The following is a 230,686-nucleotide window of genomic DNA, read 5'->3' as shown; positions in this document are numbered from 1 at the left end:
GGTGGGCTTTGTCCCTGGCATTGTGGGCAGGCTTTATCAGCAGTTTGCCATCACCATAGCCGTGTCGGTACTGTTGTCCGCCTTTGTCGCCCTTTCACTGACCCCTGCATTGTGCTCTATCATGCTACGGCCCTCAAAAGGAGCTGGCGATAAGAAAAACATGCTGGAAAAATTCTTCGACCGCTTCAATAACTGGTTTGAAAAGGTATCTCACGCCTACACGCGCGGTGTTTCCAAATGGATCAAAGTCACGCCATTGGTGCTGGTCATGATGGTTTGTCTCTTTGTAGGTCTTTTCTTTCTGTTCAAAAACAAACCATCCGGATTTATACCCGTTGAAGATGAAGGCCGTCTTTTTGTAACCTATGAAATGCAGGAAGCTACTTCCACTACCCGCAACGTAGCGATGATCAAGGACATCATGAAGCGCGTATCCTCTATTCCGGAGGTGCGTGTAGTGGGCGGTCTGGCAGGTCTTAATGTGGTGAGTTTTTCAAACAAGTCCAATGTCGGTACCATGTTTGTGAGCTTGCACCCGTGGGCGAATCGGAAAGGCGCCGAGCATCACGTGCAAGCCGTCATCAAGGAAATCCAAAAGCGTACAGCTGATATTAAAGAAGCCCGGGTGCTCGCTATTGCCCCGCCTGCCATTCCCGGACTTGGAGCTACGTCCGGTTTCACATTCCAATTGCAGCAGTCGACCAGTACCGATAACATTCAGCAGTTTGAAACGGTCACCCGTAATTTTCTGGGCGCAGTCAACAAGCGGCCCGAAATCGCGATGGCCTTTACCTTTTTCAATGCCAGAACGCCAAGTTACCAGCTGGATGTAGACCGTGAAAAAACCAAAAAGCTGGGCGTACAGGTCTCTGATGTTTTCAGCTCGCTTTCTACGCTGCTTGGTAGTAGTTATGTCAACGATTTCAACCTTTATGGAAGAAATTTCCGGGTCATGGTGCAGGCTGACAGCAGTTTCAGGTCATCGCTGGACAAGATCAAAAAATTCTATGTGCGCAATAAAGAAGGGAATATGATTCCGCTCAGCGCGCTAGTTAGCTCCAAAGTAGTAGAAAACCCGGCACTGATCTCCCACTATAACATTTACCGCTCGGTGGAGATCAACGGAACACCCAAAGCAGGATACAGTAGCGGGCAGGCCATTGCGGCTTTGCGTGAAGTTGCCCAGACACTTCCTGCCGGGTATAGTTATGAATTTTCCGGCATGAGCAGCGAAGAGATCAAGGCGGGCGATAGTACCACTACCATTTTCGCTATTTCAATTGTATTTGTATTCCTGTTTCTGGCAGCGCTCTACGAGAGCTGGTCTATCCCGTTCTCAGTGCTTTTTGCGGTGCCCATCGGTGCATTCGGCTCGATTCTGACATTGACCTTTCTGCCTAATCTGACCAATAACATTTATGCGCAGATCGGTCTGATTACATTGATTGGTCTTGCGGCCAAAAACGCGATCCTGATCGTGGAATTTGCCAAGGAACGCGTCGACGGCGGAATGGAGCTCGTCAAAGCTACCCTGGAAGCAGTCCAGCTTCGTTTGCGCCCCATTATCATGACCTCTCTGGCCTTTATCCTGGGCGTTCTTCCACTAGCATTCGCCAGTGGCGCAGCGGCAGAATCGCGTAAAACGATTGGCTGGACGGTATTTGGGGGTATGCTGGCGGCCACTTCGCTGGCCATCTTTGTCGTGCCTGTTCTTTTTGTGGCCATTGAAAAAATAGCCATGGGTAAAAAATCAAAAGAGGGCCCAAAGCCGGGCGATGATCCGGCCAGCGGGCATGTAGTGGCCTAATCGTTTCTTAGAAATAATAAAAGGCGGACCGTGGGGCACTTCCCTGTGGTCCGCTTTTTTATTACCTTTTGAGATTCTTACCAGCATTCCTTTCATTATGTATGTAAAGCAGGTTTTTTCGATCTGGCGCCTTTTGAAAGGCATCTGGATCGGTGTATTAGTCGTAACGGCTTACGCCACGCTCGTCTTCTACCTTTTCAGCTATCAAAACTGGCACTTTCTCTCCTTTCCCATCTCCATTATCACCATTCTGGGTACAGCATTATCGCTTTTGCTGGGTTTCCGAACCAATTCCGCCTATGACCGCTGGTGGGAAGCCCGCAAGTCATGGGGTGAGATCGTCAATGACAGCCGCACGCTGGTCCGTCAATCTATTTCATTTATTTCAACAGAAAAAAAGGAAAAAGATGCCATCATTTCCAACATCGCGCATTTGCAGATTGCCTGGTGCTACGCCCTGACCAATTCGCTTAGAAAGGAGCCCGTGCTGGTATACGCTGACCTGCATTTAAATGCGCAGGAACATGACTACGTGGCCAGTCAGGATAACATTCCCAATGCCATTTTAAATCTGATTCAGTTTAAAATGAGCGGGCTCCACGAGCAGGGAAAAATGCAGACGCTGCTCTACCAAAATATTGATCTGACTTTGCAACGGCTTTGCGATGCAATGGGCAAATGTGAGCGGATCAAAAACACTGTTTTTCCAACCCAATACAGCTTTTTTGTGTTGTTGGTTATTTTCATTTTCACGCTGGTACTTCCGATGGGTCTGGTCGAAAGCATTGGCCGGATCGCTATCCCGATCACATTCATTATCTCCTTTCTGTTCTTTTACGTGGAATGGATTGCCTATATTTTGCAAAATCCATTTGAGAATGGCCCCAACGATATTCCGATGACCTCTTTATCCAGAACGATTGAAATCAATCTTTTACAGCTCATTGAAGCTGATAAAATCCCTGAAAAGATCTTGCCCAAAAACGGGGTTGTCATGTAAAGAAAAAGGCTTTCGGAATCCGAAAGCCTTTTGTTGTGGTTTGTAGCACCAGCTTTTACTGCACTGTAACCTTGGTATAGTATAGTTCCAGCTTCACGCCGGGATCCTCGTTCTGCTGATTGCCGATCACCAATCGGTTGACGCTTTTGCTGAACTCTGTATCGGCATCGCGGAAGCTTGACTGGGTATTAAACATCGAAGTCCTCAGAATCAAACCGCCTATTTCTTCAATTTCACTAGTCATCAAATCAGAGATAAATGAGCTGACATCGATGAGATAATACTGCTTATTATTAACGTAATCATTTACATATTGACCAAATACCTGCTGCGGCTGATTGCTCAGATAATAAAGTGGCAAAGGAGAACCTCCCTCCCCGGTGTAGAATTCATTGTTCTTATCACAACGGTACACATAGATTTGGTTGGGTACTCTAAGCGGATCGGTAACCGATGCTCGCAGCGGCGTCACCCGAAGATAAGCCCTATTAGCGACAGTATATTTAAAGCTTTTCAATGATCTCACCGTAGGAAAATCAACCCTTGTCATAATGCCGATTCCAGCCTGAATAAAGGACATATTTCCAGACTGTGAAGAAGGTAGCGATATCCTTCTGGTGTCAGGTAAGTTGGCAAGCGCCGTACCTTTCCGGTCTCCCAGAATCTGGTTGTAGGAAGCTGTTACCCTGAAAATGCTGGAATCTTTTTTGACCTGGTCCACATCCGGAGTGTGATAATGAAGCTGCACCGAAGTGCTGTCGTTTCCAGACCATAAAAAGCCTACCACCGGACCATTATCGGTAGCAGCGGGCATTAATACCAATCCTTTTACAAGGTTGATCCAATCCGTATTCGATGTCAGCTGGTTGTTCTTGCCCATTTCGAACATTTGCTGGCCCAGCGCATCAGAAAGCTTGATTTTAAGGTTCCTGGAAGTTCTCGGAGTGGGCACTACCCTTACTTTTCCAATCGCGACCGGATCAAATGCCGTTGAATTCCCATTCCAGTAAGAGCTTTTATCCAAAATATCAGCAAGCAGTTTATGAACTGTCAGATTGATTGGCTTGGTGGTATCTCCATAGGTATACCCGTCATAGCGAAGCGACAATACTAATGAATCATACTCTGCCAAAGCCGGAATACTGATGCCACTTTGTATCGTCGGTTGAAAAAAGCTTGCAGCTTTTACTTTGCCAAAATAGGGATCTGTATAACTCCCAGTCAGCATTCGTGCAGAGCCACCAGTCATCAATGAATCACTTCCTACTGTGGAGAGCTTCACTGTAACAGTATCTGTATATAAAACCGCAAAATCATCGGGATTAGGCTGAACCAGCGACTCTATTTGGTCTCCCCACTCACAGGAAGCCAATGACACAGTACAACCCAGTATGAGCAAAAGTTTATAGACTGCCGAATATCCTTTAGAGGAATAAGAATTAAATTTCATTTAGAGCAAGAACAGTAAAAAGTGCAAAATTATCACATGTAAACTTAATTACAACATGATTCGGACAAATAGGTCAAAATTGAAAGTAAAATAAGGTTTGCAACAAAATCTTTAAAGCCTACGTAAGGTTTATAAATGCTTTATTTGACCATACGCGCACGGGCCACAAAGAGTGGCAAACATCGATAGAAACGTAAAAAACGGTGAGACTATTTTAATTTCACCCGCTTACAACGATAATAAGCCGTTTCGCGTCTGAATAAAGTGCAACATTGACGAATATTTTACGTTGAAAGTAACTGGCCGGTGAAAGTTTTGGACAAAAAGTACCTTATTATTTTACTTAGCAGTATCAAGATGTTATGTTTGCAAAAAATTTCCGTGAATGCCCCGTTTTGCCAGACAAAACTGTTAAGTAGCTGAAATTGAAATTATTTTTAATCAATACTCATTTGTAACAATTAGTCAAACTATATTTTTTCATGTTTAATACCTTAAAAAAGACTTCGTTAGCCCTTCTAGTCGCTTCCACTGCCCTCGTTCAACTTAGCTGCAACAACGACGATCCAGATGCTGATAAACTAGGAAACTGGTATAGAAAGGATCTTCCAAGTTTCGGAGGGTCGGGAAGAACCCGTTCTGTCAGTTTCGTCATTGGCGAGGTAGGTTATGTAGGTACAGGTTTTACCAACGAAACCGTCGCCAGGGTGAAAGATTTCTGGTCTTACAACGCTGCTTCTAAAATATGGTCTCAGGCGGCTGCCTTTCCAGGAACAGGAAGAAACGACGCTACGGCTTTTGTTTTGGGCGGTAAAGCTTATGTAGGAACTGGATATGATGCGGTAACGACTGTTGATAACGGATATAAAAAAGATTTCTATCAATACGACCCTGCTACCAACAAATGGAAAGCAATCGCTGACTTTGCGGGCGGGACACGTCAGTATGCTACCTCATTTGTGGCTAACGACCGCGCTTATGTAGGTCTTGGTTACAATGGCAGCAACTACTACCAGGATTTTTATGAGTACAACCCCGCAACTGACAAATGGACTGAGATAGCAACCTTCATTGGCGGAAAACGCAGAGGCGCTCTTTCATTCAATGTTGGGGGAAAAGCCTACGTGGGTTTTGGAAACAGCAACTCAGGTCAGAATACCAAAGACATTTACAGCTTTGATCCTGCCGGCAACGGTGGAACTGGCGCATGGACCCGTATCGAATTTGGTGACGATACCAAAGAAGAGGCTTTCCCGGCAAGAGCATATGCAACGGCATTGGTGATCAATGACAAAGCCTACGTGGTGGGCGGACAAGACAAGTCGGATTGCTGGGAATATGTACCAGGCACCAACACCTGGACGGAAGTGGCTTCATTTCCAGCGGGCGGAAGAGGCTTTGCAGCTGGATTTGCAGTTGGCAAACTGGGTTATTTCGGAACAGGAAGCTCTTCGGGTTCCGGCGGTCTAGATGACTTCTGGGCATTTGATCCTACGGCAGCCATTAACGATGATGATGATCAGTGATCAGGAAAAATAAAACCATTCTCTCGATCATTGGCATACTGGCCTTCGCAGTCGCAGCTTATTTTCTTTTTTCAGTATATAAAAAAGGGAATCTAAGCTTGGGCCGTGAAGGCCTTTCTCGCTTTTCGGTGCAGACCATTAAGGTCCCGTCCGGCTGGGGATACCGCATTTATCAGGACACGACTGCCGTCATCGAGCAGCGGTTTATCCCTGGCGCTCCGGGCACACAAGGGTTTGCCTCCCAGAACGAAGCTCGTAAAACGGGTGAGTTGGTGCAAATGAAATTAGATCAGGGTATCTTCCCTCCGAGCATTACCACACGCGATCTGGACAGCCTGGGCGTGAAATATTAGCGATCTTCTGCGGTTTTAGTGAACTTATAAGTACCCATCACCGGATAGTGGTCTGAGTAGTCGATTTTGTTGTAGGTGGTGAAATTGACCAGGTTGAGCTTTTCCGGGCTGTAAAACTGGTGGTCAATTCGAATGAAATACGGAAGGTGATTAAAGGTAAAACCAAAGCCCTTTCCACCTTCCTCAAAGCCGTTATTCAATTTCCTACGTAATTTGCCATACACATAGCCATATGGCATCTCATTGAAGTCTCCGCATACAATAACCGGATAAGGGGAAGCATCCATCCAGGATTCTAAAACTTCAAGCTCCGCCGCATGCCTTACAAAGCCCATCTTGATGCGCGAAAAGGTGATCCTGCCTTCCCGTTTGACTCCGTCCATTTTCTTTTGATGGACTAAATTCCCCAATTTTAGTGTCATCGAGAAAAGATGCAGGCCGATCACTCTAACCGTATCTTTTTTGATCCTGATATCGGCCTGTATCATCCCATTCTGAGACTCAAAAACCGTATCTCTACTGGCTACAATGGGGAATCGGCTAAATAGCGCTAATCCTAAATAGTTGTACTTGCTATTCACCTGCTGATACCGCAGGGAATGTTTGAATCCTTTTTTAGTGAGCATCTCATCCATGTTGAAGAGCTTGCTAGCATCTGCAAAGTATTCCGGCATACAAATCACGTCAGCCCCACTGCCAGCAACCCATTCTTTCATATCGCCAATTTGCTTTCGCATCTGCCCATCACGTAGATCCGAATACCTTTGAAAGGAATGCACATTATAGTTCATGACAGAAAAAGTATGCTCACCATCGCTGGCGACAGACAGGTCCTTTCCGCCAAAACCATAGGTACGTGAGAGAAAAATGCAGCCTCCAAGGAGTAGGGCCAGCGGGAGCAGTGCTTTTTTTCTTTCAATTATAAACCAAATGGGCAGTGAGATCAGGTGCATAAGGATCACAGCCGGGAAGGACATCATCATAAAGCCCGCCAGCCAGCCCTCGAAGGGGATCCACAGTATCAGTATGTAAATCAGTATAGTATAAAAAGCAAAAACCTTATATGGGAACCACAAAACCTTTTTTACCCCTTTCATTAATTCAAAATTGAGTTTTTTGCAAAAATAGGTGATCAGGATCGATTTAGAAGGCTTTCAATCCAACTTGTAGAAATGATAAAATAGTTTTACCTTTGCATCCTATTCTATTTTGATCGGTTGATTGAGGGGGTCTTAAATCCCCTTTTTTTATTTGCAGTAAGCCTTACATGACAATAAAAGAACATTTAGAAGTTTTAGTGGCCCCGTTTTTGGAAGACGGTAATTGTTTCCTGATAGATATTATCATTAAGCCTTCTAAGGTAAGTCAAAAAGTAACGATTCTAGTCGACAGCGACCAGGGAATTACCATCCAGCAATGCACATCCATCAGCCGGCGACTTGCCAAGCAGTTGGAAGAACTGGAAGTCTTCTCGGAAGCCTATACGCTGGAAGTTTCTTCTCCCGGATTGGACCAGCCCCTGGTGCTGCCGCGTCAGTACCAAAAGAATGTTGGCCGAAATCTCAAGGTAACACTCAAAACAGGAGAAATCGTGCAAGGTTCGCTGATGGAGGCTACTGATGACCAAATCAGTATTCAGTTGCCGGAGCCAAAGAAAAAATCAAAAATACCGGTGGAAGAGGGTTCTCTACTCCGGGCGATTTCTTTAAGCGATATTTCAAAAGCCCTGATTGAAATCTCTTTTAAATAACTTACTAGGCCAGAATCACACAAGCTGGCTTGTAATCAATTATATAATATGTCTAACTTAGTATCAGCAAATATTCTTTAACATAAGCAATGGATAGCGGAATATTAATTGAATCATTCGCGGAGTTTGCAAGCTCTAAAAACATCGATCGTCCAACGATGATCAATGTTTTAGAAGAAGTATTTCGTACAATGATTCGTAAAAAATACGGCACCGACGATAATTTTGACGTAATCATTAACCCTGAAAGCGGTGACCTTGAGATGTGGCGCACACGAGAAATCGTTGACGATAACTCTGAGGACATCTGGGATTACAATAAAATTCCGCTGGCCGAAGCACGAAAAATTCAGAATGACTTTGAGGTAGGTGAAGAAGTTGCCGAAGAAGTAAAACTGGTAGAATTCGGACGCAGACTCGTACAAACCGCCCGTCAGACCCTGATTCAGAAAATCAAGGACATGGAAAAAGAAATCATGTTCGAGAAATACAAAGATCAGGTCGGTGAGATGATCACCGGTGAGGTTTACCAGACGCTCAGACATGAAGTCATTATCGTCGACAGCGAAGGTAACGAGCTTTCATTGCCAAGAACCGAGCAGATTTCAAAAGACCGGTTCCGCAAGGGAGAATCTGTTAAATCAGTGATCCACAAAGTGGAAATGAACAACGGCTCCCCTAAGATCACCCTGTCCAGAACCTCACCTGTTTTTCTGGAAAGATTGTTTGAAGTTGAAATTCCGGAGATCTACGATGGAATTATTTCGGTCAGACGTGTTGTTCGTGAACCAGGGGAACGTGCCAAAGTGGCCGTTGAATCTTATGACGACAGAATTGACCCGGTGGGCGCTTGTGTCGGCATGAAAGGTTCACGTATCCATTCCATTGTCCGCGAACTTGGAAACGAGAATATAGATGTAATCAATTACACTGATAACCTTGAACTGCTCATCAGCAGGGCTCTGAGCCCAGCGAAAGTAAGCTCAATGCAGATCGACCGCGATGCCAAGCGCGTTTCTGTTTTCCTTAAACCAGACCAGGTATCGCTGGCCATCGGTAAAGGGGGACAAAATATCAAGCTGGCAGGCAAGCTGGTAGGCATGGAAATTGATGTTTTCAGGGATATTGAAGAGCAGAATGACGAGGATGTGGATCTTACTGAATTCTCTGATGAAATCGATGAATGGATCATCAGTGAACTCCACAAAATCGGTTTGGATACCGCCAAAAGTGTTTTGGCGCTCAATAAAGAAGAACTTGTCAGAAGGACCGACCTTGAAGAAGCAACGGTTGAAGAAATTCTGGAGATACTTCGAAAAGAGTTTGAATAATTTTAACAACCGGCAGGTTTAATCCAGGGGTTAGATCTGCCAAATGCAAAACTTTTTCTACTAATTGCTAATATGGCAGAAGATAAAATGATGCGCCTTAGCCAAGTGGCACGGATCCTGAACGTAGGAATTACTACGATCGTGGATCATCTGTCTGCCAAAGGGTATAAGGTGGAAAGTAACCCGAATACCAAAATTAATGCTGATCAAATTGAATTTCTAGCGAAAGATTTCAAATCGGATGATCTGAGATCCTCGCTTTCCTATAAGCCTGCGCAAGCAGAAGCTCCGGTGGAAATCAAGGAAGAAAAAGTAAAAAGTGATGTAGATGGAATATTGTATTTCCGCAACACGCCCAAAACGGAAGAAAAGCCCGTAGTGGAAGAAACTACACCTGCTTTTGAAAACCGTCTTCCTGGTATCAAAGTGGTTGGCAAGATTGACCTGGATGCAAAAAGACCAGCTGCCGCGCCTAACCCTACCCCAACACCTGCCGAACCAAGAACGGAAGCGCCGAAGGAAGCTCCAGTAGAAGTTAAGGAGGTGACTCCCCAAGCTACCGCTCCTGTTGTTAAAGAGGAAGCTAAACCAGAACCGGTCGCAGCTGAACCAAAAGCAATGAGTGAAGCTCCCAAAGAAGTGGTTGCAGAAAGCCCTGCCAAGCCAGAGCCGGCAGCCTCCAAAGTGGAAGCAACCAACATGGAAACACCCGTGCAGGCCGCCGTTACAAGCGAGCCAAAAGAAACTCCACAAGCAGCGCCAGTGGCCGCTCAACCTGTGGCAGACAAACCTGCCGAAGCTGAACCAGCTGCTGCTGGCCCAGTTTCTGAAACTATCACACCGAAAGCTGAACCTGCGCCAGTCGAAGCCGCACCAGCCACTGAGGCTGTGGCCCCAGAATCAGGCGGATCGGAATTGATCGAAGCGCGTGGAGAACAGCTTCGCGGGTTACGTGTGGTGGGTAAAATTGAGCTGCCATCTGATAAGATAAAGAAAAAAGACCCTGTCGCTTCCAGCGATACGGCAGCGGACAAAAAACGCCGCAGGAAAAGAAAAAGAATCCGTGATGGAGCTGTTGTATCCGGTGAAGCTAGGCCAGGCACGCCTGCAACTCCCGGCACGGAAGCTGCCCCAAGAGATCCTAATGCGCCTGCCGGCACTGCGAACAGACCTGGAAACAGGCCTGGAAATGCGCCAGCAGGATCTACTTCCACGCCAGCGACTAATTCTACCCAGCCAGGTGCTGCCAGAACAGGACCTAATAACCGCGGAAATAATACCAATACCAACCGCAGAGGAGGTAAAAGAGAAGAGGTATCCGACAAAGAAGTATCGGACAACATTAAAGCCACTATGGCCCGTATGGGAGGTGGAAACACTAAAAATGTAGGTCGTGGAAGAGGTGGAACGGGACGTCGTCGTGACCGTAATGATCAAAACGACACCAACGGACTGGGTGAAGAGGAAACAAAAGTATTGCGCGTAACCGAATTCGTTTCAGCCAACGATTTGGCTTCTCTGATGGAAGTTACCGTTCAGGAGGTAATCTCGGTTTGTATGAGCATGGGTATGTTCGTTTCGATCAACCAGCGTCTGGATGCGGAAGCCATTACCTTTATTGCCGATGAATTCGGATTTGAAGTTGCCTTTATTTCAGCGGAAGAGGAAGTTCAAAATGACGTCGTTGAAGAGGTTGATACCGAAGAGAGCTTGATAGAAAGAGCGCCGATCGTTACCGTTATGGGTCACGTCGATCATGGTAAAACATCTCTTCTTGACTATATCCGTCAGGAAAACGTCGCCAGCGGTGAAGCGGGTGGTATCACTCAGCACATTGGGGCATATAGTGTAAAGACAAAAACAGGCAAACAGGTAACATTCCTGGATACACCGGGTCACGAAGCATTTACTGCGATGCGTGCCCGCGGAGCCAAAGTGACTGACGTAGTTATCATCGTCATCGCGGCTGATGATAGCATCATGCCTCAAACACGTGAAGCCATCAACCATGCGCAAGTTGCAGGAGCGCCAATCGTGTTTGCATTCAGTAAAGTAGATAAAGCAGGTGCCAACACCGAAAAAATACGTGAAGAGCTTGCCAACATGAACATTTTGGTGGAAGAATGGGGTGGTAAATACCAGACTCAGGAAATCTCATCTAAATCTGGTTTGGGTATTGATCTTCTCTTGGAAAAAGTGCTTCTGGAAGCAGAATTGCTTGAACTAAAAGCGAATCCAAACCGTCGCGCGATCGGTACTGTGGTTGAAGCATCCTTGGATAAAGGACGCGGATATGTAACAACCATCCTGGTTGAAACTGGTACATTGAAAGTGGGTGATGTGGTTCTTGCGGGAGCACATTTTGGTAAGGTAAAAGCGATGACCGATTACCTTGGTAAGAAGCTTAAAACTGCCGGACCATCCATGCCCGTTCAGTTACTGGGTTTAAACGGCGCGCCGCAAGCAGGTGATCGTTTCAATGTTTTTGAAAATGAGCGTGATGCCCGTGATATCGCCACCAAGCGTGAGCAGATCCAGCGTGAACAGACGATCCGTACCCGTAAGCACATTACACTCGAAGAAATTGGCCGTCGTAAGGCGATTGGCAGCTTCCGTGAGCTGAATTTGATTGTAAAAGGTGACGTGGATGGATCTGTGGAAGCACTTTCAGATTCATTGCTGCAACTTTCAACTTCGGAGGTTCAGGTCAATATCATTCACAAGGCAGTTGGTCAGATTTCTGAATCTGATGTGAACCTTGCGATTGCTGCCGATGCGATCATCGTAGGATTCCAGGTTCGTCCTTCTTCGAACGCGAAGAAAATGGCTGAGCAGGATCAAATCGAAATTCGTCACTACTCTGTAATCTACAACGCGATCGAAGAGATCAAGGATGCGATGACAGGTATGCTTGCACCGACCATCGAAGAGATCATTACGGGTAATATCGAAATACGTGAAGTCTTCAAGATCAGCCGGATCGGTACCATTGCCGGATGTTATGTGACGGATGGATTTGTGAAACGAAGCAACAAAATCCGTGTCGTTCGTGACGGTATTGTTCTTCTGACCGGAGAAATCGACTCTCTGAAACGTTACAAAGACGATGTTCAGGAAGTGAGAAACGGTTACGAATGTGGTTTGAGCATCAAGAACTTCAACGATATCGAAGTCGGTGACATTATTGAAAGCTTCGAGCTGCGTGAAGTGAAGAGAACGCTTTAAGAATAGCATATTTTAATAACAAAGAGCCTGCGTCAGAATTGACGCAGGCTCTTTTGGTTTAATATCCCCACTCTGTTGCCACATCAAAGAATTTTCGACGACCACTAGGATCACTTTTTTGAATCAAATAGCTCCGAGAGCTTTTGATTGAGTCCGGCGCCCCGCAGATTCGTAGCTATAATTTTGCCAGCCGGGTCAATCAAAAAATTCTCAGGTATCGATTCGATGCTATACATTCTGGAGACTTCATTGTCCCAGCCTTTTAGATCCGAAACCTGCGTCCAGGGCAGACCATCCTTGGCGATTGCGTTCAGCCATGCTTGCCGCGCACTCTTTTTGTCAAGGGACACCCCTATCACTGTGAAATTATTGTTTTTATACTGCTCGAAAGCTTTCACCAGATTGGGGTTTTCTGCCCTGCAAGGTCCGCACCAGCTTGCCCAAAAGTCAATCAGGACATATTTCCCTCTGAAATCTTTCAGCGCAACGGCTCGCCCGGCTGTATCGGTCTGCGTAAACTCTGGCGCCAGCGCCCCAACACTGACCTGCGAAAGCTTTTCCAATTTCTGTCCGTATAGTTTCCCCAACGGGCTATTGCGTACCGGTTCATTCAGGCCCAGAAAGAGGGGTCTGATAACGGCTAGATTTGGCTTTGAGCCAGCCAAACTGGCAAGCGCATAAATGGAGGCCAGATTATCGGGGTTGCTTTTTACAAAATTCAGGTTCGCCTCCTGGTGTTGTACGATGGAAGATCGCCTTTTTGCATCCCATTGCCTCTGAAAGTCTACATCGGTCTCTTTTTGGGGAGAAGCGGCGAGTTGCGCCTGCATCATCTTATTGAAGCTGCGCATCTGCTCGTCCAGGGGATCTGTTACCCGCCGCAATTCGATAAAGTCCGCATTGAGCTTCCCGCCGCGGGCGAGCGCGTTATGCAGCGAATCCTTGCTTTCGATTTGGATGGTGCCCGCTTCGATGTAAAAATCGAGCCGGTTGTGATCTGGGACGGAAAACAGAATCGCTTTTAATGGTGTTTGCAGCTCTCCTTTGAATACGAAGCTGCCCTTGTCGATGGTGGTAGAATCGCTTCTGCTGGTGCCGGTGATGATGTCTGCGATGTAAAGATAGATTTTGGTTGATTTAGAATCTGCAAGCTTACCCTTGATGGTAAAGCTCTTGCCTTGAGCGGCTGCCAGCGCCGGCAGTAGCATCAGGTAAAGTAGTGATCTGTATGACATATGAAGCTCATTTGATGAAGAGAAGCTAAACTCACCTATTATTTACAAAAGGTGACATCTCGGCCGGCTTACTGATCCAGGGCTGAAAAGTGTCATGGCTCGCCTGGTTTCTCAGTTGAAGGTGCTGGCCGCCCAAGCCGGTCTCACTGCAAAACGGATCAGCGATATATTTCCAGCGTCGATGGGGATATCGCATTTCCGAATGTGCTACTCAAAATTGTAGGCTTTTCAACATCGTTAAGCTCAAGGGCTTGGTCAGGTACTTTTTCACAAACTTGATTTTGGATACGCGCTCGATATCATCTGCGTCACTAGAAGAAGTAAGCATAAATATGTGCGGCTTTTCGGTCATGTATTCAGGGAATTTCGAGTATTGGTCCAGAAAACCAAAGCCATCCATAACAGGCATAGAGATATCCAGAAAAATAGTATCCGGAAATGCTTCCGAATTCTCCATCAATGTGGACAGATATTCCAATGCTTCAACGGCCGAATTCTTCACCGTTATTTTTTCGGCCATTTTGCTAGAATTGACAATATGTTTTGAGATGTAAATATCTATATCATTATCATCGATCAATAATACATGCTTTAAGTCCATTACTGTATTCGTTTATACATCGTGCGAGTTGGGTATGTCAACGGTAAACTTTGAGCCCTCATTTAATTTTGATTCAACACTAATCTTGCCGCCAAGCTTGTTAAGAGACTCTTTCAAAATATACAACCCGAGCCCTGAACCGGTTGATGATACCGTAGACCGATAAAACATTTCGAATATCTTGTCAATGTCCTTTTCTGCGATCCCAATTCCGTTGTCTTCTATGGTAACGACGGCTTTTGGCAGGGTACAATGTACAATTATTTTCACAAATGAACGCCCTTTTAAAGGATCCCTGTATTTAATGGCGTTGGAGACCAAATTATTTAAAACGACGCTAATTCTTCTTTTGTCCGATACGAATGCGCTGTCTTGGTTGATCTGTACGATCAGCTTCATTTCATTTGCCCCTCCCATAAAGTTGAGCGCTGCTGTTGTCTCCTGAACCAGCTCTTCAAAGCGGATTTCATCTTTTTCGATCTCTGCACGGGAGTTGCGTGAATAATGGAGAATGTCCTCTATAAAGTTATCGAGTTTGACGACGCTTTTAGGCAACATAGCCATGCGTTCCAGCTGCATTGTATCACAAGGATCTAAATCTTCATGGATAATACCTGTCAGGCCAAGCATGGACTTAAGGGGTGCCCGCAAATCATGAGAGGCGCTATAGACAAAACGATCGAGCTCGGCATTGGTCTTTTTTAATTCAGCGTTGTTTGTGGAGAGTACTTCTTCTACTTTTTTCCGCTCGGTAATATCGCGATAGTTCAACACATAGGCTTTCACGCTTTCATTGTCAAGAAGGTTGGTGATTGTCCCTTCTATCCAGATGTAGTGACCGTTTTTGTGAATGGCCCTTAACTGAAACGCCAGCGCAGCACCCGGTAACATGTGGGAATTCTTCAATATGTTCTCACATTGCTGCTGATCATCGGAATGTATAAATTGGGATACCTTTTTGCCCTGGCTTTCTTCCAACGGAAATCCAGTTGTCCGCACGTAAGAGGGGCTTTGATAAGTGATCTGGAATTGGTCATTTAACACCAGAATAGTATCGCTGATATTCTCAATCAACGCGCGGCTCTTTTCTTCGCCTTGCTCCAATTGGATCTCAACTGTTTTACGATCGGTGATGTTTTCAGTAAGGACTGTGATCCCAAAGAGCCTCTTGTTGGTGTCATACACGGGGTTACATCCTGGTCCTTAACCAGAACGTGGCACCTTGGCTATTTACCTGCGCTGATTCGACCTCAGAATATTTGCCTGCCAGCGCATCACTAAACATGGGCATAAATACGCTTTCGGTTCCTTTATACAAAAAGTCTCTGACGTTTGCCCCTAAGTAAATCTCGTTCCCACCGTTTAAAACAAGTCTGTCCTTGGCTGTTTTGTTGAACAGTAAGACCCTTAGATCCACAGAAAGCAACCAGATGGATTCGCTGGCATTTTCAATGATCGCCGCAAAAGTTTCCGCCTGTTCCTGGATGAGCGCCTGGGTTTTTCTGCGTTCTGTGATGTCTCTGATCACGGCCATGATCACCGGCTCGCCGTTGATCTGCCATACATTGATCGTCATCGAGATCAGCATGATCTGACCGTCTTTCTTTCTGCTGTTTGTTTCAAAATCTTTGATATGACCATTTGCTTTGAGCTGGGCGACCAATCTTTTGCGATCCTCTGTATTGGCATACAGATTAAGATCAAATATCGTTTTGCCGATGGTCTCTTCTTTGGTATAACCATATAAGGAATAAAAGCTATTGTTGGCATCAATGATTCGTCCGTCATGCAATGTGCCAATGTAGAATGCATCGTTGCTGGTCATGAAAGACAATCTGAATTTTTCCTCACTTTCTTTCAGCCTTAGCTCTGCTTCTTTACTTTGAGTAAGATCAAGTGAAAAGGAGGTGAACCCTGTTACCTTTCCATCATTGATCACCGGATTGAATGAGGTTCTGAAACTGGAAAATTTACCGTTGTTGTGGTAGTCCTTTTCCAAAACCACTTTGTTGCCTTTTAATGCACTATCCATCATCTTGGAGGGTTCATCCCGATTCTCTTCCAATACAAAATCGTGAACCCCATCCCCGACCTTGGGTTCATGATTCGTAAAGAGCCTGTAATTATGGGCAAAATGGCTATTGAAGAGCATGATCTTTTTGTTGACATCATACAGGGCGAGCGAGCCCTCGATGTTTTCAAAAAGTGCCGTCAGCAGCGACTCTCTTTCCAATATCTTGGCCTCTGCTTTTTTTCGCTCTGTGATATCCATGATGGAACCCAGGATTGCTTTGGCTCCCTCATAGCTCGTTTCACCGCAATACGCATCGCACCAGATAATCTCTCCGTCTTTTTTTCTGTATTTTAGTTCGATATGGAAATCATCAATGATGCCCGCATCGGCTTTTTTCCGCCACTCCACTAGTGCTGGGGGAGCATATTGGGTATCAACAATATCGCGGATATTGTCCAGGCCAAGCATTTCCAGCTGCGTATAACCCAGTATTTGTGCAAACTTTGGATTGACATAGACAAATTTTCCATCCTGAACAATGTAGACACCCACCAGTGATTTTTCAACCAGGTTTTTGAATTTCAGTTCTGATTCCCTAAATGCAGCTTCCGCCGTTTTTCTTTCCGTGATATCGCGGAAAATAGAAATATAACCAACGCCCTCTACGGCCCGTACATGTACCTCGGTGTAGACCAGGCTGCCATCCTTTCGAGCCAACGTCCTTTCGTGTAAAAGGCTTCCGTCTTTGCCAATTGCTTTGGATCGTTGGCCGGCCCAAACCACCTTTTCTTCCAGTGATGAGCGATACCTTTTCAACATCCATCCAAATTAACGGTGATCCCTTCCAGATATGGAGCGTTTTAACCAAGCCCGATCTGATGGCCCAGTGGCTGGGTGAGCCTTCAATGCAAGTGCAGGTGCTCACCAGCTGGCAGATCAATAGCCCCATTACCATTCGCGGCTTTCACAATGGCTATTTTGAAAACAAGGGGACTATACTTCAATTTGAAAAGGAGCAAAAGCTCGCCTACTCCCATCTAAGCTCCGTATCCGGCCTGGCTGATACGAAAGAGAATTATTCGGTGATCCAGATGACACTGACCAAACAAGTAAGTGGCACCCTGCTCACAGTCATTATCGAGCACTTCCCTACCGAGATCATCGGCAAACACCTGGAATTTTATTGGAAATCAACCCTTGCCGTCATCAAGGCAAAAGTGGAAGGAAAGCCGATCTGATGGAAAATTGTTGCAAATTGCAATCGATTATTAGTCAACAATTTTCTGCTATGGCCAAATTTCCTACGCTTCTGCTGTGCCTTATCTGTATTTCTTCCATTGCATTCCCGCAAGGCGGCAAGTCTGCTTTCTTTCCGGACGGGACACCGATACCGCAATGGTTTTCCGACAGCGCAAAGATCCGACCAGGAGATTTGGGCAAACAATTTATCATTACCCAGCATGGGGCAACCGCGGACAGCACGGTGGTCCAGACGGCAGTGATCCAGAAAATCATTGACCGGGCTTCTCAGCAGGGCGGTGGGGTAATCGTCATTCCCAGGGGTACTTTCCTGAGCGGTGCTTTGTTTTTTAAACCCAAAACCCACTTGTTGCTCTCTGCTGGCGCCGTACTGAAAGGCTCAGATGACATAGCCCATTATCCGATCATGCCGTCCCGGATGGAGGGACAAAACCTGGATTACTTCCCGGCCCTGGTCAATGCTTATGGCGTGAATGGTTTTAGCATTTCTGGCGCTGGCACCATTGACGGTAATGGGCTCAACTACTGGAAAGCCTTCTGGCAAAGACGAAAAGAGAACCCCAATTGTACCAATTTGGAAGTCTCCCGTCCACGCCTGGTGTTTATCTGGAAAAGTAACGATGTCCAGATCCAGGACATCCGCCTTCAAAATTCGGGCTTTTGGACCAGCCACTATTATCAATGCAATAACGTCAAGATTTTAAATGTGCGCATCACCGCCCCGCACGAGCCCATCAAAGCGCCCAGTACCGACGCCATTGACCTGGACGTCTGCACCAATGTGCTCATCAAAGGCTGCTATTTGGCCGTCAACGATGATGCGATTGCACTAAAAGGAGGAAAAGGGCCTTATGCGGATACTGATGCCGGTAACGGTGCCAATACAAATGTGATCATTGAGGACTGCGAGTTTGGCTTTTGTCACGCCGCACTCACCTGCGGAAGCGAGGCGATACACAATAAAAATATCGTGATGCGCAACTGCCATATCACCAATGCGATGAGAGTGCTGTGGCTGAAAATGCGGCCGGATACGCCTCAGAAATACGAGTTTGTCAGCGTGGAAAATATAGACGGCTATGCCTATTCACTGATTTATGTCAAGCCCTGGAAACAGTTTTTTGATTTGAAAGGCCGAAAAGACGTACCACTATCCTACTGCGAGCATATCAGCTTAAAGAACATCAAGCTTAAATGTGAGGTTTTCTTTGACGTCAGCCCCGGGGAGTACGATAAATTAGCCAAATTCAGCTTCGAGAACCTGGACATTATCGCTAAAAATGCGGCTTACGACAAAAGTGTGGTCAATGATTTTAAGCTAAGCAACGTCATCGTCAATCAGAAGTTGATCGAGTAAACCAGCAAGTATTCCGCGAAAAGAAGCAGCCCGAAACCTTACTGACCATGTTTCGGGCTGCTTTATTTTAGAACAGCAGTTCAAATCCAAACTACTTCACATCCCAGAATATCTTGGATGTAACCACATCACCTCCCATGGCCGCCGAAGCGGCCTGATAATTGGCGGCGTTCAGATTTTGCTCTGTAAACGGGTAGGGAAAACGCAGCGGTATATCCGTTTCTGCCTGCGTTGGTTTTTTCAAAACCGGAAAGTCGAGCCTGCGCCATTCTTTCCAGCCTTCTACGGGCTGGTTGTAAAGGGCAATCCATTTCTGGGTTCCAATGCTCTTTTTCCAATTGGCAGCATCGAAAGCGACGGCAGGCTTAGCCAGGTACGCGGTAGCTTCACCGGTGCTGCCGCCCCAGTCGCCGACGATCGAAGCGGTCACTGCCTTATCGTAGTGCTCCTGGGCAGTGCCTCCAACATCGAAGCCTCTCATTTTGGCCTCGGCCAAAAGGAATTCCACTTCCGTGTAAGAGAGCAGCACGCCGGGTAGTTGCGGGTTACGTATAACGGCGCTAGGCTGGGCAAACTGGGCATAAGCATTGGAGCTACCATAAATGCCGCCGACATACTTGCCCGCATTGGCGCCCGCTGTGGCCGGCCGCACGTATTCGTTCAGACGCGGATCAGCCAGGCCGCTAAGCACATCCACCATCGTATTAGCCCCGACATTGTCATTGCGCTGTCTCAAATTGTCATATACCGGACTGGCCGTAGGCGGGTTAGCCGTATAATTCAATTGGGCATCATCGGCATGGGAGCTAAACACATGGGCAGCGGCCTGCTCGCATATCTTTTTGGCCGCGGCCGCATCTGCGTCGGCCAGCGTGATCCCAATTCTCAGTTTAAGCGAATGGGCAAATTTGACCCAGTGTTCCAAGTCCCCCCCGTAGTACAGGTCCCCATCTCCAAACCCAGGCGCATCGGTATGGAAAGCTGCTATGGCTGCGTCCAGCCTTTTGATCAGATCCGTGTAAATGGCAGCATCATCCTCATAGACTGCCTGTACATTGGTGATATCCAAAGCCTGCCCATAGGGAATGTTGCCGTAGGTATTGACCAGTACGGACCAGGCATATACTTCAAGCACTTCGATGCTGGCAAGTTGATTGGCTTTTTCATCCGCTGTCACCACCGCATCGGCCTCCACCGTTTTTCTGGCTTCCCGCAGGTCACTGAGTACATCCTGGTATAAAACGTCCCAAAAGTTGGTATTGATTTCCCGCGCCTGGATATTGTAGCGGCTTTCCTCGGGGTACTGGACGGCAGCCCAATACTGCAGGTAGTACCGGAAGGGATTGTAATTGTAGTCCGGTGTTGTAATGATATTGGACAGATTAAACTGGGCATTGCCCATCAGTGTCGCCGCCGGGACCTGGGTCGCCTTTTTAGGATCAATATTGTAATCTTCGTCCAGACCGCTCACGCAAGCGCTGGCAAAAAACAATGTCGAAGCACCATACAAGAATATCTTTTTCATGGGTTTGTTTGTCAAAATCTGAGTTTAATGTTCAAGCCGATGTTGCGAGCAGAGGGATAAGCCGCGCTCAGAAAGCCCATTCCCAGGTTTCCTGCGCCAAAACCTGCCTCGGGATCCGAATAGGGCACATCCTTGTGAATGATCCATAGGTTACGGCCCACCACCGACAAATCCACGCCTTTGAATGCTTTCAGTCTGGCAATCAGGCTAGCCGGCAGAGAGTAGGTCAGTGAAGCCTCACGGAGCTTGACAAAGCCCGCCCCATAGATTTGCGTTTGATTAGGACCATCCGTACCCAATGCATTGGCCACATTTTCCAGTCTGACATCGTTGGGCGAGCCATCCTCTTTGACACCCTCCAATAGAATGCCCCCGCCTTCTGCGACCGGAAGCCGCGATGGCTTGCCGAGCTCATTGAGGCCCGCCGTTTCAGGGTACATCCCCGTTCCAAAGCCGTAGTAAGTATCCAGGTTATATAGCTGCCCGCCCTTCTTAACATCCACCAAAAAATAAAGGGAAAGCCCTTTGAAGCTGACCGTATTGGAGACGCCGCCCAGCCAATCCGGGTTAGGATCGGCGATTTCGGTGCTGCTGCCCGTTTTTTTGTACTGCCCGTTGGCATCAATGACGCGGCCGCCGTTTTCATGGATCACGTAGCCCGTTCCGCGCAGTACCCCAAAAGGCCTGCCGACCGTAGCATTAGAGGTGACACTGGTTTGATAGGTGGCCAGGACCATATTGTCCCCTTCGGCCAGGGCCTCAACATTGTTTCGGTTCCTTGCCCAGTTGGCATTCACCGTCCAGGTCAATGAGGCTGTTTTAACTGGTGTAACAAAGACTGAAAGCTCTATCCCCCTGTTGGAAACCTCGCCTGCATTGATAAATTTATAGCCGTAACCGGTCGTGGTGGGTACTGTGACGGGCAGGATCTGATTGAAAGTATGGGCGTTGTAAGTAGTGAAATCAAAACCGAGCCTACTACCTAGAAAGGCCATTTCGACCCCGAATTCAGCGCTTTTGGTTCTCTCTGGCTTTAAATTGGAGTTAAAGCGCGTATTAGGCACCGAGAATAAGGGTACCCCGTCAAAGCCGCCGACCGGCTTGCCTATCTCATCTCCTTGTTTGTTGTAATACTTATTGGTAGCGCCAAACGGGGCATCGGAGCCGACCTCGGCATAGTTAGCCCTGAATTTCCCATACGAGAGCCATGACAGGTTTTTTAGCAGTTCCGAGTATACAAAGCTTACAGCCGCCGAGGGGTAAAAGTAGGCGTTGTTGGCCTTAGGCAGCGTCGAAGACTGATCCCTTCGCGCTGACAGGTCCAGATACACGGTTTCACGAAAACCCAGGGTGGCATTGGCAAACACCCCGTCGACAGCGATCTTTTGCGCGCTTTCGATCGGTGGTGAGAGCAGGCTTTTGGAGTTGGATAAAGCATACAGCCGCGGTACGACCAAACCACCACTGGTGGAGGCCTGCAACGAATTGGCCTGCGAACGTCTCATATTCATACCCACCAGACCGCTCAATGAAAGGTCTTTGGTAAAGCTCTTTTGAAAATTGGCAAACAGATCAAAATTGAACTCGCGGAATGTCCGGTTATAGCGGATGTAGTATGGATCGTCCGAGTTAGTAGTGCTCCCTATCGCAAAGCGCTCCTCCTGCAATTCATCGTAACTATCCAGCGAGATGCGGCCCGTCACTTTCAGCCAGCTGGCCAGATCGTAAATCGCGGCAATGTTACCAAATGTGCGGTAGCGCTTATCGTTTTCATAATTTTCATACCGGGTAAAATAAACATTGTCTGCGTAGGCAGCCGTCAGATCATCCGGGCCCGACCAGTTCCAGGTAATGTTCTGCCGGTTGCGAAAGTAAGCTTCTTTCTGCTCCTTGATATCCACATTGGTCTGAAACCACTGGCGAAAACCCAGCATAGGGTTGGCAGAACCATAACCTGAGCCGTAACGCCCCAGACCGTCTTGTTGGGTAAAATTGACACTGGCCTGAGCGGACAGCTTCGAGCCCATTTTTAATGAGCCGGCCAGATTGACCATGTTCTTGGTAATGCGGCTATTGGGTATGATCCCCTTGTCGATGCTACGGTTGTAACCTACCTTGAAGGTAGCCTTCTCACTGCCCCCCTCCACCATGATATTATTGGTGCTCGATACGGATTTTTCCATAAAGTACTCCGGCCCGTGCTCGGCAGCTACCCAGGGCCTGGTCTTCTGGTAGTTGGGCGAAGCCGGGTCAAATGCGTCCCAGTGATAAACCATAATACTGGGATCGAAGCCGTAACCGTATGAGGCGTCGTCGGGGAACGAGACCGTATGATCATCCTTTCCATCACCATTGACATCAAACTCGCCCCAAGTCTGCTCATAACCAGCCCCGTACTGCTTTTGGTAGACGGGCAAGGTTTTCTTATCGACCTTGCCAATGGTGAGCCCACTGTTAATGGTCACGCCGAGTCCCTTCTTACCTTTTTTTGTAGTAATTAAAATAGCGCCATTGGAAGCCCGCGAACCATACAAGGCCGTGGAAGCTGCACCTTTGAGCACGCTGACCGAAGCGATATCATCCGGATTGATGTCCGCAGCCGGATTCCCGTAGTCATATCCACCACTTCCTGTGCGCTGGCTGCGGGTGTTGGCCACGTCGTTGTTGACAGGAACACCGTCAATGACAAAAAGCGCCTGATTATTTCCGGTAAGGGATTTAGTGCCCCTGATGACCACATTGGAAGAGCCGCCCAGTGTATTGGTCTGCGTAATGTTGAGACCCGCCACCTTACCCGAAAGCGAGTTGATCAGGTTCGGATTGCGGCCGGCCGTCACTGAGCTCCCCTCAATCTGGGTGGCCGCGTAGGGCAATGAATTGCGCGTTCTTTCCACGCCCATGGCCGTCACCACCACTTCGCTGAGCTGCCTGGCATCTGGCTGCATCGATACCTCCACTGCACGCAGATTGTCAACACTGGTTTCAACGGTGGCATACCCGATGAAGCTAAGTACCAACGTGATCGGGCCAGCAGGGGCTTCCAGTTTGAAAATACCTTCGGTATTGGAGGATGTACCGATCTGTGTTCCTTTCAAAAGGACGTTAACGCCGGGCAGCGGCTCGCCACTTGTCGCATCGGTTACCTTTCCGGTAACCGTTCTGTCCTGGGCTAGCAGCGGCCGAAAAGCGCATGCCAGCACCAGAAAAATGAATAGATGTTTTCTCATGGTCATAATAGGAAATGGGTGAATTCAGCTGAGAGAGGGAAATAAGAGGGAATCTGCGAGATAAAAAAAAAACGTCGACATACAGCCCGGAAAGTTGGATAAACGGCTTTCGTCTACTGACAAATTCAGGGGGATGCAACAGCGGGTCATTACGCAAAGTGTTCTTACTGGGCAGTTTGTAGCTAAAATTTAGTGCGCAAAAACTGCCCGCTTTCGCTTGTTTTAAAGTAAATTTGGTAGCTAATTAAAAAATTAGTTTTACAACATACCTCCATATACTGCTTCCTCAATGATTAGAATGGGCTTGGTGACCGCGTGGCTCACGCTGCTGCTTTCGATGGTTGGCGCATTATTCTGGTATAACGACTGGATTTACCAGCTGCCCACACCCGTCCCCAAAAATTATAAGCCTGTTGCCATTGGGACCCAGATCGATCTGGGCCCGAAGACTGCCGCTGGGCAGCATAAACCTGTTTTTCTGCATTTCTATAACCCCAAATGCCCGTGTTCGAGATTTAATCAAAGCCATTTTCAATCACTGGTGCGAGAGTATGGCCAGGAAATTGACTTTGTGGTAGTGGTTTTATCTGATCAAAAATACACCGCTGAAAAAATCCAGGATAAGATAGGTGTGGACATTGACGTCATCTTTGATCCCTCCCTTGCAGTCCGCTGCGGAGTATACGCCACCCCGCAGGCCGCCCTGCTGGACCGTGAGCAAAAATTGTACTACCGCGGTAATTACAACGCAAGCCGCTACTGTACAGATGAAAAAACGGCCTATGCCAAAAATGCGATTGAAGCCTTACTCAAAAGCCAGATGCTTCCCATTTGGAGTGCAAAAGCATTGAAATCTTACGGCTGCACGATGCCGGTTTGTAAAAATTAAACTCACTCAACGTATATGAATCAAGAAAGTACTTTACCCGATAGGCCTGTGGACAGCTTTCAGTTAGAGCTCAAGGAGCGATCTGACCGCTTGATGAATATCTTTGTCATAGGCTATTTTTTGATCGGTCTGCTGCTGGCTGTTTTCTATGATACCTGGCTGATCGCGCTCGGTGTCGGCGGGATTTTACTGGTTGCTTATTACTCGGTCAAACTGGCCCTACCCCATTCTGATTTGTACCAATATGTGCTCAGCGTTATTCTGGGCATTTTTATGGCCCAATTTATCTATCAGATGCATGGCATGTTTGAAATGCACTTTTTTGCGTTTATTGGCAGCGCCGTACTGATTACCTATCAGAAATGGAAGTTGCAAATCCCCATGATGATCATCGTGCTGATTCATCATGCCGTCTTTGGGTACCTGCAAAATACAGGCGTGCCCGGTGTTTATTTTACCCAGCTACAATACTTTGACCTGCTGACCTTTACCATCCACATCCTGCTGGCCGCTGCGATCTTTTTCATTTGTGGCCTTTGGGCCTATATGCTCAACAAATACTATGAGCTTCACATTAGCCAGGCCGTGCAAATGGCTGGTCTTCAAAAAGAAGCGCAGCTCTCTCAGGTACGCAAACAAAATGAGGAAATCCAAAGAAACGTCAATGCGCACCTGCGTGCTACCAATGCGGAGCTGGTCAAATCACGCCAGGAAGCCGATAAGGCCAACCAGGCCAAAAGCGTTTTTCTGGCCACGATGAGCCACGAAATCCGCACACCGATGAACGGCGTAATCGGCATGGCCGCTTTGCTGGCCGAAACCCAGCTCAGCGAGGAGCAGCGCATGTTCACCGAAACCATTGCCACCTGCGGGGATACGCTCATCAATGTGATCAATGACATTCTCGATTTTTCAAAGATTGAATCCGGGAACCTGGAACTTGAAAATGAAGACTTTAACCTTCGTCACAGCATCGAGGATGTCTTGGACATATTTGGCGGTAAAGCCGCCAAACTGGGCCTGGACCTGGTCTATCAGATCGAAGAGCGCGTGCCCGAGCAGATCGTGGGGGACCAGCTGCGACTGCGGCAGATTTTGATTAACCTGGTAGGCAATGCGATGAAATTTACTACCCAGGGCGAGGTATGCGTGTCGGTGAGTTTGAAAGAGCAAACCGCAGATGAAAAGCTCAGCCTGCGGTTTGACGTACGCGATACCGGAATAGGGATTTCAGCCGATCAAATGAACCGGCTTTTCAAAGCATTTTCACAGGTAGACTCATCAACTACCCGAAAATATGGCGGCACAGGCCTGGGACTGGCCATTTCCGAAAAATTGGTGCAGCTCATGGGCGGACAAATCAGCGTGACCAGCGAGATAGACCGCGGCTCGACGTTTTCCTTCACATTGAAAGCCAGCAAGGGAAGCAAAATTTTACCCAAACAGCTCGATCATGATATCGATGAGCATCGCGGAAAAAGGATCCTGCTCGTCGACGACAACGCTACCAACCTGGCGATTTTGCAACGACAGATGGAAAACTGGAAGCTGGTACCTATGATGGCCTCCTCGGGCTCAGAGGCGATGGAGATCTTGTTTGATGAGCCAAAAATTGATATGGTCATCACTGACATGCAGATGCCCGAAATGGATGGTATTGCCTTCGCCATCAATGTGCAGCGTTACGCGCCCCAGATACCTATCATCTTGCTAAGCTCGGTTGGCGAGGACATCCAGGATCAGCATCGGCAGCTTTTCACCTCCATACTGACCAAGCCGATCCGGCAGCATGTGCTCAGCGGCCACATTATGAACGCTTTGCAGACCAAATTGCTTACTAAAACCGAAGCTACCGTAACCAACAAGCTTTCCACTGATTTCTCCAAAAATTACCCCTTCCAATTACTGGTAGCCGAAGACAACCAAATTAACCAGCACGTGATCGTCCGTATCCTGCAAAAGCTCGGATACGAGCCCGACCTGGTTAGCGACGGGCAGGAAGCTGTCGAGTTTGCCAATCAGAAAAATTACGGCTTAATTCTAATGGATATGCAGATGCCGGTCATGGACGGACTACAAGCAACGCGGGTGATACGCAAAACGGTCGTTGAGCAGCCGGTCATCGTTGCCCTGACGGCCAATGCCATGGAGGGTATCCAACAACAATGTTTTGATGCCGGAATGGATGACTACATCAGCAAACCCATTAAGCTCGAAGAGCTCATGGCCGTGATCCGGAAATGGAGCATTAAGGTTTAGTTGTACTATTAAACTGGCGATTTTACTTAGCGGCTGCAAAGAGCCTTTCAGCCATTTTTTGATCGTGACCGTAAATATCCCTGCGAAAATTGAGCTTTCCGGTATGATCCACCCAGGCTGTAAAATAGCCGATGAAAACCGGTATCTCATTCTGACCGCGCAGCCTGACATATTGCTCTTTGCCGCTGTTCATCGCAGCCGCTATTTTTGAGCTGGTCCAGGTTGAGTCTTTACGCAGCAGAAATTCGGCCAGCTTCTTAGGCTCAGACAAACGTATGCAGCCGTGGCTGAAAGCGCGCTGAGACTCTCCAAAAAGGCTTTTGGAGGGCGTATCATGGAGATAAATGTTATAGCTATTAGGAAAAAGAAACTTGACCAATCCCAGCGAGTTGGACTTGCCTGGCTTCTGCCGGACGCTGTTACCATTCCATTCCATATGGTGTTTGGCCAGGTAATTCCTATTGCGTTTGATACCCGGTAAAATTTCGTTTTTCAGAATGCTCGGCGGCACATTCCAATAAGGACTGAAAACAATCTGGTTTAATTTCCCGGCAAAGATCACCGTGTTGTGCGCCTGAGAGCCCACCACGACATTCATGTCAAAGGCCAGCTGCCCTTTTTCATACATGTGCAGCCTAAATTCAGGAATATTAACCAGGATGTAGTCCGTGGGGGGCTCAGCCGGCACCCAGCGGATACGCTCCATGTTGATGAGCATCTGGCGTATCCTTTCACTGACAGGCACGTTGAGCTCGGTAAAAAACGAAGGCCCAATCTCCCCTGACGCTTTCAATCCCATGCGGGCCTGAAAGGATTTTACCCCTTCAAAAAGCGTCGAGTCAAACGTATCTGTCGAGTCTTGCGGGTCCATATCTTTGAGTAACGCGAGCCTTCTTTTGATTTCGGCAACGACCGGGGCGCTATCTCCTATTTTAAGCTTTTTAACTGGTGTCAGCTCCGTCCAGTCCAGGTTTTCCAGCGGATAATAAAACCGTAGCTGCTCTTTGAGCAGGTTGTACTGACGGTTGACCGGTTCGTAAGAGGCCACACGCTCTCCTTTATTTTTCAAAAGAGAATCCAGGAAATCTTCGGGATTGATCTTTTTGCGGGGGATAAACCAATCCAGCTCCCGGATGTTAATGTTGCCATCTCCGGAGTAGGCTTTCTGCGTGTACCTGAAAAAGTGTTCGGTCAGAGCCAGCTCTGTATTGATCACCAGCGAGTCGGTAGGTATGATCCGCCGACGGAGCATCAACGTATCGATGCGGCGCAGAAGCATGGGGTCATACAGTGAGCTGTCGGCTGAATCATGGATATAATCATCTTGCAGGCTCAGAAAAGTATGCACGAAATCGGCCATACCATCAGGGAAAAACCAAGCCAGCTGGTAGTTACGGCGGTTATAAAAGCTCTGCATTTTATTGACCAGGCTGTCCTGCATGGCATGTGTGCCGACAAAGTGGTCCAGCGCAGCCGTGTCGATAAAAAGCTCGGTGAAAGAATTCTCCATCTTAATTGTTGTGTCTCTCACGGCAATCTCGGTCTGTTGCTTCTCTTTGTTTTTACAAGAAGCGAGCAATCCACAAAAAACAACAAATGCCAATACTACCCTCATAAAGCCAGATTTTCTAGATATCCATGCCGGTGAATGTAGGATCTTTCTTCTTTAAATTCCATATAAACTGAAAATTAAAGTCAGTTCCCTGATGATGATGATTAATAGCTTTTCATGTCAGACCTGTCAACCCAATAACTATTTGCTTCCATGACGTAAATAAAGAAGTTATATCCTCCTTGTTCTGCTGGTCATACCTTCGCTATAGTCTTTTCAGTTCATGGCCTTTATTCCTGTACCAGGAAAATGCCAAAAAACATTCTTCTATTCACAACATATGCAGGATCCTGCACACGTCATTTCGCATTTTCAAACCTTAGTTGGTAATCCCATTTTAGCGCTACGAGTCTCTTCTTTACTTCCGCCAAGGATTCCAGAAGATGTTCGAATTTCGGTGGTTTTTCTTCATAAATCATTTCTTCTAACATTTTCTTATAGCCCGCTGCCCAAGTGTCTATGATTTCTTTTGGTGGCGTTGGATTAAGCGTTTTGGGATTGTGGAGATTATAGTCTACTCCACTCACCTTGGAAAAAGCGAACCTGTGCGATACAATAATCTGATACAGCTCATGATCATTTAACGCATTCTTTGCGGCTTCAGTTTTGATAAGTGATGTAGTCATACAAATGGCGACTCGGTCGGTCCACTTTAATTTTTCTACTGGACGGCGAAACTCTTCATGGAGTAAAAATAGTTTTTCTAAGAAGGTTCGCTCTGCAAACACTGTCGGTATCGTGATCAACGGTCCAGCAAACTCTCTTTCCAGGTATTGTTTGTCGACAAGAGAGGCTTGTAGACAAACGTAAATGAACGTAGCAACACCGATCCGATCGATGGGGAGCTTTGGACCACCTGGTGGCTTGGATCTCCTCATTGCGTTTAGGTGCGTGATGAAAATATATCCCTTCGCCGCAACACATGCAATTACAATTTTTAGGAAGTTTACAATTTTTGATTATTAATGATTTGATTATCAATTTTTTAACAAATATATATTTTCGAAAAGTTTGCAAAAATTCCGTAATTTTGAGGAATTTTTTTTATAAAAAGTACCGGTTCATCTACTTTTTATCTTGGTGAAACAGTATGACAATTTATCTATTGCACGACAATTTTCATTGCGGTTTTGCACCATATCGGTATATTTCAATGTTCTATAACCAAGGAAAATCGTTACCGCTATGGAAAAGGTAAGGAAATACAGCAGTTTCGAGGATATGAAAGACACCGCGACCAGTGGAACGGTTAGGGATGCTGTACTCGCGGATCGTCACAAACGGTTTGAAAGCTTTATGGACTTCCTGCGCGGCGACAATCCTCCTGAGAAATCGCACCCAAAGGCTGCAAAGCAACCAGTATAGGTATTGCACATGCTTGATTTCAATTCCCTTCCACGAATTATAACATCACTGAACGATCACAAGGTCGAGTACATGATCGTTGGCGGCTTTGCTGTGTCGTATTACGGATACGTCCGTGTGTCCATGGCCAGGAATACCAATCGGCCGGCCGATAAAGCTGACCTTGATATCTGATATAATCCGACGTACGAAAACTACTTCAATCTGCTGAATGCCCCGGAAGCCGTGCCGGTCGACGTTGCAAGACTGAAAGCGGAACAGGACCCGAATCCGAAAGTCGTTTCTGAAATTCGACCTTGCGGATTGCACACTGGATCTGAACCCGGCCATCCGGGCAGCGATCCGTTTCCGGGATGCTTACAACAGGCGCACCGCCTTTAAACGCAATGGAATGGAGGATCGCCTTCATCGGCCTTGAAGACCTGATCGACGATAAAGAGATGATGGGTCGTCCGAAGGATATTATCGACATCCTGGAACTGAGGAAGTTGTATCCGAGCATTTAATAGCCGAGAAACTTTATCGATTTTCACTCTGTCTTTTAACAGCAGTTCCCAAATCATGGTATCGATCACCTTTATACATGATAATAAATAGCGCATATCACGCTTTTTTCACGATTCTAAATGTTTTGTCCTTGTCCTGAATGAGGAAATATTCATGTCTACCCTTAGTCCCAATCGACAATAAGCTAGATTTGATCACTCCGGGAATATTGGTGCGGCCTCATGCAATCAACTCTGACTCGACTAGCTTAGCATCTGAGGATTTAGGCATTATTTGCAAATCCACAGGGACTTTCTCGGTTGGAATTTTTATTGAATAGGCATATTCTGTTTCACCAAACTGACTGATAGTCTGACTGTTAACTAAGCAATCAAAGTGACTTTTAAATCGACTTTCACTCATGCCAAATTTAAACCCGAGAAAAATTTCCTTAACTGAACCGTTTTTAGCCTGATCGGTGGTTCGTAATGCCGATTGGCTTCTTTCGCATCTGGCGTAAAGACATTAGGTACATAAGCTCGACTATCCCCTCTGGAAAATTCAACAGACTCAACGCCGCAGTAGCCTTTATATACTTCATTATCGACCCGTGGGTCTTCTAATTCGGAAGAACAAGCGAATGCACAAGAAACGAAAAGTAACAGTAAATTAAATAATAAGTTTTTCATGATAATATAACAATTTGTTAACGATACTTCTATCGACAGATAAATCCAATTAGTCTATTGAAATTTCTTTAATATTTTTTGTTTCGACATCAGGGGCTAATTGCAGATACAGCACCCCGCGGTCTTCGATGATCCTCCCTTGCTCCATGATCTGTCTGTATGCAGGCGCGTTTTGGTATTGATCCACGATTTTTTGCCGCTCCTGATAGAGCTGGCCAACTCGTATCAGAACAAAATACAAGACCAATAAGTCAATGCCGGTAATAGAATAAGGCAGGCTTACACCTAATCCGTAGAAGAGTGCCTGAATGCGGTCCTGAAACTGCAAAGGTTGTTTTAAGTTTTTCAGCCCGGATGCAGCCCGGTCGATGGCCATAATGGATTGCTGGACGCGCGTTTCCAGATTTTGAAAATGCTCATCGGTCTCCGATAAAAACAGCGCTGACCAATCATCGATCTGCTGGCCGTACCTCATCTCATATTTGTCCCTGGTCTGCGTAAGACGGGTTGGCCGGCCGGACAAATGGGATCATTTCCCACTTTGAGTCCTCTGTTTCATCCGATGCCCAAAGCTGGAAACTGGCAAGCAGGAGAATTCTCCAACATCAAGGACAATCCCCTTACACAAGCCAAACGTTTTGAACCCCTTACAGCACGTTACATCAAGCTAACCTCGCTTCAAAATACACACTCAGATCAAGAGGTTGGTTACGGAGAGATTGATATTATAACTCAAAGATTTAGGAACCTTTCTCAGAAGATACCGGGGCCGTATAAATTCGGAATATTCCATAGGAATGAATTACGACAGCTATGCTGCACCCAACGACCAAAGGCGGGGCATCCAGCAAAACTGCGTAACCGATATATATTGCATTAGCAATTAATGAGAGCACCCGCAGGTACAGGAGATTGGACATTGACATTGAAACCAGGTTCAAGGTCAATGCCACGTAACCAATCATGTGTGTCATGTTTTAGGTTTTAAAAACGGTGTCTTTAAAGGCTAATTTCCAAGAGAATGCCATACAGATTCCGGTTTTGAATGGGAAGTTCGGCCGAGTCAGAGGTTTGATAATGGCCAACGGGAATAAACCCGTAGGAGTTGTAGTAGTCAATAATCTTGGCGTTGTCTGCCCAGGTGTCTAACCGTACGAATTTCAATCCTCGTTGCAATGCATCCTGCTTTGCCCACTCTAATACCTTTGCAAATTGTTTCTGTCCTTTGAATGCCAGATCAATTACAATTCTGTGCAGGTAAATAGCGTCATTGTTTTCTTTCTCGCCCCAAAGCAAAGGGTCACTATACTGCACGTTGAAGATGCAGCTGATTTGACCATTGACCGTGATTTTGTAATGAAGTTGTTTTTCTATATCCTCTCTTAACGCATCCCAATCAATGGATTCCCAGACGCGGTAACTGCTTTTTCCTTGATGCTCAATTACTCCATCAAAAAGTTGGACAATTCTATCCCAATCTTCCAGCGAAGTATTACTAATTTGTATTTCAGCACTTTGCTCTGATGTTATCATTACTAATGATTCTAATATGCCAGCCATGTGTAATCGTTTAATACAGCACAAATTTAGCACATCCATTAATGTGTAAAAATGTTATTTTTGCAACTATTAATGCAACAAACGCATTAATAGCTTAAATCTATGACGATACAGCAAATAGCATACTTCATTGCCCTTGCAAAACAGCTTCATTACTGGAATACATCCTATCAGCTTAATATTACCCAGTCCACCCTGACCAGACAAATCCAGGCGCTGGAAAGTGAATTGCAGATAGCACTATTCAAAAGGACAAAGCGTAGAGTCGAACTGACAGAGGCGGGTAAGTTTCTGTTTGATCAATGGGAGCCGCTGCTGAACCAAATACACGCTACCACCGCCTATGCCCGCAAGATTCAAAGCGGCATTGTTGGTACGATTGCCATAACCCATCCCGGATCGATTGGCTATAAGTTGCTGCCTGATATTCTGAGCAAAATATCAGACCATTACCCAATGGTCAAGGTTGAGATCATCCAGCTGAAATATAATCAGGAAGTTGAATTCTTGACCAGCTTCAAACTAGACATGGCATTTAGCAGATATGAGCATCCGACTGAATTTCTTGAATCCAAGCTGGTGCAGACTGAAAACTTTGCTTTTGCCGTTCCGCAGGAACATCCGATCAAGACAATAGATGGTATAAGCTCAGAATCCCTCCAAAATGAAAGGTTTATATTACCCTCGTTAGAGCCAGGCTACAGTTACCCGAACCTAATTGGCAAAGTGCTAAGCCACTATCAAATCAAGCCGGATGTATATTATCAATCGGATTTCGTTTCGACCGTACTGGGGCTTGTGGCTCGCGGTTTGGGGATTTCTATTGTTTCGATCAGTGTTGCCGATTCCGCCGCAGTAGGCGTGCGGTTCATTGAAATTCCATTTCAGATTCCGCTCTATCTGTACTGGCGAAAAAATGATGAAAATCCGCTCATAAACAATATTGTTGGGCTTATTTAAATGATACAACCAGTCTTATGAAAAGCTTTACATAAGACTGGAAGAAAAAGTTTTTTTAGATAGTCTCCACCAAGCAATTGAGGTGATAGCAGCTGTAAGTTCCTTTTATATCAAAATGCAATAGACGGGTTTCCGGTGCGACCATACAGATCTCGGTATCGCTGTAAATGGATTGTAAATCCAGAGTTTCTCTGAGCTTCCTGTAAAAATTATCCTCCGGGATCCGCTCGCATAGCTGGAAATTCATGAAAAGCGTTTCAGAGTATTTTTTTTCCTTACATTCCTGAAGATGCAAAAATCCAAGCGGTTATGGAAAGGACTTCGGCTACTTTTCACTGAGTTGTGCAACGGCCACCTCCGTATTTTCAACCTGGGAGTATCCCAATAACGGAATGATGTTTCGTTTTAATAACTCTGCAAAGGCTTCGCTCTAGCAAGACCAATCAGGCAATGAACGAAAGTTCATCTAGGAGTATGGTTCCGGTGTCTTGTTGAGTTTCAGCCGAGTGGCCGGTGCGATTGAACATTGCAGTTCGTATGGTAGTGTATTTTTTGGAGACACCTTACAGTGAGCTTTCAATTCTAAATTTCTGACAAAATGGACAATCTGCCTAAAAATCCCAAAGTTGTTGAAATGGTGTTGGTTCACCCGAATGCAGCTCCCTTTTTCAGATTAGAATGCGAATTTATCCGCTTTCTGGTATAATCCATTGCTGATAAGGGAAGTAGTCCAATTCAGATACACCAGTCAACATGCGGCCTACACTTTCAAGCGTTTTCCTTTAACATTGATAGGTTTACGCTATTTATCACTAACGATCAAAGGCACACTGCCTTTTGCTCCCATGACGATCACCTTGGCATTAGGCGAAGCGGCCAGTTCCTTTTGCGCTTTGATACTCTCGTATTGCAATTGCCGGTCCGTTAAGCTGAGGGCGATAATGGTTTGGTAGTCGGCGATACCTTTGGCCTCTACACGCTTCCTCTCGGCTTCCTGCCTTTCTTTTTGGAGGACAAATTCCATTTTTTGTGCTTCCTGCTCGGCGTTTATTTTGGATTCAATGGTTTTTTTGACCGATTCAGGAAGATTGATATTGCGGATCAGCAGTTGCTCCAGGATAAGCCCCCTGCTTTTGAAGTCCTTATCAATGGTCTGGTATATTCTGTTTTGGAATTCGTCGCGTCTTTTGGAATAAAGGGCAACAGCATCATAATAAACGGCATTGTCGCGGATGCGGGTGCGGGTGACCGGGCGCACGATTTTGTCTTTATAGTCCAGACCAATCCCCTTGAAAATAGCAGGCGCTTTCTCAGGCATAATCCTGTAAAGAACCGTCAGGTCGATGACCACTTCCAGCCCATCGGCAGAAAGGACCCGTATCGCATCATCGCCTTTCTGCTCACCTTCGCTGGTGACAGCCGACATTGTATAGTTTTGAGTTTTGGTATCGAACACTGCCACTTCGGCCAGTGGGTTTACAACGCTCAGCCCATTTTCAAGAATGTCTGCACTGACCTTACCGAATACAGATTGCACCCCAATCGTACCTGCATCAATCTGCCGGATGCTTGCTGTGACAAGCCCCAGAACGGTTATGGCCAGACCGGCAATTTTGAGCATAAACGAATAGCGGGAGATCGGATAGGAAGCTTTGGCGGTAAAAAAACCGGTCAGCAGCATCAAGACGCCTATTGTTAAAATGAACATGACTTTTGAATGGTTAATTGGACTCTGCGATTATGCGCTACAAAGGCATGCCACTTTTTTACAGGACTTTAACGCATTCAATATTATATGTTTAGCAGAGCAAATGCAAGTTTTGACCGGATCCGCCACTATCATTTTGATAGGATCAATTATCAAAATGATAGTGGGCCCAAAGTTATTTCAAACAACAAAAAGTCCCCGCTTGGTTGGCAACAAGCAGGGACTGGAAAGGATGTACACTTTTGAAACAATTATATTAATATGCTCTCGGTCAGCTCACCGTCAACCCGTAATGCCGAGGCATGCTCAACAGGAAAGAATTATTAATTGCTGTTTGAGCGGGCAAAGTCAGTGTACCACCGGCCTGGCCCCATTCAATTAAACGCTGGTTTGCATTTGTCAATGGCCAAAATCGCATTGAAATCGGCGATACGATTCATCCATCAAACTTGATCAGGTCCTTAAAGATCAATTGACCCCAGCTTTTTCCACGCGCCTGCACCAGCAGCCCGCCTTCGGAAAGTCCGCCCAGTCTGATGGGTGCAAAACCGAGATTTTCCGCCAGCACACCAATCTCTGCTGCCGCGCTATCATCGTCACTCGCCAGAAACACGACCCTTCTGCCGCCATGCACGGCCGGATCCTGATCAAGAATGGCAGCGCCCAAATGGTTGAAGCCCTTCACTGGCAGTTTTTCAGGGGCCGCGCCATAGGCACTGGTCACATCGACGATGATTTTCCCCTGCCGGGACCAATTATTTGGACAAATAACTCAACCCCCCATCCACGAGAAGTTCAGCACCAAGCATAAAGGAAGAATCATCAGAAGCCAAAAAAACCGCTGTTTTGCCAATGTCAGATGGCTGCCCGATTCTGCCAATAGGCATGAGATCAGCCCAGTATTTTTTTACAGTTTCAAGCGCTTCGAGGGGAACAAACCTGTCAAATACTGGTGTATCGGTTGTACCGGGTGATATGACATTTACTCTGATTTTTCTATGTAAAAGGTCGTTTGAAAATCCTTTTGCAAAATGGATCACAGCGGCTTTTGCAGCGCCGTAAAGCGTAAAAGACGCATATGCCCGATGCGCTGCGTTTGAACCGATCAGAATAATGGAACCACCATCATTCATGTAGGGCAATGCTTTATGAACGGTGAAGTAGACGCTTTTCAGATTTAAATCCATTGTCCTGTCATAGTCGGCCTCGCCAATATCTGCCACCGTACCAAATGTTGCCCCTGTAACGGCGCCGCCTGCGTTGGCTACGATTACGTCTATTTTTCCAAACTTTTCAGATGTTTCTTTAAAGACTCTTTCCAGGTCGGCAAGATTGGTTACATCTGCGTTGATGGCCATAAAATTGTCTCCAAGCTTAGCCACCGAACCATCCAAAGTTTGCTGAGATCTGCCTACAATCGTTCCGACAGCACCTTCATTCTTGAATTCCTGGGCAATGCCAAACCCAATGCCACTATTACCGCCTGTAATAACGGCTACTTTGTTTTTTAGTTTACTCATTTTCAGCTTATTTATAAATTTCTTTGGCAAAGGAACTACCAATAGTTTATTTTTGAAACTATCAATAGTCTATTCTGGTTACCAACAGGTAACTACAAATTTTGAAACATGAGAGACGACAGATTTTGCAATTCGAACTGCCCCTTTACGAGAGCTATCGGCACGATTGGCAATAAATGGAAGCCGATCATTATCAATGTGATAGGCACCCGCACCATGCGTTTTGGACAGTTAGATGCCATCGTGCCGCACATCTCAAGGAAAGTACTGACCGAACAGCTCAAAGAGCTCGAAGAAGATGGATTGTTGGAACGATTGGCCTATAAGGAAATTCCGCCAAGGGTAGAATATAAGTTGTCTGAAAAAGGCCTGGCTTTTTTGCCAATCCTAGAAAACATCAAAGAATGGAATTTGAAATATGAGGTTGTTACCATGCCCTGAGAGGCTGATTACAAGAGCGCTTTTTTAGCAAAAGACTCTCACCCTACCAATCCCACAGGTTTTGCATCAGGTAAGTAGTCTTTTGCTAAAATAATTTTTTGAGCTACTAACTTATACTGTAAAAGAAGCTTTGCAGCTCCTCTGCGAAGACATGAGGCACTTCCAATGCAGCAAAATGCCCGCCTGCTTCCATCTTTTTGAAACTGACCACATTCACGAAACGCTCTGCCCATTCGCGGGGAAATTGCGCTTCTCTGGGAAACAGGGCCACACCTGCCGGCACATTGGTTTTTTGCAATGGCGGCGCCCCGCTCCATTGCATCATCGCGTCCGCTTTATACATTCTGGCCGAAGTCGCTATGGTCTGGGTTGTCCAGTAAATCATGATGTTGGTCAGCAACTCGTCCTTGCCGCCAAAGGCCTCTTCAATGATTTCATACGGAGCGCCTGCATTGCCGAAGCTCAATATCCAGGCGGCCAGACCGACAGGTGAATCATTCAAACCATAAGCTATCGATTGCGGTTTTGTCGCATGCACCATTGCATAGGCACCTTCACTATACCACCATTGCTGTACAAACTGCGCAAATTGCGTTTCATTCTCAGTCATTGTACCGGGATCTTCTTGTCCCATCGGATAGCCCACATCTGTAAAATGTACGCCAGCGACCACTTCCGGGTATTTGGATGCCAGCGCCTTAACGACACTCATTCCTACATCACCGCCAGCCGCATAGAATTTTTCATAACCCAGATTTTCAGTCATCAATACTGTCCACAGATCAGCAACCGCCTCGCTTGGCATTGCTATTTTCTCAGAGAAACCAAATCCCGGAATCGATGGGATGATCAAATCAAAACTTTGGTCGCCTTCGGTCAATAGGGCAATGATTTTGTGAAAGCGGTAATAGCTATCCGGCCAGCCGTGTGTCAATATGAGCGGCTTTGCATCTTCCGTTTTCCCCTTAATGTACTGAAAATGAACCTTCACGCCATTCACATCGGCAATGTACTGTGGATATTTATTGAGCTGGGCCTCCTGCTTTTGCCAATCGTATTGGTCAAGCCAGTAGCCCACCAAATCTTTTAGATAAGCCTGGCTCGTACCGAAATGCCAACCAGAGCCCTCTGCTTCGCCCGGCCAGCGTGTGTTTTGCAAACGGTTTTTTAAATCATCCAGTACTGGCTGGGGGACTGATACCTTAAATTCTGTTACATTTTTCATGGTCGGCATTGTTCTGTTTTGTTAAAAAAGAATGGTTGAGTTGGAACAAAGATATACTCGCCCACGGTGCTTCACTAGGCAGGATGTCGGCAGAAATGGTAAAAATGGCGGTAAGTACAGCTTGGCATTTCGGAGTAAAAAAGCTGTTTAGCTTCTGCGATACTCGGTGGGCGTCAGCTTTGTCGCTTTTTTGAATGACTTGGTAAAATGGGAAGCGTCTTCAAAACCCAGCCAATAGCATATTTCCTGTATGGAGAAGGTTGTTTGTTTCAACAGGCTCTTTGCCTCCATCATCACGTATTCGTCAATGAAGGTTTTCGCGGGCTTACCCAGCTCCACCTGCAGGACTTCACTGAGATATTTGGGAGTGATATGCAATTCGGAAGCATAGTAGGCCACCTCTTTATGCTCCGGAAACTGCTCGGCAACCAACTTCCTGAAAGCCTGGGCTATTTTCCCACCATTGGAAATATTCGTGTTTTTAGATTTCTCATCATAAACTGAGTGAAACGAATCCGCCAACATCAGCAGCGCATAGACAATCCCTGAAACGGCCTTTTTTTCTTCTTTCAGCTCTTTTAGTAGTTCAAACAATGAGGCTACCTTCTTGATTTGCTCCTCGGTCAAGCTGATCACGTGCTGGCCGCCGTGAAAAAAGAATGACAACGACTGTAAAAAGGAATTGGTTTGTATGTCCCCAAAGAGCGCTTCCGTAAAATAAACCGTGTCATGCTCTGCAACATAATTACCTGTCCATTGGCAGACCATTCCCGGGCCGATTGTAGTAAGGCAACCAGCCGTTACCCAATAATCGGTGCTGCCAATTTTGAATGTATCGCCATGACCTGAATAGGTGATTCCCAGGCCATAGGCAAAAGTTCTGAACGGAAAGTTGACATGGGCACTTTCGTAGGTTTGCCTGTCAGCCAAAAAGAAGGGTACCTGAAAGCTTTCCGAGTTTTGGTATTTGAGAAACTCGTAAAGGTTGAAAGATTTTAGATTGAATTTTTTCTGCATTCCAAATATGGTTTCCATCAGCCCAACCCGGCCTTTCTTGATGAATCTCCCCGTCGACAGGGTGGCTTTCCATCAAGATACTCGCGGCTAATTTATTGATCTTCGCCCTACTGCTCCTTCAACTCACCTACAAGTTTTGTTAGCGTAGCTTTTGCATCTCCAAAAAGCATGAGACAGTTGGGATAACCAAAAAGTTCGTTTTCGATTCCTGCATAACCTGCTGCCATGGAACGCTTGCTGACAATGACCGTTCTCGCTTTGTCGACATTCAAAATGGGCATTTCATATATCGGACTGGCTGGGTTGGTTCTAGCCGCAGGGTTTACAACATCATTTGCACCCACCACCAATACGACGTCTGTATTGGCAAAATCATCGTTGATCTGCTCCATCTCAATCAGTTTGTCATAGGGCACATTCGATTCCGCTAACAGTACATTCATGTGTCCCGGCATGCGCCCTGCAACAGGATGTATGGCAAAACGAACGCCAATTCCCCTGGCTTCCAGTAAATCCATCATTTCACGAACGATATGCTGCGCTTGTGCAACGGCCATCCCATAACCTGGAACGATCAGCACACTGGAAGCTGAGTCAAAAATCATTGCGGCTTCTTCCACACCTACTTCTTTGATCACCATATCACCAGCATTTCCGCTACCCCCGGTTCCCCCGGAAGTAGCGCCAAAGCCACCAAGTAACACGCTGATCAGAGATCTGTTCATGGCCTTGCACATGATCTGGGTGAGGATAATTCCAGACGCCCCCACAAGTGCTCCTGTCACGATCAGCACGCTGTTGTTCAAAACAAAACCGGTAGTGCAGGCAGCCATGCCGGAGTAAGAATTAAGAAGCGAAATCACAACCGGCATGTCGGCCCCTCCGATGGGTATGACAACCAGTATCCCCAAAATCAGGGAAATCGCAATCATGATCATCATCGCATAAATGGAGTCCATACTGATCGACACCAAAATGCCACAAGTAACCGCAGCCAGTAAAAACACAAGATTCAAAAAATGCTGCCCCTTAAACACAATGGCATTGCCATTAATTTTGCCACTCAGTTTTCCGTAAGCCGTAAGCGACCCGCTGAACGTAATCCCACCGATTAATACACTCAGTAAAATGCTGACGATGATCACCATATCTGTGCTAAGTCCGGGTTGCTCGACGGCTCTGGTCCAGTAATCCGACGTGGCGACGAGTAATGATGCTATTCCGCCGAAACCGTTAAAAATCGCAACCATTTCAGGCATCTGGGTCATTTCAACTTTTCTTGCCCAAATGAGGCCAATGGCACTTCCAATGAGCAGACAGCCGAAAATCTCGACAGGGTTTAACAGTTTCGAGTGCACCAGTGTAGCCAGTACAGCAAGCAGCATCGCTATCGCGGAGATTGTATTTCCCCGCCGTGCTTCCTGCGTTTTATTGAGTTTTTTGATCCCGACTATAAATAGAATCGTGGCCGCCAGGTAGGTGAGTTGTATAAAAATATTCATAAAAGTGATTGAGAGATGTAAGGAAAATGTGATCAGTTACTCACTTTTTCTTTTTAAACATTTGAAGCATCCGATCCGTAACTGCATAACCACCAACGACATTAATGGTGGCGAAAACCAGCGCAGCCATACCCAGGTACTTACTCCATGCCCCCTCCTGAATGCAAAGAATAGCGCCCACAATGGTAATTCCCGAAATGGCATTAGAACCCGACATCAATGGCGTATGAAGGGTAGGTGGTACTTTTGCAATCAGTTCGAAACCACAGTAACTTGCAAGAACCAGAATGTAAAGCAGGAATATAAAATTTTCAACTGACATGATTTTCTAAGATTAGTTTGGAGTTTTCTTTACCTCGGGCGACGATGGCCAGCCTGGCCTAAGGATTCTTCTTAGCCAGAATTTCCTTTGTAAAACCATGGACCAGTTCACCGTCATGCGTGATCATACTTCCTTTGGTGATCTCTTCCTCCATCTCCCATTTAAAGCCCGAAGAATTGGCGAGATGCAGCAGCAATGTCGAAATGTTTTTGGCATACAGTTCGCTGGCATTAACAGGTAACAGCGAAGGCAAATTCGGCTCACCAATGATGGTAACGCCATGTTCGACCACAGTTTTCCCAAAAACGCTGAGGGCACAGTTCCCTCCGGATTCCACGGCCATATCTACAATCACTGACCCTGGCTTCATCGATCGGACCATTTCCTCCGTGATCAGAATTGGCGCCTTTCTGCCAATCACCAAAGCGGTAGTAATGGCGATATCAGCCTCTTTGATACGACTTTTAATTAACTCCTGCTGCTTTTGAAGATAATCCGCAGAAACCTCCCGGGCATACCCGCCTTCCACCTTCACACCCTCCACTCCTTCCACTTGAATGAATCTGCCCCCCAAAGACTCCACTTGTTCCCTTGTCTCGGGCCGAACGTCGGTTGCTTCCACCACCGCACCGAGACGCTTGGCAGTGGCAATGGCCTGCAAACCAGCTACCCCAGCCCCAAATACCAATACCCGTGATGGTGTAATTGTGCCGGCAGCAGTCATCATCAAAGGAAATATTCTGCCCAGCGCATTGGCGCCCAGCAAAACGGATTTATAGCCCGCCAGATTAGCCTGCGAACTCAGTGCATCCATTTTCTGTGCCCTTGAGATACGCGGTACGGCGTCCATGGAAAATGCGGTTATTCTTTTTTTTGTTCAAAGCATCTATCACCTCAGGAGCCGTGTAGGCATACAGGTAACAAATCAGCACCGAACCGTCTTTCATAAAATTAATTTCCTGGCTGGTCGGCGCATTTACCATTAATACAATATCAGCACCGGACAGTGTCTGTGGGGTGCCATAGACAATGACCGCGCCCGCATCTTCATAGGAAGCGTCGGAAAAATAAGATTCTTCACCGGCACTTGACTCAACGATACAGGTAAAGCCTGATTTAACGATAGATTTGACAACAGATGGTGTGAGAGCAACCCTGCGTTCGAAGGACTTGGTCTCTTTGGGAACTGCAATTTTCAAAATCTGGTAGATCAAAATGAGTTAATTCCTGATTACTTTCTTAACAAGACGAAAAAATTTGAAATCACTCCCGATTTAACACTATTTTTCAGAGTAGACAAACAAGGCGGCCGACGGCACACAAATCCCAGGTTGCCGGAGTCACCGGACGTCTGCCGGGCGGTACTGGTTTCTAAGCGATTTTGCAAGAAATGTAATGCTGGCGACAAAAATACTCTTGGTTCAAGGCAGTTCTTTTCAAACTATGTCTAATTAGAAATCCTGTAAGGATTCGATTTGTGTCCTTCATCATTAATGAAGACTAATTTCATGAAAAAAGAAACATTTACTTGTCCAGCATGTAAAAATGATTTAGGTTTCAAAAATCTCATTAAAATCGCCGATGGCCACGACTTCAAATGCCCTCATTGCGGCACATTCCTAAGACCCCAACAATCAAAAACTTGGCGCTGGGGTTTTCTAATTGGTTCAATTAGTGCTGTTGTTCCAGCCAAGATTTACTTAGAATATTTTCAAGATAATATTTTTGTCGCATTGATGATCGGAGCTATTTGCGGGGCGACTGCTATTATGGGCATCTGTGTTTATGTATATCGAACTACGGTTTTTAGTATCAAGTGATCCTAATAGTGGCAACGGAAACGAAACTCAAACCGCTATTTTTCGTCCATATGTAACGGAAACCTCCACTAGGTGACCTTTCTCAATATAATAAAGCGTGGTGCGATCGATCCCCACCTGTTCTCAAACCTGAATAGTGATAGCTTTCGCCGCTTACTAGCCAGTTTGATATCATCAGTTACTTCCCAAGCAAAGGCCCATTCATCACGATTATCCTACCCAAACAAGCATAGAATAGTACAGATCAAAATTCAGGTCATCGAAATTACGATAAAGAGTCAAAAAGACACTTAAATGAGTCAATTTGATGAATTATTGGAAATTTGCTTGTATTAAGGCATCGTCAAAAATATTTTTATTTAAAATAGTATAGAATAGTATAGGATAATTAAAAATTGTGTTCTTTTGATAAAAAATTAGACAGGAAGACTACTCACCACTGGCATCTGCCAGGCTAGTCTGAACCATTATGTTTCACTTTTAACCCTTTTTAACATGATTTTTTCTACCCGGTTTTATTCAATTATCCTAACGTTGCTGTGCCTGGCAGGCCCCGGGGCAGTCAGTGCGCAAGTCTCGGTCTCAGGCCGGGTCACGGATGCCTCCGGCCCGCTGGTTGGCGTCAATGTCATCGTCAAAGGTTCCAAGGGCGGCACCTCCACGGATGCACAGGGAGATTTCTCTATGAGCGTTTCCTCTGCTGACGCGGTGCTTGTCTTTTCTTACATTGGCTACCTTCCCCGCGAAATCCAGGTGGGCGCCCAAAGCAAACTGGATGTGACATTGGAAGCTGATACCAAAGCGCTCGACGAAGTGGTTGTGGTCGGTTACGGTACCAAAACGCGGGCCGATCTCACGGGCGCGGTTTCCACCATCAAAGGCTCTGATCTTGAAAAATCGCCCGCCACCAACCTGACCAACTCGATCGCGGGCCGCGTGCCGGGGCTCATCGCCAACACACGCAGCGGCGAGCCGGGAAATGACAATGCCGAAATATTCGTTCGCGGAAAGGCTACGCTGGGAAGTACCGGCGCGTTGGTGGTCATCGACGGTATTCCCGATCGATCGGGTGGTTTCGCCCGGCTCAATCCCGCTGATATCGAATCGTTTACGGTCATCAAGGACGCGACAGCAGCCATCTACGGTGCCCGCTCAGCCAATGGCGTAATCCTGATCACAACCAAACGCGGACAAGCTGGCAAACCGGTGCTGTCGATAGGCACCAACTGGTCATTGACACAGGCCACCCGGGTACCGCAAATGCTCAGCTCGTATCAGTATGCGGTGGCCACCAATGAATACGACCAGATGATTGGCCAAAAACCTACGTGGCCCGACGCAAGTCTGCAAAAATTTCAAGATGGGTCGGATCCGCTGGGCTTCCCCAGTACGGACTGGTGGGAGGCCACGATGAAAAAACAGGCCTTACAGCAAAATCAGGTCATTTCTTTGCGTGGCGGAACCGATAAGGTCACCTATTTTCTCTCAGGTCAATACCAGAAACAGAATGGTATTTACAAAAAAGATGCTGCCTACTACAAGCAGGCCCAGGCGCGGGCCAATGTGGACATTGCCGTCACCAATGACCTGAAAATCGGAGTGGATGTCCTTTACAGGAACGAGCTGCGCAACTCGGCGGTAGGAAACTACAATTCAGGGGCAATCTTTCGTGAGCTTTGGCTGGCCTATCCCTACCTCGTTCCGATTTATCCCAACGGGCTGGTTGGCCCAGGCATCGGAGGCGGCCCTAATAACAGCATGGTTTACGTGACCAGCGGAGAATCGGGATACAACCGGGTCTCCAATGATTTTTTGCAGACTAAAACCTATTTCAAATGGGACCTCTCCAAACTGGCTGACGGAGTATTTCTGGATGGTTACTATGCATATGATATGACCTTTTCAAAAACAAAGGCATTTACAAAGACTCCCCCACCCGCCTTCCGCTACGATCCAGCCACGGGTACCTATGTCCAGATCAACTCGTCGACCAAACCAAGTTTATCAGAAGTACGGGGAACGCTTGCTCAAAACCTGCTCAATATCCGGCTCGGCTATGCCAACCGCTTTGGTGACCACTCCATTGAAGGCTTTGCTGCCTATGAGCGCTTCCAGGGTAAGGCAGACGAGATCAGTGCATTCCGGTCCAACTTCCTGAGTAATTCGCTCGACCAGCTCTCGGCAGGAAGCCTGATCGGCCAGCAGAACAATTCCACGGCGGTTCAGACGGGACGTAACAACTTCATTGGCCGAGTGTCTTATGGTTTTAAAAACAAATACCTCTTTGATTATAATATGCGCTACGATGGCTCCCAAAACTTCCCTGAGGGCAAGCGCTATGGGCTTTTCCCGGCTGTTTCGGCCGCCTGGCGGATTTCACAAGAGGATTTTTTCAGCGCCAAAGCCGTTACTGAGCTCAAATTGCGGGGATCGTGGGGGAAAACCGGAAATGACGCCGTTTCTGCATTCAATTATATCCAGACATACCTGCTCGGCACAGGATACGGTTACTCACTCGGGCCGGGCGCTTCACAGGTCAGCTCCCTTGTAGCAGGCCCTACGCCCAACAAAGACATTACCTGGGAGGTTGCCACCACCACTGACCTGGCAGTGGATGCGCAGTTTCTGAAAGGAAAACTCGGTCTTACCATTGACTATTTCCGCTCGCTCCGCTCGGGCATCCTGATCACCCGCAGCGAGTCGGTACCTGCCTACACAGGCGTAACGCTGCCTAACCAGAACCTTGGAAAGGTACTAAATCAAGGCATTGAAGTGGATGCCTATTATAATGGAACAATCGGCAATAGCTTTTCATATCATGTACGGGGCAATCTGACATTTGCCCGCAACAAGGTGATCTTCATGGATGAAGCTGCCAGCGTGCCCCTTTATCAGCAAAAGACAAACATTCCGATTGACTCGTGGCTCGTTTATGAATCCAACGGCTTGTACCAGAATCAGCGCGAGATCGACGACAGCCCCCACCCTGCCAACACGGCTCCCGGCGACATACGCTACAAGGATATCAACGGCGACGGGGCTATCAACGGGCTGGACCAGGTCCGCAAATCATCGGTACGGACGCCTCAGCTCGTTTACGGAACATCACTGGGCTGCTCATGGCGTAATCTGGACTTCTCTCTTTTTGTTCAGGGACAGGCCAAAGCGCAGTCCTACCTGGCACCTGCGGGGTTGAACATGGCCAGGGAATTTTTTGACGGTCGCTGGCAGAAAGAGGGTGATAACCAGTTCCCACGTAGCTTCAACGGCCCCACAGGGGCGACAAGAGGGGTCAATACCCTTACTTCCGATTTCTGGTTAAGAAATGCAGCATTTGTCCGCTTGAAAAATGTGGAGCTGGGTTTCACATTGCCTTCCGCGATTTTAAAGCGAGCAAAAATGCACGGTGCAAGGATCTATGTCAATGGTAGTAACCTGTTTTCCATCGACCAATTCGGCCCTTCATTTGACCCCGAAATACCCAACAGCAACGGTTATTACTATCCGCAGCAGCGCGTGGTCAACCTGGGTGCCAACATCAGCTTTTAACCTAAAAACTTTATCCTCATGAAACCACAAAATACTCCGGCAGCTTATCGCAGCCTTCCGGTTCACAAAAAGCAGGCCAACCGGACCAAAAATAGATGGGTAAGTATGTCCCTGGTTGCATTCCTTCTGATGATGGGCTCCTGCAAGGATGTACTCGATTTGAAACCCTCGAATGCCTATTCGGAAACTGACGTATGGTCTGATCCGAACCTGGCCCAGGTATTTGTCAATGGCATTTATGACCAGACCGTGCTGGCTTACAAAGATGCCGGGTTCGGCTGGGCAGCTCAAACCGATGAGCTCTATGGCAATTTTAACTGGACAAACGAGAACAGTTACGTTCAGGGCGAGGCGACTGCTGATAATCAGACATCCTCTTCGCTGAATCAATGGGGAAGCCTTTACGGCTCAGTCCGTAATTGCAATGTGTTTCTGCAAAATATCAGCCAGCTGGACACGGTTTCCAACGGAAAAACCATTCGCCGCATGAAAGGCGAGGTCTATTTTTTAAGGGCCCTGGCTTATTTTGAGCTGCTCAAACGCTTTGGCGGCGTTCCACTGATCACCAAAGTCTATGATGTCAATGACAAATCCTTCACTGAGCAGCGCGCCAGCTGGTCGCAAACCAAGGACTTCATCCTGTCGGACATAGAGCAGGCAACCCAACTACTGCCAGCGGCTTACTCGGCCGATCTGGACAAAGGCCGGGCTACCAGCGGAGCCGCGCTAGCTCTTAAATCGCGCCTTTTACTGTATGCGGCCAGTCCGTATTTTAATACGTCAGCCGACAAAAAACTCTGGCAGCAGGCCAAGGAAGCCGCCAAAGCGGTCATCGACTTCAAGGGGAGCCCCTATGCCCTATACGGCAATGCTGCCAACGGCACTTACAACAAGACCTATCTGGATTTTTTCAACCCGGAAGTGATCTTTGCAAGGGTTTACAGCGGACTAGTCAGGGCCGACCGCTACAATACCGTGAGCCGTGATCTGAGCCCCAACGGCTATGAGGGATACAGCGCCTACAATGTCATCCAGCAAATGGTGGACGCATTTGAAATGGCCGACGGAACTGCGTTCAGCTGGGCAAACCCGGTCCATGCCAAAAATCCGTACGCCAATCGCGACCCGCGGTTTTACGCGACGGTCCTGGCCAACAACCAGCAATTCAAAGGAAGGGTTACCGAGTTTTTTGAAGGTGGAAGCGATTCGCCACAAAGTCCGTTTTCGCCCTGGAATGCCTCCAAGACCCGCTATGTGGTTCGCAAAATGATCGATGAGTCTGTCGACTGGACCAAACAGGATTATGCCGCCTCCCAATGGGTTTCATTTCGGTTGTCGGAAATTTATCTAAATTACATGGAGGCGTGCGCCGCTCTGGGGGAAGAAGGCGAAGCGCTGGCGTACCTGAATAAACTACGGTCTCAAAAGGCAGGAATGCCGCCTGTTACAGCCTCTGGCAGTGCATTAATGGACAAGATCAGACAGGAACGGAGAATCGAGCTGTGTTTTGAAGGCCACCGTTATTTCGATATCAGAAGGTGGGGGATCGCCGAAATAGGTTCAAAGGATGCGATGGGGGTGATCATCACCAAGCAGGCCGATGGTACATTTGCTTACCAGCCTGCCACCGTTCAAAAAAGAGTATGGATACCTGCTTTGTACTTTTACCCCATACCCAGAACCGAGCTCCAACGCAACCCCGCATTGACGCAGAATCCGAATTATAACTAATCACCAGGATAGTAGCTTTTTCAAAAGCCGTTTTTTTAAAGATTGTATTTCAAATCAAAGATTAGCACAATGATCAAAAATGTCGTGACCGCATTGATATGGCTCATTTTTATTCAAAGTAGTTTCGGGCAGGATCAGACATTACAGTTCCGTTCGACGGACGCTGCATTGCAGACCGCTTTTGACCGGGCGAAAACAATGGCCCTGAGCCATAAGGGCAAGCCAGGCGATCCGGTCGGTGAATGGTATGAGGCTGCATTACCTACGCGTTCGGCTTTCTGCATGAGAGATGTTTCCCATCAGAGCATGGCAGCTGAAATGATAGGCCTTGGAAAAGCCAACAAAAATATGTTTTCGCTCTTTGCCCAAAATATCTCGGATAGCAAGGACTGGTGCTCGTATTGGGAAATTAATAAAGATGCAAAACCCGCTCCTGCTGACTATCGCAACGATGAAGCGTTCTGGTATAACCTCAATGCCAACTTTGACGTATTGAATTCGGCCTGGCAGCTCTATTTGTGGACAGGCGACAAGGATTATATCAACGGCCCGGAATTTGCGAATTTCCATCAAAAGTCAGTCAGCGACTATATCGACCGTTGGGTACTACAACCCGATTCGCTGCTATTGCGGCCGCTGCACCCCAATGCCCTGGCTTCCTATGATGATGAGGATCACTTTCAACGCTGCCGCGGACTGGCCTCTTACTCGGAAGGGGTACGCGACCTGAAAATGGGCGTCGATTTGATCGCCGCCCTCTCCCGCGGCATGAAAACCTACGCGGACATGCTTCGTTTAAATGGCAAAGCCAAAGAGGCCAAACTGTATGATCAAAAGGCAGAGCAATACCGCCAGCAGATTGAAAAGTATTGGTGGAGCCAAAAGCAAGCCAAGTACTTTACCTATTACTCCTCGGCGGGAAAATTTGGCTATACCGAAGGAGAGACATTTTTGCTTTGGTTTGATGTCCTGCACGACCCGGCCAGAACCAAAAAGGTGATCGATCAGATCCTGTCCCGAGAGTGGAACATTGAAAACGAGTCTTACTTTCCCTACCTGCTAGGGCAATATGGCTACACGGACCAGGTTTACGACTACATTCTGCGCCTGACTGATCCGGCTACCAAACGCAGGGAATATCCCGAGGTTTCTTACGGGGCTATTCAGGGGATTGTGCAGGGGGTCATGGGTATCAGCGCGGATGCGCGCATTAACCTGATCACGACACTGTTCAATGGCAAGAAAAATGATACCAACACCATTGAAAACCTTCCTGTTTTGAAAAGGAAAATAGCTCTCATCCAAAGCCAGAAAAAATCCTCATTGCACAACACAGGCTCCGGCCCCGTTCAATGGAGAGTCATGTTTACCGGAAATCACGCGTTTATTACCGTGAATGGAACCAGGCGAAAAGCAACACAGAAAATCATTAAAGGAGCGCGAACCGTATCGTTTCTGGATGTCAGCGTTGCTGCCAACCAGCAACTAACCGCGCAGGTTAATTAGGTAATCCTTACGGGTAATCCAGGTCCCGGTAATTGGCTTGTAGCCGGCTATCGGGGCTTGGATTGCCAAAAATGGCACGCTGCAATAAAGTTTTGAGTCAGTCAATAAGTTTTTAGTTTTACAAATCAGTTTAGAATTTACAAAAGGAAAGCAATTACCACCCAATGGAGAGTGTATTTGACAAAATAAGAGAATTACGGGAGGTGACGTCCTATTCTAAGCATGACCAAATCGTCGTAGGGATTATCAATGCCATTGACCAGAAAATCGTGACACCCAATGATCTGCTGCCATCGGTCAACCAAATGATCCAGGAGCTTAATTTTTCCCGCGAAACCATCCGGAAAGGTTATGGTGACCTGGTCGACCGGGGCGTAGTGGAGTCCAAAAACAGGATTGGCTACTATGTGACCAATGCCCAGACCAGCCAGTTCATGAAAGTGGCCTTGCTGATGTACAACCTGGATACATTCGAAGAGCTTTTTTACCGGAATTTCAGGCAGGAACTGGGCAAAAAAGTGCAGCTAGACGTCTTTTTCCATCATGGCAGCATTGATTTTCTGGAAAGTACCCTTTTTCAGATCAAGGGAAAATACGGCATGTACGTGGTAGCCCCGATCCCGCACCGCAAAACCAAGGAAATTCTGGAAACCATTCCGCGGGCGAATTTGATGATATTTGACCGCTTCGAAGCATTGGACGGAGAGGTAAACTACATCGCCCAGGAATTTGAAAAATCAACCTACTCGGTTTTGGAAACGCTGGCAGACAAGATCAGGGAATTTGATGAGATTGTGTTTTATCATTCTCCCAAATCCCTGGATCCCAAGGAGATCGTCTCCTCATTTAAACGGTTTCTGGCAGACTACTCCATTCAGGGCCGGATCGTCAGCGAGTTCGCGCCTGGCTCGGTTGAAAAAGGAAAAGCTTATTTCACCCTCGACAACTATACGATGTGGGCCATATTGAAGGAATGCAAAAGCAAGAAATTCACGATGGGCCTTGACGTGGGGCTGCTCTCGGTCAATGATGAACCAGCCAAGGAATTCGTCGATATCACTACCTATTCGACGGATTTTGCCCTGATGGGCAAGCTTGCTGGCCAGGCGATCATGCAAAAACAAAAAATTCAGGTGATCCTGCCCAATGTGCTGATCCGGAGAAAGACCCTTTAAGAGCTTATGCGCCAAACAGTTGCCCTTAGCGGTATTGATATCTGCATTATTGTGCTGTATCTGGCCGCATTGGTTGGGCTGGGCCTTTATTTTGCCCGCAAGCGGCGCATTCAAACGGCCCAGGACCTGTTTCTAGGGGGAAGATCATTGAAATGGTACCATGTAGGTCTTTCCATTTTCAGCAGCAATGTCAGTCCGGTCATGCTGGTCGGCTATGGCGGCATGGCCTACACGACTGGAATGGTTGCCGCCAACTTTGACTGGCTGGCCTGGTGGTTTTTACTTTTGCTGGCGATGGTCTTCATCCCGCATTATTTTGCAACGAAAGTCAGCACCATGCCCGAATTTCTGTTGCGGCGCTACGGCCAGCGCTCATTTACATTCCTGACCTACTATTCGATGATTTCCACGTTGATCGTCTCGGTCAGCTTTGTGCTATTGACGGGCGGCCTTGTTATCGCGCAGATCTTGGAGGTTCCCTTTTGGGTAGCCGCAGCCGGGGCCACTGTGCTGGCCACCAGCTATACTGCTACCGGTGGCCTGGCCGCTATCGCTAAAACCGGGGCGCTGCAATCGGTGGTGGTCACAGTCGCGGCCATCATAGTCGGTGTCATCGCCATCAACCGGATCGGCGGGGTTAGCGAGGTGATCAGCCGGTCACCCAAGGAGTTCTGGACTATATTCCGTCCGGCCAGTGACCCCGTCTATCCCTGGCATGCGGTCATACTGGGTTACCCCGTGGTGGGCATCTGGTACTGGTGCACCGACCAGACGATCGTGCAGCAAACCCTTGCTGCCCAAAATATCGAGCAGGGCCAGTATGGCACCATGCTGGTTGCAGGGCTAAAAGCATTGGTCCCTTTTATTTTTTTACTACCCGGTATTTACTGTCTGATCCTGTTCCCCAATCTTGCCAATCCGGACCACGCCTACCTGGTGATGACCGCAAACCTGCTTCCGGTGGGGCTGGTGGGCATTACGCTGGCCGCGCTCATTGCGGCACTTATTTATGATGTGGCCATTGGCATCAATGCATTCAGCACGGTTTTCTCGCTAAATGTGTATTCCAAAAACATTAACCCCGGCGCATCGCCTGCCCGCGCCCGGCTCGTTGGCCGTATCGTGATCATTGGCTCTTCGCTGATTGCCCTGCTCATGTCGCTGCTGCTGTCCACGGTCGACAAAGGACTTTTTGATCTCTCACAGGCCGTTGGCACCTACCTGGCTCCTCCTTTGACGACTGTATTTCTGCTAGGCGTTGTCTGGAAAAAAGCCACCAGCAAGGCCGCTAACCTCACCTTGCACTTCGGCTCGGCGCTTTGCCTCTGCGTGGGCATTATGCAGATTGCCGATTTCCCTCACAAAGCATTCTGGCCTCATTTCATGCTGCTGACATTTTTTTTAACGGCGATACTGACCGTCTTCATGGTTGTGATCTCACTGTTATTTCCCGAAACGGGCCCCGGGCCATCACTACCCACATTGGCCCAAACCTACGCTTCTCAGCCCCCATATGACCGCCGGAAAATATGGTTCGGTTGGACTGCAATAGGAATGCTGATGGCTGTGCTTTACTATCTTTTTGGATAACAGTAAAGTAAACAGGCGCTTTTCCTTCAATTAACAGGTCCAGTAGTCCACTACATCAAAAAGTGGGAGCCCTGCCTGTTAATCTTTTGTGATCTGCAACAAGGTAAGAAAACACTTCGAATTGATAGGATTAAGCAGGGGCTACTATTAGGACAAGCAAGTTGGTGTCGTTAATCTAAAACCCTAGCGATATGGTCAGACAGGCGCTTGTTTACCATCACGAGGATCTCGTTGGTTATCAGAACCGAGATGGATGAAGCTTAGGCTCAATCAACCTTTGCAATCTTTATTAGCTTAGTAGCATTGTGAGTTCTAACTCTGAGCAGCAGTAAGCCAGCAGGCTGCTTTCTAACATCAAACGTTATCCGTGGGGGCAAGTCAGCGGGTTGTATTCGCCGTTTTTCAAGCACAAAACCATTGCGTGTCAACAGCTCTATGGTGAGAGGACTATTGCTATTTGCTAAGATTTCCACAACTAGTGATTCTGTTACCGGATTCCCCAAGACCTTGACACTTGTCTGCTGTACAGACTCCGGCGCGGGAACACTGCCAGCAAAGCCAACTGGAACAGCGCAAAGGTTGCAGGGAGTCGCTTTAAAAAGTTCTCTGCCAAGGCCTGGCGCTCCTGCAAAAAAGAAAACATGAGTTCCTAACTCCATGTAGACTCTTGCCACCGCAGCACCCGAAGGATTGATGTTTGCGATCTGTTTGGTCCCTGCGGCCGTCCCATTGGAGACATGGGGCTCATCGGACTCCAATGTAAAGAAAAGCCTGCCATGAGCTTCTTTCAATTCCTATAAATCAGAGCTGCCATTGGGTGTCAAATCTTTTACCAATACTGTTCCGGAAGCAGTTCCGTCCGATTTCCAAAGCTCACTTCCGTGAACAGGTTCGTAAGCGGTAAAAAATACCTGATTGCCTACCTTTGTTAATCTTCGCGGCCCAGATCCGCCCGATGTATTGATATTTTTAACGCGCACTGTGCCTGCGGCTGTGCCATCCGACTTGTAAAGTTCACCATCTCCGTTGACAGACAAGGACATAAATAGCATATTATTCGCAACGACCATCCAGGACCCTGCGATGACTCCCCCTTCTTGCTGTAAATCTTTAACAAGGCTAGTGCCGGCCGCAGTTCCGTCTGATCGCCAAAGCTCTGTTCCATGCGTGCCGTCATCGGCCAGGAAATAGAGCATGTTATTCATCACCAGCACATCGTATGTCCCAATTGATCCTGTCGGATTGATGTCTTTAACCAGGTAGGTGCCTGCCTCCGTACCGTCGGTTCGCCAGAGTTCACCTCCGTTCAGACCGTCATCGGCTATAAAATAAGCTATGTTGTTTAAAATGGCCATCGTGCCATTAAAATATGAAGCCCGCGAACCTTGGTACTTGTTTATATTCTTGATCATCACAGTGCCTGCCGACGTCCCATCAGTTCGCCAAAGTTCTTCACCATCAATGCCATTGTCTGCGTAGAACAAAATAATATTGTTGTACACCGAAACGTCCCCTGGATTCGAATTGCCTCCGGGGTTGATGTCCTTAATCAGGATCGTACCAGCCGCCGTGCCATCCGATTTATAGATCTCGCGACCGGATGAACCTGTTGCGACAAAAAACAAGGTGCCATTTAGATTGGCAAGGTGGTTTGGATTTGATCCGACATTTGGACTAAGATCTTTAACCCTTACGGTCGCGCTACGATTTCCATAAATACAAGGATTTGTCAGTGAAAAAATAGTTTCTGTTTTTTCACTTTCCCTGCAATCTGCCTGCTGAAAAACACAATTGTTTTTCCCACAAAGTACCCCAAGAAAAAAAGAAAGCCCTGGTAAAGTGGCCCCAATCAGGCCAAAAGGAACGCGGAATAAGTCCCGAAGGGTGGGGTAAATTTTCAGGGAAGCAAAAGAAATGCCCCCCATTATGCCGAACGTTTTGGCTGTTTTCCGATTATCTTTATACTGTGGGCCACTACCTTAGCTGCACTTTTGGACTTGTTTCTGTGGGATAAACAATTTATAGGACTCTATTAAACTTGATGTAAGACAAATGGGCATTGATGTTTCGGCTATTACGTAACAAAAGTCCCCCCGGTGATACTACTAGATAGATCGTAAGAAAATTTGATATTTCTATTTGAAATATTTATACCTATCAAAACAATGATTAAGTTTATATCCGCGACAAGGGATACACATCATCCCTTATGTCAAACAAAAACTTAAAATGGCTAGGCAATACGGTTATTTGGAAGATTTTATTAATGAACTGCGTTCCAATGGAAGGTATGCGTTTTCATTACAGCAGGTGCGCAGCCAGTTTGAACAATCCGACGAGGCTATCAAGAAAGCATTACAAAGACTCAAAAAGAAGAAAGAAATTGCATTGGTAAGGAATGAATTCTATGTAATCATTACTCCTGAATACCGCAGTAAAGAAATGCTTCCCCCGTCATTATTTGTGGCAGACATGATGAAGTTTTTGGGAAAGGAGTACTATGTAGGACTATTGAATGCAGCCGCTTTTTATGGAGCAGCGCATCAACAGCCTCAATCTTTTTCTATCATTACTACCAAACCAAGTTTGAGAAATATCAATACAGGTAGCTTAAAAGTAAACTTCTACATTAAAAAACACTGGCACAAAGCAGATATCGTTCAAAAGAAGGTCGATACCGGATACATCCATGTTTCCTCACCAGAGTTAACTGCCCTGGACCTTGTTTATTATTTTGATCAATCCGGTGGTCTGAACCGGGTTGCAACCGTATTGGAAGAGCTCACTGAAAGTATTGACCCTATCAAACTTCTTGATGTTGCCAAAAGATATTCGCCGGTAACCGCCGTTCAACGTCTTGGTTTCTTGCTTGAAAATGTTTTAGGTATGCAAAATTTAAGCGATCCGATCAAAGACTATTTAAAAACAGTAAAACGTTTTCCTGTCTTATTAAGGCCGCAAAAGAAAAAGCCAGAGATGATAACCGGTAATGATTGGAAGGTAGTACAAAACACAGAAATAGAAACAGATTTATGATTCCGCAGGCCTACATTACCGCATGGCGTAAAAACGCACCCTGGCAGGAGGATTTCCAGGTAGAACAGGATCTGGTGATTGAAAGGGCGCTCATGGCCATATATAGTGACGTCTATCTAAAAGAAAGATTAGCATTTAGAGGTGGAACAGCGCTACACAAGCTCTATCTGGCACCGGCTGCCAGATACTCCGAGGATATTGACCTGGTGCAGATTACGGCAGAGCCATTCGGTCCTGTTATGGATAAGCTTCGCGAAGTACTTTCTTTTCTGGGCGATAAACCGGTTAGAAAACAAAAACAGCATAACAACACTTTGGTCTACCGCTTTGATTCAGAAGGAGGCATTCCGCTCAGACTAAAAGTCGAAGTGAATTGTAGGGAGCATCATACTATTTTTGGTATCCAAGATGTAAAATACAGTATGAAATCAGAATGGTATACTGGTGAAGCGCTCATACCGTCATATGCGTTAGCAGAGCTTTTGGGCACGAAAATGCGCGCCCTTTATCAGCGGCGAAAAGGAAGGGATTTGTTTGATATGTGGTTTGCCCTCACCCAAACCGATGTTGATCCAAGCAGCATTATTGAAGCATGGAAGTTTTATATGGCAGAGGAAGATAACAGTGTGACCCAAAAGGAATTCTTGGACAACCTGGAAAAGAAAATCGCAGATCAGGATTTCATCGGTGATATGCAGGGACTGCTAAGACCAGGATTATCGTATTCAATTACCGACGCTTACGAATTTGTAAAAACAGAATTGTTGGAAAAAATATAATAGACCAAAGAAATAAATATGGGTATTTACACTGCAAAAAAGAGAAATGGTCGTTTTTTGGGAAAAGCTCCGTTTGGAATCTAAATGCTAAAGACCAAAGTAGAAAGCCAATACTTCTACCAGATCAAGAAAAAACGCAGATTGTCAAATTGATTTATGACCTTTTTCTTAGAGATATCCCGATCTCGGCAATACATGAAGAAGTAAAAAAAATAGGCTTTGCAATGCGTGGCAATGGCTCAATGAAACACTCCCGTTTTACTGGACAGCCAAATGGATAAAGTTAATTTTAATTAAGATGCTTTTGATTCAAAGAACAAGTCATTAGGGATAAATCCAGTACCGGTGTGTTTGCGTTGACCGTTGTAAAATTCCACATATGTTTTTACTCCTCTATACAGATCCATACCGCCGTTGGGAGGGTTTAAGTATACATATTCTTGTTTGAGCGACCTCCAAAATCGTTCGATGAAAACGTTGTCAAGTGCTCTTCCCTTCCCATCCATTGACACCTTTATGCCACTGCCTAACAATGAGTTAACAAAGTGGGGGCTAGTGAATTGGCTACCTTGATCGGTATTAAATATTTCGGGCCGTCCCTCGGTACGAATAGTATCCAAGAGGATTTCCCGGCACCATTCCATGCTCATTGTGTTCGATATGCTCCATCCGACAATCCTTCGGCTATACACATCGATGATGGCAAACATGTACATAAATCCACGAAACATCGGGATATAGGTGATATCGGCCTGCCAGACATGATTAGGACACTCAATTTTCAAGCCCTTTAACAGATATGGATATTTGTAGTCTGTTGCTTTGGCCTTGCTCAGGTTGCGTTTGGGATAAATCGTGCGCAAATTCATGAGCCTATATAGCCTTCGTATACGCTTTACTCCAACGTGGTAACCTAAGCCACGCAGGTAATCAGTCATGCGTTCCACTCCATAAAATGGACATTCCAGAAACTTTCGGTCTATGGCTTTCATCAGGCGTTGATTTACCAACGATTCTCCCTTTGGCTTAAAATAATAGCTACTCCTCTGTAAACCAATTAGTTTACATTGTGCTGAAACGCTGAGATTGATGTATTCCGGAGAAATAAGTTCGCGTTTTTCCATGGTTGTCATTTCCCCAAGACTTTTTTTAGGAAATCCACCTGGACCTGAAGCTCCCCGATCTTGGCGTACAGTTCCTGCTCCTTAGAGTTCTCTGCCTCATTTATTGCCGGTGCCTCTTTGTCGAAAACCAACTCGGCTTTCTCTAAAAACTCTCGTTTCCAGGCCGCAATCTGCGTTGGATGGATTTGGTACTTAGAAGCTAAGTCCTGGACGGTGCTTACCTCCTTGATGGCTTCTATGGCCACTTTGGCCTTGAAGCTCGCGCTGAATTTTCTACGTTCCCTTTTCATAGTCAACTACTAAATTAGAAATTTTAGTAGCTGTCCAATTATTGGGGAGTATTATACAATTCAAAGAATACTACAAAACCCAATTTATTGCGGACTCATTTTAGTTCGAGCTTATCGCGAATACCCAGAAGAGCTAGTAAAGGGTATTCACAAACCTTTAATAGATGAAATAACATAGTATGAAGTACAAAGTCGTTTCAAACCCAAACGACAAAATGTGCTGATAACGGACGATCTTCCTCTACGAGGTGTTCTGAAATGCCACTGTGGATTACCTCTAACAGGCGTTGCGTCACGAGGAGCAGGAGGAAGTTATTATTATTACTACAAATGCAAAAAAAGTGGCCATACCAACATTTCAGCGATTAAAGCACATAAGCAATTTGAAAAAGTTTTAGAGCTTTTGTCACTACCTCCCAAGATTTCGGAGAAGGTTAAGAAGAAGTCTCGCGAAATGTTTGACGATAAGTTAAAAAACAGTCAGTTGAAGTTAAATCAGCGAAAGTCTGAATTAGGAGAGTCAGAAAAGAAACTAAGAAACATAGAAGAAAAATGGATTAACAACCAAATTGCATTCGAAACATATTCTCATTGGCACAAAAATCTGACAGATCAAATTAGAGCATTGAAGATTCAAATCGATATGTACGGAGATAAGAGCAAAGAACTATCTGAACTTTTTAAAAGCGAACTGGATAAACTTTCGCATTTAAAATTGATATATCTCAAAGCAACTACAATTCAGAAGCACGAGTTAATAAAACTAGTGTTCGATAACCGATTATACTATGAAGAAGGTTCCTATCGAACACATTTTCTTACTGAACTATTACAACACAATACCCTGAAAATAAACAACTTATATAACAATTTTTTTATTAAAAAAGGAGAAAACGATAACGTTTTCTCCTTGGGTGCACCCCGTAGCAGTCCAATATCCTCCTCAACAGAAAGCATGATTACATGCACCTGAGGAAATTCGGCTTTGATTAGTCGGGTTGTCTCAATTCCGTTGAGACCTGGCATCCGTATGTCGCAAATGACAATATCCGCAGGAGTATTTCTTAGAAATTCCGGCAAGAGGCTCCCGTCATTCAACTCACCCACCACATCCACTCCGGCAATCGCCTGCAAAAGCAGCCCCAGACTCTCAGTAAAAATCGGATGATCATCCACCAGAACAAGACGCATTTTTCTTATTGTTAAACGTTACGGGCTGTAACCAATTCAGTATCACCTATGTTCGGGATTGGGCTCGCTTTTTTTGAGCAGCAAAGCGCCAGAAAAGCGAAAGATAATATTGATAGCCCTCCATAATAAATAAGATTAATCCCAGAACAATTTTAAGTATTATTCTTTAATCAAAACCAACCACAAAGGACTTTTGAGGAAAATGTTCTAAAAATCGAAGCAATTTGTTGGACGTTCCAATATGCTAGATGTTTGCTTCCGGGGCAATTGAAACCATCCACGCTAAAACATTTTTTAGAAAGGTGGCGGCCAGTTACGGCCGCCGCGCAGTCTGCAACAAAGAAGTGGGCGCATTTTTGCAAATACTCTCTGTGATCTAAGATCAATCCACAGCAAACAATGCCTGCGGTTAGCTTGGCGATCATTCTTCCGTCAATGGGTAATCGCAAGTTATTACTTGCCGCAGATTCACTGCATCCGAAAAGAATCCCGAAAAGTAATGAAAGAGACTACTCGACGAATTTAAGGTGAAAGAGAGAAAATGCAGTGGTAGGCATTAAATGGTAATACTGGCTTTACAATTTGCTAACGTGTGGCTCCCATTCCACATACAAGACTTCGTTCGGAATCTATTGAGTTCCCAGCCATCACTTTATTCCATAAAAGAAGCTTCGCAATTCCTCCGCAAAGACATTGGGCACTTCAAGGGCAGCGAAATGTCCGCCTGTTTCCATCTTTTTGAAACTGACCACATTCACGAACCGCTCCGCCCATTCACGGGGAAACTGCGCTTCTCTGGGAAATAAGGCCACACCTGCTGGCAAACTACTTTTTTGCAATGGCTGCGCGCCGCCCCATTGCATCATCGCATCCGCTTTATACATTCTCACCGAGCTTGCTATGGGCCACCTCTTTATGCTCCCGAAACTGCTCGGCAACCAACTTTCTGAAACTTTGGGCTATCTTTTCACCATTGGAAATATTGTTGTTTTTAGATTTCTCATCATCAACACGGTGAAACGAATCGGCCACCATCAGCAGCGCATAGACAATCCCTGAAACAGTCTTTTTCTCTTCTTTCAGCTCTTTGAGTAGATCGAATAATGATGTTACCTTCCTGATTTGTTCCTCCGTCAAGCTGATCACATGCTGACCGCCGTAAAAGAAGAAGGAAAGCGACTGCAAAAAAGCATTGGTTTGTATGTCCCAAAGAGCGCTTCCGTAAAATAGACTGTATCGTGCTCTGCAACGTAGTTACCTCTCCATTGGCAGACCATTCCCCGACCGATTGTAGTAAGACATCCGGCATCTACCCAATAATCGGTGCTGCCAATTTTGAATTTATCGCAATAACATTGATTTCGTGGTGGTCAAAATTTTTGTTTAACATTGTTTCCACCTTAAAAGCAGCAGATTGATTGCTTTTTTGGTATCTTGAAACGATTTCTTAGCACTTTTTATTAATGAATTATAAAAATAGTAGGATTCGTTATGTCGCCATCGATGATAACTTTATAGACTTAACGGCGGTCGCGGAATATTCCAAAGAGTTCAGTTTGTTCGAAAATTGCGGTCTGTTTTCAAACGGGCTGGAGGCTTACGAGGCGATCGGCTACATTAAACCCGATCTGGTTTTTCTCGACATTGAAATGCCGGGGATCAACGGGATTGAGCTTTTACGGAAAATACGGGCCTCTGTGCCCATGGCCGTTTTTATTACTTCCTTTACCGAATTTGCACTGGATGGTTTCGAGCTTTCGGCCCTTGATTATATTCTCAAACCACTCACGCCCGAAAGATTTGCCAAAACCGCGTCAAAAATCCAGGAATTCTGGGATATGAGACAAAAATCGGCCGCTTATGAGGTCATGATCAGCCAGGACCAGTTGACCATAAAGGAAGGCTACAACCAGATCAGAATCTCACAAAATGATATTATTTACCTGGAAGCCATGCAGGATTACACCAAAGTGGTAACGCAAAAAAGAAGTTACCTGACGCTCTCTCCCATCTCCTTTTTTATGGAACGTTTGCCTGCCGATCGTTTTATGCGCGTGCACCGCAGCTATGCCGTAGCACTGCGCCAGATCAGAGAACTGCGCCAGTCAGAAATCATATGCAGCGACGCCCGCATCCCGGTAGGCCGTACCTATCGCTCCCAGGTTGCGCTTATCAGGCTCTAACCCCAGTACAAGACCCGCGTATGAAAAAATATCTACTCGTATTCATGTTGTTTGCTTCATTTGCCAGCGCACAGCCCTTGCCGGATTTGTCGGGATATAAAACATCGTCCGAAAAGCTGCAAAGGTTGTCCGAACTTTGCGACTCACTCTATTTTTCGCAGAATATAGAGGGCGAGAAGACGTTTGCACGGTATGGACTGCGTATTACACCACCGGCTGACAATTTTAATCTTGCCCGTTTCAATTTTTTCCTGGGGGTAGTTCACGAAAACACCACCTCCCCGGACAGTTCGGAATTTTACTACAACAGGTCCAAGAAGTATGCTTACGCTTCAAAAAGCCCGAAAAGGATTCGAAATGCGCTGAACAGATTGCTTGTCCTTTATGCAAGTCACCTTGGCAGTACCGCTAGTAGCAAAGCCGTCCTAAAAGAAACACTCGATTTTATTGATTCTACTAAAAGTGATCTTGAAAGGATATCTTTATATGCACCGGTTGCAGCCTATTATAACATACTTGGGCAATACGAAACACAGGTTTCATACCTGCTAAAAGGCATAGAAGAGAAAAAGGCCATGATCGCCACCGGGGCCATTTCCGACCGTGAAGCCGTAGTCGTCGACCTGGTTAACCTGGCCGAGCTCTATCTTGAACAGGATAAAAGCGAAAAAGGGATCCAGTATCTCAAAGAGGCGCGGCCTTACATTGAAAAGACGATCGATTATTTTAACTATTACCACAAAAGAATGGCGGAAGCCTATCTGCTGCAAAGTGCTTACGCTGACTCGAAAGTGTACTTTGACAGTCTGATTTTACTGGCCCGAAAGCACCCCAATGAAGCCTCTGTGCAGGCCAATGTGGTGACTACTGAATTGTCCTACGCGCAGCATTATCTTGACAAAAAACGGCCCGACTTAGCCTATTCATTTGTGCAAAAGGCCAGTTTGATCGACAAAAAATTCCTGGCCGGTATGGACAGGGCTCATTTCGACCTTGTTGCAGGGGAGGTGCTGGTGGAACGTGGCCAATACAGCGAGGCACTCGGGCACCTGGAATCGGCGGGCAAATTCGGATACGAAATCGGGCCTCAGGCTTATGTATCGGTATTACTGGCCTTGTCGCGTTGCTATTCGAAACTGAGCCGGTGGGAGGATGCATACCAGACATTGGAAAAATATGTACCGCTGCGTGATTCTTTATATACGGAATTCTCGAAAAAAAGCATTGCCGACGCGGAAGCCGTGTATCAGAATAAAGCAAAACAGGCCCAGATTGATGAGCAAAGCTCAGAACTTGAATTAGTCAGAAAACAACGGATCTGGCTCGGTAGCGCGGCGTTAATGGGCGTATTGATTACGGTTTTGCTCTTTGTTATTTACCGTAACAAACAAAAATCGGCATCCCGGCTTGACGCTAAGAATAAAGAACTCGGCCGGGTGATCAGCGAATTGGAAGAAGCCAACAAGACCAAAGTCAGGATGTTCAGTATCCTGAGTCACGACCTGAGATCACCCATCAGCCAGGTATACCAGTTTTTGAAATTGCAGCAGCTCAATCCGCAGGTATTTACCGAAATCCAAAAGCAGGAACTTAGTAACAAAATCCAGACCGCTACCGGCTCGCTGCTGGAAACGATGGAGGAACTATTGATGTGGTCAAAAACGCAGATGAGCACATTCAACATCCAAATAAGGCCAGTCGAAGTACTTCCCATCGTGACCGACACATTGAACCTGTTACAGTTGAATGCGGAGGCTAACCATACTGAAATTGAAAATAATATCCCTGCGCATTATATGGTCGATACCGACGAGTACTTTTTGCAGACCATCCTGCGAAATCTGCTCCAAAATGCAATCAAGTCAGCCGGCAAAAACGGAGCAGTAAGGATCGGTGTAAATACGGATCGCCCAGGAAAAGGCCTGTTTATTGAAAATAACGGTGCCGTTTTCACACAAGCCGAATATGAGGCAATCCTCTCCGATAATATGGCCCCAGGGTTGAATGGGTTGGGGTTAAGACTGGTAGATGACCTATCTGTAAAAGTGGGCGCGAAAGTATATTTTTCAGCGGTAGAAAACCACACGAAGGCGATCATCGATTTCCCAGATTAACGTTTGACGATTTCAGCATGCCGTTTATCGATAACTTCTGATGAGCGGCGCATTGTCATTTTATTTTTGGGTAAATCAAAAAACGCGATGACAATGAAAAAATCGATCACAACAATCTTCCGCAACACTGCACTGGCTGGCGCATTATTACTTTTTTGTGCTATTACTTCTTGCGGAAAAAGCGAAGTAACTCCCGATAGCGGGAATACCGAAGCATCGGGCACCTTTAAAATAGACGGCGTGGAATACAAGGGGAAAAGTTCTGTACAGACTTTTTCCAATGGCAATTATTCAATCCTATGCGAACAGGACAGCCCCTACAAGTTTATCCAGATCACATTCCACAGCAAAGCCGAGGCAGAAAAAGGAGGCACATTTAAAGCAGCAGAATACGAAATGAACATTGCTTCGGGAGCAGCCAATATTGGCATCGATGGCAACACTTATGACCCGGACGGGGATTTCAAGATCACGGTTTCAGGTAAAAAAATTACCTTGTCTGCACTCAAATTGAAACAAACCGGTGGGGCCAGCAAAACTGCGAGTATCCAAAGCGCCAGTATCAGTTTTTGACGCCAGTCAGATTCGGTACATATAAAAGGGAAGAGATTTGTATTTCATACAGATATCTTCCCTTTTATATGTTTAAATGCCTCTTAGTGCTCATGCTCACTCCGGCACCAGTTCGTATTCGTTGATGGTGTTCCCCGTTTTTCTGCTTTCATTGGTCCGTTTCAATAGCAGCCTGTCACGGGCCGGCCTTTCGGTAATGTAAAACTCGATGTTACCAGCCGACTCGCTCGGCGGAGGCGATAAGTTTTGGAGAATGAGCCGGTTATTATCGGTGGAAAGTGACCATTGACCGGACAATATGCGACCATCAATGTCTGAAAAACGAACCTGTTCCTGGCTGGTCAGATCCAGGCGAAATCGGGAATAACCTGGCTTGGCGCTACCCGGGTTTGCCTCCGTATATACCAGCATGCCATTTTCTTTTACAGACTTGGCTTTCCAAACCAGTCCGATGTCGGCAGGTTCCACTTTTTTGGGCTGACACGCAGCGACTAGCAGTAATGCAATCAGAAACAGGTTCTTTTTCATCATTTAGAAAATTAATAAAGCAGTACTTTTTGTTTGACCAATGTTTTTTCGCCATCCAAGACGGCAATGTAGACTCCCGCTGGAAGCAGGCTCAGGTCTACGACCATATTTTGCGATAAAGGCATTGTTTTCACAGCAATGCCCCGGGTGTTGAACAATACCAACCGGCCCGAAAGAGAGCGGTTGAGTGCGATGTGAAGGATTTTATCGTGTACATAGATCAGGCCTTGCTGCCAGGCAGGTTCGACAGCGGTAATGATGGCACCCGCAGGTACCTTCACCACCTCGCTGTAAGGAGAAGCACCGGCGCTGTTGGCTGCTTTGATGCGGTAATAGTAATCGTAGACATCCAGAATCTCCCGATCCGGGAACTGTGTAGTAGTGGCTGGCTGGCTACCGACCTGAGCAAAATCCGCATCAGGTTTCCGGGAACGTTCAATGATCACCGTTGTTGCATTGGACGATAATGCAGCCCATTTGAGTACAATAAGGTCAAAATCCACCGGTGTCGCGCTCAGGACTATGGGCTTATCAGGAATCGGCGCTTTGGGCGTGGTCGCATTGGCAATCTCCGAGTAAGCCGAGTTGCCGATCGCATTCGTGGCACGCACGCGGTAATAGTAGGTGGTGAGTTGTTTCAGGCCCTTACTTTCAAATTTGTCCACATTGGCCGCCGTAGTTCCAAGTTTTGAGAAATTGGTACCATCCGTTGAAATTTCGATCTCAAAACCAGTCTCATTGCCCGATACATCCGCCCAGGCAAGGCTGATCTGCTGGTAGGAAACGACCATAGCTGTCAGCGAGCGCGGCCTATTGGGAGCGATGTCCTTTGTAGTAGCGTCGGCAACATTGGTATAGGCCGAAGGGTTCACACTGTTTTTTGCCCTGACCCTGAACCAGTAGCGGGTGGCCGGCGATAAGCCCGTACTTTGGAAGCTGATGCCGTTGGCGCCTGTTTCGCCAATTTTTTCAAACGTAGTACCATTCACAGATCTTTCGATTTCAAATGAAGTCTCGTTGGCAGAATTATCCTTCCAGCTCAGATCGATCTGGCTGCTGGAAATGGTCCTGGCAGCAAGCGTAGAAGGCGCCGTGGGTGGCAGGTCAAAAGTAGTAGCGTCGGCCACGTTGGAATAAGCAGAGTAACCCAATGCATTTTTGGCCTTCAAACGGTACCAATAGCGGGTCAATGTCGCAAGGCCCGTGTTTTGGTAAGAAGTTACGTCGGCTGGCAGGTCGGCGATTTTATTAAAAGCATTCCCGTCCGTGGATCTTTCCAGTTCATAAGCTGTTTCGTTGCCGAATGGCCCGGAGATGTCACTCCAACTGAGGTTGATCTGCGTATTGGAAACGGGCGTGGCGTTCAGGTTCCGGGGTGCGTCAGGGGTCACATCAGGCGTGGTAACGTCGGCTATATTGGAATATTCCGAAAATCCGCCTTCATTTTTGGCCACGAGACGATACCAGTATTTTGTTTTTGGACTAACCTCATTGTCCTGAAATGAAGCAGCATTAGCACCGGCCTGTCCTATTTTGGTAAAACCAGTTCCGTCTTGTGATCTTTCAATATCAAACCCCGTTTCGTTTCCGGCATTATCCGTCCAGGCCAGGTTGACCTGACGTGCATTACCGACCGATGCAGAAAGTCCGCTCGGGGCAGCAGGTTTTGGTTGGGCCAGCGAGACGCACCCCTCATTGGAATACCCGGATTCTCCGCCTGTGTTACGGGCTTTCACCCGGTAACAGTACCGGTTGCCGGGAGTCGTACTTCTATCCAGATAGCTCAGCACCCGGGCGTATGGGACATTTGCAATAAGGCCAAAGCCACCACCGTTTTCAGAACGCTCCAAGAGAAAGCTGGTGCCATCGCTGTTGTTTCCCTGCCATGTCACAGTTAGTCCACGGCCTGAGATGAAAAACACATCCAGATTGCTGGGATTGGCAGGCGGGGCCAGGGGCGTAGTTACTTTCACCTCGTTCAATGTGCCACCGCAGGACTTGTCGCAGCTGGCAATGACCCTGTAAATGTATGTCCTGTTTTCCTGCACGGTTTTGTCCTGATAAGCAAATGTGCTGCCTGGCAAAGTACTGCTGATGGCGACAAAGTTTTGACCGGGACCGTCTTCTTTTCGCTCGACCACATACACTTCGGGTATGCCAGGGAGCCGGTCCCAGGACAGGTTCACTTGCTGATACGATACGACGGTTGCTCTCAGCTGGGCCTGGGCTCGGCCGGTATTGCTGCACAGGCCGGCCAGACAGAAAACGAGCGAGAAAATGAGTGGATGTGATATTTTATTTTTCATTGTCTAGGAAGCCAGAATGTCGCTAAATTTATTTCCAATCAACTTTTACCGGGTCGGTTGCGGTACTTTCACGGCTGTCGGCTTCAACGGCCACTATGCTGTAATAGTAACCGACTCCCGGCGCGGCATCCCTGTCGATGAATGCGTTTTGTGTGCCCATCAGCGAGCTGATCAGCCGGGGTTTTTCAGTTTTTTCGGTGTAGCGGTATACCAGGAATTTTTCGGGTTTCTTCAAAGGGGCATCCCAGCTTACCAGCACACCTTTACTTGTCAGCGTTACGCTCAATGCATGCACCGGCAGCACCGCATCGAGCGGTTTGTAGTATTCGAATTCGGTACTCATCCCGCTTCGTTTGTCATTCAAACCGTACGCGCTGAGGCGGTAGCGGTAGCGGACACCTTGTTTTACGGTGCTGTCCGCGTAATTATTTCGTGCATTGTCCTCTTCTTTCTGCCGGTATAGCTCTTTGAATACCTGTTCACTACCGGCCTTTCTTTCAATAATATACCCCAGAACGTAAGGATCAATGGGCTTCATATTTTCCCAAACCAACAATGCATAGCCGTCCAATGGTACTATTTCGGGATTGATAGGCGTGGCAAGTCGCTGGGGAAACCTGGGTTCTGAATAAAGTACCTTGCTGGCCGGGCCTACATGGTAGCTCGTGTTGACCGGCACAACGGCCCACCGGTAACCGACACCCAAGGCGAGTTTTTTGACCGATACCTGATATTTCAATTCCTTACCCGCCGGAATCATATCGGAGTAGCGCTGCAGCGAATCCGTTTGGCTGGCAGCAAAATAGATATAGTAGCCGTGCGTATCGAAGTCAGCAGCTTGCCAGCGGAAGTTGAGGGAGTCTTTCGAGTCTTTCAACTCGAAATGGGTGGGGGCAACCAGCCCCGGGCGGTTGGCTTTGAGCATTCCCGAAACTTTGACCGACTCGGGTGATGTTGAATAAGTTCCGTTCAGCCTGAGCTGGTAGTAATAGCCCCGCACGGGTTCTACCAAATGGTCCACATAAGCTGTATCGGCCGGTGCGGCGGTGCCGATCTTTTTGAAACCCATATCAAAATTTTCGCTCCGCCAGATTTCAACAGCGCGCAGATCTTTGGTGGTCGACAGCTTCCAGCTCACGGCGATGGCATTTTCTTCTTCCAATGAGCGGGTGTTGATCTGATAAATAATAGGGGTTTGATCCTGCGGACGAAGATTGGCAATGGTGATAGTATCGGAAGCACTGCTCTCGTTACCCAGGAAGTCCCGGAGGCTGACCACATATGAATAAAGCATTTTCTGGCGCACATTCCGATCGGTGACAACCAGGAAGAGCGAATCCTTTTCTCCTTTTCTGAAACCCCATTCAGCCCCGCATTCAGCAAAACCGGTCTGACCAAAAGTAGCCCGGAGCACGCGCGCGCCAGCAATGTAGGGGTTCGGCTTTTTGAGATGGTACTTGATATGAACAACGCGGCCGTCAGCATGGTGTCCTACTGCCAGAATGCTTGTAGCGAGTTTAGAACCGGGAACGGAAACCGTGCCGGGGTTTTGGTAAACTCCCTCGCGCAAGCCCAGCGCCCGGACCCGGTAGTCATACCGATGCCCCTGGGTGACCATGATGTCCAGAAATCCCAGACCCAATGCTTCCAGATACTGCGGGTTTTCACCGTATGCGCCCAGTGAGTCTACATGAGCGGCACTGCGGTAGCGTGTGTATAGCGCCGTCGTGAGTGAATCGTTGGGAATTTCGTACAATGGATTTTTTCCGGCCAGCAACGTCAAGCGCGCTATGAGATCAGCAGCGCTGGTAGGCCCTTTGTCTGTGGTACATACCGGCTGCCAGTCGGGCCTTGCAGTCGTTTTACCCGTTTCGAGCCGCTCGACTACGTACTGCGGACCGTGTAGCAGCTTATCGATCTGGATGAAAACACCGTTCGGGCCCGCGACCGTCGAGGGCTTTTGTGCCAGCAATGTCGCAGAACAGAAGCAAATCAGGATCAGCGCTTTATATAATAGATTTTTCATATCGGCTTTGATTATTGTCCGGCTGTCAAACAGCCGCTGGTACATTTTGAAAAACTGCAATCAGGTGTAATGGCGAACTCGGGACTGTTTCCAAATTTGTATTTGGCCGTACCGGCCAGTTTCAGGCAGAAATCCGCCGATGTACCTGTGGCCAGACCTGTCAGATCTTCGGTCAAAGTCACCGAGAATCCGGCGCTCAGGCGAGAGTCCATGGTCACAGAAACACTTTTGTCTCCCGGATTGACGCTCAGCTGGGAATCAACACCGCCATTCACATGTATTTCGCCGCCTGCGCTCAGCGACAGGACACTTCCGTATGCATAAGCATGCGCCCCGACACCCAGGCCACCGCCCACGGCAAATGCGCCATTGTCGTAATTGCCAAACACATAGCCGTCCACATAAGCATCCATTCCCACCTTGTAGCCGCCTACGCCGGGTACCGACAGTTCATATTTGAAGCTGCTGATGACTGGAACCGGAATTTCACCCGTCGCGTAGATCCCTTTGAAACCGCTTGTGAATGAGCAGGGAAGCTCGTTGCGGTGACTGTTTGCGAAAAGTACATGCTTTGCGTCCCCAAGATCGGGACTGTTGTATACGCCCAGCATTAACCCGGCGCGCATCGTGACTGGCACGATCAGCGGAACATCCTGCAATTCACCCGAAGCCACCACATAGAATCCGTTTGCATCCAGCCTGACCTGGGCCATTCCGTTCACAAATGTCATGGTAGGAGGAACGGGAATGTTCGAGAGCTGCATAGAGCCGGTGAGCCGCTTGTTCTCATGATCATATACCAGGCTCAGCCCGCCCATACCCGTATCAATACCGTCGAGTTTTATTTTTTGCCCTTCCGCTTTGATCTCTCCGTACGCAGTGAATGATAACCGGTTTTTCTCGTCTTCATCCAGCATTTTGGTAAAACCCTGCGGTATTCCCGAGAATTTAAGCAGCTCCCATTGCTTGTTGCTTACAGCCTGATGCGTGTACACTTTGCTAAGGCTCGAATTGCCCCCAAGGCCCACACTTATCCGTTTGAAATCGCCGCTCTGATGATAGTCCGTTTCGTCTTTGGCCGGGTCGGTCAGGTCTGCAAGGCTTGTTTTCCATTTTCCCAAAACCGACGCGTCGGTCAGGTCCAGATTGCGCCCGTGGGTAATGTGGGTTTCATTGTTGTTGTGGACCAGAAGCACATTATCCAGCCGCAGCTTGCCTGGTTCCTCCACTTTTCCTTTGATTGCCATCACACCATCGGCGAAGAAAATAGCGGTAGTCTGGCTCTTATCCGGGGCGATGTATTGGCCTGCTTCCAAAGTCTGATAACCCTTGGTTTGCAACTTGTAGCCACCTGGAACTTTGGTGGTCAATTTCACCGGGCCGCCTTGCGGTTTGGAATAAATAAAGCGCATCGAAACATCCTGTGGCGCATTCGGGATCCCGCTTGACATACCAGCGTCGAATGCAAAATAGTCGGAGCCTGTTTCAATGCTCGTCGGACGTACATCGATGATATTGAAATACCTGAACGTTTTGCTTCCCGAACCAAAGGATACCACATCTTCACCATTATCAAGAAGCGATAAGGTAGCAAACTGCATATCCTGCGTCAGGCCGGGTACCGAGTTGGCAGCAAGCACCGCGGCTGGTGAATTTCCGTCCGGAACGACGACCACCGACCAGTGTCCCTTCATGTCCGAACCGGTTTGGGGATCAAATCCAAAATATGCTTTGCCTGTCAGTTTCAGATTGGCCACTCCGGCCAGTTCAAAATTATCTTGCGGCTCTACAATCAGGCTGTAGAAATCGCTGCGCAGGTTGAATTCCTTGATCGGTACATCGGCCTTACCTGTTTTGACGACACCCGATTTCGAGTAAAAACCCCCTTTTTTATAATCTAGCTTCCAGTCCCGGATCTCGACGTTCCATTTACCGGCCAGTGGGAATGTAAGCGGCGTTTCGCCGGTTTTGGCATCGACGGTATTGTTTTTCAAAACCAGGTCGCCAATGCTCACTTTCAGTTCAGCCGGGTTGGCATCTTTTACTATGCAGCTCATCACAGGGCTTAGATGTATTTCGTCCCCGATCAGCCTGGAACCTGCCAGATTACTTGTCGCATCGAAATTCAGCAACTTTAATTTCATAGGTGCCCCATTTTCCTGCGAGATCCCAAAATTGGTCCATTTAATATTGCTTTTGGCTGCATCGAAAGCAGTCACCAAGGGTTTATCCGAAGACCTTCCGGCCGCGTCGGGATCGTAGAGGAAGAACTGGCCTTTTTCATAGTAAAGCAGGTTGGCCGAGAAGTTGAACGAATTATCAATAACCTGCGCTTTTGCTATGATCCGGCCTGTCGAAACACCGGGCGTTTTTTCGATTTTCAGTTTTCCGTATGGCCCCTCAGCTGGTATCAGTTTAATATTGTATTTGGCTTTGTTGAAATTGATATCCGGTGATGTGTGATAGAGCAGATTGTCCAGAATGCCCGCATCAAGCACCACGGTTTCGCTGGCTGGGATACCCTCGGATGGATTTTGTGGATTTGCTTTGAAAACTATATCCCTGAACCTTACCCGGACATTTTTGTCCATAATCGCAAACGGTCCCAATCCAGTGTCTGACAGATCAACCTCGCCAGTCACCTGCATTGTTTTGGGGTCAATTTTTTCAATCCTCACCGGAAAACCCCAGATCGATGCGATTTTGAATTTGTCGAATGTCGTTACCGTCAATTTCAGTGATTGGCCGTTATGCTGAGGTATAGACTGGCTGCTGGCCGCACCGACAAAGGTCGCCCCTGCATAGGAAGGACTACCAGAGTCTTTGGGATCAAAGATCGTTTCGATGTCAATGGAGGTACCGTCAAATGTTTGGGGGACGTCCAGGGAAAACCTGCCGTCACTACCCGAAACCGTGCTGTATTTTACACTCGCATTTCGTCCTCCGTTAACAAATACTGCTGCACCTTTTAATGGCGTTTCAACACCCAATGCCGATTTTAGTACGACGATGCCTTTCACTGTTCTGGCCGGTTTGAGCCTTACAGTTTCCACCACGGCCTGTTTACTTTCCTGGTTTTTGATCGAAACGGTCCTGGTCACATAACCCGGCGAGGCAATTTCGACGTATAGATTTTCAATGGAGACGTTTTTGAATCTGGCTTCCACTAAACCATCTGCTTTGCTGGCCCCGAATTCAAAGCCTTTGGTTTTTTTACCAAAAAGTCTCACATATGCGTCGGCAACGCCTTTGCCCGACACCTCATCGAGTAATTTGAATGTGATGCGATGGTCACGTTCGTAGATGTCGATGTCACCGGCATTGATGCTCAACAGGTTGTTTTTCCCCTGAACGGGTTTGGGTAGCTGCGTTTTGATATTTCGCTCCTCTCCGAAATAGCTGATATTGACAGGGAATATTTTAAGTACCGAGGCTGTCGAAGGTGCGTCGAGTGTAAATTTCCAGCTACCTTCTTTAAATTTGGTCTTTACCATGTTTCCGTTATCGGCCTGGGCATATGCTTCCATCGACGGATCGTGGCTGAACAAGGCAGTCGATGTCTGCACATGCACTGGTTTGGAGGATACTTTGTCGCTTACTGCATTTTTGTCTACCGTCGCAATCTTGGAAGGCTGATCCGGTGATGTCGGATACAGATTTATTGAACCGGTTGTGCCAGATGCTTCTACTGCATCTATATCTACCGCCCTTCCGGTAATAACCGTGTTGGGCTCCATCAGCACGCGGTCGTAATAGCTGTTCTGTCCGAGCAATACCTCCCCGATATTGATTACGCGGTCCCCGTATGCTTTTTGCGACATTGGGTTGAAATACATATAGCCGTCGGCCTGAATTCGGACTTTTGCATTGTTTCCCGGCGTCAATTGAAAAGGGCTCAGTATCCAGCCATCTTGGCCAGTATACCTGGTGATCGTAGTTGGAATGCCCATGAATGCCTCGTTTCTAACATAAGTGAGGGTCACTACCGCATTTTTGATCCCCAGGGTGGGGTTTGAAGCATCCACCACACGCACATTGACAACCGGATCGCCGGGTGCCAGGTAGCGTTTGACAACATCGGAATCGAAAGTTTTGTATTGATCGGCAAACTCTGCGGCGCTCTGCGCATTACTTTTTGAGGTGAGCAAAACGACATCGTTTGTTTTTGTATCGTGAAGTTTATCGCCAAGCCAGTAACTATCTGCTTTCTGACAGCCAATCAAATGGCTTTCCCACTTGTATTGCGGAGACTGTTTCTCATCTTTCATGGCCTCGTGTTGCTCGTCACTATATTGGGCCAGATAGGAATAAGTCGTCGAATAATTGGCGTTAGGCCTGTACCAGAGGTCCCAGACTGTTTTACAATTGATCTGTTCAGTTCCGTATTTCGTTTTTCCAGCATGTTCGGACCGCTCTTTTTCCTCCTGGGTGGCCGAAGATGAATACACCGATCCCCAGTCCTCACTGACAGTGATCCGTTTGAGTGTGACAAGATTATAGTTGTTAAGTCCGTCGAGGGAAGATTGCGTGGCGATAAAGTATGCGTCGGCCTCTCCGTTGGCCATCACCATTCTCGGGAATTTGGCGATACCGTTTACATTGGTTTCTTGCGTTGCGATCACGGTGAAGCTCTGATTTTTGATCTTAACGGTTGATTTTGCACCCAAGCCTTCATCGGCAGGTGGTCGCCGGTTCGGCCCGGTTGCATTCAGGGCAATTTTCACAGCCCGGAGTACGGACACTTTGATCCCAAACAGATCGGACTTGATATCTGCCTTCTGTTTGTTAACCAGTGAAATCCCCGTAGTATCTGACTTGATCTGGGTAACGAGCGTGTAACTTTTGGCTACGGCAGTCACCGGACCGAAGTCGTAGGAACCTTGCGGCTTCATTTGTTCCGATGGCAGCAGTCCGAATGTCTCCGTCGGGCTTGCATAGTAGGGATTGTCTACGATCACTCTGATGCCGCGTATGAAAACTGCGGATGCCTTTTTGAATTCACCACTGCCTGTTGCCGCTGTGGCGGGAAGTATTCCCAGCTGCATTGCTTTGGTCATTTTTACACTAAATTTGAATGACCCGTCCACAGCGGTAATCTTGGTGTCCAGGGTTTGGTTGAAGTCCTGATGAAAGTCAATAAATTCATTATAGGAGCCATTATCGCTGCTGAAAGTGCTTTTTTCTGCACTGGCATTGCGGTAGACCACCTGCAAATGAACCTGTGTTTTACCCAGTGCTTTTACCTGGGCACCGTCCTTGCCCGCGTCGGCAAACTTGTATGTAAGCTTGCCCGTAAAGGTCATTGTAGGCGCTTCGGTGGTTTGAATGTTATAGGTATATTTTTCAATGCGAGCAGGAGACATCGGCAGCTTTTCAGTGGGTTTCATGAATATCACCGGATCGGCATCATCAGGTTTCAACTCACAGTCGGGGCAATAGATCTGGTAGCTGTCGTAGGAAATTCCTGCATACACCAGATTGTCAAATGTGGCCCCGTAACCGTCCTGCTTCACTTTCAAAGGCGCAATGCCAATAAGCTGGTAACCTTTGGACTGCAGCTGGTCGAGTACTTTCATTCGCAAAGTTTGCTCAGCTGTTTTCGGGCTTGCCGATCCGGAAATAATGTCTGCTAAGGCTGTTACATCTTTCCCGATTTGACCATTTCCGCTATTGATCGACTGAGGCCCAGTCTTAATGTTAGCTTGTGCGGATTGGGCAGCTGGACCTTTCGAGTGAGTTTCCATTCCCTCGAAAGGAAGTCTGTGCTTGTCGTATTCTTTGGCAATACCCGGCTTGCGGAAAAGGACCAGATGCTTCCCTTCCAGTTTCACGTCCGGCGCTCCTGGCCAGTTCTGGTATGATTGCTTTGCGGTTACTTCAAGGGTATAGCCTGTCGCCAGCCAGGTAATGCCATTGACATCGTAGCCAACCTGCTCGGAGCTGGCAATCTGGAAGGTATTGTCATGGGTAGTCTGGTAATAGCCTGCCTCTGCGAAGGGTTGAATGAACGGGCTCACCGGATCAACCATGCAGCGGGTAAATACGGTCGAGTCGGTGGCCCCGTGAAGGGTAGTTTTGAGAATTTTAATGGTGTACTTACCTGCGCCATCGGACTTGCCGTAGGCGACAACACCACGGTATTTGTTTTCAAAAACCTTCATAAGCACCACTTTTGTATTAGGCAATGGATGAGGCGCGCCGCTTTCGCCAGGGAACCGGTAGGCGAGTATACCTCTGATGGTCAGGCTGTCGGATTCATTTCCCTTGTCGTTCTCAATAAGTTGGAAGGATTTTGGTTTGGAGATCAACGGGCTTTCCCCGATCTGAGCACGCTTGCGTTTCAAATCGGACACTCCCATTAATTCAACCTGGACCTGATAATTCTTACCCAGTGGCATTGTAGCAGGCAATTCTGTTTTTTGAAGGCTTAGCAGCTCCCCGCGTACGAGACGATCCAACACTACCTTGCCATCTTCGCCTTTTTCGGCTGCTTTGATCTGTACCCGATAGCTCAGGTCAGCGAATTGTTCCAAAAGCGATTTTTTGGGCTGGGCTTCAAAGGTCTTTCGGAGTGTTTTTTCAAATTCCTCGTCCAGCTTCCATCTTACCTCAAAGGGATTATTACTGCCTACCTCCACGGTTGCATTTCTCTTGCCAGCCGGTTTAGTAATGGTAATGTAATCCATCTCCATGCCTATCGGCATTCGTGAGCCGTAGGTGAATGACTGGACTGGGCTTTTACCATCATTCATCAAGTTTAATCGCTCTCTAACGGGTTTTGCTTGTACACGCCAGGCGTATCGTTTTCCTTTTTGTAGCGGCGGATGCTGGGGGCCGTAGAGAAATGTGGTGGTTTTCAGGTTGCTCATTTCCACGCCGGACCTTGGCAGTACCACAGCGTCTATGAATACATTCGGGTCTGTATTTGTTTCGGGCAGTTCCACGATGCGGATGCTGTACTCGACCTGGTTAGGCAGAATTCCTACCGGGGCTGTCCATGTGAAAAGTTGGGTTTGCGGTGCTTTAATGCCTATTTCTTCGTCAGCCTGCGGTGAGATTAGTATGGGCGGCTCTATAATCCTTATCGGGATCAGCCCGCTGCAACCCATTGGGAATTCACCTGACAATGGTCTGGTGGTAGCATTATCAAAGGCCTGTACGCACAACTGGTAGTTGCCTTCGGGAAGAGGCAGACCGCGGTAAAGCAAATCCTTGTTCATCCCTTCCACTTCGATCTGACCGAGATCAAAAAGCCCTTCTAACTCGGCCCTGGTAATGAGCCTGTTGGCGTCTGTCGGGCGAAGTTCGAGCGGACGTAATGGGCGGTAATTCATAGCAGTCCGGATCACCACACCATTATCTCCTTCCAGTTTTCCGATCAGCCGCACCGACATTGCTTTGCCTGATTGATTTGAAATAAATACCTGCACGCGATTGGCTGCACCTGGGTAATCCTGGATATAAGGACTGTAGGGCGGCAAAACGTTGGTCGTAACGCGGACCTGATTTTGTGCCAAACTGAGGTGGAAAGCCAAACACAGGGACAGGAGTATCCCCAAGGAAACGCGCCTTCCCATAAAAATGCCAAGTCTTTTAAAATGAGATTCCATATCCAATATTTCCTCTGAATTCGTTGAATTTTTCAGCCTGCACACCTGTATCTGATTTCAGGTAGCTCAGGTTGATGCTGATATTTTGCCTTTTTGCCAACTGATAGCCTGCATTCAGGGTCGCTGTCAATACTTTTCCAGTCACGTCTTGCTGCTTATTGACCAGGTAAGAGAGGTTGGCCGAAGTCGTTATTTTCCTTTTGAAGAATGCGTAATTACTGCCGAGTGTCGGGCCGTAAAATTTCAGTTTGTCGTGGGTTGTCGTGACAGTCGGTAGGCTGGTTTGTGTATAGGATAGCAGCAGGTTTGCTCCAAAACCGCTTTGATTGGCTTGTAAAAAATAGCCCAGGTTTGCATTTTGGCTGTTGTTTTCGGTTTGCACAGCGGTATTTGCATTCAAGTCCGACAGCTGCTGGTGTGAACCGGTGAGTGTGAAAATGTGTGAATAGTCTTTATCAAAGATCGAGTACCTCAGGTTAGCCGTGGCAGAGAGATTGTTTTGTGCGATACGAAGCGTGTCAATCAGCGGCCTGAGCCCTGCGCGTTGGCTTAACCCATAGTTTGACAGAGAAATATCAAACCCCAAGGTCGGATCGGGGTTGAGAGAAACCATCATCGAACCCACGGAGCGGCCTGTACGTGCGTTTTTGTTTTGTGCCAAATTATCGAACTGCCTCCCATAGCTTCCAGCCAGCCGGGCCTTTCCTTTGAGCAGGTTTAATGCCACATTGCCGGTATAGCTCTGGATATCACTTTGAAAATAGTAAGCGCCCATCGTCTGAAAGTTGGGATCGATGCGTTTGTATTGAAATTTCACAGAACCCCATTTGCCCTGGTAACCCAATGCAGCCTGGGTGGCCTGTGTCAGCTGGGTAGATAGTCTGGGCGTGATAAGCTTGCCAACCAGGCGGAACAGTGGATTTTTGCCTTCCACCTGCACCGCCGACGCGGATAGGTCACGTGTGTAGGAGCTGGCCGCCAGGTCCGCTTCGATCAGGATATGCTTGACAAGAAGCAACCGGGAAGTCAGGCCGATCACCATGTTCTCGGCGGGGGTAATATATTTTTCGGGTGATATATGAACTCGGTCGATGGAATTGGTGTCATCGCGTGCCCGTAGCATGACCAGGTCTACATAATTCCCGGGCTTGCCGTAACCCACTTTGACCGCATAACCCGTACGTTTGAAGGAGGGTATGACATCCGGGTCCGAAAGAGTAGTGGAAATAGCCTTGTTGAAACGGCCATATACCGCACCGAGCCGCAACATACCGGGATTGAGCTCTACGCCGCCGCCAAGAAACGTATGGCCTGCAAGCGTAAACGGGGAGAAGGACACATTACGATAACCAGCGTGAGCGGTCGCCCACTTGTAAGTGGGGCTTACCCCGAACTGATTGAAAGGCTGACGGAAACTGGCACCCTGATTACCCAGCACAGCTGAAAATGGCAGCGAAATGCCCCCCGGAAGCGTTAAGGTGATCGCACCACTCAGGCCAAAGGGATTGGGTTGGTTGCGGCCAGGTATACCACTGGAAGTGTAAATGCCAGCGTAGGCGTTGAGGCCTCCTGAAAATTGTAGGCTCTTGTTTTTTTGATTAACCTCTTGCCCACAGACTATCGCACAGCAGAAAAACCAGAGACAGAGCAATACCAAACCCGAGCGTCGCATTTGCAGAACCGTTTATTGTTGAGCACGAACGGTTAAAGACTTAACCGATTTTATCGAAAGGTATTTGCATTAAGCCATTGGTAGTTTTGATAATCGATGAACGACATTCAATAATCGATAAAGGATCAGCCGTCCCGGCAATACTTCATTCTCGGTCTTGCCTAGCAGCCTTTTTCATGATATTCTGTTAAGTAAATGCTTACCCACTCATTTTTCAAATGAGCTACCTTTTGCCGTATCTGATTTGCTTGCTACTGTAAAACCCCCATCTCTTTAAGAAAGTAGACAGATCCCAAAACATCCAAACCATGCCGTAATGAGGTAGATTATTTGGATAGATGCCAAATGACAGTTATATTTATGACAAAATGTTATTGCTATGGATTTAGTCTTAGAAACAGGTTTTCCGCGCGGAAGTTATGAAGTGATCCAGCAAGTCCGGTTGGGCGTTCAACGAGGAAAAGCGGATGAAGTCGCTCGCACAATAGGATTGACAGATAAAGAAATGGCTCCTATCCTCAATCTTTCCGAAAGGACCCTACATAGACTCCGCCCTGATGCGTTACTGGATAACAATTCATCAGAAAGGCTATTATTATTAGAGCAACTTCTTGAACACGGATTGGATGTCTTTGATGGCAGGGCCGACGTACTGGGACGATGGCTAAGAATTCCGTTATCGGAACTCCATCAACAAGCTCCCCTAACGCTACTTGATACGACAACAGGTTTTGGCATGGTGCATAATGTTTTAGGACGAATTGAGCATGGCATTTATGCCTGAACGTGCCATAGCCACAAATAATCGCCCTCTGGCTTATCGCCTGGTGAAGGAACGATTTTCAGATACTCCTTTGTCATCCGAAAGCGCAAGGCGTTATGGTGGCCGGTGGAATCCACCCGGAATTGGCATTCTTTACACTTCGGCAAGCCCTGAATTGGCACTGCTTGAACAATTGGTGCATCTACCCGCTCTACCCTATCAGGATCTTCCAAAATTATTTTTAATCACCCTGGTTTTACCTTCACCACCGAAGACTATCGAGAACTTTCCGCCAAACTGGCGAGATCCGGCAAGCTATTATGAGAATCATCTATTCTTACAAAAATGGCTTAACGATCCGGAGGTCATGTCGATTAAAGTTCCCTCGGCCGTAGTAGCAGAGTCATACAATTTTCTGCTTCACCCCCTTCACAGGGACTACGCTCAAATAGAAATCCGAAGCGTTCATCCCTTTGTCATAGATCCTCGTCTGTGGAATGTCAGAAATGGATAAGGCTCAATGATGAGATTAATCAGCGCAAACGGTCACCTGCCCAAGCAACAGCAGAACAGGTTGACAACCTTGGCTTCCTTCATATTAATGATATTGACGCTCCCCAATTAACACCCATAAATTAGTAAACAAGCTTGGCAGACCCATGAAGGTAAAGTAAATTGAGGGCTTATCCAGTCCATCTATTCTGAGCCGGCCATGTTGACAGAGTTTGAATTACTTATTCGGGAATTGGAGTCTGAAAAATTAAGATTGGATGAAGAGTTGCAGGAATGCCTTCAAGTTCAAGACTACAAATACGCTCATTTCTTTCAAAAAGGCATTTGGCGCATTGAAAGAAGGATCAAACAGCTTCAACAGCTATACCACAACCCCACAGCGCTCGATACACAACATTTGGTGGATGCCATCGTCGAGTTGGACAAAGGCAAGATCAAAGGATTCTCTGTATTCTTTCTTAGCAAATCAGATTTTTATCTGCATTTCTACAAGCTGCCCGGGCGGGGACTGTATTGCCAGATACCCACAGAAGACGAAATGCTGAAAGCACATTATTACGCTTATATGTCCGGCTTCAAAAAGAACATCTTGGCACTGGGCTTCAACTTGGAAGCAGAAAAGCCGGGAATCGAATTTAGACTCGAAGCCAACCATTCATGCAACGAAATACTCGGCAAACTTGCATTGCTAATGTTTGATATTCTCCATGTAAGTCCACAGGCGAGCGGATATATTACCAGGCAATTTCACTGAAAGCCAATTTGCTACACCCGCAATGTCTTCGGGCCCTGCCATTCCATCTTTTGCTAACTGACAGTGCTTTGCACATGGTCAGGATCGGCTTTAAATCAAGCAAAATGATCAAGACGGTAAAATGATGCGCTCATATCGCGAAGCTTTATTCATTTATCAATAATCAACCCTTTTAAGGACCAAAGGATTGCCAGCACCTCGTTTTTGGAAACATCATCAATTTGGCGCTTGGTGAGCACCGCCAGTATGTCATCTACAACGTACATGTATTCAGCAGCTGTAATGTGCATACCAGTATGTGTACTTACCATGTCCCTCCCAGTGTAGGCAACCGCAGCGCCGCTTCCCGCACTGAAAAAATCGACAGTATGCTTTTTTATCCCGGCCAACTTTTCAGGCTGTTCCCGGTATGGAAGGAATCTTCCACTAATCGAAGGATTGCTCATATGTGCCTCTACGACAGCTTCCACAATTGCCGTAATGCCGTCAGCACCTCCAAGACGCTCGTAAAGTATTGTTGTCATGGTTGATTTTTTAGATGAAACAGTGCTGCAAAGATAATCGAAGGCTTAATGACAACAGTGCCACTTTTTGTTCAAATAATAGCAATATTTGTTCAAATAATACCACTCCCTATTTTGAAGTTTTCCGAAGGAGAGTAACCATACTGTCTTTTGAAGCATTTTGAAAAATACGATACACTGCCGAAACCTGTTTCGTCTGCTATTTCCGATATATCCCCCGCATTCTTTTTAAGCAGTTTTAGTGCCTCGTTTAAACGGTATTCTTTTAAGAAATCAATAGGGGACAATCCTGTGAGGGAAATTACACTCCTGTAAAGTTTCGATCGGCTACACCCTAGCGACCTGGCCAGGTCATCGATTTTAGCAGCTGTATTTTTCCAATTCAGTTCTGTATAATCCAGGAAAGCATTTAAGAACGTCTCTGTTGGTCGAGTAAGACAACGAATGCAATTGATCTGCTGTAACCCTCTTGTGTTTTCGCTATCGTACAGCTCCTTCACTTCCGAGGTAATAACGGTTTGGCCTGCTACAACCTGACACATCCGTTCAGCAATCCTGATTGTATCCTCAAAAATTGAACCGTTTTGGCTTACCGGCACGCCGGCGCTCAAGCCTATTTTGTGGACAACTTCACCTTTGCTTGTTTGATACAAGTAGCTTTTGATCTCCAGAGAAACCTGTACCGCCTTGGTGACGGATTTGAAGGAAACCAAAAAACTGCCTTCGTTCTGCCGAACTATATCCCCGCCGGCCTTATTGAGCATATCAACGATTGGATCAAGGTAGTCGCCTAATAAAGGCGTCAATGAAGCCCTTGGTTTAAGCGAACCTGGCTTTAACTTCAAAACCATAATAGTCCTGAAAGCAGGCTCATTTATAATATTCAGTGCTGTGTCCTGTGCTTTCTCGGGATCCTGGATCCTTCCCAAAAACGATTCGACGATACCTGGGTCAACTTCTATGATTTTGTGGGGAACTTGGCCATGAGCATGGTTGTGCATTCTGAATATAGCATTTTTGTCTGGTGCTTCTATCAGGCAAAATGCGGTCTTTCTTTTCTGATCGAACCAATAAGTCATCCCCCTGCATCCAAACTGATCCTGTACCTTCAAATCTTGCTGATGCAATTGCGCGACATGCTCTGCCGTTGTGGCCTCGGTAACATCGTGGCGGTCCATAAAAATTGCCATAACTACGCTATAAAAAGTCCATTGATTCCCGAAAGGCACAACGCCCATATAGGGTGCCATCCGGCTTAGCATCAGCTAGATAAATTTAATCTTATAATTCCAAATAACAAAAACTACACCTCTTCAGGCATCAAAACACCGCCGCTCCTTCGACCAGTTATAAACTGGTCATCGCAATCAACGCATCTGATTAATCGATCTAACCTGCCTTACGGACTGCATAGGCACTGATACTGCTCAGATACTGCTCACACGCCTGATAAACAGGGGCTAAGTCCTCAGGTTCTGTGCCACAAAAATAAGCAAACCGATCCTTTAAATACAGAGAAGTAAGCCCATGTAGAAAACCCCAGAACTGCACTGAACCGGTAAGCGGATCCGTGTAGGTCACAGATTTCCAGGTTATACATTCCTTTAATGTACGCTGCAAAATTTCGAAGGTTTCCTTGAAATTCTCCCAGAGCTGATCTGACGGAATCCTTCTCATTGGGGAATGCAGTAGGAACATCAAATCGTATTTTTCTGGGTTCTGTACACCAAAATCAATATAAATTTTCGCGAGATCCTTTAAAGTATCGGATGCGTTTTTAGCAGGATCAACAGACCGTAAAGCTGTAAGCAGACTTTCAAATGCCAACTTCTGCATATCATAAAATATCAGATCCTTACTTGGATAATACAGATAGATCGTTGTGGGGCTGTAATCTATTTTCTCAGCAATTTTACGTATGGTCGTAAAATCCAGGCCTTTCTGTGAATATAAATCATACGCGGCGTCAAGGATTATTTTTTTCATTGCTTCGCGCTCCCGTAGCTTTCTTTCCGGTATGCCCATCCTTAAAGGTTAATTGGTGTGACACTTGTAAATTTTCGAACTGATGATGGACCTGCATACATCATGAGAAATTATTGATCCATGCAATGAATGCATCAGCCAAAGGATTGACGGTTTTGGCAGGATGAACGTGTCGGGTTCAGCAGCTTGGTGGCTTTTGTATAATTTATAAGCTGTTGCTATTTCTGACTGGCCAACCCTTTCTTAATCTTCATCATAATACGATCAGGCACAAAATTTGGGAGTTTAGAGTTTACCCAGTTCTGAAAACCAACTACTTTCTTTCCATCTCCCGCCAACAGATGCGCTACACCTTGTATTGCCACTTCTTTGGGATGCATGGCTTTGGTTTTGTGAAGATTGGTAGATGCCATCTGAGCAGTTGTAAAACCAGTATCTACCGTACCTGGATATAGCGATATGACCGTAACACCAGTGCCGTCCAATTCTGCATCAAGTGTTTCGCTGAATGCCTTTACAAAAGCTTTGGTAGCAGAATAAACAGAGAAATAAGGCATTGGTAAAAATGAAACCACTGAGCCTACATTCATGATCCGGCCGGACTTGCGGCTGACCATATCCTGTGCAAAGAGCTTGGTAAGTACCACCAGACTGGAAATGTTTAACTGGATCATGCTCAGTTCTTCCTCCAAAGGCGTTTCTGTAAAATGGCCATAGTTGCCCACACCAGCATTATTGACCAGGTGGGTTATTATAAAATTTTCCAGTTGCACCGCTTTATGAAGGTTCATAGCAGCACCTACATCAGAGAGGTCGGTAGCGTAATACTCAACTTCTATGCCGTGCTTACTTGTTAGTTCAGCCTGCATCTGCCGCAATTTGGATTCGGTGCGGGCCACCAAGATCAGGTTGAATTTTTTCGACGCCAATTGATTGGCCATCTCATAGCCAATGCCGGATGATGCCCCGGTGAGCAATATGTATTCTTTCATGTTCGGTAAAATTTAGATTAGTATTGTTTGAATTTGCGTTTTATCTTATTGGGGACATTCAAGATGATGCACTATGTTAAAAAATGAGCATCTTGATATGTCGCGTACTGCATGTAAACCCATCTGACCAAGCGTTGCCTTACATCAGTGATCATCACTATCAATACTTGGCGGGATGAGCTTATACATCACCGGGGTAACGATCCGCGATAATATCGTTGAGCTGATCAATCCTCCGATCAATACAATGGCAAGTGGGGCGATCTGCGGATTGGGGTTCATCGCGATTGGGATCAGACCGCAAATGGCCGTTATCGATGTAAGTACCACAGGCAAAAACCTGGTTTCCCCGGCAATGCTGATGGCTTCCTCTATACTTTTACCTTCGGCTCTGAGCTGGTTGGTAAAGTCGACGAGCAGCAGCGAGTTTTTGACCTGTATACCTGAGAGTCCGATGAAACCGATGATCGAAACAAGCGACATCGGATTTCCGGTCATCAGCAGAAACACCACCCCACCCAAAACGCCCAGCGGGATGATCGATAAAACGATAATGATGCCCTTGAAGGTCTTGAACTGCAAGAGCAGCACGCCAATAAACAGGAATGTGCTCAAAATGATGACCGAAAGGAAATTCCCGCCCAGCGCGTCGCCTTCTGATTCGGCCTCACCCGACAATTTGTAATAGTAGCCCTTGGGCATTTTCAATTTGTTGAGCTCAGGTACAACATCTTTCAAAATATCATTGGCCAGCATGTTGTCCTTTGTCAGCGAAGTAACCTTGGCAAACCGCGATTTGTTGAAGTGGTTGATGGCAGTTGGCGAGGTTTCAAAGCCGATGCTCGCAATCTGATCTACCTGGATTGGGACACCCTGGATGCTGCTCACGTATAGGTTCCTGAGAGCATCCAGATTGGAGAACTTGTCGCGCGGGATGGTGATGACCACATTTCTCGCATCACCCCTGTCATCAATGTAATCTCCTACATTCAGTCCGGCAACGGCCATTCTGATCACCTTATCGATGTCACTGGTCATTACGCCCAATGTCCTGGCTTTTTCCTTGTCAATGCGGATCTTCACATCCGACTTATAGGAATTGAGCTCGTTGTTAATGAAAAAGGTACCCGGGTGCTTGCGTAGTATTTCTTCCACTTTGAAGGTAAGCGTGCGCAGCGTGTCCTGGTTGTCGCCGAAAACCCTGACCACGATATTGGCTTCAATCGGGGTACCCTGATCAAAATCCTTTACCTCTATTTTGGCGTAAGGAAAATCACTAAACTTGCCCCTTAATCTTTTGATCAGCTGCGTCTTGGCAATAGGGCTTGTTTCCTCTTGGAGCTGCACGAAAATCTGTGCAAAATCCGGTTTGATATCCTGCTGGTGAACATTATAATATATTTGCGGGTTGCCTTTTCCCACGTTGGAGGTGTAATAAATGATTTCTTCATGCTTTTTCAGCTCCGTTTCCACTAGCCTTGTAGCCCGGTCACTTTCGGGGATGTTGGCTTGCAGGGGCATTTTAATGTTGATCAGAAACATGGGTTTTTCCGAGGTAGGGAAGAGTTTAAACCCTGCCAGTGGGAACAGCAAAAACGCCAGTACGCTCAATGCGAGCGATATACCAATCGTTACCTTAGGCCACCTGAGGGCCAGGGGCATGATGCCACGGTAGGAAAAGGTCAGAAAGCCCTGCAATTTCCGAAGGAAGTAATTTCCCTCTCCGTGCTCGTGGGTTTTCAGGATCTTGCTTCCGATAAAAGGGACCAGCGTGAGCGCTACGATCATCGATGCCAGTACGCTGGTGATGATCGCCATCGGAAGACTGCGGATGAACTCCCCGGCCATGTCAGGCAAAAAAGCCAACGGTAAAAATGCAATGACAAGTGTGGCAGTGCAGCCAACCACGGCTGCCCCGATCTGCCGTGTGCCTTTCAGGACAGCATCCTTTCTGGAATGTCCCTCCCTGAGCCACCTTTCAATGTTTTCAACCACGACGATGCTGTCGTCAACCAAAAGGCCCAATGCGACGACAAGACCAACAATACTGAGCTGATTGAGCGAGTAGCCAAGCAAGTTCATCGCGATAAGCCCCAGGGCGAGCGAGAGCGGAATGGAGATCATCACGATCAACGATGGCCGGAAGCCCAGCGGCAGCAGCGTTACGATCACAAGCAGGATGGCCAGCCCGAAATCAAAGCCAAGGTGGCCCAGACGCTTGGAAACCATATCGGCCTGGTCAAAGTTTTTGACCATTTTGATGTTGTCAGGTAATGCCTGGGTAAACTCTTCCAGTACAGGTGTGTACTCTTTTTTAACCTGACTGATGTCTACATCGTTTTTCATGGCGGCTGTAACCAAAATACAGCGCTGCCCGTTGATCCTGGTGATGTGGCTGACCGTGCCGTCTTTATAGCTCACCCTTGCCACGTCTCTGAGGTAGACTATTTTCCCGTTGGCGTTGTAGATGACCGTATTGGCAACATCTTCTGCATTTTTAAACTTGCCGCTGGTTTTGACATTAAAAACCTTGCTGTCCATATGGATACTCCCCCCCGGAATATCTGCCGCTTCACTTTGCAGGCTCCCGACAACCAGGTTCATGGGTATTTTCAGCTGGGCGAGCTTATCCAGCTGCATATCAATCCGTATTTCCTGCTCAGGCATCCCTGTGTATTTCACTTCCCGCAGGTTGGTGATCTTTTCCAGTTTGGTCTTTAAGATATCCGCATGGTCCCTCAATGTTTTCGATGACGCCGTGTTGGATATGAGCGCAACCTGGATAATTTTCACATCCGATGACGCAATTTTCTCCGTCTTGATCTGGTAGATCTCCTTGGGAAGCTCGCTGTTTTTCAACGCGTTGATTTCCGTGGAAATTTCCTGGTACTTATTATCCACATCGACACCATATTTGAACTTGATCTGGATGGCCGCTACGCCGTCTTCCACCGTAGTCAGGATCTTGTCGATGTTTTCCAGACCGTAAATCTTATTTTCTATGGGTTTTACCACTTGTTCTTCCATGTCCTTGGGACTCGTGCCAGGGTAGATTACCGTGACCAGATATTGGGGCGGATGGGTAGTGGGGTCTTCTGAACGTGGCATGGTCAGCAGCGTCAGCACGCCGACAACAGCAACCAGAAGGAAAATGATCAGGGTGAACTGATAATTTTTGACAGCGAAACTGGTAATTTTCATTGCTCTGAGATTACTGTATTACTTTAATGGTGGATTCTTCGTTCAGGTAGGCGCTATTGGAAATAACCACCTGGTCAGTTGCTTTCAGCCCCTCTTTCAGATACACTGTCTTGTTGTCGAAACTGGCAATGTCAACAGCCACCTTTTTTACTTTTGAGGTGCCATTCAAAATGAATGCATAGGCGCTGTATCCATCCGCTTCCACCAACGCATCATAGGGAATGCTCATCACATGCTGCGCCTTTCCGGTAGCGATCTTCGCTTTGCCGAACATGCCCACGGCGGGTCTGATGCCTGTCAGTTTTAGTTTTAATTCCACCTGAAAAGAGGCTGCGGCCACGTCGGCAGTCTGAGATTTACGCAGGACATAGGCTTCAATCGGTCTGTCCGGATAACCATCCAGTGTAACCGTTGCCTTTTGTCCGACTGAAACAGAAGCCCACTCCTTATCGGTGAGCCCAACTTTGAGCAGCAAGCTTTTGTCCTGTTTGGTCTCATTGATAACAAGGACCGGGCTGCCGGCTGCGATCACCTCTCCTTCCGAGGCCAGCCGCTGGGCTACAAAACCATCGGAGGCTGCATAGATCTTAGCGTATTGCTTGTTGAAGGAAATTGTCTCCTCTCCTTTTTTGGCGATATCCAGAAGCGTTTTGGTATTCTGCAGCTGCTCTTTGGTATACACACTGTCGCGGTACAGATTCACCGCCCTGTCATAGTCGCGCTGCGCTTTTTCTACATTCAGATTCGACTGGCTCAGTCCCGCCGCAATTTCTGTGGCGTTCAAAACAGCCAATAGCTGCCCCTTTTTGAACGATTGCCCTTCCTCGACCAGAATACGGCTGATCACCCCCCCAATTTTAAAGCCATACTTTGCTTCGTGCTCTGTGCTCACAAGACCTGTGGCACTGATATTTCCCGAAACGTCCAGTGAGCTGACCACTGAGACTTTAACAGGAATCGCTTCCCTGTCTTCCAAATGAACCCTCTCTTTGGGTGTCTGCTTACAGCCCAGAAAGGCCACAGCTACCAGCATCAGTAATGGTATCGTTTTCATAGACTATGTTTTTTTTAATTATTGAAAAGTAAAACTGGCATTGGCGCGCTCGATCGAAGCATGGCTAATCCAGATGTCAAACAGCGCGATATTGGCATCCAGGCGGGCATTGATCAGCTGGTTTTGCGCATCCAGCAATTCAATGTAAATCGCCACACCTTCCCGGTATAATTTCAGCACGTCGTTGTAGTAGGTTTGGGCCGTTTTCAGTTGCGACCGGGCGGATTGGTACTGTGCTATCGCACTCTGCATCTGGTTTTGGCGTACTTTCAGCTCCGTTTGCAATTGCTTTGCGATGTAGTCTGTCTGGGCCGAAATGCTTTTCTGTTCAGCGACTGCTTTTTTGATTTTGTAATTATTCTTTCCAAAAGCAAAAAGGTCCCAGTCCAGTGACACGCCCCAGAAATAGTAACGGCTCTTTGTATTGAAATCCCACTCAAATGCCTGCGAACCCAGGTCTATAAACGTTCCTACTCTGGGGATGACGTAGGATTTGGCAAGGCCCGTGAGGTTGGTACTGATGTCATGCGAAATTTTAAGTTTGTAGAGCTCTTCCCTGCCTGCTACATCGCCAGCCAGTAGCTCGCTAAGTTCGGGCAGGCTGGTAATGGAGTCAACCTGGACACTATCGGTGAGCGGCCGGTTGAGCAGAAAATTAAAACAATACCTGGCCGATTCTTTGGTTTTTCTCGCGGCCATCAGCGATGCGTTAATCTTGGTCACTTCATTGGCGCTACGGATCACCCCGGTCCGGTTCACCTTCTCATTATCAAAAAGCACCTGATTGATCCGCTTGCCCTCCTGCACCAGGCTGAGTGAAGATTCGTAGATTTCAACCGCATTAATCGCCTTAGCATACTGATAGTAAGCGGTTTTGATTTCTTTGACCAATTCGCGCTTATAGACAAGCACCTCCGCTCTTTGCAGATCTACCTGCTTGCCTTTGATACGCTTGTTGTAAAGCAGTTCTGCGTTAATGACAGGCAGTGTGGTCCGGAATTTTGCGTCATAAAAATTGTCGGGAAACAGCTGGATACTCTGGTTTTGCAAATTAGGAAAAGCATTGGTGGTCGTCAGCTGGTTGAGGGTGGAATACACCCCATTTAAAAGGTCCCCGGTCGGAAAATCAATCGTCCGCCCGCCGGTTGCCTTGGTGTAGGTAGCAGAAAATGACACGCTGGGCAGAAACATGGTTTTGGCTTCCGCCAAGGCCAGTACGTTTCTTTCCAGCAGAAAATTCTGCTGTTTGATGCTTTGGTTTGACCCAAGCCCTTCGGTGATGTAACCTTGCAGCCTGCTCTGGCCCTTGGTCGGGTAGGCCAGCATGGCAAGCATTGGAAGCGATAGCGCAGCTTTCCTAACACCGGACGTTTTTATAAATTTGTTCACTGTAATAATTTTAAACACTGTTCAAATATAATTTAAAAAAATAGGCCAATTCATTCAGGATGAAAGCATCCTGTCACAACCGGCCCTATGTTAACGCTAACTTTTTCTGACTAAAATCTAAATACTCCTTGCCCTATTTTTGGTCTATCAATGCAATAAAAGTTTCATATCCGCGCAGCATCAGCTCTTCACTCGATTTTTCAAAAAAACCTGACATCCGGTCTTTGCAGTACAACGAACAAATACCATGTACCAAAGACAGCGTCATAAATGTGAAATGCTTATTGTCTAATCCCTGGAACTTTCCCTGGTCCTGGCACTGCTGTATAACGCCCGACAAATTCTCAATCGCTTCCTGCGCTATCTGAAATCCTTCTCCTTGCACTTTGCTCGTTTCACTTACCAGAAACATCAGATTATAATAATCGGTATGGTTTTGGGCAAAACGGATAAAAACCAAACCCAAAGCTTTATAACGTTCATAAGGGTCTTCAATCACATTCAAAGCTTTCATCTGGCTTAAAAACAAGCGGAACCCTTCTTTATGCAGCTCATGAAAAATCTCGTTTTTATCTTTAAAATAGAAATAGATTGAACCTGGGCTGTAACTGATCGCGCTCGCAATGTTGCGGATACTGGTCTGTTCGTAGCCTTTTTCAAGGAAAATCTTACGGGCACTGTCCAGTATGCGTTTGTGCATTTCTATTTTTTCCTGCTCTTTTCTCTTCGCTACTGACATGTTAAACTTATTTGCTATGCAAATCTATTAAACACTGTTCAATAAAAAAAATTATATGAGCGTTTTTTGAACAGTGTTTAACAGAATTTTTATAACATCTTGTTAAACAGGTAATTATACCGATTACTCATACTGCTTTAAGTCAGGCACTAGCAAAAACAGAAGTTTCCTGGTTCCTATCAACGATGTTTTCTTTTCATGCTCTGCCGCATCGTAACAATCCTGGTATGTGACACCGCCCGGTGGCCCGGCAACCAATTCACAGAGACTTCCGAGGCTTTCATCTGAATGTTTCCCCCTGATTCTCTAATCTTCGTAAGCGGTCGTAGTCATTCTTCTAAATAGGGATTTTAACGTACAGGATATAACATAGCAACCACTTTTCCTATTATTTTCATGTCTGATTATCTAACTTTGTAAGGTGAGATTTAAAGGCAATTTCACTATCCTACCCTCCAGACTTTATTCCCTCAGAACTCAACGATGTCTGTAAAAAGAACATTCAACCCTGCCCTATTCATTGCATTTATCCTCTCCGTTACTATTTCTTCCATCGCGGGTTATGGTCAGCGCCTGCAGGAAATGATCATCAGTTTCAATCAATTTAAAGGAAGGCCCATAGATTCAACCCAGGTATCTTTATGCAACAAACTGGCCGAGAAATATTTATATAACCACCCCGACAGCTCTGTTTTATTTGGAAAAATAGCCTTGCAATCCGCTAAAAACCAGCACCTCCTCGGGGAGAAAGCAAAAGCTTACAATCATATTGCCAAAAGCTACTATGTTACCGGTTCTTATTTTGAGTCCTTATCATACGCAGATTCGGCTTTGGCTCTTAGCAAGGAGCGTGCTTTCGTGCCGGAAATCGCCGTTGCGATCAACACCCGGGGGCTAATCTATCTTGGACAGAACAGGTTGACTGAGGCCATACCGGAATTTTCAAGAGCGCTGGTTTTGAATGAGCAGCTAAAGGACAGCGCCAGAATTGCTGCGAATTATTTCAACATTGGCTTAGCTTACGATGAGCTTGGCCAGTTCCAAAAAGCATTTTCTAATTTAGAGAAAGCATTGCTGGTTGCAAAACAATGCAAGGATGGGCATCTTAACCAAATGTCTTTGAACCGTATCGGCGAAATTTATTACCACTCCAAAAATTACAAACAGGCATTATACTATTTTAGGTCTGCACTTGGTTTTTCCGCTTACCAGGACCAATGGGAAAAAGGTTTTGCCTATTCGGGTATGGCTCAGGTACTTTATGAGATGAAGCAGTACCCACAAGCACTGGATTATGCAGGCCAAAGTTATACATTGATGAAAAAGCTGAATGCCGACTGGGACACTGAAAGGGCAGCACATATCTTATCCAAGTGTTACGCGGCATTAAAAAACTACCAGAAAGCATACGAATATCAGGCCATTGCGCGGGCATATGGAGACAGTATCCTGAACGAAAAAAAGGAACAGGAAATTAATTACCTGCATTTGCAAGACAAAAAAGCGGAGAATTTAGAGTTACTAAGAGAAAACGAACACAGTCGTCAGGTGATCAGAGGTAACCGTATCGTAATTACCCTGACTACCCTGTTCTCGCTGCTGCTTTTGGCTGCGCTATTGTTGCTAAGGCAAAATATCATTCGAAAAAACACTCTGAACCAGGAGCTAAAACATAGAAACACGGAGATTGAACAACAAAAAGAAGAGATTAAGGCGCAGCGTGAGGAGCTTGTTTCGATTAATAGAACCAAAGACCGGGTTTTGTCCGTAATTGGCCACGATCTGCGAAGTCCTTTTGCGTCGGTGCGTCAGGCTTTGGAGCTGATACGAAGTGGTGATCTAGACAAGGATGATCAGCAAATGGTATTTGAAGATTTCGGTAACCAAATAGGGCTGGTCTCAGAGTTGATCGACAATCTGCTTGCCTGGGCCAGCAGCCAGCAGAACGGTGCAGCCATTAGGTTTAAAAAGGTCAATTTGACCGAGGCCACAAAAAAAGTGCTTTCAATTTACAAGTATTCTTTCGAACAGAAAAAACAACAAATCATATATTCAAGCCCGGAGGACGTATTTATCGAAGCGGATGAAAACCACATAAAAATAATTCTTCAAAACATCCTGAGTAACGCCATCAAGTTTACGCCTCAAAATGGGACCATTAACGTGTTTTACACGCAGGAAAACGATTTCAGAGCCGTTCACATCCGGGACAACGGAATGGGTATGACCAAGGCAAAACTTGCGAGTTTGTTCAAGTCGTCCGGCGTAGCGATTAACGAGAAAGGAACCGAGCGGGAGCCGGGCACCGGCCTTGGTTTATTGCTTATCAAACAATTTATTGAAGAAAATAAGGGCAGGATCGAAGTCAAAAGCGAGAAAGGCAAAGGATCAGAGTTTATCGTTTTTTTCAGGTCGATTCAGAACACTGAACCTTCTCTTTAAAAACGCTTCCTTTCAAGCCAAAACGAAATCCCCGGTCGGTCAGGCAAGTTTATCTTGGCCCCGAACTTGATAAGCAGCTTGTGTCAATTTAAAGGAAGCCCATTGGGCAGTGGAAAGTTCTACCAAAGTGTTGCTCACAGGCGAGTTTCACCCCCCGTAGATAAAAAAACTCTCAATGGTCATCAGAAACCATTGAGAGTGGGACGCACCTTACCAGGCTTGCATGGCAGTCCGCCCATTGATCAACCAGCACGAGAAAACGAACCGCGCCTGTCAATAATCCTCTAACGCGCAATCGAGAAAGTCCATGCCGCCCATGATCGGTGCGCCCGCAGGCATATCCAGCGATTTAACAGGCTTGAATTTGTTTGTATCTTTTTTAAATTCGTCCATTTGCGAGATGGCGAAAAGAATGTTTGCCTTCTGCTTGGGAGGTCCGCTGGCTACGGCAATTTTCATCCAGTCGCCCAGCTCACTGATTTTCAGCAAAGCCTCGCCCCTTACGCTCTCTGTGGCCTCCGTATCTGCGGCCAGGGCAAGTAATCCCTTTAAGGTAAGGTTATTGACCAAAATCTGAAGTTCTCCACGATAACCTGTCTCCAGTGGCGTTTTCCAGGTTTTTTCAATTAATTTATCGGCCATAGCCATAAATCCGGGCTGCTTGCTGTCACGCGCATTGTATTCGATCAGCCTGGCGACCCTTTCCGAATTGAGCAGATAGGAAAGCGTGGCGCTTGCGGCCGTCTCGGCAACGGCAATGGGATCGAAAGTTGGCCCGGTATGCCGATCGAAAACCTCCCCTATTCCTGCATATCCGGACGGCCTCGGCGGGATTTTGGCAATCAGTATTTCGGGCAATGCAAGCGCGTCGGGCGTGATCGTGTTTACAAGGGCGTCGAAGGCCTTCCATTGTTTTTCGGGCTCTATCATTTTGGTAACTACCTGTCCATCATTTTTCAAAGCATGCGTAAAAAACAAACCACCCAGCGATTTGGCAGCTGCTTCGATTTCATATCGGTGCAGCAGGTAAACCGGCACAAGCACTTCTTCCAAAGTGGCCATCGGCGCATCTTTTACAATTGCTTTTTCTGAAAATCTATCTAACAAAACCCTTCTGGATGCCATAAGCCGGTTCAATTCAGCCACGGCATCTTCGCCATCGTCCCACTGGTGCGAATCAGGGTGTACGTGGCCACCAATATCCGGGATAAAAACGTATCCCTGTTTCAAGGTCTGCTTCATGATCTTGTCCAGTTCTGCGTCTTCATCGGCATTGGCAGCAAACTCCGAATAACCCCATATCACCGCCCTTTTATCCCAGCTGCCGATCCCTTTGGCATAGGCATTCGACACATCAAAGCTACCGTCAGGCTTCATGACAAATTTCGGAAAAGGATAGTCCATCACAGAGGCACGGGCTTTTACGCTGGCTGCGAAGTTGTGAAAATACCCCAGGGTATGCCCGATCTCATGTGCGGATAACTGTCGAACCCGTGCCAGGGCGACTTCCTCCATTTGTTTTGGGATCGGTTTGCCGTCCTCATACGGTTGCAGAATCCCTTCCATGATCATGTAGTCCTGGCGGTGACGGTCAGCCCCCAGGGTGACGACGCCTTTGATGATCTCGCCGGTGCGGGGATCTGTGTAGGAAGCTCCCGATGAAAATGCACGCGGCTTGCCGGTACGGTTGATCCAGTTGACTACATTATAACGGATATCCATCGGGTCAGCCCCCTCAGGCAGCTCTGCAACCTGGAAGGCATTTTTAAAACCTGCCGCTTCGAATGCCTCGTTCCACCAGCTTCCGCCTTCAATCAAAGCTTTTTTGATCGGTTCGGGCGCACCTCTGTCGATATAATAAACGATTGGCTCAACGGCCTCGCTCATAGCGGCTTTCGGGTCTTTTTTCTGCAGGCGGTGCCTGCGGGAAAAACGCTTCACGCTCGGCTCGGTCATCGGTGTGGAAAAATCTACGTAGCTGAACAAGTTCATTCCAGAACGTGGGTCAAACTTGCGGGGCTTGTAATTAGCGTCAGGCAACTCTACAAAAGACTGGTGCATACGGACAGTCACAGAGGATGGGTCCGGAGCGATTCCTCCGCCGCCTCTTCCGAAAAATGCCGCAGGTGTACCGGGCGAGCCCGTAAAAGTCAGCAATGCCTCGAATTCTGAGTTTTTGGGGAAGTTTTTAGTGTTCTCCATAAACACCGCCGAGCGCGTTTCATCAAGCCGGTAAGCGCCCCCTCCGCCACCAGTCGGTGCTCCTCCCCGACGGCTGTTGATCCGGTCACCGATCTTCTGGCTGTCACGGATAATGAATGGTGTCAGATCGATCAGTACCTTGTTACCCTCGACAGCCAAGGGCATAAAACCGAAGATAATCGAGCTGGCAAAGTTGTTTTCCACTGCATAAAGCTCATCCTTATCCTGGGTAATCGCCCGGTAATCGTAATTGGGCTGGCTTAAGAATACCTTTGGCCCCACCTTCATAAACTTCATAATGCCCGAAGATGCTTGTCCCCGCTCCGGCCCGCCGCTTCCCACACCGGTTGTCAACGAGTTGAAGAAGAGGAACTCCTGATCCAGCTTATCAATTTCCAGAAAGACTTTCCCTGTTTTTTCATCATAATAGAAGGGAAAGAACCCGTCCATTTTTTTGTAATCCTGGGTGATGGCCGAAATCGATGTCGCAGGTGTTGCCTGCGACCGGCCAGTTGCCGGGGCGGCGGGCCTGTTTTGCGCTTCGCAATAAACATTCGCCAACAACAGGCCGACAGCCATGGTAAGATGCAATTTCATATTCAATTGGTTTAAATTAAATACACATTAAGGATTAGGCCTCATCAGGTCATTGGTAGAGAGTTCGGCTGCGGAAATCGGCCAGATGTATTTTCCCTCTGTGGGCAGTACCGCCGGTGAAGTTGCCGCCGGACCAGCCTTGGCCGGCAACGGTTGCAGCGTCCGCAAAAGATCTGGTACCCTGAACCCTTCTCCGAGCAATTCGATCCTGCGCTCCTGCATAATGGTGCTTACCAGCGCCGCGGGTGTGCCGACACTGGCCGGCGTAAAACTGTAAGCAGCGTCAGACCTTTTCCGAACGGCATAAAGCAGTTGCGTTGCCAATGGCAGATTTCCGGATTTCGCAGCGGCTTCGGCATAATTCAGCAAAGTTTCAGCATACCGGATCACGGGAATATAATCTGCATAGGTGGCGGCCACCTTGTACTTATACAGCCACATCTGGTCCTGCTGTTTGACGATCAGGTTTTTACGGGCATCGGCAGAGGCGGGGCTGAAAACGGGGTCGGCAATGGTACCGCTTGCATTCAGGAAATACTCAGCATTACCGGGTTGGAACGTGAAGTAATAAGCCAGGGCATTTTGTCCCCCCGGTGCATCCAGCGTACTCATAGGCAATGAGAACACCGCTTCATTTCCGGTATATGATCCCTCAAAAACGCTGACCACATTTGCTTCCAGCTTGTTGGCCACGCCCGAAGCCGCCTGGAAAGGCGCAGTGGCAGGAACGATCTTGGATGCTTCTGCAATGACTTTGGCAAATTCGCCTTTCGTAAGGTAAACCCTGGTTTTCAAGGCAATGGCCGTGTTGCGGTGAGCGCGGGTTGCGTTGGTGGCAGCTGTTGGGTAATTCAGCGGCAAGCCACTTTCAGCTTCATCCAGGTCTTTGGTGATCTGGTTATAAATTTCGGCCACACTGGATCTGGCCAAAGCATTGTTCTGGGCAGTCTGCTCAGCCGCCAGGCGCAACGGAAGACCGGCACTGGCACCGTTGTCTTCTATGTAGGGCCTTGCATACTGCTGTACCAGCGCGAAATAACACAGTCCCCGGAGGAATTTGGCCTCTGCTATGTAATTGGCGTAAAGCGCAGGGCTTATCTTGCTTTGATTGGCCTGCAGGCCCTGCATAAAAATATGGATCATGTTAATGGAAGCATAGGCGTTGCTCCACAGGTTCTGAACCTCACTGGTGCTCGAATTCACAGTATGGCTCCACGTAAGTTGTCCGGTCTGAACATTCGGTTTATTCAGGATGAATTCGTCGGCGCGGAGCTCATTGTAAATGATATATCTTCCGCCGTAAAACTGGGAATTCTTTACCGACAAGTAGAGCGCATTGACTTGTGCCAGGATCCTTTCCGGCGTATCAAACGCATTGGAGCTCGATATGTTCGTGAGCGGCACCCTTTCCAAGAAATCCTTCTCACAGGATGTATTCATCAGCAGCGCTGCTGCCCCTAGGAAGCATAACACGGCGGATTTGTAATTTTTATATACAGTTCTCATTTCTCTGCGGTTCATGGTTAAAATCCAATATTAAGCCCAAGGGTAAAGGTTTTGCCGGCAGGAACCGCGTTTTTATCACGTCCGGGCTGGGTGTTCGAATTTCCGTTGGCCGATATCTCGGGATCCGATCCCGTATAGTTAGTAAACAGCAGGAAGTTGGTCGCAGACGCGTAAAAACGCATCGAGCTCACGCCAAGCTTTTTATATACGGCCGCAGGTACCCGGTAGCCCAGCGACACATTGCGAAGCTTCACATACGAACCATCCTCTACATTGCCCGAATGCATCAGCACCGACCCGCTGGCATATTGGTCATTATAATGCAGTTTGGGGACATCAGTGATCTGCCCGGGCGTGGTCCAGCGCCTGAGTATATCGGTCTGGTTATTGAAGAAGCGGTTGTCCATTAAAGTCGCCCGGGTCCCATTATACATTTTGTTACCTCCCGAAAAGACAAAGCTCAGACCCAGATCAAAGTTTTTGAAAGTAACATTGTTATTGAAACCACCATAATATTTGGGAATGGAATTGCCTGCCACATATCCGTCGCCATAAGCGTCCAGGGCGGGCGCGGTGCCTCCTTCCAGGTATGTCCACGATGATCCCCTCGGATTGTACTGCACTTCACGTCCCTCTCGGTTGAAGTACTTTCTCAAACCGTTATCCGGATTGACACCCGTTGTTCTCACCACATAAATAGCGCCCACAGATTCTCCCAACCGTGTGATGTTGGAAGTTTCCAGTCCGCTGCTCCATATATCGGTATTGTTGTTGGCCAGCTCAGTCACTTTGTTTTTCAACGTACTGATATTGAAATTGGCAGACCAGCGGAAATCCTGGGTGTTGATGATCTGAGCATTGATATCAAATTCCAGCCCCGAATTGTACATCGATCCTACATTGGAAGTGATCGTATTACCGGGAATACCTTTGGAAGGTGCTTGCAATGCATTCAGGATCATTCCATCAATGTTGTTTTTGTAATAGTCTGCATCGATGGTAAAACGGTTATTGAGCAAAGAAATATTGACACCAAAGTCGGTCTTCTTGCTGGTCTCCCATCGCAAATCAGGGTTACCCGTTTGAGAAGGCGCCAGCGTTGTCGCCAATCCGGCATAAATACCTGAATCGTATAGCGAAAGAGAGGAATACTCACCGATGTTTACATTGCCAACCTGGCCGTAACTGGCCCGCAATTTCAACCCGCTGATCATACCGCCCGCTGACAAATTCTGAAAAAAGGATTCCTCAGCTACATTCCAACCCACAGAAGCACCACCGAAATTTCCATACTTGTTACCGCTCGCCAATCCCGAAAAACCGTCCCGGCGGAAACTCGCGCTCAGCAGATATTTCTTCTTGAAATCATAATTGACACTGGAAAAATAGGAACGGAACGCATTTTCCGCATAGCTTCCTGTCGAGCCGCTCAATGTAGCCCAGCTTCCTTCAAATGTATCAAAATAACGATCATTCAGACTCTGGCGCGTCACACCCCAGCCATTGGTTATCGTTTCGATATCCTCGGTTCCCACCAGAATGTTCAGACCATGCTTTTCCGCGATAGTCTTGGCGTAGCTCAGGGTATTGGTCCAGCCCGTGCGGCGGTTTTTGCTCAGGGCATTGGTAGCCGATCCATTATTGGCAAAACCGCCCGCCTGATAGGGGTTGTTAAAGGATTTGTTCTCTGCATTCAGGTTGTTGATACTGTAATTGGTTTTCAATTTCAATCCCGGTAAAATGGTCAGCTCTGCGTAGAGCGATCCCATGAACGTATTGTTCTCGGACGTAAACTTGTCGTGCTCAACCAATGGCAGCAAATTGTAATAACCCGTCAAAATCGTATTGGCCCCATAACCAATGGAATTACCGACGATATTATAGGAGCCGTCTTCATTGAGCGGGCTTAGGTTCGGCGGCAGCACCATACCCATCCGGGCCAGGTTATTGAGTGAAAAAGCGGCACCTACTCCGCTGGTAAGATTGGCATTCATAGAATTGCTATATGTAACATTGGTCCCCACCGCCAGTTTCTTGGTGATTTTATGGTCCAGATTGAGCCGCACGGTTTTGCGCTCAAATGTATTTTTGACCATAAACCCTTCCTGATCTGTATAACCCAGTGATACAAAGTACGAAGTGGCGTCGGTCGCACCGGAAACACTCAGGTTATGGTTGTGCGAGACACCGGTCCGGTAGATGTAGTCGTACCACTTTGTCTGCACAAAACCGCCTCCGGGCTTGTCCTGCAAAGCGAAAGCGGGCGCAAGCCCGGCATTGACCCGGGCCTCGTTCTTGATCATCACATAGTCCTCGGCACCCAGCAGGTCAGGCAGAATGGGCTTGGTATTCCAGCCTACCCAGCCATCGTAATTCACTTTAACGTTTCCTTTTTTTCCTTTTTTGGTGGTGATCACCACTACACCATTGGCAGCCCTGGAACCATAAATCGCTGTTGCCGAAGCGTCTTTGAGGATTTCCATAGACTCAATGTCATTGGGGTTCAGGTCGGCCAGCGGATTATTTTCAGCCGTGTTTCCAACATCTCCCGTAAAAGACGTGATCCCGTCGATGATGATGAGCGGATATGAGCTGAGCTGGATCGAATTGAAACCGCGTATCCTGAAAACAGGCGCCTCGTTGAGCGCACCGCCACCGGATATGATGCTCACGCCCGCCGCCTGTCCGGCCAGTGCCTGATCAAAACTCGGTACAGGGCGGGCAGCTATGGCCTCCCCGCTGATGTGGGACGAGGACCCTGTAAATTCGGTCCTGTTCTGGGTGGCATAACCGGTCACCACCAGCTCGCTGAGCTGGTTCATGTCCACCGACAAGCCTACATCCAGTACCGACTGCCCGGCCAGTTCAATCTCTTCCTTTTTATAACCTATAAAAGAAAATACCAGTGTCGACTTCACATTGTCGGGAACACGCAGGCTGTAATTGCCTTCCGTATCGCTGATAGAACCCGTGGATGTCCCCTTCAACAGAACGGATACGCCCGGCAGCCGCTCCCCGTTTTGTTTGTCGGTGATCACCCCTTTGATGGTTTTCTCTACGATCTGAGGCAGGTTCAGCGTTACCGGTATGTCTGATACCGGCACATTATTTTCAGTGCTGACCGTCAACGTAGCCTTTTCATGCAGGATGATCAACCCTTTGCGTTCTGAGTAAGCTAGTTTGGTATTTTTAAGTATCTCCGTAAGGATAAGATCCAGCCTTTTATTTTTGGCCGTTACGCTGATGCTATAACCTGCCACAAGGCTTTCCTTATAGACAAATTTGAGCCCTGACTTCTGTTTGATAGCCCCGAGAACATCTTTCAGGTTGCTGTTCTGGAAATTGAGGTCCATGGTGACTTCCTTCAATGTCTGACCTCTGGAAGGCGCCGCCAGCAAAAGCTGCGTACCCAGTGCCGTCAAAAGAAATATGTACATTGAATATTTCATAATTCTGAAAAGCAAAGTCTCCGCAGGCTCACTGCGAGTGATTTTTTTCATAAATTTGACTGTGTTTTGTTGAACTGTAAGAACATGAAAGCAAACACCAGATAACCACACAGCGAGTGATTGGCGTTACGGCTGCGCGGAAATATCGGACGGAGCGGCAGGCAAATCGCCTGCCGTTTTCATAAGCAAAAGAATATTTACGTCATAGGCTTTGCGGATTAAGGATTATTTTTTGGGTTTCAAATGAATTCTTGTGTGCTGCGAAGTATATTCCAGGTTATTGGCAAGACTGATTGCCTCCATCACATCAATGAGCGAATCAGTGGATTCAAATTCAGCCGACAATCTCACGCTTTTGGTATCATTTCCCTCTATTTCGATCTGAACACCATAGCGGAAAGAAAGTGCTGCCGCTACGTCTTGAAGCATTTCGTTGTCAAAAACGAGCCTTCCCTGTTTCCAGGCCACTGCATTGCCTGTGTTCACTTGGTGCTCCACGATCAACCCATCACCACGATCAAAGCTGGCGCGCTGGTTGGGAAGCAATAGCACAGCCCCGGATGTCTCCTTTCCATCCTTTGCCACCCTGACTTTTCCCTTAGTAACTGTCACACGCACAGCCGGCAGGTATCGGTAAGAGCGCACATTGAATTCGGTTCCAAGTACCTTGGTGACCGTACCGCCTGCATGCACCACAAAGGGCCGGTTTTCATCTCTTTTAACCTTAAAATAAGCTTCACCATCCAGCAAAAAAAGCTCTCTCTTGCTCTTTTCAAACTGCTTGGGATATTTAAGGCTGCTCACCTCATTGAGCCAAATCTCCGAACCGTCGGCGAGTTTTATCTTCTTTACCTCCATCCCACGTGTATGTATATACGTATATTGAACTTCACCGGTGTCCAGCCGGTTTTGGTTGTAGTACAAATAAGCAAGCAGCCCAGCTCCCAGCACTACAATCACCGATGCCGCCATTTTCCAGACGCGGAATCCATTGCGCTCGACCACCTGAGCTGCACCTGGCTTTTGGTCTTTCAGACAGCGGACCATCTCCCTGTCCATATAACGTTCCAGTTCTTCATCGAGCTTTCCCTCCCCGAGCATGTAAAAAAACACCTCCAGTTCCTTCCGGCCGGCCAGATTGGACACATAGCGTTTCACCAGCGATGCTATAACTTCTTGTTCATTCATTAGCGCGGCATTTGAATATAAGACAACCAACCCAAAGGAAAGGGTACCCTTGTTTAAAAAAATATTTTGCAAAAATCAGAAAAGACAGAATAAAATGTATTAATTGTAGAGGAATAAGGATATTATATAGGCGAAAGAAAGAGATATACCAAAATCTTTAAGGACTGACAATCGTAAAAACTTGTTTGTACGCACCATATGCTTTTTGACTGCATTCCGTGAAATACCAAGTTGCTCCGCCGTCATCTGATAAGAATTGCCGTTTTCTTTGCATAATTCATACACCTCCCTGCTGCGATCGGGGATTTGGCCCAATATTTTTTCGATATACATCAGGTATTCCGCGTTCTGGAAATCTTCCTCGGTTGCACTTGTCAATTGCAATGCATGACTGAGAATTTCATCCTGAAGGGCCCGCTCAACGGAGGCATGTTTAAGAAAATTGAAAGAGTGGTTTTTGGCCAGCACATACAGGTATGCTTTGAAAGACTGCACTTCCGACATGGATTCTCTGCTATTCCATATTTTGATAAAAACTTCCTGGCAGATATCCTCGGCATGTTCTTCCACCTTCACAAACCTCATCACAAATCGATGCAAATCCCCAAAATACGTTTCATACAAGGTGCTAAAAGCTCTCTCGCTCCCATTGGTTATTTCTAGCAACAAAGTGCGCTCGTTGATCAAAATCATTGTGATGCTTTTATCAAGGTCTCAGGATCATCCAAGCATTTAATTTAACAATTTGAAAAAGAAAATGGAAGATAATTCACCAAATCTTCTATTTTGTTTTGTTTTGTAACAAATTAAATAAGAATAATTATGCAAATACGCCATTTGATCAAATTGTATTGATGAAGAACTAGCGGTACAGGATTCAATCTGGATTACGGACCAGGCGGAAAGACACAAAGCGGTTTGATTCCCTTTTTATAGGATTGAATGGTATTAAGGCGAACGATCTTGATTTCAATTCGGACTTTTGTGCACCTCTCAGGACAATTATTCTGGCATAGGTAATGGCATAATGATAACTTGCAGGCAATGTATCCTCATAATCACTAACCAATTATTCTGATGAGCCGGAACATGTATCTCGTTTTTTTTCTTGTCTTTATAATCTCACCATTATTTGCGCAACGCAACGTAAAACCCGACGATGCAACAGCTGCGTTCCTGAAGAAATTCAGGAACGACTTTGTGAAATCAATGACGGAAGGAAAACCTGATATCATTCATGGGTACTATGGGGCAGACATTCGTCTGATGACGGAAACACAAAAAACAATGATCGGACAAAGCAATGCGTTGCTCTACCTTAAAGCGTTTCACCAACGCTTCATTGTCACCCTGTACACGCGTGAAGAACTCGAAATACTTGACCTCGGAGGCAGGATTGTTGAATCAGGATTGTTCACCGAAAAACTAAAAATAAAATCGTCGGCCAGAGAGGTGGAGATCCATGGCAAGTATGTAAACATCTGGGAACGTACATCAGAAGGTAAGCTCCATTTGATAACGGAAGCGTGGAATTACAACCATAGGGTTGACATCATAGACCAGCTATTATTCCCTGAAGTGCCTACGGTAAACGTGGCAATGCAGCAGCACGTTCCAGTTAAGGACAATATCAGTTTTGAACTGGCTGCATTAAATCATTTTCAGGAAATGGTGATCACGGCTCATGATGCAAAACTCTGGTCCCAATTTTATGCGGATGACTACATCCTCTTCCGCATAGGCAACCCGTTGTACCGTGGACGCAAGGAAATCGACGGTTGGCTGGAAATACATGTGAAAGAACTTCCGGTCTTTGAAAAGTTAGACATACGAAATGACCGAATAGATAACCTTGGAGAATACGTGATTGAGTACGCAAGCCACATTGCCATCGTAAGAAACGGTGATTGGTCAGGCGTTTCTACAGGAAAAGACATACGTATCTGGCGAAGGGAAAAAGACGGTGCATTGAAGATCATACGCGGAATAGGGATGTATGATTAGTCTCCGGAAAAAACCGCGTAGTATCGTGCAGATATCGTCGGGTAAAATGAGGGTACAAAGACAGTAAACAACGCCAGATCCGGACAAACACTTCTCTAGGGCCTCGATGAATTTATTTCGGTTTTTGGGAAGAAGGCTAAAAAAGGTATCGGTCAGAAGGCACGCAGCCCGATACCTCCTTGATTGCTTCAAGTGACGCTCCCTCCGGAAATTGATCCAGGGCCTTGATGATGATGTTCAGTTCATGGGTATGGTGATTTGCTTGCTTCAAAAATGGGCTCCGTTCTTGCCTTTTCTTCTCTGACAATTCATCTAAGGCTTGCTGAATGCGAGCGATCAACAGATTTCCATCATATAAATATGCGCTGAGCGCGTCCCAGCGGGCATAACTGTACTGTGGCTGCACTTACACAACTGCCAACCCATCCGCCGACCATCGCAGCTTTGACACCTCCCAGTTCCAGCCCAATTTTGGTTAAAAGGTCCCGGCGACGTTGCAAGCGGCGGCTGTACGTGCTTAGTTCAGAGCAGAACCGCTCGGTAAATATTTTAGGTGGACAGACATGGTTGCGGCACATAAACCTTCTACTACGGAGTTTGATCTTTACCTGATAGGAGGTTCTTTATCCATTTGATACAGGTCTTGTGATCCTACCGGTTTACATACCGATCAGGTATTGGATCGGAAACTACGGGAAAATAACCAACTGAATCTATATTGCTGAAATCGATTAGTTACTGGATTACTACCAGAAGAAAGAAATTCAATTCCGCATCACATTTAAGGCATTTCCATTCCATTCGGGAAACAAGACATTGCTGCCGCTTACTTCCAAGTGTTTGGTGGCAACTTCGTTGAATACACTCCTGAAATCAGTTGTTACGATTAAGTCCCTGCCGTCTTCAAGATTTTCGGGAGCTAGTGGCGCCACCTTGCCATAAACCAGGCCACCTTTCACATCATTTCCCAAAATGAAATTGCAGGAAGCCCTACCATGATCCGTCCCACCAGTGCCGTTTTGATGCACCGTGCGCCCAAATTCAGTCATCGTCATGATCATCACATCATCTTGAAAAGTCCCCAGATCCGCCCAAAGCGCCGCAATGCTTTGACTTAGATCATTCAGATTTCTTGCAAAGATCCCATTGCGGGTTCCCTGGTTGAAATGCGTGTCCCATCCAACAGACTCGGCAAAGGCGACTTCCAGGCCTACATTCATTTTGATGAGCTGAGCGATCTGTTTCAGAGAATTTCCCAGGGCACCAGCCGGATAAGCCGCGTTGTTGGCTGGCTTGTAATTTTTCAAATCCCTGCTCTGAAGGATTTTGGAAGCTTCAAAAGTTTCCTTTCCGGTTTGCTTCAATAAATCCAGGGAAGTCTGGTCATACAGATTTTCAAAGCTTTTTGCCGCCATGTCCGCTCCTGCCTGGTTCCCACGCAGTTGAATGTTAAAGTCCTGTAAATTGCTTATCGCCACCGCAGGATTGTCCCCATACAATGACCGCGGTAAAGAGGATGTGAGACTAACTGCCTGTAACGGAGTAGCTGCCTGATGCCCAAGCAAACCCACTGCCCGGTTCAACCATCCGCTGGGCGTTCCCTTCTTAAATGGCGTTCCCGATTCCATGTAATCCTGCGCGTCAAAATGGGAACGGGTAGGATTCGGGGACCCGATTCCGTGCACAATAGCCAGTCTGCTTTCCCGGTACATGGGCTCCAAAGCGTGCAGCGATGGGTGCAGGCCAAATCTCCCGTCCAGGTCAATGAGCGGATTATCGCTGGTTTTGGCAGCAGTCATAAATAATGTCGGCCTGGCAGCTTTCAGGTATGGGTCAGTGAACGGAGCAACAGCCATCAGGCCATCCATTGCACCTCTCTGAAAGATACAAATCAAAACCTTTTTACGCCGGAAAAGCCCCGGCGATTTACCCGCTGCAACAGCATTTGCAAGAAATGCGGGAATGCCGCCACTTCCAATTCCAAAGAGTGCAAGCCCTCCTGCTTTGATAAAGCCTCTTCTTGTGATCATAAAGAGCGTGTTTTAATGTCTTATTTACGTTGAAACTCCGGCGAGCCGATAATCACACCGACTACCTGGGCGAGCATGGTGCTATTGCCTTGCATTGTCATAGGGTCTTTACCCATGCCCCTATCAGCCTGTTCCGGTGCAACGGATTGCCGGGCGGCCTGTTCCACTTTCGTGGCCAGATCCGGCTCTTTCAGCATGGGCGTCAGCCGTTTTACAGTTTGACTTAGATCTCGTTCGGGCATCACTAATTTGCTGTAAGTGACCAAGGCCGCCTCGCCACTTTCGGGTTCGCGGTTACGATTCAGGGCCGGCAAATTGATTTTAATGCCCGGGATGCGCTGCGAAGCAAGCGCCAGTCCGAAGTTCATGCGATTCAGCAAAGCACCCGTATTGATCCAATATTCGGCTTTGTCGGGAAAGCCGGTCGGCGCCTGGTAGTAGTACATTTTTTGGCCCATTTTCGTAATCCAATTGTATAACTGGAATGGCTGCCGTATGTCCGCATCCAGGCAGCGTACTGCACTGATGGCCAGTTCGAAAGGCGACTTGGTCTTCTGCCTTAGCGCCTCTTTTGACCAGAATTCTTCGGAAGACACCATGGTGATCAGAACCTGACTGATATCGCCATTTGTATTTTCAAAACTTGCCGCCATTTTGTTGATAAGTTTTTCAGATGGGCGGTCATTTACAAAGCGTACTGCTATTTTCCGGCAGATAAATCTGGCCGTGGAGGGATGATTCGCGAACATTTTCAGCAGTTCAACACCTTCCTGATATCCCCCGCCAGAAGGAAAATGTCTCCCTAAAACGGTCTTTTCTTTGCTATCGTGATGGTTGGCGGCAAACAAGAAATCGCCGTGATGGACAAAGCCTCGTTCTGAGAGTTTGCTTTCATCGAGTTTGTTCAGCGCTTGTTTGACTGCGCTGCCGTATCCTTTTTCGTTCATCGGATAAATTGTCCAGCCGGTGAGCACGCGGGCTGCCTGTGTAACATCCTCCTGGGTGTAGCCGCCATCCACGCCCAGCGTATGCAGCTCCATTACTTCGCGAGCATAGTTCTCGTTAATACCCCGGCGCTTAGGCTTTTTTATCTTCCCTTTTTGTGTGGAGTCGCCTTGACTTTGCATTTGTCTGGCGTAGGTAATACGGCTGATTTGCCTGGGTTTAGCCTCTTCCTTTACCCCTATACTGCTGAAATTATCCAGATATGTCAGCATGGCCGGGGACTGTGCTGTTGCCAGTAACAAATCTTCGAATTTGCCGAGGACATTGGGACGAATCACGTCGCGCTCGTAGGCCGGGATGAACTCCGCGCATTGATTTTTATCCAGCGAAACATTGAAGTGATTGAACCAGAAATCGGTCAGTAATTCCTGCAACTGGTTGTTTGAATAGGCAGCGCGTAGGATTTTTTGATTGAAAAATTGCCGGTACAATTCCTTCTGCGGTTTCAAGCCCTTTTCCTTCATATAGGCTTCCAGTTCGCTTTTGTAAGCATCTTTTTTTGTTTTATCCCGGGCCTGCTGGTCGATCACGCCTTCCGCGATAGCCATCCGCAGCACCTTGTTTTTCTTTGGGTAGGTTCTCGTTATTTCCGCATTACTCAGACCAAGGGCATCGTAAGCGGCCAGCCTTTTAGCGAGCGAATCGTCGGCAACATTGGCGTGCAGTTGCTGCAAAAACCACGTTTCCAGACCTGTTTTCAAAACCTCATCCACATCGGCGGCGCGAGTACCGAATGTGAAACGGTTCAACATATGGGCAGCCGCCTGACGTGGGGTCAGACCGGCCTGTTTATAGGGAAGTTTGAAAGGAGGCTGCGCCGTATTTATATCCGAAAACGAAGGCAAGAGAACCATGCCTACTAAAAGAACCAGCGATCCGAACGTGATTTTACAGGCTGTTTTCATAATTTACATGGTGAGTAATGGGCAGCTCTTATGACATCGCAGCAGACTGAAAGTTTAAGCGAGTCCTTTGTTTTATTTGCAAAAAGCGGTTCCACACATGTTGCAGAACCGCCGAAATCTTGATAATCAATAGGTTGCTTATCTGGTAAGCTTTTTATCCTGCTTCAAGGCTTTCTCTTCATCCTTTTTAACATCTTTCATCATGGTGAAATGATCGCCGATCTTCCCGTCCGAGCAGATCCATTTAAGATCCAGTCGGTTTCCTTCTACTTCAAGCATGACCGCACCGCCTACTTCGTTGTTGGAATAATACATTGCATCGTGCGGGTAAGTTGCCTTGTGCCCGCCCAAGGCGCCGGCCGAGCCGCTGACCACATATACGGTTCCATCGGTTTTGGTTTTGCTCTTCAAGTATGGCGCGGAGTTCTTGCTGCCGTCGTACAAGGCAGTTGACGAGCTTATTTCATACTTTTTTGCATCATAATCTGCCTCTTTTCCATAATATCCTTTGATCAGTTTGGTGCGCTCGTAAACGTGACTGTGACCGCAAATGATCAGGTCAACGCCTCCGTCTTCAAGGGTTTTAATAAAGTTTTCACGTATTTTAACCAGCAAAGATTCCTTATCCGAGTCGTGTGAGCCCATCGTGTAAGGAGGATGGTGCCAGTAGGCCACAACCCATTGTTTGTTCTGATTCGCGGCCAGATCTTTTTTTACCCATTCCACCTGCTCGCCCATTTGGTCGTAAATGTGCGTTCCTTTTTTATCCGGACCATAAGAGTCTAATGCCAGAAAGTGAATGTTTGCAATGTCGTAGGAATAATAAGACTCCGTGTTGGATGCAACGCCGCCGGCTTCTCCCTGCATAGGCAATGAGAAATTTTGATAGTAAGCGATTTTATTTTGATCCGAATCCGGCGAGGAATTAAAATCGTGGTAATCGTGGTTTCCAGGAACCGGGTACAATGGATATTTCTTCAGCAGATTGTCTTTGTAGAGATTAAAGAACTTGGCCTGAAACTCGGCATCCGTTCCATCCGAGTAGGCATTGTCACCCATCAAAATCCAGGCGTTGAGATATTTATCACCTAAATAGTTTATCACCTGGTCCCGAACCGATCTTTGGTTGATCGAGTTGTTCCCGCAGTCGCCAAAACCCGCTATGCGCACCAGCTGCTCGCTGCCTGTTTCGGGGAATGTGTAAAAATAATTTTCTTCATCGCCTTGCAAAGTCGTATCGGCCAGGTTACCTACGGTATAGTAATATTTCGTGGATGGTTTCAGGCCTTTCAAGGTCACAATATGCTCATTGACCAGCGTGGAGTCGTCGGTTTGCATATTTAAGCTATCGCTCGTTAACCCATACTTCACACGGCTGCGGTCGTATACATTGGTCCGCCAGCGCACTGTCATACTGGTAGGCGATGCCATTTGCAAGTATGGACCTCGGAGTAAATCCGCCTGTATTCCCATGAGCGGACCTTTTTTCTTCGCGACCGGTTTTGCGGGTACACTTTCCTGGGCAAGGGACAACAGGGGAAGCAGTAAAGCAAAAAGTAAAATTCTGAATGTTTTCATATTGGATTGTTTTGAAATTAATTATTCAAGTTTTGAATCGGTTAAGGATTCCAGGAACAGGATAATGTCTCGGGTTTCGTGATCAGATAAGTTCAGTGCTCTGGCAGATAAAGTCTGTTCATCAACAGGTAGGCCCAGCCCCTTCCCGCCGCCTTTATTATAAAATTCAATGACTTTTTGTAAGGTCTTCATGGAACCATTGTGCATATAGGGGCCTGTTTTTGCAGCATTCCTGACCGTGGGCGTTTTGAATGCCCCCTTGTAATATTTCATTTTATAAAGGTCATATCGCCCTGCATCCAGATCCAGTTCAGGGTTCTCGAAGTCGTCGCTGGCTGTGACACCCAAAATTTCAACTTCGGACAGTTCAAAAAGCGGCGGAAGCAGTGAATTGAAAAACGGTGGAAAATGACAGGTGCCGCATTGCGCCTTACCCATAAATAGGTTAAAACCATTGACTTGCCGGTCCGTCAGTGCGGTTGGATCACCATTGATGTAGTGATCAAAAGGTGAATCCATGGGGCTAAGCTGCTTAATAAAGGCTGACAGCGCCTCGGAAACCTTGCCTATATCCATGCCGCGAACATTAAATGCTTCTTTTCTCCCGTTCATTTCAAGAGGATTGAAAACCACGTCATGAACCTGGTCTTTCAGGTTGGCGGCCCGGCCATCCCAGAACTGGCTATGCTGCCAGCCCGCATACAACAGCGTTGGCGTGTTTCTTTTCAGAATTGAATCGGCTGCCAGCGAAGGACTTTTTCTGAGGTTGTCCGTGAAGAAATTTTCCGGCTGGTGGCACGTCGCGCAGCTGGTGGAAGCATTTCCCGAAAGGGTTTTATCAAAAAACAAGGATCTGCCCAAATCGACTAATGCTTTATTTTGAGCTGAATCCATACCGTCATGATCCCAAACTTTTAGCGCATTCTTACTGTAAATGTGAGGTGCCTGATCATTCAGAAATGCAGTGGTATTAAGTCCCAGGCCGAGAGCTGAAACAAATTCACCCAACTGCGTTTGCATAGGCAATGCGAACCGGGTCAGGTATTCCAGCCGGTTGAATGTATCGAAGTCTGAATGAGTGCGCAAATAGTTTTGAGACTCAGTTAACAGCATTTCCAACGACTTACTTTGCTGGTCATTCCAGGCGAAATACGGCGTTAGTGTGTTCTGTATTGCCTTTGTTGCCCCCATGGCCTCAATAATGCCGCTTTTCAGCATCGGCGCGTCATAACCTGAAATGTACAAGGTTGAGATCCGGATCAATTCAATGCGGAGGCTTTCAAGAATTTGCGCATCACTGATTTCCAAGCCGTAAAGCAGCGAAGTCAGATCGCCCCCAGACGTTAGCATGGCTTCGGAATGGGTTAGCAAGGTGCTTTTGTTGGCCATTACATCACCTTCAAAAAGCAAGGCTTCTATTTGCTGCAAGCCCATGGGCTCAACCAATTCCAATGTAGGTTCTTCGACTTCAAACTTGGGGGCCGCATTGTAAAAACGCGTTTCACTCGGAAAGAAATAGGCGGTAAAAAACGCGATGTTTTTATAGCTGCGCCGGCAATCTGTTAAGGCACGCCGCGCGCGATACACGCTCAAAGAATCCGCGTTTAAATCCTTAATTGCCGTGTACAGATTCTGATTGGCCAGCAAAAAATGGTCGGCTCCATTCCTGAAATGTTGCAGGCAATGCGATACCCCCATCGACTTGTCAACCGGAAGACTGACTTTCAGAGAAAGACAAACAAAGCTTGCAATGGCCAGGATAAGCAGAACCGGTTTCTTCATACGTGGACAAAAATAATAAATAGGGTGAAGTCGCCATGCTTCACCCCCATTTCATGCTCAATACAGGTTAAATTTCAAACCAATGGTTGCGGTAGCGCCCGTGTACAGGGACGAATACGTGTATTCAGGCTTATACTGATACCTGCGCTGATCCTGATTTAGCAAGTTGTTTGCAGTTGCATAAAGGGACAGCTTCGGCGTGAGGAAATAGTTGATGCTTGCATCCAGATAATGTGCTTTATCATAATACACATCGCCTTTGCTGTTGGTGCCCAGGATCGTAACGAAATCAGACGTATTGTTGTAGGACAATCTGATGTTGAATTTCTTCACTTCGTAAGCCAGCGAAAGGTTCAAAATATCCGCGGCCGTACCTGGCAACTTGGGATCTCCCTTTTTCACAAATATGAAGTTATGCGTGTAGTTGGAGTACAAAGTCAAATTGTTAAATGGTTTTGGCAGAAACGATAAACCTTGCTGGAAAGAGAATTCCATACCCAGAATGTTGGCTGTTCCACCATTGCCCGGACGTGTCCGTTCCAAATTGCCATTGCTGGCTTTCAGCTTGTCATAATCCGTTTTGTAAGACGCGACCGTAGCGGGATTCGCCCCTTGCGCCAAAAGTGACTCAGGCGATTCGGCAGCACTTTCCACCTCGCTGAACGGCACAAGATCCCTGGAAAGAATGCGGTAATTGGTAATATTCTTAAAATACACCCCTGCCGAAACAAGCCCGGTGTTGCCTGTGTACAATTCGCCCAAAAGATCAAAATTGTTGGAAAGCGTCGGTTTAATGTCCGGATTACCCTGGCTGATCACTTTGTCGCGGACGTTTACACTGATGTATGGCGAAATGTCTTTGTAATTCGGCCTGGAAATGGTGCTTGTATACGCGAACCTGTAAACCTGGTTCTTAGCTGGTGCATACCGCGCCAGAAAGGCAGGCATGAAGTTCAAGAACTCGGATTTGGTAGACTGTTTTGCAGGAATAAAGTCGGCTCTGACATTGTAGTTATAACCTTCATATTTAACCGAACTGTGCTCCACGCGTCCGCCAAGTATCAGCGATAATTTGTCTCCAAAGTTCTGGGTTGACATCACATAACCAGCCGTAATCGCCTCGTCACCATAATAATTGTTCCCTAAAACATCCTGATAAACCCGGTTGAGCATGAAATCTTCCGTATCCCCGTAGTAGCTTTTATTCAGGTTCGAGATCCATTCAGAAGAGCCCGCATTACCCACATTGTAATCTGATTCAATGTTCAGGGTTTTGCTGATATTCGTTGAATTGTTGGCAAAACCTGACCAGAAAGGAGCCCAGCCGACGTAGTCTGCGACCTTTGGTTTTTTACCGGCTGCAAGTTCTGCCTCATATTGCGACCGTAGTGCCGGATCGATTTGTGGCGTCCACCTTACCCTTCTTGTTGTCTCGTTGGTCAGGCTTAAACCCCTGTATTTACCACCAAATTTGAGGACGTTGCTAAACTTTCCTTCCGCGAGCGCAACAGCAATGTCAAGCTGGGCCAGATATTGATGGGTGCTCGCCCTTTTGTCCGTTCCTGTAAAATTATCCATGTACCAGGTATCGGCGGAATCGGCACGGTAAGATGGTTTGTCTTTCAGGTTTTCGAGGATGTTTTCAACCTCAAAACCATTATTTGCTTTGATAAACCGTGGATTTGTGTAGTCCATCTGCACGCTCTTCTCATTTTCACTTTCCAGCTCCAATTCGATCACGTCGGGCCGGTCTGTTACATTTTTCAGATAGGAGCCCTTCCAGTTCACCTTCACTTTACCAAGGATATGCTCGCCTTCCAGCCCAAAATTGATGATCTTCTGAATGATCTGACTTCCGTTTCTATTGTTCAAACCACCTTCGATGTGGCGTTCCAGCTCGGGTTGGTACACGGGGTGCTTCGGGTCGTTCTTGACATTCAAATAATACTCACCGGCAACATCATCGATGTAATCGTTGTTGGCATCCGTGATTTTTCTGTTTCCCTCCCAGCCTGCCGCGCGCTGCCAGTTCTTGGGATATCCTGCGCCGATATCGTCTACTTTCAGCGTTGAAATTTTACGCCAATCATTGTATTTGTTGTAAATTCCGGTAAAGGTCAGCGTGTTTTTCGCATTGAGCTTGTAATCAATACCAACTGTATAGCTCTGTCTGATCCGTTCGAGATTGTTTTGGACCATATTCAAAAAACGGGGCATGAAATACGTTTGCTGATCCACCCATTTCACATCTTCCCAGGTCGTCTGATGGTCATCCGATCCTAAAAATTGTCTGTAATACGAAATAGAGGCCATCACACCCAATTTTTTGTCCTTCAAAAAGCGGTCGCCGTAAACGAGGTTGGCATTATAGGCCGGTTTTTGCACGATATCACTGTAACCCGTTCCGGCTGTGACCGACAACAATCTTGAAAAAGGCGCTTTCCTTGTTACCAGGTTCACAACACCCCCAATGGCATCGCCGTCCATATCAGGGGTGATGGCTTTGGTAACCTCCACAGACTGAACCATATCGGCAGGAATCGCGCTGATTCCAACCGCCCTGTTTTCACCTGTTCCTGCAATGCTCGAACCGTTGATGTTGATCGTGCTTTTGGACGGATCTGTTCCCCTGATGCTGACCAGTGAAGCTTCTCCCTGATCTAATTGGACATAAATACCCGGAACCCTTTTGAGTGCATCCCCGATGTTGGGATCCGGAAAGCGGCCTACCTGGTCTGCTGAAATTACATTCACGATCCGGTCGGAATTCTTTTGCTGGTTCAATGCTTTCAATGTCGCGCTCCTGTTGCCAGTGACTACCACGGCTTGGAGATTGTTGTCGGCCAAATTCAATTTAAAATCCGTCTTTACATTGCGTCCGGCAACCGCTACCTTTTGCTTTGACACACCATAGCCTATATACGTGACCGTAAGATTGTAAACGCCGTTGGGAACATCGATCAATGTGTAGTTTCCGTTTTGATCCGAAACTGTTCCGCGCGATAACTCTTCAATTTTGATGGTTGCACCCGGCAAGCTCAGGTTGTTGTCGTCGATAATCCGCCCGGTAATCAGACTTTGGCAAAAGCTGATGCTTGGAAAGGCAGATATAAATAGTAGTAGTAGGATTCTTTTCATAATGCTTCTTTTCGAACTTCAATTCAATGGTGAGTAACTAGTAAATTTTGCCGGCAGTGTAAAGGTCATGATCAAATTGGAGGATGCTAACTTTTGCGCGTCACCAAACGTCTACATGCGTTCCAGGGACGTTATCAAACCGTATACAGCCAAAAAAAAATTTACACAACAACCTGATTTATAGGGTTGTAACAAGCATATCAGGCGCCATTATCTTTATGTTAACAGATTGACACACTGGTAATAAATTACTAAAATGGAACAAGATCAGAGGTTATGAATGAAATTTTGGAGGCTGGCTTCCTCGGGCAATTGGAGCTTTTTGCGTAAACGATACCGGGTCATTCGCAGGCTGGTCTGGGAAACGGCCAGCATTGTCGCAATATCGGCCGAGTGAAGGTTCATTTTTAAAAGGGCAAGAAATCGAAGATCGGTAGTCGTAAGCAGGCTTGAATGCCTGATCAGCTTTTCAAAAAATTCCTTATGGACATACTCAAATACAACCCGGAAATCCTCCCAGTTCTTATCCTGGTTGCTGTTCAAATCGATCAGTTCCAGAAGCTTCTTTAATTCCTTCCGCTGGTCGCGCTTCTCATCTTTAACAATGCAAGCAAGTTTGTTTTTGAGCTCTTCGAGTACCTCATTCTTTTTGATCATGTGCAGGGTAATGCTGGTGAGCTCCTTACTCCTCAATTCCAGCTCGGCCTTCAAGGCTTCCTCTTGCAACTGTTTGTTATGCAGTTCCAGCTCCATGGATTTCTGCCGGGCTTCATACAGTACCTTGCTGTTTTTGATCTTTAACCGTTGCCTGCTGAGCAAGCTAATCCCCAAAAATGTAGCCAGCACTCCGATGATACCTAAGGACCATGTTACAATCTGACTTACCCGATTTTTGTTTTCCAGTTTTAAGATCTCGTTATCCTTGCGCTGAACGTCGAAAAGCGTCTGGATCAGGTTCAGCTGTTTTTCTGTATCTAAATTGTAGCTTTTTGAGTAAGCCAGCCTCGATTTTTCACTGTAATAGTATGCACTATCGAATTTACCCAGCTGTTCAAATGTTTTTGCCAGGTCGCGGTGGGCACTACTGAGTTGCCGGTTGTCATGCAATTTGGCAGCAAGCAGCTCTGCTTTCTTGCTGAAAATCAATGCGTCCTGATAATGGCCAAGTTTTCGATACGTATCACCAATGTTGTTAAGTACTCCGGCCAGCCGGATATCGGGAGGCTCTTTGCTGTAAATCTGGTAGACTCGTAGGAAGTATTTTAATCCGAGTTCAAATTTGCCCTGATCTTCGTAAATACTGGCAATGTTCGAATAAGTATATGCGATCTGGTCTTTATCATCCAGGCTTTTGAATTCTGATAGTGCAAGCTCCTGGTAGATATGGGAGCTGTCGTGGTCGCCCATCTGTGCAAATACCTGGCCGAGATTGCTTAAACTTTCGGCGATTCCCTTCTGGTTATCCTGGCTTCGAAACAGGTTTAATGCTTGGCGGAAATGTTTCGCAGCTACCTCATTGCGCTTATTTTTAAAGTAAACCTTGCCGATCCTGTTCAAATTGTCGCCAAGATTGGTATGCTTTATGTTTTTTACGAAACAACCATTTGCTTTATAATAGTAAGACAGTGCGTGTGTCAGGGCTCCCTGCTGAAATAAAAGATCTCCGATCTGCTGGTAATATAAGCCTGCTTGATCCAAATTACCACTTTTCAATGATTCGCCAAGCGATCTCCTGATATTCGTGTAAGAAGAATCTGGCTCCAAAGCAGTCTTATTACCCTCAACACGTAATACTGCATAGCTTGTATAACTGTGCATCAGCAGCAGGTTGAAGATCAAGGCAAAGAATCCGTAAGGCCTCATTGAAAGCACGCGATTTGAAAACAATGGATAGATTGCTAAGATAGCAGTGCTACGTTACCTAATCTTTAAAATAACATTAACATCTGAGACCTCCTGCTGGCCTTGATGAAAGAGTTAAATAGTTATTTCAATTCATCATCCGGTAATCATTCGGCGTGACACCTGCTTTCTGTTTGAATAAACAGGTGAAATGCTGTGGGTATTTAAAGCTATTTCATAGGCAATTTCACTTATAGATTTATTCATATCCAGCAGTCGCTCTTGGGCTACTTCTGTCACGTTTGATTGGGTTTTTAATAAACCCATCCTCATCAGTGTTTAGGATGACTGGAAGCTAAGGATGTTTGTTGCCAGCGAGGAACATTTTGCCGATTCTGGCTTCGAGGCTTTTTCAAAATCAATTCCAAATTCCTCTATCTTATCAGCAAACACTCCATTATAGGCTTGGTCTCCATAAATTTTTTTCAACCGTTCATCCAAACATAAAATATCAGCTGCTAAGAAAAGGCCAGCGGGGCCATCTCCCAAGTCAGCAGCAGGTACATGAGCATCCCATAATCGTCCGCCACTATCAAGCAATAATTGTCGTTTACGACCGCCGGCGGCCCCGCGTTCACCTTTTTATTTGCATCGATTCCACGATTTTCATAAATCATAGAAGATAATTTAACACTTTGACTATCAATACTTAAAATAGATAACCACTCTTCTCTTGCTTCGAACTTTCGGTCAAGTTCGCTAAGGGCCTGGTTTATCTTTTCTAGCAACCCATTCTTTTTCCACTTATCAAACCAGGTGGCCGGAGCCATAATAATAAACCGCCTGCCAGTCGGGCCATAGAGAAGGAAGATTTCGCCATTGACAACCCGTGCGGACTATAAAAAGTAGAGCATTCATGATCTGTCTCAGGTCCAACTTTATTCTTCGTTTTAACCGGGCCGCCGGGCGATTAAAAAAGGACGAAATTGCATTCCATTGGGATCGCGGGGCGGCCCGTGCCGTCAGTTTTAAAAACTGTTTGTTCACATCTTTGAAGTTTGGTCGCAACAAAGTTGATACGATCACCCGATATTTTCAATTTCCCAGCTCTAAAAAAACACCGTGAAAAACAATCTACAATCAGCCTCCTGGGTGCTCTGCATAACTATTTGTTTGTTTTTATCAGGCTGCTCTTTTCAGGATCATGTCATTCCAGAAATGCTAGAAATCGAAACCGAAATTGTCACTTTGAATAACGGTTGGAATTTTACAGTTCGGGCTGACAAGTTAGGCGACTTACCCGTAAACTAATAAGAAGATTATGGCTTTACAGACTTTTACCGATTTTGAAAAAGAGATTGCTGCCCACATCATTTGCAGGATACACAAATCCTTTATGGTATCTCTCGATAAAATCGAAACCATTGAAAAAGAAAAGGTGAAGATCAATAATATTTTTATACCTATTTCCGCTACTTACCGCAGCCTTTTCTTAAATCTGCTCGGAAAATAACACTCCACGCCCACGTCAACTATCATGACAAAGTCGGACCAAAATGATATGATCTCAGTAGCGAATTGGGGTGATCGACGACTAAGAAATATCCGCCCATGCTGACCAATCATTTAAACCGCACATTTAACACAAACTGACTTAGCATTGATGGGGTATATTTTATCAGAATAAAGCTTCTTAAATTCAGTCCCCAACTCAATTACGGATAAAATGCGGAAAGCATGCTTTGTAGTGACCATACTTCTTGCCTCATTATCTGTATCTTTTGCACAATCCTGGCAGGACACTCTTACCGTCATAGATCAACTATGCAGCCGTTATCAGCCTGATCGTCCCGGATGTCAACTATCCATTAGCCGTTATGGGAAGCTGATTTATTCAAAGGCATGGGGCATGGCCGACATGGAGCGTCAAGTACCGCTTACTAATTCTTCGATTATTGAGGCTGGCTCAGTTTCCAAACAGTTTACAGCAGCAGCCGTCTTACTACTTGAACAGCAACAAAAACTGAGTTTACAGGATAACATACGAAAGTATGTCCCTGAACTCCCGATCTATAATTATCCCATTACCATTAGCCAGCTAATGCATCATACCAGCGGTCTGCGTGACTGGGGCGCTATTGCCCAACTCGCAGGTTGGCCGCGGACCACCAAGACCTAAAGTAATGCGGATGCGTTACAAATTATCTCGGAGCAAAAGGGCCTTAACAACATCCCCGGTGGAAAGTTTATTTACAGCAATTCAAATTATAACCTGCTTGCTATCATCGTGCAGCGGGTAAGCGGTATGAGCTTGGCCGAGTTTACCCGAAAATATATCTTTATACCTGCCGGCATGGTCCATACCCAATGGCGTGACGATTTTAAGAGAGTGGTAGCTAACCGCGCTTTGGCTTACAGCGTAGATGAAGGACAATTTAGAACCGAGATGCCCAATGAGAATGCTTACGGCAATGGAGGCCTTTTGACAACGACGGAGGATTTGCTCAAATGGAATGAATACTATTGGAGCGGTCAGTTTGGTACTCCCTCGCTACTGGCAAAGCTAATAGCACCCGACCGGTTCATCGACGGAAGTCTTAATCCATATGGCGCGGGCTTATTTATAAGTAGGCGATACGGACTAGAATTCATTCAGCATTCAGGCGCAACGGCCAGTTACCGGGCCATGCTGGAACGGTTCCCGCAAATGGGCCTTTCGATTGCCTGGTTAAGTAACTCAGCTCAGTTCGACACGGCAAGTACCAACTTAATTGTTGAAGTGGAAAAACTCTTCATTAAAGAGGTTTCACCAAACGAAGATACCTCCGATCCATCCCCCAGCCACCCTATTGTTGTACCCCTTCCCCGATTGGAAAAATATGCTGGCGAGTATCAAAGTGGGATGACGGGAAATATATCGTTCACGATTGCAGATAAACGATTAGCCTTTGACGACCAGGCTTTGGTTCCCTTAAACGCCACGCAGTTTAATTGGCGTGAGGGTACCCTCGACTTTACCCAAATCAACGAAGTGACTTACATTAACCCTCCTTTTGATCGCTTTACATTTTATAAGGTTGATTCGACGAAAGCAGCCAATGATCTCTACTTGGGTACCTACTATTCTGATGAAGTAAAAACTTCGTTTACTGTTCAACTGAAAAATGGGAAACTGCTTGTGTACCAAGCCCCGGCCAACGACAACCCAATTATTGCGATCAATAAGGACCATTTTATGGTTCCAAATTTGCAGGCTGATCTTAGGTTTGTCGAATCGAAAACAGGTCAAGTCGTACACTTTACAATAACCACTGCGCGGGCTTTCAATATAAAATTTACCAAGGTAAAATAAATCCAAATCGCTTATTTTAATCTACCTCACAAATTCAGGCATTGATCAAAGCACGAATCGAAATGTGGATTTTCGAAGGGTCGAATGGAGCAACTACATATATTCTAAACGGTCCGTCGTTTCGGGACACTTACATCTCAGGCTCACTGCCTGATCAGTTTGATCACCTTACCATCCTCTGTGCTCAGCAGGTAAACCCCCGAAGCGTATTTGTCCAAATCAAGAGTAAGAGATTGTTGTTTCACCGTGATTTCCTGAAGAACAACCCCGGATATATTCATCAGCTTTAACCGGCTTCCAATGTACCTCTTTCCCACCTGAACAGTCAAGCGTCCTCCCACCGGGTTCGGGAAGGCGGTAAATTCCCCATCAATCCCCGATACGCTCAGAATACGGCTGTAACTATAGCTCCCGTCCAGATCGGTTTGCCTGATCCGATAGTAGATTTGCTGTAAAACCGGCGTCGGATCCGTAAAGGTATATTCCATAATTCCGTCGCCCTGGGCGGCCAGTATGCCTGCGGGCGTAAAGTTTCGTGCGTCGAGGCTTCTTTCGATCTGATAATGCGATACTGCCCATTCATTTACCCGCCAATTCAGTACTACTTGCGAAGCGTCGTTTCGGCGGGCCGAAAACGAAATCCAGCTTACCGGTAAGGGAGTGCTGCTTGTGACAAAGAAGCCGCTGAAACCATTCACCTCAAAACTCACTTCCCAACGCTGCATATCCACATTCCAGAGAATGTCCCCATCTCTCGGATCAATGATCGAAGTGCTGCCGCCAACTGGATAACCGGCTGGTAATCCGGTGTTATCCCCGTTTCCATGATACTGAACGATCCGGAGAGCGGCTTTTCCCACGGCATCGTTTTCGCTGGATGGCAAAGCGTACGCCGGATGGTCATTGTTGAAAAGATTAAAATCCTGCTGGCTGAAATACAGCGTAATTCTGGCAGTGGCGTTTTCTGCATTTTGTGCAGGTGTTATTTCAAAATGCCGGGGCACATAGGGTTCGCCTTTATAGTAAATTACCGCTGTTTCCACCCATGTTTTAGCAGTAAGGGACCCGGTTAGTGGTTGGCTTCCGCCGGGTTCCACAAAAGCTATCGCGCGGCAGCCGGTGGCAGCAAGTAGTGTGTTTCCGGATATATTACTCACCACTTCATCGCCGCTGGCAGCCAGCCCTCCGCCGGCGGCATGGGTTATGACGATTTCGTTCGACCGACAGCCGTCTACCAGCACATTGTAAACGCCGGGGGCGGTTACCGTGATGCTTTGGGTGGCGCTATCGTTGCTCCATGCAAAACGCCGGCCGGAACTGGCGGTAAGCGTTACGGGTGTCCCCGGACAAATATTAGTGACCGGGCCGTTTGCCGTGATGACCGGGCTGGTAACAGCGTCCACGTACTTCTCTGCCGTAAAGGTACATCCCCCGTAACTGGTTGTGACGGAATAGGTATTACCCGGCACAGCCTGTATGGTGGAACCGGTAGACCCGTCGCTCCAAAGCCAGGTAGGCCGGCTGCCGCATTGGTACGCAAAGTGGCGCTGCCACAGTCCTGTTTGATCTCCAACTGGCGGTCGTATACGTAGGGATTGCTTGGAAGAATGTCAACTTGTTGCGCCGTGTTACCCGAATTGGACGAGGTTGTAAAACCAAATATCACTTTTGACCGGCCCCCGAATACGGTATTGACAACGTCTTCGCTCATAGTGCCTAGCAATACACCATCCTGGTACAGCGAAAGTGTATGCGTGAGATGGTTCCAGGTGAATTTATAGATATAGTTCCCGCGCGAGATACTGAGCGGAAACGGGCCTGAAACAGGCATTGCCGAACCGTTTTTTACAAAAGATATATGCGAACCGGCCGGATCATACCAGGGTGGGCCGGCCCCCGAATTGTTCATATCCAGCTCAATAGCCACAGATTGACCAAAGGTCGCCTTGGCATCGTAATAGCCCAGACTGGCGACGGGGTTGCTGCCCACCGCATAGATGCCCGCTTTTTGCAACACGAAAGCCATACCAGCGTCGGCACCAGTTGCCGTACCCAGCCAAATCCTGAACGACAGTTCAAAATCATAATTGAGATCGATGGAATCCCGGTACCACATGGAACTTGTCCGGTTACTATAATAGTCGAGCCAGTAAGAATTGGCGGTATAGACGATGGCGCCCCCGTTCAGCTGAAAATTCCTCAGAGAAAGATCAGAGGCCGGCTGGTGCGTGGTAACAACCGAATCTTTGGCCATACAGCCGGCAGCGTCGGTAGCTGTAACAATGTATTTTCCGGGTGTAGCTGCATTGACAGACTGGCCTGTGCTTCCATCACTCCACAAATAGGAATTAAAGCCGGCCGTTGCGGTAAGTGGGTTGGCGCTGCCGGAACAAAACAAGATATTCCCGGTTATGTTCACATCGGGCAACAGGCTTTGCTTCGTGGCAGTCAATTCGTAAGCGCCCATATCCACTGTATTTTCAAAAACACGGGTATTCGAATTAATGTCCTTGGGAATGGAAACAACCGCACCATTATAACCTGTATTGATTGCGGGGCTGCAAGCGGCGAGGCGAAGGCCATCGTCGGCTGTGCCATATATGCCGTCAACGCCTGCCGGTAACAACGGGTTAGTGAAAAGCGGATCGGCAACAAAAATGTTACCGGTTGCGGCTGCACTTGTTCCCAAATCAAAATTGCCTGCCGCGTTGTCGGTCGTGTAGCTGCCGGAGGTGCGCTGTAAAACGTTGTTTTTGAATGTATTGGAAGCTGTCGGATTTTTGTAGTAATCGGCGCCGGCTACGTTGGCACTTCCATTTGTTTTGTTTTCCCGGAAAATATTGTTGTTATAAGTGCCGGTGCCGTTTTCGGAGTGCAGCCCGCCTCCGGTTGTAGCTGCATTATTGTAAAAAGTATTGTTGGTGAGTACGTTTGAGCCATTATCGATCATCATCCCACCGCCTGATCCTGCCGTATTTCCGGTAGCGATATTATTGGCCATAACGGTCTCACCAAACTTCGTGTAACCGCCGCCGCCGCCGCCGATGGATGTATTTTCGGCGAATACATTGCTGTAAAAATTATTGTGGCTGGCAAAGGAATAAATACCGGCACCCACAGCGGCATTGTTTTGTGTGATTACATTGTGGGAGATCAAATTCAATGCGTTTGCGACATATACACCGCCTCCCCGGTTGCGTTCCACATCGTAATTGTTTACAGACAAGACACCGCTGCCGTCAGCCCTTCCGTTTTTGATGATCAGTCCCGATAGTTTAAGCGTATCGCTGGCGTTGCCCAGGTCGCCACCGGCATCAACCAGCACGACATGGTAGGCATACTCGCCGGAAACACCGCCCACATTAGCACCGTCCAGGATAGTGGCGTTGGTCGCTATATTTCGGGCACCGCCGCCATTGGGATAGCCACCATACAAATCCAGGCCATTCCGTACGTGAAAGGTTTTGTCCCGGTTGTCGGCAGAAACTACTGGTGTGCCGGTCTGCCCCGGACCCATATTGTAGGGTAACGACATAGGTGTATAGGTGCCTTTCGCTATCAGCACTGTTTCGACCTGCGCGCAACGATGGGCGGCATCGAGGGCTTCGGCCAATGTCTTGAAAGCCGTTGCCCAGCTGTTTCCATCACCCGAACCGGCAACGGAGGCATCCACGTACAAAGTGTCGGCCGTTTGTATGGTGATGATATTGCTCGTAACCGGGTTGGGGCTTGCGTAAAGACTGCTGGTAAGCGTCAAGGTGATCTGGTCACCATCGGCCAGGTCTGAGCTGCCAGCGGTATACGTTGCCTGCGTGGCATTGTTGATTGGCAGGTCATTCTTTTTCCATTGATAACCAGGCGTAGCGCCCTCATTGACCACCGATGAGCTGAATGTAATACTTCCCGCCGCGCATATATTAGTGGATGAGCTGGTGATGGTTACCGATGGAACCGCCGGAGCATAGTTGAGTTCGTAAACACCTAAATCGATGCCCATTCCCGTGGGACGGGGTGTCCATAAAATATCAAATAGCGGAGCTGTGCCGCTACCGTCGGCGTCCACGGCCGGCGAAGAACGGGTAAGTATCAGCCCGTCATCGGCTGTGGCAAAAATATTATCAGTGCCATCGGGGTCAACCGCATTAACGAACAGCGGGTTGCTGTTGATGTTACCCGTGCCGGAAAAGCCCCCTTCCACGATACTGTAACTGACCGTAGCCGATCCCCCATTATTGACAATCATGCCGTTGGCCGATTTTCCCCACAAGATACTGCCTGTGATGACGGGCGACGAGTTATTGCTGTAAATGAGCCCGTTCTGGTAATTGTTTCCGTAAAAAGTAGTGCTTTTTATGACCGGGTTGGAGTTGCTGTTGTTGTTGATCCCGCCCGTTGGATTACCCGCAGCCGCGCCGTTTCCTGTAATGAGACAGTTGGTAAGGCGGGGTGAGGAATTGGTTTTGTTATAAATGGCGGCGCCTAAGCTGTTGTTAGCAAAAACGGTGTTGCTGAAAACAGGCGAAGCGTTATTCTCATTGTAAATAGTAGCATAACTATGGCAGGCGCCGAAAATGCAACTGGAAACCGTCGGCGACGACTGGTAGTTATAAAGGCCTCCCCCCACATCTCTGGGCACGGCTAGCGATGGCAGGTTCATATAAATATCGGAAGGCAGGAATGCGGCCTGACCACCCTCCACCGTAAAACCATCGAAAATAGCGCTGCTGTTGCAGTTTACAGACATGACGACATGATGGGAATTGTCGTTGTTATCGGCTGCATTACCTATATTACCGCTTGCAATACTGATGTTAGCTGCTAAGTTCCGGTCGTTTATACTGGCTTCCGATCCGGAAAAACCGCCGTATATGGCCAGGTTGTTTTTCAGCACGAAAGTATAGTCCCTGCTGCCGCAATTGGTGCATCCTTCGGGATATTGACTGGGATAATACGTGCCTTTTTTTACCCATATTTCTATAATATTGGAACAGGAAGCAGCATTAAGCGCCTCCTGCAGGGTTTTATAGGCAGTAGCCCAACTATTGCCCAGGCCGCTGGTCGCTACGGCGGCATCTACATAAATACGGCTACCGTTGGGGCAGATGCCTCCTTCGTAAGCGCCCCTGTCTACTGTATTTCCCTGTACACGGTCGGCGCCGGTAAGATCGGTGGTAGTGTTTACGCCGCTGTTGTTGCCACTGTTAATAGCCGAACTGCCCGTTACCAGTTTTAGCCCATCGTCATCGGTGCCCCAAAAACCATCCGGGCCTTTGAGATTGGCAGGATCTTTAAACTGAGGATCATCCGATAAATTACCGTCACCGTCGAACCCGCCTTCGACGGTTGTATAGGTAGGGGTGCTGTTGAATACGGCGCCTATCGGGCTGTGCCAGAAAATGCTGTTGGTGGCGGTATAAAAGCCGTTTACACCTCCGGTGGCCGAAGCGGTGTTATTGTAAAAAGTAGTATTGAAAAGCCTCACAAAATCGCCCGGGCTGGATATGCCACCACCCCTGTTGGTCGCACTATTGCCGGTGAATATGGTGTTGGAAATGGAAAAATCCCCCCCGACATTATACACCCCACCGCCACTGAGACTGGCCTGATTCTGGCTGAATACACAGTTACGGACGGCTGGTTTCGCATCGGAACCTTCGATATACATTCCTCCGCCAGATGCGGCCTTGTTATTGGTAAAAACGCACTGATTAATAACGGGTGAGGCATCCGCCAGCCATAAACCAGCTCCTGTGTTTTTCCCTACTTCGGTGTTATAGGGGGTGGAAATAAGACTATTGCCCGTCCCATCGGCCCTGCCATCCTGTATGGCAAAACCATCCAGGATAGCCGATTTGTTACTAAAATCCAGTATCATCACCACGTGATAGGAATTATCGGCATCGGTATTCATATCCCCGATATTGCCACTCAGCGTGGTTATATTGTGTATAGGGTCACGCTGGGTCAATGTGGTTTCATTGCCAGCAAAGCCACCATACAGAATGGTGTTTTTATCCAGCAAGAAGGTAAAATCGCGGGCACTGGAGCAATTGGTACAGCCTGCCGGATAGGCAGATGGATAATAGGTCCCCTTTTTAACCCAGATTTGCTTCGAACCTCCACAGCTTGCCGACATGGCAATGGCATCGCTCAGGTTTTTGACGGCGGTTGCCCAGCTATCGCCTCCGCCGGGATTGGCGATGCCGCCATCCACGTAAATCACATCGTAGGAAGGACAAGCCGCACCTTCATATGCCCCCATATCCGCCTCACTGGCCTGAACTCTCGGAGCACCGAGTATATCGGTCGGCGTATTGATGAACTGGTTGCTGCCGGTATTCATGGCAGGGCTGCCATATACAATCCGCAGCCCGTCGTCAGCAGTTCGGAATATATGGTCGGGGCCGGCAGGACTAGCGGCGCGGGCAAACTGCGGATAGGTGCTGACGTTTCCCGTACCTGGATAACCCCCTTGTATCAGGCTGAAAGCTGCATCGGCGGAGCCGGTACCTGTATGGGCGATGGCCGGCCCGCCGGCGTCATTTTTCCAGATGATGCCGCTTTCAAGATTAAAGGATGAATTTTCGTTGGTAATGACGCCTGCGCTACTCGCATTGTTGTAAAAAGTACAGAATTTAAAAGAACCAAAAGAGTTCACCTGATGAACAGCGCCACCCACCGGCACATTGGTGGTGTTTCCGACGAACAAACAGTTGAGCGCATTGGTCTGTGAGCCTGCTATACACGACATCCCGTTGCCTAACGGGTTATTGGCCACCACCGAATTTTCCATAAGGAATTCGGAATGATTAATAAACAAGGTCGCGAAGCTTCGCTGGTTGTCGAAAATGCAGTTGGAAATAGTGCCTTTGGTATTATAGTAATAAGCCCCTGTGCCCACATCACGCCCGATGCTCGCGCCGGAAATGCTTGCAAAAAAATTGGAAGGATTAGTTTCCATAAAGCCGTCTCTGATGGTAAAGCCATCCAGGCTGGTTTCCCTGTCGCTCACCGACAGCACCACATGATAACTGTTGTCGGATTCCTGGCCCCGAAGCCCGATGTCACCGCTCAGGATGGTGGGATTGGCGGCTAAATCGCGGTAACTCGGGTCGGGTTCATTTCCTTTAAATCCGCCATAAATGACCACATTGTCCGGTAGTTCAAAAGTGTAATCTCTGGCAGTACAGTTGGTGCATCCGTCGGGGACTTTGGTTGGATAGTAGGTGCCTTTTCTCACCCATATCTCCGTGATGGAATTATCGTTATTGGCTGCATCTATGGCTTCCTGCAATGTTTTATAACCATTGTTAAAAAAAGGTGCCGCTGCCGGAAACGGTTCGGCTGCTATCGACGTAGACGATCTTGTCGGCATATGCTTCCGCCGGTTTGATCAAAAAGAACGCCGCCACCATCGCAGCCGCCAGCCATATTTTCAGCAAGGGGAAAATAGTAATGCTGCCGGCTGACAGGTGATCATCCTGTTCCTTTTTGGGCGTTATAGAACGTAATGAGTAGAAGTCTTTTTTCATAGAGAGCGGTCGGATTGACGGGAGTGGACGCAGGCAAACTCCACAAAGTTCTATTCGATATCGTAATTCTACCGTAGAAATCGCGGCTTTTTCTATGGCTTTTTAGCTACGACTTTTCAAATAAAAGGCTGTATTTTTTTAATATAGCTGAACTCGTTTGCCGGAAAATAGTCGGGCTTGCCGGCACAGCATTCTCGATATTGCTTTTTTACCGCGCAGGTTACTAAATTGCGGCCTCAACCCCCTCGCTATGTGCCTGTATTCGCGCGCGATCCTCACTTTTCTGATCTTATTGAGCCTCTCGGGGCAATTTTCCCGATGCCCGGGCCAGGTTCTCGTTCACGACCAGGTTGTACATTACGGCGGCGGGAACGGTTTGGAACAAAGTACCGTAAGATATGCGGCCACCGATGCCTGGGGATACCTTTGGCTGGCCACCCAGTCGGGCGTCGTGCGTTTCGACGGCCGACGATTCCAAAGTTTCAATTCTTCGGACATTCCCGGACTCAGCAACGATCGCATTGAGGGAATGGGCGTCGCGCCTGACGGACAGCTGTGGTTTAGGACTGTGAGCAGCCAGTTTATGACCGTCGTACAGCCCGATAAACGAATGGCGCCGGTACCCCGGGTGACCAACCGGCAGGATATGATCATCCCGGTTGCCGGGTTCGTAATCAAGGACCGACCGCTTATCGCGCAGTTTTACAAAGAATTGGAAAAAAGCAAAAAGAAAGCGGTCATTCTCACCGCATCCGCGCCTAATGGCGAAGTGTATTTACACTACCTCGGGAAGCTTTTTTACGTCAACGACCGGCAACGGGTGTTGATTGACAGCCTGCCTTACTCCTGGGAAGGCAAGGAGAGGCTTTCGGCGTTTACGGTAACCCACGATGGCATATATATGACATTGTTCAGCGGTAACCACGTCAGGGCATGGCGTCATGGGAAGCAGCTGCCGGAAATCACCCGTCTTGAAGGTGATATTCTGACGGACGGCGTCGTTTTGCCACAGGAAGGTTTTTCCCTGTTGTGGAGCCGGAGCGAGTCCTTTCTGTACGCCGGCCGGAATATTTACCGGGTGTTTTCCAAAAACGGCCTGATCTATACGGAAAGAGTGATTTCCAATATCGACATCGCAAAAGGGCTATCGGCCATTCAATACCTTGAAAAAGAAAACAAATATGTCTTGTGCCTGAAACTGGAAAATGGCGGGATATCCATTATCCAGCCTGCTGCTTTCAGGTATCCGGCACTCCCGAAAGGAATACGCTCACCCAGCATGTATGCGCAAGCGCGCACAGGCCCGGACGCGGTGTATACGCGGAACTTCCTTTTTACGCAAAACGGTAGCAACAGCGCCCTCCCGACGGGCTCCGACATGAATGACGACTGCCGGACCAGCTATTTTTCCCCGGCAGGCGAGCTGTATTTTGAAAACGGTATGCGGCTGATGAAATACAATACCCGTTCAAAAACGGGTGATTCGCTGCTGGCCGTGGATGAGTTAATGAAAGCGATCGTCCCCGATAAATATTCGAACGATCTGCTGTTTTGTACCAGACATTCCATCAACAGACTTGCCGGCGACCGTGTAACCAGGAGCTGGAAAATCCCCGGTAATACCACGGCCACTACTTTCCTGCAAATCGACAGGAATCGGTTTCTCGTCGGTACTGAAAACGGTTTGAAATGGTTTGATGCCGAAAAAAATAAAATAGAACGGACTGTGCTCGACTCGGCCAGTATCTGGACATTGCTCAGGGAAAACAATGACCTGCTCTGGATCGGTACTTATGGCAAAGGGTTTTATTTGTTGAATGGAAATAAGCTCACTGCATTTCCGTTGGGTCCCGGCAAGGCACTGAAAACGGTGCATTCGTTTATCGACGACGGCCGCGGGCATTTCTGGATGCCCAGCAACGACGGTTTGTTCAGGGTATCCAAAAAGGACCTGCTTACCTATGCCGGTGGCAAGTCCGACGACGTATATTATTTCAGGTTTGATAAACGCGACGGGCTGACCAACAACGAGTTCAATGGTGGGAGCACACCATCGCATGTGTGGCTGGCCGACAGCATGCTATCGATCCCCGCCGTCGACGGACTGGTATGGTTTTATCCCCATCGCGTCACGCCAGCTTTCCCACAGCATCCGATTTTGCTGGAACAGCTGCTCTTGAACGGGCATTCGGTTCCCACCGATTCCCTGGCACGCTTGCCCGCAGGCAGCCACACGCTCGACCTGCGCGTGGGCACCGCCTATTTGGGTAACCCCGAAAACCTCCGGCTCGAATACCAGGTGCACGGCTATTCCCATCACTGGGAGCCCGTGCCGAATGATGGGAAAGTGGTATTGCAGAACTTTCCCGCAGGAGATTACAACCTGATTTTCAGAAAGCGGAAAACCGACGATCCCAATCAATACGACCGCCTCGAAATACCATTCCGGATTGCCCCGTATTTCTACAATACCTGGTGGTTCTACACGCTGGTGGCCATAGCATTGGTGGGTATGGCCTACCTGTTCGCGCGCTGGCGCACCCGCACCCTGGAACTCGAAGCCCGCCGCCTCGAACTGAAAGTAGAGGAGCGCACCCGCGTGCTGAACAATATGATCTTACAACTCGAACATTCGGAAAACCAGCTGCGCGAAAGCGACCAGATCAAAGATAGAATGGTATCGATGATATTGCACGACCTCCGTTCGCCGATACGCTTTCTCGAAATGATGGGCACCCGGCTGATCCATAAACACCGGGAGCTGGATGAGGAGACCCTCACCGAGCGGATCGTCGAAATAGGTAACAGCGCGAGTTCCATTTATAGTTATGTCAACCAGTTCCTGACCTGGACAAGCACACAACACGGGCTGTACACGGTCCGTCGCCGGTGGATAGCGCTGGCGCCTCTTTTTGAAAGTATCCGTGAGCTGTACACCGAAATAGCGAGGTATCAGCAAAATACATTGACACTCCGCCACAACGATATCCATTGCGATACGGACCCGGATCTTTTGATGGCCATCCTGCGCAACCTGGTTGATAACGCCATGAAATATACGCACGAAGGGCGCATTACCCTGACAGCCAAAATGGATGGCAATGAAGTGAAGATCATCGCCGCCGATACCGGATCAGGCATGAAGAAGTCCCAGATAGCCATGTTTTACGGAAAAAGTGACGAGGATACGCATGCCGGCCTGGGCAGTACGCTGGTTAGGGATTTGTTGCAAAAGCTCGAAGGTCACCTTTCAATCGAAAGCAAGCCCGGTAAGGGGACCTCCATTACGATATATCTGACGGGGAACCATCTCCCAGACCATAATGACGAGCAAGGTTCATAAGCGCGACGATATTGGTCACTTCCAGCTTGTCGAAAACCTTGGTTTTAAGTGTGCTGGCCGTAGAGGGGCTGATATGCAATGAGCTGGCAATTTCCTGAAGGCCTTCGCCCCGCAACAATAAAAAAGCCACTTCCATTTCCCTCGCGGTGAGCCCGTGGAAGGGATTGGCGCCTTTCTCGGTAAGCAGGCTGGATACTCCCTCGATTTGTTTGGGAGAAAGGTACCTTCTACCCGAATAGATCGTGCTGATCGCATCGTTCATTTCGGAGTCCGAGGCGTCTTTTTGCAAATACCCGTATGCGCCCGCAACCAGCACGCGGCGCGCGAAAATGTGTTCCGGGTTGACGCTCAGTACCAAAATGCGGATGCCGGTACGGATTGCCAGAATCTTCGGGACCAGTTGCAGCGTGTTGACTTCCGGCATATTCAGGTCGGTGATCAGCATGTCATAGTTTTTCTTCCTGAGTTTGGCGAAAAGCATCGGCCCGTCCACGGCGAAATCGATCTGGCACTTTCCCAATACTTCCTCCACTAGGGTTTTGATGCCCAACCGCACGGTGAGGTGATCGTCAGCAATAAGAATATCCGGCATGAGTAACGGCTCTAAATCTGAACAAATCTACAAAAAACTCTTTTGCAAACCTCTTGAAAAACTAGGGGATAACCGACTGCTTACCCAACAATGCCCCAATTGCAGTTAATCTCCGTATAAATATCCTATCACTTCTGGATTCAAAGTTTTTATTTCTTTGCCCTAGTCAGTGGCGGCAATAAGCTCTCCTTTAAAGGTGTGTCAAAACACTTGCAGTTGTTCTCGCAGTTCAACTTTCGCGCATCTCATATGCGTAAAAGTTAGAATTCAGTTGACAACGGCAGCTGAAGCTACTAACTTTAACGTATCTCAAATACGCGAAAGTTAGACATGGCACTTTTTCTTGTTGGCGAAAATATCGATAAAACCCGCAGTCACTATATGTCCGAGACAGGGCAAAGTTAACAGAATCCGAAAACAAGTTTATCGCACGAATATGCGGGAATAGATGTGCTGACAGGAACACGGGGCCAAATTATCCTGCCTCTTTTTCTTGAACAACAATTTCGCTTTTTTTTGAAAGCTATTTCTCTAATTACATAGAAGGTACAGATTTTGCCGTAAGCGAAGTCCAGCAGATAATTCTGATAGAAACGCCGTTGCCCGAAAGAGACGAAGATTCCGACGATATACTGGGAACTTATCAAATCGTTTCCAATCGGCACCAAATGACATTGACTCCCGGCTCACCAAATGAGCTTCTACAATTGCTTAGAGACAGACATTCTACATTGCTTAGAGCAAGGCCTCCGAAAAAACCAGGGCAGTTTAAAGATAAAAATAATCGTGCTGGCAATACAGAATTTGCTGACTGGCAGTTGGTAGCGGGCACTTAAAAAAAAGGATTCGACTGGTATACACTTTTATTGCGATTCCTCCTGGCTCACACACAAATACTCACGCGCACAGTCCGTCCGTGAAAAGCCCGGTTAGGTGAGCATCAAAAAATGATGTCCACCTAATCCAACAAGAGTATGTTAGACTACATCGAGCTTTCGCAAACCACACGTGCGATGAACCGTGCGCACAAGTTGGCAGTGAAAATTATTCCAGGTTCCAGAATAGAAGCGTTGGCGTACGTGAATCAACTCACACGCATCCTGGGAATGCAACCGACCGCATCATTTTTTAAGATCGTGCGCTGTCCGCATGATTTGGGAACCTACCTGGATTTAAGGTTTTATGATGATGATGAAGATCAACGGCACGTCCAGTACATGATGGCTGTGGAGGAAGGGTGCAAGAAGTGGGATGAAGCCGTGTTGAAAGAACTCGAAGAAAAGGGTTATGAACTTAGTAAAGAGAGAATTTAAAATTAAAAGCCTTTGTGGTGTAGAGGTCAACCACAAAACAAGTGGACTCTTCCATCGGACAAAGGATAACCAGAATCCACGTTTCTTCACTGATCCTTAGTTCTCTGTATTTCGTATTGCTTGAATTGCATTTCGTCAATCTTATTTTTTCAAAGCAATACCGGATCATACCTTCGGACTAGTTCAATATTAATTTAATCGCTATGAAATCATTTCAGAAAGTTGCTATGGTGTTTTTTCTGCTAAGCATGATTGCCGTAAGAGCAGTATCGCAGACAAACAGCTCACAGGCAGACGCACAGACCGTCTCGAAATTGAATAAATTCAGGACAGATTATTGCAAAAGTATATTGGATGGGAAAATAGATCGCCTGCAAAACTATTTTGTTGATACCATCCGGTTGATGCCTCCTTTTCAAAAGACTGTTCTAGGCAAAGTCAATGCATCTTCGTATTTCCGTGCCTTTACCAATCGCTTTAATGTCCATTCCTACATCCGTCATGAAATAGAGATGCTGGATCTTGGCCAGCAGATTCTGGAAACAGGCCTCATCAATATGCGGATGACAGTAAGAAGTACCGGTAAGGAATTTGACATCGTGGCCAAGTATTTGAACCTCTGGGTAAAAACACAAACAGGTGAAATGCGTCTGCTTACAGAAGCCTGGAATGCAGATCGGTATGATGGAGAACTTCATGACCTGGTAAGATTTGATGAAGTGCCGGGTATTCATGCAGCATTCCTCCCTAACGTTACTGTTACAAATAACATCAGTTTTGAATTGGCAGCGCTTAACAGGCTTTTGGATGAAACCGTTACGAATCATGATGCCAATACGTGGTCACGGTATTATAGTGATGACGCCATGTTGTTAGCCAGCTATGCCTCAATTTGCAGAGGAAGAAGCGCAATAGACGAATACATCAACGCCCATGTACTGGAGATGCCTGTATTTGAGGAACTGGATATTCGCAACGATCGCATCGATAACCTGGGAATTTTCGTTGTCGAGTATGCCAGCCACATCGCCAGTTGGAGAAATGGCAAAAGGTCCGGTGTGGGATTGGGAAAAAATATCCGAATCTGGAGACGAGAACCCGACCACACACTAAAATTGTTCAGATCAATTTCCATGTATGACTAAAATGTACGACCAAACTATGCGATACAAACTCATCTCGTTTTTGCTATTCCTTTGCTTTTGCCAATCCGCACAAGGGCAACTCAATAAACAGTATGACTACACCCAGCAAAATTATCAGTCACTTCGCTATGGTTTTTTTAAACCGGATCAGTACGACAAAAAAAAATTGTATCCGTTAATTATCTATCTCCATGGCAGCCGCGATACGGTCTCACGTGACATGTCCTGGTATCAGCCAGTTATTCAAAAAGAACACCCAGCGTTCGTAGTTACTCCTAAATGTGAGAATCCCGATCAGGGTTGGGGCAATACGTGGAAAGCGGAACATCCTTTGGAAATGAGTTTGGCACTAAAATTAGTGGATTCATTAATGAGCGTATATCCGATTGATCCCAATCGCCTTTATATTTATGGAATCTCCATGGGCGGATTTGGTGTGTTCTCCATACTCCAGAAAGAACCTGGAAAGTTTGCGGCAGCGTATGCCGTGTGTGGTGGTTCGGATGTAAAGGCTGCCGGTAAACTAATGAACACTCCGTTGTGGATATTTCATGGTACCCTGGATGATGTGGTTCCGGTTCACCTTTCACGCGATGTTTATGCGGAAATGATCAAACTAGGGGCAACCAACGTAAAGTATACAGAGTACCCCGGAGTGAAACACAACAGTTGGGAGAATGTAGCACAAGAGAAGACGCTCACTACATGGCTCTTTTCGAAACGCCTGAATCAATAAATGGCAAGTATTTTTTCGGTAACTTTTAGCTCATGTTGAACCCGGCGTTGAACAAGTGGCTGTTCAAATACAAACTATATCACCTTCATTTTAAATAGTTTAGCCTTAAAAAGTGATTTTTAGAATATGGTTCTGATATTTTAGCTGGTAAACGATTTGAAGCACACTTTGCAAAACAGCCACAAAAAAACTTCTTCCAGATGTCGATCATTCTTTTGAAGTTCATTGCCGCAGCTGCCGGCATTACATTGATAGTGTCTCCTTTAATACCTTTGTAAAAATTTCTAGATAACCTGTAATTGGCCTTCAAATGGCCAATTACAGGCTCAATGGCAGCTCTTATTGTAAACCCTTTTCTTAGTTTCTTTTGCTGTGCAATTCTGTAAATTTCCTCCTTCGGCCCGTTTAAGAAAAGCCAATGATCAGCCATCACTCCTAAACCTTGTGAATAAGCTTGTAAGAGTTCCGGCGTATTACGAAGATTCTGGATACTAAAGTCAGTGAGGATTGGCAGGCTCCGAAGGGACGGCTGCGCCAATGTCGCTGCATTGTTTTGCTGACAAGGCAGCCGGATGGGCGTAATAGATACCTCAAAAGATCAACATTGCCTCCTTTCAGAGACCAAGATTCTGCTCAATCAGCAATCCTGGACTGCCAATAGGCGAGCATGGGCGGGATCGACAGCTCAAAAAATGCGACGATGTCAAACGGAGAAGGCGGTAAGCCATAGCTGGCAATCGACAGCATACGGCCGATCGCGCCAAAAAATATGACAATACAAATAATCCTCAGTTCGGCCGACCTTTTTTTTACACCGGGAATAATAGATAGCGTGCAAAGGCCGACACCGACCGAAAGGCCATTTAGAAAACGAAGATTACTATCCAACAACAGACCAGTGGGCTTGTGGCTCTCATCGTAAATTGGATTATCGTTTCCTGCCATACCCAGCAGGCCGGTAACGATCGCGATTAGGGCACAAATCCCGAGCGATACCTGTAGCAACTTCCTGCTTCGCCGTTTTTTCATCGAATTTGCAGCTTGATCTGACCGTTTGCGCATTACTTGATTGCGCATGGTGTGATTATAAAAATCATACCACAAATGGCAGCTGGGATCATAGAGGATCCAACAAAAACCGGTCAGCTTTCTGAGCCCCCCGGTAGGCATTCCGCAAAAGGTATTGTCAGTCGTTGGATGCGGCAGGAAGCAAACCCATGGTAATGCCCCGCCACCAAACTCAATGTAAGCGCCCGGGTATAAATTATCCCGTGGTGCAAAACAGCAGATTAAGCTGTTTCGCACCGCAGGCAACTATGCTCGGCCCCACCTGGATACTAGTATCCGGTATTTTGTGGAAACTTCGGACCATCCACCACTCTGTCGATCTGTGACTGCGGAATCGGTCGAAGCATATGTAAATCTTTCACATAAGGAGCGGCTTCCTTGTTCCATTCCTGAACGCGGCGCACCAGCGAGCGCGTACGTACCAGATCATGCCACCTTTGCCATTCCCCAAAGAACTCACGGCTACGCTCGTCGAGGATGAAGTCCAGCGTAACCTCAGCAGCAGTGATGGTCATCGCCGCTGCGGCGGCAGTGTTTTGTGCGGACGTGTTACTTTTCCGGAATGCTGCTCGCTGCCTTACGACATTGATCAATGCAGCCGCCTTTACGGTGTTGCCTGCCTTGAAATAGGCCTCGGCTCCGATCATATAAACATCTGAAAAGCGATACAAAACGGCAGGCCTTGTTGATGGGTCATTAAAATTGGCACCGCGGCTGGGATCCATGAACTTTTTCAGGGCTGGGAAAATACCGTTGTTCCAAAGGCTTGGCGGCACTACTATGCCTTTGAAGGGTCTGGCGCCTACAAATTGCGGCGCGCCCGGTACTTCAAAATCTGGCAACCAGACGGCCGTGTCTGAACCCGGAACGGTCGTGTAGGCTACCCCCCGCAGGTTGTTGGTCGCGTTGGCAGTATTGGAGACAGCGGTGTTTGCAATATAAACGGTGTAAAAAGAATTGGCATAACGCGAGTCGACATCGCGGTTTGTAAATGCCTGATCCAGGAAGTAATTCTTGCCAGCATGTGGGCCAGTAACGAGTTTGTCGGAATTCGGGCGCATACGCACATAAGGGCGGCCATAATATGAATCGCGGATCATCCCCGAGGTTCCGCTGTTGACAAAAGAGCCGGCCGCATTTCTTATGGAGTTGATGCCGCTGTTATTGGGATAGTTCCAGTTGGTAAACCACGGGCTCAGATTTTGCGCCGCACCCCCGCCGGCCTGCCCGCCGACCTGGTAGTAGCCATATTTAGGATCCAGCACGTGATCGCTTACAAACATCGTTTCCTTTCCATAGTCATTAGCGGGCACAAAAGCGTCCCCATAATCCTGCCAGAGATCAAGACCATAAGCCGATTTATTGGCAATAATATCTTCGCAAATCGCCGCTGCCTGGGTGAAATCAGCTGCTGTATTATTGAGCCATCCGCGTGTCAGAAAAGCCTTGGCCAGCAGAAACTGCGCTACGGGTTTGGTTGCCGCCTTGCCCAGGAACGGGGCCGTGGGCTGGTTAGGCAGATCCGCGGCAGCTTCGGTAAGGTCCTTAATGATCAGCTCGTAGACCTGTGCCGCAGGTTGGCGCGTGGCTGCCTGAGAGGGAACAGTTATAAACTCGGTATGAAGCGGAACGTCGCCCCAGGTCTGCACCAGGTAGAAATACCAGAATGCCCTCAAAAATTTGGCTTGCGCCAGGTATTGTTTCCTTGTGGCCTCCGGCAGGTCGATCGTCGCCCCGTACTGCAGCACGCCATTGATTGTATTGATATCCTGAAAAGCAACGCCCCAGGCCGAGCCAAAGTTGCTGCTGTTAATGCCATTATAAGTATATGCGGTTCCTCCACCGGCATTAACCCCCTGAATGAACTCATCGGTCCCTGCCTGCATCTCAACGGTAAAACCTTCGGTACCCCATTGGCTCCGGATATCGTTGTAAACCCCTGCTATTCCACCAAGCACACCTGAGGGGCTATTAAAGTAAGAGGGGACGATTTGGGATTGCGGATGCTCTTCGAGCACTTTTTCACACCCTGAGCTCAATACTGTGATCAGGCCAGCAGTAAAAAGAATTTTTATGGATTTCATAGTCGGATTAAAATTTAAGGTTTACGCCCAAAGTGAATTGTCTCACCGGCGGACTATTCAAATTGACTGAGATCTGTCGCTCCGGTGCTCCACGGTCGCTGGCGCCTTGTGGGTTTAGCGTGGATTGGCCGCTGGCATAGCTGTTTCCTTCCGGGTCAATCGCCAGATCGTCTCTGACCAATGGCGAGTATATAATGAACGGATTGGTCAGGTTGACGTAGATACGGGCCGAGGTGGCACCGATCTTTTTGAGGATATCGCTGGCAAAAGTATAGCCAAGGTTAATACTTCTGCATTTGATGAATGAGCCGTCGTAATAGCCGAGCGTCGATCCGAAGTTGGCAACAGCGCCACTGGCGTCAGGGGCTGGGAATGCGTTGGTGGGATTGGTATCTGTCCAATAATCGACCTTGACCTGGTTCACCCGGCTTTGATTGAAGAAGGCAAAGCCGCCTGATCCCGTGGAATTACCCGTCAGATAAGGCACCAGTACCTTCATGCCCATCCTTGCGTAGGTAACCACGGAGGCATCGAAGTTTTTGAAACTGAAACGGCTTGTAAGCCCTCCTTCCCATTTGGGCTGAAAATTACCCAGGATCTGGCGATCGTTTGCGTCGATCTTTTTATCACCATTCAGGTCTTGCACCCTGATTTGTCCAGCAAATTGCACAGGGGAGGTTTGTTGGGCCAAAATCCCGTTTTCAACGTCACTGGTTTGCCATATGCCCAGCTTTTTGTAATCATAAATCACCGAAAGTGGCTGGCCCACAAACCAACCTGCCCCCAGATTGGACTTTTCTTCTGGTGTGGTCAGCTGCGTGATCTTTTCTCTGTTGAAGAAATAGGTTGCATCAATGCTCCAGTTGAATCCTTTGGGTTTTCTGACGATCTCAAAAGTGGCCGCAACTTCCAGGCCCTTGCCTTCTGTTTTACCAAGGTTTTTCAGGGTCGAACCTGCACCATTGCTTGGAGGCAGCGGCACCGACAAGAGGATATCCTTGGTTTTCTGGTGGTACCAATCCACCGAACCCGTAATCCGGTTGTTGAGCAGGCCGAAATCAATTCCAATATCCACTTGCGAGGTCGATTGCCAGCTCAGGTTGCTGGATGGCAAGCTAGTAACTGTGTAGGCCAGCTGCTGTCCGGCGGTACCCGTTCCGAAGTTGTAATATCCGGCCGACAATGCACCCAACGTCGAATACGCGCCCACATTCCTGTTTCCGGATATACCCCAGCCACCACGCAGCTTGAGGTTCGAAAGGAATCTAGCCGATTTCATAAAACCTTCTTCCAGCACATTCCAACCCAAGCCAATGGCGGGATAATTGAAATATTGGTTAGCAGGAGACAAGGTCGAAGAACCATCGCGGCGCAAGGTTAATGTCAGCAAATACTTGTCAGCATAGCTATAATTGAGCCTGCCCATGTAGGACAACAGTCCGGTTTCCGAAAACGAATTACCAAAATCCGACGGGGCGACTGGCTGCCCTGATGCAAGCGAGAAATTGGACGTTTTGATATAGTCCGCAGGTACGCCCGTCACTGTGAAACGGCTGCCTAATGAGTGGTTTTTAGTGTATTCATAAAGTGCGGTAAAGCCCAGTTTATGCTTGTTCGCAAATGTTTTATCGTAATAAAGCAAATGTTGCAGGTTAACATCCCAGTATTCAGTATTACTGATTTCGGCCGTGGACCCAGCCTGTGTGGTGGCCGAGTTAAAATAGGTCAGCGGACCGTTGTAACCATTATAATTGGACTGGCTAAAGTTCAGGCCCGCATTAAAACGGTATTTCAGTCCCGGCAAAATATTGACTTCCGCATAAATGCTATTGAACGTCCTCAGCGACCGGGTCCGGCCCATCGCGGATTCTTTTTTGGTCATGATCGTAAGCGGGCTGATGCCTGCCGCATCAATGGAGCCTTCCGAAGGGAACGTATTGACCGTTCCATCTGCATTATAGGGTGAGGCCAGTGGCGTGAGACGCACAAGTCCGCCCGGCACGCCGCCCCCGCCGGGCGTGCTCTGGTAAATAAGCGTATTGAGCGTGTTCAGGCCAATTTTAATGTTTTTCCCAATGCGCTGATCAATGGTTGCACGGATGTTGAAACGCTGAAAATTCTGGTTTGGGATGATGCCGGTTTCATTGAAATACCCTAGCCCCAGCGAATATTGTGTGCTTTCGCTCCCACCCTGCATGCCCAACTGGTGGTTAGACATGAAACCCGCCTTGTAAATCAGGTCCTGCCAGTTGGTAGACACCCCCTTATCGAGTGCTTCCTGCTCTTTTGGGGTAAGCAAATACCCCGATGTCCCAGGGGATGTCCGATTGTATTTGGCTGCATCCGCTTTGAACTGTGCATATTCCTGGCCATTCATCACATTGAATTTGCCCATCACCTGGGTTTGTCCATGATAACCGTCGTAACTGAATACGGGTTTCCCGATTTTACCTCTTTTGGTTGTCACCAGGATGACGCCCCCTGCTCCACGCGAACCATAAATCGCTGTTGCCGAGGCATCCTTGAGCACTTCCAGGCTGAGTATGTCATCCGGGTTAATGTCATTAAGTCCACCGAAAGGAATCCCATCGACCACCACCAGCGGACCGTCAAGGCCGTCACTCGAACCAGAACTTGTGGTGAGCGTCCGGTTTCCCCTGATCCTGATCTGTCCCTGCGAACCAGGCGTGCTCCCGTTACTGACAATGGAAACCCCCGCTGCTCGACCTTTCAGCTGATTGAGCAGGTTGGGTGCAGGTACTTCTTTTAAGGTGCTTTCACTGACGGAGACCACAGAGCCCGTCACATCCCTTTTGCGCTGCGTTCCATAGCCGACCACCACCACTTCTTCCAGCGTCTTGTTATCCACGGCCAGCGTTACATTGATGATCTGCTGGGTGCCTACCACAACTTCCTTGGGAGCATAACCCACCAGTGAGAACACCAGAACTGCATTGGCGTCCTGAACTGTGAGTTTGTAATTTCCGTTCTGGTCAGCGCTGGTTCCTCTCGTTGTCGACTTCACAAGCACATTGGCGCCCGGCAGCGCTTCTCCATCCGGCCCGGTCACTTTTCCTGAAACTTCAATATCGGCCGCGGAGGCTGACCGGTGTCCGGGACCGTAATCGGTCCATACCGCGCTGCTTGCGAGCACATCACCCGAAATCCCTGCAAGCAGCAGCATAGGGAGGCCAGCGATACCCATTATCCTGGCCAGGGAGTTACTGTTCAATAGACGTTCATGCATTGTATTATTGATTTAATTTTAGTGTTAGCTAGAACCCAACCCGCGCCCCGGCCCGTCTCGAAAGTGTCAATTTGACAATATTTATTTCTGACGTAACTTTGGCTTCTGAACAGATTCATAGTTCATCATTTTTTCCAGAATATATTTGGTTTATTGTTGACAAAAGTAGTGCAGTGAGATATCCAGATGTGAGCACTTTTGTTCATTTTGCAGACATAATTGTTCAAATGAGCCATAAAAATGCCGGATTCCGGGACAAATTTGCATTTTTAGGACAACATTCGTCCCAAGCAGCCTAATTGACCCTATGAAATCAATCCGCTTAAAGATCCTGCTTACTTTCCGGCTTGCTTACCTGATGATTACATTGGATGTGGTCTCATTTGCCGCCTGTGCCCAACATGTAATGCCGAAATTTACCTCCCTTACCTCCACGGACGGATTGTCTTCCAACACGATAACGGCCATATTAAAAGATCGCTATGGCCTGATGTGGTTTGCCACCGACGACGGGCTGAACAGATTTGACGGAACCGAGGTATTGGTCTACCGCCATGATAAGAAAGATTCCTGCTCACTGAGATCCAGTGACATTTCGAGCCTGCATCAGGACCGGTCGGGCCGGATTTGGGTAGGGACAATCGAGGGCGGCCTCCACCTTTACGACCGTAGAAAAAACTCCTTTATAAGCATATCATCCCCGCACAGTGTTACCAGCATCGCCAGCGATGTGTCGGGAAAATTGTGGGTGGGAACAACGGCTGGATTGGTCAATGTAGACCCCGAAAACCGTCACATCAGCGCTTTTTCGGCCATGCCCAATATTCCCGACGAAATCTCGAAAGGAAGGATCCTGAGCATAGCTATTGACAGCAAAAGGAATGTTTGGGTTGGCTCCAAAAGCGGTTTATTCAAAATTGAACCGGACAACAAGAACAATGAATACATCAACTATCTGCAATCCATACCCGATGAAGCCGGGTCGCGGACGGTAAAGTCCATTATTGAGGACCACCAGGGAAACATTTGGGTGGGAACTTACAGCGGTGTCTTCAAGCTGAACGCGGACGGGCAAATCGTCCGCCACTTCAAATATGAACCTGATAACAAGCATTCGTTGAGCACCAATATGGTTTTTGAGATTGCCTTGGAAAATGAACACAGGCTCTGGATCTGCACCGACGCAGGCCTTAATATTCTTGATACGCGCGACGGAACCATTATCCGCTATGGCCCCGACACAAGGACCCAATTTAGCCTAAGCAACAAATCCGTGCGTAGCATTCTCTTCGACAACGAGGGCATTTGCTGGCTGGGAACCTATAAGGGAGGGGTTAACAAATATGATAAAAACCTGGCTATCTTCGGATTAAAGCGCTCTGATGTGAATGATCCATATGGTTTGAGCGGATCCTTTGTTACCTCTTTTGCCGAAAACGGATCAGAGGAGTTATTTGTGGGCACCGACGGAGGCGGACTAAACTTGTATAATCGGAATACAAATCTCTTCAAAAAATTTCCAATCAACCCCAAAAATAAGAAAGCTGCATCCGGACTGGCTATCCTGACATTAGAACTGATGTCCAGTAATGAACTTTGGATAGGAACATTCCAGGACGGCTTGATTCAGCTCAACCCCAAAACAGGCGCTTATACACAGTACGTGCGCGGGAAAGATTCATCTAGTCTGAATAACAATGAGATTTTCTGTTTGGAAAAAGACAAGTCCGGCAAGTTATGGGTAGGAACTAATGGCGGAGGGGTGCACGTGTTTGATCCGGTAACAAGACGTTTTACCAGATTACATGATCCTGGCGTTTCGGTCACCCAGCGCACCATTCCGCTCAACGGCTATATTAGGGACATTTTACTGGACAGCCGCGGAAAGCTCTGGATCGCCTCGCACGGAACAGGCATCGCTGTCTTTGATCCGGTTGCGAAAAAATCGGTGCTTTTGGACAGACAAAGCAGTAATCTGCTCAGCAACATTGTCTATTCGCTTCTGGAAGACAGCAAAGGGAATATTTGGGCCGGCACATCGGGAGAAGGATTGGCTTTGTATGATCCGCCTTCCGGGAAGTTTATTGCCTATGGAGCCAAGGAAGGGCTGGCAAGCAATATTGTCAATAAGGTTCTCGAGGACGCACAAGGGCGGATTTGGGTCAGTACTAATCAGGGCATCAGCTCATTTGATGTAACAAATAAAAAGTTTACCAACTACACTACTTACAATGGCATCCAGGACAGGACGTTTGCGCTCGGTTCGGGCATGCGTGCGGCCGATCACACACTTTTTTTTGGCGGAATTGCCGGATTCAACTATATAGACACCCGTAGGCTACCCAACAGCAAACGCATCCCGCCTATCTTGCTGAAAGATCTTAGGGTTGGCAACCGCAGCATTACCCCCGCAGATTCCAACTTAATAGATGCGGATATTTCAGTGGCGAAAACCATAAGCCTGGATTACAAGCAAAATTTTTCGATCGGCTATACTGCGCTGGATTACACAAACCCCAGGCAAATGCGTTACCGGCACCGGCTTGTGGGCATGGAATCGGAATGGAACGAAACGGGCTTAGCCAATCTGGCGAGCTACACCAACCTGAGCCCGGGCGAGTATGTTTTTGAGGTACAGACCAGTTGCGACGGCATCAACTGGAGTCCGCACACCAAATCGGTTGCTGTGAAGGTCAAACCACCTTTTTACCTGACTATTTATGCATACATTTTCTATTTGCTGACGCCATTTATCATTGTATACCTCATGAGACGGCGCGGCATTCAGAAGCTGCAGAGGCAGTTCAGAGAGCAACAGCAACGGGCGGAAGCAGAGCAGGCCCAGGAATTGGACCGGATGAAAATCAAATTTCTGACCAATTTAAGTCACGAGTTCAGGACACCCATTTCCCTGATCCTGGCGCCCGTTGACAACCTGCTGGTCAAGACCAAATCGACTGACTTGCAGCCGTCGGCAGTCGCCATCAAACGGAATGCAAAAAGGTTACTGAACCTGGTAGACCAGTTGCTGGATTTCAAAAACATGCAGGCGCAGGAAGTCAAGCTCGACCTGAAAACCAGGGACGTTATTTTATACATTAAAGATACTTGCGAGCAATTCAGTGATCTTTCCATCCGGAAGGGGATTCAATTTAAAATCGAGAGTTCGCTCGATGAGCTTATGATGGACTTTGATGCGGACAAACTCGAACGGATCTTGTTCAATTTGCTTTCGAATGCGTTTAAATTTACGCCAAAAGGCGGAGTAGTGGCTCTAAAAATTGACCAGCACGCCGATTCGGAAGAAAAGCATTGGCTTGCAATTATGGTCACAGATACCGGGATCGGGATTGCCGAAGATAACCATGATAAGATCTTTGAGCGGTTCTTTCAAAGTGACACCGATCCTTCGGTGCTCAACCAGGGAAGCGGAATTGGTCTGTCGATTGTGCGGGAATTTGTGCAAATGCATCAGGGCACTATTTCGGTTAACAGCGGGCAGGGGCTGGGCAGCACATTTACGGTTCAGCTGCCCATTGCCGATCCCCAGCAGCTTTCGGTGACCAAAGAACACGGTTCAGCACCTGTCACTACCGAAAATGGAAAAAGCTCTCCCAAGCTGGGAAAGGCCAATCTGGAAGATTTGTCCAACGTGCTCATCATTGAGGACAATGACGAGTTCAGGCATTATCTGAAAGAAAGTCTGGTACCTTTTTATAACGTCATAGAAGCGAGCAATGGCAAAGAAGGCTGGCAAAAAACGCTCAGCCATCATCCGGAACTGATCGTCAGCGACATTGCGATGCCGGAAATGGACGGCATTACGCTGAGCCAGAAAATCAAATCAGACAAACGGACCAAGCACATTCCCATTATCCTTTTGACTGCTTCCAACCGAGAGCAGCAGCAGCTTGAAGGCCTCAACTCCGGAGCTAACGACTATTTGACCAAGCCATTTAATTTCGATATTCTCAATGCGAAGATCAACAATTTAATTTTGCTGAACCGCCTATTAAAAGGCGTCTATTCCCGGCATTTTCAGGTTTCCGGCCAGAGACCACAAATCGAATCCAGCCAGGAAAAACTACTCAAGGATGTGCTCTCTTACATCGAAAAAAACCTGCATACATCTCAGCTTAGCGTTGAAAATCTGAGCAAACACGTCGGCATGAGCAGGGGAACATTGTACAGCAAAGTCTTGGAAATGAGTGGTCAGACCCCTATCGAATTTATTCGTTCCATCAAGCTCGAAAAAGCGGCGCTACTCTTAGAGAATAGCGATTTGAGCATTTCGCAGATTTCTTATATGACAGGCTTCACGGCCCCAAATTACTTTGCAAAATCCTTTAAGGCGAAGTTTAACATGCTGCCAACAGCATACAAGGCTAAGAAAAGGCGACCCGATGAAATGATGACAGCCCGGTAATTTTCCCGATTTGTTATCTGAAAGCCTGGTGTTGCTTGCACTGGACAGCTAACGGTTCATATTAAGCCGTAAGATGCTTTTGCATTGGCCTCAAGGAAAAGTCCATTAGCAATACATGTTGGTTGGGGTAAGCCTTCCATGCAGGTTAATTTTTTTTGGTTTGCCGTCTCGTGGGAGGCTCCAAAGCAGGGCCGGGAAAGTCTTTGGAGATGTTGGGTATTTTCCTGGTAAATCAGATGGACACGGAAAAAAAATGCTGGATTTTCTTATATTTACCCTATTCAACATCCTCCTTTTCATGAAACTAGCTCTACTGGGTGCCCTTCTACTTTTGTGTAATCCAATTAATGAACAATACCAGGTGTTATGGTGTTCCGAAACAGTTGAAGCACGGAATAAACTCATAAAACAGCTCTCAAATCTCAAAGCAGATTCTAATTACCAGCAGCTAAATCAGGTATTTGAAGAATGGAAACGAACAAATCGTCTAAGTTCACCCATTGCAGTGGTCAGATCTGGGAACAGAACTTTTAAATGGCCATCTCCAGGAAGCAAAAAAACACTTTTCTACAATGCCCGCGCGGGTGTTTTGGGCACACGGTCGATGGGCGAACCCAGTAAAGAGGAAATCTCCTGTTTTTTTCAGGATACACTGGTCGTAATTGACACCCTGCGTTTTTACACCGGACTTCCGGCAACGAACCGATTTATCATTCAATCAGCTTCCGGCGAGATGGATATACCTTTTGACAAATCCAGCGAGGAGTTGATATTAGCTGCAAATGCATTTTCAAACCTCACTCCGGGGGACTATAAAGGGGTTACTATTTATTCCGAAAAGGATAAAAAGCGCCAAGAAATAGGCCGTACTGTTTTGTATTTGTTGAGTCCGGAAGAAAGAGAGTCATTAAAAGCCACATTGCTCAACAAACGCGCAGAAATCACAGATTGTGAAAAATTTGTGAGCGAATCCCTGACATTTATTCAAAATTTCTGGGGCGGCAAAATCTGCAAAAAAAGCGGGCAATACGACTACGCCCAGGAAGAAGCTCTCCGACGTTTGATAACCTGCCCATGATGATTTCAATAGCAATTATCATTGGCGTCTACGTCATTTCGCTGGCGGTTGTGTTTTTGGTTGTCGCGACCAACCAAAGATGGATAACTGTCCTCAAAACACTATTTGGTGCGATTGTCATTGGTGGGATGCTGACGTATCTGATGCTGTTCGAGTTTAACAGGAGGCCAATATTTCTCGATGAGGAAGCCGATGCACTGGAATTGCTCGCCGATTTGGGCCAACATGCGATCGATGATCATGTGAGCTTATCCGAAAATGAGATCATTCTGATCGACGTATCCCGTCACGCCCAACTCGTCCCCAACGCACAGCCCTTATTTGAGGACTCAACTGCGCAACTGCTGATCACCGATAGGGCAAAACTGGCCAAACTGTTTAACTGGCTTGGAAAGGATGGAGTCAGAGAACGTCTGGGAGTAGTCGTTTGCGATGTTCTGCTGGATTATCCGACAAGGTCAGACGATACTTTAAAAACATCTTTTCAAAAGCTGATCGATACAAATCAGCTGCTTTTTGCGAAATCGAATGGGATGGATAGTCTGAGGGAACAATATTGGTTTGGCGGCAATGACATCGGCAGGTCCGTAGATATTACGGAATATGATGGAAAATATTTTAGTCAACCATTGCTTGATGAAAATCATAGGCCCACCCTGCCATATGAACTCTATATGCGACAGAAATGGCTGTCGCATGATTCAACCTGGTTTTTGCCTACCTCGCTAAAATGGGTTTTTAAAGAATATTCTTCCAAAGATCGGTCGGGCAAGTTGGTCAGCAATTGGATGATTCCAGATCTTTTTTTGACTGATGAGCTGGCGGCGGGCAGGCCGGTCTCAGAGCCGACTACCATCTTTGAAAAGATAGGAAGAGGCTTGCTGGGGTTATTCTTCGAATTAAATCAGCCTGAAAATGAAACTGGGGAACACATATTGTTTCCGGTAAGTTTGGGTGCGGCTACGCAGTCAACAGGTCAGGACCTCATTCTGAACGCCTTGGCAAACAAGGGTAATAAGCATGTTACTATTTTCATTGGGAGTTTTTCAGATGAAAGAGACATACATAAGACGGCATTTGGTGAAATTCATGGCGGACTCATTATTATGAATGCATACCTCAATCTCATGTCTCAACATCATTATGTGGAGCCAGGCTATGCAATGATGTTGTTTGTGCTTTTCACACTTGTCGCATGGCGGCTTATACACCGCATTCGGGTGATCAGCAAAGCTAACACGGACGTCACGCGGAAGTTCAGAGACCGGGAGACCAATGATAGCGGTTTTTGGAAAGGTGCTTATTATTATATTGAAGAGTATTTTGTTAATCCTTCCCATTATTGGATTCTCTTGGCGATCCTGCTGATTTCGATCCTGTTTTTCAACCGATTGGTCAATGTTATGGCCATTGCTATCATTTTGGCTGCCATCGATTTTTCAATCAGAGCGCTTTACAAAGCCATCATTAAATGACCGGATAATGTGAAAAATGATTTAATCCAAATATTATTTTTCATGATGCTATGCGTCATTACCCCGCTTTTCGCCCAAACCCCGCGCACGGTTTCAGGCTGGATGGAACTGGCCGACAACGAACCCGATCCCCAAAAAGCATTAACCTACTACCAGCAAGTTTTGAATCTCAAATCAGATGGGCCGATCGCGGCGGAGGCTTTAAATGGCTCTGCGATTCTTTTGGCCGGGCCGCAAATGCGTGAGCTTGCGAAAGCCATCTCGTTTAGCAACAGGGCTATTGCAATGGATTCGACCAAAGCCAAATACTATGTGCAGCGTGCCTACACTTACGTGGAGCTAAATGACTATCTGCGGGCTGAGAAGGATTATAAAAAGGCAGTGCGAATGGCGCCGAAGCATGGAGATTATTATAGCGGCCTGAGCTACTGTCAGTTTAAAAATGGCAGGTTCGACGAGGCCGAGGCGGCGGCTCAGAAAGGAATTAATCTTGATCCGAAATCACCTTACGCATATCGGAACCGCGGCAGGGCAAAACTTCGCAGGGGACAGGCCGACGAGGCGATTGCTGACTTTCAGATATGCATTGACCTTAATCACACCCAATTATTCAGGGTGTATTGTGACCTCGCGGAAGCTTATGAGCAAAAAGGCGACTTTCAGAATGCTTTAAAATTCTTCTCGCAATCAGTTCAAACAGACCCGAACTATTATGATGCGATGATTGGTAAAAAGAATCTGGAAGAAAAGCTGAAAATCGCAGCACTGACCTCGCCGCCTGTCAATGCAACTTTCGCCGGTTCACGGGTGGCCCTGGTTGTAGGTAATTCGGAATATAAAACGGCCAGAAAATTGCAGGGGCAGCCCGTCAATGACGCCAAAGCCATGCAAACGCGGCTCCTCGAACTTGGTTTTGATACGCTGAGCGCCATTAATGCCGATACAGAGGAAACATTCAGGAAACTGGATGCTTTTTATGAAAAGGCAAAAAAGTCCGATGTAGCGCTGGTCTTTTACGCTGGTCACGGGATACATTATAACGGGGAAAATTACCTGTTGCCAGTTGACGTGCCCCGTACAAAGTCTCCTGGTTTTGCAGAAAAGGCGATTTCTGTTACAACATTGATCGATAGATTGCAGAAACAAACTCCCGGTTTCTGCGTGATCATCATGGACGCCTGCCGTGAGGACCCTTATTTCAAATCCGAATCTGACTCTGTGGCAACAAAAGCATTTAAGAAAGTATATGTCGAGAATCAGATCCCGAACTGTTACGTGGCGCTGTCCACCTCCGAAAATGGATTCTCTTATAACAGTCCGAAAAACAATGGATTCTACACAAGTTCCCTGCTGAAAAACCTAAAAAAAGGCGCGCGAATGGACGAAGTTTTCAGGATTGCCAGAGGTGAGGTAATGGACGAGGCAGTTAAATTCGGCTCCAAACAAGAACCCGTTTTTGATAATCGCGCGCGGGATATTCTGATCCTTTGATAGTATTTCTGAAAATATTTCGACGTCTGATTATCAACCTCTTAAAATTTCAGCAGAATACAGTAAATTGTAACCGTTACTACATTTTAGTAAAGACCCTACTCATTTCTCTAACTTAATCTTCAGTGTTGCATGGGAGTAAACCTATACCCTCTCAAATTTGCCGGTAGCTGTACATTTTACCTTACCCTTCTTGCATTTAACTGCTTGGCTCAAAAGGAAGTACCGATTAATATCGTACTAAAAAATGTAACGGTGCGCGATTTCAAAGCGCCTTATACAACGCTGCCTGTGCTCGTTGAAAAAGACGAGTCCCGCTATCCCGCTTTGGAAATCAATGAGCAAACGACTTTCAAAAAAGACCGCCGAACCAGCCTGCCACTGGCCAATCTGAAACAGGGAATGCGCGTAGTAGTGACGATCGATTATCTACAGGAAAGCAACAAGGCAATCGCCAAAGAGATTATGCTGGACAATGGGTATTACACTACCACAACGCTGGAAGGCATTTTTGAAGATATTTCGGGCGAACGTGCCTATGTCGACGGGCAAACCGTAACGCTCGTTAAAGACAAAAAAATAAAAGGACAGGAGGGCTGGAAAGGAAAAGAGTTTTCCAAATTCAGTGATATGCAGCTCGGCTCGTCATTGAGATTGCGTGGAAAACGTGACCTTGATGGCGTCATTAATGTAGAATCTGGCACGGTAACGCCCGTGCTGATGGCCGATGACGACCGGATGCTTCGCAAAGGAATGTCGCTGGTTATGAAGGTGAACCTGGATGAAATAAAAATCGGCAACAAAAAAAGCATTCCCATTATTTCCGCGCGAAGTTTGCAGGCCTACATTACCACGATCGGGGACAAACTGATCCCGAACTACCTGAAAAAGCTTCCGCTAGACCATCCCGATCGCGTTGATTTTCGTTTTTATATTGCCAATGATGAGCTGGTAAATGCAGCCGCATTACCTGATGGGGTCGTTTTGATCAACACTGGCTTATTGAAGGCTGTAAAAAACGAGGCGCAACTATCCGCAGTGATCGGTCACGAAGTCGCCCACGTGCTTTACAAACATCACACAGCAAAGATGCGCAACAGCAATGACTGGAAAGGAGTACCGGCGGCGGCAGGGATTGTGGCAGGCTCTTTGGCAGGGGCAGACGCGGGAGCTGCGGCATTAATGCTCTCAGAGGCGGTTTCGAAAATGTCAATGAATTCTTTCAGCCGTAAAAAAGAGAGCCAGGCAGACCGGATAGGACTGTATTACATGGTAAATGCAGGCTATGACCCACGTGAAGCTGCAGCATTTTGGTTGGGAAGAATCCAGGAGGCCCAGGAAAAAATTGACGAGAAACAGATGAAAAATGCCGGCCAGGCGCTCGCCCTTTCGCTGACTGGAAACGACTCGTCGCTGGAAGATGATGAAGACGACAAGGAAGATGAAGTGTCCGCGCCTGTGTCGAACTATGACGCAACCCATCCGAAATTGAAAGACCGCTTTGTGAACCTCAATTTCCTGTTGGCAACCACCTATTCAAGTGTGGATTACAGCAAATTGAAAACCGGAGAGGAAGACTACAAAGCATTTATGGACGAACTGACCGGTAAGAAAAAAGCACCTGCCGCACCTGGCGGCTCGACGGATGCCAGGAAAAAACCGAAAGGAAAGACGCCTCTCAAACAAAAAAGCGGGGCAACAAAGCCAGCGGCCACTAAACCTGGGACCAAAAAGTGATGAGAAATAGTTCTTTGATCAAATGGATGTTGCTGGCGTTCATAATCTTTTGCGGCAATCCGTCGACAGCTGTGAGTACCTTGCATTTTATCGTTTTTGCAGATACTGATGATCCTAGTATCGGTGAATCAGTGCTCAAAACATACGTGTATCTGACCAGCGACCTGCAAGCCACATTATCAAAATATTCGGGGCTCAAAGTGGTGGCAAAGCCATTTTATGGCCCTGATTGTAATGTGGCAAACCTCGACAAAACGGTAAATGAGCTTAATGTTGGGCCAAACGATGCGGTGCTTTTCTATTTTGTCGGCCACGGCTGGAACCGCCGTTTGAGTACTTATCCCTCCATGATTTTCGGAAATGCGAATACCGAGCGGGTCAATCTGGAACAATCATCCCGCGATCTGGAAGAAGTTTACAAAAAGCTTCGCGCCAAAAACCCACGCTTTTCACTGGTTGTTGCCGATGCCTGTAATGGCGACAGAATGGACGAGCCACAGGTCACAAGCACCCGCAAGGTATTGGTAATGAAACCCGTAACACCGAACCCGTCCAGCCTAGTCAAGCTTTTCAACAATTTTCGAGGCGGCATGATCATGAGCAGTTCGCAACGCAATACATTTTCATATAGTGATCCAAAAGGCGGCTGGATGAGCCTTTCTTTCCAGAGTGCTATGGGTGAAATGTATTCGACCAACTACACCGGAGAGGTTTCCTGGGCAAAGTTTGCCGATCGTGTGAAGGAAAAAACGATGGCAGAGGCACAGAAGAATGACACCGAGCAAGAGCCTCAGTATAGTATTAAAGACATTTATCCGGTTATCGGCTCTGCAACCCTGGCAACGACCCAGCGCAGTGTTTCATCATCTGAACCGGGCAAAACTTCGCTGTCCAAAGAGCCGTGCAAATCAGTTACAAACTATGTAAATGAAACCGCACTTTCGGGAATCCGGGAAGACCTCCCGATGCTTATTGAGATCTACGAAAAAATCGACAGTGATAATGCGGTAGAATACGCCGAGACATTCTCTCTTTTTTACAAAAATCAAAAAGCATTTTACGACAACCTCGGGCAGGCCGTATTTTATCAGGTAGATGGAGTGCCCCAACATTGCAAACCCAGCCTGCAAACGGTGACTGGCTGGGTGGGCTCAAATGCGAAAGAAGTCAATCAGCGTTATGCGATTATTCAAAAATATGCCTCGCAGCCAAACCGGCTGGTACAACAGGCGCGGAACGACCTGCCTACCATTATTCAACGACTTGAAGAGATCCTAAAGGAGTTGGACAGGTAATATCTTGGTGAATAAATATATGTTGGCTCAGCGAGCAATACATTAGGGTTTGAAGAATGGTGCTTGCTTCATCAAAGGTTAGGCCACCAGGCAACCGGTAATCAACAGCTGGCATGATTTCGTCTGACAAAACATCGACATCAAAATGGATCCAGAAGCGGCTATTCTCCGTTAGCAGATGATCCTTCACTTTCGCCAAAACGGGAATAATACCCTCATTGTGAACCGTTTTCAGATCAAAGCAGCGGATATTTGAATCTTCGATCCGATCGCTCCCCCATTTAGCTGCTTCATCAGCGTCACGTTGCCCTATCTGTACGACATGCTTTTCAAGTGTATAAGGATATTGACCATCTATATTGGTTAGCAGATCCGGCCCACGGCCCACAACCAATGCTAAATCCATCGACGCAGCTTGGCCATTCGGCTCGGATTCCGGCCCGTAAAAGTCGGCATGGGCGTCGATGTGGACGAGACCGTAGGTCCCCTTTCGTTTGAGAGCCAACATGCAACCGAACAGAATGCTGCAATCTCCGCCCAAAACAACCGGAAAGGAGCCCTGATGGCGCACTTCGGCAACGGCGTCTGCCAATTGGCGTGAATAATCAACAATGGCTTGGGCGTTAAGCACATCATGTTCCGAGGCACGTTCACCAGAAAAAGTTTCTAAATGAAAAGGTACGAGCCGAGGCGAGGCAGTGCCTTTAAGAAATCCATTGAGTTGTAACGCGTACGGCAATAGCTCGATTCCCGAAGGCCATAAACCCAAAATCGACGGGGCTAAAATGCGTTGATAAGATCGGTCCATGGTTCATTCGCTGTTTTCAGTTCAAGTTAATTGACCGGTGGAGAATCACTTTACTAAATAAGGTTCGAGTCTGCCCTACTTTTTACAGGTACTTTCCAATGCTACTGCATATTCTTTTTGAATTGGTTTCCCCCCGAGCTTTTCACATATATCATAAAATCGCAGCGCATTATCACAGTCCTTTGTTAAAAAATAGGCAACTGATAGCTTATACGATGTATTTTGGTTTAAGCTGTCAATCAAGTACGATTTTGAAAATAATGAGATTGCCGACGATAAGGAAGCCGTGTCCTTACTTTCATGATATCTATTCATAAAAACAGTAGCCTTATCTGTCAGGATATTGGAATTTTCAGGATTCTTGCTTAATCCTTCATCATATTGTTCCAATGCTTTTATAGTATCATTAAACGTAAAATAAATGGCTCCCCAACCCCAAAACACATTTTCATTTTCTGGATCCAGAAGCCAGGCTTGATTAAAGCGATACATTGCCGTTCTTACATCGCCCCTGTACAGATAGTTAAAGCCAAGTTTGATTAGCACTTCTGAGGCATTACGCCTACTTCCCTCCTGCTTTATATATTCGTCAATGAGTTGGCTGTCGGAAGCCAACTGCTCCTTGGTTTTTGGTTTATCACCGTATTTTGGAAGAAGCCTGATATTTTCCTTTGCCTCTCTTTTCCATTCCTTGTAACTCATTTTTTGTGCAATGGATGTGTAAGAAATGCAGATGCAAATAACCGTGAAAATAAATCTCATTTTGATTCGTATTTTTTTATCGTTGTAATCTCTCTTTATTCTTAAACCTGCCGACAAACCAACTCGATTCGCCCTAACTTTGATGCTGTACTCGGCAGTGCGTGGCCTTAGTTTTTTGATTTAAGCGGAATTCACTGGAAACCGCACTTAATATAACTTTGATAACCGTCATCGTATTGCTGGTTCTGTTTCTTTCAAGCCATTACGGCTTATTCCAGAGCATGTAGTTGTTCGGTAAACGAGGTAGCGCGACCGGGAAATACAGATTGGCATGCTCATTCAATCCTTTGAAAACATGCACAGCAAACGTCAGAAGAAAATTGCACTACCGGAAGCCACGGAAGTGCGGTACGTATCCATAGATGACATCATTTTCTGCCGTTCGAGTAACAGTTACACAACTTTTTCTATCAAAGGAGTTGGGCCTATAACCGTCAGCAAACCAATTGGTGAATACGAATTTCTCCTAGAGCCGTACGGTTTCATACGAACGCATCAATCATTTCTGGTGAACAAAAACCGGATCTTATCCTATAAAAAGGAAGACGGAGGCTACTTGTTAATGGAAGGAGGTGAACAGGTCCTGCTAAGCAGACAAAGGAAGCATTTATTGAGAGAACTATTTATCTGACCAAAGGCTAAAATACTATTGCTTAGAGCTTATAGCACAACCTTCTAAAACAACAGTCAAAGTTTTGGCCTTTTCACTAATTGACATTTCGGTACTCGTTAGGTGTGACGCCCACCTTTTGCTTAAACAGGCGGGTAAAATGCTGCTGGTATTTAAAGCCGAGCTCATCCGCTATTTCATTGATGGATTTCGCAGGGTCAAAAATCTTGCCCTTCGCTTCGTCAATCAGTTTTGATTGAATGTAATCCAATGCTGTACAGCCAGACTCTTTTTTAATGAGATCACCAAAGTAATTAGGAGATATATGCAGTTGCTCGGCACAATAGGCAACAGTCGGCAAACCCAGCGTCCGCCCCAGGCCGGATTTGAAATAATCGCTGAGCAGGTTTTCAAAGCGCACCAGGATGTCCTTATTGACGTGGCTTCTGGTAATAAACTGCCTGTCATAGAACCGCATGCAGTAATTCAAAAGGAGCTCTATATTGGAAACGATAAGTGTTTTGCTGTGCTTGTCAATGTTGAGTTCTATCTCGGTGTCGATTTTCTGTAGGCAATCGTTGATGGTCGCTCTTTCTTTTTTAGATAAATGCAAAGCCTCATTTACCTCATAAGAAAAGAACGAATAATCTTTGATCTGTTTCCCCAGGTGCGTACCGGCAATCAAATCGGGGTGAAACACCAGCGCCCTTCCCCAGGGTTTGATGATCTGGCCGTTGCTATCGATCCCATATACCTGTCCGGGTGATATGAACACCAAAGTACCATCTTCATAGTCGTAGGGCTGGCACCCATACCGCATGTCACCGCATTTGACGTATTTGAGGAAAATAGCATATACTCCCATATACCTCCGAAAGTATTGGTAGGTTGGCATCTGATCAAAATTTACTACACTTACCAATGGGTGCCGGGTGTCTACCCCCATTGCATCATTGTACTGTTTTATGGTATCGATCCTGTCCAGGTGTTCCATAGCGCTAATGTTTTAGACAAATCTAGCGAACTGATGCGTGTAATAGGTCTCATTTCCATCAATTCAGTAAAAGTGGTAAATACTTCTGTATTCTGTATAAATGCAAAAAGACGGTAATGGCGAAATTTGTAAAACAATCAATCAGCACACCACATGGGCAAAAATAAATTTCTTAAATGGACACTGCTTTTTGTCTGCACAATAAACCTCAGTACGATGCATGCACAGCATAAAATTAACAACGCTGCCGCTTTAAATGAACACCAGCAAAGCATGGCGGCCATCGCGGCACTGACTGCCACCGGCAACATGCCACCACTCCAAACGGCACTCAGTACAGGATTGGATGCAGGTCTCACGGTCAATGAAATAAAGGAGGCGCTGGTGCAGCTTTATGCCTATTGCGGCTTCCCGCGGAGCCTGAATGCGATAAATGCCCTGATGTCCGTGCTGGACGAAAGGAAAGCCAAAGGGATTAAAGATGCGGAAGGGAAAGACGCGGCCCCCATCACAATCGCAGATAAGTACGAGACCGGTAAACGCACGCTACAGCAATTAACTGGCAAAGAAGAAGGAGGACCAAAGACGGGCGTCAATGCCTTTGCGCCCATCATTGATACGTTTTTAAAAGAGCATTTGTTTGCGGATATATTCAGCCGTGATGTATTGAATCATCGTCAACGCGAATTGGTGACGATTTCTGCTCTGGCGGCCATGGCTGGCGTGGAGTCGCAGCTGCAGGCACACATCACGATGGGCAAGCGCACTGGGGTTACGGATGGGCAGTTGATTGAACTGGCAGGACTGATCGAAAAGTATGTCGGCAGGGCGCAAGCCAATACTTTAAGGAAAGCGATAGCGCAGCCGGCACTACCGGTTATCCAGCCGGACATGATGATTAGAATCTCCGAGATCGAGATTCTACCCGAATACCTGGCAGCGTATAAAGCCATTCTCGGACAGGAATCATCAGAATCAGTGAAAATCGAGCCGGGGGTGATTGCTATTTATCCTATGTACCAAAAGGAAAACCCCGGCCAGATCAGGATCGTGGAAATCTACGCCAACCAGGCCGCTTACAAGTCACATTTGCAGACCCCGCATTTTCTGCATTACAAAACGACGACAATGAAAATGGTCAAGACATTAAAACTGGTGGATATGTATGCAATCGACCCGCAAGCCATGAACCTGGTATTTAAAAAACTAGGAAGCCAATAACACCGGGCAACGTATAATAGGATCCGGTATCACCATTAAGCTAATTCAACATCATGAAAAATATTGTTTTAATAGCAACACTCTCAGTGATCACCCTGAGCGTACATGCCCAGACCACTGTCAAAAAGCCCCTCAATAAAAGGGCACAGGCCACACCACACGCCCCAATACCATTTGGCAAAGAAGCCTTTCAAAAGTCCGAGCAGACCGTGATCAGATGGATGGGCAATGGTGGTTTTTTTATCAACAGCCAAGGAACCACCTTGATGGTTGATCCCTTGTTGAAGGGATTCGACATGCCGGTACTTTTCAAAGCGCCCATTGAGCCAAAAGATGTTCCCCGTTTGGACGCCGTGCTAATTACCCATAGCGACAACGACCACTATAGTATTCCAACACTGACAGATCTTGCTCAGCTTACCGGGATGTATCATGCTACTGCCTATGTCGATTCGCTAATGAAAAACCAAGGATTCAGATCGACCGGACACGGAATCGGTGACGTTTTTGATGTCGGAAAGATAAAGGTTACCCTGACCCCTGCCGATCATGACTGGCAAAATTATGCTCCCAACAAAACAAGGCATTTTAAAAAGGCGGATTGCGCGGGCTTTCTGATCCGGACAGCGAACGGCACGATTTGGGCAGAAGGGGATTCAAAGTTGATGCCCGAGCACTTGACCATGGTTCCCCCCGACGCTATCCTGTTTGATTTTTCCGACAACGAGTGGCATTTTACGCTAGAGGGCGCTCTAAAAATAGCCAGTGCCTACCCCGATACGCCTTTACTATTATCTCACTGGGGCACCGTGGATGCACCGGATTTTACACCGTTTAATGCAGACCCCGAAGTTCTTAAAAAACTGGTGGTAAATCCAGGCCGCGTGGTTGTGCTGGCACCCGGTGAAGCCTATGTGTTGAAACCGCTGAGGGAAAAGCAATAAAATCATCTCCAATCCATCCTAACAATCAGATTGCTAAAAACCACTATGGATGAAATCAAATGACTTCAAAGCATTCCAAATCGAGAGCCTGTGCAATTATGTCCCTTCCTTTGGCAGGAAGGACCTATACCGGATTTGTCTGGTCACCGGTGAAAGCAGGGTCTATTTTGCCGATAAATGCGTAAACCTGTCGGGTACATGCCTGTTTTTCGGCAACATCAATACGCCGTATTCCTGGGAAATCGTATCTGATACCCAAAATGGCTATGGTTGCCTGTTTACCGAAGATTTCCTGAAAGGCGCCGAATACTTTGATAACATAGGATCGCTGTCGGTGTTCAACATTGGGAACCTCCCCGTATATGAATTGCAAGATCAAACACAGATTGCCAATGTCAACTTCATTTTCAAAAGGATTTTAGAGGAAAATGGCGGTGATTATGTAAAAAGGCAGGAAATGATCAGAAGCTTTATCTGTATTCTGGTCCATGAGGCATTAAAGTCCAGGGCCGTTGCGGGCTACTCTGAAAGGACAGCTCATAAAACAGCTTCACTAAGGATTTCCACGCTGTTTCTAAGAATGCTGGATACACAATTTCCGGTTGAAAATAAAAGAAAGTCCATTCAATTCACCAAACCGACAGACTTTGCAGGGCGGCTCGGTGTCCATCCCAACTATCTCAACAGGATGCTAAAAAAAGAGACCGGAAAGACCATTTTGAAGATCATCAACGAAAGGATCATCACCGAAGCCCGGATTCTCTTACAACATACGGATTGGAGTATTTCAGAAATAGCCCACTGCCTGGGTTTTGAATATCATTCCCATTTCGACGGTCTATTCAAAAAGATCACAGGCCTGAGCCCGCGCATCTATCGGGAAATGGTTTGAATTTTCAAGGCAAATAGGAATGCTGCGACTAATCAACATTTTAGCCCTGCAAGCCGAGCAATTAAGACAAACTTAAATCGAAAACAGATGATAAAGCCTGTTGATAAAATCATCACTATTGAAGAACACTTTATGCTGAAAGAAATCTCACAGAAGGTATCCGAATTCAATAGCACTCAAAATAGTGGAAGAGCAGCCGTAAGCAGCGTGCAAAAAGACTTCATGGCAATGGCTTTGCCTACGGCCGACATTGAAGATGTAGGACAGCGGCGCATACAATTTATGGATGCCGGCGGGATCGATATGCAGGTGCTGTTCTACGGACCTTCAAGTCCTCAGAACATCACCGACAAAGCACTTGCCATTGATTTATGCAGGGCCGCCAATGATGAACTGGCAGCGCTTATTAAAAAGTATCCTACAAGATTTTCCGGATTTGCCGTTCTGCCGGTGGTTGACCCGCTAGCCGCAAGTGCAGAGCTGGAAAGGTCTGTGGCTGAGCTCGGCCTGAAAGGCGCTATGCTGTCAGGAACATTTAACGGAGCGTTTTTCGATCAAGCTGAATTTTTCCCGATCTTTTCAACAGCCCAATCCCTGGATGTGCCTGTTTATATGCATCCTGCTATCATTGCCGAACACATTGCAGGATATTACTATCAAAGTACCGACTGGTCTGCCGTTGCAGCCGCGATGTTTGCATCTGCCGGTTACGGCTGGCATGTGGATTCCGGTATAGGCATCGTCCGCCTGATCGCCTCTGGGCTGTTGGATAAGTTGCCAGGACTGAAGCTCATTTCGGGGCATTGGGGTGAATTGGTACCTTTCTTTCTAAACCGGTTGGATGACCAGTTAGGCAAAATGCTCAAAGTGGACCGTAAGATCTCCGAGTATTATCGGAGTAATATTTCTATCACGCCCAGCGGCCTTTTCTCCGAGGCCCACCTGCTATTTGCCTTGTCCCAGGTCGGTTCAGACCAGATTATTTATTCGGGCGATTATCCTTTCTTGATTGATGAAAACACCCGTGGCTTCCTGGACAATGCTGCTATATCCGACGAGGACAAAAATAATATTGGCTATAAAAATGCCGAGCGGCTACTGCACCTGTATTAAGTTGAAAGATGCTTTTAATCATCTCTTAAGTCTAACGACGGATGTTGAATTGGTTTGAAATTCATAAGCATTGGTGCTAATGCGCTTAACACGGTACGGGTGACCAGTCGTAGCTTTGCCATCAAAAAGGAAAACTTATGAATACGATAATGGTCAATACGACCTTAGGCAAGGTTGAAAATATCGAAGAGGTTTTAAAGGGAGAGTTTGCCGTAGTGGCAGAGTGGCAGCAAAAAGGAATCCTAGCACACATTTTCGTGAAAGAGGCAGGCGGTGGCGCCGTGCTGGTCTTCAATGAAACCGACTTGGGAACGGTAAAGCAACTGATCTCCCAACTACCCCTTTCCAAACATTTTGAAAAAACCGAATACACACTTCTCGACAAACAATTTTAAAATATGAAGAAAGTACTGTTTGTGGTTACAAGCTGTGACCAAAAAGGAGACACGGGGATCCCCACCGGATTTAACCTGAGCGAGGTCACGCACCCGCTTTCGGTCCTGGAAGGTGCCGGTATCCGGGTGGATATTGCATCCATCAAGGGCGGGGCCGCGCCGCTGGACGGGTTAGAGGACTTAAATGACCCTGTCAATGCGAAATATTGGACGGACGATGAGTTTCGCCGCAAAATTGAACATACGGCCAATTTGGAAGATGTGGATCTGAATCCATACGATGCGATATTCTTTGCCGGAGGCCATGGAACGATGTGGGATTTCCCCGAGACGCCGTCGGTACTCAGCGCCATCCGTGAAATCTACGAAGACGGCAAGATCGTTTCAGCCGTATGCCATGGTCCGGCAGCCTTCGTAAACGCTACACTTAGCGACGGCACTTATTTAGTTGCTGGCAAAAAAGTAGCTGCATTCACTAATGATGAGGAGGAGGAGGAAGTGCAGTCTACGAAGGTAGTACCCTTTCTATTGGCTGAGGCCCTGGAAGCCCGCGGCGCATTGCATAAGCAGGCGCCGAATTGGAGTAATAACACCGCCGTAGATGACCGCCTTATAACCGGCCAGAATCCGCAATCAGCTTCGAGTGTAGGTAAGGCGCTTTTAACTGCTTTAACTTAAAAGGAACGTAAAAGCCTGTTTGCTTGCCCGCAGACAGGCTTTTACGTATTTATCAAATCAACAAACCAAAACGTAATGAAAACAAGCAACAACACCATATTAATTACCGGGGGCGGAAGTGGAATAGGGCTCGCGATAGCTCAAAAATTCCTCGAAAATGGCAATACAGTTATCATTTGCGGCCGAAGAGCAGATAAGCTTGCAGAAGTAAAAAGCAGGTTTCCTGGCCTGCATACCAGGGTTGCCGATATCAGTAGCCCCGACGACAGGATTGAACTTCGTGATTGGGTTACTTCTAATTTTCCCGGTCTGAATATCCTGGTGAACAGTGCAGGGATTCAAAACACTTTTTTTATAAAGAAGGAGAACACGGTCGAGGCAATAACCAGTGAAGTGACGACTAATCTGATTTCGCCTATACACCTCGCAAATCTGTTCGTGCCGCATTTGATCAAACAAGAGGAGGCCGCCATTATCAACATTACTTCCGGGCTTGCATACATCCCCGTCGTAGCGACGGCAGTATACTGCGCCACCAAGGCGGCCCTTCATTCTTTTACCCTGTCCGCACGGCATCAATTAAAAGATACTTCGGTCAAAGTCTTCGAAATAGCGCCACCCATTGTGGACACCGAGCTCGGGCACCAGGGTTCACACAGGGAGCGTGAAGTAGAGGGCATTTCTCCTTCGCAGGTAGCTTCCGAAACATTTCAGGCAGTGCAGAATGATCAATTTGAACTGGCCATCGGCATGGCCCTGAACCTTTACCGCGCCGCTCATAGCGACAAGGCCGATATGGTCTTTAACCAGGTCAACCGGTAGGTTTCGGCTCTAACTCCCAACATATTACTAAGCTAAACTGAAATGAAAAAAGCAACAACATTTAAAAATAAGGGCCTGAAAATGGCAGCTGAAATCCATCTCCCGAATGACTTCACAGAAACCAGTACATATCCTGCGATTGTATGTATCCATCCCGCTGGGGGTGTTAAGGAACAGACTATCGGATTGTATGCTTCACGGTTGGCAAAAAATGGATTTGTGGTATTGACGTTCGATGCTTCCTATCAGGGCGAAAGTGAAGGGTTGCCCCGTTATTTGGAAGATCCTACCGCAAGAGTGGAAGATGCACGCGCGGCTGCTGACTTTTTGTCTACCCTTCCTTATATTGATACTGCCCGTATGGGTGTATTTGGAATCTGCGCGGGTGGTGGATATGCGATCAGTGTAGCGCAAACAGAGCATCGGTTCAAAGCCGTAGCGACAGTCAGCGCTTCTCCTATGGGCGAGGGATTCAGGAACTTTCTTGGCAACGAAACACCCGCCCCGGTTTTGCTGGATATGCTTACCAAAGTGGGGGAACAACGCACAGCCGAAGCGGAGGGCGCCGAACCTCTCTATATGCACTGGGTACCCGAAACAAAAGAAGAGATCAATGAAAATACGCCCGACTTATTGAGGGAAGGCCACGACTATTATAGAACGCCCAGGGCCCAACATCCAAATTCAGTGAATAAATACCTTTTTACGGGAACGGACAGAATGATGGCTTTCTCGGCATTCGATCAAATAAGCTTGCTGCTTACGCAACCCATCCTTTTGATCGCAGGAAGCAAGGCGGATACCAAATTTTTCAGCGATCAGGCATATAGCCTGGCGTGCGGGGAAAAAGAGTTATTTGTCGTGGATGGTGCTACCCATATTGCTCTGTATGACATACCCCAGTACGTCGACCAGGCGGTCGGCAAGCTAACGGAATTCTATAGCCAAAAGCTGGCAGTTTCCTGAGGGCATTAATGCGCCCGCAACGGTGCCACATAAAACAGTGCAGGACCATTTGACCTGCGCTGTTTTCATGAACTTATTTAATTTTGAACCGTTTTCTTTCAAGTCTGATTAATCAGTCCTGTAAAAAGCCGATAGCCAATATATCCTCCCTCTCGACCCGTCAACATTGTGGCTCTGTCCGACCCATACAAAATTTACTGAAACCTCTCGGGCCGTGAATGAGCAGTGCGCCATTTCGCTCACAGGATTTTGTCGGGTCGGTTCTATTTCGCTGCTTACGCCCGCAGTAGCTTTGTCTTATTCAATAACTTAAAAAAACTAATACTGACAAACTATGAGAAAGCTAATTGCAACCGAATGGATATCCCTTGACGGTGTTTTTGATGCAAGCACAATGAACGTATGGTTCAACCCTTACCACAGCGACAGCCGGGCGGCAGCCATTCAGGAGACTATCTCTGACTGCGACGCTATGCTGTATGGCCGGATCACTTATGAGATGCTGTACCCGTATTGGTCTGGATTTCAGAACAACGAAATGGGAGTAGCCGAAAAGCTCAACCAGGTCAAAAAGTACCTTTACTCGCAATCAACCCAGGCTCCCGGTTGGGAAAATACCGAAGTGCTTCGGGGTGACCTCGTGAGTGAAATCACTTCAATTAAAAATCAATCCGGTGACAATATCCTTGTCCAGGGAAGCGGCAAGCTCCTAAATACCTTATTAAAGGCGGGACTCATAGACGAGATGAGGCTGATGGTGCAGCCGCATCTGGCAGGTTCAGGGCAGAAACTATTTGATCAGGATCTGAACATTGGTATGCAACTAGACGAAATCCGGCGGTTGGAAAAAGGTGTGACAGTTCTGGTTTATCGCCCTCTTACCCAGTTGGCCGTTAATGCTTAGAATACCGGCGTATATTGCTGTCTTCTGGCAAGGTACTCCTTAGGGGTCAACCCGGTAAACTCGCGAAAAACGCGTGTAAAATGACTTTGGTCTGCATATCCATGTTCAAAAGCCACGTCTGAGAGTTTGTCAAATTGCAACTGGTTTAGTTGCTGGAAGGCCGCATCGAACTGGCACACGCGCCGGAATAGCTTGGCCGACATTCCTACATTGTTTTCAAAAAGCCGCTGCATCGTGCGTTCGGTCACGTTTAACTCGTCTTGCAAGGTGGTCAATGAATACAGGCCCCGACTATTTTTGATTTGTGCTACCGCAAAGTTCACCCGCTCAATGTCATTCTCGTCCATTGATGGGAGGCCAGTCAGGAACTCTTCCATTAATTGGAGCTGTTTTATCAAATCGGATGTATTAAGCAGTCGTTCTTCCAGACTCTTTTCCCTGGCCTGTCTAAAATAACTGATGTCGATACAGTCGTCGGTCAGCTGTCGCGCACCGGTTTGAAGCAGAGGTTTCAGTGTATGTGGCTGCAGAAACCATGCAATGAGTGTAAAATTGCCCGCTATCAGCAATTCGTCCGGCCGGATGGTCTGCCCATACAGCGTGAGGTGCCCTACTTTTCCCACCCTTGTTTTTGCGGCGGTCGTCTGGAAGATGATCACTGGCGAACCGTTGGCGAAAAGCGGCAGCGTAAATTCCGGGGCACCTTCATAACGGATCACAAGAATCCCATTGACGAGCGGCGATAGCCGCAGTGATGGTAAAAGATACTGAACCTGCATGAGTATTAAGACTTAGCTATCGTTCTCAAATTTTAAATTTATTCATGAAAGTACCTTTGAGACAAAAAATGGTGACTGTAAGTATCAATGATCCAGTGCCTTTTGAATTTCTTGTTCAAGATCCGCAGAATAACCTTCCTTTGCGTAGATGATCATTCCTTGCTTATCAATTAGCACATACAACGGTATGGCAGCGAGTTGAAAACCATCCTTGGACTGCTTGTTACCAATCAACATAGGGAATGTTGCTTTAGCCTTTTCGGCTCGCTTCTTGGAAATGTCTATCTGGCCGGTTTCATGAACAATCCCGTAAACTACAAGGCCTCTGTCCTTGTAGCGATCATAAATTTGCTGAACTTTTGGCATTGAGGCAATGCATGGGCCACACCAGACCTCCCAGAAATCCAGTAAAGTGACCTTCCCCTCAGTTACAACAGAATAAGATTTAGTGCTATCAAAAGCAGGTAATGATATGCTAGGAGCTTCTGTATCTCTCAATTTAGACTGCTTCGCAGCACCATCAGCAGACGCGGTTTCCTGAACATAATCTTTCAGGAAGGGAGCGTCGTAGAAGTCATAAGAATTGCTATTCAAATCCAAGTTTCTAGCTTGAAAATTTAAGTCTTGCACCTTCCCAAGCGTTTCCTGATGTTTCCGTACCGCTATCGGCAGCATGCTAGATTTGCTAATTGTTATTGCCTTATAGCGTTTATATACATCGTGCTCAACTAAATCAGGATAGTAGAAAGTGAGATAATAATTGTGCTGGTCTTGCGAGAAAGTGCTATTGACAGCCTGAGTCGTATCCAGCCGAATCAGGTCGAGCAGTATAACCTGGCCACCTGTGGTACCATACAGGAGATTTTCGGATGGTTTGGATATCATGCTGTACATTTTCCTAGTGGTGTCAGCTACGTAAGCGACATAACCATTATAAATGGTTTGTTGATCAAAGCCATCTCTTTGTGCCCAAAACAAGCATCCAAAAAGTTTGTCTTGATGGCTAACAAACAACTTTGCCTTTCCGGTAATTGTCCTAACATGCCCAGTGACAAGGGTGTCTGTGCGATGCAAATCGTAGGAAATCGTTTTAAGCGATGCTTGCTTTTTTTGGACTGCGCTAATTATCTCCTGCGCGTCCTGAGCAATGGCTACCTTTACCAGAGTAAGGATTGTTAAAACCAGCATGAATATTCTGTACATACTCATGGAAAGTAATTTTGATGATTTTCAAACTATTAACAACGAGTGACTTGATCGACTGGAAGTTGCTTCAGTCTAAAAAAACGTTTGTTCCTGAGACAGCTCTTCCCTACTCCTGCTGGTTCACGTCGCGCAAATTCAGACAAGCTACCAGACAATTATTGTCGTAGAAGAAGACCGAATTCCACCTCGTCTAATTTTCTTAAAATTAGACGTCTCAATTATTTCTAGCTATTCAATTATCAACAATATTTCTGACTAATTTACATATAATTTGGCTTTCGAAGCTTTCAGATTCTGTAGTTTGTATCCCTGAAAACCACGATCCCTATCCTCTATGAAATACTTATTTTACATGCTTGTGGTCGTTTTATTCTTTTCCTGCAAGAAAAAGGATGAAAAGTCTCTAAATGCTTCCGACCTGGAGGTCAAGATAGACAGCATTGTCAAACCGTATATCGACAAAACCGAAGTGGCGGGCATGGCCATCGGCGTTTTTAAAAATCATAAACCCTTGTTTCAAAAAGCCTATGGGTTGGCCGATCTGGAATTGGATGTCAAACTTCCGGTTAACGCATCATTCGAGATTGGTTCAGTCACCAAACAGTTCACTGCGGCCGCCATTCTACAGCTTGCCGAGCAAGGAAAACTTACGCTGGAAGATGATCTGGGGAAATATTTAAAATTTGATACCCATCAACGAAAGGTCACGATACGGCAATTGCTGAGTCATACGTCCGGGATTAAAGGCTATACGGAATTGCCCAGCTTTGAGACCCTATCGATTCAAAAGCATAGCAGAGATACTCTGTTACGCATCGTGGAAAAAGAACAATTCGATTTCGAACCGGGCGAAGCATTGATCTACAATAACACGGCGTTTTTTATGCTGGGCCTGATCATCGAAAAAGTGAGTGGATTGTCTTATGAAGAGTACGTAAAAAAGAACCTGTTCGATAAGGCCGGGATGACTAACTCCTATTATTGCAGCGAAAACAAGATCATCAAAAACAGGGCGCATGGTTATGACAAGGCCGAAAAAGGGTTGGTGAGAGCCGCCTATCTTGATCACACCTGGCCATTTGCAGCCGGTTCATTATGCTCGACCGTTGAGGATTTGGAGAAATGGAACAATGCGCTTCATCATGGGAAAATTCTCAGTGAGAAAAGCTACAAGGAATTTCTAACCCCTGTAAGCCTCAATGATGGTACGATCACCCGATACGCAAAGGGCATTACAGTTACAGATTGGAAGGAAAAACGCCTCATAGAACACGGTGGCGGAATCAACGGTTTCCTTTCACAGAACAGCTACTTTCCTGACGAGGATGTCAGCATCATTATTTTGATCAACACCACCAGCGTCAGGCCCAGGAAAATTGCTGATAAAGTGGCAGACCTGATTTTTAAGAGTCCACAGGCCAGTACGCCTGCGCATTTTACGGGTGACCTGGGGAAATTTACGGGTAGCTACAAGGGCCCGGGACGTGGCCAGGAAATGGATGTAAAAATCGGTAAAAACGATTCCACCCTTTTGCTGACAATGGGCAAGGAAAAACCTCAAACGCTCAATTACATCATGGGTAATTCGTGGACCGATGGAAGCACCAATTATCTCTTTAAGCAACAAGAGGGTCGGATCACCGGATTACGAATGGACGAGGTCTATGGATATTTGGTTTTGAAAAGACAGTAGTCCACAGCGGATAGACTCTCACTCTGCATAGCCTCAGAAAAATGCCTGGACATAATTTTTCGCTTTGGTCGGCACCAGGCCCAGGCGTGGTATTTCCACGCGGGTATTTCCTTCAAGAAAAACAAAAGAAATCATCGTTGCCGGTAAGGATGTCTACCGGCCTTAAAGAGGAATTTTTTCTGCAGTGTGATCCAGACTGTGGACAGCAGCAGTGATAATGCAGTAATGGCGATGCCGGTCTTGAACAGATCATGACCGATCACCTGCATTTTATAGGCCATTGAGCAGGCAAGTATTCCGAATTCTCCGATCTGGGACAGCAACGCGCCTCCGTAAAGGCTACTTTTCCAGGAGTATTTCAACCCCTTAAAAATCGCCGCGGATAACCCGCTGTTGACGGCCAACAACAACAACGTCCCCAAGCCTACCGTCAGCAGGTGCCCGTTTAGGTAGGTAAGGTCCAGGCGCAGCCCTATGGTGACAAAAAAGAGCGCGACAAAAAATACCTTAAAAGGATGCAATGCCCCTTCGAGCCATTTAAATGTATCCAGCTTACCAATAAAGATACCTGCTATAAAGCTCCCCAGCGCACTGCTGAGCCCGGAAAGCTCTGCCAACACGCCAAACCCAAGGCACAGTAAACAACCGGCAAAAACCTGCAATTCATGGTCGTCCTTAAATATATCTTTAATTTTCAGTTGTATGAAAGTCCGGTTGCGTACCGCACGGAGCACCAGAAAAACAAGTACGCACGCAGCAACTGCAACCACGACACGCAGCCAGGAAAATCCTTTGCCGCCCATAAATTGTATAGCGCCCAGTATTGGTGCAAGCATCAGGTCCTGCAGGAGCAGGATATTGAGTATCATCATCCCGAACTCGGTTTTCAGCTCTCCGTTTTTGCGGAGGTATTCACTGACCACCGCAGTGCTATTAAAGATCAGCAGAATGAAAATAATGATGCCGGTCAAATACGGCCATCCAGCTAAAAATGAAACCGCCATGACCAGCCCCAAGGTCAGCACGACCCTCATACCCTGCGCCACCAGCGGCTCAAATAGCATCGACTTGTTATCTGGGATATCGATTTCCATTCCAAGAAAGAACATTAACAACAAGATTCCTATCTCTGCGACAGGTTCGATGTCTTCGGCATTTGGGAAAAGGTTGGCTGCATGCGGCCCTATCAGGAAGCCTGCGATGATATAGGCGATCATATACGGTTGCCGCAACCTTTTTAGTAAAAAGATCAGCAGCAGGATCAGCAGGCATAAGGCACTAACAGAAAATAACACCTGGTTCATTTCTTGGGCGACTTTGGTCTTTTTACGGTCATTCTGAAAATAGCCAAACAGACAAAATGGGCTTACCATCCTGGCAAGCCCATTTTTGTTGCTAAGCTATTTCAATCAGCCTTGGGGCCTTTTGTTTGGCCTGCTCCTGTTTGGGGATGGTCAGGTGCAGCAACCCGTTTCGGTACTGCGCCGAAATGTGCTCGGCATCAACCACATCCCTGGGAAGAACAAAGCTTCTTTGAAAAGACTGATAGCTGAACTCCTGGCGGCTGTAACCGTCCTGCCCGGACTGCTCCTGTCGCTCTTTCTGTGAACTGATGGTAAGCGTGTTGCCATCCAGTTCGACCTTGAAGTCATTTTTGTCCATGCCGGGAGCGGCCATTTCAACCTCAAAGGTATCGCCGGTTTCGCGGATGTTGACCGAAGGCACAGTCGTGCTGGTCGCTGAATAATTGTTGTTGCCCCAGTTAAAAAGTTCGCGGCCAAAGAAATCGTCGAACAGCGCTGGGAATGTTGCGGGCAGTAGCCCGTTCCTTTTGATGAGTGACATAATCAACCTCCTTTTTAAAAGTTAAACAAAAATATAATGAACTTTGGCTGGCTTTGTTCGCCTGCCGGATGATGTGTGTTCAAACTATATTCCATCCGGGAAATGGCAGAAAAATTTTCAGGATCTGACAGCTTTTTCTGACAAAATGTATGTGTCCGGGCGACATTTTAGCCGCCCAGGTTGCAAAAATGACATTGAAAAATCTGTTAGGCCAACCAGAAGGCTATACCGAAAATAGTAAGCCAGTTAGTGCAGCGATGTTGACAAGGTGTCACAATACTTTTTTCATCATGATATCTGTCTGCTCATCTTCGCCAAATTTGAAAATATGCTTATCGAAGACTTTGAAACCGTTCTTTTCATAAAACCGAATCGCTTTTGGATTTTGCTCCCAGACACCCAGCCAGAGATATGCATTCTTTTGAAGCTGGGCTACTTCAAGTGATTTTTCATACAAGATTTGTCCAACCATTTGGCCATGATAGGCTTTTTTTACGTAGATGCGTTCGATTTCAAGAGAGCTTGGATCTTTCAGCTCAGTTTGGGCCAGGCCGGAATTGACCTTCAAATACCCTACTGGAATTTTATCGTCCCATGCGATAAAAAACTGGGAGTCCGGATTGCTCAGTTCTGAATTCATTTTTTCATCACTAAAATTTTCGGCTAGATATTTTTCCATATCCGCTTCCGTATTGGCTTCTGCGAATGTTTCCAGGAAGGTTTCTCTGCCAATTTGTTGTATGGTTGCCAGATCCTGAAGGCTGGCCTTACTTATTATTATCTTATTCATTTGAATGATGGTTGCTTAATTTACGACAATTCCATGATCAGCTCATCGGCAGTGACTGACAAAGCAAAAGTCCAATCGCATTGCCTTAGCGGGCCCTCCAATTGGAAAGGTGACCATAAGGAACGATCCGACTGCTCTGACCCCCGGCCCAAAAGTATAAGCAGTAGTTAAATATCGGTACGCATTTCGAAATAATCTAAAAGAATATTTTCCTCTCAACCCGAGCTTGACTAACACCGCCCGGCACTGCCTTTCATGTTGGGATTTCAACTTGAACAAACTTGAACACGAATTGGAAACACTGTAAATGCTCCCATGGATACATTTATAGAAACATTTACGTAGCCATGCTCAGAAATTATATCATCATTGCCCTGCGTACTTTTAAAAAGCAGCGGGGATTCACATTCATCAACATCATGGGCCTGGCGATCGGGCTGGCCAGCGTGACCCTGATCTATCTGTTTATCATTGACGAACAAGGCTTCGACCGGTTCCACCCCGATTCGGAAAATCTGTACATCCTGGGTTCGCACAATCAGATGAACGGTAATGAGTACACTTCGGCCTATGCGCCAGGTGCGTGGCTCAATGCACTCAAAAGTAATTTCCCCGAAATAAAAGGCGGGACACAGCTGCTTTCGCTGGGATACCCGGCCCACTTCTGGGACCGTCAACAGGATAAGATATTGCTGTCAGAAAATATTTTTTGGGTGCAGCCGGACTTTAAAGAAGTATTTTCCTTTCCATTGAAATACGGTAACCCGGCAACGGTATTTTCTAAGCCCAACGCCATTGTGATCAGTGCTTCGGTCGCCAGGCAATTTTACGGCGGCCAGGATCCGGTTGGCAGAACCCTGGAACTGAGCCACATTTACGGCACAAACAACAAATACGTCCCCCTCATTGTCACCGGAGTTTTGGAGGATTACCCCGGCAATTCCCATATTCAGCCCGACTACCTGGTCAGTACCGGCATGCTGCACGATATGATGACTGCAGGCGGGCAGAACTGGCTGGAAAACTGGGGGGCATCGTCGGGCTGGTTTCTGACCTACCTCCATACCACGCCAGGCGCTGACATTGACAGGATACTCAAAACATTTAACGGGGTGGTGCAATCCAATCTTCGCCAAGATCCCAAGAATGTGATCCAGCCAATGATCAAGCCTTTGAGGGATGTACATTTCAGCGATGAGCTGCGGTCGAGCTATAACAACAGCCGGATCGGAAATATCAAGTACCTCTATATTTTTGCATCAACCGCGCTCTTGGTGATTGTCATCGCCAGCATTAACTATATGAATTTGGCCACTGCGCGGGCCGTGAGGCGTTCCAAAGAAATCGGACTGCGCAAAGTTTTGGGAAGCCGGCGCTGGCAGCTGGTGGGGCAGTTTCTCAGCGAGTCAATGATCACCACTTTGATCGCATTGCTGATCGGGCTGTTGCTGGCTATGCTGCTGCTGCCAACATTCAACAATGTTGCTGGAAAGCATTTTACATTTGTCCACCTGATGCAGGGCAGATTGATCGCCTACATCCTGGGTACCACCGCCCTGGTGGGATTGCTTTCGGGCAGCTATCCCGCCCTGCTTTTGTCGGGCCTGATGCCACTGACCGTACTTAAAAACGCAAGGGTTTCGGCAAAAGGCTCCGACCGGCTGCGCAAAGGCCTGATCATTATGCAATACACAATCACTATTCTGCTCATCGTTTCGACGGCCATCATGGTGCGGCAGATGAATTTCATACATCAATCGGTGCTAAGCCGGAGTGGCGACGCGCTGCTTTCTGTCCGGTGGTCCGGAATGGCCTCGCTGAACAAATACCTGTCTCTCAAGCAGCGTATTCAGGAAGACGCCGAGCTGGACGTGGTCACCTTAGCCAATCACCTGCCAAACCAGGATTATTTCGGTTCGCTCGACCATGATGTGACCTTTCCTGAACTCGGAAATGAACAACACCGTTGGGGCGGCATGAGCGGGGACTTTGACCTGCCCAAAGCATTTAACCTGGAACTGATAGCGGGCCGAACATTCAGGACCGGCAACCCGGCCGATTCGAGTACCTACCTGCTCAATGAAAGCGCGATAAAGTCACTTGGGTTGCCGATGGAAAAGGTATTGGGCATGCGGCTGACCATCAATCGCCCGGGCGCGGATCCTAGTCAGCGAAGAGAAGGTACAGTGATTGGCATCGTTCGGGATTTTCCCTATCAGTCGATCCATCATGCCATTTCGCCACTGGCCATCGGCAGCCGGCCCGATCCTGAGGACCGTATTCTGTACATAAAACTTCCAGTTGGAAAATTTCAGGAAAAGATCGCGCAGATCGAAGCCAAATGGAGACAGGAACTGCCCGGCGTTGGTTTTGGCCACTGGTTTATGAGCGAAGAATTCGGCAGGATGTATGATGGAGAAAACCGGTTGTCAATCCTTTTCAAATCGTTTTCAGTGCTGTCGATCCTGATCGCCTGTATGGGCTTGTTCGGCCTTTCATCGTACCTGGCCGAGCAGCGCACCAAGGAAATCGGGATACGGAAAACGATGGGTGCCTCATTGCCACAGATCCTGCGCCTACTGTTCATGCCATTTTTGCGTTTGCTCGGCGTCGCCTGCCTGATTGCAATCCCGCTCGGTTGGCTGGCCATAGACCGCTGGCTGCAGGATTTCATTTACCGGGTCCATGTGGATATGCTGGTTTTCCTGACGAGCATCCTGCTAGTGGCGCTGCTGACTGCTTTGGTGGTCAGTTACGAAACGATCCGGGCTGCTTTGGTCAATCCGGTCAAGAGCTTGCGGTCTGAATAGCGCTGGGTAAAAGCCGCCTGGCAAACCCAGGTTTTAAAACCGATTAGATTACCCAATTCCCTTACCCGTATAAGTTTTCATGGAACTGGGCAAGGGCATCTGCCACAGCTCAATCGTGGGGCAATGCTATCTGAACTGGCCCTGCTAGCGGAAACGAATATTAATATTGTTACATTCGATCTGGCCGCTGCACTACAAAAGCTATCATCTGCCAGGACGTATACTTCACACAGAACACCATCCATTGCTTGATGGGCTGAACAAATCGAGAGCAACCCGTTCAAACAGCATCAGGGTACTTTCTGATCCTGTTTGAACGGGGGCAGATTGAAGTCAGAAAACTGTTCGGATAGTAAGGCACTTTTATTTCATCCAGACGCAAACAGCACCATTATCTATCAGATTTACAATCGGTTACTTACTTTCTAATTTTTGAAACATCACGTCAAGAATTTCGCTTAAAGTCGAAGACCGAATTTTACTTCCGGCTGTTGACTTCGATTTCCTGTCCCGGTGAATCAAATATTTCCAATTGTCCTGGCTTCTCCTCCTTCTTTGCATTTTCCCCTTGAAGAGACTACCCAAAAGCAATACATTTTGTAGAATATATATAAATTATACTGAATAATTGAAATTATACAGTACAATATATTGCAATAATTAATTTTATCAATATGTTTAACAACCAAAGCCGCACTTTGATTGTAATGATGCCCAGCAGATCCAGACCGGAACTGCTTTCATTACCCTTTTGCCATCTAGCCCCATTTTTGAAAATGAATATCCAACTAAAATCACTCCATTACTATGAAGAGAAACTTACAAAAATGCAAATTCGCGGCGGCATTGGTGATGCTCCTTCAACTCGTTTTTTTGCTTCCGCTTACCATCCAGGCCCAGGGCAAAAAGATTACCGGCAAGGTATTTTCCGCATCCACTTCCGAAGTGTTTCCTGGTGTTAACATTATTTTGAAAGGAAATACCAACAAAGGCACTATTACCGATAACCAGGGCATGTTCTCCATCGATGCTGCGCCTGGTGACGTGTTGGTATTCAGCTTTATTGGCTTTAAAACAAAGGAGGTCAAGATAGGTTCCGAAGCCACTTTAAGTATTCCGCTGGAAGATGGCGGCACTGAACTGAGTGAATTAATTGTGACCGGGTCCAGAAACACCGGGCGAACAATCCTGGAAACGCCTGTCCCGGTGGATGTTATTTCCATCAAGGATATTATGGCAGACCTCCCTCAGATGGACCTGGCTCAAATGCTCGCTTTTGTTGCACCAAGCTTTAATGCAGTCAGGTCCCAAGGTGGCGACCTTGACTCCCATGTAGATCCGGTTCAGCTCCGCAACATGGCACCCAACCAGATTCTTGTCCTGGTGAATGGAAAGCGAAGGCATACCTCTGCCTTGCTCATTACCGGAACCGCTGTAGGCAGCCCTTCCACTTCTGTTGATTTGATGACCATTCCAGCTTCGGCCATCGATCGCGTTGAAATTTTGCGCGATGGTGCTGCCGCTCAATATGGATCCGACGCAGTGGCCGGCGTAGTCAATATCATTCTCAAAAAAGGTACTGATAAACTGACGGGCAGTTTTACCGGCGGAGGTTATGCTAATACCGGTGGTAAAGCCGGAGAACTGACAAAGGATGGTAAGCCCGACGGATTTAATTATCAGTTTGATGCCAATTACGGCTTCAAGATTGGCGACAAAGGTTACTTTAACCTCTCCGGTCAAATCACGCAAAAACGTCCGACTTTGAGACCTTTTGTCAATGACTGGGGATTTTTCGATAATACCTATCTGAATAACCTGCGGACTGATAAAAATGGAAATCCGGTCATCACCAATCCTGAGCTCGTTGCTGCACAGGCCTCGGGTAACACAGCAGCACTTGCTTCGCTGACCACTGAACCGGGCTTAATGGCGGCACGCGGGCTGACCAAAGCTGATTTTGCCGTTTATGCGGGCATGCCTGCCATTACGCTCGGCAGCACTTTTTATAATGCAGGCTATCAATTGAACCCTACGACGACCCTGTATAGTTTTGGGGGCGCGTCTTACAAATATCTAAAGGGATTCTCGTGCTACTACCGTCGCGCCGCACAGACCGACCGTTTCAATTACCTGCTATATCCCAATGGTTTCCGTCCTCAGATGACTTCCAATACCTCAGACCTTTCCAACACCACAGGTATTAAAAGTAAGCTAGGTGAATTCAATGTTGATTTCAGCAACACATTTGGCAGGAACCGGATGCGCATCGGGATGGTCAATACCATGAATGCTTCATTGGGCTCGAATTCACCGGTCAATATGAATTTGGGTACACACCAGTTTACCCAAAATTCCACAAACCTTGATTTTTCCCGTTATTTCAAAGATGTGCTACACGGTCTGAACATTGCCTTTGGTGCTGAAATGCGCATAGAGAACTACAAAATCATGAAGGGCCAGGAAGAGGCTTACACCTATGGAGATGCAGGTGTGCTAACCGTTGGTAAAGACGGCCTACTTGTCGGACCAGATGGAAAACCTTTGGAAGATGCCAGCAGCACGCCTATCGTAGATGCAAATGGAAATCCGATCAGCGTCAATGCAGGCCAGCAGGTTACCGTTAAATCCCTCTCTTCCAATTGCCAGTGTTTCGCTGGATTCGGCCCAAAAAACGAAAGAGATGAGTACCGTACTACCATGGCAGCTTATGTGGATGCCGAACTGGAAGTGACCAAAAGCCTTTTGATCGCTGGCGCTTTTCGTGTGGAAAATTACTCGGATTTCGGTGGCGTTACGATCGGAAAGTTAGCCGCCCGGTATTCCATTGCTAAAACACTTTCATTGCGGGCCTCTATTGCTTCCGGATTTCGCGCGCCATCCCTACAAGAGTTGAACTACACTCATACAGCTACCGCATTCGTACCGGACGCCAATGGGATCCCCCAACCACTTGATGTGACAACCTACCCTACCAACAGCACGGCTGCCAGAGTTCTAGGCATTCAGGGCCTTAAACAGGAAAAATCCAGGACCTATGGCTTAGGGCTTACTTATCAACCGGCGCATGGATTTGAAGTAACATTGGATGCCTATCAGATTGATGTAGATAACCGTATTTTCAGGACCAGTTACTTCAATGCTTCCGAGGTAGGTAATAACTACGATGAAGTGATCGGCGGTGGCGAAGCCCAGTTCTTTGTGAATGGTGCAGACGTACGTTCAAAGGGAATTGAAGCAGTCGGAAATTATACGCTGACCCTGAACCGCGGCAAAAGCTTCATTTTCAGCCTGGCAGCTATTTTCAGTAAAAACACCATTCTGAACAGAAAAGTACTTGATCTGAATGTCTCCAACCTGACCGAAGACCAGATTGTTGCCAAGTACCTTGACCGGGCAACCATTGGTCAGTTTGAAACAGGGACACCCAGACAAAAACTGATCGGATCCGTTACCTACCGCGTCAATAAATTTCACGCTATGGTGAGAGGAACATACTTTGGAACCGTTACGTCCCGCTCGACTTCCTCTGACGCAGAAGGCAACTTTTACGATCAGAAGTTTTCGGCGCAATCTATTTTCGATGCGAGCGTCGGCTACGATCTGACCAAGAATTTAAAATTCTCTATTGGCGGCAGCAACGTATTCAACAAGTATCCTGATATACTACGCAGTGAAAATCAAGGATTTTATTTGTATGACAACAACCAGCAAGGCTCCAACGGATCTTACTATTATGGCCGTGTTTCTTTCAACTTTTAATGATCATCCTGACATGAAAACATATATCAGCAAAATTGCCCCGATGTTATCTTTGGCTATCGCGATGACTTTATTTGCATTGCTTACTTCCTGTGAACAACAGGACTACCCACCCAATTTAAGTACAGCACCAGGCGGTGGTACTGTGTCGACTTATAAGGCTTATACGTTGGCTGCTGCGGATACGGCAAAAATCTATGGGCGCGTTGTATTCTACAAATACAACAAAACGATCACCCTGGTACAAATGGGAATTTATAACGGAGCAGCTGGCAGCACTTACACAGCCGCGATTTTTCCCGGAAAAGTAACAGCAGCACCCGCGACGGCCCTCAAGGTGCTCGACACTGTTGCAGGCGCTACGGGAGCATTCGCGACCAGTAAGTATTTTAGCATTAGTGAAGAGGGGTTTTTCGATAAACTTGACACCTACAATGCTAACGTAACGATTAAACTAGGCGCGACCACCGTTGCCTCTGGCGATATAGGCGCTAACGCCGCACCCATAGCCGAGGCTGAATAGCGCCCGGTTAGACAAAGTGAGACTCATCAGAAATTAAAAGCCCTTTTTCTACATGGTAGCAAGAGGGCTTTTTTTGCATTGTTAACTGTGAAATTCGAAGATAGAGGAGCAAAATAAAAATCTGTTGTTCTTATGGAATATGCCCTGCAACGTTTACTGCTTCGTGGTTGGGCGAACTCGTAAGATTCGAACGCAAGGCTAAGAATAAAAGCAAAAAGACCCTTGTTAAAGTATACAGACCAAGCTCGTGATGCTGATCAACAAAGTTTCAAGAAATCCTGGCAAAGAAAGATCTGCACTATGATTTAAAAGGAATTATTAGTAATCATCGATTTTTGGAAGACTTGAGGTTACTACAAAAAAGCTCGGCGAGATTGTTATAAAGCGAAAAATGGTAGAAATGCAGCCAGTCGGTATCACATTTCGAGCAATTGCTGTAACCAATAAAAAAAGTTGTAGCGCCGCCTCCACAGGCACATACAAGAAAATTTTTGAGCAAGCCGTTCGATCCGCTTGAGATAATATGCTAGGCATATGTGCATTACAGGGAATTTTTGCAGGAAATTGAAAAAAGTGCTTTTCAAAAATCCCTGCTTAGGGATCAAATCCATTTCCTGGACAAGCTTCCCGGTTAGACACTTCGTCACAAATCTTGTCAATATTCGTGACGATAAATTACGTACTATGTTGACACTAGGAACTGAAAAACAGATAGAAAAAATAGTTAAATCAAAGCATCGGGGTTTGCTTATGTTCCCCGAAGATTTCTCCTGGTATGGTTCATCCGAAGCTGTAAGGAAAGCGCAGCAACGCTTAGAGGATAAAAATGTGCTTGTACGGGTCGCCCAGGGAATTTATGTAAGGCCAAAAGAAAGCCCCTTAATTGGAGCTGTAATTCCAACCGCGGAAAAGGTCGCAGAGGCAATAGCAAAAAGGGATAAAATAAGAACGGTTCCCAGTGGAAGCTATGCATTGAATGCCCTTGGATTAAGTACGCAGATTCCAATGAAGATTGTTCTTCCGACCGATGGATCCCCACGCGAAATTAAAGTGGGCAGGCGAACAATTAAGTTTAAAAAGGTTTCCCCTAAAAATCTTCTTGCGAAGGGGAAAGTTAGCAAACTGGCAATTCAGGCTCTGAAAGAACTGGGCAAGGAAAATATCAGTGAGCATGAAGACAAAATGAATGTTAAATAATGATCCAAATGTAAGTTATTTAGATTGATTCGAGGCTTTCTTTAAGATAACGTCCCTACCATCCTGATGTTGAAAGTTGATCCGGCCCCACTGCATGAGCGGAAGTTTAATTTAGTAAGCCAGTCATTTGACGAGATAGGCGATCTTATTTGGAATTATTGCAGTAAGGAATTATAATATTCTACAAATATTGGTTTTAAGCCAATATTAATAAGGTATTTATCGAGGGAAAAGAATAAAAAACTTGTCTGTTTGTTAACAATGCAAGCAAACGGTTCCCAGGATGACGACACCATTACCAGGTAATTCAGAAGATCAGACATGGGGCAGAAATCAACGCCCATTTTCCAGCGAGGCGAAAATACCTGTCCAGACCGACGATGAACGTTTGTTGCGGGAAACATTTGCCGCAGATCCCAAAGATGGATGCTCGCTGCTGTTCCGTCGGTACTATGTGACGCTCTGCAATCACGCCGCACGTTTTGTGCATTCACAAGAAGTAGCGGAGGATATTGTTTCTGAGCTTTTCGAAGCCTTCTGGGCGCACAGGATTTTTGAGCACGTCACAAGCTCCTATCGCGCTTATCTCTACAAGGCGGTACGTCACCGAACTTATAACTATATGCGATGGAACCTCCGGCAAACCGATCCGCTAGAATCCATTTCCATTTCTCCGGTAGCCCAGACGGTCAATCCGGATGAGGCGCTCCAATACACCGAGCTTTACCTCAAAGTCGAGAGCATTATCCAGGAATTATCGCCGCAATGTCGCAAGGCCTATTTGCTGAAAAGAGTAGAAGGCAAGAAATACGATGAGATTGCCCAGGAACTCCAGATTACCCCGAAAGCGGTGGAAGGGCTTGTCAGCAGGGCTTTGACCAAACTTCGCACGGGCCTGAAAGAAAGCTGGTTTTTGACTATCCTGCTGCCCGCATTCCTCTGACTTTCATCAAGAAATGTATTACCACATACTGATATCAGGACTTATATCCAGCTTCAATGAACGAATTGATAACCAAACAGCTACTGTTCGATTTTTTCGAAGGCAAAGCCACATCAATGCAGCGAAAACTGATCGAGCAATGGCTTGAAGACAGCGAAAACGAAGAGCAATATTACCGCTGCGTCGACGAATGGGAGCGCCTGCACCCGCAACTGCTAATCGACACGGAGAAATCGCAGCATGAATACGACTTTTTTCTGGACGGAGGAATAGCACAGGAAAAGCGTGCCGAAGTTTTGTTCCGGGTCAGTAGGAAATCGCGTAACCTGCTGCCATGGATCGGAATGCTGGCGGCTGCCTCGGTATTACTTGCATTGGCCTATGTATTCCGCTCGGAGCTGATGTACAGATCCATCGAGTCGCCACACGGCCGTTTCACCAGTTTTTTCCTGAGCGACAGCACCGAGGTAACGCTCAATTCCAATTCAGTACTGAGGGTGCCTCGCTTTGGTTTCGGGGAGGATGTGCGTCAGGTGTGGCTGACCGGCGAGGCCGAATTCAAGGTAACGCACCAAAAGAATAACCTGCGTTTCGAAGTGCTGATGGGTGACGGCTACCGCATTGAAGTGCTGGGTACCGAGTTCAATGCGTTTTCGAGGGCACGCGGAAAAAGGGTTTTTCTGGCCAAAGGAAAAGTAAAGCTAAACCTGCCTGCTGGGCGGGAGCTTTACCTCAGCCCCGGCAACTACTTCACTGCCGACAGTAAAGGCACTTTTAAAGTGGTCACGCCCGAAGAACCGCTGGCCATTACCGCCTGGAAAGAGCAAACATTTTATTTTGACGATGCAACCCTTGCCGAAGTCGTCGAGCAGATCAACGAGCGGTTTGCCGTCCACATCCGGATCGTCGACGACGAACTCGCTTCCCGCAAAATCGGGGGGATTTACCAAGCCAAAGAACCAGAAGCATTACTGGAAATATTGTCGGCCATGTTTGATATGAAAATTACCCGCTCAGCGGACGAAATCGAATTGCGTACACCCATAAAACAAGACTTATGAAGATCCCGATTTTACGAACGTGCCTGGTTGGCACCTGTCTGCTGACCGCCAGAATTGGCTTTTCACAGGAAATCGCAATGGCAAGGCCAGCTTTACACCAGGAAAGCCAGAAAACGGAGCGGTCCGGTAAGCTCAAAGACGTGCTGAAGGAACTGGGCAAGAAGCACCATGTGAGCATTCTGTTCGAGCAATCCATTATCCAGGGTATTTCGGTTTCCGCGGATGCGGCTGAGCACGCCAGAGACCTGGAAGCGGAATTGAAAAGCTTGCTGAAACCCAACGGTCTGGAATTTATCAGGACAGGTAAAAAAGCCTATCTGATCCGAAAAAAGGAACAAAAGGAAAAACAGCAGCAGGCATTGGTTAAGCCGGTGTTACTGGGTACTGAGCCTGAGCCGCAAGTTTTAGAACCAGTTCCGATACGTCAGACCCCGGCCGATATCAGCGTCAAAGGAAAGGTTACCGATGAAAAGAATGCCGGGCTTCCCGGTGTGAGCATTTTAGTAAAAGGCAGCAATAAAGGCGCTGTGACGGATATGGAGGGAAATTTTTCGCTCAGTGTGACGGATGAAAATGTCGTGTTGGTTTTTTCATTTATCGGATATGTGACCAAAGAAATTGCAGTAGGCAACCAAACGATGATCAACATCCGGCTGGATGCTTCGGTGAGCAGTTTGAGCGAAGTCATGGTTGTGGGTTATGGAACGCAGCGTAAGGGCGACATTACCGGTTCAATCGGCTCGCTTTCAGCCAAAAACATCCGTGAAGTACAGGTCACTAACTTTGAGAATGCCATTCAGGGACAAATCGCCGGGGTGCAGGTTCAGGAGCCGAGCGGAGAGCCAGGCGCGGCTACCACCATCCGCGTGCGGGGCTTGGGGTCCGTATCAGCCGGTAACGAGCCTTTGTATGTGATCGACGGTTTTCCGGTGACCAAAAACATGGACCCTGGTATTCAGGGCGACATTACGCGCCGCACTACTGCTTTTGCGTTGCCCGCTTCCAATCCGCTCGGCACGATCAATTCCAATGACATCGAATCGCTTGAAGTGTTGAAGGATGCTTCGGCGGCTGCGATCTATGGATCAAGAGGTTCCAACGGGGTTATTTTAATTACCACCAAAAAAGGAAAAAAAGGCACCAGGCCTGTGGTGGGTTTTGATGCTTATTTCGGGGTACAGTCGGTGGCCAAAAGGGTGGACCTGATGAACTCGGCGGAACTGACAGCCTATGTGAAGGATTCCAAAAACAATGCGTACCTGCAGGATGTCCCGACAGCGAATATCAACGATGACAATGTAACCCGTTACGGAAAATCGACAAACGGCAGCTACTTCATCCCCGACGATTTCGCAAATCCCACCGGCACCGACACCGACTGGCAGGACCTGATCTTCAAGTCGGCTCCGGTGCAAAGCTATAATGCGTCGGTATCGGGTGGTACCGAAACAATGAACTACTATTTTTCCGGCGGCTATTTTAATCAGAAAGGCATCATTGACCGAAGCGGTTTCGAGCGTTTCAGCTTTCGGGCGAACCTGGAAGTGAACCCTGTCAAAAAGCTGAAAATCGGTTTTGGATTGAGTCCTTCCTTTACCAATACCGACCGCTCGCCGGCGGGTGCTCCCTACTTTGCAGATCCTCCCGGCATTGTGTATTCCGCACTCGTTACCTCGCCGACGGTATCGCCTTACCTGCCCGACGGGACGATCAACCAGACCGATAACCAGTCTCATTTGTTGACCGAAGATGGCCGCGGCGCAAATATGACGGCAGCCAGTAACCCGCTGGCGATCATTAAATATGTGACCGACGACCTGAAACAGTTCCGGACATTCGGCAATGTATTTCTTGAATATGAAATCATCGAAGGCCTCAAATACAAGCTTTACACGGGTATCGACGTCAATAGTTACAACCGGTCGTTTTACATGGCCAGGGCATTCCTGAACCGGGGAGCGACCGTAGGAGACCCTTATGCCCAATCGAATGCATCTTTGAATTACAACTGGCTGGTGGAAAATACATTGTCCTATGATAAAACTTTAGGGAAAGACCATCACATTTCGGCAGTAGTGGGGTATAGCGCCCAAAAAGACCGACTGGACGCCAATCAGGTCTACGCACAAAACCATCCCGACGACCTCTCCCCTTCCATCAGCAGCGGGCAGGTTACGAGCGGGGGCGACAACCGCCAGGAATGGTCGCTGGTATCCATGCTGGCGAGGGTGAATTATGCTTTCCGTGACAAATACCTGCTGACAGCCACCATACGTTCGGATCGTTCTTCCCGGTTTGGTGCGGGTAACAAAACAGGGACATTTCCTTCGTTTTCAGCAGGATGGCGGTTGTCGGAAGAAACCTTTATGAAAGGTCAGACGATAGTAAGTGATTTAAAACTGCGCGGCAGCTGGGGTAAAACGGGAAATTTCCTGATCCCGAACTACGCGGCAATCGGTTTGTTAAGCCCGTATAATTATACATTTAATAATGTAATTGTAAACGGGATCGCTCCTTCAACAATCAGTAACGATAAACTGACCTGGGAAAAAACCACGCAGGTGGATTTCGGTATCGACCTGGGCCTTTTTCGAGACCGGCTTTTCATCTCCGCCGATTGGTACAAAAAAACGACCTCGGACCTGCTGCTGAATGTACAGGTGCCTTCGTCGGTTGGTTTTGCCACGGCACTTCAGAATATTGGCGAAGTGGAAAACAAAGGCGTGGAATTGACGATCAACAGCCGCAACATTGTGGGCGCATTTACATGGTCAACAGATTTCAACTTTTCGTCCAATCAGAATGAAGTATTGAAACTCGGCCCCACCGGTGATCCGATACTCAGCTCGGGAGGTGCGGGTATCCGGCACATTACCCAGATCGGCGCACCGATCGGCAGTTACTATGGCTATGTTGTCGACGGCATTTATCAGACACAGGCTGAAATAGACGCTGCGCCCGACGACGCACTGGCACCAGCCGCCCGGCCGGGGGACATGCGGTTCAAGGATGTAAACGGTGACGGAAAAGTGGATGCCAGTGACCGCACCGTGATCGGCAACTACATGCCTGATTTTATGTACGGTATTACCAATCGTTTTAGCTTTAAAGGTCTGGACCTGAGTGTTTTCTTCCAGGGTGTACAAGGCTCCAAGATCCTGAACCTGACCCGCCGTCACCTTGGAAACGGCGAGGCGGCGACCAACTCTTACAAAGATTGGACAGAACGCTGGATATCTCCCGAAAACCCGGGCAATGGTACCATTCCGCGCGCCGATCGCCTGACCGATTTGCACGGGGGAAACAACCGTCCCTCTTCCTACCAGGTCGAAGACGGATCGTATTTCAGGTTGAGGAGTATCACATTGGGATATACATTCCCGAAAACCATGCTGGGAAAAGTGCAATCGTTGCGGGCTTACGTTTCGGGCACCAACCTGTTTACCAGTACCCAATACATTGGCTACAATCCGGAGGTTAATAACCAGGCAGGCCTCACCGGCGTACAGGGAGAGGACTATGGCGCGTATCCATTGTCCCGCAACTTCACGTTCGGCCTGAATGTAACCTTCTGACATCACCTCACTGACTTTAAAGCGAAAAGGATATGAAATTAAAAAACATCTATTTGGCGTCTTTGATCGCAGGAAGCCTGTGGTCATGCAGCCAGGATTTTACAGACCTGAACCCGGTGACCCAGCGGAATGTGAACGGTTTTTACCTCACGGCGGGTGATATGAACACAGCCATTAATGCGGCTTACAAAACCTTACAGATGACAGGGACTTATAACCAGAGTTACTGGATCATGCAGGAAATGCGCTCGGATAATACCGACCAGGGACCGGACGGCACCGGGCTGGGTGCCGAGCTGACCGTAATCGACAATTTCTCAGAAATAGCCACCAGCGAAATGATCACAGCCGCCTACACGGATTCCTATCTGGGTATTGCCCGCTGCAATATTGTCCTGGACCGGATTGAGCCGATTGATATGGATGCGGCTGTCAAGGAGCGGATCAAGGGAGAAGCGTTGTTTCTCAGGTCGTTGTTTTATTATAATCTGGCGGTTTTGTTCGGCAACATTCCGATGCCACTTTCCGAAGCAAAATCGGTGGCGGAAGGCAGCTCACTGCCCCAGGTGCCTGCTTCGGAAGTGTATAAACAACTCATTACCGACCTCACGACCGCAGAAGCGGCTTTGCCGATCAAGCATGCCGCAGCGGACCGGGGCCGCGCCACCAAAGGCGCAGCCGCTACATTGCTGGGAAAAGTAATGCTGACTGCCGGAGACAAAGCAGGAGCGGCAACGGTTTTGAAACGAATTGTTGACGGATACGGGTACTCATTACTGGCAGATTATGGCAGTCTTTGGGGGTTAACCAATAAAAACAATGCGGAATCTATTTTCGAAGTACAGTTCAAAGGAGGTGGGACCGGCACTGGAAATTCATTTACCAATGCTTTTTCTCCTTTGCTAAGACAAACTACTGGTGCCTATAAAAACCGCCCTACCGTGAATATGATGAATGCTTACGAGCCTGGGGATGACCGTTTTCTTAAATCAATGGATTCCAGTTTCGTCAACAGCTCCGGTGTGCTGATCACCAGCTCACGGAACGATACGCGGTTTATCAACAAATTCGGCAAGGAAAATGCATTCAACGAAAACGACGCATCCTATAATTTCGTAGTGTTGCGCTATGCCGATGTCTTGCTGATGCTGGCGGAGGCACTGGGTGAATCTGCGGAGTCTTATGAATACATTAACCTTGTGAGGACCAGGGCAAAACTGGCACCGATCAGCGCAGCCACAGTGGGTACTTTTGAGGAAAAACTGTTACACGAACGCAGGGTTGAGCTGGCTTTCGAGAACCATCGCTGGGCAGACCTGCTGCGGTTTGGCAAAGCAGCGGAAGTGATGACCGCGCAGGGTAAAACAGCGCGGCTGCTTTACCTGATCCCGCAGCGGGAGCTCGATATCAATTCATCCTTTAAGCAAAATTAAAATTCAGAAACCAGCGGTTTCCCATTTATAACACTCAAATGATGCGCTTTAACCTCAAAAACGCGGTGGCATACCTGTGCCTGGCCGGCGTCATGTACGCACCGCAACTGATGGCCCAGGCTCCGGCAAAACCTTCAGCAGCAAAGATCCTTCACGATATGCGAAAGCTGAATGTGCTGGGCAATGTACTTTACATGGCCGCACACCCAGATGACGAAAATACTACTTTTATCGCCTATATGGCCAATGAAAGGCAGTTTAACACCAGTTACCTTTCCCTTACACGCGGCGATGGCGGGCAAAACCTGATCGGACCGGAGATCCGCGAGCAGCTCGGGATGATCCGCACCCAGGAGCTTTTGCAGGCCAGGCGTATGGATGGAGGCAGGCAGTATTTTTCGCGGGCCAATGATTTTGGTTTTTCCAAAAACCCCGAAGAAGTGTTTACGATCTGGGAAAGAGAAAACCTGCTGGCTGACGCGGTTTGGGTGATCCGCAATGTGAAGCCTGATGTGATCGTAACGCGGTTCCCGCCCGATTCACGCGCCGGGCACGGGCATCACAGCGCATCGTCGATTTTAGCCGAAGAAGCATTTGACGCCGCCGCAGACCCGAAACGTTTCCCCGAACAGCTGAAATTTGTAGAAACCTGGCAGGCTAAAAGGCTGATGTGGAATATCAGCATGTGGGGGATCAGGAATAAGGAGGAGTTTATAAAAAATGCAAAAAGCTATTTACAGTTGGATGTTGGTGGCTATAATGCATTGCTGGGCAAGTCTTATGGTGAAATTTCCGCAGAGAGCAGAAGTATGCATAAAAGTCAGGGATTTGGCTCGATAGGTACCCGAGGGGTGTCTGTGGAATATTTGCAGCATACCAAAGGCACCAAGGCGCAAATGGAACTTTTTGAGGGCATTAACACCACCTGGACAAGGGTGAAAGGCGGTGAAAAAATACAGCAGCTGGTGACCGCGCTACTTGCAGGTTACAAACCAGCGGATCCATCAGCGAGTGTTACTATGCTACTGGAAATCAATGCAGAACTAACCAAATTACCCGAAGGTTTTTGGAAAACGACGAAATTAAAAGAGGTGAACGAGCTCATTAAAAACACACTCGGGCTGTACCTGGAAGCTACTGCTTCTGATTTTGCATTCACGCCGGGCGAAACGATGCATGTCTCCGTGGAAGCGATCAACCGTTCATCGGCGAATGTGGTTTTGCAGAAAGTGGCATTCCCGTTTGAATCGGGTGACACGACACTCTCGGCACCTTTGAAAAATAATAACGATCTGGATTTTGCATTTAAAACTAAAATTCCGGCAAAAATACCGATTTCCCAACCTTACTGGCTACGAAAACCGATTGGCTATAAAGGGCTTTTTTCAGTGGAAGACCAGCAGAAAATCGGCCGCGGCGAAAACCCGCCGGCTGCGATGGTGGCATTTGATATACTGATCGACGGTCAGAAACTACATTATGAAACGCCTGTGGTGTTCAAGAAAAAGGATCCCGTCGTCGGGGAGGTATATCAGCCTCTGGTGGTGACGCCGCCGGTTTTTGCCAATATTTCGCAGGATGTGTACATGTTTGAAAGCCAGCAAGCCAAAAAAGTACTGGTCGCAATCAAAGCCGGGAAAGACGAATGCAAGGGAAAAGTACATCTTGACCTGCCTGCGGGCTGGAAATCAGTTCCTGAGCATGTACCTTTTGCCCTGAAACTGAAAGGCGCGGAGCAAATGGTGGAATTTGCGCTTTACCCGCCCGCCGAATCCCAGGAAACGGAAATTACTGCGGTGGTAGAAGTGGAGGGAAAAACGTATGACCATAGCTTTGGTATGATCAGTTACGGCCACATTCCCGCTCAGGTCTTTTTTCCAAAAGCGACGGCCAGGACAATCAAGCTGGACCTGATCAAAAAAGGCAACAACATTGGCTATCTGATGGGGGCCGGCGACCTGATCCCCGTCAGCCTGCGACAGATCGGGTACCAGGTGACGATACTCGAAGACAAAGATATTACCCCCGAAAAGCTTCGTCAATTTGATGCGATCGTGGCTGGTGTGCGGGTTTACAATACCAATGAGCGGATGAAGCATTACCAGTCGGTATTAATGGATTATGTCAAAAACGGCGGCAACTTTATCATTCAATATAATACCGATATGGATCTGGTGATGAAGGATATCGGACCATACCCATTTACACTAACCCGTGATCGAATCACCGTAGAAGGTTCGGAAGTGCGTTTTCTGAAACCTGAAAGCCCGGTTTTGAATGTACCCAACAAGATTACCCCGGCCGATTTTAAGAACTGGGTACAGGAGCGCGGCCTGTATTTCCCTCAGAAATGGTCACCCGAATATGAGGCCGTTATCTCATCCAATGATCCCGACAGCCCGGCTTTGGATGGTGGGATCCTGGTCGCCAAGTATGGGAAAGGAAATTATGTGTATACCAGCCTGTCGTGGTTCCGGGAGCTGCCCGCCGGTGTTCCGGGGGCTTACCGGGTGTTTGTCAATTTGCTGTCCCTGGGAAAGTAGTTAAGTTATTCCTAATCTGAGAACATCAAGGAGCATAATCTGGCCAGGAAGCCTAAAACAGTGCTTCCCGGCCTTAACTTTTTACCAAATAACAATTTCTGATCAGCCTACCTGGTACTGTCGAGGGATAGAAGCAGTGATGGGTGCTTAACGCATTCGGACTTATTTGCAGCAACGCCTCTTAAAAGTCGGAATAGATAGCAGAGTTCTTTGCGGGATTGACGCTATGTGAAATTTTCTATGTTAGTACCATTTTAGTGCTCAAAAACATTTTTGTCCTGGCAAGTACACTTAACTCGTCGTGGTCGTTGCAGAACTAACCTGACAATTTAAGTCTTGGGAATTATTAGTGCTACCTTCTTGGAATTCTAAAAATTGGGCGTAAAAGCAATCAAGGGTGTAAACAATGCGCCGGTTAAGTGTGCCATGGTATCCATTGCTGCACTATTTGCCAATTTCCTTTTAAATGTTTTGAGGTACTTTTTGAGGTTGAAGCAGGTTGCTGCCATCAGCATCACCTGATGTGCTGCAGCTTTTCCCAGAACATTAATTTTACTTAATCCGTAATGATGGACCAGACTTCCAAAAAACGGCTCTACCGTACTTTGCCGTACTTGTTTCATCCGTTTCCCGCGCCTGCTTAGTTGTCTTTCATAAGCTCTATGGTAACAATCTTCATAAGCTGTCATAAAAATCCTTTTAAAAAGGGACTTAGGCGTACAGGATTCTTTTAGAACACAGGGGGGACAGGGAGACTTACGCAGAAGAAAGGCATAAGAGTACTTTGATACTCCACCTTTATATAGGGCTATATCTTTTTTTAGGTTAATCTCCTGAAAAGGGAATCAACTCTAAAAGTTCAATTTTTCACATCAGCACTGACAAATATATCTTAAATCGAAGGCTTTCGGTATGATGGATCATGTCTGTACCATCATACCGATTATTCTACTGCAAATTTCGAATAAGAATTCGAGTCTAATCGTCGTCTAATTTCGAAAGTTCTTGTGTTTACAATTGCAGCCTGCCAACATGCAAATGTTTTGTTCTTCTGAACCTTCGTCAACAAAGATAAGATGCGATTTCGGCAACCACCCATTTAGAATTTGAAAGATAAAATCTTTGCCTTCTTTAAGGCATCGAAGGGCGTGTGGAAAAGCCTTGTCAGAAAGCATCCTACTGCCTGATCAGCGTCCTTGCTTCAATCTGGTTTTTTCCTTCAAACAGGATCAGAAAAGTACCTTTATCCAGTTTTTCGAAATTGATCTTGATTTTGTTTAACCCTTTAAATAATTGATGATATTCCGTGTTAAGTATCCTTCCGGACAGGTCATAACTTTTTGTAGTACAGCTACCTGCATCTGATATAACAATATCAATGTACGTTTCTGTCGAAACGGAAGGGTTCGGATACAGTTGCCCAACTATTGACCTGCTTACAGATGATCCGATGTGGATGATTTTTGAATACTCAAAACTGCCGTCTTCGTCTATCATTTTTAATCTGTAATACGAATTATCATATCCCAATATGTCGTCAATGAACTGATAAGTCCTGAGGACGGTGTGGTCGGCAGATTTGCTGTACACCGTTCCAATATTTTCGAATGCTTTTGCATCCTGGCTCCTTTGGACTGCAAACCCTTCAAAAGCCTTCTCGTCTGAGGTAACCCAATCAAGTGTAACTTTATTCTCGCCTGTTTTCTTACCGGTAAAGGACACCAATGTTACCGGCAATCCCGTACCAATGGTTTGTGTGCCCGCCGCATCGGTTTGATTATTGGTCACTGTTGGCGTTGTGCCAGCGTAGAAAAGGTTTACAGGGTTTGCTGACCCGTCAACCTTTATAGTATTGCCGTCTGTGGCATTGGCCTTGATAGTTGCCGTGACAAAAAAGTACCGTGTTTCACCTGGCAGTATCGTCACATTGCCAAATCCCGAAAATTGAATGGTTTCGCCATTTCCGGTTACCGCCGTTACATTGTTCCCGATATGAGTGGCTGTGGAAAAATCGTTGACAGTATTAATATATAGCCTGTAATTATTGACATCGCCCGAAGTGTAAGTTCCAGATGTGGTGACATCCACACGGTTGGGCTGGACTGTCGTGAAAATTGCCTCCAATTTGAGTATATAAAACGGGTGGTTACTAGTGCCCAGCGGTACATCAGCAGATGCAAGGGTTTCAGTGCCAAAAGTTACGGACGGTGCTTTAATGGTTTGCGCACCCGATGCATCGGTTTGATTATTGGTTACCGCTGGCGTGGTACCTGTGTAGAAAACACTCACCGGGTTCGCCGCCCCATTAACCTTGATGGTATGACCGTCGGTGCTAGCGGCCTTGATGGTTGCCGTTATAAAAAGATACCTTGTTTCACCAGCCGGTATTGTCACGGTACCAAACCCCGTAAACTGAATTGTTTCGCCATTTCCGGCCACTGCGGATATATTATTCCCGGTATGAGTGGCTGTGGAAAAATCGCTGACAGTATTGATATAAAGCCTGTAATTATTGACATCGCCCGAAGTGTAAGTTCCCGATGTGGTGACATCCACACGATTGAGCTGAATAGCCGTGGAGGTTGACACTAATTTGAGTACGTAAAACGGATGGTTGCTGGTTCCCTGCAGCACATTAGCGGCAGCGAGTGCTTCGGTGCTATAAGTGACGGCCGGTGCTTTAATGGTTTGTGCACCCGCTGCATCGGTTTGGTTATTGGTCACTATTGGTGCAGGGGCCGTGTAAAAAACGGTTGCCGGGTTTGCCGCCCCGTTAACCTTGATGGTGTGGCCGTCGATGCCAGTGGCCTTGATAGTCGCCGTTATAAAAAGATACCTTGTTTCACCGGCCGGTATGGTTACGGTACCAAACCCCGTAAACTGAATTGTTTCGCCATTTCCGGCCACTGCGGATACATTATTTCCGGTATGTGTGGCTGTTGAAAAATTATTGACCGTGTTGACGTATAATCTGTAATTATTGACATCGCCCGAAGCGTAAGTTCCCGAGGTGGTGACATCTACACGGTTGAGCACAACAGCCGTTGAGGTTGCAATTACTTTAAGTATGTAAAACGGGTGGTTACTGGTTCCTTGCAGCACATTAGCGGCAGCGAGGGTTTCAGTGCTGTAAGTCACATCAGCAGCCAAACCCCTCAGCTGACCCGCAAAAATTACAAAAAGTAACAAACTCAACGGCCCAAGCTTGTGGACAAAAGGAAGTACACACTTTTTCATGAGATAAAGTTTTAATCAGAAGGAAGAAAGTTTTGATACTGTATTCTTGCGTAAGTGCGGATATTCTTATCCGTGAAATCAAAATGATGTAGCCTTGATGGGCCAGAAGTGGGTTCTTTAAATCAAACCTAATTTTTTTTGATGCCAGGTGCTACTGTGCGCGGGCGAACGGCAGTGAATTCGTTGCGAATGGCGGGTTTTTCTATGTGAATGCAGGTAGAAATATTGATTTTGCTCCCGAATCTTTACAGCCAGCCAAACCGCTCCATGAGCCGTTCTTTCTGCATGCGGGAAACAGGGATCGTTTGCTGGTTAGACATGACCACATAAGATCCTTCCCCTTTGACAAATTTCCTGATATGACCAAGGTTAATCAGAAACTGCCGGTGTACCCTTAAAAAGTCGCGTTCTTCCAGGAGCTCCTGTATATCACGCAGGGACTTTGCGGCTAAATGGTAACGTCCGTCCTGTAAATAAAACTTGGTATAGTTATGGTTTGCTTCACAGTAGATAATGTCTTTCATCTCAACAAACGCAACTCCATTTTGATAGGGTAGTGCGATGCGGTCCGGAAAGGTCTTAACCGGACTATTTAGCTGTTGTTTAAGATGTTCCAATTGTTCAGGCAGGGTTTCTCGACGTTTTTCGACCCGTGCAACAGCTTGTATCAATTCTTGTGTGTCAATTGGTTTCAGAAGATAATCCACGGCGCTGTACCGGAAGGCTTTCAATGCAAACTCGTCATAGGCCGTTACAAATGCGAGGGAAAACGAAACGCCCGCCACGGCTTCCAGGACCTGAAAACCATTCAGCTGCGGCATTTCTATATCGAGGAAAACCAGATCTGCATGATGGTCAAGTATGGCCTGGATACCTTGGCGGCTATTGGTGCAGGAAGCTACCACTTCTACCTGCGGGCAATGCTGTGCCAGACGAAGGGCCAATAAACCTACTGCATTGGGTTCGTCGTCAATGATGATGGCACGGATCATGATTTTGATGTTTTGTATTAAATAGCATGGATTGTACTAAACTGGAATACTCAGGACAACCTTCGTCCCTGCGGGCAGGCCTTGCTGATCGGTTAAATCCATGATCTGTACGCTGGTTTGGACCTGAAAAAGTTGATTGATCAGTTCAATACGGTCGGCGGTGATTTTGATCCCATAAGATTTACTTTTTGTGGCCGATTTGCTTTTGTAATCCGATGCTTTTTGACGTCCGATGCCATCGTCGGTTATCTCCACACGCAACAAATCCGGCCCGGGCTGAGTCAATGCGATCCGGACAGTCCCTCCGGCTTCTTTTTGCATTAGCCCGTGCCATATTGCATTTTCTACGAACGGCTGCAATAGTAACGGTGGGATCTGGGTCAATCCGGCATCAATTCCCTCGTCCATCTGAATCTTGTAGTGAAGTTTCCCAGGGAACCTCATGGCTTCCATTTCGATATAAAGGCGCAGGGTTTCCAATTCATTTTCCAAAGAAACCTGTTCGGATTTGGAATTCTCCAGTACCAGCCGGATGAGCCGTGAAAATTTGGTCAGATAATCTGAGGCTTTCTCGGCATCGTTTTGAGCGGTAAAGAACTGGATAGAATTTAGGCAATTAAAAATAAAATGCGGGTTCATCTGTGAACGCAAAGATGCCATTTCCGTTTCCGAAAGTTTGAGCTGATAGGCCGCCACTTCCTCATTGTATTTTGCTTCTTTTTGCAGCAACGTAAGCTCTTCCAGTTCCAGCTTTGCTTTTATGGTTTGATAGGACAACTGATTTTGATATATATAGCCAACCAGGCCAAGCACCGTCAGAAGCATCAATAACCTGAACCACCTGGTTTCATAAAATGCAGGTTTAATAACAAAGGGAACCTGTAACTCCTGCCCGGCATTTACCCCGGCAGACCGTGCATGAAAAACATAATCCCCCGCCGCCAGATTGGTATAAAATGCCTGGTGATCCTGACCGGCATCAATCCAGTTTTTTTCGAACCCTTCCAGATAATAGGCATAATGGTTATCATTGGGCTTGCGGTAATTCAGGGCCGAGAAATTGAAACTGACTGCATTTTCATGGGGCCCTAGGGAAACATGCTTAGACCAATTGGCCATTCTATCCTTATTATTGACACGTACGTTGGTTAGGTGGGTATTGTAGGCAACCTGTGAACGGTCGAGTGCAGCCATATCGAGCACGTTCCAGCCGCCTACATTGCCCACCAGAAGTTTGTCGTCCCCGGTAGGGCACAAACCCATCATGGTATTGTTGGACAAGAGGCCATCGTTGACGGTAAACCTACGGAAGGTATTACTTTTCTCGTCGAAAAGATGCAACCCATCAAAGGTACCAATCCAGACACGGTTATGGATATCAACAAACACGCGATGGCATTCCAGATCATAAAGCCCGTCTTTATCAGACCAGGTTTTTAAAATCTCCCCTTCCTTATTTAGTTTGATCAGCCCGGCCCAGCCCACGACCCAAAGATTCCCGTCGGGCCCTTCGGTCATTTTTAAAAGGCCCGTCCCGGTTTTTGTTTTCCGGAAGGTACGGGTTGGTTCGTCGAAATGGAAAATCCCCTGATAGGTCGTCAGCCAGATGTGTGACCGGCTGTCTTCAAATACATCCATCACCCAGTTCCCATTGGCAAAAATTTCGGCATGGGCTTCCTTTGACCACAGGTTAATTTCCCTGTTGTTTTTGGGGTCGAACACGTGGATGCTTTCGTAGTGGTTAATAAGCCAAAACCGCTCCTTTGAGTCAATGATCCCCAACGAGTAAAAAGGAACTGAAAAAAAAGCATGATGAAGTGTGAAAGGCATGGGAAGATATTTTTCTGCAACAGGATCAAATCGAAAAATACCCTCGAAACGGTTATCTGATGCGTCACCTTTGCCATCCTGCCAGCTTTGCCACTGGTTGCAACCCACCCATAGTATGTTATTTTTATCCTGTATCAGCCATTTAGCTTCTGACAATTCGCTATACTGAGGGAATTTATAGTGTGTTATCTGATTTGTTGCCAGGTTCCATTTGTAGAGCCCCTGATAGGCAACCGCCATCCAGAAGGTTTGTCCAGTCGGATCTGACTTATCGTTCAGGATGGCATTTACAGGTTGCTGGCCGGCAGCAATGTGGTTAGTTTTGATAAACTGGTTGTGAGGATTGTATTTCAGAAGACCTTCCGAGGTACAAACCCAAAGGATGCCACTTCTGGGGCTAAGGACAATGTTATAGACCGTATATTGCTGAGGGATAAGATTCTTGAAAAAGTGAAACTGCTCTGTTTCCGGCCGAAAAACGCCCAGCCCGGATTCGGAACCTACCCAGAAAATTCGTTTCCCCTCCTCGTCCGTCCCTTCACAAACCGTCAGTAAAGAGAAGTTAGGGCGCTTGTAAATTTTTATTTGTCCGGTTTTTATATCGTACTTCAGGATCCCCTGGCCTATGGCTACCCAAAGTTTGTCTTGCTTGTCAATAAAGCCCCGGTGCATTTGAAACTGGTACTTTTCATTTTTTATGGGGCAGTCCAACCCAATTTTGCAAACAAGCCTGTTGGCTTTTCTGTCAAACTGAAATAAGCCCACCTCCATGCCCAACACCCAGACGTTACGATGGCTGTCCTCGGCAAAGCTGCCTTTATGGTAGATATAGGTGGTTTTTTTCATACGGTAAACATACGTTTTACCATTGGCGGGGTCGTATCGGTTGATATTGTCCCGGTCAGAAAACCATACGTTCCCAAAGGAATCAACAAACGTATTAAAGGCGCCTCCTTCCGCTGGTCCAGCAATGCTTCTTTCTTTCCTGGAAAGGGCGTCTACCCTGACCAGCCTTTCCGAGCCAGAGGAGTAATAGACAGTACCGGCGCGGTCCATTGCCAAACCATGCACCCATTTGTTTCCCACACGCTGAAATGTGTAGCCGTCGTACCGGCTGAGGGACTTTCGTGTGCCAAACCACATAAAGCCGCTGGTATCCTCGAGGGCGCACTCTACCGTTCGGCTTGGAAGCCCGTCGCGGTCGGTGATATGGTCAAACGAAATATTAGGGAGCTGCGCAAAGCCTATGTTACAGGCGATCAGTAGCAAAGCCAGCAGCTGGATAGCGTGTCTGCTCATGTGGAGTATGGATATGTACATCTAACCTACAATTTAAATCTGTTTTTACCAATGGAGGTCCGGTCATGGCTGAGGTTTATGTGAAATCGTATACCAAGACAGGGCTTTGCCCATTTCATTGAGCATATGTCTTTTAACCATTCGGAGAAAAAGCCGCGGGGCGCAAACCGCAAGCTGATCCCGGAATGGCGGCGCAACCGAAATGGGGGTACTATTAACGACAACAACCGCAATAAGAAGTGATTCAACAGCCGAGCGAGAGTTGCAACGAAACCAAATTGATTTATAAATGGGAAGCGGAATTAGTTTTCTTGACAAGAAGTAATGGAAGGAGAAAAAGTATCATAAATAAGTCAGCAATCAATCCTCCTAAGCTGCCTGCTGCAATGGAATGCCAAAACGGCAGATCGGTGTCTGAAAAGAAAAATATAGACAGGGTGGAAATAGTGTATATTGTAAAGTAGGTTATTATTTCGATTTTAGATGCAATAGCAAAGTAATAAGATTCTAGTGAACTGATGTTGTTTTTAGCATAGACATTGTATTCGTTTATTACCATGATAATGGCGCTCACTTCGACGACAAAATTCTAATGCTCAGCTATGACTTTCGGGCGTATCGAGTAGAAAAATCTGGCTGAAGATCGGTGATTTGCGTAACAGAATTCTGCCCTGGTACTTAGTGTCAATAGAGGCTTGTTCAAACTCTATCAGGCCAAACCAGGCTGCAAATTTTTCAATAAACCGCCATTGGTAAACACGTTCTGGCGCCAGGGTAAATCCGTAATGTCCCGATGGTGTTGGTTGTTGCAAATTAGGAAAGGCCAGCATGGCTTTGGAAGCGTAAAAGCTGGTCTTACGGTGTTGTGCACCATACCGGTGTAGCAAATACAGCGAGTATGCCCAGCCGAAGTATCCGACCTGCGTATCTGCAAGGTCAAGGTAACCCCAGTTGAAACGAGTAGTGAAAATGTCAAACAGCTCCCAGAAGCGCTTATCCCGTCTTCGCGACAATGACTTTTGACCGGTCTGAGTGAGTGACAAGGCATTGCCCAGCTTTTTCACATCCGACCCGATCAGAAGGCAAGCTTTCAAGGCTTGGATGAAAGCCACATTATCCTCGGATATCTTTTTAGAGTAGCCATTCTCAATGCCATCATCTGTTAACAGCTTCGTTTCATAAAGTTCACCGCATACCGAAAGCGGTAAATTCCCTTTTGTGGTCAGTTTAATCGGCCCCTGCGAGAGTTTGCCCTGCAAAATCTCGATCAACCGAAAAAATGGAACCTGGTCGATCACATCGTCAGTTAGAGTCTGTTGCCTACCTAAGATAGAGACTTGTCCGAAGGGATTATTAAGCAGTGCGTGCATCTGTTGGGCGGATAGCCCATCGAAAGCTGCCAACGGCTTCTGGTTGCGCGCCTGCATAAACGAGTGCAACTTTTGGTTGAGCTCCTGTTGTGACCATCGTCCCTGGGCAGCCTCGGGGTAGGCAGCCATGAATTCTTGCATGATATCGTCTGCGAGCCCCATAAAAATAGATTGTTTGAGCGCAAATATAATAGTATCCGGATAACGTAATAGGCAAAGCCCCCGACCTCCAACATCATTGCCTGGTAAGGGAGACATTTAGACGGCTTGAAATCGGACGCAGAATTGCCTTCTCTGCTAGATAAAACACCATCTGATATTCCATCTTCAAAATCGATCAAAGTTCAAAAAGCTGGACCTTGTTGAACCTATGCCCGATCATCCTTTCACTATTAAGCAACAGCCAAAACCAAGGTCCAAAAAGTAGGTCCAGAAATAAATAACCTTTTATCTTTATGATATTGACTTATGACCGTTGTTGCAAATCGACTTATGAAAAAAATGGCTATGCTAGCGTGAAACGTTGTCGAAATCAAATTCCAAGCATAATCGATTATCCTTTGGACAAACCACATAGCAGAATGGAAAGCTTAAATTAGGGCAGATTTTTCTGAGAATTATAAACCGGAACGTGTATGGGGAATAGCAAAGCCTGGTATGCCCTGATGACTGTCATATATTGCTGTTTGGCTTTGACCTATGTATGGCCGTACCTTACGCAGGTCAAGAGCGCGTTCCGGGAAGGAATGCCGATTCGGCAAGTGCCCAAACCAGCCACCAACAAACTGATCGCAGGTACGCTTGCATTGATTGGCGTGGTGATGTGGACCTGGCTATATTTTAGGCAATAACAATTTATGCATCATGGATCAGGCCCAAAAGAAAGAATTGTCACAGGATTGGTGGCGCTTTATGATTATCGGAAGCTTTCTGTATTCGGTATTTTATACAGTAGCCGAGAAAATCGTGGCGGTTGAAAGACTGCCATTCCGATACTTTTTCCTGTCAGGAGTGCTAGCTTTTTCCCTGGAAGCTGCACTGTATTTTTCGATCCGGAACCGGACCGGACTCAGGAAGACCGCTGTGGTCTGGAGGATCGGATTTATCTGGCTAGGAGTTTGCTTATTTGTTGGTCGCTAAATTAACGGTATGAACTGGGTCTTGGCATCGGTAGGTATTTTGGTGATTTTGCTGGGTATAGCTATCTGGCGTTTCGGACTAGTCGGTTGGCTGAGCAATGTCCCTAAAGGCGGTGAAATTATTGACAAAGAGAAAGCCGCCAGACTCGCTGGGAGTTATTTAGGCCTGTTAGGGCTGTGCTTCATTGCTTTGGGCTATGCTGTCGAAAATTTACCGGATCAGACGATAATGGTGATTGTAGCTTGCTATATCCCGGTCAACATGGTCGTATTGGTTTCATATTTGGTGGTCCAAAGTAAGAACATTCGCAGGTAGTCAAGTAACAGTCAATGATTACATAATGTTATTGGGAGTAGTTTATCTGATTATTGGGATTATTTTCATCACTATGAGCCTGGTTACATGGAGGTTTGAGTGGCTGGGCATAATTGCAGGATATGATGAAAAGAAGGTATTGGATAAAAAAGGTCTGGCGGCCTGGTTTGGAAAATGCACCATGGGGCTATCCATATGTGCTGGTTTGCTCTCAATAATATGTTTTTATGTTCAGCCCTTCCATGATAGCGTCGCCTTTATTTTCGGCATATCGTTTACTACAATAGTGCTGGTCGGAACAGCAATAACCCTTTCCGGGATGTCCAAATACTATAAATTTTAGTATTGCAGAAAACGTCCGTTTGGGGGCGACGCTATCCGCCAGCCATCAACAACCTGATCGCTGTTAGGATGGCCTGCATTTTTAGGCATTAAGAAGGTGTCGATATGGAGCAAGCTCAGAATCGAGGAATGTGGTCGTACATTTTTTGTTTGCATTAGGACTGGCATTAGTCGTGATCGCCGACGGTTCGTATCAAGATGATGCTTGGTTGGATGAGATTTCCACGCTCAGCACTGTGGTTTGTATGAAAATTACGGCTAGAGCCCGTGGGACCGGAACGGTTAAATACCCGTGTAAATTCTATGCAGATTATCGAGGTAAAACATACCAGGACTCAATGTAAAAAAGGAAGATAGATTGTTTTGATCTTAGGATTTTAAACTGCGAGTCAATTTCCTGACTTTAAAATGTTACGGATGATCTTATCGCCAGTTTTGCCCAGTTGATCGATCCCTTTCTGCAAAATTTCACCAGTCCGTTCCGTCTGGCTGGTCTGTACTGAAAAATCTGCCTGAAGGTCAGGGTACATCAGAAGATAGTTGTACCCGTCAAAGTATTTGGCCAGATGCCTTGGTACTTCTGCCAGGGCGGTATGGTAACTGATGTTTCCGGGACGGGCGCAGATTACCACAAATAGATCCTCAGTCCGGATGTCACGGGAAAGTATCAGAAAATCATCCCAGTCATCAAAAACGGTAAATTGCGCCCCTGGCCCCTTGTTTACCTGATTATATGCCTTGATCGACGTAAGAGTGCTTTCCGTACTGTAATAATGAACGTCACAATTCAGCTGTTTCCCAATCGTGGTAATCCGTTGCATCAACACTGGGAAAGATGCTTCAAGCTCAACTTTGTTAGAGCAGACTACCGTTATTTTCCCTATCGTGTTAAGGGGCTGCATGCCGTGGATCAGGTAAACAATCTGTGGGCACCTGGCAAGAAGCTTCTGTGATTTTAATCCGGTAACCGAACCCGGGACCTGCTGACCCTTTTGCTGCCCTATGATCACTTCATGGATCCTTTTCTCCTCTAGGGTGTGTTGTATGCCGGAAGAATAACTTACATCGTAACGGATCAGCGGCGATACGATCACATCTGCGGCCGCAGCTGTGGCTACCATTCGGTCCTGGTATTTTCGTAACCTTCTTTCCTCGGACTCGCGGTTAGCAGTTTCGGCGCTGATCACAGAAAGAACAAAGATATTCTGTTCATGCTTTCGAGGCTGCATCAACAGTGCCAGCTCAATCATAGGATCGATCGTATCTTCTTTGGAGGCCGCAATTAATATATTACGGGTCGATTGAGCTGCTACCTGACTTACACCCTCATTGAGTTTTCGGGCTAACTTGACCGCGGCCCGGTTAGTCTCGATGGAGGCGATCGTGCAGGTGATCAGTATCATGATCAGACAACCATTCAGTACATCTTCATTTAATAGTCTGATCGGCTCCCCCAGTTCATTTTGTCCGATGATGATGTTATAACCCACTAAAACTGTGGCAAGGGTAGCTGCTGCACGTGCCGCACTCAGACCGAAAACCAGCGTTCTTTCATCTCCGTTCATTTTAAACGTTTTCTGGGTCAATAGGGCGGCAATCCATTTGGATACCAGGGCAGCGGCAGTCATGATACCGGCCACCTTTACCGATTCGGCGCTTTTAAACAACACCTGGATGTCAACGAGCATACCAACACCGATTAGAAAGAAGGGTATGAATAAGGCATTACCGACAAAATCAATCCTGTTCATTAACGGCGAGTGGTGGGGGATCAGCCTGTTTAATGCAAGCCCGGAGAGAAATGCGCCGACAATAGGTTCAATTCCGGCCAGCTCTGCAAGAAAGCAGCCAAGGAAGACCATCGCCAACACAAAGGTGTACTGCGCAATACTATCATCAAAATGTTTAAAGAACCAGCGCGCTACTATGGGAAATATAAACCATACGATCAACGCAAATATGATTACTGACAGAATGAGCTGTATCCAAAAAGCCCGATTGATCTCGCCTTGGCTCATTTTAGCAATGACAGCCAGTACAAGCAAGGAAAGAATATCGGTGATGATCGTGCCTCCGACCGCAATGATGGCGGCTTTGGTTTTATGGACATTGAAACGGGCCGCCACCGGATAAGAAATAAGCGTGTGCGAGGCAAGCATACTAGCAAAAAGGATACTCGAAATCCAACTAAAACCCAACATAAACCTGGCGGCCAGTGCTGCTATAAGCATAGGCATGGCAAAAGTAAATATTCCGAAAACCAGGCTTTTTGAGCTGTTCTTCCGGAATTCTTTCATGTCAACTTCCAGGGCTGCCAGAAACATGATGTAGATCAGGCCTACTGTCCCAAACAGCACGATACTGCTGTCGCGCCGGAGCAGGTTTGCTCCATGCTCACCCACTGCCACGCCCGCCAGGATAAGCCCGATCACATAAGGAACTTTGACCTTATTGAGCAGCAGTGGAACGAACAGGATAATAAAAAGCACCAGCGAAAATATGAGCACCGGGTTGCTAAGAGGCAGTTCGAACATGCCTTCTGCATTTAATAATATAGCCATGTGGTCTATCGGTTAGCAGATGGGTTCAACGGAGCTTCACGGTCGAGAATAGTGACCGATCGCTTGTCAGCATCATAAAATGCACTCTTCATTATAATTTTGCCGCTGTCGGCGAGCATTTTTACCTGCGGGCTCATCTGAATGATCTTTTCAAGTGAAAGCCGCGCCTGTCCCTGGGCAACGCTATTCACAAAAGCCTTATTAGCGGAGGATCGGTCGGCGAACTCGGGCGCTGCTTTTGAGGCCTGTGAGAGCTCGCTTAGGATACTTGAAAAGTTCGTGGTTTGCACATTGTCAAGCGCTGCGCCGATAATGCGGCTGCCGCTACTGGAGAGGACCAGGATGACTTTCGTCCCGCTGAAGTGAAGCGCATATTCCATTGCGGCAACCTGTCTGTTGTCAACCAGACACGCAGGGCTTGATAACTGAATAAACATTGAGCGGCGCATATCAAAGATCTTTTCAACAGATTGATCAAGATCAATGTCTGTCAGCACCAAAAAGGGCTTTAGTCTGGCCAGGCTGTCGGGGATTTTACTTTCAGAATGATAGACGAATGAAGAGTCATTTGAAAATCGGCTATGCCCAGCCATTAAAGCCTGGAAAACCTTTTTCGGCCCGCGTTGATAGATGGAATCTAGTGCCATTTCGAAAGTCAGAGTTGTGGAATCTGGCCCGAAACCAACCATTGTACTGTCCGCCATTGTTACAACAAGGCTATCTGACTCATCTATTGTTTTCTTGCCAGTAGGGTTGCAGCAACACAACCCAAGGGCCGAAAGCAATGAGAGAATCATGTAGACACAGTTTTTAGGAATGTATAGCATAGCATTTTATGATTAGCTGTCCCGTTGTTCCTATAATAGTAAAAACAATGGGTAAATAATAATTATTCAATTAAATCATATGATTAGTTTTAGTCAGGCGTTTTGTAAAGGGAGACTCCTGAGGTTATCCAAATGGATAAACCAGCAGTTTGAAGCGGTCTTTGCAACTGCGAATCATTGAACGGGTAGTTTCCCGTGGTCAGGATCAATACATTTTAAGAGATGTGGCCCACGTATTGATTTCAATATTTGACAGCATCTTCGTCTACCTGGTAAAATTCTGAAAGGCGTTTTGAAATAAAGAAACGGTTTCCCCCCAAGCGGACCTATAAAGTGCGCTCTCATCCATTCATTGAGTTCTCCGGCTGATTCTCAATACGAGGCTATGCTGTAAGGAGCTCAGGACTGGAAGCGATTGTGACATCAATGTAACTGCAATACCATTTCCCCGAAAACGATTACTGAGGGGCGAAATCTTTATTCCAGCTAAAATGCCCTTATCAGACATAAAATATTTTAAGTTCAGAAAAGCCTTCGTTTGTAAATAAGGTAGGCATCAACAACAAACTTCGATTGTTGTTGAAATTAACCGAGAAAAAATGGATCTTTAGGAGGCTGGTCTTCACTAGATAGGTGCTCAATCAAGCATGGGTCGAACCTGGGGTTGGAAATGAAGTTTCAATTTCTTAGGCTCGATGGGCAACTTATTTCTGCATACGCCTTGGCCTAAACCGTTGAAGACATTACGATTGCTTCCAAATGCTTAGTAAAAGAAGAAAGGGGCGGCTATTGTGCTCTGTTGCGCTACGTGGACAGTCGGAACTAAATGCACGTTTAGAGCGGGCATTTCAACCCGAGTTTTCAACCACTTAAATTCAATCAAAATGGAGGATACAGAGGATAGTATTGGAAAACGCATATGGCTATGGGGACTGCCGGCCCTAATCCTTACCGGATTGGGCCTATTGATCTATTTTCACAATTTTGCCCCCAGTGGAACTCAAAATTCTCAGGAGCAAATGGAAATCGATTTGCTCGAAAGAAAGGAAAACGATGCTAAAATAACTACCTATTTGGATTTTGTGGCACAAGGTGCTGAGCAGATGAAAGACGATCACCAATACTACGGCAAAGCGTTGTTGAAGTTAATGGAGGCCACTATGGCTGCCTCGGTTTTTGCAGAGTTTAATTTGGGGGACCGCCTGTCATTGGTACCGATTCACGCAAACAGGGTCTCCGACAATCCGCTTGAAGCAACCCATGCCGATGATATCCGTGCGGCGGCCGACAGATTATCTGAGGCTTTGCTCGAAATCCAGATGGCAAAATACCCTTCCCTTTCTTTGGAAGCCGAAGCTGTAAAAGAGGTTGCCGAACGGATCAACCCTGACGGGCTCACCCTGGATCAAAAGGAGGTTATAGCCTCATTTTTTAGCAAAGCTGCGATTTTGTTGGATAAAATAAATTGAAAATACGGGCGCGATTTTAAACGCTCTTTTACGATATATGAAACTAAGTACATGGAAGTTAAGCGGCACTGGCCAGCCAAGAGGAACGTGCGGTTGTCGCCCGACTGGATAATAGGTGTGAATTAGCCACCCCCCGGGGCAGTTGTAAATGTTCCAGTTTGCACAGTAAAAATAGCCCTGTGTTTGGTAGATAATTGCCTGCAAATAAGGCCTATGAGAACGACCTAGGTGAATCCAATATTAAATTGATCCGTTAATCAACCGGCGGCTGCGGCAGTACTGCATTGCCGCAGCCGTCTGTCAGAGCAGGAAGCCGGCAGGAATAGTTACACGGGTGCTTTGCACTGGATAAGGAACCTGTTTCCGAGCCTTGTTTGTCTCAACTGGGCATTTGCATCGCTTCCATTTTGTTGCCTTAGTCATAAGAAAGATTTCCGATCACCAACGTTATGTTGTTAAAATACTCGCTGATTTTACTGGGGTTAACTTTCGCCATTTCGGCTTGCAATCTTGATCGACGAGAGAAACAGTTACGAAGCCGCGAACGTACGCTCGCCCGGCGGCAGCGACAATTTGCTGCGCATGAGTCCGAGTATCAAGCCCTTCTTTTAATCAGGGACAGTCGTTTTCAACAAGGCAAGAAATCAAGTGCGGTCGGTTTGGCTGCTAACATCGAAGGTGTTTGACGAGCCGAGCTTATATGCACCCATGCCGGATGTGCCTGGGCGGTGGGTGACCAGCTTTGGCAGGACTGGAATTTTACGGCCACCTCTACCGGGATTTTTGTAATTGTAGTCGACCAACGGCGATGCCCGAGAGTTCTCACCGGCAATTTTGGTGGCAAAGAGATTACATTGACTTACTTAAACGGGCGGCTTCCCGAAAGGACCATGGCTATGTACGTCCGTCTCACTGCAAAGCAGCACAACAGGATGCAAGGCGAACGAAGGATTTCGATCAAGGCTTGCTGCGAGGCAGCTTTTTCTGTGGAGTTAAGTCGCAATTCTTCCCTTTGATTTATACCTCTGCGGCCAGAAGCGGCCTCAAATAACTTTAATTACGGAGCCAGTTTATTCTTTTCGATCCATAAACCACTTGTAAAGTTGGGAGATGCACAGCAGCAGGCAGCCAATTGTAAGCGTTGCGTAGATATTTAGGACAATAGTGTTTTCCTTCATTTTACCATATTTCGAACAAGATTCGTTGAACGGTGTTCAAATCCGGACTTCGGATGTGCTCTCATCGGGAATTCTCAGGTTCATCGAACGTCCGTTGTAAAATCCTTCTGACCTATTCAGTGCCGAATCTGACCAAGCGCGGACAGTAAGGTAGCAAATTCCGATCAGGCATGCGTCAGAAATCCAGGAATTTGCCCCCAATCTAAAAGGTCAATCAATCGCATCTGTCTGGCATTGCGTCAAATCGATACGGATTCTCAACTGGCTCCCGCGTCTTTACATGAATAAAAATGAACACTCACCGACTGACCCCATTGCCGTGATGGGCATCCTCAAAAAGGCTAACCTGTCAAAATCCATTGAAACCAATATCATGGGAGAATCCCTGTTTAACGATGGGATCGGTGTCGTCATTTTCGCTACCTTATTGCAGATTTCTGCGGTTGGTATTGAGAACTTCGGTGCGGGGAGCATCGCTGTCCTGTTTATAGAGGAAGCTGTTGGCGGGGTATTGGCCGGACTGGTCATTGGCTTTATCGGGTACAGGTTAATGAAGTCTATCGACCATTTTCAAACGGAGATCCTTATATCCCTGGCAATGGTTATGGGAGGCTACAGTCTTTGCTATTATGTGCATGTGTCCGGTCCGCTTGCCATGGTGGTGGCAGGGATCATGACAGGCAACCGGGGAAAAGCATTGGCGATGAGCGATGTTACCCGCGATTATTTGGGGAAATTCTGGGAAGTGACCGATGAGATATTGAACGCGGTACTGTTTCTGCTGATCGGTCTGGAAATCGTTGTCGCCAATTTCCGGCCCGGTTACCTGGTCGTTGGCCTGCTGGCAGCCATTGTAATTGTGGCAGCCCGGTTTGTCTCCCTTTTTGTGCCTGCGTTCCTGTTCAGGATAAAAAGAAAACTTGGCATAAGGACCCTTACGATTATGACCTGGGGCGGGTTCAGGGGTGGGATCTCCGTGGCACTGGCGCTCTCTTTGCCAGCAAGCCGATATAAGGACATCATCGTTTCGGTGACCTTTATCGTTGTGCTGTTCTCGATCCTGGTTCAGGGTTTTACCATTGAAAAGCTCATTGCAAGATTGCGCGGTGAGCTGCTATTGGGCTTTGATAGATCAAGCAGTTCAGAATTTATTGGCCATCAAACGAGCAATTCTTCGTCCCGAAGTTGCTTTAAATGGACTTCCGAAACGAGCGGGTTAGGTCGTTTGTAAATTATTGAGTCTTTGAGCCTGAAAATTCCGTATCTACCTATAGTTAGTCAATTAACCCAAATTTGAAAGATATGACAAGGGTAATACCACTTCTGGCAATTTTACTATTGCCTTATCTTCAGGTAACCGGCCAGGGATGCTCCGATGCCGGGTTCTGTACCGCCGGCTCGCTAGGTCGCAAGCAATTCACGCAGACAGGACCCAGTTCCCAACTCGAATTTTCCTTTACCATCAGGGACGGGGAACGAAGTTCTTATATGTATATCCCGCAGCTCGAATATAGCTACACGTTCAAGAACAAAGATTATGTTGAAATAAAAGTCCCTTATTATATCGTATCAGGCATTGAGGGGCGGTCAGGTATCGGTGACCCGATCATTACCTATTCCCACCCCTTGAAATCTTCTGGGACCTTTTGATTGGAGGCGACAGCAGGTTCAAGGATCGGGACTGGTCGTGCCGATGCTGTTAGCAAAGAAGGGATGCCCTTGCCTATGCCCTACCAACGGTCGCTGGGCACGACTGATTTTATACTTGGTGTTAAAGCGGTGGCAGTACCTCTCTATTGCAACCGGTTACCAACAACCGATCTTTCAGTACAATAGTAACGGATACATAGCCGGACAGTCCCCTCCGCAGGGATGGCATACAATCGGTATTTCAGTTCCCGCGAGCTAAGGCGAAAGGCCGACATACTGCTCAGCGCCGATGGCCATTATACAAGCGGCAAATGGTCTTTCTCAGCTGGCCCGCTACTGATCTCGGGAAACGACAAGGGGGCGATGGAGCCGGAAAGGAATATGCTATTGTGGGCAGCGGAGGGATTACCTTGAACCTGACAGCCTTTGTGTAATATACTGCCCCCAGGTTCAGCATAAGCTTTGCTGCCGGTGCACCAGTAGTTGTACGTGCCGTCCGTCCCGATGGGCTAACACGTTCCTGGATCGTCACTCCAAGCTTTGTTTTCAAATTATAATGTACGGCCTAAGACGACACATCAGCGCTAAGGTTATCTTCAATTAAAGCAATCAAAAGGGATAGCTTTCAATGTCCTTTACCAACGTTGGAACGACATTTCAATCCTTGCCAAAGTATAATTTATGCGACGAGGAACCTGGATGTACATGGTGTGTAGTCCGTTTTTCGGCAAAAAAGCCACTTCCGGCGTCATTTTTTAATTGCCTTTTTGAGCATAAAAGTGACATGGTCTGCGAGAAATGTGCTATATTAGCTCTGACACCAGCCGAATGAGCGGCAGAACACTGCCGCCATGCTCCATTCGGCCGATTCCAGATCCTGCCCAGACCCTCAGCCGGCAGCGGTCTTCACCAATTGGCCATTCATTTCTGAATGGCCTGCCAGATATGAACGATATTTTACCTAATATATCCCCAGGAAGACTCATAATTGTTGCTTACCGGCTGCCTTTCAAGGTTGTCAGGCGGGATGACGATTCCCTAGCTATCGTGCAAAACTCCGGAGGGCTGGTTTCAGCAGTATTATCATTGGCCCGAAATGCGCATTACGCCTACTTTGACCCCGGGGAAAAAGTTCACTGGATCGGGGCTACCGACACTTCATTTCCGCTGGCGGACCAATCCATTCTGGAAACGGACGAATTTATAGCACATCCGGTAGTTATTGACGAGCAGCTCCATGAAAATTACTATGAAGGGTTCTGCAACAACCTGATCTGGCCACTGTGCCATTACTTTCCATCCCTGGCGCGTTTTAAAGACGAGTATTTTGAAGCCTACCAATTGGCCCACGATTTTTTCTTTGCCAGGGTGGCGGAGGTGATCCGGCCCGGCGATGTGGTATGGGTTCATGATTATCAGCTTATGCTGTTGCCGGCGATGATAAGGGAACGGTTCCCCCAGCAAAAAATCGGGTTCTTTTTTCATATTCCTTTCCCTTCCTTTGAGCTGTTCCGGCTGCTGCCGGTCGTGTGGCGGAAAGCTGTCGTCGATGGTATCCTGGGCGCCGACCTGATCGGTTTTCATACCAATGACTACGTGGAATATTTTTTGAAGACCGCCTGGCTGGTATCGGGCCACAACAACAAACTACATTATATCCATATGGATGACCGGATGGTAAAGGTCGATTCCTTTCCCATCAGCATTGACTTTGAAATGTTTTCCAATGCTTATTCTGATCCTGAAACCGTTTCCAAGAGAAATGAGATCAGAAAGTCACTCCCCTTAAAAATTATATTTTCGGTTGACCGGCTGGACTATTCCAAAGGGATCATACACCGGCTACGCGGCTTCCGTGAATTTCTGACCCGTTGCCCGGCATGGCATGAACGGGTCTCGCTGGTTATGGTCGTGGTGCCCTCCCGTGACACCATCCAACAGTACCAGCAGATGAAATTCGAGATCGACCAGACCGTCGGTATGATCAATTCTGAATTTGGCAGTCTGGGCTGGCAGCCGGTGATCTACCAATACAGGTCAATGACATTCGCTGAACTTCTTGGGATGTATACCACCAGCGACGTCGCCCTGGTTACCCCTGTAAGGGACGGCATGAACCTGGTCAGTAAGGAGTATGTGGCCAGCAGGGCTGATGGAAAGGGCGTATTGATCCTGAGCGAGATGGCGGGTGCGGCAGCGGAGCTCGGAGAAGCACTGATTATTAATCCTTTGGATCTTCACAATGTCGCAAATGCCATTAGTGCCGCCCTGGATATGCCAGAAGAAGAACAGATCAAGCGGATGACCCTGATGCGGGAGCGGATCAGGGAATATGACGTTTTTGCCTGGGCAGTTGATTTTTTCACACAGATGACCATGCTTGAAATGGAACAGACCAGGCTTAACCAGACCTATCTTAATACTACGTCGATAGAATTGATCCGTACGGCCTACAACAATGCGACAAACCGGATCTTGTTCTTTGACTATGACGGTACGCTGGCGCCAATCGCGCCCGATCCGGAAAGTGCCTTCATGCCTGCTGATATCCGGGCCTTGATCCAACAAATAGCCGGTCGCGATACTGCGGTCATCGTCAGCGGCCGCGACCGTCATTTTCTGGAGACCCAATTTAAGGGACTACAGCTGGACATGATTGCCGAGCATGGTGCCATGGTAAAAAAAAGGGAGGATCTGGCGTGGGTGCTTCATGAGAGCTACCAGGAAAACTGGAAAGAGTCCATACGGCCAATCTTAAAGACTTACGCGCAAAGATGCCCGGGGGCTTTTGTCGAGGACAAAGAAACGTCACTGGCCTGGCATTACCGTAACGCAGACGATGAGCTCTATGCGACCCGAAGAGCGCAGGAACTGCTCTGGCAGCTAAGGGATTTCCTGCAGCCTGAGCTTAATCTGCAGGTTGTAGATGGAAATAAGGTATTGGAAGTTAAAAAGACAGCCTATAATAAGGGTACCGCGGCCAGAAGCTTGCTGGAAAACAGAGACTATGATTTTGTCCTTGCCATCGGAGATGACACCACAGATGAAGATATGTTTACAATGCTGCCCGAATCTGCCTATACGATCAAAGTCGGGGACGCAATCTCCGCGGCCCGTTACCATATTAAAAAGCAAAGCCAGGTCAAAGACTTACTGGTGGAATTGGTCACTGCGGGCACGAGCAATCCATGATTTTAAAATCGGCCCGGCAGCTAAGAAAATAAATCTCGCTTTGCTATCGGAAAGCTCATCGACCTGGTGGATGCCGTCAAAACTAATGGTTGGGTTCTCTGGTCGATGGATTAGGCATAACGCTCATTGCCGTCGGGGCGCGCTGAGCGCGCTGTCAATCCTGTACGCTCGTTATGCAACAATTGCAGGAGCATCTTTCCGTGAAATTTGTAACCAGGCCAGCGCAATCTTGGTCTAACAGGTACATCGGTTTCGACAACCAATTTATTAGCCATCGTATGAACCTAAAAAAACTCGAAGTCATTCAGGCCCTGCAGACAACAGCTCGCCCAATTTCATCCTTGCTTCTGATCTCTCTTCTTTTGACCGGAAGCCTGGCAGTCGCTCAACAGCCCACCAGCATCTTCCCAGATATGAAGGACTCCCTTGCAGTGGCTACCATACTGAGAAGCAAACGAATTCCATGTTTGGCGATTTGGCTACCTCCAGGGCGGACAGCCTGCTGAAATCAGCGTATTTGGTGAGCTGCAACCCGGCCAGCCGGGACCCGCCAACGCTGTTTTTAACGTTGCCTCCGTCACGAAAACCATCACTGCGATGGTCACGCTAACTCTTGTCAATTCAGGTAGTTGGCAGCTGGATGCACCGGTAGCGCGTTATTTTACAGATAGGGACGTAGTGGAAGACGCCCGAAGCAAACAGCTCACGACCCGGCACATACTCACCCACCAGGCCGGGTTCCCCAATTGGCGTAGTGAACTTCCCGGGAAAAAGCTTGCATTTCAATTCGAACCCGGCACAAAGCACCAATATTCAGGCGAGGGATTTGAGTATTTAAGGCATGCGCTGGAAAATAAGTTCAAGCGCGCTCTTTCCGAGCTGGCCGACTCGATAATCTTTAAGCCTCTGGGAATGAGCTCGACTGGTGGAATTGCAACAGTAAAGAGGACAATAGGTTAAGCCGCGATCTTGGGTTTGTTTAACATTCCTTCAAATTCTTCGGGCGACACATATCCCAGAGCAGAATGCAGCCTTTTTCTATTATACCAAATTTCAATATATTCAAAAACTATTATTGCTGCTTATTTATAAACTTGTTTTGGTAGACACATTCTGCCTTTAATGTCTTGAAAAACTTTCAGCAACCGCGTTATCCCAACAGTTTCCTCTCCGGTGCCTATTTCGGAGATATGGGGCTCCGGAATATCCATACTGGACTACAAGTATATTCTGCTGGTAAAAGTACTTGCATGCTTAGCCTTGGTATGGGTGGTGAGCAAATACAGCATTTATATTACAGGCCTTCTGCAATTCTGGATCACCCACAGTTTCTTTAATGCCATTGAGGCGGTTGAAGGGGCGACCAGATATCTGTAGGGCTCAGTGCGCTTTTGGTTCCAGTAACACTGGCGGACAAAAGGATGAATCATTGGGGCAATAGTATACGGCTCAGGCGCAACCCATTTATCGTAAACTATTTTGTAATGAGTTGTTTTTTCATAATTGGAAATTCCGGTGAAGTTGGGCTCTTCGTCACTTTCAGTTTAAACCTGAACGATTCTGAGGTTGACCAATTTGGCTACGCATTAGTTACGGTGACCAGCTGGCATCGCTGTTCCAGAAATCAGGATGGCGCTCCTTATCCTGGAATATAAATAAGGTGTACGAAGGTTAAAGGAAACTCATGAGTGCATCCAAGTGAATTATCATATCATGCAAGTGCAATTTTAACTTGGGACTAAAAACAACTTCCTTTTGACAGATAGGCCATGGAAATGAAGATAAAGCCCCAATAGCCCAAGTTTTCGGTACTAATCAGCTGCCGGATGTTTGACGACCGAGTACCCTTTCACATTTTTCCCGGTGATCAAGGCTCCTTTTTTGTATGCATCGGGGCCGCCTTTCAGATCGATCTCCAACAGGTTCGTGGTTTTGTAGGCGGCACTTTTCAGGAACGTAATGTACTTACCATGTTCGATCAGCGGCCTTTTGGCACTGTGCGCATCGGAATTGGGGATATTGTACCTGGTCACCCTTTGAGCTTGCAGGTCCACTTTCGCGAAAAAATAATGATCGTTAGCCACATCGCCCCACCCTTTTATCCTGGTATCATCAAACAAAATGGCCATTGCCGAGGTGCCGCCCAGATAATCCAGCTGAAGAATGTTGACCGGTGAGCCCGTCGTTTTGGCAAGATCGAAAAAATAGCTTTCGTCAAATTGGGTCTCTCCTTTCTTAATCCGAAGAATTCCTCCGTATATGTGACCATCCGTCCTGCTGCCCCATAATGCGCCCCGGCACGCTGCGATATACAAATCGCCATTTTCGGCAGTTACGAATCCATTGGTAGCGTATATTCCAAGTTCGGCGGAAGTGAGATTTGTGGAAACCAGCGTCGGGTTTTTCATGCCGGGAAAATCGAAAGTCACTACATGCGACCCAGCAGCAAAATGGCCCGCGAAATCGTAGTAAACGGTACCCATGATAAACTTGTCGCCATGCAACCTCCCGCTGCCCACATTGGATTTCCAGTTGACTCCCGGCGAGCGTTCCTTGGAAGGCAGATTAAAACTCCCGCTGCCCGAGATGGTAAAGTTAGGAATGCGGATCGTAAACCATTTTATTTCCGGCTCGCCCCATTTAACCGGGTCCATCACCAGTATCGTGTTCTCATCGACCAGGTTTTGGGAATAAGCCCAATCCGAAACATAGTTACCAACCGCCAGGGCGGCCGTTTGGGTGATGGTACCGTCGGTGTTGAGTTCGTACTGGTAAAATGTTTTCTTTGACCTGCTGAAAAAGTAGATGTATTTCCCTGATGTGATCAAACTGGTCGCCTCAAGCCGGGTTCCATTCCCTTCCGCCTGAATAGTACCTGCTTCGAGATTATCGGCAGGCAATGAATAACTGACCCCGCCCGTATTGATGCCCAATGAATAGTAGGCGGCTGTTTTGGCCTCGTCATCGTGATCCCGTTTTTTGCCACAGGAAAACATACCGATCGCCAGCATCAGCCAGAATTTCAGATTGTACTTATTCATTAAGGGTGGTTAAGGATTGCACCTGCAAAATACGCAATTGAAAAATCTAAACAGAAAACCCTACTTCATTAAGTTTTTCGCTGTTCGCTTTAACCCTGGTTTTGTTTTCCTTCGGCCACGCCACACAATAAAACCTGTGATGGGTAGGGAGGCTGCAATCAGGCTGGCGAAAAAAGCCAGTAACTTCCCGGTCAGCCCACCAATGCTGCCCACGTGAATATAGTAATTCATCCGCCTGACTTTCTGGCCATTGTCCAGATTTGCAAATGGCTGCATGCTCAAAAGCTTACCGCTATACTGATCGTAAAAATAGTCGTCGGCCCGGGCGTAGTTCGATCCCTTATCGGTTTCAATGGTAAAATGGAGCGCATCGGATGCCGAGTTGGGCTTGTAAACCCGGATAGCTCTCGTTTTGTCAGGATTTTTGGCAAAATGAATGAACAAACTGTCGGCCACTGTCAGAAAATGGTTTGCACCAGAAGAGATCGCAGCAGTATCGGACGCCAGCCGCTCTCTTTTCAGAGGTATCGCCTTACCGCCGTTAGCTACCCACTGCACCGAATTGTTCATCCATTCAAATGACCACACCAGCCCGGTCAGTGCAATAAAAATCGCAACCCAGGCCATGTAAAACCCCAATACATTGTGGAGATCATAGTTCAGCCGCTTTCCTTTGGCGTTCCATTTGATGGTGAAACGTTGCTTATAGCCTTTGCTGCTGGCCGGTTTCCAAAGTATGATCCCCGTAATCATGAGTATGACGAAAACCAGGGTTGCATAGCTGATGATCATGGTCCCTACTTCTCCGATAGCCAGTGTGATATGAATGTACAGGATGATCGTAAAAAAAGCATTTTTGTAATCGAAGCCGCTCACTATCTTTCCGGTGTACGGATTTTGCAAAACGGCATGGTATTGGCGTGTCGAATCCAACGCCCATAAAGCATTGACCCTGTCACCTGTGGTGTAAACAGTGTAGTAGGTCCTGGCGATCTTTTTATTTTGCAGGGCCGAATCAGCCACAGCGAAAATGTTGGAAGGGAGGGCAAAAGGATGGCCTGTTTTCTCTACTTTCCGAAAAACACCGTAATTAAAAAACCCGCTGATTTCTTCCTCGAACACCAATATCGCCCCGGTGAGTCCGACAATAAAAACAACAAGTCCGGAAGCGAGACCCAGCCACAGGTGTATTTTGCCCGTTACTTTTTTAAATGACATCATGGTGTAACACAATTCATGGCGGCTATATGGGCACTTTTTAGAAACAAATTGCCCCGCACCGCATCAAACAGCGCAGGACAATGGCTGACCCGAAAAGTTAAAAGTTGCCGGCGGACCTCCCGCCGGGTTATGATCCGGTTAAAGCGAATAACCGATCCTGAACATGATATTGCGAGGCGCCCCCGTATAGAACCTTTCCGTGGCACGCACCGCGCCGGTATAGTAGCGCTTATTGGCGATATTGTTGATGTTCAGGTTAAGCATCACGCGGTTGATCTTATACGAAATGGCCGCATCGATCACACTGTAACCCGGCGTAGTGAGCGTTGGCGCCTGCAGCATCGGCGTTTTGGATGAAAAGCTCATACCGGCGCCCAAACCCACACCATTCAAAACTCCATTTCCGGAAGCCTCATATTTTGCCCAGATATTTCCCTGGTGGGCCGGGGCAAGCCCCTGTTTCAGACCGATGTTTGTTTCGACCAAATCCTCGGTGATTTTGGCGTCGTTGTAGTTATAAGCTGCATTGACAGAAAATGACCTGCTGATCTGCCCGTTGGCCTCTACCTCAAAACCTTTGGAGGTCACTTCGCCGAGCTGCCTCCATATCCTGTCGTTTGCATCGATTACGCTGGGATTGGTAAGCTGCGTGACGTTAATCTTCTTGATCTGGTAGGCCGCAACGGTAAGCAGCAGGTTTTTATTGAATAATTCCTGTTTCACCCCCAGTTCAAACTGGTTGCTGTATTCCGGTTTCAGCTCGCCCCCGCCTTCTACGGTACCAAAAACCAGCGAGCCCGACGAAACCGGCTGAAAACCTGTGATATAGGAACCATATACATGCGTATTGCTGCGCAGGCTGTAGGTAATACCCACTTTGGGCAACCATGCTTTTTGCGAGACCTCATTCTCGGTCGGGGCCTGGTAGGCCAGCCTGAATGTATATGATTCGTAACGCAGCCCCAGCATCACTTTGAGCCGCTCCATCACGCTGACTTGGTCCTGGAAATAAATCCCGCTAGCATAGTCCTTTGTTTTGTTGACCCTGTCATAATTGAACACACCGAGGGAATACATTGCGCCGTCGAGCGTGCTGCTTTTCGCAGGATCATACACGTTAACACTGCCAATATCCGTCGTGGAGTACCGGTAAGTGCCCCAATTGAAGAGGGAGGCATTGTAGTCGTAACCCAAAAGCGCCTTATGCCCGATTTTTCCGGTATTAAAATCTGCTGAAAAATACCCGGTGATGTTATCCGAATCCATTTTCGTATTCCACTCCGAATAAGCTACGCTCACACTGCTATCGCCATGCGACCAGGCAGCGTCGCGCAGATAGACATTGGCCGCATGTCTTTTATCATCCCAAACCAGGAAATCTTTCAGATACGAGACATTGAAACTGATGTTTTGGCTGATCCGCTGGCTTGCCGAAAGGTTGATCGAAGTAGTCGTCGTTTTATTCCTGTCACCCGCTTGCAATACCGTAAAACCGATCGGGGTTTCGTCAATGGATTTGCCTTTGAAAGGAAAAAGGCCGTCATTCTCCATCGTTGTCAGCTGGGTATAGTTCAGGTCGACATTGAAGCGCGTTCCATCGGTCGGCAGGAAAGAAAACGAAGGTGCAACGGCCACCGCATTGTCTTTCATGTTCTGGTACCAGGTATCGCTCAACTGGCCAAAAGCATTTAAACGATATAATACCTTACCGTCGTCGGTCACTTTTCCTGTAAAGTCCATATCCCCCCTTACGGTATTAAAACTGCCCGTGCTGAATGATAAAGACTGTTTTTTCTCAGCCAGAGGCTTTTTGGTCACCAGGTTTACGACACCGCCCGGACTCATGTTCCCGAACATGGACGACGACGGGCCTTTCACTACCTCGTAACTTTCCACCACCGGTGAAATCGACGGGAACCGGTAATTCTCGTTCAGAGTACGCAAGCCGTTGATCAGACGGGTGGTACTCACAAAACCACGTATCACCACCGACCGGCCATTGTTGGTCACGCGCACATTGGTATTGCGGGCCACATCATCAAACCGCACCGCCTGCCGGTCCCTGATCAGCTGCTGGGTAATGGTAGAAACCGTGCTGGGAATTTCGGTTACAGGTATCGCCGTCTTGGTTGCTGCAAAGGAATAATCCGATTTGTAGCCACTGTTCCGCCGACCGGTTATTTCTACGGTCTGCAGAGTTTGCGAATCACCGGTCAGCACTATACGTATATTGTTTTCCACTCCTGCTTCGATGACCAGTTTTTGTGAAAAGGTTTTGTACCCCACCATGCTGGCGATCAATGTATAGGTGCCGGGATCAATATTTGAAATGGAGAAATGGCCTTCTCCGTCGGCAATCGCGGCCAGATTGCTGCCCGCCAGCCGGACGCTGGCACCCGTTGCCGCACTTCCGTCCTCTGCAACAATGCTGCCGGTCAATGTTTTTAATTCCTGGGATAAAACCTGGCTATGAAAGAAGACTGATACGCAGAATACGATAATCGATCTGAGGAAAGTATTGAGTTTAAACATTCGTAATTGTATTTAGTTGTTAATTCTTTTTGTTGTTGGTCAGATGTCATAGTCATTAAATGCCATGATCTTGATCCTTGGCGGAATGTCCTCCAGTTGCTGGCTATTCAAAACCAGGATTTCGTCGGGCGAATCAGCCTGTTTTAAAACACCGACATAATACAGTTGTCCTTCTTCGATCGTTGCCTTTCTGCTCAGCACAGGACTCTGGTCCCTTACCCCGAAATCAATTTCGAGATTGCTGCCAGCTTCGCTCAGCATTTTTAATGAGCCGGTAAAATTCAGGTGCCCCTGGCCTGCATAGCGCGAAATGCTTCCGCTAACACTGCTATTGGGTTTGAGCGAAAACGCGATCGGCCGGGCGGCACCTTTCATTTCATCATCCATGCCATAGCTGGAAAAAGCGATCTCGGTATGCGCGTTTTTATAAGCAAAGAAAAAAGAGAGGCCCACAAGGCCGACTGAGATACAGGCTGCAACCGCCAAACGAGGCAACACGCTCCACCAGCCAGCCCTGATGGTATCGCGGCCCTCAGGCAGATAGGTTTCGAGCGAGCCCCATATATCCAGGGCCATATCTTCGAGCGTATCATCAGAAAGATTCGTTTCCTCATGATCCGGCGATGCCAGCCAAAGTGCTACGGCTTCCCGCTCCTGATCGGTGCACATACCCGTCAAATACCTTTCAATCAGCTCTCTGGTTACCTTCATATTCGAATCCCTGTACATGGTTTACTCTTTACACAGCTAGGTTGAATAACTCCCTGGCAATCCCTTAGTGTTTTTGAAAAAAATTTACAGGCTGTAATCCCGCAGGTGGTCTTTGAGGTATTTAAGTGCTTTTGAAAGGTGAGCCTCCACCGTTTTTTCCGAAATATGGAGCGAAAGTGCAACACCCTTATTGGAAAGGCCTTTTTCCCGGCTCAAACTGAACACTTCCCTGCACTGGGGAGGAAGGCACGAAGCAATGAAGGTAATGCGTTCGTTGAGCTCGTGAAAAGCAAGCTGATCTTCGGTGGTATTGGTTTCCTCTCGCTGTCCGGAAGCGATGCCCGACAGATGTTTCCGATGGATCATTGTGGTACGGATATGTTCCAGCGCCGCCAGCTTGACGGCCCTGACGAGGTAGTTCTCCATCTCGCCCTCCAGTATCAGTACTTCACGCCTTTCCCACACCGAAAGAAAAACGTTATGGACGATCTCCGTAGCAATCTCCCTGTCACTCACCACATTAAAGCAAATGGCGCATAATTTTTTCACACACCTTTTGTAGGTGTGCTCAAAAGATTCCCGGGAAAATGGGTCGACAGGTTTCAAAACAAAAGAGGCTATCCTCAACATGGTATCCGGTACAAACCTACAAACTACCCAAGATATGATCTAATATTATTTAGAATAATTTAAAACAAACTGACCGTTGATCGGATGACAAAGAGTTTTGAATAAATTTTATTAAGAAATGAAACGCTCCGCTATTTAAGCCCGTAAGTTTTTCTCTTTCTTACATCTCCTGTTGAGGCTTTGAAATCCCTGTCAAATTCGCTCGTAACAAATCAAAGTACAGCTCGCGTTATTAACATTGGTCGAGGTCCTGACCCTTTGGATTTAAATCAGCTCATTTCGTCCGCTAGACAAAAACTGGCCAGGCCAAAAGGTTCCGACCAGTCTGTTTAGCATTGCCTACAATCACAATCCTACTTTGTTAACTTCAACAGATCCGTTATTATTCCGCCGGCAGTAACATTCACCAATTTTTCTGATTTTCCTGCCGCCGGATCATATTGGTAGTAACCATTCAAATTCATGCTGGGATTGTAAACTGGAAGGTAAAACTTGCCCTCGTACTTGTGTGTGCTGGGATAACTGTAAGCTGCCGTCAAAGGCAGATCCGAGATCACCGTCGCAGTCTGTGCATTCAGGTCCAGCTTTGCCCACCGCTGAACGGGACTATAAAATGCAAGGTTCGAGAGTTCCGCATACTCTGCTGCTGTAATCGAATTGACTGCCAGCTTGCCGATCAGTTCCAGCAATCTCGGAGGGTACGGCGCTGCGGAAATACAGGCGTAAGCAATTCCATTTGCATCATAGATAGTCCCCAGAAGCAATTGGAACATTGAACTCTGCTGTCCTACCGCATTGATTGGGTTAAAGGCATAGGTCGAGTCGAAGTCAGTTTTCCCGGCCGGAATTTTCAAAATTTGTGGTCTGGACCTTTTCGCAGCATTTGGCCCCAGTTGCCCATCCAGCCCATACTGGCCCTGCGTACTGATGTAAACGTTACCTGCTTCATCCACAACGCTGTGTTCCAGACCACGGGAGACCGGATAAGTGGCTTGTTTAAAAACGGCCGTTTTCTCCCATTTTTTTGTCGTTAGGTCCACCACTTCCACATATACATCCTGTGCGTCGTAAAACTGGCCGGTTTTGCTGCTGTTTGTTAGAAGAGAAGCAAATAGCTTGTTGTCGTTTGGACGGTAAGACAAATGCCCATAGACATTTCCTTCGTTCTCAGGGAAATTTTTGGCTTTTGACATATCGATCCGCCCCAGGTTTTCCATCGTTGCGGGGTTAAAAAGGAACAGTGACCTGTTTTCGCTGGTTGAGTAAACACCCAGGTTTTCATTGACGATCAGCACAGCCTGCAAATATTCCAGCAATGGAATGCTGGCTATTTCCACCACGGCGCCTGAGGATTTCAAAATAGCCTGCTTTGACAACTTTTTGTCTCCATCCAGCGAAATTCCATAGATAAAATTCTTATACGAAGTCCTCGCAAGGAAAGTACTGTAAGCCGTGTTTTTGGTCAGATCAACCTCGCCCGAAGGCTGTTGTGGGAAAAAACCGGCGTAATAGCTATAGCCCGCGGTCGACTGTGAAATGCTGGACAATAAAAATCCTTCTTCCTGATAAAGCGATTCAGGTTCGGATTTGGGTTCATCCTCGCTGCTGCATGAAACCAGCACGGCTGCAAACAAAACGGATCGTAATAGATTGGTTGTTTTCATTGGGCATTATTGTTTTTGTTGGAATGTTGTGGCAGGTGGCAGCAAACAGGCGCATAGCTTATGGCTTACTTCCCTAAAAGCCCGAAACCTCGTAAATGAGCTTTACATTGAAATTCGTCCCTGCGCGCGGCACCAGGTAGTTATCGAAAAGCTTGGCATTGAAGACGTTAATCACATTCAGGGAAGCGGTCAGGCCACGTTCTGCGAATTTGTAGGAGAAACCCGCATCCAGGCGATGCTGAACGGGCACGTAAGCTTCCGGCGTATTTTTGATGCTGTTGCCTTTACCAACGGTAATATGGTTAAACGGGGCGATGTAATTATAAAACAGGTAAGCCCGGAAACGATCATCGGTCTTCAACAATCCCTGTTTTTGCCACGAAAACTCCGAATTCCCATAGAAATTGGGGTTGTTTGGAAAGTCGGTGCCGACCAGGAACTGACTTTCCGCCAGCTTCATTTTCGTGAAAGTTTTACGCAGGAAAGTCAGGTTCGTTTTCAGGCTGAATGCATTTTTGAAGGTCAGTGCCAGATCGCCCTCGACACCCAAAGTCCGTACCTGGTCCGCATTGTCATATCTTCGGATCACGCCATTTCCGATGAAAATAATGTCGTGCTGGCTGCGGTAAAACCCGTTAATGTTCGTAGCAATGTTCAAAATTTTGCTAACCGGCTTGCTTATCACAACACCAATATTCAGGTTGTCGCTGCTTTCCGGCAACAGATCTGTATTGCGGACTATATCTGCACCGTTGCCTACGAACTGAGCAAACTGCGGGATCAGATACCCTTTTTCAACAGATGCGCGGGTAAAAATACCTTCGGCTATATCATACTTCATTGCCGTATTCCAGCCCCAGATGCCATCCTTCTTTTTAACCAGCTCAAATGTGTTGTTTTCTGCACCATCCAGCATATAATCGTACCTTTTAATGGCTGCCGAAAAGGTTAACCTGTTCAGAAACAAACCCTCATACTGGGCTCCGGCCACATTCTTGGCCAGATATTGAGGAATGCGAAGGTAATCCTGCATGGGATCGGCTTCCAGATAATCGATACCGGTCAGCTTTTGTCTGGCATACAAATTGGAAAAAAGCAGTTTGTGATCGGGGCTTATTTTAAAGGTAAAACTGCTCCGGTTGATCCAGCCATGAATGTAAGTATCTGAATTGGCCTCGTAATATTCGCCCGGGCTCTGCTTTCTTCCAATCACTTTGCCACTCCAGCTGTACACATTTCTGGTCGTATCCACATAATTCAAGGTCTGGTTGCTGTAATTAGCGGCTGTCGAAAACAGGGCACGCTGTTTCCAGAATGACTTTTCATATTTTAAAACAGCCGTCAGGTTTTCGGCTTTGTACCTGGCCTCTCCGAAAGCAGTCCCGCTTACCCTGGCGCCGTTTTGCAATTCTTTGTTTCCGCCTGAAACGTTCACCGAAAATTTCAGCTCGTCGGCCCAGAGCTTGCTGTGGGTGCCGACAGTTACACCGCCAAAAAAGATCTTATACTGGTCATGGAAGCGTTTGATGCGCTTGATCCTATTACCATCTTCAAAAATCCTGGCATCCATTCCGTAGCTGTTATCGGAATAATTGACAGCGCCGGTAACATGGACGAAGTAATTTTTCTTATTGGCCAGTCCCAATGCAAAATCGCCCAGATGGGTATTGTAAGAGCCGACATTGTAAGAAGCGCGAAGCGAATTGTATGATTTCTGTTCGGTTACCAGGTTAATCCCCCCACCTAACGCATCTGTACCAACGTCGACGGGCAATACGCCTTTGTAAACATCGATCCGTTTCAGGTTTCCAATCGGCAAAGTCGAAATATCGAAATTCGGATAAATGAATTCCATGGGCAGGCCATCAATGTAGACCCGGACCGCGTTGCCGCGCAAACCGTTAATAGAAATATCCGAAGGCTCCCCCAGTGAACTGGAACGCCGGATGCGCACACCTGAAAGCCGGTCGATGATGTCGGTGATCAGTACATTCTGGCTCACCACATTCTTAACCTCTACACTGCTGATCGTGATCGGTCTCATTTCCTGGACACGGCTTTGCTTTTCGGCTTTTATCAAAACCGTATCGAGATCTTTGGCATCGGCGATCAAAATGAGGTCTCCAACCATATCAGAACCGGAGATTTTGATTTCTTTTTCAAACGTTTTAAACCCCGCGTGGCTTACAACAAGTTTGTAATTACCTGCCGGAATATTCAAGAGCCGGAATGTACCATCCGCTTCCGACGCAGTCTCATATTTGGTATTATTCAAAGAGATAGAGACAAAAGGCAAAGCATTGCCCTCTTCATTTTTGACGGTTCCAGAAAAAGTAAAGCTCTGGCCAAATCCAATTTCAGGAGCAAGCATGCACATATAGAGCAGGAAAACTATTCTCATAGCTGATCATTTGCGAATTTTTTGTCAAATGTAATAGTTTATTTGTATTTAGTTTAAATAATATTAATATTTGAAAAAATAATTTTATGCCTTCATTCTATTTGATCTTTCTGGGAATGTACTTGTACTATTTTAAGTCAAAATACTACCCACACTTCCTGTACAGCCCGCAGGTGCCCGCTGCCCGGCTCATCGGATTGCTCTTGACAATATCCGGATCATTGTTATATGTGCGAGCTGATGGCTGGGCCGGTGGGCTTTTGCTGGCATTGGCGGCCAGCATGTCAGCGATGTGTATGGTCCAGCTCTTTGCGGTGATGGGTAAATTTTATTTCTATGGGATTGCCTTGGTCATACACATTTTACTGCTCATACAACTGATCTGCCATGCCAGCTAAAAAGCAATATCTGACAACAGCCGGCCAGCGTGCCCTCAAAATCACGGCAGGACTTTTCGGCGGCTACTTTCTTGCTGTGACCGTTCACATGCTTCTGGCTGTCGCACTCCCCTATCGCATGGAAATCATTCTTACCGGTGCCTTTTCGGTTTTTTTACTTTGGACAGCACTCATGATCATCGCATTTCTGATCCGGAATGGCTGGATCGTATGGGGCATCTATCTTCTTTCAATTCTTTTTTGCGTAGCAGGAATATATCTTCTGAAATAATTATGAAACTAAAAGGTCTATCGCCGCGACTCTACAACATTACTTTTAACACCCATACCATCTCGGGCATTGTGATCAGCTTTGCGCTTTATGTGATATTCTTTGCCGGGGCATTTACGCTCTTTAAAGATGAATTTTACCAGTGGGAAAATCCTGCTGCACGGCACACATTGCTCCAACCGGTCAACTATGATCAAATGCTCAGCAGCCTGAAAAAGTCCACCCCTCAATTTGATCTTTCAGAAGACATTACCATCGTCACAGAATCCATAGAAAGACCTCTGGTAAAGGTTTACGGGCATTTGATGGTACCCAAAGGCAAACCTGAGCAGCATTACTACACGACCTATTCTGTGGCGACCGGTGAATTTTTCAAGGATGAAAAAACCACGGTTGGAGAAACGTTATATCGGCTGCATTTTTTTGACCAGATCCCGTTGATAGGCAGGTACCTTTCCGGCTTTGTGGCACTGTTCTTTGCTTTCGCAGTCATTACAGGCGTAATGATCCACTGGCAAAACATGCTTACCAAGTTTCATGGCTTTTCGCTTAAAGGATCACTGAAAAATCTCTGGACAAATGCGCACACTGTTTTTGGTTTGCTGGGCCTGCCTTTCCAACTGATGTATGCAATTACCGGGGCTTACTACATGCTGTCATTTCTGGTTTTGCTTCCTGTGGTAATGGTGTTCTACGGCGGCAATCAGGAAAAAGCGATCAATGATATCTTTTCGGAACGCGCCATGGAAGTGAGTGAAACATCTCCCTTTAACACCAACAATGTAGGGGTAACCGGCATTCTCGAAAAACTAAAAAGCAATCACCCGGAATTGGACTTACATTACTTTCAGATCAAACATTACGACCGGGAGGATGGGATCGTTTCGGCTTCGCTGGAAAACAGCAAAACGTTCGCCGGTGACGGCTCAGTGGCGGTGAGATTGAAAGATGGAGAATTGATTTCCGACAAATTACCAGGCAAAAAGACTTACGCAGAATCCGTATTATTCGGCATATCCCGGCTGCATTTTGCGACTTTTGGAGGGCTTGCATTGAAGACAATCTATTTCCTGTTGGCCCTCTTTACCTGTTTCGTTATCATTAGCGGCGTATTGCTCTGGAAAGAGGCGAGGAATAAAAAAAGCTACACGGACAAACAAAAGCAGTTCCATCACAGGGTTACCATGTGGTACCTTGCCATTTCATTCGGTCTTTTCCCCGCCACAGCCATTCTGTTCAGTGCAGAATTACTAATACCGGGCGTTGAAAACCACGTTTTTCTGGTCAGGACTGTATTTTTCGTATCGTGGCTGGTTCTAAGTGTAGCGGGGTTGCTGTTGAAAACGGAATCGAGAATCACCTGGTTTTACCTGCTTGCCGGTGGGCTGTTTTCGCTTCTGGTTCCTGTTGCAAATGGATTCGCAACAGGTGACTGGATTTTTGCTGCGTGGTCGCAAGGAATTTATTATACTGCCCTTACAGATGCTTTTTGGGCTGGAACCGGGATTATTTCCTTAGTCCTGACTATGTCAATCGGCAGGAATTTTAATAGATCATCCGCTGAAATTCATGATAATACAAGATCACGCCGCAACGCAACGAAAGCTCTCAAACTGAATTGAAATTATATATACGCAACCTGACTGATGAAAACCCATTGCCTCGCCTTCTTTTAGACTTCGCCTAAAACACCAGTATGCAGGTTTAGGACAGCTTCCAATTTAAAATAAACTGACCTAGCTGGCGAACACTCATCGACCTACCAGCTTGGAAGCACTCGACATGCTGGTAGAAGTCAAGGCCGACGAGGGTTGATAAAATATACGCCACGACGCAAAAAAACGACAAGCCACTCTCACAATCCTCGACTGCGCACATAAATCCGCTAAGAGGAGATCGTGGCATTTTATCCGATTTTACTCAACCATTTATAGCTTATGCCAAACTCTGCATGAAATTCCGGTTGCATTTGAGGCTGAATACTACCGGAAAAGGCGATGAGCATTTGAAATTGCAAATATGGACTAACCCACAAAAGTGTTAACAACAAAGGAAAACGTCACTGTGCTGCAAAGCCCAAATCCTCAGTATGGTTGCAAGCTCCTTATTTAAAGCCTTTATTCAAGTAAAAGCAGGTTTATGTTTATGAAAACGCTCCTTTTACTTGAATAGAATGTCTGTAAACAATAACATATACGATTTTGCCCGCAGTCGTTTGAAATATTTGCTTGTTATCAGGAAAGAAACATACCTATATTCTAGGTGGACTTTTTGCTGGCAGCTGCATTTTCGTATGCCAAGTCGATCATTTGCTGCATAGTACAGTGCAGTTTTTGCATGTCATCAGGATCATTGATGTCAATTCCGCAGAAAGTGCTGCCATTTACCTTTGTATGCAGCACGATGTAGTCGGCTATCATCTGCAGGTAATTTCGTTTTGTGGTCTGGTCCAGAAAAGAAGCAGAGATTAACTGCTCGACTTGCTGGGACCCGCTGAGCATACGTGAGACTATTCCGTCAAATACTTTCGAATTGATTCCTGCTATCTGGGCCAGTAAAGTAAACTGCTGCATCACCTTTCCCTGGGCTAGTTTTTTTGGTAGAATCCCGTCGTCGAGCGCAAAATCTTTATCGCCGATATGTATACGTCTGTTGAGCAAATCATATGCCTGACTCAGTCGATAGTCTCCCTGATCGGTTTCAAGAAGCGAGAAGTTTTTCAGATGCGCATCACCGTTAGAGAATAAATAGTTGAACATTAATGTGCGGAGCAACTTTGGAGCTTCGACTGTGTAAGCGGGCACATACTTTTGCATCAGCTCAAAGATCTCTAAATAATTTCCTAGGTATTTATAGTGTTCTCCGTGGGTTTGAGGCGTACGTCCTGCCAATGACGCAAAATCATCCTGCGCACGTTTCCTGCCATCGGCATGCCTGTCAAATCGTTTCGTAATATGGGCCTGCGCGCCATCGGCAAAAAAGATCAGGGCGTTCTCCGCTGTTTCAATACCGTAAACCTGCCTGGCGATCTGCATAGTCAGATGCTCGTTGGCCGGCATTTGGTCCGGCTTGCAGCCTGCGGTCGGTATCGGCTTTAAGATATAGGTACCTTGCTCGTCTTCCTGGATCAATCGCAGTTTATTCTTGTCAAGGGTTACCGAGAACTTTTCCTGGACACCCGATATGGAGATCCGTTTGCGGTTCTCGTCAAAAAGCTGATCCGTATCCTGATTAGTCGCCGGCGAGCCATAGCTGAGAATATGGCTTACGCGCTTGCCATTGAAGACCCTTCTGAGGCAATTCCTGCTGTAAGTGTCATAGCCGGGCGCCAATGTGCCCGGGCAAAATTCAATAACTGGTAAGCTCATCGTTTGGGATTTTAATAATTGTCACGGCTCCAATCGTGTCGCTTTTTGCAGTCGTGAGCAGCAAGCCGAAGTAGTCGCTTCGATCTATTCGGTTCAGGTGACAGACCAATTCTTTATTGGAGCCTTCGGGCAGCATGTTATAGAAAAAAGCAAACGTATTCAGACTGATAAGCCTGAATCGTTTTTGGTAAAGTCAGACTGATAGCGGGTTTTGAACTGTCTTCCACCCATTCTTTGTGGTACTGAAATTCAAACCTGCCTTGGTCATCCTGCGATAGAATACCAGCCTCTTCTCCTCTGAAAAGAACTTATGCGGCTCTCATGGATTAATTGTTTTTTTACGCTCAGGGTGATTTCAAGGCCCAGGGCATCACACAGCTTTTTTAATGTTGATAGCGTGGGATTGCCCTTGCCGGACTCAAATTTTTTTAAAGCACCCAGCGCTACACCAGATAAGTCCGATAGCCCTTTTTGGGTAACCCGCAGTGATTGCCGCCTTGCTTTGATCGCCTCAATGATAGGTAAAAAGTACATTATAATATCCTTTTTAATTTAAATATAGTGCTTTATTGTAAATACCAGCAAAAAGTATTCGATAATGTACTTTTCATGTGAAAGGTTGGCAAAGATTGAAGTACGGAATAGAAAGTACACTTAAATGTACTTTCTACAGGGAGCAAGGTTCAAATCCTCTGGATGACAATAAGGGTATGTTCTGTATTTTTATTGGGCGCATACGCATAACATAACCTCTTGCCCTTGAAGGTACTTTGATTCGATTGGCATCAAAGCCTTCAATCGACGTCCTTAGTTTGAATGATAGGAGTACCAGGTGTGATCTAAATCAAAGCAGACGTTCAAAATTCTGGCGTATCTGCAATTTTAGCAGTCCGCTCAACGCCTGTACCAGCGGTGAGGATTGTTCTGATTTGTGAATAAGAACATGCCTGATGACGATTTCTTTAAATGGTGTTCCATCCGCGTTGATGATCGGCATAGAGACCAGATCACTCTCCTTCTTCAAATCAAGTGATGCTGGTATAAATGCAATCCCTTTTCCAGTCCTGACCATACTTTTTAACAAATCAAACGATGGCACGTAGTGGGCTATGTTGCTTTCCCGGTGAAAGCCGGCAGCACGGCAAACTTCTTCAAGTTGGGCGTAAAACAGGCCTGCCTCAGGGCCATGATCAATCCACTTTTCTTTCTTCAAATCAGTTAGCTGTACCGCTTTTTGGTCAGCTAAATGGTGCTGTCGGTTCATAAGGTCAACCCCATACTTATTACTGATCCGGGCATGCACCAGTTTTACCAGTTGTTGTGGATCGTGGGTGCCCTCCGAGAGAGCCCTGATCACTTTTCGCATCGATTTGGCCCCAATGTCTCAGATATAGTTGCTCAGGCGGATATTACACCGCTGCAAGATTAAATCTAAGGCTTGTTCAGCCCGCTGCGAGTGACGGTTCAGATAGAATATCTTCCGGTTATAGTAGCGCAGTTGCTGGGTTTGGTCATCAGGAATGAAACTGGATTTGATCAATCCCTTTTGCAGCACCATCGCAATCCAATGCATCTTTTACATCTGTTTTTCGACCGGGAAGCTGGCGTATGAAGTAGGGATTGATCAACTTTACGTCAAAATCAGCTTCCAGAATACGCCATACAGGTACCCAATAAATACGGGTGCTTTCAAGAGCTACCTCCGTCACATGATGCAAGCAGAGCATCTGACGCAAACGTTCAAGCTCAAGGGTTAAGGTGCCGAAAACTCCCTCAAACTTCTCGCCAGAATCTGTTAATATGCACATAAAGACGCTATCTTTGTGTACATCAAGACCACAAAATCCTTCCATAATTGTTTGGTTTTTTGGTACATCACTATAACAATTATGGAGGCGATTGCGTAGCCCATTTTTATCCAACGCGATCATAAATCTCCGCTTTTATTTAAGTTTGTTATTGCAAAAACCAAACAATTTTGGCTGGGGGAATATAGGTTACCCTGTTGAGTTACGGATTTTAAGTTATTGATTTTCAATTATATAAGACAGTGGTTCGAATCCATGCACAAGAATACATGACCTGCACCACTTCGAGCCTGCCTATTTCGATCTGCTGTGACTTTGAAAGCGTGTCCCACAGTTTGTGCCCTTCCAGTGAAACCAGTTTTTCAGGCATAAACAACGTATCTGAATCCGGTTCATCATCCCATGGAATGTATGTTTCCGGTAGTAAAGGGCTTACTTTACTAAGCTGGATCATACGTTCAACATGGACCTCAAATTTGTCGTATCCATTTTGTTGTAGTTAAGCATACCTCTGTTGAGTAGCACTACAAAGAAACGACATGTTAAAGAATTAGATCTTGTCCTTCGACATAGATTCGTCTTGTCGTAGGACAAGATCTAGCTCATGGATACTGGGCACAACATACCTTTTAGGTAAACTGCACTGGCCGCCTATGTTTGCGGTGATTAAAAATCCAATCAACCAAGAATCTTGGCCAGATTTTTATAACCCGTTGCTACGTTCTCCATAGCAGGAGCCATATCCTGCTCAATGAAGAAATATTGGAGACCTGCAATTTTTGCCGCTTCGAAAATCCGTTTGAATTCCACTACGCCATTGCCTACTTCTGTGATCGTCTGCAGATCACTTTTGATGTCCTTTGCGTGCCACAAGGGAAAACGGCCCGGATGTTCCTTGAAAAGTGCCACCGGATCCTTACCCGCTTTGGTAGCCCAGGCCAGATCCAGTTCCATTTTCACCAGATCTTTGTCGGTTTGTGACAAAACGAGCTCATAGGGTGTTTTTCCTCCCTCCACGGCATCAAATTCTGTTGCATGATTGTGGTAAGCAAAACCAATTCCTGCCTTTTTTGCGGCTTCTCCGGTTTTTTGGAATACTTCAATAGAATTTTTGATTTCCTCTAAATTGGCCACCGGCGTACTGGCGCACACCAGGTAACTTAGTTCTGCTTCCGCAGCATCGTCCACCAGTTGCTGATAATTGTCCCTCAATGTAAGCAGTGCCGGCATTTTGGGTATTTCAATGGGCTTTCCGTCTGCTCCTTTGGGCATTTTATCCGGAGGCGGCATTTTGAATGGCGCGCCCAGGGCGTGATGTGCGCGCCATTTGAGGCCAACACCTTCTACCAATTTCTTAAATTCCTTCGGCTTGTAGCCGTAATAACCTCCACGTGTACTGAATGCTGACTCTACCTCCTGATAGCCGATCGCCGCAATCTTTTTCAGGGTTCCTTCCGGGTCTTCGTTCATTGGTTTGAAGACCGTAAAGAGCTGAATGCCGATCGGCCATGATGCCGCCATGTTGCCAAACAAACCTGATGCCTTTGAAATAGCTGGTAATATAAGCCCTCCCGCTATTGCGGCTCCGGCCTGTTTAAGAAAACGTCTTCTATCTGTGCTCATAAAAATCTATTAATTAGGTTAAAATGATAAAATACTTTGTTGGCTTTCGGCTGTCGGCCATCGGCTGTCGATTTCCCCATCGATTGCCGAAAGCCGACTGCCGACTGCTAATGTAAAATTTGCCCCCTCTACTGTATAAATTTAATTTTCGAAAACGACATCAGCGGCTGAATGGGTTTGGCCTTGTCATTTTTGAATACGAAATACAAATCATGCTTACCCGAAGTGTCTTTGACCTTAATATAAACGGGTGGCCTTGCAAATGGATTTCGCTGTTTTACAACCTCTCCTGGCTTTGCATTCTTTTTCTCGCTTTCCATTTCTGCCATTACTTTGGCAATGTCAATGGGCGGGGCAACATCTACCTGTTTTTCCCCTATCAAATCACCGGTTGGCGAATCAAGCCTTATTTCGATTACTCCTCCAATACTCCCCTCCCTTGTCTCGGCGGATGCGTTAAGCTCTATCTGCCCGATACCGGTCAGATCGATCTGCTTGAAACCAAGATAGCTCCCTTGAAAGGACACAACGCTGAATCCGAGTCCGGCAACGCCCAATGCTTTCAATTCGGCCCCTTTTATGATGGGCGCCTCGGCAGCATTCACTTCGGGACTGCGGAGAATGATCATTTCCTCTGATGTTTGCGCAGGGATAGCCTTGGCCCCACTCACTGCATGGTCCGTATAGGCTGCCCGGATTAAAACCGAGCCGTTGCCATTGTCGCCCTTCGGAATTGCAGGGGTGTACTCCCCTTTTACAGAAAGCGAACTTAACGTTTTGTCGGTGCTGTTCAGGATGTATTTGACAATTACTTCCGCGTCGGCAATGGGTAGGGACGGGTGGGCGGCCATAGCCACTTCTCCCCAAACCCCTGACCCGCCTTTTAAAACCTTCTGTACAAGCTGGTCCAGGGCTCCGGCCTGGCCCTTGTATTTATTGGAAATGTCAGCAAACGACGGCCCGACAGATTTCGCGTTAGGCTGGTGACAGACTTTACAATCACTTTTACCCATTAAAACCTGGGCAACTGCAAATTGAGTGGTGGCATCTACACTTCGCTGATTCTGAACCACTTCGGCGTAGTCAAAACCCTCGGAAGTATAGTCAATGCTCACCGCGACCTGGCTAGGCTTAATTTTCCCCTCTGACAGGCTGCCGTCTTCTTTATCAGCCACATCCACAGTGTAGGCGATTGGCTTATCAGCAAAGAAAAAGGTTTTATTTCCGGCGAGGTTCACCGAAACCTGCGGAGGTGCATTTCCGGCCACAATCCTGATGGACTCTGTATTAGCAGCGCCCTTGGAATCGGTGACGGTCAATGTAGCGCTATAAACACCGGGCTTACTAAAAGTGACAGTCGGACTGGCTGATTGAAAAGTCTGGGGCGCGGCGCCGCTGCTGGTTATTTTCCAGCTGTATTTGAGCTGGTCCCCGTCAAAATCTCTTGTTCCTTCTGATGATAATTTGGCTGTGAAAGGCACAGAGCCGCCTTTTTTATCCGTAGCAATCTGAACGACTGGCTTGCGGTTTCCACCATTATATTCAATCCTGACCAGGCGCGAGTTATCACTTTTACGAAACCAGTTGCTGCCGTATTCCAGAATGTAAAGATCACCATCAGGGCCAAATTTGATATCAATGGGCTGCACGGGATGATAGGAGGGCAAAACACGTTCCATTGACTCATAATCACCGTTGCTCTTCATCGAAATAGCCATGATCCAGCCCCGTGAAAAGTCTGCGGCGATCCATTTATTTTCGTAATAGGCAGGCCAAGGCCGTTTCGGGTTTTTAAAATCAGATTGGTGATATATCGGACCACCCGTAGCACTTCGGGATCCTGAACCAACCAACGGAAATTTCTCCGATACGCCATAGGGATAGTAAATAAAAGTAGGCGCGGTAGGAAACAATTTTTCCAGACCCGTATTGTTCGGCGAATTGTTAACCAGGTTCTTAGGATCTTTTTTGGCGAGAGGCTTATTCGTCCCATAGTCAAAAACTGGAAATGCCTGGTCGTCTGCCACAAACCATGGCCAGCCAAAATTCCCCGGCTTCCGGGCCTGATTGAGCTCATCATAACCTCTCGGCCCGATTTCGGAATCTTCACCTGCATCCGGGCCTACTTCTCCCCAATAAACAAATCCTGTTTGACTATCCACACTAATCCGCCACGGATTACGATGCCCCATGGAGTATATTTCCGGTCTGGTTTTCGCAGTCCCTTTTGGATAAAGATTGCCTTCGGGAATAGTGTAGCTTCCATCGGCTTGCGGATGTATCCTCAAAATCTTTCCTCTCAGATCATTCGTATTGCCAGCATGCCCCTGATCATCCCAACTGGCACGGCCCGGGCGTTCGTCTGTTTGTGCAGCCTGCTGGTTTCCTGTATTGTTACCAACTGTCAGGAAAAGATTGCCTGCCTTGTCCCAGGTCATTCCTCCCCCTGTGTGGCAGCAAACTTCCCGCTGTGTTTCCACTGCGATCACATCTTTTTTGGAGGATTCTACCAGCTGGTCGTCTATTAATTCCCAGCGCGACAAAACGTGCTTTTTCTCTGTGGGATGGGCATAATAAAGGTAAATCCAGTGGTTTTTCTCAAAGTTCGGATCAAAAGTCAGCCCCATCAATCCCTCTTCGGCTTCTCTTACAACACCCTCTGCACTGGTATATTTTGTGTTAACAGCAATGGTCGCAATCAGCTCTGTGGTTTTCGTTGACGGGTTGTATTTTTTTAAAGCGCCTTTTCTTTCGGCGATATAAGCGCTACCATCTTTCAACACTTCAAAAACCATGGGCTCGTCCAGGTTGTCAGCCACAACAACCGGCGT

The 230,686-nt window shown here is 47.0% G+C and carries 172 protein-coding genes and 6 pseudogenes (2 of these 178 cut by a window edge); 79 read left to right on the top strand and 99 right to left on the bottom strand.

Features of this window, described 5'->3' with window-relative positions:
- Together ON006_RS04360 and ON006_RS04355 are read left to right on the top strand one after the other, a co-directional pair.
- Positions 1 to 1,807 carry the 3' portion of an efflux RND transporter permease subunit gene (locus ON006_RS04360; protein WP_244824686.1) on the top strand. It extends 1,370 nt beyond the left edge of the window, so 1,807 of the gene's 3,177 nt are visible here — the last part of the coding sequence; its start codon lies beyond the left edge, outside the window; the stop codon is at positions 1,805 to 1,807.
- 97 nt (positions 1,808 to 1,904) lie between these two features.
- On the top strand, positions 1,905 to 2,807 hold the full coding sequence (locus ON006_RS04355) for a bestrophin family protein (RefSeq protein WP_244824685.1): 903 nt from the start codon (positions 1,905 to 1,907) through the stop codon (positions 2,805 to 2,807).
- 55 nt (positions 2,808 to 2,862) lie between these two features.
- Here the strand turns inward: ON006_RS04355 and ON006_RS04350 are convergent, their stop codons facing one another.
- Entirely contained in the window at positions 2,863 to 4,257 is a 1,395-nt protein-coding gene (locus tag ON006_RS04350; protein WP_244824684.1) for a DUF4270 family protein, read from the bottom strand.
- A 482-nt stretch (positions 4,258 to 4,739) separates the two neighbouring features.
- On the opposite strand from ON006_RS04350, the gene ON006_RS04345 reads away from it, so the two are divergent.
- The gene (locus ON006_RS04345) at positions 4,740 to 5,783 is read left to right on the top strand and encodes a Kelch repeat-containing protein (RefSeq protein ID WP_244824683.1); all 1,044 of its coding nucleotides are present in this window, start codon (positions 4,740 to 4,742) and stop codon (positions 5,781 to 5,783) included.
- Positions 5,780 to 6,136, top strand: a complete 357-nt coding sequence (locus ON006_RS04340; protein ID WP_244824682.1) for a DUF4907 domain-containing protein — start codon at positions 5,780 to 5,782, stop codon at positions 6,134 to 6,136. The genes ON006_RS04345 and ON006_RS04340 overlap by 4 nt, the downstream gene beginning before the upstream one ends.
- Here ON006_RS04340 and ON006_RS04335 read toward each other — a convergent pair.
- The gene (locus ON006_RS04335) at positions 6,133 to 7,233 is read right to left on the bottom strand and encodes an endonuclease/exonuclease/phosphatase family protein (protein ID WP_244824681.1); all 1,101 of its coding nucleotides are present in this window, start codon (positions 7,231 to 7,233) and stop codon (positions 6,133 to 6,135) included. The two genes, ON006_RS04340 and ON006_RS04335, sit on opposite strands and share 4 nt — an antisense overlap.
- Before the next feature lie 170 nt (positions 7,234 to 7,403).
- Between ON006_RS04335 and rimP the strand changes: the two genes are divergently transcribed.
- The 3 genes from rimP to infB all read left to right on the top strand — a co-directional run bounded on the left by rimP (position 7,404) and on the right by infB (position 12,442).
- Positions 7,404 to 7,886 carry a ribosome maturation factor RimP gene (gene rimP, locus ON006_RS04330; protein ID WP_244824680.1) on the top strand — a complete coding sequence of 161 codons (483 nt, stop codon included), beginning with the start codon at positions 7,404 to 7,406 and terminating at the stop codon, positions 7,884 to 7,886.
- 89 nt (positions 7,887 to 7,975) lie between these two features.
- The gene (gene nusA / locus ON006_RS04325; RefSeq protein ID WP_244824679.1) at positions 7,976 to 9,217 is read left to right on the top strand and encodes a transcription termination factor NusA; all 1,242 of its coding nucleotides are present in this window, start codon (positions 7,976 to 7,978) and stop codon (positions 9,215 to 9,217) included.
- A 72-nt stretch (positions 9,218 to 9,289) separates the two neighbouring features.
- Positions 9,290 to 12,442, top strand: a complete 3,153-nt coding sequence (infB, locus tag ON006_RS04320) for a translation initiation factor IF-2 (protein WP_244824678.1) — start codon at positions 9,290 to 9,292, stop codon at positions 12,440 to 12,442.
- Positions 12,443 to 12,552: 110 nt separating this feature from the next.
- On the opposite strand, the gene ON006_RS04315 is transcribed toward infB, so the two are convergent.
- From ON006_RS04315 to ON006_RS04300, 4 genes are all read right to left on the bottom strand, one after another.
- Positions 12,553 to 13,677: a TlpA disulfide reductase family protein gene (locus ON006_RS04315; RefSeq protein WP_244824677.1), complete on the bottom strand. Its 1,125-nt coding sequence runs from the start codon at positions 13,675 to 13,677 to the stop codon at positions 12,553 to 12,555.
- A gap of 211 nt (positions 13,678 to 13,888) precedes the next feature.
- Positions 13,889 to 14,278 (bottom strand): response regulator, encoded by a 390-nt coding sequence (locus ON006_RS04310; RefSeq protein ID WP_244824676.1) that lies wholly within the window; start codon positions 14,276 to 14,278, stop codon positions 13,889 to 13,891.
- Between the two features lie 12 nt (positions 14,279 to 14,290).
- Positions 14,291 to 15,463: a sensor histidine kinase gene (locus ON006_RS04305; RefSeq protein WP_244824675.1), complete on the bottom strand. Its 1,173-nt coding sequence runs from the start codon at positions 15,461 to 15,463 to the stop codon at positions 14,291 to 14,293.
- A gap of 4 nt (positions 15,464 to 15,467) precedes the next feature.
- Positions 15,468 to 17,111 (bottom strand): PAS domain-containing protein, encoded by a 1,644-nt coding sequence (locus ON006_RS04300; protein ID WP_244824674.1) that lies wholly within the window; start codon positions 17,109 to 17,111, stop codon positions 15,468 to 15,470.
- Here ON006_RS04300 and ON006_RS04295 point away from each other — a divergent pair.
- Complete coding sequence (locus ON006_RS04295; protein ID WP_244824673.1) at positions 17,090 to 17,530, top strand: SRPBCC family protein; 441 nt, start codon at positions 17,090 to 17,092, stop codon at positions 17,528 to 17,530. The genes ON006_RS04300 and ON006_RS04295 overlap by 22 nt on opposite strands.
- 50 nt (positions 17,531 to 17,580) lie before the next feature.
- Complete coding sequence (locus ON006_RS04290; RefSeq protein WP_244824672.1) at positions 17,581 to 18,909, top strand: rhamnogalacturonidase; 1,329 nt, start codon at positions 17,581 to 17,583, stop codon at positions 18,907 to 18,909.
- A 91-nt stretch (positions 18,910 to 19,000) separates the two neighbouring features.
- Here the strand turns inward: ON006_RS04290 and ON006_RS04285 are convergent, their stop codons facing one another.
- Both ON006_RS04285 and ON006_RS04280 read right to left on the bottom strand, forming a co-directional pair.
- The gene (locus ON006_RS04285) at positions 19,001 to 20,434 is read right to left on the bottom strand and encodes a SusD/RagB family nutrient-binding outer membrane lipoprotein (protein ID WP_244824671.1); all 1,434 of its coding nucleotides are present in this window, start codon (positions 20,432 to 20,434) and stop codon (positions 19,001 to 19,003) included.
- 11 nt (positions 20,435 to 20,445) lie between these two features.
- The gene (locus tag ON006_RS04280; RefSeq protein ID WP_244824670.1) at positions 20,446 to 23,661 is read right to left on the bottom strand and encodes a SusC/RagA family TonB-linked outer membrane protein; all 3,216 of its coding nucleotides are present in this window, start codon (positions 23,659 to 23,661) and stop codon (positions 20,446 to 20,448) included.
- 298 nt (positions 23,662 to 23,959) lie between these two features.
- Between ON006_RS04280 and ON006_RS04275 the strand changes: the two genes are divergently transcribed.
- Positions 23,960 to 24,550 (top strand): TlpA family protein disulfide reductase, encoded by a 591-nt coding sequence (locus tag ON006_RS04275; protein WP_244824669.1) that lies wholly within the window; start codon positions 23,960 to 23,962, stop codon positions 24,548 to 24,550.
- Between the two features lie 15 nt (positions 24,551 to 24,565).
- A complete protein-coding gene (locus ON006_RS04270) occupies positions 24,566 to 26,809 on the top strand; it encodes a response regulator (RefSeq protein WP_244824668.1) in 2,244 nt (747 codons plus the stop codon).
- A 22-nt stretch (positions 26,810 to 26,831) separates the two neighbouring features.
- Here the strand turns inward: ON006_RS04270 and ON006_RS04265 are convergent, their stop codons facing one another.
- Both ON006_RS04265 and ON006_RS04260 read right to left on the bottom strand, forming a co-directional pair.
- The gene (locus ON006_RS04265) at positions 26,832 to 28,424 is read right to left on the bottom strand and encodes a L,D-transpeptidase family protein (protein WP_244824667.1); all 1,593 of its coding nucleotides are present in this window, start codon (positions 28,422 to 28,424) and stop codon (positions 26,832 to 26,834) included.
- A gap of 296 nt (positions 28,425 to 28,720) precedes the next feature.
- Complete coding sequence (locus ON006_RS04260) at positions 28,721 to 29,299, bottom strand: nucleotidyl transferase AbiEii/AbiGii toxin family protein (RefSeq protein ID WP_244824666.1); 579 nt, start codon at positions 29,297 to 29,299, stop codon at positions 28,721 to 28,723.
- Between the two features lie 307 nt (positions 29,300 to 29,606).
- Between ON006_RS04260 and ON006_RS04255 the strand changes: the two genes are divergently transcribed.
- The gene (locus ON006_RS04255) at positions 29,607 to 29,786 is read left to right on the top strand and encodes a hypothetical protein (RefSeq protein WP_244824665.1); all 180 of its coding nucleotides are present in this window, start codon (positions 29,607 to 29,609) and stop codon (positions 29,784 to 29,786) included.
- Positions 29,787 to 30,691: 905 nt separating this feature from the next.
- On the opposite strand, the gene ON006_RS04250 is transcribed toward ON006_RS04255, so the two are convergent.
- The 4 genes from ON006_RS04250 to ON006_RS04235 form a co-directional block, all read right to left on the bottom strand.
- Positions 30,692 to 30,961 carry a hypothetical protein gene (locus ON006_RS04250; RefSeq protein ID WP_244824664.1) on the bottom strand — a complete coding sequence of 90 codons (270 nt, stop codon included), beginning with the start codon at positions 30,959 to 30,961 and terminating at the stop codon, positions 30,692 to 30,694.
- Positions 30,962 to 31,010: 49 nt separating this feature from the next.
- The gene (locus ON006_RS04245) at positions 31,011 to 31,436 is read right to left on the bottom strand and encodes a hypothetical protein (protein ID WP_244824663.1); all 426 of its coding nucleotides are present in this window, start codon (positions 31,434 to 31,436) and stop codon (positions 31,011 to 31,013) included.
- A gap of 265 nt (positions 31,437 to 31,701) precedes the next feature.
- Positions 31,702 to 31,935 carry a hypothetical protein gene (locus tag ON006_RS04240; RefSeq protein WP_244824662.1) on the bottom strand — a complete coding sequence of 78 codons (234 nt, stop codon included), beginning with the start codon at positions 31,933 to 31,935 and terminating at the stop codon, positions 31,702 to 31,704.
- Between the two features lie 25 nt (positions 31,936 to 31,960).
- Positions 31,961 to 32,494 carry a GNAT family N-acetyltransferase gene (locus ON006_RS04235; RefSeq protein WP_244824661.1) on the bottom strand — a complete coding sequence of 178 codons (534 nt, stop codon included), beginning with the start codon at positions 32,492 to 32,494 and terminating at the stop codon, positions 31,961 to 31,963.
- 129 nt (positions 32,495 to 32,623) lie between these two features.
- Between ON006_RS04235 and ON006_RS04230 the strand changes: the two genes are divergently transcribed.
- Entirely contained in the window at positions 32,624 to 33,481 is an 858-nt protein-coding gene (locus ON006_RS04230) for a LysR family transcriptional regulator (RefSeq protein ID WP_244824660.1), read from the top strand.
- Between the two features lie 55 nt (positions 33,482 to 33,536).
- Here ON006_RS04230 and ON006_RS04225 read toward each other — a convergent pair whose 3' ends face one another.
- The 4 genes from ON006_RS04225 to ON006_RS04210 all read right to left on the bottom strand — a co-directional run bounded on the left by ON006_RS04225 (position 33,537) and on the right by ON006_RS04210 (position 36,709).
- The gene (locus ON006_RS04225; protein WP_244824659.1) at positions 33,537 to 33,728 is read right to left on the bottom strand and encodes a hypothetical protein; all 192 of its coding nucleotides are present in this window, start codon (positions 33,726 to 33,728) and stop codon (positions 33,537 to 33,539) included.
- Between the two features lie 555 nt (positions 33,729 to 34,283).
- Entirely contained in the window at positions 34,284 to 35,189 is a 906-nt protein-coding gene (locus ON006_RS04220) for a prohibitin family protein (RefSeq protein WP_244824658.1), read from the bottom strand.
- A 436-nt stretch (positions 35,190 to 35,625) separates the two neighbouring features.
- Positions 35,626 to 35,913: an NAD(P)-binding domain-containing protein gene (locus ON006_RS04215; protein WP_244824657.1), complete on the bottom strand. Its 288-nt coding sequence runs from the start codon at positions 35,911 to 35,913 to the stop codon at positions 35,626 to 35,628.
- Between the two features lie 31 nt (positions 35,914 to 35,944).
- The gene (locus ON006_RS04210) at positions 35,945 to 36,709 is read right to left on the bottom strand and encodes an SDR family NAD(P)-dependent oxidoreductase (RefSeq protein WP_244824656.1); all 765 of its coding nucleotides are present in this window, start codon (positions 36,707 to 36,709) and stop codon (positions 35,945 to 35,947) included.
- A gap of 108 nt (positions 36,710 to 36,817) precedes the next feature.
- Here ON006_RS04210 and ON006_RS04205 point away from each other — a divergent pair, with 108 nt between their 5' ends.
- A complete protein-coding gene (locus ON006_RS04205) occupies positions 36,818 to 37,150 on the top strand; it encodes a winged helix-turn-helix transcriptional regulator (RefSeq protein WP_244824655.1) in 333 nt (110 codons plus the stop codon).
- A gap of 106 nt (positions 37,151 to 37,256) precedes the next feature.
- Here the strand turns inward: ON006_RS04205 and ON006_RS04200 are convergent, their stop codons facing one another.
- From ON006_RS04200 to ON006_RS04175, 6 genes are all read right to left on the bottom strand, one after another.
- Complete coding sequence (locus ON006_RS04200; protein ID WP_244824654.1) at positions 37,257 to 38,375, bottom strand: epoxide hydrolase family protein; 1,119 nt, start codon at positions 38,373 to 38,375, stop codon at positions 37,257 to 37,259.
- Between the two features lie 147 nt (positions 38,376 to 38,522).
- A complete protein-coding gene (locus ON006_RS04195; RefSeq protein WP_244824653.1) occupies positions 38,523 to 39,392 on the bottom strand; it encodes a helix-turn-helix domain-containing protein in 870 nt (289 codons plus the stop codon).
- Positions 39,393 to 39,499: 107 nt separating this feature from the next.
- Positions 39,500 to 40,894 (bottom strand): NAD(P)(+) transhydrogenase (Re/Si-specific) subunit beta, encoded by a 1,395-nt coding sequence (locus ON006_RS04190; protein ID WP_244824652.1) that lies wholly within the window; start codon positions 40,892 to 40,894, stop codon positions 39,500 to 39,502.
- A gap of 40 nt (positions 40,895 to 40,934) precedes the next feature.
- Positions 40,935 to 41,216 carry an NAD(P) transhydrogenase subunit alpha part 2 gene (locus ON006_RS04185; RefSeq protein ID WP_244824651.1) on the bottom strand — a complete coding sequence of 94 codons (282 nt, stop codon included), beginning with the start codon at positions 41,214 to 41,216 and terminating at the stop codon, positions 40,935 to 40,937.
- A gap of 58 nt (positions 41,217 to 41,274) precedes the next feature.
- A complete protein-coding gene (locus ON006_RS04180; protein ID WP_267609955.1) occupies positions 41,275 to 42,030 on the bottom strand; it encodes a Rossmann-fold NAD(P)-binding domain-containing protein in 756 nt (251 codons plus the stop codon).
- The gene (locus ON006_RS04175; RefSeq protein WP_267609954.1) at positions 42,005 to 42,415 is read right to left on the bottom strand and encodes a Rossmann-fold NAD(P)-binding domain-containing protein; all 411 of its coding nucleotides are present in this window, start codon (positions 42,413 to 42,415) and stop codon (positions 42,005 to 42,007) included. The genes ON006_RS04180 and ON006_RS04175 overlap by 26 nt, the downstream gene beginning before the upstream one ends.
- A 309-nt stretch (positions 42,416 to 42,724) precedes the next feature.
- On the opposite strand from ON006_RS04175, the gene ON006_RS04170 reads away from it, so the two are divergent.
- The 6 genes from ON006_RS04170 (at position 42,725) to ON006_RS04145 (ending at position 52,587) form a co-directional block, all read left to right on the top strand.
- Positions 42,725 to 43,036 carry a hypothetical protein gene (locus ON006_RS04170; RefSeq protein WP_244824649.1) on the top strand — a complete coding sequence of 104 codons (312 nt, stop codon included), beginning with the start codon at positions 42,725 to 42,727 and terminating at the stop codon, positions 43,034 to 43,036.
- Between the two features lie 495 nt (positions 43,037 to 43,531).
- Positions 43,532 to 46,585: a SusC/RagA family TonB-linked outer membrane protein gene (locus ON006_RS04165; RefSeq protein ID WP_244824648.1), complete on the top strand. Its 3,054-nt coding sequence runs from the start codon at positions 43,532 to 43,534 to the stop codon at positions 46,583 to 46,585.
- Positions 46,586 to 46,603: 18 nt separating this feature from the next.
- Complete coding sequence (locus ON006_RS04160; protein ID WP_244824647.1) at positions 46,604 to 48,316, top strand: RagB/SusD family nutrient uptake outer membrane protein; 1,713 nt, start codon at positions 46,604 to 46,606, stop codon at positions 48,314 to 48,316.
- Positions 48,317 to 48,385: 69 nt separating this feature from the next.
- Positions 48,386 to 49,822 carry a trehalase family glycosidase gene (locus tag ON006_RS04155; protein WP_244824646.1) on the top strand — a complete coding sequence of 479 codons (1,437 nt, stop codon included), beginning with the start codon at positions 48,386 to 48,388 and terminating at the stop codon, positions 49,820 to 49,822.
- 164 nt (positions 49,823 to 49,986) lie between these two features.
- A complete protein-coding gene (locus tag ON006_RS04150; protein ID WP_244824645.1) occupies positions 49,987 to 50,997 on the top strand; it encodes a GntR family transcriptional regulator in 1,011 nt (336 codons plus the stop codon).
- Positions 50,998 to 51,003: 6 nt separating this feature from the next.
- A complete protein-coding gene (locus ON006_RS04145) occupies positions 51,004 to 52,587 on the top strand; it encodes a sodium:solute symporter family transporter (protein WP_244824644.1) in 1,584 nt (527 codons plus the stop codon).
- A 266-nt stretch (positions 52,588 to 52,853) separates the two neighbouring features.
- Here the strand turns inward: ON006_RS04145 and ON006_RS04140 are convergent, their stop codons facing one another.
- Together ON006_RS04140 and ON006_RS04135 are read right to left on the bottom strand one after the other, a co-directional pair.
- Positions 52,854 to 53,378 (bottom strand): hypothetical protein, encoded by a 525-nt coding sequence (locus ON006_RS04140; RefSeq protein ID WP_244824643.1) that lies wholly within the window; start codon positions 53,376 to 53,378, stop codon positions 52,854 to 52,856.
- 3 nt (positions 53,379 to 53,381) lie between these two features.
- The gene (locus tag ON006_RS04135; RefSeq protein ID WP_244824642.1) at positions 53,382 to 54,512 is read right to left on the bottom strand and encodes a hypothetical protein; all 1,131 of its coding nucleotides are present in this window, start codon (positions 54,510 to 54,512) and stop codon (positions 53,382 to 53,384) included.
- Between the two features lie 304 nt (positions 54,513 to 54,816).
- Here ON006_RS04135 and ON006_RS04130 point away from each other — a divergent pair, with 304 nt between their 5' ends.
- Both ON006_RS04130 and ON006_RS04125 read left to right on the top strand, forming a co-directional pair.
- Positions 54,817 to 55,623 (top strand): type IV toxin-antitoxin system AbiEi family antitoxin domain-containing protein, encoded by an 807-nt coding sequence (locus ON006_RS04130; RefSeq protein WP_244824641.1) that lies wholly within the window; start codon positions 54,817 to 54,819, stop codon positions 55,621 to 55,623.
- A complete protein-coding gene (locus ON006_RS04125; RefSeq protein WP_244824640.1) occupies positions 55,620 to 56,402 on the top strand; it encodes a nucleotidyl transferase AbiEii/AbiGii toxin family protein in 783 nt (260 codons plus the stop codon). The genes ON006_RS04130 and ON006_RS04125 overlap by 4 nt, the downstream gene beginning before the upstream one ends.
- A 293-nt stretch (positions 56,403 to 56,695) precedes the next feature.
- On the opposite strand, the gene ON006_RS04120 is transcribed toward ON006_RS04125, so the two are convergent.
- Positions 56,696 to 57,526 carry an IS3 family transposase gene (locus ON006_RS04120; RefSeq protein WP_267609902.1) on the bottom strand — a complete coding sequence of 277 codons (831 nt, stop codon included), beginning with the start codon at positions 57,524 to 57,526 and terminating at the stop codon, positions 56,696 to 56,698.
- A gap of 5 nt (positions 57,527 to 57,531) precedes the next feature.
- Positions 57,532 to 57,816 carry a transposase gene (locus ON006_RS04115; RefSeq protein WP_244825190.1) on the bottom strand — a complete coding sequence of 95 codons (285 nt, stop codon included), beginning with the start codon at positions 57,814 to 57,816 and terminating at the stop codon, positions 57,532 to 57,534.
- 13 nt (positions 57,817 to 57,829) lie between these two features.
- On the opposite strand from ON006_RS04115, the gene ON006_RS32215 reads away from it, so the two are divergent.
- Positions 57,830 to 57,994 (top strand): recombinase family protein, encoded by a 165-nt coding sequence (locus ON006_RS32215; protein ID WP_374761300.1) that lies wholly within the window; start codon positions 57,830 to 57,832, stop codon positions 57,992 to 57,994.
- A gap of 39 nt (positions 57,995 to 58,033) precedes the next feature.
- A complete protein-coding gene (locus tag ON006_RS04110; RefSeq protein WP_244824036.1) occupies positions 58,034 to 58,789 on the top strand; it encodes a hypothetical protein in 756 nt (251 codons plus the stop codon).
- Positions 58,790 to 58,809: 20 nt separating this feature from the next.
- Here ON006_RS04110 and ON006_RS32210 read toward each other — a convergent pair.
- From ON006_RS32210 to ON006_RS04100, 3 genes and pseudogenes are all read right to left on the bottom strand, one after another.
- Positions 58,810 to 59,007: pseudogene (locus tag ON006_RS32210) on the bottom strand (response regulator); the annotation flags it as partial.
- 647 nt (positions 59,008 to 59,654) lie between these two features.
- A complete protein-coding gene (locus tag ON006_RS04105; protein WP_244824035.1) occupies positions 59,655 to 59,891 on the bottom strand; it encodes an alpha/beta fold hydrolase in 237 nt (78 codons plus the stop codon).
- Positions 59,884 to 60,192 (bottom strand): hypothetical protein, encoded by a 309-nt coding sequence (locus tag ON006_RS04100; RefSeq protein WP_244824034.1) that lies wholly within the window; start codon positions 60,190 to 60,192, stop codon positions 59,884 to 59,886. The genes ON006_RS04105 and ON006_RS04100 overlap by 8 nt, the downstream gene beginning before the upstream one ends.
- Before the next feature lie 278 nt (positions 60,193 to 60,470).
- Here ON006_RS04100 and ON006_RS04095 point away from each other — a divergent pair, with 278 nt between their 5' ends.
- The 3 genes from ON006_RS04095 (at position 60,471) to ON006_RS04085 (ending at position 63,877) form a co-directional block, all read left to right on the top strand.
- Positions 60,471 to 61,190, top strand: a complete 720-nt coding sequence (locus ON006_RS04095; protein ID WP_244824033.1) for a LytR/AlgR family response regulator transcription factor — start codon at positions 60,471 to 60,473, stop codon at positions 61,188 to 61,190.
- 20 nt (positions 61,191 to 61,210) lie between these two features.
- Entirely contained in the window at positions 61,211 to 63,304 is a 2,094-nt protein-coding gene (locus ON006_RS04090) for a tetratricopeptide repeat-containing sensor histidine kinase (protein ID WP_244824032.1), read from the top strand.
- Between the two features lie 93 nt (positions 63,305 to 63,397).
- Positions 63,398 to 63,877, top strand: a complete 480-nt coding sequence (locus ON006_RS04085) for a hypothetical protein (protein ID WP_244824031.1) — start codon at positions 63,398 to 63,400, stop codon at positions 63,875 to 63,877.
- Positions 63,878 to 63,973: 96 nt separating this feature from the next.
- Here the strand turns inward: ON006_RS04085 and ON006_RS04080 are convergent, their stop codons facing one another.
- Genes ON006_RS04080 through ON006_RS04060 form a run of 5 tightly spaced genes read right to left on the bottom strand, consistent with a single transcriptional unit; the run spans position 63,974 to position 78,019 of the window.
- A complete protein-coding gene (locus ON006_RS04080) occupies positions 63,974 to 64,408 on the bottom strand; it encodes a hypothetical protein (protein WP_244824030.1) in 435 nt (144 codons plus the stop codon).
- 8 nt (positions 64,409 to 64,416) lie between these two features.
- Complete coding sequence (locus tag ON006_RS04075; protein ID WP_244824029.1) at positions 64,417 to 66,711, bottom strand: fibronectin type III domain-containing protein; 2,295 nt, start codon at positions 66,709 to 66,711, stop codon at positions 64,417 to 64,419.
- A 28-nt stretch (positions 66,712 to 66,739) separates the two neighbouring features.
- On the bottom strand, positions 66,740 to 68,737 hold the full coding sequence (locus ON006_RS04070; protein ID WP_244824028.1) for a fibronectin type III domain-containing protein: 1,998 nt from the start codon (positions 68,735 to 68,737) through the stop codon (positions 66,740 to 66,742).
- 11 nt (positions 68,738 to 68,748) lie between these two features.
- Positions 68,749 to 76,314 carry a hypothetical protein gene (locus ON006_RS04065; protein WP_244824027.1) on the bottom strand — a complete coding sequence of 2,522 codons (7,566 nt, stop codon included), beginning with the start codon at positions 76,312 to 76,314 and terminating at the stop codon, positions 68,749 to 68,751.
- Between the two features lie 16 nt (positions 76,315 to 76,330).
- Positions 76,331 to 78,019, bottom strand: coding sequence for a hypothetical protein (locus tag ON006_RS04060; RefSeq protein WP_244824026.1), 1,689 nt, complete (start codon positions 78,017 to 78,019; stop codon positions 76,331 to 76,333).
- Between the two features lie 379 nt (positions 78,020 to 78,398).
- Between ON006_RS04060 and ON006_RS04055 the strand changes: the two genes are divergently transcribed.
- From ON006_RS04055 to ON006_RS04045, 3 genes are all read left to right on the top strand, one after another.
- The gene (locus tag ON006_RS04055) at positions 78,399 to 78,803 is read left to right on the top strand and encodes an Xre family toxin-antitoxin system antitoxin (protein WP_244824025.1); all 405 of its coding nucleotides are present in this window, start codon (positions 78,399 to 78,401) and stop codon (positions 78,801 to 78,803) included.
- The gene (locus tag ON006_RS04050) at positions 78,796 to 79,296 is read left to right on the top strand and encodes an RES family NAD+ phosphorylase (RefSeq protein ID WP_244824024.1); all 501 of its coding nucleotides are present in this window, start codon (positions 78,796 to 78,798) and stop codon (positions 79,294 to 79,296) included. Before ON006_RS04055 ends, ON006_RS04050 begins: the two co-directional genes overlap by 8 nt.
- 198 nt (positions 79,297 to 79,494) lie before the next feature.
- Complete coding sequence (locus ON006_RS04045; protein WP_244824023.1) at positions 79,495 to 80,049, top strand: hypothetical protein; 555 nt, start codon at positions 79,495 to 79,497, stop codon at positions 80,047 to 80,049.
- A 149-nt stretch (positions 80,050 to 80,198) separates the two neighbouring features.
- On the opposite strand, the gene ON006_RS04040 is transcribed toward ON006_RS04045, so the two are convergent.
- The 8 genes from ON006_RS04040 to ON006_RS04005 all read right to left on the bottom strand — a co-directional run bounded on the left by ON006_RS04040 (position 80,199) and on the right by ON006_RS04005 (position 89,934).
- Positions 80,199 to 80,573: a group I truncated hemoglobin gene (locus ON006_RS04040; protein ID WP_244824022.1), complete on the bottom strand. Its 375-nt coding sequence runs from the start codon at positions 80,571 to 80,573 to the stop codon at positions 80,199 to 80,201.
- Between the two features lie 92 nt (positions 80,574 to 80,665).
- Positions 80,666 to 81,835 carry a nickel-binding protein gene (locus ON006_RS04035; protein WP_244824021.1) on the bottom strand — a complete coding sequence of 390 codons (1,170 nt, stop codon included), beginning with the start codon at positions 81,833 to 81,835 and terminating at the stop codon, positions 80,666 to 80,668.
- Between the two features lie 127 nt (positions 81,836 to 81,962).
- Positions 81,963 to 82,598, bottom strand: a complete 636-nt coding sequence (locus tag ON006_RS04030; protein WP_244824020.1) for a TetR/AcrR family transcriptional regulator — start codon at positions 82,596 to 82,598, stop codon at positions 81,963 to 81,965.
- Between the two features lie 179 nt (positions 82,599 to 82,777).
- Entirely contained in the window at positions 82,778 to 83,551 is a 774-nt protein-coding gene (locus tag ON006_RS04025; protein WP_244824019.1) for an SDR family NAD(P)-dependent oxidoreductase, read from the bottom strand.
- Positions 83,552 to 83,695: 144 nt separating this feature from the next.
- Positions 83,696 to 86,752: an efflux RND transporter permease subunit gene (locus ON006_RS04020; protein WP_244824018.1), complete on the bottom strand. Its 3,057-nt coding sequence runs from the start codon at positions 86,750 to 86,752 to the stop codon at positions 83,696 to 83,698.
- A 10-nt stretch (positions 86,753 to 86,762) separates the two neighbouring features.
- Positions 86,763 to 87,806 carry an efflux RND transporter periplasmic adaptor subunit gene (locus ON006_RS04015; protein WP_244824017.1) on the bottom strand — a complete coding sequence of 348 codons (1,044 nt, stop codon included), beginning with the start codon at positions 87,804 to 87,806 and terminating at the stop codon, positions 86,763 to 86,765.
- 18 nt (positions 87,807 to 87,824) lie between these two features.
- Positions 87,825 to 89,195: a TolC family protein gene (locus tag ON006_RS04010; protein WP_244824016.1), complete on the bottom strand. Its 1,371-nt coding sequence runs from the start codon at positions 89,193 to 89,195 to the stop codon at positions 87,825 to 87,827.
- A gap of 133 nt (positions 89,196 to 89,328) precedes the next feature.
- Positions 89,329 to 89,934, bottom strand: a complete 606-nt coding sequence (locus ON006_RS04005; protein WP_244824015.1) for a TetR/AcrR family transcriptional regulator — start codon at positions 89,932 to 89,934, stop codon at positions 89,329 to 89,331.
- A 483-nt stretch (positions 89,935 to 90,417) separates the two neighbouring features.
- On the opposite strand from ON006_RS04005, the gene ON006_RS04000 reads away from it, so the two are divergent.
- The gene (locus ON006_RS04000; protein WP_244824014.1) at positions 90,418 to 92,376 is read left to right on the top strand and encodes a tetratricopeptide repeat-containing sensor histidine kinase; all 1,959 of its coding nucleotides are present in this window, start codon (positions 90,418 to 90,420) and stop codon (positions 92,374 to 92,376) included.
- Between the two features lie 273 nt (positions 92,377 to 92,649).
- Here ON006_RS04000 and ON006_RS03995 read toward each other — a convergent pair whose 3' ends face one another.
- The 5 genes from ON006_RS03995 to ON006_RS03975 all read right to left on the bottom strand — a co-directional run bounded on the left by ON006_RS03995 (position 92,650) and on the right by ON006_RS03975 (position 102,011).
- Positions 92,650 to 95,175 carry a zinc-dependent metalloprotease gene (locus tag ON006_RS03995; RefSeq protein ID WP_244824013.1) on the bottom strand — a complete coding sequence of 842 codons (2,526 nt, stop codon included), beginning with the start codon at positions 95,173 to 95,175 and terminating at the stop codon, positions 92,650 to 92,652.
- A 27-nt stretch (positions 95,176 to 95,202) separates the two neighbouring features.
- Positions 95,203 to 96,681: a RagB/SusD family nutrient uptake outer membrane protein gene (locus ON006_RS03990; RefSeq protein WP_267609953.1), complete on the bottom strand. Its 1,479-nt coding sequence runs from the start codon at positions 96,679 to 96,681 to the stop codon at positions 95,203 to 95,205.
- 17 nt (positions 96,682 to 96,698) lie between these two features.
- On the bottom strand, positions 96,699 to 100,181 hold the full coding sequence (locus ON006_RS03985) for a SusC/RagA family TonB-linked outer membrane protein (protein ID WP_244824011.1): 3,483 nt from the start codon (positions 100,179 to 100,181) through the stop codon (positions 96,699 to 96,701).
- A 174-nt stretch (positions 100,182 to 100,355) separates the two neighbouring features.
- Positions 100,356 to 101,318 carry a FecR family protein gene (locus ON006_RS03980; RefSeq protein WP_244824010.1) on the bottom strand — a complete coding sequence of 321 codons (963 nt, stop codon included), beginning with the start codon at positions 101,316 to 101,318 and terminating at the stop codon, positions 100,356 to 100,358.
- A gap of 99 nt (positions 101,319 to 101,417) precedes the next feature.
- The gene (locus tag ON006_RS03975) at positions 101,418 to 102,011 is read right to left on the bottom strand and encodes an RNA polymerase sigma factor (RefSeq protein WP_244824009.1); all 594 of its coding nucleotides are present in this window, start codon (positions 102,009 to 102,011) and stop codon (positions 101,418 to 101,420) included.
- Positions 102,012 to 102,395: 384 nt separating this feature from the next.
- On the opposite strand from ON006_RS03975, the gene ON006_RS03970 reads away from it, so the two are divergent.
- Positions 102,396 to 103,322, top strand: coding sequence for a YybH family protein (locus ON006_RS03970; RefSeq protein ID WP_244824008.1), 927 nt, complete (start codon positions 102,396 to 102,398; stop codon positions 103,320 to 103,322).
- A gap of 136 nt (positions 103,323 to 103,458) precedes the next feature.
- On the opposite strand, the gene ON006_RS03965 is transcribed toward ON006_RS03970, so the two are convergent.
- From ON006_RS03965 to ON006_RS32205, 10 genes are all read right to left on the bottom strand, one after another.
- Positions 103,459 to 103,728, bottom strand: coding sequence for a hypothetical protein (locus tag ON006_RS03965; protein WP_244824007.1), 270 nt, complete (start codon positions 103,726 to 103,728; stop codon positions 103,459 to 103,461).
- A 358-nt stretch (positions 103,729 to 104,086) separates the two neighbouring features.
- Positions 104,087 to 105,352: a DUF1501 domain-containing protein gene (locus ON006_RS03960; RefSeq protein WP_244824006.1), complete on the bottom strand. Its 1,266-nt coding sequence runs from the start codon at positions 105,350 to 105,352 to the stop codon at positions 104,087 to 104,089.
- A 20-nt stretch (positions 105,353 to 105,372) separates the two neighbouring features.
- On the bottom strand, positions 105,373 to 107,262 hold the full coding sequence (locus ON006_RS03955; RefSeq protein WP_244824005.1) for a DUF1800 domain-containing protein: 1,890 nt from the start codon (positions 107,260 to 107,262) through the stop codon (positions 105,373 to 105,375).
- A 138-nt stretch (positions 107,263 to 107,400) separates the two neighbouring features.
- The gene (locus ON006_RS03950; RefSeq protein ID WP_244824004.1) at positions 107,401 to 108,840 is read right to left on the bottom strand and encodes a purple acid phosphatase family protein; all 1,440 of its coding nucleotides are present in this window, start codon (positions 108,838 to 108,840) and stop codon (positions 107,401 to 107,403) included.
- Positions 108,841 to 108,861: 21 nt separating this feature from the next.
- Entirely contained in the window at positions 108,862 to 110,622 is a 1,761-nt protein-coding gene (locus ON006_RS03945) for a cytochrome-c peroxidase (RefSeq protein ID WP_244824003.1), read from the bottom strand.
- Positions 110,623 to 110,679: 57 nt separating this feature from the next.
- A complete protein-coding gene (locus ON006_RS03940; protein WP_244824002.1) occupies positions 110,680 to 113,760 on the bottom strand; it encodes a TonB-dependent receptor in 3,081 nt (1,026 codons plus the stop codon).
- A gap of 267 nt (positions 113,761 to 114,027) precedes the next feature.
- The gene (locus ON006_RS03935; protein WP_244824001.1) at positions 114,028 to 115,623 is read right to left on the bottom strand and encodes a tetratricopeptide repeat protein; all 1,596 of its coding nucleotides are present in this window, start codon (positions 115,621 to 115,623) and stop codon (positions 114,028 to 114,030) included.
- Positions 115,624 to 115,758: 135 nt separating this feature from the next.
- Complete coding sequence (locus tag ON006_RS03930) at positions 115,759 to 115,929, bottom strand: hypothetical protein (RefSeq protein WP_244824000.1); 171 nt, start codon at positions 115,927 to 115,929, stop codon at positions 115,759 to 115,761.
- Between the two features lie 191 nt (positions 115,930 to 116,120).
- Positions 116,121 to 116,432: a hypothetical protein gene (locus tag ON006_RS03925; RefSeq protein WP_244823999.1), complete on the bottom strand. Its 312-nt coding sequence runs from the start codon at positions 116,430 to 116,432 to the stop codon at positions 116,121 to 116,123.
- Positions 116,410 to 116,649, bottom strand: coding sequence for a transposase (locus ON006_RS32205; protein WP_374760239.1), 240 nt, complete (start codon positions 116,647 to 116,649; stop codon positions 116,410 to 116,412). The genes ON006_RS03925 and ON006_RS32205 overlap by 23 nt, the downstream gene beginning before the upstream one ends.
- A 274-nt stretch (positions 116,650 to 116,923) precedes the next feature.
- Between ON006_RS32205 and ON006_RS03920 the strand changes: the two genes are divergently transcribed.
- Both ON006_RS03920 and ON006_RS03910 read left to right on the top strand, forming a co-directional pair.
- Positions 116,924 to 117,115 carry a LytTR family transcriptional regulator DNA-binding domain-containing protein gene (locus ON006_RS03920; protein ID WP_244823998.1) on the top strand — a complete coding sequence of 64 codons (192 nt, stop codon included), beginning with the start codon at positions 116,924 to 116,926 and terminating at the stop codon, positions 117,113 to 117,115.
- Positions 117,116 to 117,328: 213 nt separating this feature from the next.
- Positions 117,329 to 118,954: pseudogene (locus tag ON006_RS03910) on the top strand (serine hydrolase domain-containing protein).
- Positions 118,955 to 119,097: 143 nt separating this feature from the next.
- Here the strand turns inward: ON006_RS03910 and ON006_RS32200 are convergent.
- From ON006_RS32200 to ON006_RS03895, 3 genes and pseudogenes are all read right to left on the bottom strand, one after another.
- Positions 119,098 to 120,423: a T9SS type A sorting domain-containing protein gene (locus ON006_RS32200; RefSeq protein WP_374761298.1), complete on the bottom strand. Its 1,326-nt coding sequence runs from the start codon at positions 120,421 to 120,423 to the stop codon at positions 119,098 to 119,100.
- Between the two features lie 992 nt (positions 120,424 to 121,415).
- Positions 121,416 to 125,705: pseudogene (locus ON006_RS03900) on the bottom strand (beta strand repeat-containing protein); the annotation flags it as partial.
- Between the two features lie 559 nt (positions 125,706 to 126,264).
- The gene (locus ON006_RS03895; RefSeq protein ID WP_267609951.1) at positions 126,265 to 126,486 is read right to left on the bottom strand and encodes a hypothetical protein; all 222 of its coding nucleotides are present in this window, start codon (positions 126,484 to 126,486) and stop codon (positions 126,265 to 126,267) included.
- Positions 126,487 to 126,736: 250 nt separating this feature from the next.
- Between ON006_RS03895 and ON006_RS03890 the strand changes: the two genes are divergently transcribed.
- On the top strand, positions 126,737 to 129,829 hold the full coding sequence (locus tag ON006_RS03890; protein ID WP_244823995.1) for a sensor histidine kinase: 3,093 nt from the start codon (positions 126,737 to 126,739) through the stop codon (positions 129,827 to 129,829).
- Here ON006_RS03890 and ON006_RS03885 read toward each other — a convergent pair.
- The gene (locus ON006_RS03885) at positions 129,771 to 130,421 is read right to left on the bottom strand and encodes a response regulator (RefSeq protein WP_244823994.1); all 651 of its coding nucleotides are present in this window, start codon (positions 130,419 to 130,421) and stop codon (positions 129,771 to 129,773) included. The two genes, ON006_RS03890 and ON006_RS03885, sit on opposite strands and share 59 nt — an antisense overlap.
- Before the next feature lie 974 nt (positions 130,422 to 131,395).
- On the opposite strand from ON006_RS03885, the gene ON006_RS03880 reads away from it, so the two are divergent.
- The 3 genes from ON006_RS03880 to ON006_RS03870 all read left to right on the top strand — a co-directional run bounded on the left by ON006_RS03880 (position 131,396) and on the right by ON006_RS03870 (position 133,615).
- Complete coding sequence (locus tag ON006_RS03880; protein WP_244823993.1) at positions 131,396 to 131,734, top strand: hypothetical protein; 339 nt, start codon at positions 131,396 to 131,398, stop codon at positions 131,732 to 131,734.
- Between the two features lie 203 nt (positions 131,735 to 131,937).
- A complete protein-coding gene (locus ON006_RS03875; RefSeq protein ID WP_244823992.1) occupies positions 131,938 to 132,879 on the top strand; it encodes a nuclear transport factor 2 family protein in 942 nt (313 codons plus the stop codon).
- A gap of 16 nt (positions 132,880 to 132,895) precedes the next feature.
- A complete protein-coding gene (locus tag ON006_RS03870) occupies positions 132,896 to 133,615 on the top strand; it encodes a carboxylesterase family protein (protein ID WP_244823991.1) in 720 nt (239 codons plus the stop codon).
- A gap of 211 nt (positions 133,616 to 133,826) precedes the next feature.
- Here the strand turns inward: ON006_RS03870 and ON006_RS03865 are convergent.
- From ON006_RS03865 to ON006_RS03850, 4 genes and pseudogenes are all read right to left on the bottom strand, one after another.
- Positions 133,827 to 133,964, bottom strand: a pseudogene (locus ON006_RS03865) (IS5/IS1182 family transposase); the annotation flags it as partial.
- A 284-nt stretch (positions 133,965 to 134,248) separates the two neighbouring features.
- Positions 134,249 to 134,644, bottom strand: a complete 396-nt coding sequence (locus tag ON006_RS03860) for a DUF4345 domain-containing protein (protein ID WP_244823990.1) — start codon at positions 134,642 to 134,644, stop codon at positions 134,249 to 134,251.
- A 308-nt stretch (positions 134,645 to 134,952) separates the two neighbouring features.
- Positions 134,953 to 136,767 carry a RagB/SusD family nutrient uptake outer membrane protein gene (locus ON006_RS03855; RefSeq protein WP_244823989.1) on the bottom strand — a complete coding sequence of 605 codons (1,815 nt, stop codon included), beginning with the start codon at positions 136,765 to 136,767 and terminating at the stop codon, positions 134,953 to 134,955.
- 7 nt (positions 136,768 to 136,774) lie between these two features.
- Positions 136,775 to 140,014: a SusC/RagA family TonB-linked outer membrane protein gene (locus ON006_RS03850; protein ID WP_244823988.1), complete on the bottom strand. Its 3,240-nt coding sequence runs from the start codon at positions 140,012 to 140,014 to the stop codon at positions 136,775 to 136,777.
- Between the two features lie 307 nt (positions 140,015 to 140,321).
- On the opposite strand from ON006_RS03850, the gene ON006_RS03845 reads away from it, so the two are divergent.
- The 6 genes from ON006_RS03845 (at position 140,322) to ON006_RS03820 (ending at position 151,516) form a co-directional block, all read left to right on the top strand.
- Positions 140,322 to 144,440, top strand: coding sequence for a hybrid sensor histidine kinase/response regulator transcription factor (locus ON006_RS03845; RefSeq protein ID WP_244823987.1), 4,119 nt, complete (start codon positions 140,322 to 140,324; stop codon positions 144,438 to 144,440).
- Positions 144,441 to 144,738: 298 nt separating this feature from the next.
- Entirely contained in the window at positions 144,739 to 145,518 is a 780-nt protein-coding gene (locus ON006_RS03840; protein ID WP_244823986.1) for a hypothetical protein, read from the top strand.
- Positions 145,515 to 146,993: a hypothetical protein gene (locus ON006_RS03835; RefSeq protein WP_244823985.1), complete on the top strand. Its 1,479-nt coding sequence runs from the start codon at positions 145,515 to 145,517 to the stop codon at positions 146,991 to 146,993. Before ON006_RS03840 ends, ON006_RS03835 begins: the two co-directional genes overlap by 4 nt.
- Positions 146,994 to 147,035: 42 nt before the next feature.
- On the top strand, positions 147,036 to 148,484 hold the full coding sequence (locus tag ON006_RS03830; RefSeq protein WP_244823984.1) for a caspase family protein: 1,449 nt from the start codon (positions 147,036 to 147,038) through the stop codon (positions 148,482 to 148,484).
- Positions 148,485 to 148,616: 132 nt separating this feature from the next.
- Positions 148,617 to 150,221, top strand: a complete 1,605-nt coding sequence (locus ON006_RS03825) for a M48 family metalloprotease (RefSeq protein WP_244823983.1) — start codon at positions 148,617 to 148,619, stop codon at positions 150,219 to 150,221.
- Positions 150,221 to 151,516 carry a caspase family protein gene (locus tag ON006_RS03820; RefSeq protein ID WP_244823982.1) on the top strand — a complete coding sequence of 432 codons (1,296 nt, stop codon included), beginning with the start codon at positions 150,221 to 150,223 and terminating at the stop codon, positions 151,514 to 151,516. The genes ON006_RS03825 and ON006_RS03820 overlap by 1 nt, the downstream gene beginning before the upstream one ends.
- On the opposite strand, the gene ON006_RS03815 is transcribed toward ON006_RS03820, so the two are convergent.
- Both ON006_RS03815 and ON006_RS03810 read right to left on the bottom strand, forming a co-directional pair.
- Positions 151,473 to 152,324: an arginase family protein gene (locus tag ON006_RS03815; protein ID WP_244823981.1), complete on the bottom strand. Its 852-nt coding sequence runs from the start codon at positions 152,322 to 152,324 to the stop codon at positions 151,473 to 151,475. The genes ON006_RS03820 and ON006_RS03815 overlap by 44 nt on opposite strands.
- A 75-nt stretch (positions 152,325 to 152,399) precedes the next feature.
- Positions 152,400 to 153,026 carry a tetratricopeptide repeat protein gene (locus ON006_RS03810; RefSeq protein ID WP_244823980.1) on the bottom strand — a complete coding sequence of 209 codons (627 nt, stop codon included), beginning with the start codon at positions 153,024 to 153,026 and terminating at the stop codon, positions 152,400 to 152,402.
- Between the two features lie 331 nt (positions 153,027 to 153,357).
- Between ON006_RS03810 and ON006_RS03805 the strand changes: the two genes are divergently transcribed.
- Positions 153,358 to 153,717, top strand: coding sequence for a LytR/AlgR family response regulator transcription factor (locus ON006_RS03805; RefSeq protein WP_244823979.1), 360 nt, complete (start codon positions 153,358 to 153,360; stop codon positions 153,715 to 153,717).
- Positions 153,718 to 153,793: 76 nt separating this feature from the next.
- Here ON006_RS03805 and ON006_RS03800 read toward each other — a convergent pair whose 3' ends face one another.
- Positions 153,794 to 154,690 (bottom strand): helix-turn-helix domain-containing protein, encoded by an 897-nt coding sequence (locus tag ON006_RS03800; protein WP_244823978.1) that lies wholly within the window; start codon positions 154,688 to 154,690, stop codon positions 153,794 to 153,796.
- Positions 154,691 to 154,906: 216 nt separating this feature from the next.
- Between ON006_RS03800 and ON006_RS03795 the strand changes: the two genes are divergently transcribed.
- From ON006_RS03795 to ON006_RS03755, 9 genes are all read left to right on the top strand, one after another.
- On the top strand, positions 154,907 to 155,911 hold the full coding sequence (locus ON006_RS03795; protein WP_244823977.1) for a carboxymuconolactone decarboxylase family protein: 1,005 nt from the start codon (positions 154,907 to 154,909) through the stop codon (positions 155,909 to 155,911).
- Between the two features lie 53 nt (positions 155,912 to 155,964).
- Positions 155,965 to 156,855, top strand: coding sequence for an MBL fold metallo-hydrolase (locus ON006_RS03790; RefSeq protein ID WP_244823976.1), 891 nt, complete (start codon positions 155,965 to 155,967; stop codon positions 156,853 to 156,855).
- A gap of 49 nt (positions 156,856 to 156,904) precedes the next feature.
- Positions 156,905 to 157,747: a helix-turn-helix domain-containing protein gene (locus tag ON006_RS03785; RefSeq protein WP_244823975.1), complete on the top strand. Its 843-nt coding sequence runs from the start codon at positions 156,905 to 156,907 to the stop codon at positions 157,745 to 157,747.
- Positions 157,748 to 157,834: 87 nt separating this feature from the next.
- Positions 157,835 to 158,860, top strand: coding sequence for an amidohydrolase family protein (locus ON006_RS03780; protein WP_244823974.1), 1,026 nt, complete (start codon positions 157,835 to 157,837; stop codon positions 158,858 to 158,860).
- A 137-nt stretch (positions 158,861 to 158,997) separates the two neighbouring features.
- Entirely contained in the window at positions 158,998 to 159,255 is a 258-nt protein-coding gene (locus ON006_RS03775; RefSeq protein WP_244823973.1) for a hypothetical protein, read from the top strand.
- Positions 159,256 to 159,258: 3 nt separating this feature from the next.
- On the top strand, positions 159,259 to 159,933 hold the full coding sequence (locus tag ON006_RS03770; protein WP_244823972.1) for a type 1 glutamine amidotransferase domain-containing protein: 675 nt from the start codon (positions 159,259 to 159,261) through the stop codon (positions 159,931 to 159,933).
- A 75-nt stretch (positions 159,934 to 160,008) separates the two neighbouring features.
- Positions 160,009 to 160,755: an SDR family oxidoreductase gene (locus ON006_RS03765; protein WP_244823971.1), complete on the top strand. Its 747-nt coding sequence runs from the start codon at positions 160,009 to 160,011 to the stop codon at positions 160,753 to 160,755.
- A 42-nt stretch (positions 160,756 to 160,797) separates the two neighbouring features.
- Positions 160,798 to 161,721 carry an alpha/beta hydrolase gene (locus tag ON006_RS03760; protein WP_244823970.1) on the top strand — a complete coding sequence of 308 codons (924 nt, stop codon included), beginning with the start codon at positions 160,798 to 160,800 and terminating at the stop codon, positions 161,719 to 161,721.
- Positions 161,722 to 162,055: 334 nt separating this feature from the next.
- Complete coding sequence (locus ON006_RS03755) at positions 162,056 to 162,625, top strand: dihydrofolate reductase family protein (protein WP_244823969.1); 570 nt, start codon at positions 162,056 to 162,058, stop codon at positions 162,623 to 162,625.
- On the opposite strand, the gene ON006_RS03750 is transcribed toward ON006_RS03755, so the two are convergent.
- Positions 162,622 to 163,404: an AraC family transcriptional regulator gene (locus ON006_RS03750; RefSeq protein WP_244823968.1), complete on the bottom strand. Its 783-nt coding sequence runs from the start codon at positions 163,402 to 163,404 to the stop codon at positions 162,622 to 162,624. The genes ON006_RS03755 and ON006_RS03750 overlap by 4 nt on opposite strands.
- An 84-nt stretch (positions 163,405 to 163,488) precedes the next feature.
- The gene (locus ON006_RS03745) at positions 163,489 to 164,613 is read right to left on the bottom strand and encodes a TlpA disulfide reductase family protein (protein WP_244823967.1); all 1,125 of its coding nucleotides are present in this window, start codon (positions 164,611 to 164,613) and stop codon (positions 163,489 to 163,491) included.
- 331 nt (positions 164,614 to 164,944) lie between these two features.
- On the opposite strand from ON006_RS03745, the gene ON006_RS03740 reads away from it, so the two are divergent.
- Positions 164,945 to 166,303 carry a serine hydrolase domain-containing protein gene (locus tag ON006_RS03740; protein WP_244823966.1) on the top strand — a complete coding sequence of 453 codons (1,359 nt, stop codon included), beginning with the start codon at positions 164,945 to 164,947 and terminating at the stop codon, positions 166,301 to 166,303.
- A 131-nt stretch (positions 166,304 to 166,434) separates the two neighbouring features.
- Here ON006_RS03740 and ON006_RS03735 read toward each other — a convergent pair whose 3' ends face one another.
- The 3 genes from ON006_RS03735 to ON006_RS03725 all read right to left on the bottom strand — a co-directional run bounded on the left by ON006_RS03735 (position 166,435) and on the right by ON006_RS03725 (position 168,938).
- On the bottom strand, positions 166,435 to 167,676 hold the full coding sequence (locus ON006_RS03735; protein WP_244823965.1) for a cation:proton antiporter domain-containing protein: 1,242 nt from the start codon (positions 167,674 to 167,676) through the stop codon (positions 166,435 to 166,437).
- A gap of 22 nt (positions 167,677 to 167,698) precedes the next feature.
- Positions 167,699 to 168,148: an Hsp20/alpha crystallin family protein gene (locus ON006_RS03730; RefSeq protein ID WP_244823964.1), complete on the bottom strand. Its 450-nt coding sequence runs from the start codon at positions 168,146 to 168,148 to the stop codon at positions 167,699 to 167,701.
- A 271-nt stretch (positions 168,149 to 168,419) separates the two neighbouring features.
- Complete coding sequence (locus tag ON006_RS03725) at positions 168,420 to 168,938, bottom strand: GNAT family N-acetyltransferase (RefSeq protein ID WP_244823963.1); 519 nt, start codon at positions 168,936 to 168,938, stop codon at positions 168,420 to 168,422.
- Between the two features lie 347 nt (positions 168,939 to 169,285).
- Between ON006_RS03725 and ON006_RS03720 the strand changes: the two genes are divergently transcribed.
- From ON006_RS03720 to ON006_RS03680, 9 genes are all read left to right on the top strand, one after another.
- Positions 169,286 to 171,748: an ABC transporter permease gene (locus tag ON006_RS03720; protein WP_244823962.1), complete on the top strand. Its 2,463-nt coding sequence runs from the start codon at positions 169,286 to 169,288 to the stop codon at positions 171,746 to 171,748.
- Between the two features lie 807 nt (positions 171,749 to 172,555).
- Positions 172,556 to 175,510 carry a TonB-dependent receptor gene (locus ON006_RS03715; protein WP_244823961.1) on the top strand — a complete coding sequence of 985 codons (2,955 nt, stop codon included), beginning with the start codon at positions 172,556 to 172,558 and terminating at the stop codon, positions 175,508 to 175,510.
- A 13-nt stretch (positions 175,511 to 175,523) separates the two neighbouring features.
- Positions 175,524 to 176,033 (top strand): hypothetical protein, encoded by a 510-nt coding sequence (locus ON006_RS03710; RefSeq protein WP_244823960.1) that lies wholly within the window; start codon positions 175,524 to 175,526, stop codon positions 176,031 to 176,033.
- Positions 176,034 to 176,717: 684 nt separating this feature from the next.
- Entirely contained in the window at positions 176,718 to 177,230 is a 513-nt protein-coding gene (locus ON006_RS03705) for a DUF6088 family protein (protein WP_244823959.1), read from the top strand.
- A 283-nt stretch (positions 177,231 to 177,513) separates the two neighbouring features.
- Entirely contained in the window at positions 177,514 to 178,173 is a 660-nt protein-coding gene (locus ON006_RS03700; RefSeq protein ID WP_244823958.1) for an RNA polymerase sigma-70 factor, read from the top strand.
- 56 nt (positions 178,174 to 178,229) lie between these two features.
- Positions 178,230 to 179,234, top strand: coding sequence for a FecR family protein (locus tag ON006_RS03695; RefSeq protein WP_244823957.1), 1,005 nt, complete (start codon positions 178,230 to 178,232; stop codon positions 179,232 to 179,234).
- Positions 179,231 to 182,809 carry a SusC/RagA family TonB-linked outer membrane protein gene (locus ON006_RS03690; protein ID WP_244823956.1) on the top strand — a complete coding sequence of 1,193 codons (3,579 nt, stop codon included), beginning with the start codon at positions 179,231 to 179,233 and terminating at the stop codon, positions 182,807 to 182,809. The genes ON006_RS03695 and ON006_RS03690 overlap by 4 nt, the downstream gene beginning before the upstream one ends.
- Before the next feature lie 32 nt (positions 182,810 to 182,841).
- The gene (locus ON006_RS03685; RefSeq protein WP_244823955.1) at positions 182,842 to 184,242 is read left to right on the top strand and encodes a RagB/SusD family nutrient uptake outer membrane protein; all 1,401 of its coding nucleotides are present in this window, start codon (positions 182,842 to 182,844) and stop codon (positions 184,240 to 184,242) included.
- Between the two features lie 38 nt (positions 184,243 to 184,280).
- Positions 184,281 to 186,785, top strand: a complete 2,505-nt coding sequence (locus ON006_RS03680; RefSeq protein WP_244823954.1) for a PIG-L family deacetylase — start codon at positions 184,281 to 184,283, stop codon at positions 186,783 to 186,785.
- Between the two features lie 368 nt (positions 186,786 to 187,153).
- Here ON006_RS03680 and ON006_RS03675 read toward each other — a convergent pair whose 3' ends face one another.
- The 5 genes from ON006_RS03675 to ON006_RS03655 all read right to left on the bottom strand — a co-directional run bounded on the left by ON006_RS03675 (position 187,154) and on the right by ON006_RS03655 (position 195,675).
- Positions 187,154 to 187,549: a transposase gene (locus ON006_RS03675; RefSeq protein ID WP_244824039.1), complete on the bottom strand. Its 396-nt coding sequence runs from the start codon at positions 187,547 to 187,549 to the stop codon at positions 187,154 to 187,156.
- Positions 187,550 to 187,961: 412 nt separating this feature from the next.
- The gene (locus tag ON006_RS03670; protein WP_244823953.1) at positions 187,962 to 190,022 is read right to left on the bottom strand and encodes a T9SS type A sorting domain-containing protein; all 2,061 of its coding nucleotides are present in this window, start codon (positions 190,020 to 190,022) and stop codon (positions 187,962 to 187,964) included.
- Positions 190,023 to 190,267: 245 nt separating this feature from the next.
- Positions 190,268 to 191,014 (bottom strand): LytR/AlgR family response regulator transcription factor, encoded by a 747-nt coding sequence (locus tag ON006_RS03665; protein WP_244823952.1) that lies wholly within the window; start codon positions 191,012 to 191,014, stop codon positions 190,268 to 190,270.
- A 36-nt stretch (positions 191,015 to 191,050) separates the two neighbouring features.
- The gene (locus ON006_RS03660; protein ID WP_244823951.1) at positions 191,051 to 194,143 is read right to left on the bottom strand and encodes a sensor histidine kinase; all 3,093 of its coding nucleotides are present in this window, start codon (positions 194,141 to 194,143) and stop codon (positions 191,051 to 191,053) included.
- A 596-nt stretch (positions 194,144 to 194,739) separates the two neighbouring features.
- Positions 194,740 to 195,675 carry a hypothetical protein gene (locus ON006_RS03655; protein WP_244823950.1) on the bottom strand — a complete coding sequence of 312 codons (936 nt, stop codon included), beginning with the start codon at positions 195,673 to 195,675 and terminating at the stop codon, positions 194,740 to 194,742.
- A 473-nt stretch (positions 195,676 to 196,148) separates the two neighbouring features.
- On the opposite strand from ON006_RS03655, the gene ON006_RS03650 reads away from it, so the two are divergent.
- From ON006_RS03650 to ON006_RS03635, 4 genes are read left to right on the top strand one after another with little or no spacing between them, the layout of a single operon-like run.
- Positions 196,149 to 196,364, top strand: coding sequence for a hypothetical protein (locus ON006_RS03650; RefSeq protein ID WP_244823949.1), 216 nt, complete (start codon positions 196,149 to 196,151; stop codon positions 196,362 to 196,364).
- Between the two features lie 13 nt (positions 196,365 to 196,377).
- On the top strand, positions 196,378 to 196,653 hold the full coding sequence (locus ON006_RS03645; RefSeq protein ID WP_244823948.1) for a hypothetical protein: 276 nt from the start codon (positions 196,378 to 196,380) through the stop codon (positions 196,651 to 196,653).
- A 9-nt stretch (positions 196,654 to 196,662) separates the two neighbouring features.
- Positions 196,663 to 196,968: a hypothetical protein gene (locus ON006_RS03640; RefSeq protein WP_244823947.1), complete on the top strand. Its 306-nt coding sequence runs from the start codon at positions 196,663 to 196,665 to the stop codon at positions 196,966 to 196,968.
- A 25-nt stretch (positions 196,969 to 196,993) separates the two neighbouring features.
- On the top strand, positions 196,994 to 197,311 hold the full coding sequence (locus tag ON006_RS03635; RefSeq protein ID WP_244823946.1) for a DUF3784 domain-containing protein: 318 nt from the start codon (positions 196,994 to 196,996) through the stop codon (positions 197,309 to 197,311).
- Here the strand turns inward: ON006_RS03635 and ON006_RS03630 are convergent.
- The 3 genes from ON006_RS03630 to ON006_RS03620 all read right to left on the bottom strand — a co-directional run bounded on the left by ON006_RS03630 (position 197,308) and on the right by ON006_RS03620 (position 200,668).
- The gene (locus ON006_RS03630; protein ID WP_244823945.1) at positions 197,308 to 197,466 is read right to left on the bottom strand and encodes a hypothetical protein; all 159 of its coding nucleotides are present in this window, start codon (positions 197,464 to 197,466) and stop codon (positions 197,308 to 197,310) included. The genes ON006_RS03635 and ON006_RS03630 overlap by 4 nt on opposite strands.
- A 233-nt stretch (positions 197,467 to 197,699) precedes the next feature.
- Positions 197,700 to 199,871 carry a cation:proton antiporter gene (locus ON006_RS03625; protein WP_244823944.1) on the bottom strand — a complete coding sequence of 724 codons (2,172 nt, stop codon included), beginning with the start codon at positions 199,869 to 199,871 and terminating at the stop codon, positions 197,700 to 197,702.
- 5 nt (positions 199,872 to 199,876) lie between these two features.
- A complete protein-coding gene (locus ON006_RS03620; protein ID WP_244823943.1) occupies positions 199,877 to 200,668 on the bottom strand; it encodes a carbonic anhydrase in 792 nt (263 codons plus the stop codon).
- Between the two features lie 914 nt (positions 200,669 to 201,582).
- Between ON006_RS03620 and ON006_RS03615 the strand changes: the two genes are divergently transcribed.
- The 7 genes and pseudogenes from ON006_RS03615 to ON006_RS03585 all read left to right on the top strand — a co-directional run.
- Complete coding sequence (locus tag ON006_RS03615; protein ID WP_244823942.1) at positions 201,583 to 202,167, top strand: hypothetical protein; 585 nt, start codon at positions 201,583 to 201,585, stop codon at positions 202,165 to 202,167.
- Positions 202,168 to 202,895: 728 nt separating this feature from the next.
- Complete coding sequence (locus tag ON006_RS03610) at positions 202,896 to 203,183, top strand: hypothetical protein (RefSeq protein ID WP_267609950.1); 288 nt, start codon at positions 202,896 to 202,898, stop codon at positions 203,181 to 203,183.
- A gap of 442 nt (positions 203,184 to 203,625) precedes the next feature.
- Positions 203,626 to 204,576: a cation:proton antiporter gene (locus ON006_RS03605; protein WP_244823941.1), complete on the top strand. Its 951-nt coding sequence runs from the start codon at positions 203,626 to 203,628 to the stop codon at positions 204,574 to 204,576.
- 71 nt (positions 204,577 to 204,647) lie between these two features.
- Positions 204,648 to 204,995 carry a hypothetical protein gene (locus tag ON006_RS03600; protein WP_244823940.1) on the top strand — a complete coding sequence of 116 codons (348 nt, stop codon included), beginning with the start codon at positions 204,648 to 204,650 and terminating at the stop codon, positions 204,993 to 204,995.
- Between the two features lie 222 nt (positions 204,996 to 205,217).
- Positions 205,218 to 205,409 carry a hypothetical protein gene (locus tag ON006_RS03595; protein ID WP_244823939.1) on the top strand — a complete coding sequence of 64 codons (192 nt, stop codon included), beginning with the start codon at positions 205,218 to 205,220 and terminating at the stop codon, positions 205,407 to 205,409.
- Between the two features lie 414 nt (positions 205,410 to 205,823).
- Complete coding sequence (locus ON006_RS03590) at positions 205,824 to 208,187, top strand: bifunctional alpha,alpha-trehalose-phosphate synthase (UDP-forming)/trehalose-phosphatase (RefSeq protein WP_244823938.1); 2,364 nt, start codon at positions 205,824 to 205,826, stop codon at positions 208,185 to 208,187.
- Between the two features lie 498 nt (positions 208,188 to 208,685).
- Positions 208,686 to 209,147, top strand: a pseudogene (locus tag ON006_RS03585) (serine hydrolase domain-containing protein); the annotation flags it as partial.
- Here ON006_RS03585 and ON006_RS32195 read toward each other — a convergent pair.
- Positions 209,144 to 209,260 carry an IS3 family transposase gene (locus ON006_RS32195; protein ID WP_510185787.1) on the bottom strand — a complete coding sequence of 39 codons (117 nt, stop codon included), beginning with the start codon at positions 209,258 to 209,260 and terminating at the stop codon, positions 209,144 to 209,146. The pseudogene ON006_RS03585 and the gene ON006_RS32195 sit on opposite strands and share 4 nt — an antisense overlap.
- Positions 209,261 to 209,360: 100 nt before the next feature.
- On the opposite strand from ON006_RS32195, the gene ON006_RS03575 reads away from it, so the two are divergent.
- Positions 209,361 to 209,564 (top strand): hypothetical protein, encoded by a 204-nt coding sequence (locus tag ON006_RS03575; RefSeq protein WP_244823937.1) that lies wholly within the window; start codon positions 209,361 to 209,363, stop codon positions 209,562 to 209,564.
- A 434-nt stretch (positions 209,565 to 209,998) separates the two neighbouring features.
- On the opposite strand, the gene ON006_RS03570 is transcribed toward ON006_RS03575, so the two are convergent.
- From ON006_RS03570 to ON006_RS03540, 7 genes are all read right to left on the bottom strand, one after another.
- Complete coding sequence (locus ON006_RS03570) at positions 209,999 to 211,228, bottom strand: DUF4374 domain-containing protein (protein ID WP_244823936.1); 1,230 nt, start codon at positions 211,226 to 211,228, stop codon at positions 209,999 to 210,001.
- 60 nt (positions 211,229 to 211,288) lie between these two features.
- Positions 211,289 to 212,449, bottom strand: a complete 1,161-nt coding sequence (locus ON006_RS03565) for a PepSY-associated TM helix domain-containing protein (RefSeq protein ID WP_244823935.1) — start codon at positions 212,447 to 212,449, stop codon at positions 211,289 to 211,291.
- 138 nt (positions 212,450 to 212,587) lie between these two features.
- Complete coding sequence (locus ON006_RS03560) at positions 212,588 to 214,981, bottom strand: TonB-dependent receptor (RefSeq protein WP_244823934.1); 2,394 nt, start codon at positions 214,979 to 214,981, stop codon at positions 212,588 to 212,590.
- A 39-nt stretch (positions 214,982 to 215,020) separates the two neighbouring features.
- The gene (locus ON006_RS03555; protein WP_244823933.1) at positions 215,021 to 215,710 is read right to left on the bottom strand and encodes a hypothetical protein; all 690 of its coding nucleotides are present in this window, start codon (positions 215,708 to 215,710) and stop codon (positions 215,021 to 215,023) included.
- Between the two features lie 66 nt (positions 215,711 to 215,776).
- Positions 215,777 to 216,322, bottom strand: a complete 546-nt coding sequence (locus ON006_RS03550) for an RNA polymerase sigma-70 factor (protein ID WP_255773037.1) — start codon at positions 216,320 to 216,322, stop codon at positions 215,777 to 215,779.
- A gap of 353 nt (positions 216,323 to 216,675) precedes the next feature.
- Positions 216,676 to 217,986, bottom strand: a complete 1,311-nt coding sequence (locus ON006_RS03545; RefSeq protein ID WP_244823931.1) for a DUF4374 domain-containing protein — start codon at positions 217,984 to 217,986, stop codon at positions 216,676 to 216,678.
- 73 nt (positions 217,987 to 218,059) lie between these two features.
- Entirely contained in the window at positions 218,060 to 220,387 is a 2,328-nt protein-coding gene (locus ON006_RS03540; RefSeq protein WP_244823930.1) for a TonB-dependent receptor, read from the bottom strand.
- Positions 220,388 to 220,473: 86 nt separating this feature from the next.
- Between ON006_RS03540 and ON006_RS03535 the strand changes: the two genes are divergently transcribed.
- From ON006_RS03535 to ON006_RS03525, 3 genes are read left to right on the top strand one after another with little or no spacing between them, the layout of a single operon-like run.
- Positions 220,474 to 220,785: a hypothetical protein gene (locus ON006_RS03535; RefSeq protein ID WP_244823929.1), complete on the top strand. Its 312-nt coding sequence runs from the start codon at positions 220,474 to 220,476 to the stop codon at positions 220,783 to 220,785.
- Complete coding sequence (locus tag ON006_RS03530) at positions 220,775 to 221,056, top strand: hypothetical protein (protein ID WP_244823928.1); 282 nt, start codon at positions 220,775 to 220,777, stop codon at positions 221,054 to 221,056. The genes ON006_RS03535 and ON006_RS03530 overlap by 11 nt, the downstream gene beginning before the upstream one ends.
- 2 nt (positions 221,057 to 221,058) lie before the next feature.
- Entirely contained in the window at positions 221,059 to 222,678 is a 1,620-nt protein-coding gene (locus ON006_RS03525) for a PepSY-associated TM helix domain-containing protein (RefSeq protein WP_244823927.1), read from the top strand.
- A 636-nt stretch (positions 222,679 to 223,314) separates the two neighbouring features.
- On the opposite strand, the gene ON006_RS03520 is transcribed toward ON006_RS03525, so the two are convergent.
- The 8 genes and pseudogenes from ON006_RS03520 to ON006_RS03485 all read right to left on the bottom strand — a co-directional run.
- Positions 223,315 to 224,424: a type II toxin-antitoxin system HipA family toxin gene (locus ON006_RS03520; protein ID WP_244823926.1), complete on the bottom strand. Its 1,110-nt coding sequence runs from the start codon at positions 224,422 to 224,424 to the stop codon at positions 223,315 to 223,317.
- Positions 224,405 to 224,705: pseudogene (locus ON006_RS03515) on the bottom strand (HipA N-terminal domain-containing protein). The gene ON006_RS03520 and the pseudogene ON006_RS03515 overlap by 20 nt, the downstream one beginning before the upstream one ends.
- Positions 224,689 to 224,958, bottom strand: a complete 270-nt coding sequence (locus ON006_RS03510; RefSeq protein WP_244823925.1) for a helix-turn-helix domain-containing protein — start codon at positions 224,956 to 224,958, stop codon at positions 224,689 to 224,691. The pseudogene ON006_RS03515 and the gene ON006_RS03510 overlap by 17 nt, the downstream one beginning before the upstream one ends.
- Positions 224,959 to 225,268: 310 nt before the next feature.
- Entirely contained in the window at positions 225,269 to 225,781 is a 513-nt protein-coding gene (locus ON006_RS03505; RefSeq protein WP_244823924.1) for a LysR substrate-binding domain-containing protein, read from the bottom strand.
- Positions 225,782 to 225,938: 157 nt separating this feature from the next.
- Positions 225,939 to 226,355, bottom strand: coding sequence for an IS110 family transposase (locus ON006_RS03500; RefSeq protein ID WP_244823923.1), 417 nt, complete (start codon positions 226,353 to 226,355; stop codon positions 225,939 to 225,941).
- A 103-nt stretch (positions 226,356 to 226,458) separates the two neighbouring features.
- A complete protein-coding gene (locus ON006_RS03495) occupies positions 226,459 to 226,686 on the bottom strand; it encodes a diiron oxygenase (protein ID WP_244823922.1) in 228 nt (75 codons plus the stop codon).
- 224 nt (positions 226,687 to 226,910) lie between these two features.
- The gene (locus tag ON006_RS03490) at positions 226,911 to 227,855 is read right to left on the bottom strand and encodes a sugar phosphate isomerase/epimerase family protein (RefSeq protein ID WP_244823921.1); all 945 of its coding nucleotides are present in this window, start codon (positions 227,853 to 227,855) and stop codon (positions 226,911 to 226,913) included.
- A 128-nt stretch (positions 227,856 to 227,983) separates the two neighbouring features.
- Positions 227,984 to 230,686, bottom strand: the 3' portion of a protein-coding gene (locus tag ON006_RS03485) for a PQQ-dependent sugar dehydrogenase (RefSeq protein ID WP_244823920.1). The gene runs 132 nt beyond the window's last position; the window shows 2,703 of its 2,835 coding nt (coding positions 133–2,835); its start codon lies off the right edge, out of view; it ends in the stop codon at positions 227,984 to 227,986.

Source organism: Dyadobacter pollutisoli, assembly GCF_026625565.1.
In the GTDB taxonomy this organism is placed as follows: domain Bacteria; phylum Bacteroidota; class Bacteroidia; order Cytophagales; family Spirosomataceae; genus Dyadobacter; species Dyadobacter pollutisoli.
Note: the sequence above shows the minus strand (reverse complement) of the source record. Positions and strands in the feature narration are given on the sequence as shown.

Bases quoted from the DNA above. Each gene is read 5' to 3' on its own strand.
- ON006_RS04085 (WP_244824031.1), top strand. From the start codon at position 63,398: ATGAAAAAATCGATCACAACAATCTTCCGCAACACTGCACTGGCTGGC.
- ON006_RS03715 (WP_244823961.1), top strand. From the start codon at position 172,556: ATGAAGAGAAACTTACAAAAATGCAAATTCGCGGCGGCATTGGTGATG.
- ON006_RS03985 (WP_244824011.1), bottom strand. From the start codon at position 100,181: ATGAAAAAAATCACTCGCAGTGAGCCTGCGGAGACTTTGCTTTTCAGA.
- ON006_RS04060 (WP_244824026.1), bottom strand. From the start codon at position 78,019: ATGCGACGCTCGGGTTTGGTATTGCTCTGTCTCTGGTTTTTCTGCTGT.
- ON006_RS03625 (WP_244823944.1), bottom strand. From the start codon at position 199,871: ATGGCTATATTATTAAATGCAGAAGGCATGTTCGAACTGCCTCTTAGC.
- ON006_RS04335 (WP_244824681.1), bottom strand. From the start codon at position 7,233: ATGAAAGGGGTAAAAAAGGTTTTGTGGTTCCCATATAAGGTTTTTGCT.
- ON006_RS03880 (WP_244823993.1), top strand. From the start codon at position 131,396: ATGTTAGACTACATCGAGCTTTCGCAAACCACACGTGCGATGAACCGT.
- ON006_RS03955 (WP_244824005.1), bottom strand. From the start codon at position 107,262: ATGAAAACAGCCTGTAAAATCACGTTCGGATCGCTGGTTCTTTTAGTA.
- ON006_RS04245 (WP_244824663.1), bottom strand. From the start codon at position 31,436: ATGAGGTACGGCCAGCAGATCGATGATTGGTCAGCGCTGTTTTTATCG.
- ON006_RS03615 (WP_244823942.1), top strand. From the start codon at position 201,583: ATGGAGGATACAGAGGATAGTATTGGAAAACGCATATGGCTATGGGGA.
- ON006_RS03810 (WP_244823980.1), bottom strand. From the start codon at position 153,026: ATGAGTTACAAGGAATGGAAAAGAGAGGCAAAGGAAAATATCAGGCTT.
- ON006_RS03495 (WP_244823922.1), bottom strand. From the start codon at position 226,686: ATGATCCAGCTTAGTAAAGTAAGCCCTTTACTACCGGAAACATACATT.
- ON006_RS03960 (WP_244824006.1), bottom strand. From the start codon at position 105,352: ATGATCACAAGAAGAGGCTTTATCAAAGCAGGAGGGCTTGCACTCTTT.
- ON006_RS04115 (WP_244825190.1), bottom strand. From the start codon at position 57,816: ATGAAAAGGGAACGTAGAAAATTCAGCGCGAGCTTCAAGGCCAAAGTG.
- ON006_RS03790 (WP_244823976.1), top strand. From the start codon at position 155,965: ATGAAAAATATTGTTTTAATAGCAACACTCTCAGTGATCACCCTGAGC.
- ON006_RS04125 (WP_244824640.1), top strand. From the start codon at position 55,620: ATGATTCCGCAGGCCTACATTACCGCATGGCGTAAAAACGCACCCTGG.
- ON006_RS03540 (WP_244823930.1), bottom strand. From the start codon at position 220,387: ATGAGAATAGTTTTCCTGCTCTATATGTGCATGCTTGCTCCTGAAATT.
- ON006_RS04155 (WP_244824646.1), top strand. From the start codon at position 48,386: ATGATCAAAAATGTCGTGACCGCATTGATATGGCTCATTTTTATTCAA.
- ON006_RS04345 (WP_244824683.1), top strand. From the start codon at position 4,740: ATGTTTAATACCTTAAAAAAGACTTCGTTAGCCCTTCTAGTCGCTTCC.
- ON006_RS03600 (WP_244823940.1), top strand. From the start codon at position 204,648: ATGACAAGGGTAATACCACTTCTGGCAATTTTACTATTGCCTTATCTT.
- ON006_RS03815 (WP_244823981.1), bottom strand. From the start codon at position 152,324: ATGGACCGATCTTATCAACGCATTTTAGCCCCGTCGATTTTGGGTTTA.
- ON006_RS03680 (WP_244823954.1), top strand. From the start codon at position 184,281: ATGATGCGCTTTAACCTCAAAAACGCGGTGGCATACCTGTGCCTGGCC.
- ON006_RS03685 (WP_244823955.1), top strand. From the start codon at position 182,842: ATGAAATTAAAAAACATCTATTTGGCGTCTTTGATCGCAGGAAGCCTG.
- ON006_RS03840 (WP_244823986.1), top strand. From the start codon at position 144,739: ATGAAACTAGCTCTACTGGGTGCCCTTCTACTTTTGTGTAATCCAATT.
- ON006_RS03490 (WP_244823921.1), bottom strand. From the start codon at position 227,855: ATGAGCACAGATAGAAGACGTTTTCTTAAACAGGCCGGAGCCGCAATA.
- ON006_RS03510 (WP_244823925.1), bottom strand. From the start codon at position 224,958: ATGTACTTTTTACCTATCATTGAGGCGATCAAAGCAAGGCGGCAATCA.
- ON006_RS04250 (WP_244824664.1), bottom strand. From the start codon at position 30,961: ATGAAAAACTTATTATTTAATTTACTGTTACTTTTCGTTTCTTGTGCA.
- ON006_RS04040 (WP_244824022.1), bottom strand. From the start codon at position 80,573: ATGACAACAATACTTTACGAGCGTCTTGGAGGTGCTGACGGCATTACG.
- ON006_RS03875 (WP_244823992.1), top strand. From the start codon at position 131,938: ATGAAATCATTTCAGAAAGTTGCTATGGTGTTTTTTCTGCTAAGCATG.
- ON006_RS03980 (WP_244824010.1), bottom strand. From the start codon at position 101,318: ATGAATGAACAAGAAGTTATAGCATCGCTGGTGAAACGCTATGTGTCC.
- ON006_RS03655 (WP_244823950.1), bottom strand. From the start codon at position 195,675: ATGGGGCTCGCAGACGATATCATGCAAGAATTCATGGCTGCCTACCCC.
- ON006_RS03710 (WP_244823960.1), top strand. From the start codon at position 175,524: ATGAAAACATATATCAGCAAAATTGCCCCGATGTTATCTTTGGCTATC.
- ON006_RS04130 (WP_244824641.1), top strand. From the start codon at position 54,817: ATGGCTAGGCAATACGGTTATTTGGAAGATTTTATTAATGAACTGCGT.
- infB (WP_244824678.1), top strand. From the start codon at position 9,290: ATGGCAGAAGATAAAATGATGCGCCTTAGCCAAGTGGCACGGATCCTG.
- ON006_RS03670 (WP_244823953.1), bottom strand. From the start codon at position 190,022: ATGAAAAAGTGTGTACTTCCTTTTGTCCACAAGCTTGGGCCGTTGAGT.
- ON006_RS04150 (WP_244824645.1), top strand. From the start codon at position 49,987: ATGGAGAGTGTATTTGACAAAATAAGAGAATTACGGGAGGTGACGTCC.
- ON006_RS03770 (WP_244823972.1), top strand. From the start codon at position 159,259: ATGAAGAAAGTACTGTTTGTGGTTACAAGCTGTGACCAAAAAGGAGAC.
- ON006_RS04005 (WP_244824015.1), bottom strand. From the start codon at position 89,934: ATGTCAGTAGCGAAGAGAAAAGAGCAGGAAAAAATAGAAATGCACAAA.
- ON006_RS04225 (WP_244824659.1), bottom strand. From the start codon at position 33,728: ATGAATTTCCAGCTATGCGAGCGGATCCCGGAGGATAATTTTTACAGG.
- ON006_RS03830 (WP_244823984.1), top strand. From the start codon at position 147,036: ATGATGCTATGCGTCATTACCCCGCTTTTCGCCCAAACCCCGCGCACG.
- ON006_RS04035 (WP_244824021.1), bottom strand. From the start codon at position 81,835: ATGCTAAGCCGGATGGCACCCTATATGGGCGTTGTGCCTTTCGGGAAT.
- ON006_RS04065 (WP_244824027.1), bottom strand. From the start codon at position 76,314: ATGGGAAGGCGCGTTTCCTTGGGGATACTCCTGTCCCTGTGTTTGGCT.
- ON006_RS04230 (WP_244824660.1), top strand. From the start codon at position 32,624: ATGACGATACAGCAAATAGCATACTTCATTGCCCTTGCAAAACAGCTT.
- ON006_RS04260 (WP_244824666.1), bottom strand. From the start codon at position 29,299: ATGAGGAGATCCAAGCCACCAGGTGGTCCAAAGCTCCCCATCGATCGG.
- ON006_RS04000 (WP_244824014.1), top strand. From the start codon at position 90,418: ATGTCTGTAAAAAGAACATTCAACCCTGCCCTATTCATTGCATTTATC.
- ON006_RS03555 (WP_244823933.1), bottom strand. From the start codon at position 215,710: ATGTACAGGGATTCGAATATGAAGGTAACCAGAGAGCTGATTGAAAGG.
- ON006_RS04200 (WP_244824654.1), bottom strand. From the start codon at position 38,375: ATGAAAAATGTAACAGAATTTAAGGTATCAGTCCCCCAGCCAGTACTG.
- ON006_RS03775 (WP_244823973.1), top strand. From the start codon at position 158,998: ATGAATACGATAATGGTCAATACGACCTTAGGCAAGGTTGAAAATATC.
- ON006_RS04285 (WP_244824671.1), bottom strand. From the start codon at position 20,434: ATGAAAAAGATATTCTTGTATGGTGCTTCGACATTGTTTTTTGCCAGC.
- ON006_RS04300 (WP_244824674.1), bottom strand. From the start codon at position 17,111: ATGTTGAAAAGGTATCGCTCATCACTGGAAGAAAAGGTGGTTTGGGCC.
- ON006_RS04080 (WP_244824030.1), bottom strand. From the start codon at position 64,408: ATGATGAAAAAGAACCTGTTTCTGATTGCATTACTGCTAGTCGCTGCG.
- ON006_RS03885 (WP_244823994.1), bottom strand. From the start codon at position 130,421: ATGCCGGATATTCTTATTGCTGACGATCACCTCACCGTGCGGTTGGGC.
- ON006_RS03835 (WP_244823985.1), top strand. From the start codon at position 145,515: ATGATGATTTCAATAGCAATTATCATTGGCGTCTACGTCATTTCGCTG.
- ON006_RS03605 (WP_244823941.1), top strand. From the start codon at position 203,626: ATGAATAAAAATGAACACTCACCGACTGACCCCATTGCCGTGATGGGC.
- ON006_RS04145 (WP_244824644.1), top strand. From the start codon at position 51,004: ATGCGCCAAACAGTTGCCCTTAGCGGTATTGATATCTGCATTATTGTG.
- ON006_RS03520 (WP_244823926.1), bottom strand. From the start codon at position 224,424: ATGAGCTTACCAGTTATTGAATTTTGCCCGGGCACATTGGCGCCCGGC.
- ON006_RS03870 (WP_244823991.1), top strand. From the start codon at position 132,896: ATGCGATACAAACTCATCTCGTTTTTGCTATTCCTTTGCTTTTGCCAA.
- ON006_RS04070 (WP_244824028.1), bottom strand. From the start codon at position 68,737: ATGAAAAATCTATTATATAAAGCGCTGATCCTGATTTGCTTCTGTTCT.
- ON006_RS03530 (WP_244823928.1), top strand. From the start codon at position 220,775: ATGCCAGCTAAAAAGCAATATCTGACAACAGCCGGCCAGCGTGCCCTC.
- ON006_RS03570 (WP_244823936.1), bottom strand. From the start codon at position 211,228: ATGAATAAGTACAATCTGAAATTCTGGCTGATGCTGGCGATCGGTATG.
- ON006_RS03535 (WP_244823929.1), top strand. From the start codon at position 220,474: ATGCCTTCATTCTATTTGATCTTTCTGGGAATGTACTTGTACTATTTT.
- ON006_RS04190 (WP_244824652.1), bottom strand. From the start codon at position 40,894: ATGAATATTTTTATACAACTCACCTACCTGGCGGCCACGATTCTATTT.
- ON006_RS04355 (WP_244824685.1), top strand. From the start codon at position 1,905: ATGTATGTAAAGCAGGTTTTTTCGATCTGGCGCCTTTTGAAAGGCATC.
- ON006_RS04350 (WP_244824684.1), bottom strand. From the start codon at position 4,257: ATGAAATTTAATTCTTATTCCTCTAAAGGATATTCGGCAGTCTATAAA.
- ON006_RS03930 (WP_244824000.1), bottom strand. From the start codon at position 115,929: ATGGGTTTATTAAAAACCCAATCAAACGTGACAGAAGTAGCCCAAGAG.
- ON006_RS03735 (WP_244823965.1), bottom strand. From the start codon at position 167,676: ATGGTAAGCCCATTTTGTCTGTTTGGCTATTTTCAGAATGACCGTAAA.
- ON006_RS04120 (WP_267609902.1), bottom strand. From the start codon at position 57,526: ATGGAAAAACGCGAACTTATTTCTCCGGAATACATCAATCTCAGCGTT.
- ON006_RS04235 (WP_244824661.1), bottom strand. From the start codon at position 32,494: ATGATAACATCAGAGCAAAGTGCTGAAATACAAATTAGTAATACTTCG.
- ON006_RS04220 (WP_244824658.1), bottom strand. From the start codon at position 35,189: ATGTTCATTTTAACAATAGGCGTCTTGATGCTGCTGACCGGTTTTTTT.
- ON006_RS03645 (WP_244823948.1), top strand. From the start codon at position 196,378: ATGGATCAGGCCCAAAAGAAAGAATTGTCACAGGATTGGTGGCGCTTT.
- ON006_RS04160 (WP_244824647.1), top strand. From the start codon at position 46,604: ATGAAACCACAAAATACTCCGGCAGCTTATCGCAGCCTTCCGGTTCAC.
- ON006_RS03895 (WP_267609951.1), bottom strand. From the start codon at position 126,486: ATGAAAAAAGACTTCTACTCATTACGTTCTATAACGCCCAAAAAGGAA.
- ON006_RS04135 (WP_244824642.1), bottom strand. From the start codon at position 54,512: ATGGGGGGCATTTCTTTTGCTTCCCTGAAAATTTACCCCACCCTTCGG.
- ON006_RS04045 (WP_244824023.1), top strand. From the start codon at position 79,495: ATGTTGACAGAGTTTGAATTACTTATTCGGGAATTGGAGTCTGAAAAA.
- ON006_RS04170 (WP_244824649.1), top strand. From the start codon at position 42,725: ATGAAAAAAGAAACATTTACTTGTCCAGCATGTAAAAATGATTTAGGT.
- ON006_RS03860 (WP_244823990.1), bottom strand. From the start codon at position 134,644: ATGAAAAAACGGCGAAGCAGGAAGTTGCTACAGGTATCGCTCGGGATT.
- ON006_RS03845 (WP_244823987.1), top strand. From the start codon at position 140,322: ATGAAATCAATCCGCTTAAAGATCCTGCTTACTTTCCGGCTTGCTTAC.
- ON006_RS04075 (WP_244824029.1), bottom strand. From the start codon at position 66,711: ATGAAAAATAAAATATCACATCCACTCATTTTCTCGCTCGTTTTCTGT.
- ON006_RS03690 (WP_244823956.1), top strand. From the start codon at position 179,231: ATGAAGATCCCGATTTTACGAACGTGCCTGGTTGGCACCTGTCTGCTG.
- ON006_RS04315 (WP_244824677.1), bottom strand. From the start codon at position 13,677: ATGTCATACAGATCACTACTTTACCTGATGCTACTGCCGGCGCTGGCA.
- ON006_RS03760 (WP_244823970.1), top strand. From the start codon at position 160,798: ATGAAAAAAGCAACAACATTTAAAAATAAGGGCCTGAAAATGGCAGCT.
- ON006_RS03795 (WP_244823977.1), top strand. From the start codon at position 154,907: ATGCATGCACAGCATAAAATTAACAACGCTGCCGCTTTAAATGAACAC.
- ON006_RS04055 (WP_244824025.1), top strand. From the start codon at position 78,399: ATGGATTTAGTCTTAGAAACAGGTTTTCCGCGCGGAAGTTATGAAGTG.
- ON006_RS04295 (WP_244824673.1), top strand. From the start codon at position 17,090: ATGAGCGATACCTTTTCAACATCCATCCAAATTAACGGTGATCCCTTC.
- ON006_RS04090 (WP_244824032.1), top strand. From the start codon at position 61,211: ATGAAAAAATATCTACTCGTATTCATGTTGTTTGCTTCATTTGCCAGC.
- ON006_RS03755 (WP_244823969.1), top strand. From the start codon at position 162,056: ATGAGAAAGCTAATTGCAACCGAATGGATATCCCTTGACGGTGTTTTT.
- ON006_RS03950 (WP_244824004.1), bottom strand. From the start codon at position 108,840: ATGAAAACATTCAGAATTTTACTTTTTGCTTTACTGCTTCCCCTGTTG.
- ON006_RS03890 (WP_244823995.1), top strand. From the start codon at position 126,737: ATGTGCCTGTATTCGCGCGCGATCCTCACTTTTCTGATCTTATTGAGC.
- ON006_RS03740 (WP_244823966.1), top strand. From the start codon at position 164,945: ATGAAATACTTATTTTACATGCTTGTGGTCGTTTTATTCTTTTCCTGC.
- ON006_RS04095 (WP_244824033.1), top strand. From the start codon at position 60,471: ATGAATTATAAAAATAGTAGGATTCGTTATGTCGCCATCGATGATAAC.
- ON006_RS03635 (WP_244823946.1), top strand. From the start codon at position 196,994: ATGTTATTGGGAGTAGTTTATCTGATTATTGGGATTATTTTCATCACT.
- ON006_RS03745 (WP_244823967.1), bottom strand. From the start codon at position 164,613: ATGAGTATGTACAGAATATTCATGCTGGTTTTAACAATCCTTACTCTG.
- ON006_RS04270 (WP_244824668.1), top strand. From the start codon at position 24,566: ATGAATCAAGAAAGTACTTTACCCGATAGGCCTGTGGACAGCTTTCAG.
- ON006_RS04030 (WP_244824020.1), bottom strand. From the start codon at position 82,598: ATGGGCATACCGGAAAGAAAGCTACGGGAGCGCGAAGCAATGAAAAAA.
- ON006_RS04280 (WP_244824670.1), bottom strand. From the start codon at position 23,661: ATGAGAAAACATCTATTCATTTTTCTGGTGCTGGCATGCGCTTTTCGG.
- ON006_RS03730 (WP_244823964.1), bottom strand. From the start codon at position 168,148: ATGTCACTCATCAAAAGGAACGGGCTACTGCCCGCAACATTCCCAGCG.
- ON006_RS03855 (WP_244823989.1), bottom strand. From the start codon at position 136,767: ATGAAATCCATAAAAATTCTTTTTACTGCTGGCCTGATCACAGTATTG.
- ON006_RS03660 (WP_244823951.1), bottom strand. From the start codon at position 194,143: ATGAGCAGACACGCTATCCAGCTGCTGGCTTTGCTACTGATCGCCTGT.
- ON006_RS04025 (WP_244824019.1), bottom strand. From the start codon at position 83,551: ATGAAAGAATACATATTGCTCACCGGGGCATCATCCGGCATTGGCTAT.
- ON006_RS04210 (WP_244824656.1), bottom strand. From the start codon at position 36,709: ATGAGTAAACTAAAAAACAAAGTAGCCGTTATTACAGGCGGTAATAGT.
- ON006_RS03500 (WP_244823923.1), bottom strand. From the start codon at position 226,355: ATGATCGCGTTGGATAAAAATGGGCTACGCAATCGCCTCCATAATTGT.
- ON006_RS04205 (WP_244824655.1), top strand. From the start codon at position 36,818: ATGAGAGACGACAGATTTTGCAATTCGAACTGCCCCTTTACGAGAGCT.
- ON006_RS04180 (WP_267609955.1), bottom strand. From the start codon at position 42,030: ATGGATGCACTGAGTTCGCAGGCTAATCTGGCGGGCTATAAATCCGTT.
- ON006_RS04310 (WP_244824676.1), bottom strand. From the start codon at position 14,278: ATGGACTTAAAGCATGTATTATTGATCGATGATAATGATATAGATATT.
- ON006_RS04240 (WP_244824662.1), bottom strand. From the start codon at position 31,935: ATGACACACATGATTGGTTACGTGGCATTGACCTTGAACCTGGTTTCA.
- ON006_RS03990 (WP_267609953.1), bottom strand. From the start codon at position 96,681: ATGAGAACTGTATATAAAAATTACAAATCCGCCGTGTTATGCTTCCTA.
- ON006_RS03665 (WP_244823952.1), bottom strand. From the start codon at position 191,014: ATGATCCGTGCCATCATCATTGACGACGAACCCAATGCAGTAGGTTTA.
- ON006_RS03820 (WP_244823982.1), top strand. From the start codon at position 150,221: ATGAGAAATAGTTCTTTGATCAAATGGATGTTGCTGGCGTTCATAATC.
- ON006_RS03550 (WP_255773037.1), bottom strand. From the start codon at position 216,322: ATGTTGAGGATAGCCTCTTTTGTTTTGAAACCTGTCGACCCATTTTCC.
- ON006_RS03825 (WP_244823983.1), top strand. From the start codon at position 148,617: ATGGGAGTAAACCTATACCCTCTCAAATTTGCCGGTAGCTGTACATTT.
- ON006_RS03750 (WP_244823968.1), bottom strand. From the start codon at position 163,404: ATGCAGGTTCAGTATCTTTTACCATCACTGCGGCTATCGCCGCTCGTC.
- ON006_RS04275 (WP_244824669.1), top strand. From the start codon at position 23,960: ATGGGCTTGGTGACCGCGTGGCTCACGCTGCTGCTTTCGATGGTTGGC.
- ON006_RS04165 (WP_244824648.1), top strand. From the start codon at position 43,532: ATGATTTTTTCTACCCGGTTTTATTCAATTATCCTAACGTTGCTGTGC.
- ON006_RS03590 (WP_244823938.1), top strand. From the start codon at position 205,824: ATGAGCGGCAGAACACTGCCGCCATGCTCCATTCGGCCGATTCCAGAT.
- ON006_RS03595 (WP_244823939.1), top strand. From the start codon at position 205,218: ATGGCATACAATCGGTATTTCAGTTCCCGCGAGCTAAGGCGAAAGGCC.
- ON006_RS04265 (WP_244824667.1), bottom strand. From the start codon at position 28,424: ATGAGGGTAGTATTGGCATTTGTTGTTTTTTGTGGATTGCTCGCTTCT.
- ON006_RS03630 (WP_244823945.1), bottom strand. From the start codon at position 197,466: ATGCAAACAAAAAATGTACGACCACATTCCTCGATTCTGAGCTTGCTC.
- ON006_RS04255 (WP_244824665.1), top strand. From the start codon at position 29,607: ATGGAAAAGGTAAGGAAATACAGCAGTTTCGAGGATATGAAAGACACC.
- ON006_RS03940 (WP_244824002.1), bottom strand. From the start codon at position 113,760: ATGAAAAGAATCCTACTACTACTATTTATATCTGCCTTTCCAAGCATC.
- ON006_RS03725 (WP_244823963.1), bottom strand. From the start codon at position 168,938: ATGAATAAGATAATAATAAGTAAGGCCAGCCTTCAGGATCTGGCAACC.
- ON006_RS03620 (WP_244823943.1), bottom strand. From the start codon at position 200,668: ATGATTCTCTCATTGCTTTCGGCCCTTGGGTTGTGTTGCTGCAACCCT.
- ON006_RS03640 (WP_244823947.1), top strand. From the start codon at position 196,663: ATGAACTGGGTCTTGGCATCGGTAGGTATTTTGGTGATTTTGCTGGGT.
- ON006_RS03785 (WP_244823975.1), top strand. From the start codon at position 156,905: ATGAAATCAAATGACTTCAAAGCATTCCAAATCGAGAGCCTGTGCAAT.
- ON006_RS04290 (WP_244824672.1), top strand. From the start codon at position 17,581: ATGGCCAAATTTCCTACGCTTCTGCTGTGCCTTATCTGTATTTCTTCC.
- ON006_RS04105 (WP_244824035.1), bottom strand. From the start codon at position 59,891: ATGTATAAAGCGGATGCGATGATGCAATGGGGCGGCGCGCAGCCATTG.
- ON006_RS04020 (WP_244824018.1), bottom strand. From the start codon at position 86,752: ATGAAAATTACCAGTTTCGCTGTCAAAAATTATCAGTTCACCCTGATC.
- ON006_RS03700 (WP_244823958.1), top strand. From the start codon at position 177,514: ATGACGACACCATTACCAGGTAATTCAGAAGATCAGACATGGGGCAGA.
- ON006_RS03975 (WP_244824009.1), bottom strand. From the start codon at position 102,011: ATGATTTTGATCAACGAGCGCACTTTGTTGCTAGAAATAACCAATGGG.
- ON006_RS03970 (WP_244824008.1), top strand. From the start codon at position 102,396: ATGAGCCGGAACATGTATCTCGTTTTTTTTCTTGTCTTTATAATCTCA.
- ON006_RS03800 (WP_244823978.1), bottom strand. From the start codon at position 154,690: ATGGAACACCTGGACAGGATCGATACCATAAAACAGTACAATGATGCA.
- ON006_RS03695 (WP_244823957.1), top strand. From the start codon at position 178,230: ATGAACGAATTGATAACCAAACAGCTACTGTTCGATTTTTTCGAAGGC.
- nusA (WP_244824679.1), top strand. From the start codon at position 7,976: ATGGATAGCGGAATATTAATTGAATCATTCGCGGAGTTTGCAAGCTCT.
- rimP (WP_244824680.1), top strand. From the start codon at position 7,404: ATGACAATAAAAGAACATTTAGAAGTTTTAGTGGCCCCGTTTTTGGAA.
- ON006_RS03720 (WP_244823962.1), top strand. From the start codon at position 169,286: ATGCTCAGAAATTATATCATCATTGCCCTGCGTACTTTTAAAAAGCAG.
- ON006_RS03805 (WP_244823979.1), top strand. From the start codon at position 153,358: ATGCTCATTCAATCCTTTGAAAACATGCACAGCAAACGTCAGAAGAAA.
- ON006_RS04195 (WP_244824653.1), bottom strand. From the start codon at position 39,392: ATGCAGAAAAAATTCAATCTAAAATCTTTCAACCTTTACGAGTTTCTC.
- ON006_RS03525 (WP_244823927.1), top strand. From the start codon at position 221,059: ATGAAACTAAAAGGTCTATCGCCGCGACTCTACAACATTACTTTTAAC.
- ON006_RS03925 (WP_244823999.1), bottom strand. From the start codon at position 116,432: ATGGCTCCGGCCACCTGGTTTGATAAGTGGAAAAAGAATGGGTTGCTA.
- ON006_RS03850 (WP_244823988.1), bottom strand. From the start codon at position 140,014: ATGCATGAACGTCTATTGAACAGTAACTCCCTGGCCAGGATAATGGGT.
- ON006_RS03765 (WP_244823971.1), top strand. From the start codon at position 160,009: ATGAAAACAAGCAACAACACCATATTAATTACCGGGGGCGGAAGTGGA.
- ON006_RS04050 (WP_244824024.1), top strand. From the start codon at position 78,796: ATGCCTGAACGTGCCATAGCCACAAATAATCGCCCTCTGGCTTATCGC.
- ON006_RS03945 (WP_244824003.1), bottom strand. From the start codon at position 110,622: ATGAAGAAACCGGTTCTGCTTATCCTGGCCATTGCAAGCTTTGTTTGT.
- ON006_RS04185 (WP_244824651.1), bottom strand. From the start codon at position 41,216: ATGTCAGTTGAAAATTTTATATTCCTGCTTTACATTCTGGTTCTTGCA.
- ON006_RS03545 (WP_244823931.1), bottom strand. From the start codon at position 217,986: ATGAAAACAACCAATCTATTACGATCCGTTTTGTTTGCAGCCGTGCTG.
- ON006_RS04015 (WP_244824017.1), bottom strand. From the start codon at position 87,806: ATGAAAACGATACCATTACTGATGCTGGTAGCTGTGGCCTTTCTGGGC.
- ON006_RS03995 (WP_244824013.1), bottom strand. From the start codon at position 95,175: ATGAAATTGCATCTTACCATGGCTGTCGGCCTGTTGTTGGCGAATGTT.
- ON006_RS03705 (WP_244823959.1), top strand. From the start codon at position 176,718: ATGTTGACACTAGGAACTGAAAAACAGATAGAAAAAATAGTTAAATCA.
- ON006_RS03780 (WP_244823974.1), top strand. From the start codon at position 157,835: ATGATAAAGCCTGTTGATAAAATCATCACTATTGAAGAACACTTTATG.
- ON006_RS03560 (WP_244823934.1), bottom strand. From the start codon at position 214,981: ATGTTTAAACTCAATACTTTCCTCAGATCGATTATCGTATTCTGCGTA.
- ON006_RS03650 (WP_244823949.1), top strand. From the start codon at position 196,149: ATGGGGAATAGCAAAGCCTGGTATGCCCTGATGACTGTCATATATTGC.
- ON006_RS03920 (WP_244823998.1), top strand. From the start codon at position 116,924: ATGGCTTTACAGACTTTTACCGATTTTGAAAAAGAGATTGCTGCCCAC.
- ON006_RS03565 (WP_244823935.1), bottom strand. From the start codon at position 212,449: ATGATGTCATTTAAAAAAGTAACGGGCAAAATACACCTGTGGCTGGGT.
- ON006_RS03935 (WP_244824001.1), bottom strand. From the start codon at position 115,623: ATGAGGCCTTACGGATTCTTTGCCTTGATCTTCAACCTGCTGCTGATG.